Annotated in this window: 213 protein-coding genes and 2 pseudogenes (2 of these 215 only partly in view); 108 read left to right on the top strand and 107 right to left on the bottom strand. The window is 69.5% G+C overall.

All coding sequences use genetic code 11. The features are described from left to right. Positions 1-148 carry the 5' portion of a helix-turn-helix transcriptional regulator gene (locus HOW07_RS10795; RefSeq protein ID WP_064295041.1) on the bottom strand. The gene continues 134 nt to the left of window position 1, outside the view, so only the first 148 of its 282 coding nucleotides appear in the window; the start codon lies at positions 146-148; the stop codon falls past the left edge of the window. Between the two features lie 107 nt (positions 149-255). Between HOW07_RS10795 and HOW07_RS10790 the strand changes: the two genes are divergently transcribed. The 4 genes from HOW07_RS10790 (at position 256) to HOW07_RS10775 (ending at position 8,366) form a co-directional block, all read left to right on the top strand. Then, positions 256-1,077 (top strand): TSUP family transporter, encoded by an 822-nt coding sequence (locus HOW07_RS10790; RefSeq protein WP_175116932.1) that lies wholly within the window; start codon positions 256-258, stop codon positions 1,075-1,077. 443 nt (positions 1,078-1,520) lie between these two features. Beyond that, positions 1,521-5,726 carry a hypothetical protein gene (locus tag HOW07_RS10785; RefSeq protein ID WP_175116931.1) on the top strand — a complete coding sequence of 1,402 codons (4,206 nt, stop codon included), beginning with the start codon at positions 1,521-1,523 and terminating at the stop codon, positions 5,724-5,726. 87 nt (positions 5,727-5,813) lie between these two features. Further along, positions 5,814-7,337, top strand: coding sequence for a SpaH/EbpB family LPXTG-anchored major pilin (locus HOW07_RS10780; RefSeq protein WP_175116930.1), 1,524 nt, complete (start codon positions 5,814-5,816; stop codon positions 7,335-7,337). Between the two features lie 120 nt (positions 7,338-7,457). Next, complete coding sequence (locus tag HOW07_RS10775; RefSeq protein ID WP_175116929.1) at positions 7,458-8,366, top strand: class C sortase; 909 nt, start codon at positions 7,458-7,460, stop codon at positions 8,364-8,366. Here HOW07_RS10775 and HOW07_RS10770 read toward each other — a convergent pair. Next, positions 8,336-8,983 (bottom strand): TetR/AcrR family transcriptional regulator, encoded by a 648-nt coding sequence (locus tag HOW07_RS10770; protein ID WP_147427121.1) that lies wholly within the window; start codon positions 8,981-8,983, stop codon positions 8,336-8,338. The two genes, HOW07_RS10775 and HOW07_RS10770, sit on opposite strands and share 31 nt — an antisense overlap. Positions 8,984-9,065: 82 nt before the next feature. Between HOW07_RS10770 and HOW07_RS10765 the strand changes: the two genes are divergently transcribed. From HOW07_RS10765 to HOW07_RS10740, 6 genes are all read left to right on the top strand, one after another. After that, entirely contained in the window at positions 9,066-9,989 is a 924-nt protein-coding gene (locus tag HOW07_RS10765; RefSeq protein ID WP_121291253.1) for an ABC transporter ATP-binding protein, read from the top strand. Position 9,990: 1 nt separating this feature from the next. After that, on the top strand, positions 9,991-10,746 hold the full coding sequence (locus HOW07_RS10760; protein ID WP_175116928.1) for an ABC transporter permease: 756 nt from the start codon (positions 9,991-9,993) through the stop codon (positions 10,744-10,746). Positions 10,747-10,896: 150 nt separating this feature from the next. After that, entirely contained in the window at positions 10,897-11,820 is a 924-nt protein-coding gene (locus HOW07_RS10755) for a DUF6772 family protein (RefSeq protein WP_217485251.1), read from the top strand. Further along, positions 11,817-12,149 carry a hypothetical protein gene (locus HOW07_RS10750; RefSeq protein WP_175116927.1) on the top strand — a complete coding sequence of 111 codons (333 nt, stop codon included), beginning with the start codon at positions 11,817-11,819 and terminating at the stop codon, positions 12,147-12,149. Before HOW07_RS10755 ends, HOW07_RS10750 begins: the two co-directional genes overlap by 4 nt. Before the next feature lie 10 nt (positions 12,150-12,159). Beyond that, a complete protein-coding gene (locus HOW07_RS10745; protein WP_175116926.1) occupies positions 12,160-13,461 on the top strand; it encodes an MFS transporter in 1,302 nt (433 codons plus the stop codon). A 16-nt stretch (positions 13,462-13,477) separates the two neighbouring features. Further along, positions 13,478-14,554: a LacI family DNA-binding transcriptional regulator gene (locus HOW07_RS10740; RefSeq protein ID WP_175116924.1), complete on the top strand. Its 1,077-nt coding sequence runs from the start codon at positions 13,478-13,480 to the stop codon at positions 14,552-14,554. A gap of 19 nt (positions 14,555-14,573) precedes the next feature. Here HOW07_RS10740 and HOW07_RS10735 read toward each other — a convergent pair whose 3' ends face one another. From HOW07_RS10735 to HOW07_RS10715, 5 genes are all read right to left on the bottom strand, one after another. Further along, complete coding sequence (locus tag HOW07_RS10735; protein ID WP_175116922.1) at positions 14,574-15,572, bottom strand: alpha/beta hydrolase; 999 nt, start codon at positions 15,570-15,572, stop codon at positions 14,574-14,576. After that, positions 15,565-17,034 (bottom strand): MFS transporter, encoded by a 1,470-nt coding sequence (locus tag HOW07_RS10730; RefSeq protein ID WP_175116921.1) that lies wholly within the window; start codon positions 17,032-17,034, stop codon positions 15,565-15,567. Before HOW07_RS10730 ends, HOW07_RS10735 begins: the two co-directional genes overlap by 8 nt. Before the next feature lie 132 nt (positions 17,035-17,166). Then, the gene (locus tag HOW07_RS10725; RefSeq protein ID WP_175116920.1) at positions 17,167-18,033 is read right to left on the bottom strand and encodes a zinc-ribbon domain-containing protein; all 867 of its coding nucleotides are present in this window, start codon (positions 18,031-18,033) and stop codon (positions 17,167-17,169) included. Between the two features lie 90 nt (positions 18,034-18,123). Then, on the bottom strand, positions 18,124-18,819 hold the full coding sequence (locus HOW07_RS10720; RefSeq protein WP_121291237.1) for a hypothetical protein: 696 nt from the start codon (positions 18,817-18,819) through the stop codon (positions 18,124-18,126). A gap of 177 nt (positions 18,820-18,996) precedes the next feature. Beyond that, positions 18,997-19,821: a helix-turn-helix domain-containing protein gene (locus HOW07_RS10715; RefSeq protein ID WP_175116919.1), complete on the bottom strand. Its 825-nt coding sequence runs from the start codon at positions 19,819-19,821 to the stop codon at positions 18,997-18,999. 215 nt (positions 19,822-20,036) lie between these two features. On the opposite strand from HOW07_RS10715, the gene HOW07_RS10710 reads away from it, so the two are divergent. The 3 genes from HOW07_RS10710 to HOW07_RS10700 are packed head-to-tail and all read left to right on the top strand — an operon-like array spanning position 20,037 to position 22,302. Beyond that, positions 20,037-21,248, top strand: a complete 1,212-nt coding sequence (locus HOW07_RS10710; RefSeq protein WP_175116918.1) for an inorganic phosphate transporter — start codon at positions 20,037-20,039, stop codon at positions 21,246-21,248. Positions 21,249-21,259: 11 nt separating this feature from the next. Continuing rightward, the gene (locus tag HOW07_RS10705; RefSeq protein WP_175116917.1) at positions 21,260-21,568 is read left to right on the top strand and encodes a hypothetical protein; all 309 of its coding nucleotides are present in this window, start codon (positions 21,260-21,262) and stop codon (positions 21,566-21,568) included. Between the two features lie 2 nt (positions 21,569-21,570). Continuing rightward, positions 21,571-22,302, top strand: coding sequence for a DUF3349 domain-containing protein (locus HOW07_RS10700; RefSeq protein WP_175116916.1), 732 nt, complete (start codon positions 21,571-21,573; stop codon positions 22,300-22,302). 49 nt (positions 22,303-22,351) lie between these two features. Here HOW07_RS10700 and HOW07_RS10695 read toward each other — a convergent pair whose 3' ends face one another. Continuing rightward, a complete protein-coding gene (locus HOW07_RS10695; protein WP_175116915.1) occupies positions 22,352-22,954 on the bottom strand; it encodes a TetR/AcrR family transcriptional regulator in 603 nt (200 codons plus the stop codon). Positions 22,955-23,086: 132 nt separating this feature from the next. Here HOW07_RS10695 and HOW07_RS10690 point away from each other — a divergent pair, with 132 nt between their 5' ends. Beyond that, positions 23,087-23,788: an SDR family oxidoreductase gene (locus HOW07_RS10690; RefSeq protein WP_121291218.1), complete on the top strand. Its 702-nt coding sequence runs from the start codon at positions 23,087-23,089 to the stop codon at positions 23,786-23,788. A gap of 74 nt (positions 23,789-23,862) precedes the next feature. On the opposite strand, the gene HOW07_RS10685 is transcribed toward HOW07_RS10690, so the two are convergent. From HOW07_RS10685 to HOW07_RS10670, 5 genes and pseudogenes are all read right to left on the bottom strand, one after another. After that, positions 23,863-24,723: an alpha/beta fold hydrolase gene (locus HOW07_RS10685; protein WP_175116914.1), complete on the bottom strand. Its 861-nt coding sequence runs from the start codon at positions 24,721-24,723 to the stop codon at positions 23,863-23,865. A 32-nt stretch (positions 24,724-24,755) separates the two neighbouring features. Beyond that, positions 24,756-25,751 (bottom strand): NADP-dependent oxidoreductase, encoded by a 996-nt coding sequence (locus tag HOW07_RS10680; protein ID WP_175116913.1) that lies wholly within the window; start codon positions 25,749-25,751, stop codon positions 24,756-24,758. A 208-nt stretch (positions 25,752-25,959) separates the two neighbouring features. Then, on the bottom strand, positions 25,960-28,122 hold the full coding sequence (locus HOW07_RS19830; protein WP_354294132.1) for a transglutaminase domain-containing protein: 2,163 nt from the start codon (positions 28,120-28,122) through the stop codon (positions 25,960-25,962). 36 nt (positions 28,123-28,158) lie between these two features. Further along, positions 28,159-28,272: pseudogene (locus tag HOW07_RS19825) on the bottom strand (DUF2510 domain-containing protein); the annotation flags it as partial. 217 nt (positions 28,273-28,489) lie between these two features. Next, positions 28,490-29,116, bottom strand: a complete 627-nt coding sequence (locus HOW07_RS10670; RefSeq protein ID WP_175116911.1) for a LysE family transporter — start codon at positions 29,114-29,116, stop codon at positions 28,490-28,492. 70 nt (positions 29,117-29,186) lie between these two features. Here HOW07_RS10670 and HOW07_RS10665 point away from each other — a divergent pair, with 70 nt between their 5' ends. After that, a complete protein-coding gene (locus HOW07_RS10665; protein ID WP_175116910.1) occupies positions 29,187-29,606 on the top strand; it encodes an Lrp/AsnC family transcriptional regulator in 420 nt (139 codons plus the stop codon). A 56-nt stretch (positions 29,607-29,662) separates the two neighbouring features. Here HOW07_RS10665 and HOW07_RS10660 read toward each other — a convergent pair whose 3' ends face one another. The 3 genes from HOW07_RS10660 to HOW07_RS10650 all read right to left on the bottom strand — a co-directional run bounded on the left by HOW07_RS10660 (position 29,663) and on the right by HOW07_RS10650 (position 31,321). Beyond that, positions 29,663-30,199 (bottom strand): MOSC domain-containing protein, encoded by a 537-nt coding sequence (locus tag HOW07_RS10660; RefSeq protein WP_175116909.1) that lies wholly within the window; start codon positions 30,197-30,199, stop codon positions 29,663-29,665. 54 nt (positions 30,200-30,253) lie between these two features. After that, entirely contained in the window at positions 30,254-30,760 is a 507-nt protein-coding gene (locus tag HOW07_RS10655; protein ID WP_121291685.1) for a GNAT family N-acetyltransferase, read from the bottom strand. Between the two features lie 105 nt (positions 30,761-30,865). After that, positions 30,866-31,321 (bottom strand): Lrp/AsnC family transcriptional regulator, encoded by a 456-nt coding sequence (locus HOW07_RS10650; RefSeq protein WP_175116908.1) that lies wholly within the window; start codon positions 31,319-31,321, stop codon positions 30,866-30,868. A 99-nt stretch (positions 31,322-31,420) separates the two neighbouring features. Between HOW07_RS10650 and HOW07_RS10645 the strand changes: the two genes are divergently transcribed. Then, entirely contained in the window at positions 31,421-31,993 is a 573-nt protein-coding gene (locus HOW07_RS10645) for an alpha/beta hydrolase (protein ID WP_121291206.1), read from the top strand. On the opposite strand, the gene HOW07_RS10640 is transcribed toward HOW07_RS10645, so the two are convergent. After that, complete coding sequence (locus HOW07_RS10640; protein WP_175116907.1) at positions 31,952-32,599, bottom strand: TetR-like C-terminal domain-containing protein; 648 nt, start codon at positions 32,597-32,599, stop codon at positions 31,952-31,954. The two genes, HOW07_RS10645 and HOW07_RS10640, sit on opposite strands and share 42 nt — an antisense overlap. Positions 32,600-32,659: 60 nt before the next feature. On the opposite strand from HOW07_RS10640, the gene HOW07_RS10635 reads away from it, so the two are divergent. Next, positions 32,660-34,060: an MFS transporter gene (locus HOW07_RS10635; RefSeq protein ID WP_175116906.1), complete on the top strand. Its 1,401-nt coding sequence runs from the start codon at positions 32,660-32,662 to the stop codon at positions 34,058-34,060. Between the two features lie 52 nt (positions 34,061-34,112). Continuing rightward, complete coding sequence (locus tag HOW07_RS10630) at positions 34,113-35,000, top strand: serine hydrolase (RefSeq protein ID WP_175116905.1); 888 nt, start codon at positions 34,113-34,115, stop codon at positions 34,998-35,000. A 19-nt stretch (positions 35,001-35,019) separates the two neighbouring features. Here HOW07_RS10630 and HOW07_RS10625 read toward each other — a convergent pair whose 3' ends face one another. Then, positions 35,020-35,364 (bottom strand): hypothetical protein, encoded by a 345-nt coding sequence (locus HOW07_RS10625; RefSeq protein ID WP_175116904.1) that lies wholly within the window; start codon positions 35,362-35,364, stop codon positions 35,020-35,022. Between the two features lie 285 nt (positions 35,365-35,649). On the opposite strand from HOW07_RS10625, the gene HOW07_RS10620 reads away from it, so the two are divergent. From HOW07_RS10620 to HOW07_RS10590, 7 genes are all read left to right on the top strand, one after another. After that, the gene (locus HOW07_RS10620; RefSeq protein WP_175116903.1) at positions 35,650-36,891 is read left to right on the top strand and encodes an MFS transporter; all 1,242 of its coding nucleotides are present in this window, start codon (positions 35,650-35,652) and stop codon (positions 36,889-36,891) included. Positions 36,892-36,979: 88 nt separating this feature from the next. Beyond that, positions 36,980-37,102: a type B 50S ribosomal protein L36 gene (gene ykgO, locus HOW07_RS10615; RefSeq protein ID WP_064295097.1), complete on the top strand. Its 123-nt coding sequence runs from the start codon at positions 36,980-36,982 to the stop codon at positions 37,100-37,102. Positions 37,103-37,152: 50 nt separating this feature from the next. After that, on the top strand, positions 37,153-38,160 hold the full coding sequence (locus tag HOW07_RS10610; RefSeq protein WP_175116902.1) for an iron ABC transporter permease: 1,008 nt from the start codon (positions 37,153-37,155) through the stop codon (positions 38,158-38,160). Between the two features lie 36 nt (positions 38,161-38,196). Next, on the top strand, positions 38,197-39,201 hold the full coding sequence (locus tag HOW07_RS10605) for an ABC transporter substrate-binding protein (protein ID WP_175116901.1): 1,005 nt from the start codon (positions 38,197-38,199) through the stop codon (positions 39,199-39,201). Then, a complete protein-coding gene (locus tag HOW07_RS10600) occupies positions 39,198-39,995 on the top strand; it encodes an ABC transporter ATP-binding protein (protein WP_175116900.1) in 798 nt (265 codons plus the stop codon). The genes HOW07_RS10605 and HOW07_RS10600 overlap by 4 nt, the downstream gene beginning before the upstream one ends. Continuing rightward, positions 39,992-40,801, top strand: a complete 810-nt coding sequence (locus HOW07_RS10595; protein WP_121291191.1) for a trans-aconitate 2-methyltransferase — start codon at positions 39,992-39,994, stop codon at positions 40,799-40,801. The genes HOW07_RS10600 and HOW07_RS10595 overlap by 4 nt, the downstream gene beginning before the upstream one ends. 116 nt (positions 40,802-40,917) lie before the next feature. After that, on the top strand, positions 40,918-42,579 hold the full coding sequence (locus HOW07_RS10590) for an ATP-dependent DNA helicase RecQ (RefSeq protein ID WP_175116899.1): 1,662 nt from the start codon (positions 40,918-40,920) through the stop codon (positions 42,577-42,579). Here the strand turns inward: HOW07_RS10590 and HOW07_RS10585 are convergent. From HOW07_RS10585 to HOW07_RS10550, 8 genes are all read right to left on the bottom strand, one after another. After that, the gene (locus tag HOW07_RS10585) at positions 42,529-43,038 is read right to left on the bottom strand and encodes an NUDIX domain-containing protein (RefSeq protein ID WP_254628276.1); all 510 of its coding nucleotides are present in this window, start codon (positions 43,036-43,038) and stop codon (positions 42,529-42,531) included. The genes HOW07_RS10590 and HOW07_RS10585 overlap by 51 nt on opposite strands. Positions 43,039-43,079: 41 nt before the next feature. Next, on the bottom strand, positions 43,080-43,595 hold the full coding sequence (locus HOW07_RS10580) for an ASCH domain-containing protein (protein WP_371743654.1): 516 nt from the start codon (positions 43,593-43,595) through the stop codon (positions 43,080-43,082). 45 nt (positions 43,596-43,640) lie between these two features. Next, entirely contained in the window at positions 43,641-44,210 is a 570-nt protein-coding gene (locus tag HOW07_RS10575; RefSeq protein ID WP_175116898.1) for a hypothetical protein, read from the bottom strand. 38 nt (positions 44,211-44,248) lie between these two features. Beyond that, complete coding sequence (locus HOW07_RS10570; RefSeq protein ID WP_175116897.1) at positions 44,249-45,409, bottom strand: hypothetical protein; 1,161 nt, start codon at positions 45,407-45,409, stop codon at positions 44,249-44,251. Between the two features lie 44 nt (positions 45,410-45,453). After that, entirely contained in the window at positions 45,454-46,350 is an 897-nt protein-coding gene (locus HOW07_RS10565) for an oxidoreductase (RefSeq protein ID WP_371743652.1), read from the bottom strand. Then, entirely contained in the window at positions 46,347-47,543 is a 1,197-nt protein-coding gene (locus tag HOW07_RS10560; RefSeq protein WP_175116895.1) for a M20/M25/M40 family metallo-hydrolase, read from the bottom strand. The genes HOW07_RS10565 and HOW07_RS10560 overlap by 4 nt, the downstream gene beginning before the upstream one ends. A 54-nt stretch (positions 47,544-47,597) precedes the next feature. Beyond that, positions 47,598-48,077 (bottom strand): hypothetical protein, encoded by a 480-nt coding sequence (locus HOW07_RS10555; RefSeq protein WP_175116894.1) that lies wholly within the window; start codon positions 48,075-48,077, stop codon positions 47,598-47,600. A gap of 214 nt (positions 48,078-48,291) precedes the next feature. Further along, a complete protein-coding gene (locus tag HOW07_RS10550) occupies positions 48,292-48,438 on the bottom strand; it encodes a hypothetical protein (protein WP_157579891.1) in 147 nt (48 codons plus the stop codon). A gap of 100 nt (positions 48,439-48,538) precedes the next feature. Between HOW07_RS10550 and HOW07_RS10545 the strand changes: the two genes are divergently transcribed. Next, positions 48,539-48,766: an RNA-binding S4 domain-containing protein gene (locus tag HOW07_RS10545; protein ID WP_175116893.1), complete on the top strand. Its 228-nt coding sequence runs from the start codon at positions 48,539-48,541 to the stop codon at positions 48,764-48,766. A 31-nt stretch (positions 48,767-48,797) separates the two neighbouring features. On the opposite strand, the gene HOW07_RS10540 is transcribed toward HOW07_RS10545, so the two are convergent. Further along, on the bottom strand, positions 48,798-49,637 hold the full coding sequence (locus tag HOW07_RS10540; RefSeq protein ID WP_121291178.1) for a hypothetical protein: 840 nt from the start codon (positions 49,635-49,637) through the stop codon (positions 48,798-48,800). A gap of 213 nt (positions 49,638-49,850) precedes the next feature. Here HOW07_RS10540 and HOW07_RS10535 point away from each other — a divergent pair, with 213 nt between their 5' ends. The 5 genes from HOW07_RS10535 (at position 49,851) to HOW07_RS10515 (ending at position 55,311) form a co-directional block, all read left to right on the top strand. After that, entirely contained in the window at positions 49,851-50,033 is a 183-nt protein-coding gene (locus HOW07_RS10535; protein ID WP_064295074.1) for a hypothetical protein, read from the top strand. Beyond that, positions 50,030-53,011 (top strand): helix-turn-helix transcriptional regulator, encoded by a 2,982-nt coding sequence (locus tag HOW07_RS19725; RefSeq protein WP_175116892.1) that lies wholly within the window; start codon positions 50,030-50,032, stop codon positions 53,009-53,011. Before HOW07_RS10535 ends, HOW07_RS19725 begins: the two co-directional genes overlap by 4 nt. A gap of 213 nt (positions 53,012-53,224) precedes the next feature. Further along, positions 53,225-54,193, top strand: coding sequence for a ketopantoate reductase family protein (locus tag HOW07_RS10525; RefSeq protein WP_175116891.1), 969 nt, complete (start codon positions 53,225-53,227; stop codon positions 54,191-54,193). Further along, positions 54,190-54,723 (top strand): TetR family transcriptional regulator, encoded by a 534-nt coding sequence (locus HOW07_RS10520; RefSeq protein ID WP_158596582.1) that lies wholly within the window; start codon positions 54,190-54,192, stop codon positions 54,721-54,723. Before HOW07_RS10525 ends, HOW07_RS10520 begins: the two co-directional genes overlap by 4 nt. A gap of 45 nt (positions 54,724-54,768) precedes the next feature. After that, positions 54,769-55,311, top strand: coding sequence for a GNAT family N-acetyltransferase (locus tag HOW07_RS10515; RefSeq protein WP_175116890.1), 543 nt, complete (start codon positions 54,769-54,771; stop codon positions 55,309-55,311). 64 nt (positions 55,312-55,375) lie between these two features. Here HOW07_RS10515 and HOW07_RS10510 read toward each other — a convergent pair whose 3' ends face one another. The 4 genes and pseudogenes from HOW07_RS10510 to HOW07_RS10495 form a co-directional block, all read right to left on the bottom strand. Further along, positions 55,376-55,537, bottom strand: coding sequence for a hypothetical protein (locus HOW07_RS10510; RefSeq protein WP_175116889.1), 162 nt, complete (start codon positions 55,535-55,537; stop codon positions 55,376-55,378). Between the two features lie 53 nt (positions 55,538-55,590). Beyond that, on the bottom strand, positions 55,591-55,761 hold the full coding sequence (locus tag HOW07_RS10505; RefSeq protein ID WP_167620428.1) for a hypothetical protein: 171 nt from the start codon (positions 55,759-55,761) through the stop codon (positions 55,591-55,593). Between the two features lie 101 nt (positions 55,762-55,862). Beyond that, positions 55,863-56,582, bottom strand: coding sequence for a tyrosine-protein phosphatase (locus tag HOW07_RS10500; RefSeq protein WP_175116888.1), 720 nt, complete (start codon positions 56,580-56,582; stop codon positions 55,863-55,865). A gap of 75 nt (positions 56,583-56,657) precedes the next feature. After that, positions 56,658-56,762 (bottom strand): annotated as a pseudogene (locus HOW07_RS10495) (acyl-CoA desaturase); the annotation flags it as partial. A 146-nt stretch (positions 56,763-56,908) separates the two neighbouring features. On the opposite strand from HOW07_RS10495, the gene HOW07_RS10490 reads away from it, so the two are divergent. After that, positions 56,909-57,487: a TerD family protein gene (locus HOW07_RS10490; protein ID WP_064295082.1), complete on the top strand. Its 579-nt coding sequence runs from the start codon at positions 56,909-56,911 to the stop codon at positions 57,485-57,487. A gap of 30 nt (positions 57,488-57,517) precedes the next feature. Here HOW07_RS10490 and HOW07_RS10485 read toward each other — a convergent pair whose 3' ends face one another. Continuing rightward, entirely contained in the window at positions 57,518-59,023 is a 1,506-nt protein-coding gene (locus tag HOW07_RS10485; protein WP_175116887.1) for a SulP family inorganic anion transporter, read from the bottom strand. 212 nt (positions 59,024-59,235) lie between these two features. Here HOW07_RS10485 and HOW07_RS10480 point away from each other — a divergent pair, with 212 nt between their 5' ends. Next, complete coding sequence (locus HOW07_RS10480; RefSeq protein WP_175117188.1) at positions 59,236-59,589, top strand: MerR family transcriptional regulator; 354 nt, start codon at positions 59,236-59,238, stop codon at positions 59,587-59,589. Between the two features lie 12 nt (positions 59,590-59,601). On the opposite strand, the gene HOW07_RS10475 is transcribed toward HOW07_RS10480, so the two are convergent. Next, positions 59,602-60,096, bottom strand: a complete 495-nt coding sequence (locus HOW07_RS10475; protein WP_175116886.1) for a MarR family winged helix-turn-helix transcriptional regulator — start codon at positions 60,094-60,096, stop codon at positions 59,602-59,604. A 91-nt stretch (positions 60,097-60,187) separates the two neighbouring features. Between HOW07_RS10475 and HOW07_RS10470 the strand changes: the two genes are divergently transcribed. After that, entirely contained in the window at positions 60,188-61,120 is a 933-nt protein-coding gene (locus HOW07_RS10470; protein ID WP_175116885.1) for an NADP-dependent oxidoreductase, read from the top strand. Positions 61,121-61,210: 90 nt separating this feature from the next. On the opposite strand, the gene HOW07_RS10465 is transcribed toward HOW07_RS10470, so the two are convergent. The 5 genes from HOW07_RS10465 to HOW07_RS10445 form a co-directional block, all read right to left on the bottom strand. After that, positions 61,211-64,822 (bottom strand): family 43 glycosylhydrolase, encoded by a 3,612-nt coding sequence (locus tag HOW07_RS10465; protein WP_217485249.1) that lies wholly within the window; start codon positions 64,820-64,822, stop codon positions 61,211-61,213. A gap of 73 nt (positions 64,823-64,895) precedes the next feature. Further along, entirely contained in the window at positions 64,896-65,939 is a 1,044-nt protein-coding gene (locus HOW07_RS10460; protein ID WP_175116884.1) for an ABC transporter permease, read from the bottom strand. Then, complete coding sequence (locus HOW07_RS10455; protein WP_371743650.1) at positions 65,936-67,060, bottom strand: ABC transporter permease; 1,125 nt, start codon at positions 67,058-67,060, stop codon at positions 65,936-65,938. The genes HOW07_RS10460 and HOW07_RS10455 overlap by 4 nt, the downstream gene beginning before the upstream one ends. Then, positions 67,057-68,583, bottom strand: a complete 1,527-nt coding sequence (locus tag HOW07_RS10450; protein WP_064295086.1) for a sugar ABC transporter ATP-binding protein — start codon at positions 68,581-68,583, stop codon at positions 67,057-67,059. The genes HOW07_RS10455 and HOW07_RS10450 overlap by 4 nt, the downstream gene beginning before the upstream one ends. A gap of 119 nt (positions 68,584-68,702) precedes the next feature. Beyond that, positions 68,703-69,701 carry an ABC transporter substrate-binding protein gene (locus tag HOW07_RS10445; protein WP_086472835.1) on the bottom strand — a complete coding sequence of 333 codons (999 nt, stop codon included), beginning with the start codon at positions 69,699-69,701 and terminating at the stop codon, positions 68,703-68,705. A gap of 267 nt (positions 69,702-69,968) precedes the next feature. Between HOW07_RS10445 and HOW07_RS10440 the strand changes: the two genes are divergently transcribed. The 9 genes from HOW07_RS10440 (at position 69,969) to HOW07_RS10400 (ending at position 79,056) form a co-directional block, all read left to right on the top strand. Beyond that, positions 69,969-71,552 (top strand): sugar ABC transporter ATP-binding protein, encoded by a 1,584-nt coding sequence (locus HOW07_RS10440; protein WP_175116883.1) that lies wholly within the window; start codon positions 69,969-69,971, stop codon positions 71,550-71,552. Beyond that, on the top strand, positions 71,545-72,582 hold the full coding sequence (locus HOW07_RS10435; protein WP_079000989.1) for a LacI family DNA-binding transcriptional regulator: 1,038 nt from the start codon (positions 71,545-71,547) through the stop codon (positions 72,580-72,582). The genes HOW07_RS10440 and HOW07_RS10435 overlap by 8 nt, the downstream gene beginning before the upstream one ends. A 302-nt stretch (positions 72,583-72,884) precedes the next feature. Then, positions 72,885-73,868 carry a TerC family protein gene (locus tag HOW07_RS10430; RefSeq protein WP_175116882.1) on the top strand — a complete coding sequence of 328 codons (984 nt, stop codon included), beginning with the start codon at positions 72,885-72,887 and terminating at the stop codon, positions 73,866-73,868. Positions 73,869-73,996: 128 nt separating this feature from the next. Next, a complete protein-coding gene (locus tag HOW07_RS10425; protein ID WP_175116881.1) occupies positions 73,997-75,676 on the top strand; it encodes a S8 family serine peptidase in 1,680 nt (559 codons plus the stop codon). Positions 75,677-75,737: 61 nt separating this feature from the next. Next, positions 75,738-76,427 (top strand): SOS response-associated peptidase, encoded by a 690-nt coding sequence (locus tag HOW07_RS10420; protein ID WP_175116880.1) that lies wholly within the window; start codon positions 75,738-75,740, stop codon positions 76,425-76,427. Positions 76,428-76,555: 128 nt separating this feature from the next. Beyond that, positions 76,556-77,206 (top strand): TetR/AcrR family transcriptional regulator, encoded by a 651-nt coding sequence (locus HOW07_RS10415; protein ID WP_175116879.1) that lies wholly within the window; start codon positions 76,556-76,558, stop codon positions 77,204-77,206. A gap of 58 nt (positions 77,207-77,264) precedes the next feature. Beyond that, entirely contained in the window at positions 77,265-78,050 is a 786-nt protein-coding gene (locus tag HOW07_RS10410; RefSeq protein WP_175116878.1) for an MBL fold metallo-hydrolase, read from the top strand. An 80-nt stretch (positions 78,051-78,130) separates the two neighbouring features. Next, a complete protein-coding gene (locus HOW07_RS10405) occupies positions 78,131-78,637 on the top strand; it encodes a hypothetical protein (RefSeq protein WP_217485247.1) in 507 nt (168 codons plus the stop codon). Positions 78,638-78,666: 29 nt separating this feature from the next. After that, complete coding sequence (locus tag HOW07_RS10400) at positions 78,667-79,056, top strand: MmcQ/YjbR family DNA-binding protein (RefSeq protein WP_175116877.1); 390 nt, start codon at positions 78,667-78,669, stop codon at positions 79,054-79,056. Between the two features lie 18 nt (positions 79,057-79,074). Here the strand turns inward: HOW07_RS10400 and soxR are convergent, their stop codons facing one another. Continuing rightward, positions 79,075-79,542, bottom strand: a complete 468-nt coding sequence (gene soxR / locus HOW07_RS10395) for a redox-sensitive transcriptional activator SoxR (protein WP_371743663.1) — start codon at positions 79,540-79,542, stop codon at positions 79,075-79,077. 340 nt (positions 79,543-79,882) lie between these two features. After that, positions 79,883-81,154: an HNH endonuclease signature motif containing protein gene (locus HOW07_RS10390; RefSeq protein WP_175116876.1), complete on the bottom strand. Its 1,272-nt coding sequence runs from the start codon at positions 81,152-81,154 to the stop codon at positions 79,883-79,885. 187 nt (positions 81,155-81,341) lie between these two features. Between HOW07_RS10390 and HOW07_RS10385 the strand changes: the two genes are divergently transcribed. The 3 genes from HOW07_RS10385 to HOW07_RS10375 are packed head-to-tail and all read left to right on the top strand — an operon-like array spanning position 81,342 to position 82,313. After that, a complete protein-coding gene (locus HOW07_RS10385) occupies positions 81,342-81,494 on the top strand; it encodes a hypothetical protein (protein ID WP_175116875.1) in 153 nt (50 codons plus the stop codon). Continuing rightward, the gene (locus tag HOW07_RS10380) at positions 81,491-81,787 is read left to right on the top strand and encodes a hypothetical protein (protein WP_121289295.1); all 297 of its coding nucleotides are present in this window, start codon (positions 81,491-81,493) and stop codon (positions 81,785-81,787) included. The genes HOW07_RS10385 and HOW07_RS10380 overlap by 4 nt, the downstream gene beginning before the upstream one ends. Before the next feature lie 10 nt (positions 81,788-81,797). After that, positions 81,798-82,313 (top strand): hypothetical protein, encoded by a 516-nt coding sequence (locus tag HOW07_RS10375; RefSeq protein ID WP_175116874.1) that lies wholly within the window; start codon positions 81,798-81,800, stop codon positions 82,311-82,313. A gap of 23 nt (positions 82,314-82,336) precedes the next feature. Here the strand turns inward: HOW07_RS10375 and HOW07_RS10370 are convergent, their stop codons facing one another. From HOW07_RS10370 to HOW07_RS10360, 3 genes are all read right to left on the bottom strand, one after another. Then, the gene (locus HOW07_RS10370; RefSeq protein WP_175116873.1) at positions 82,337-82,528 is read right to left on the bottom strand and encodes a YbdD/YjiX family protein; all 192 of its coding nucleotides are present in this window, start codon (positions 82,526-82,528) and stop codon (positions 82,337-82,339) included. Further along, on the bottom strand, positions 82,528-84,849 hold the full coding sequence (locus HOW07_RS10365) for a carbon starvation CstA family protein (RefSeq protein WP_175116872.1): 2,322 nt from the start codon (positions 84,847-84,849) through the stop codon (positions 82,528-82,530). Before HOW07_RS10365 ends, HOW07_RS10370 begins: the two co-directional genes overlap by 1 nt. A gap of 78 nt (positions 84,850-84,927) precedes the next feature. Further along, positions 84,928-85,935: a LacI family DNA-binding transcriptional regulator gene (locus HOW07_RS10360; RefSeq protein ID WP_175116871.1), complete on the bottom strand. Its 1,008-nt coding sequence runs from the start codon at positions 85,933-85,935 to the stop codon at positions 84,928-84,930. Positions 85,936-86,045: 110 nt separating this feature from the next. Here HOW07_RS10360 and HOW07_RS10355 point away from each other — a divergent pair, with 110 nt between their 5' ends. From HOW07_RS10355 to HOW07_RS10340, 4 genes are all read left to right on the top strand, one after another. Further along, positions 86,046-87,095, top strand: coding sequence for an alpha/beta hydrolase (locus HOW07_RS10355; RefSeq protein WP_175116870.1), 1,050 nt, complete (start codon positions 86,046-86,048; stop codon positions 87,093-87,095). Further along, entirely contained in the window at positions 87,092-88,108 is a 1,017-nt protein-coding gene (locus tag HOW07_RS10350) for an alpha/beta hydrolase (RefSeq protein WP_175116869.1), read from the top strand. Before HOW07_RS10355 ends, HOW07_RS10350 begins: the two co-directional genes overlap by 4 nt. Beyond that, positions 88,108-89,436 (top strand): MFS transporter, encoded by a 1,329-nt coding sequence (locus HOW07_RS10345; RefSeq protein WP_175116868.1) that lies wholly within the window; start codon positions 88,108-88,110, stop codon positions 89,434-89,436. Before HOW07_RS10350 ends, HOW07_RS10345 begins: the two co-directional genes overlap by 1 nt. Positions 89,437-89,563: 127 nt before the next feature. Next, complete coding sequence (locus HOW07_RS10340) at positions 89,564-90,070, top strand: hypothetical protein (RefSeq protein ID WP_064295964.1); 507 nt, start codon at positions 89,564-89,566, stop codon at positions 90,068-90,070. A gap of 15 nt (positions 90,071-90,085) precedes the next feature. Here the strand turns inward: HOW07_RS10340 and HOW07_RS10335 are convergent, their stop codons facing one another. Genes HOW07_RS10335 through HOW07_RS10325 form a run of 3 tightly spaced genes read right to left on the bottom strand, consistent with a single transcriptional unit; the run spans position 90,086 to position 92,675 of the window. Then, on the bottom strand, positions 90,086-91,318 hold the full coding sequence (locus tag HOW07_RS10335; RefSeq protein ID WP_175116867.1) for a glycosyltransferase family 1 protein: 1,233 nt from the start codon (positions 91,316-91,318) through the stop codon (positions 90,086-90,088). Beyond that, the gene (rffA, locus tag HOW07_RS10330; RefSeq protein ID WP_175116866.1) at positions 91,309-92,523 is read right to left on the bottom strand and encodes a dTDP-4-amino-4,6-dideoxygalactose transaminase; all 1,215 of its coding nucleotides are present in this window, start codon (positions 92,521-92,523) and stop codon (positions 91,309-91,311) included. Before rffA ends, HOW07_RS10335 begins: the two co-directional genes overlap by 10 nt. Continuing rightward, positions 92,523-92,675, bottom strand: coding sequence for a hypothetical protein (locus HOW07_RS10325; protein ID WP_175116865.1), 153 nt, complete (start codon positions 92,673-92,675; stop codon positions 92,523-92,525). The genes rffA and HOW07_RS10325 overlap by 1 nt, the downstream gene beginning before the upstream one ends. 227 nt (positions 92,676-92,902) lie before the next feature. Here HOW07_RS10325 and HOW07_RS10320 point away from each other — a divergent pair, with 227 nt between their 5' ends. Both HOW07_RS10320 and HOW07_RS19440 read left to right on the top strand, forming a co-directional pair. Beyond that, a complete protein-coding gene (locus HOW07_RS10320) occupies positions 92,903-93,559 on the top strand; it encodes a response regulator transcription factor (protein WP_121289286.1) in 657 nt (218 codons plus the stop codon). Continuing rightward, on the top strand, positions 93,556-94,638 hold the full coding sequence (locus HOW07_RS19440) for a histidine kinase (RefSeq protein WP_175116864.1): 1,083 nt from the start codon (positions 93,556-93,558) through the stop codon (positions 94,636-94,638). Before HOW07_RS10320 ends, HOW07_RS19440 begins: the two co-directional genes overlap by 4 nt. Before the next feature lie 33 nt (positions 94,639-94,671). Here HOW07_RS19440 and HOW07_RS10310 read toward each other — a convergent pair whose 3' ends face one another. From HOW07_RS10310 to HOW07_RS10260, 12 genes are all read right to left on the bottom strand, one after another. After that, a complete protein-coding gene (locus tag HOW07_RS10310) occupies positions 94,672-95,628 on the bottom strand; it encodes a hypothetical protein (RefSeq protein WP_175116863.1) in 957 nt (318 codons plus the stop codon). 91 nt (positions 95,629-95,719) lie between these two features. After that, a complete protein-coding gene (locus HOW07_RS19435) occupies positions 95,720-96,028 on the bottom strand; it encodes a GNAT family N-acetyltransferase (protein WP_371743644.1) in 309 nt (102 codons plus the stop codon). Positions 96,029-96,116: 88 nt separating this feature from the next. Next, positions 96,117-96,290, bottom strand: coding sequence for a GNAT family N-acetyltransferase (locus HOW07_RS19430; protein ID WP_254628274.1), 174 nt, complete (start codon positions 96,288-96,290; stop codon positions 96,117-96,119). Continuing rightward, positions 96,287-96,619, bottom strand: coding sequence for an NIPSNAP family protein (locus tag HOW07_RS10300; RefSeq protein ID WP_175116862.1), 333 nt, complete (start codon positions 96,617-96,619; stop codon positions 96,287-96,289). Before HOW07_RS10300 ends, HOW07_RS19430 begins: the two co-directional genes overlap by 4 nt. A gap of 17 nt (positions 96,620-96,636) precedes the next feature. Next, positions 96,637-97,815, bottom strand: a complete 1,179-nt coding sequence (manA, locus tag HOW07_RS10295) for a mannose-6-phosphate isomerase, class I (protein ID WP_175116861.1) — start codon at positions 97,813-97,815, stop codon at positions 96,637-96,639. Further along, entirely contained in the window at positions 97,812-100,610 is a 2,799-nt protein-coding gene (locus HOW07_RS10290; protein WP_175116860.1) for a CIA30 family protein, read from the bottom strand. The genes manA and HOW07_RS10290 overlap by 4 nt, the downstream gene beginning before the upstream one ends. Further along, entirely contained in the window at positions 100,607-101,605 is a 999-nt protein-coding gene (locus tag HOW07_RS10285) for an ROK family protein (RefSeq protein ID WP_175116859.1), read from the bottom strand. Before HOW07_RS10285 ends, HOW07_RS10290 begins: the two co-directional genes overlap by 4 nt. Before the next feature lie 11 nt (positions 101,606-101,616). Continuing rightward, a complete protein-coding gene (locus HOW07_RS10280; RefSeq protein WP_371743642.1) occupies positions 101,617-104,103 on the bottom strand; it encodes a glycoside hydrolase family 2 protein in 2,487 nt (828 codons plus the stop codon). Continuing rightward, positions 104,100-105,020 (bottom strand): carbohydrate ABC transporter permease, encoded by a 921-nt coding sequence (locus tag HOW07_RS10275; protein WP_064295958.1) that lies wholly within the window; start codon positions 105,018-105,020, stop codon positions 104,100-104,102. Before HOW07_RS10275 ends, HOW07_RS10280 begins: the two co-directional genes overlap by 4 nt. Then, positions 105,017-105,976: a carbohydrate ABC transporter permease gene (locus HOW07_RS10270; protein ID WP_064295957.1), complete on the bottom strand. Its 960-nt coding sequence runs from the start codon at positions 105,974-105,976 to the stop codon at positions 105,017-105,019. The genes HOW07_RS10275 and HOW07_RS10270 overlap by 4 nt, the downstream gene beginning before the upstream one ends. A gap of 100 nt (positions 105,977-106,076) precedes the next feature. Beyond that, positions 106,077-107,375, bottom strand: coding sequence for an ABC transporter substrate-binding protein (locus HOW07_RS10265; protein WP_175116858.1), 1,299 nt, complete (start codon positions 107,373-107,375; stop codon positions 106,077-106,079). Between the two features lie 155 nt (positions 107,376-107,530). Next, positions 107,531-108,400, bottom strand: a complete 870-nt coding sequence (locus tag HOW07_RS10260) for a LacI family DNA-binding transcriptional regulator (RefSeq protein WP_121289271.1) — start codon at positions 108,398-108,400, stop codon at positions 107,531-107,533. Positions 108,401-108,429: 29 nt separating this feature from the next. Here HOW07_RS10260 and HOW07_RS10255 point away from each other — a divergent pair, with 29 nt between their 5' ends. Then, complete coding sequence (locus tag HOW07_RS10255; protein WP_371743641.1) at positions 108,430-109,698, top strand: ROK family protein; 1,269 nt, start codon at positions 108,430-108,432, stop codon at positions 109,696-109,698. Between the two features lie 42 nt (positions 109,699-109,740). On the opposite strand, the gene HOW07_RS10250 is transcribed toward HOW07_RS10255, so the two are convergent. The 5 genes from HOW07_RS10250 to HOW07_RS10230 form a co-directional block, all read right to left on the bottom strand. Then, positions 109,741-110,712 carry an aldo/keto reductase gene (locus HOW07_RS10250; RefSeq protein WP_064295955.1) on the bottom strand — a complete coding sequence of 324 codons (972 nt, stop codon included), beginning with the start codon at positions 110,710-110,712 and terminating at the stop codon, positions 109,741-109,743. Between the two features lie 2 nt (positions 110,713-110,714). Beyond that, entirely contained in the window at positions 110,715-111,605 is an 891-nt protein-coding gene (locus HOW07_RS10245) for a carbohydrate ABC transporter permease (protein ID WP_175116857.1), read from the bottom strand. Further along, entirely contained in the window at positions 111,602-112,558 is a 957-nt protein-coding gene (locus HOW07_RS10240) for a carbohydrate ABC transporter permease (protein ID WP_205847564.1), read from the bottom strand. The genes HOW07_RS10245 and HOW07_RS10240 overlap by 4 nt, the downstream gene beginning before the upstream one ends. A 14-nt stretch (positions 112,559-112,572) precedes the next feature. After that, complete coding sequence (locus HOW07_RS10235; RefSeq protein WP_175116855.1) at positions 112,573-113,880, bottom strand: extracellular solute-binding protein; 1,308 nt, start codon at positions 113,878-113,880, stop codon at positions 112,573-112,575. Positions 113,881-113,978: 98 nt separating this feature from the next. Beyond that, a complete protein-coding gene (locus HOW07_RS10230; RefSeq protein ID WP_175116854.1) occupies positions 113,979-114,659 on the bottom strand; it encodes a ThuA domain-containing protein in 681 nt (226 codons plus the stop codon). Between the two features lie 93 nt (positions 114,660-114,752). Here HOW07_RS10230 and HOW07_RS10225 point away from each other — a divergent pair, with 93 nt between their 5' ends. Both HOW07_RS10225 and HOW07_RS10220 read left to right on the top strand, forming a co-directional pair. Then, positions 114,753-115,946 (top strand): ROK family transcriptional regulator, encoded by a 1,194-nt coding sequence (locus HOW07_RS10225; RefSeq protein ID WP_175116853.1) that lies wholly within the window; start codon positions 114,753-114,755, stop codon positions 115,944-115,946. 40 nt (positions 115,947-115,986) lie between these two features. Further along, positions 115,987-117,219: a multidrug effflux MFS transporter gene (locus HOW07_RS10220; protein ID WP_079000954.1), complete on the top strand. Its 1,233-nt coding sequence runs from the start codon at positions 115,987-115,989 to the stop codon at positions 117,217-117,219. Positions 117,220-117,306: 87 nt separating this feature from the next. On the opposite strand, the gene HOW07_RS10215 is transcribed toward HOW07_RS10220, so the two are convergent. The 4 genes from HOW07_RS10215 to HOW07_RS10200 are packed head-to-tail and all read right to left on the bottom strand — an operon-like array spanning position 117,307 to position 122,586. Further along, a complete protein-coding gene (locus tag HOW07_RS10215) occupies positions 117,307-118,275 on the bottom strand; it encodes a carbohydrate ABC transporter permease (protein WP_079003796.1) in 969 nt (322 codons plus the stop codon). 5 nt (positions 118,276-118,280) lie between these two features. Further along, positions 118,281-119,258 (bottom strand): sugar ABC transporter permease, encoded by a 978-nt coding sequence (locus HOW07_RS10210; protein ID WP_064295949.1) that lies wholly within the window; start codon positions 119,256-119,258, stop codon positions 118,281-118,283. Positions 119,259-119,262: 4 nt separating this feature from the next. Next, positions 119,263-120,963: an extracellular solute-binding protein gene (locus HOW07_RS10205; protein ID WP_175116852.1), complete on the bottom strand. Its 1,701-nt coding sequence runs from the start codon at positions 120,961-120,963 to the stop codon at positions 119,263-119,265. A 51-nt stretch (positions 120,964-121,014) separates the two neighbouring features. Further along, on the bottom strand, positions 121,015-122,586 hold the full coding sequence (locus HOW07_RS10200; RefSeq protein ID WP_175116851.1) for a carboxylesterase/lipase family protein: 1,572 nt from the start codon (positions 122,584-122,586) through the stop codon (positions 121,015-121,017). A 148-nt stretch (positions 122,587-122,734) separates the two neighbouring features. Between HOW07_RS10200 and HOW07_RS10195 the strand changes: the two genes are divergently transcribed. Next, positions 122,735-123,460, top strand: a complete 726-nt coding sequence (locus tag HOW07_RS10195) for a FadR/GntR family transcriptional regulator (RefSeq protein WP_064295946.1) — start codon at positions 122,735-122,737, stop codon at positions 123,458-123,460. 16 nt (positions 123,461-123,476) lie between these two features. Here HOW07_RS10195 and manD read toward each other — a convergent pair whose 3' ends face one another. The 6 genes from manD to HOW07_RS10165 all read right to left on the bottom strand — a co-directional run bounded on the left by manD (position 123,477) and on the right by HOW07_RS10165 (position 130,840). Then, complete coding sequence (manD, locus tag HOW07_RS10190) at positions 123,477-124,715, bottom strand: D-mannonate dehydratase ManD (RefSeq protein WP_175116850.1); 1,239 nt, start codon at positions 124,713-124,715, stop codon at positions 123,477-123,479. Next, entirely contained in the window at positions 124,712-126,664 is a 1,953-nt protein-coding gene (locus HOW07_RS10185) for a cellulase family glycosylhydrolase (protein WP_175116849.1), read from the bottom strand. Before HOW07_RS10185 ends, manD begins: the two co-directional genes overlap by 4 nt. A 37-nt stretch (positions 126,665-126,701) precedes the next feature. After that, the gene (locus HOW07_RS10180) at positions 126,702-127,766 is read right to left on the bottom strand and encodes a LacI family DNA-binding transcriptional regulator (protein ID WP_064295943.1); all 1,065 of its coding nucleotides are present in this window, start codon (positions 127,764-127,766) and stop codon (positions 126,702-126,704) included. Continuing rightward, positions 127,763-128,620: a carbohydrate ABC transporter permease gene (locus tag HOW07_RS10175; protein ID WP_175116848.1), complete on the bottom strand. Its 858-nt coding sequence runs from the start codon at positions 128,618-128,620 to the stop codon at positions 127,763-127,765. The genes HOW07_RS10180 and HOW07_RS10175 overlap by 4 nt, the downstream gene beginning before the upstream one ends. Positions 128,621-128,672: 52 nt before the next feature. Then, positions 128,673-129,503: a carbohydrate ABC transporter permease gene (locus HOW07_RS10170; protein ID WP_217485246.1), complete on the bottom strand. Its 831-nt coding sequence runs from the start codon at positions 129,501-129,503 to the stop codon at positions 128,673-128,675. Between the two features lie 71 nt (positions 129,504-129,574). Continuing rightward, positions 129,575-130,840, bottom strand: a complete 1,266-nt coding sequence (locus tag HOW07_RS10165) for an ABC transporter substrate-binding protein (RefSeq protein WP_167620425.1) — start codon at positions 130,838-130,840, stop codon at positions 129,575-129,577. Positions 130,841-131,009: 169 nt separating this feature from the next. Between HOW07_RS10165 and HOW07_RS10160 the strand changes: the two genes are divergently transcribed. Together HOW07_RS10160 and HOW07_RS10155 are read left to right on the top strand one after the other, a co-directional pair. Further along, positions 131,010-133,547, top strand: coding sequence for a glycoside hydrolase family 2 protein (locus tag HOW07_RS10160; protein ID WP_175116846.1), 2,538 nt, complete (start codon positions 131,010-131,012; stop codon positions 133,545-133,547). 85 nt (positions 133,548-133,632) lie between these two features. Further along, entirely contained in the window at positions 133,633-134,292 is a 660-nt protein-coding gene (locus tag HOW07_RS10155) for a HEAT repeat domain-containing protein (RefSeq protein WP_175116845.1), read from the top strand. Between the two features lie 49 nt (positions 134,293-134,341). On the opposite strand, the gene hisD is transcribed toward HOW07_RS10155, so the two are convergent. From hisD to HOW07_RS10140, 3 genes are all read right to left on the bottom strand, one after another. After that, positions 134,342-135,658: a histidinol dehydrogenase gene (hisD, locus tag HOW07_RS10150; RefSeq protein ID WP_175116844.1), complete on the bottom strand. Its 1,317-nt coding sequence runs from the start codon at positions 135,656-135,658 to the stop codon at positions 134,342-134,344. Between the two features lie 94 nt (positions 135,659-135,752). Next, positions 135,753-136,685, bottom strand: a complete 933-nt coding sequence (locus HOW07_RS10145; RefSeq protein ID WP_079704685.1) for a LysR family transcriptional regulator — start codon at positions 136,683-136,685, stop codon at positions 135,753-135,755. 41 nt (positions 136,686-136,726) lie between these two features. Then, positions 136,727-137,590: a nitrilase-related carbon-nitrogen hydrolase gene (locus HOW07_RS10140; RefSeq protein WP_121289265.1), complete on the bottom strand. Its 864-nt coding sequence runs from the start codon at positions 137,588-137,590 to the stop codon at positions 136,727-136,729. Between the two features lie 186 nt (positions 137,591-137,776). On the opposite strand from HOW07_RS10140, the gene HOW07_RS10135 reads away from it, so the two are divergent. Together HOW07_RS10135 and HOW07_RS10130 are read left to right on the top strand one after the other, a co-directional pair. Next, positions 137,777-139,270, top strand: a complete 1,494-nt coding sequence (locus HOW07_RS10135; RefSeq protein ID WP_175116843.1) for a cytosine permease — start codon at positions 137,777-137,779, stop codon at positions 139,268-139,270. Between the two features lie 50 nt (positions 139,271-139,320). After that, on the top strand, positions 139,321-142,200 hold the full coding sequence (locus HOW07_RS10130) for a hypothetical protein (RefSeq protein WP_175116842.1): 2,880 nt from the start codon (positions 139,321-139,323) through the stop codon (positions 142,198-142,200). 328 nt (positions 142,201-142,528) lie between these two features. Here the strand turns inward: HOW07_RS10130 and HOW07_RS10125 are convergent, their stop codons facing one another. Together HOW07_RS10125 and HOW07_RS10120 are read right to left on the bottom strand one after the other, a co-directional pair. Next, positions 142,529-145,333 carry an alpha-L-rhamnosidase gene (locus HOW07_RS10125; protein ID WP_175116841.1) on the bottom strand — a complete coding sequence of 935 codons (2,805 nt, stop codon included), beginning with the start codon at positions 145,331-145,333 and terminating at the stop codon, positions 142,529-142,531. Then, the gene (locus HOW07_RS10120; protein ID WP_175116840.1) at positions 145,330-148,785 is read right to left on the bottom strand and encodes a sugar-binding protein; all 3,456 of its coding nucleotides are present in this window, start codon (positions 148,783-148,785) and stop codon (positions 145,330-145,332) included. The genes HOW07_RS10125 and HOW07_RS10120 overlap by 4 nt, the downstream gene beginning before the upstream one ends. Before the next feature lie 217 nt (positions 148,786-149,002). Between HOW07_RS10120 and HOW07_RS10115 the strand changes: the two genes are divergently transcribed. The 8 genes from HOW07_RS10115 to HOW07_RS10080 are packed head-to-tail and all read left to right on the top strand — an operon-like array spanning position 149,003 to position 157,674. Next, positions 149,003-150,361 carry an extracellular solute-binding protein gene (locus HOW07_RS10115; protein ID WP_079000932.1) on the top strand — a complete coding sequence of 453 codons (1,359 nt, stop codon included), beginning with the start codon at positions 149,003-149,005 and terminating at the stop codon, positions 150,359-150,361. Between the two features lie 49 nt (positions 150,362-150,410). Next, a complete protein-coding gene (locus tag HOW07_RS10110; RefSeq protein WP_175116839.1) occupies positions 150,411-151,355 on the top strand; it encodes a carbohydrate ABC transporter permease in 945 nt (314 codons plus the stop codon). After that, positions 151,352-152,290 (top strand): carbohydrate ABC transporter permease, encoded by a 939-nt coding sequence (locus HOW07_RS10105; RefSeq protein WP_121289249.1) that lies wholly within the window; start codon positions 151,352-151,354, stop codon positions 152,288-152,290. Before HOW07_RS10110 ends, HOW07_RS10105 begins: the two co-directional genes overlap by 4 nt. Next, positions 152,287-153,177 carry an NAD(P)-dependent oxidoreductase gene (locus HOW07_RS10100; RefSeq protein WP_121289246.1) on the top strand — a complete coding sequence of 297 codons (891 nt, stop codon included), beginning with the start codon at positions 152,287-152,289 and terminating at the stop codon, positions 153,175-153,177. The genes HOW07_RS10105 and HOW07_RS10100 overlap by 4 nt, the downstream gene beginning before the upstream one ends. Further along, positions 153,174-154,436, top strand: coding sequence for an enolase C-terminal domain-like protein (locus tag HOW07_RS10095; protein ID WP_079000927.1), 1,263 nt, complete (start codon positions 153,174-153,176; stop codon positions 154,434-154,436). Before HOW07_RS10100 ends, HOW07_RS10095 begins: the two co-directional genes overlap by 4 nt. A gap of 54 nt (positions 154,437-154,490) precedes the next feature. Continuing rightward, a complete protein-coding gene (locus tag HOW07_RS10090) occupies positions 154,491-155,792 on the top strand; it encodes a DUF4038 domain-containing protein (protein WP_175116838.1) in 1,302 nt (433 codons plus the stop codon). Next, the gene (locus HOW07_RS10085) at positions 155,789-156,622 is read left to right on the top strand and encodes a hypothetical protein (protein WP_175116837.1); all 834 of its coding nucleotides are present in this window, start codon (positions 155,789-155,791) and stop codon (positions 156,620-156,622) included. The genes HOW07_RS10090 and HOW07_RS10085 overlap by 4 nt, the downstream gene beginning before the upstream one ends. Positions 156,623-156,657: 35 nt before the next feature. Further along, positions 156,658-157,674 carry a LacI family DNA-binding transcriptional regulator gene (locus HOW07_RS10080; RefSeq protein ID WP_064295998.1) on the top strand — a complete coding sequence of 339 codons (1,017 nt, stop codon included), beginning with the start codon at positions 156,658-156,660 and terminating at the stop codon, positions 157,672-157,674. A gap of 40 nt (positions 157,675-157,714) precedes the next feature. Here HOW07_RS10080 and HOW07_RS10075 read toward each other — a convergent pair whose 3' ends face one another. From HOW07_RS10075 to HOW07_RS10065, 3 genes are all read right to left on the bottom strand, one after another. Beyond that, positions 157,715-159,373, bottom strand: a complete 1,659-nt coding sequence (locus HOW07_RS10075) for an extracellular solute-binding protein (protein WP_079000920.1) — start codon at positions 159,371-159,373, stop codon at positions 157,715-157,717. 83 nt (positions 159,374-159,456) lie between these two features. Next, positions 159,457-160,344, bottom strand: a complete 888-nt coding sequence (locus HOW07_RS10070; protein WP_079000918.1) for a carbohydrate ABC transporter permease — start codon at positions 160,342-160,344, stop codon at positions 159,457-159,459. After that, entirely contained in the window at positions 160,341-161,336 is a 996-nt protein-coding gene (locus tag HOW07_RS10065; RefSeq protein ID WP_285038630.1) for a sugar ABC transporter permease, read from the bottom strand. Before HOW07_RS10065 ends, HOW07_RS10070 begins: the two co-directional genes overlap by 4 nt. Before the next feature lie 141 nt (positions 161,337-161,477). Between HOW07_RS10065 and HOW07_RS10060 the strand changes: the two genes are divergently transcribed. The 5 genes from HOW07_RS10060 (at position 161,478) to HOW07_RS10040 (ending at position 169,869) form a co-directional block, all read left to right on the top strand. Beyond that, complete coding sequence (locus HOW07_RS10060; RefSeq protein WP_071261284.1) at positions 161,478-162,569, top strand: substrate-binding domain-containing protein; 1,092 nt, start codon at positions 161,478-161,480, stop codon at positions 162,567-162,569. Positions 162,570-162,673: 104 nt separating this feature from the next. Beyond that, complete coding sequence (locus HOW07_RS10055; protein WP_175116836.1) at positions 162,674-163,702, top strand: hydroxyacid dehydrogenase; 1,029 nt, start codon at positions 162,674-162,676, stop codon at positions 163,700-163,702. A gap of 62 nt (positions 163,703-163,764) precedes the next feature. Further along, entirely contained in the window at positions 163,765-165,696 is a 1,932-nt protein-coding gene (locus HOW07_RS10050; RefSeq protein WP_175116835.1) for a heparinase II/III family protein, read from the top strand. Next, complete coding sequence (locus HOW07_RS10045) at positions 165,693-167,672, top strand: DUF2264 domain-containing protein (protein WP_121289223.1); 1,980 nt, start codon at positions 165,693-165,695, stop codon at positions 167,670-167,672. Before HOW07_RS10050 ends, HOW07_RS10045 begins: the two co-directional genes overlap by 4 nt. Positions 167,673-167,697: 25 nt before the next feature. Continuing rightward, on the top strand, positions 167,698-169,869 hold the full coding sequence (locus HOW07_RS10040; RefSeq protein WP_175116834.1) for an alpha-galactosidase: 2,172 nt from the start codon (positions 167,698-167,700) through the stop codon (positions 169,867-169,869). On the opposite strand, the gene HOW07_RS10035 is transcribed toward HOW07_RS10040, so the two are convergent. Further along, positions 169,866-170,873 carry a glycoside hydrolase family 26 protein gene (locus HOW07_RS10035; RefSeq protein WP_175116833.1) on the bottom strand — a complete coding sequence of 336 codons (1,008 nt, stop codon included), beginning with the start codon at positions 170,871-170,873 and terminating at the stop codon, positions 169,866-169,868. The two genes, HOW07_RS10040 and HOW07_RS10035, sit on opposite strands and share 4 nt — an antisense overlap. Positions 170,874-171,030: 157 nt before the next feature. Between HOW07_RS10035 and HOW07_RS10030 the strand changes: the two genes are divergently transcribed. Then, on the top strand, positions 171,031-171,948 hold the full coding sequence (locus HOW07_RS10030) for a PhzF family phenazine biosynthesis protein (RefSeq protein ID WP_175116832.1): 918 nt from the start codon (positions 171,031-171,033) through the stop codon (positions 171,946-171,948). A gap of 90 nt (positions 171,949-172,038) precedes the next feature. Beyond that, positions 172,039-172,479: an META domain-containing protein gene (locus HOW07_RS10025; protein WP_175116831.1), complete on the top strand. Its 441-nt coding sequence runs from the start codon at positions 172,039-172,041 to the stop codon at positions 172,477-172,479. A gap of 46 nt (positions 172,480-172,525) precedes the next feature. On the opposite strand, the gene HOW07_RS10020 is transcribed toward HOW07_RS10025, so the two are convergent. The 3 genes from HOW07_RS10020 to HOW07_RS10010 are packed head-to-tail and all read right to left on the bottom strand — an operon-like array spanning position 172,526 to position 174,180. Continuing rightward, the gene (locus tag HOW07_RS10020) at positions 172,526-173,287 is read right to left on the bottom strand and encodes an ABC transporter ATP-binding protein (RefSeq protein ID WP_175116830.1); all 762 of its coding nucleotides are present in this window, start codon (positions 173,285-173,287) and stop codon (positions 172,526-172,528) included. Next, a complete protein-coding gene (locus HOW07_RS10015) occupies positions 173,284-173,802 on the bottom strand; it encodes a FecCD family ABC transporter permease (protein WP_371743635.1) in 519 nt (172 codons plus the stop codon). Before HOW07_RS10015 ends, HOW07_RS10020 begins: the two co-directional genes overlap by 4 nt. A 12-nt stretch (positions 173,803-173,814) precedes the next feature. Beyond that, the gene (locus HOW07_RS10010; RefSeq protein WP_175116829.1) at positions 173,815-174,180 is read right to left on the bottom strand and encodes a VOC family protein; all 366 of its coding nucleotides are present in this window, start codon (positions 174,178-174,180) and stop codon (positions 173,815-173,817) included. Positions 174,181-174,273: 93 nt separating this feature from the next. Between HOW07_RS10010 and HOW07_RS10005 the strand changes: the two genes are divergently transcribed. The 4 genes from HOW07_RS10005 to HOW07_RS09990 all read left to right on the top strand — a co-directional run bounded on the left by HOW07_RS10005 (position 174,274) and on the right by HOW07_RS09990 (position 177,731). After that, positions 174,274-175,233, top strand: a complete 960-nt coding sequence (locus HOW07_RS10005) for a YafY family protein (RefSeq protein WP_175116828.1) — start codon at positions 174,274-174,276, stop codon at positions 175,231-175,233. 116 nt (positions 175,234-175,349) lie between these two features. After that, complete coding sequence (locus tag HOW07_RS10000; protein WP_175116827.1) at positions 175,350-175,949, top strand: bifunctional 2-polyprenyl-6-hydroxyphenol methylase/3-demethylubiquinol 3-O-methyltransferase UbiG; 600 nt, start codon at positions 175,350-175,352, stop codon at positions 175,947-175,949. A gap of 136 nt (positions 175,950-176,085) precedes the next feature. Next, on the top strand, positions 176,086-176,814 hold the full coding sequence (locus HOW07_RS09995; RefSeq protein WP_175116826.1) for a potassium channel family protein: 729 nt from the start codon (positions 176,086-176,088) through the stop codon (positions 176,812-176,814). 323 nt (positions 176,815-177,137) lie between these two features. Next, a complete protein-coding gene (locus HOW07_RS09990) occupies positions 177,138-177,731 on the top strand; it encodes a recombinase family protein (RefSeq protein ID WP_175116825.1) in 594 nt (197 codons plus the stop codon). 95 nt (positions 177,732-177,826) lie between these two features. Here the strand turns inward: HOW07_RS09990 and HOW07_RS09985 are convergent, their stop codons facing one another. Further along, complete coding sequence (locus HOW07_RS09985) at positions 177,827-178,501, bottom strand: hypothetical protein (RefSeq protein WP_175116824.1); 675 nt, start codon at positions 178,499-178,501, stop codon at positions 177,827-177,829. Between the two features lie 102 nt (positions 178,502-178,603). On the opposite strand from HOW07_RS09985, the gene HOW07_RS09980 reads away from it, so the two are divergent. Beyond that, positions 178,604-179,644 carry a hypothetical protein gene (locus HOW07_RS09980; protein WP_175116823.1) on the top strand — a complete coding sequence of 347 codons (1,041 nt, stop codon included), beginning with the start codon at positions 178,604-178,606 and terminating at the stop codon, positions 179,642-179,644. Positions 179,645-179,783: 139 nt separating this feature from the next. Here HOW07_RS09980 and HOW07_RS09975 read toward each other — a convergent pair whose 3' ends face one another. Further along, positions 179,784-180,656: a hypothetical protein gene (locus HOW07_RS09975; protein ID WP_175116822.1), complete on the bottom strand. Its 873-nt coding sequence runs from the start codon at positions 180,654-180,656 to the stop codon at positions 179,784-179,786. After that, positions 180,653-181,216 (bottom strand): recombinase family protein, encoded by a 564-nt coding sequence (locus HOW07_RS09970; RefSeq protein WP_175116821.1) that lies wholly within the window; start codon positions 181,214-181,216, stop codon positions 180,653-180,655. Before HOW07_RS09970 ends, HOW07_RS09975 begins: the two co-directional genes overlap by 4 nt. A 279-nt stretch (positions 181,217-181,495) precedes the next feature. On the opposite strand from HOW07_RS09970, the gene HOW07_RS09965 reads away from it, so the two are divergent. Beyond that, a complete protein-coding gene (locus HOW07_RS09965) occupies positions 181,496-182,665 on the top strand; it encodes a hypothetical protein (protein ID WP_175116820.1) in 1,170 nt (389 codons plus the stop codon). A gap of 62 nt (positions 182,666-182,727) precedes the next feature. Here the strand turns inward: HOW07_RS09965 and HOW07_RS09960 are convergent, their stop codons facing one another. From HOW07_RS09960 to HOW07_RS09940, 5 genes are all read right to left on the bottom strand, one after another. Beyond that, complete coding sequence (locus HOW07_RS09960; protein WP_175116819.1) at positions 182,728-183,390, bottom strand: response regulator transcription factor; 663 nt, start codon at positions 183,388-183,390, stop codon at positions 182,728-182,730. Beyond that, on the bottom strand, positions 183,387-184,673 hold the full coding sequence (locus HOW07_RS09955) for a sensor histidine kinase (RefSeq protein WP_175116818.1): 1,287 nt from the start codon (positions 184,671-184,673) through the stop codon (positions 183,387-183,389). Before HOW07_RS09955 ends, HOW07_RS09960 begins: the two co-directional genes overlap by 4 nt. Positions 184,674-184,741: 68 nt before the next feature. Further along, on the bottom strand, positions 184,742-185,968 hold the full coding sequence (locus HOW07_RS09950) for a serine hydrolase (protein WP_175116817.1): 1,227 nt from the start codon (positions 185,966-185,968) through the stop codon (positions 184,742-184,744). Between the two features lie 14 nt (positions 185,969-185,982). Then, positions 185,983-186,807 (bottom strand): hypothetical protein, encoded by an 825-nt coding sequence (locus tag HOW07_RS09945; protein WP_175116816.1) that lies wholly within the window; start codon positions 186,805-186,807, stop codon positions 185,983-185,985. Further along, complete coding sequence (locus HOW07_RS09940) at positions 186,807-187,556, bottom strand: ABC transporter ATP-binding protein (protein WP_079000880.1); 750 nt, start codon at positions 187,554-187,556, stop codon at positions 186,807-186,809. Before HOW07_RS09940 ends, HOW07_RS09945 begins: the two co-directional genes overlap by 1 nt. Before the next feature lie 99 nt (positions 187,557-187,655). On the opposite strand from HOW07_RS09940, the gene HOW07_RS09935 reads away from it, so the two are divergent. Beyond that, positions 187,656-188,207 carry a hypothetical protein gene (locus HOW07_RS09935; protein ID WP_175116815.1) on the top strand — a complete coding sequence of 184 codons (552 nt, stop codon included), beginning with the start codon at positions 187,656-187,658 and terminating at the stop codon, positions 188,205-188,207. 81 nt (positions 188,208-188,288) lie between these two features. After that, entirely contained in the window at positions 188,289-189,002 is a 714-nt protein-coding gene (locus HOW07_RS09930) for an HAD family hydrolase (RefSeq protein ID WP_175116814.1), read from the top strand. Between the two features lie 31 nt (positions 189,003-189,033). Here the strand turns inward: HOW07_RS09930 and HOW07_RS09925 are convergent, their stop codons facing one another. From HOW07_RS09925 to HOW07_RS09915, 3 genes are all read right to left on the bottom strand, one after another. Next, positions 189,034-189,489, bottom strand: a complete 456-nt coding sequence (locus HOW07_RS09925) for a BLUF domain-containing protein (RefSeq protein ID WP_240555640.1) — start codon at positions 189,487-189,489, stop codon at positions 189,034-189,036. A gap of 411 nt (positions 189,490-189,900) precedes the next feature. After that, positions 189,901-191,172 (bottom strand): HNH endonuclease signature motif containing protein, encoded by a 1,272-nt coding sequence (locus HOW07_RS09920; RefSeq protein WP_175116813.1) that lies wholly within the window; start codon positions 191,170-191,172, stop codon positions 189,901-189,903. A gap of 406 nt (positions 191,173-191,578) precedes the next feature. Beyond that, on the bottom strand, positions 191,579-192,139 hold the full coding sequence (locus HOW07_RS09915; protein WP_175116812.1) for a hypothetical protein: 561 nt from the start codon (positions 192,137-192,139) through the stop codon (positions 191,579-191,581). Positions 192,140-192,233: 94 nt separating this feature from the next. Here HOW07_RS09915 and HOW07_RS09910 point away from each other — a divergent pair, with 94 nt between their 5' ends. Next, positions 192,234-193,568, top strand: a complete 1,335-nt coding sequence (locus tag HOW07_RS09910) for an FAD-dependent oxidoreductase (protein WP_254628273.1) — start codon at positions 192,234-192,236, stop codon at positions 193,566-193,568. A 143-nt stretch (positions 193,569-193,711) separates the two neighbouring features. Here HOW07_RS09910 and HOW07_RS09905 read toward each other — a convergent pair whose 3' ends face one another. Next, positions 193,712-195,022, bottom strand: coding sequence for an ABC transporter permease (locus tag HOW07_RS09905; RefSeq protein WP_121289177.1), 1,311 nt, complete (start codon positions 195,020-195,022; stop codon positions 193,712-193,714). Continuing rightward, positions 195,019-195,726 carry an ABC transporter ATP-binding protein gene (locus HOW07_RS09900; protein WP_056779793.1) on the bottom strand — a complete coding sequence of 236 codons (708 nt, stop codon included), beginning with the start codon at positions 195,724-195,726 and terminating at the stop codon, positions 195,019-195,021. Before HOW07_RS09900 ends, HOW07_RS09905 begins: the two co-directional genes overlap by 4 nt. 166 nt (positions 195,727-195,892) lie before the next feature. Here HOW07_RS09900 and HOW07_RS09895 point away from each other — a divergent pair, with 166 nt between their 5' ends. The 3 genes from HOW07_RS09895 to HOW07_RS09885 all read left to right on the top strand — a co-directional run bounded on the left by HOW07_RS09895 (position 195,893) and on the right by HOW07_RS09885 (position 199,309). Beyond that, complete coding sequence (locus HOW07_RS09895) at positions 195,893-197,128, top strand: sensor histidine kinase (protein ID WP_175116811.1); 1,236 nt, start codon at positions 195,893-195,895, stop codon at positions 197,126-197,128. Continuing rightward, positions 197,125-197,802, top strand: coding sequence for a response regulator transcription factor (locus tag HOW07_RS09890; protein WP_175116810.1), 678 nt, complete (start codon positions 197,125-197,127; stop codon positions 197,800-197,802). Before HOW07_RS09895 ends, HOW07_RS09890 begins: the two co-directional genes overlap by 4 nt. A 64-nt stretch (positions 197,803-197,866) precedes the next feature. Then, positions 197,867-199,309, top strand: a complete 1,443-nt coding sequence (locus HOW07_RS09885) for a sugar porter family MFS transporter (RefSeq protein ID WP_175116809.1) — start codon at positions 197,867-197,869, stop codon at positions 199,307-199,309. A 7-nt stretch (positions 199,310-199,316) separates the two neighbouring features. Here HOW07_RS09885 and HOW07_RS09880 read toward each other — a convergent pair whose 3' ends face one another. After that, on the bottom strand, positions 199,317-199,880 hold the full coding sequence (locus HOW07_RS09880; RefSeq protein ID WP_175116808.1) for a manganese efflux pump MntP family protein: 564 nt from the start codon (positions 199,878-199,880) through the stop codon (positions 199,317-199,319). A gap of 241 nt (positions 199,881-200,121) precedes the next feature. Here HOW07_RS09880 and HOW07_RS09875 point away from each other — a divergent pair, with 241 nt between their 5' ends. Both HOW07_RS09875 and HOW07_RS09870 read left to right on the top strand, forming a co-directional pair. Further along, positions 200,122-200,877: an enhanced serine sensitivity protein SseB C-terminal domain-containing protein gene (locus tag HOW07_RS09875; protein ID WP_175116807.1), complete on the top strand. Its 756-nt coding sequence runs from the start codon at positions 200,122-200,124 to the stop codon at positions 200,875-200,877. A 107-nt stretch (positions 200,878-200,984) separates the two neighbouring features. Continuing rightward, the gene (locus tag HOW07_RS09870; protein WP_175116806.1) at positions 200,985-201,860 is read left to right on the top strand and encodes a hypothetical protein; all 876 of its coding nucleotides are present in this window, start codon (positions 200,985-200,987) and stop codon (positions 201,858-201,860) included. A 12-nt stretch (positions 201,861-201,872) separates the two neighbouring features. Here the strand turns inward: HOW07_RS09870 and HOW07_RS09865 are convergent, their stop codons facing one another. After that, positions 201,873-202,199 (bottom strand): hypothetical protein, encoded by a 327-nt coding sequence (locus tag HOW07_RS09865; RefSeq protein ID WP_121289164.1) that lies wholly within the window; start codon positions 202,197-202,199, stop codon positions 201,873-201,875. A 97-nt stretch (positions 202,200-202,296) separates the two neighbouring features. Next, positions 202,297-202,722 carry an Hsp20/alpha crystallin family protein gene (locus HOW07_RS09860; RefSeq protein ID WP_071261327.1) on the bottom strand — a complete coding sequence of 142 codons (426 nt, stop codon included), beginning with the start codon at positions 202,720-202,722 and terminating at the stop codon, positions 202,297-202,299. Positions 202,723-202,882: 160 nt separating this feature from the next. On the opposite strand from HOW07_RS09860, the gene HOW07_RS09855 reads away from it, so the two are divergent. The 3 genes from HOW07_RS09855 to HOW07_RS09845 all read left to right on the top strand — a co-directional run bounded on the left by HOW07_RS09855 (position 202,883) and on the right by HOW07_RS09845 (position 205,749). Beyond that, on the top strand, positions 202,883-203,167 hold the full coding sequence (locus HOW07_RS09855) for a MerR family transcriptional regulator (RefSeq protein WP_064295887.1): 285 nt from the start codon (positions 202,883-202,885) through the stop codon (positions 203,165-203,167). Positions 203,168-203,210: 43 nt separating this feature from the next. Continuing rightward, a complete protein-coding gene (locus tag HOW07_RS09850) occupies positions 203,211-204,683 on the top strand; it encodes a serine hydrolase (RefSeq protein WP_175116805.1) in 1,473 nt (490 codons plus the stop codon). A 61-nt stretch (positions 204,684-204,744) separates the two neighbouring features. Continuing rightward, on the top strand, positions 204,745-205,749 hold the full coding sequence (locus tag HOW07_RS09845; RefSeq protein ID WP_175116804.1) for a zinc-binding dehydrogenase: 1,005 nt from the start codon (positions 204,745-204,747) through the stop codon (positions 205,747-205,749). 6 nt (positions 205,750-205,755) lie between these two features. Here the strand turns inward: HOW07_RS09845 and HOW07_RS09840 are convergent, their stop codons facing one another. After that, positions 205,756-205,998 carry a hypothetical protein gene (locus HOW07_RS09840; RefSeq protein ID WP_064295884.1) on the bottom strand — a complete coding sequence of 81 codons (243 nt, stop codon included), beginning with the start codon at positions 205,996-205,998 and terminating at the stop codon, positions 205,756-205,758. A gap of 123 nt (positions 205,999-206,121) precedes the next feature. Between HOW07_RS09840 and HOW07_RS09835 the strand changes: the two genes are divergently transcribed. After that, the gene (locus HOW07_RS09835) at positions 206,122-206,970 is read left to right on the top strand and encodes a DNA/RNA non-specific endonuclease (protein WP_121289301.1); all 849 of its coding nucleotides are present in this window, start codon (positions 206,122-206,124) and stop codon (positions 206,968-206,970) included. A gap of 96 nt (positions 206,971-207,066) precedes the next feature. On the opposite strand, the gene HOW07_RS09830 is transcribed toward HOW07_RS09835, so the two are convergent. Together HOW07_RS09830 and HOW07_RS09825 are read right to left on the bottom strand one after the other, a co-directional pair. Beyond that, positions 207,067-207,567, bottom strand: coding sequence for a MarR family winged helix-turn-helix transcriptional regulator (locus tag HOW07_RS09830; protein ID WP_071261330.1), 501 nt, complete (start codon positions 207,565-207,567; stop codon positions 207,067-207,069). Between the two features lie 107 nt (positions 207,568-207,674). Then, positions 207,675-208,286 (bottom strand): TetR/AcrR family transcriptional regulator C-terminal domain-containing protein, encoded by a 612-nt coding sequence (locus tag HOW07_RS09825; protein ID WP_121289158.1) that lies wholly within the window; start codon positions 208,284-208,286, stop codon positions 207,675-207,677. Positions 208,287-208,380: 94 nt separating this feature from the next. Here HOW07_RS09825 and HOW07_RS09820 point away from each other — a divergent pair, with 94 nt between their 5' ends. From HOW07_RS09820 to HOW07_RS09795, 6 genes are read left to right on the top strand one after another with little or no spacing between them, the layout of a single operon-like run. Continuing rightward, a complete protein-coding gene (locus tag HOW07_RS09820) occupies positions 208,381-208,986 on the top strand; it encodes a biotin transporter BioY (protein ID WP_175116803.1) in 606 nt (201 codons plus the stop codon). Then, positions 208,983-210,140: a class I adenylate-forming enzyme family protein gene (locus HOW07_RS09815; RefSeq protein ID WP_175116802.1), complete on the top strand. Its 1,158-nt coding sequence runs from the start codon at positions 208,983-208,985 to the stop codon at positions 210,138-210,140. Before HOW07_RS09820 ends, HOW07_RS09815 begins: the two co-directional genes overlap by 4 nt. Then, positions 210,133-211,299, top strand: a complete 1,167-nt coding sequence (locus HOW07_RS09810; RefSeq protein WP_175116801.1) for a thiolase family protein — start codon at positions 210,133-210,135, stop codon at positions 211,297-211,299. Before HOW07_RS09815 ends, HOW07_RS09810 begins: the two co-directional genes overlap by 8 nt. Further along, on the top strand, positions 211,296-212,006 hold the full coding sequence (locus tag HOW07_RS09805; RefSeq protein ID WP_175116800.1) for an energy-coupling factor ABC transporter ATP-binding protein: 711 nt from the start codon (positions 211,296-211,298) through the stop codon (positions 212,004-212,006). The genes HOW07_RS09810 and HOW07_RS09805 overlap by 4 nt, the downstream gene beginning before the upstream one ends. A 4-nt stretch (positions 212,007-212,010) precedes the next feature. Beyond that, positions 212,011-212,607 carry an energy-coupling factor transporter transmembrane protein EcfT gene (locus tag HOW07_RS09800; protein ID WP_175116799.1) on the top strand — a complete coding sequence of 199 codons (597 nt, stop codon included), beginning with the start codon at positions 212,011-212,013 and terminating at the stop codon, positions 212,605-212,607. Beyond that, entirely contained in the window at positions 212,604-212,936 is a 333-nt protein-coding gene (locus HOW07_RS09795) for a CHY zinc finger protein (RefSeq protein WP_175116798.1), read from the top strand. Before HOW07_RS09800 ends, HOW07_RS09795 begins: the two co-directional genes overlap by 4 nt. Here the strand turns inward: HOW07_RS09795 and nhaA are convergent. Beyond that, positions 212,890-214,206 carry a Na+/H+ antiporter NhaA gene (gene nhaA, locus HOW07_RS09790; protein ID WP_175116797.1) on the bottom strand — a complete coding sequence of 439 codons (1,317 nt, stop codon included), beginning with the start codon at positions 214,204-214,206 and terminating at the stop codon, positions 212,890-212,892. The two genes, HOW07_RS09795 and nhaA, sit on opposite strands and share 47 nt — an antisense overlap. A 160-nt stretch (positions 214,207-214,366) precedes the next feature. On the opposite strand from nhaA, the gene HOW07_RS09785 reads away from it, so the two are divergent. The 3 genes from HOW07_RS09785 to HOW07_RS09775 all read left to right on the top strand — a co-directional run bounded on the left by HOW07_RS09785 (position 214,367) and on the right by HOW07_RS09775 (position 216,959). Further along, positions 214,367-215,095, top strand: a complete 729-nt coding sequence (locus HOW07_RS09785) for a VIT family protein (protein ID WP_121289144.1) — start codon at positions 214,367-214,369, stop codon at positions 215,093-215,095. 201 nt (positions 215,096-215,296) lie between these two features. Beyond that, positions 215,297-215,470, top strand: coding sequence for a CsbD family protein (locus HOW07_RS09780; protein ID WP_064295874.1), 174 nt, complete (start codon positions 215,297-215,299; stop codon positions 215,468-215,470). A 217-nt stretch (positions 215,471-215,687) separates the two neighbouring features. Further along, entirely contained in the window at positions 215,688-216,959 is a 1,272-nt protein-coding gene (locus tag HOW07_RS09775) for an HNH endonuclease signature motif containing protein (protein WP_175116796.1), read from the top strand. A gap of 252 nt (positions 216,960-217,211) precedes the next feature. Here HOW07_RS09775 and HOW07_RS09770 read toward each other — a convergent pair whose 3' ends face one another. Then, positions 217,212-217,865: a hypothetical protein gene (locus HOW07_RS09770; protein WP_064295872.1), complete on the bottom strand. Its 654-nt coding sequence runs from the start codon at positions 217,863-217,865 to the stop codon at positions 217,212-217,214. A gap of 207 nt (positions 217,866-218,072) precedes the next feature. Here HOW07_RS09770 and HOW07_RS19420 point away from each other — a divergent pair, with 207 nt between their 5' ends. After that, the gene (locus HOW07_RS19420; protein ID WP_254628272.1) at positions 218,073-219,593 is read left to right on the top strand and encodes a glycosyltransferase family 39 protein; all 1,521 of its coding nucleotides are present in this window, start codon (positions 218,073-218,075) and stop codon (positions 219,591-219,593) included. Positions 219,594-219,600: 7 nt separating this feature from the next. Beyond that, entirely contained in the window at positions 219,601-220,095 is a 495-nt protein-coding gene (locus HOW07_RS19415) for a GtrA family protein (RefSeq protein WP_285038666.1), read from the top strand. Between the two features lie 10 nt (positions 220,096-220,105). On the opposite strand, the gene HOW07_RS19655 is transcribed toward HOW07_RS19415, so the two are convergent. Next, entirely contained in the window at positions 220,106-220,597 is a 492-nt protein-coding gene (locus HOW07_RS19655; protein WP_064295869.1) for a MarR family winged helix-turn-helix transcriptional regulator, read from the bottom strand. 122 nt (positions 220,598-220,719) lie between these two features. On the opposite strand from HOW07_RS19655, the gene HOW07_RS09755 reads away from it, so the two are divergent. From HOW07_RS09755 to HOW07_RS09740, 4 genes are all read left to right on the top strand, one after another. Further along, positions 220,720-221,946: a TerC family protein gene (locus HOW07_RS09755; RefSeq protein WP_064295868.1), complete on the top strand. Its 1,227-nt coding sequence runs from the start codon at positions 220,720-220,722 to the stop codon at positions 221,944-221,946. 128 nt (positions 221,947-222,074) lie between these two features. Then, positions 222,075-222,668 carry a TerD family protein gene (locus HOW07_RS09750; RefSeq protein ID WP_064295867.1) on the top strand — a complete coding sequence of 198 codons (594 nt, stop codon included), beginning with the start codon at positions 222,075-222,077 and terminating at the stop codon, positions 222,666-222,668. A 59-nt stretch (positions 222,669-222,727) separates the two neighbouring features. Then, the gene (locus tag HOW07_RS09745; protein ID WP_064295866.1) at positions 222,728-223,306 is read left to right on the top strand and encodes a TerD family protein; all 579 of its coding nucleotides are present in this window, start codon (positions 222,728-222,730) and stop codon (positions 223,304-223,306) included. A 52-nt stretch (positions 223,307-223,358) separates the two neighbouring features. After that, positions 223,359-223,569, top strand: partial view of a toxic anion resistance protein gene (locus HOW07_RS09740; RefSeq protein ID WP_175116794.1) — the 5' portion only. Its footprint extends 1,001 nt past the window's final position; 211 of the gene's 1,212 nt are visible here — the first part of the coding sequence; its start codon is at positions 223,359-223,361; the stop codon falls past the right edge of the window.

Raw genomic sequence — 223,569 nt, 5'->3', positions numbered from 1 at the left:
GCGAGACCAACGGCTGCGACAACTGGCTCTGTTCGGCGAGTTGGCCGACCGTGGATGTGCCGCCGGCCAGGATGCGCAGCAACCGCAACCGCGAGGAGGAGGACAGCGCCTTGAACAACTCGGCCGCAGGTTCGAGATCCTCGTTCATCTGTACATATAAGCAGATGTGAATGCATCGGGATCGTCTGAACCCTCGAAGACCCCGTTCGATGTCAGTGCTCTGGATCGTCACCCTGAGGATTAGGCTGGGCGACTGTGCTCGATGGACCGCTGATCGCCGAATGGCTCCCCGTCTCGGTGGCCGCGCTCATCCTCCTCCTCGTTGCGGCCGGAGTGGCCGGCTGGGTCGACGCGGTCGTCGGCGGCGGCGGGCTGATCCAGCTGCCCGCGCTCGTCATCGCCGTTCCGAACGACGTCGCGACCCCGTTCATCCTGGGCACGAACAAGCTGTCGTCGTTCTTCGGCACCCTGTCGGCGAGCTGGGTGTACCTGCGCAAGATCAGGGTGCGGCTCGCGCTACTGGTGCCTCTCGTCGCCGGGGCCTACGCCGGGTCGACCGTCGGTGCCGCCCTCTCGCGGTACGTCCCTCGCGACGTGTTGACGCCCGTCGTGCTCGTCGCCGTGATCGCCGTGGCGCTGTACACCCTGTTCAAGCCGACCATGGGCCTGCACCACGAACCCCGCCATGAGCGCGCCACCGCCGTCGCCTGGCGGGCGGCGATGATCGGCCTGCTGGTGGGCTTCTATGACGGCATCCTCGGACCGGGAACGGGTTCGTTCTTCGTCATCCTCATCGTCGGCGTGCTCGGCTACGGCTTCCTGCAGGCCAGCGTGAACGCGAAGATCGCCAACCTCACCACGAACCTCGCCGCCCTCGTCGTGTACGGGGTGCACGGCGAGGTCCTGCTCGCGCTCGGTCTCGCCATGGCCGTCATGAACATCACCGGCGGGTTCATCGGCGCCCGTATGGCGACGAAACGCGGAAGCGGCTTCGTGCGCATCGTCTTCCTGGTGACGCTGTCCATCCTCATCGTGAAGCTCGCGTGGGACACCGTGACGCAATTCGCGGGTTCATGACCCATCCGGGACCTCCCCGCTCACCCTCGACCGACCGCGCGGACCAATCGGCAGACAGCTCATTTTGACCCCCATATGTGGGCCAAAATGAGGACAGGCGAGCTCTTGACCGACATGTGAGGTATTTGTACGCTCAAACTAAGGCGGGGGGCCGAGTAGAGAATCTCATTCCACGCTCTGGGACCGCAGGTCTCCCTGTCCGATTCTCTCAACCACGCACATCCCGCCTCGGGCGGATGCATGCGTTTCGCTGATCGAGCGCACCTGGGCCGGACCGCAGGAGCCGCTATCTCGCCAGCGACGTCCTGGAGACGTCGCCCTTCCCAGGATGTGCCATGCCTCACGACCGTCTCTTTCGCGCGCGCTCACACGCAGCCGCGCGCAGCTCACCAGCGCGGCGTCACCGCGGCTTCCCGCTGGTGACGCACGGGGTCGTGTTGGCCATGACGGTCGGACTCTTCTTCGCTCCGGGCGCCTCGGCGGCGACGCCCACACCCCTCGATGTGCCGTCAGCGGAACCGACGCCGTCGGAGACCCAGCCACCCGCCGAAGCCCCGGTCCCCACAGAAACCCCCGCAGAGACGCCGCCGACGCCGGACGATGCAGACCCGTCGCCGGTGACCGAGCAACCGGCACCCGGCGCGCAGGAGCCCGAACCGGCCGAGGAGCCAGGGCCCGCCGACGAGCCCGAGCAGGAGTCACCGCCGGACGCGGAGAACCGGTCGGCGGCACCGACCGACGTCTCGCTCTTCGCCGCAGGTGTCCCAGAGGCTCCGGCGCAGCTCTGGCTCGAGGACTTCGAGGCGAGCACCACCCCGGCCCAGCTCGGCCCCTACGCCTCCAACCGTTTCACCGCCGCCGCATTCTGGCTGAATTACACGAACTGCAACGGCGTGATCCTGAACTACGCGGTGACCTTCCCGTCGACCGGCTACTGCGGTGCCGCAACAGACGTCGTTCCTCGCAACCAGGTGCGACGACTCGCCGACGTCCTCGGCCAGTTCCGACTCGGTGTCGCCGGCAGCACGAGCAACACGGCACCGGCCAATGGGTCGACGACGGGTACCACCGGGTCGCAGGCCAACCGCGCGGTGACCGCCCTGACGATGACGGGAGGGACGACGACGGCGAACCAGACGGTCATCGAGTCCACCGCGCCCGTCGGCCTGACGGCGTCGGCCGACCGGTACTACGCGGCCTCCATCGATGTCGCCGAGGATTCCTGTTCGGCCAGGCCCAACGGGGCGAACAACAACTCCCGTCTCGACATCTCCATCCTCTTCGGTGCGACCGTGCAGCCCCTCACCGCGGCACCGATCGTGGCGTGCAACGTCGCCGGTGGCCGGTACACCTCTCCCACCCTGTCGAGCGGTTTCGGCACCGAGACCGCGGTCCGGGCCGGCCGGTTCTTCACCGATACGGCCGTCCGCCTCACCCCCGCGCAAGCGGCGCAAGCGCGCATCCGGGTCAGCAACCAGATCTCCGCCTCGTCCGGCAACGACTTCGCCTTCGACAACCTGCGCATCGTCGATGCCACACCGAGCCTCGACAAGGCGTTCGCCACCGACACCGGCACGACAGGCACCCCGACGACGCTGACCTTCACCGTCACGAACACCGCCGAGCTCGCCGCGAAGAACGACTGGGGCTTCACCGACAGTCTGCCGGCCGGACTGGTCGTCGCCCCGACCCCGGCCGTCGGCGGCACCTGCGTGAACGTCACCGGCGCAGCCTTCTCCGTGCAGGCCGGTGCCGGTGCGTCATCGATCGTGGTGTCCGGCGGCGACCTCGCGGCAGGCGCGGCGAGCTGCACGATCACCGTGAACGTCGTGTCGGACACCCCCGGCACCTACGTGAACGGTCCGGCGAACGTCAGCACGGTGCTGAACCCGCCCGAGAACGCCTCCCTCGTCGTCGAAGCGTCGGCGCGCATCACGATCAGGACCTCCGTGACCGCTCGCGCGACCGTGGGCGACCAGTTCCGTCTCGCGCTGACGCTCGGGGCGACCGAGATCGCCAGCGCCACGACGACCGGCGCCAACACCGGTGTCCAGACCGAGCAGGTCGGTCCGATCAACGTCACGAGGGGGAGCGTCTACACGATCGCCGAGTCCATCGTGTCGACCGCGACCCTCAACACCTACTCGACGACCTATCAATGCATCCGCGGCACGACCACGGTGGCCACCGGAACGTCGGTCTCCGGTCCCATCACCATTCCGAACGAAGCCGGCGCCGAGATCGTCTGCACGTTCACGAACACCCCGCAGTCGGCGACCCTGTACTGCGACGGCAACTACTACTACGCGGTGCGCACCAACGGGTCCATCGCCCAGGTGAACGCTTCGAGCACCGCCGCACCCACGCAACTCGTCGGAGCGGTGACCGGTGCGACCGACATCAACGCCCTCGGGGTGAACGCGAACGGGACGAGCGCCATCTCGATCGACCGGACCGGGACCAACGCCGTGAACGCCGGTGGCGTCGTCAACTACACGATCGTCAACGGCTCGCTCCAGGGGACCCGCACCGCGTTCACCGGGACGCAGGGCTCGTTCCTCGACCGGACCGGTGCCGCCCTCGACGGGACCATCATCGGTGGCGCGGTCGACCCGCTCAACGGCCGGTTCGTCGTCGGGAAGTCGGCGGCCGGATCCATGCGGCTCTGGGAGTACACCCCGAACGCGCTGAACAACGGCAGCCGATTCCTCTACCTCGGGCAGGTGCTCACCGGGACCACCGCCGGCGAGAACGGCGACATCTCCTTCGATGCGCAGGGGAACCTCCACATCGTCCAGGCGGCGGCCGACTCCAGCAACGTCGGCATGTTCAGCGTCACGCGGGAATCACTCCAGGCATCGTCCGGCGGCACCATCGCATCCAGCGCCACGACCCGACGCGCACTGAGCGGCACCGACAGCGGAGCGGCGCTCACCGCCGTGAACGGCATCGCCTTCTCGCCCACCGGAACCCTCTTCCTCGGAAACGGGACGACGGCCTACCAGTTCGATCCCGCGACCTGGGTGCGGGTGCCCAACAGTCCCCGCGCCACCATCGGCACGACGACGAACACCTCCACGGACCTCGCCGGCTGCGCGTCGCCGTCCACGCTGTCCGTCGAGAAGAACGTGGTCGGGCGCCTCAACGCGGCCGACCAGTTCCGGCTCGCCGTCTCGGCGGGTTCGCCGCTGGCCGAGTCGGCGGCCGTGACCACCAGCGGGACGGCGACGGGTGTCCAGAGCGCCCGCATCGGCCCGACTCCGACGCAGATCAACACCTCGGTCACCATCTCCGAGACCATGGCGAGCGGGTCCTCGTCGCCGCTGACCTCGTACACGAGCGTGTACGAGTGCTGGGCAGACGGCGTCCGCATCTCCACCGGCACCGCGACCACGGCGGAGATCACGATCCCGAACCGGTTGAGCGTGGGAGTCGCGTGCACCTTCTCCAATTCACCGGCGCCGTTCGCGACGGTACGGGTGACGAAGATCGTCGAGGACTGGAACGGTGCCAACCGGACGCCCACTCCCGGCTGGACGATGACCACCACCGCGACCGCCAACACCGGAAGCACCGTCAGCATCCTGCCGTCCCGGAACCCTGCGCAGTCCACCGGATCCGACGGATCGGCAACCTGGCAGGTGCTCTTCGGTGCGGCGGCGCAACGGGGACGGATCACCGTCGCCGAGACGTCGCAGTCAGGCTTCCGCTACCAGAGCCTCGCGTGCACGGTGAACGGCGCCGCCGGAGCGACGACGGTCACGACCGTCGGCAACCAGGTGCGCGGCGCCGTCAACGTCGACATCGGACCGGGCAACGTCGTGGACTGCGTCTACACGAACCGGCCGGTCGCCACCCTGACCCTCGCCAAGAACGTCTCCTTCGGCACCGCGGCTCCCTCGTCGTGGCAGCTGAGCGCCACCCGAAGCGCGTCCACCTCCCTCGCCGGACCGAGTGGCGCGGCCGGCAGCGGATCCGTGAACGCGGTCGTCGTGTCGGCCGACAGCCCCTACCGCCTGTCGGAGGCGGGCGGCCCTGCGAGCTATGTGCAGGTCGGCGGCTGGTCCTGCGTGACGGAGACCGGGACCGCGGTGCCGGTGACCGCCGCCGGCGATGTCAGCCTGCAGCGGGCGACCAACGTCACGTGTACGGTCACGAACGCCACGGCGAGCCTGACCCTGCTGAAGAACGTGCAGAACCCAGCGGCGGGGTTCCAGCCCTCCACCTGGAACGTGACGGCGACACCGGCCGCGTTCACGGGGCTCGGCGAGACCACGGTCCGAGGCGCGGACTTCGTCGCCTCCGGCAACCCCGCCAGCACCTTCGACGTCCGACCGGGGCACTCGTACACCCTGAGCGAGTCGCTCGCCCAGAGCGGGACCCGCCTCGCGTACCAGCAGTTGCGAATCGAACGGCGGCAGCCGGACGGCACCTGGACGACGGTGACCTCACCGACGATCACGGCTCCGCCCGCCGGGCAGACCGCCGTCTACCGGTTCGTCAACGCCCCCGTCCAACCGACGGCGTTGCCCCGGACCGGAGGCCCGAGCACCGACGCCTTCCTCATCGGCGGATCGACCCTGCTGGCCTTGGCCTTCGTCCTCGCCCTCTGGCAGGGACGTCGTGAGGCGCGAAGGAGGGCGACGTGACACCTTGACCGCCCGCCCGCGCATCCCCGAACCCACCCCATGAAACCCATCCCGCTGTTCAGCACTTCACCTTCGACAGGAGAAACCATGTCCACATCCATCACCAGGCGTCTCGGCGCCGCGATCGGCACCGTCGTGCTGGCCGCCGCCGTTGCGCTCGTGAACGTCGCCCCCGCGCAGGCGGTGACACTGCCGGGCAACATCGACCCCAATCAGCCCCGCAGCTTCACGGTGCACAAGTTCGCACTCGGCCCGAACAACGGGCAGAACGCGGGCACCGGTCAGCAGCTGCCGTCGACCGCCGGCCTCGGTACCCCGCTCCCCGGAGCCGTCTTCACGGCCACCCAGGTCGCCGGTGTCGACCTCACGACGCCTGAAGGGTGGACCGTCGCGAACAGCCTCAGCCCGCAGGCGGCCTCGACCCGTCTGACCGGTGCTCCGTTCACGTCGGCACCGTCCACCGCCGACGGCACGGCGACCTTCCCCGCTGACATGCCGCTGGGTCTGTTCTACGTGCAGGAGACCGTCCTGCCGGCCGCCGCGACCAACCCGACGGCGCCGTTCCTCGTGTCGCTCCCGTTGCCGACCGGCCCGGTCGGTGCACCGGCGAACCAGTGGATCTACGACGTCCACGTGTACCCGAAGAACGCGGTCACCGAGACGACGAAGACGCGCGTCCCGGCACCGGCGAACTCCGCGGAAGCGCGCAACCCCGACCTCATCCGGTGGGCGATCGCGTCGAGCGTGCCGACCCTGGCCGCGGGTGACACCATCACCAGCTTCTCGCTCACCGACACGGTGCCCGGCGCCCTGGTGTTCCCCGCCTCGCCGCCCGCAGGGGTCTCGCCGTCGACCGTGACCGTGACGAACGCCGGAGGGATCGCGCAGAACTTCGCGCTCGGTGCCGACTACACGATCACCAACACCGCCGCGACCTCGACGGCGGACGCGACCTCGGTGCTGTCCTTCACCTCGGCCGGTCTCGCCCGTCTCACCACGATGCAGGGTGGACTGGTGTCGTTCAACGTCCTCACGCGTGCCGTGTCGATCCCGTCGAACGGGCTCATCACCAACAGCGCGACGGCCAACATCAACGGTGCCCTCGAGACGGTGACCGGGACGACCCCGATCGGCCAGCTGACGGTGTTCGCCTACGAGAGCAACAACGGTGGTCCACGCACCCCACTGGCCGGTGCCGTCTACCAGGTGTACCTGAACCAGAACGACGCGAACAACCAGCAGAACCCGATCACCATCAACGGCAACACGAGCTGGACGACCGGCGCCAACGGCATCGTCGCCATCCCGATCATCACGCCCGGCAACTACTACGTGCGTGAGATCACCCCGCCGACCGGCTTCAACCTGCCGCAGAGCAACCCGGTCCAGGCCGTGGTGGTCGCCGGTCCGACGTCGACCGTCCCGCCGGTGCAGAACTACGTGGAGTTCAACCACACGCAGGTGTCCGCGTCGAACTTCCTGCTGCCGCTCACCGGTGGTGACGGTGGCCTGTGGTTCGGCCTCGGTGGTGGCGCCCTCGTGGCGATCGCCATCGGTGCCGCGATCGCCGCGGCACGCCGTCGCGCGGGCGCGGTTTCCGTCTCCGCGTAACCTGGGATCATGACACAGAAGGCGGGGCGTCCTGCGGGACCCCCGCCTTCGTCGTCCCAGAGCGACACCGCGCGCCCCACGCTCACTCGGCGTGCTCGCCGTCGTTCGGAGCGGTGGCGGATGCCGCGGAGCTCGTTGGCGATCGCGCTCGTCGCGATCACCGGCGCCGGGATCCTGCTCTTCCCGATGACCGTCTCCTGGTTCAGCCAGTACGAGCAGTCCCAGCGCATCGACGGCCTGACCGACGAGGTCGCGGACCTCGGTGCCGCCACGCTGCAGCAACGTCTCGACGAAGCCCGTGACTACAACGCGCAGATCACCGGCGGCGGTGCGAACCTCCTGGCGAACGAGCGTCTCCCCCTGGCCGAGCAGCCCCAGCAGGACGGCGACTACGACCAGATCCTCCGTGCCGACGGGGCCGGTCTCATGGGGCGACTCCGAATCCCGTCGATCAAGGTCGACCTGCCCATCTCGCACGGGACGAGCAACGAGGTGCTCGAACACGGCGTCGGACACCTGAAAGGCACGGCCGTGCCGGTCGGCGGACCGTCGACGCATTCGGTGCTCACGGCACACCGGGGCCTGGCCACCTCGGAGCTGTTCACCCATCTCGACCGGGTGCGGGTCGGCGACACCTTCACCATCGAGGTCTTCGGCGAGGTCCTCACCTATCGGGTCACCGACACGAGGGTCGTCGAACCCACCGACACGCAGTCCCTGTTCCCGGTCGACGGCAAGGATCTCGTCACCCTCGTGACCTGCACACCCCTCGGCGTCAACAGCCACCGTATCCTCGTCACGGGCGAACGGGTCATCCCCACCCCGCAATCGGATCTCGATGCCGCCGGTGAGCACCCGGAGGGTCCTTCCTTCCCGTGGTGGTCGCTGATCGCCGGCGGGGTGCTCCTGACCGCGACCGCCTACGTCTGGCTGTCCGGACGCCCGCCGAGACAGCACCGGGCCTCGACGGCGTCACCGCCACGCCCGAGCGAACCGGCTCACGGCGAGACGGGCCCGCCGAGCGCATAGGCCCGCACGAACGCTTCCGTGCCGTCCGTCATGATCTGTCGGACCCGCTCCGGGTTCCCTCGGAGCCGGAGCGGCTCGTTCAGCACTCGGAGCGTGGTGAGGGCGTTGAAGTGGTCGGCGGCGAGGCGCGGGTCGTCGCCTCGGAGCAGCCCGGCAGCGGCGAAGTGCGCGAAGCGCTCGGCGAGCACCTGGGAATGGGCCTCGTCCAGCGGGTGGTTCTCGAGTTCGGGGAGCAGGGACTCGTTCTCCGCGATCAGCCTGACCGCTGCGGTGTAGTCGGTGGAGGCGATCAACGAGGCACCGAGATCGGTCGCGAAGCCGGTGACGGCTCCCGCGAAGCCGGACGGGTTCGCGGCGACCGCCTCGTCGGCGAGATGTTCCTGCACCAGTCCGCTGAGTGCGCCGAGTGCGGTCTCGCCCGCACGCTCGACGACGCCGAGCAGCAGCCGACGCTTGTCGCCGTAGTAGTCGTAGACGGTGCGCTTCGACACTCCCGCGCGCGCGGAGATCGCGTCCATGCTGGTGCGTTCGACACCGAGCTCGAGGAACAGGTCTCGCGCCGCCTCCAGGATGGCCAGGCGCTTGTGCTCCTGCCCCTGCCGAGTCGGTTTGTCCATCGTCGTCACCGCGCTCCCGTCGTCCGTAGGAACCCTACACTGCCGGGTGCGGCACTACACCACACGGTGTAGTGTAGCGATCATGAGTCAGATCACCGCAGGAACCCTGCAGGCCCACGCGCTCGTCAAGCGCTACGGAACCGTCACCGCCGTCGACCGGCTGTCCTTCCAGGTCGACCCCGGCAAGGTCACCGGTTTCCTCGGCCCGAACGGCGCCGGCAAGTCGACGACCCTGCGCATGTTCCTCGGCCTCGACCAGCCGACCAGCGGCGCGGCGACCGTCGACGGACGCCGTCTCGCTGAACTGCCGCAGCCGATGCGGGTCATCGGAGCCATGCTCGACGCCCGCGCCGTTCACCCGCGACGCACGGCCATCGACCACCTCGCCTCGGTCGCCCGCGCCGGCGGCCTCCCGAGACGCCGCGTCACCGAGACGCTGGAACTCGTCGGCCTGGCCGAGGTGGGTGCCCGGCCGGCGGGCGGCTTCTCCCTCGGAATGAAGCAGCGCCTGGGCATCGCGACGGCGCTCATCGGCGACCCCGGCATCGTCATGTTCGACGAGCCCCTCAACGGCCTCGACCCCGAGGGCATCCGGTGGGCACGATCGCTCATGCGCGACTTGGCCACGGAGGGTCGGCTGGTGCTGTTCTCGAGCCACCTGATGGGCGAGATGGAACTCACCGCGGACCACCTCATCGTGATCGACGACGGGCGACTGCTCGCAGATCAGCCGCTCGAGGCGTTCATCGCCGCCAACACGAGCGAGTGCGTCCGGGTCCGGACCCCGCAGCGGGCGGCCCTGCTCGAGGCGCTCTCACAGGCCGGACTGTCAGCTCGTCCGGATGCCGACGACGCCGACGTCGTGACGGTGCCGGATGCGCGGACGGAGCAGGTCGGTCACCTCGCCGCCTCCACCGCGATCGAACTGTCCGAGCTCACGCTCATCCGGGATTCCCTCGAAGACGCGTTCCTGACGCTGACCTCCACCGATCGAAAGGCCGTCTGACATGAACCTCCTCGCCTCCGAGTGGATCAAGGCTCGAAGCATGCGCGCGACCTGGATCGTCGCCGTCTCGGCCGTCGTCGCCACCGTGACGGTCCGCCTCCTCGGCGTCAGCGGGCTCATGCCCGATTGGCAGACGAGCCTCCCGGTCGACTTCGACCCCACCGGGATCAGCTTCAAAGGCATTCTCGTCGGCCAGATCCTCCTCGCCACGCTCGGATCGCAGACGATCACCAACGAGTACGCCACCGGGCAGATCGTCACCAGCCTCTCCATCACCCCGAGGCGCACCACCCTCCTGGCCTCCAAGTTGGCGATCACGCTCCTCATCGCCACCGTCACCGCCGTGATCGCCGTGGCATGCAGCTTCGTTGCCACCCAGGCCGCCCTCGGAGCGGCCGGACTCCCTCAGGCGACGCTCGCCGACCCGGAGACGGTCCGCGCGATCGCTTGCGCGGTCGCCTACCTCGTCCTCACCGCCGTCCTCGGTCTCGGTTTCGGCGTCATCACGCGGAGCTCCTCCGGCACCCTCGCGATCATCGTGACCGTCGCGCTCCTCTTCCCCGCGCTCGCCCCGGGGCTCCCTGGCCCCCTCGGCCACCTTGCTGGGACGTACTGGCCCACCACCGCCGGCCAATCGTCCTACGCCGTCGTCGCTGCGAGCCCGTTCCCGCCCCTCTTCGGGCTGGCGATCATGGCGGTCTTCACCCTGTGGACCACCCTCGCCGCCCGTCTCGTCCTCAAGACCCGAGACGCATGATCGTTCGTGCGCCCAAACATGGGCTCCGCGACACCCGCTCGCCCGAAAAGGGGCGAATGAGACACCCGGTCGCCGTAAGCGGCGGTTGACAGCACCGCCAGGACGCTGTACCAATGATAAAACGATTGTTCAACGGCGAAACGGATCACAGTGCAGCTCTCCGGATACTTCGACCCACTCCCCCGGGTCCTCGTGGCAGACGACTTCGACAACGGGATGAGCGGCTGGCTCGACCTGCGCCCCAACTTCGTCGCCCCCGACTTCCGAGAGCATTCCGACGACATCGACCTGATCCACTGGGGTCCGACGATGCTGAGCTCGGCCACCTTCGCTTTCGGCGGGACCCACGGATCGGCCCAGGGGACCTACTCGCTCAAGATCTCCAGTCGTGCGTCCGCTGCTCCTGCCGATCAGCCTCCGGCACCCGGTTCGATGGGGTTGGCGATCAAACGTCTGGCGGTGCCACCTCGAGCGCACCGTCTCCGGATCGAGGCCCTGTTCGCCTACAAGGCGGAACAGGACCGACCGGGACTCGGCGTCGACGATGTGCGGGCGTTCGGGTTCTTCGTCGACCTCCAGGACGCCGAGCACCGGTTCATGCCGGGCGTGCGGTACGTGAACGCCGTCGACGGCCGGCCCGTCCGCGCCTGGCAGTACTACAGCGCGACCGATGCGACCGACGCCGAGTGGAACTACGGAGCCACCGACGGCTGGCACAAACCGGGCGTGGATCCGCAGTGGTTCGGTCGGCGCTCCGCCGACGGCTCGACGGACGCGACCACCTGGTTCGACGAGGGTGCCCAGCATCTGATCTACAACGAATCCGACGACAAGCTCAATTGGACCCCGCTGTCACTGACCATCGACCTGCGCACCCGCCGGTACGAGGAGTTCCGCGTCGGCGGCCGCATCCTCACCTTCCCGGACGGCGCACACCCGACGCTTGCTCCGGCGTATGACGACATCGAGGGGCTCCTCAATCCGGTCTTCTTCGTCGAAGCGGACACCGACCGACGGGTGTCGCTCTTCCTGGACTCCGTCGTGATCTCCGTCGAGACGGGAGTGGCATCGTGAAGACCTTCTCCACCTCCGTCGTCGAGCTGCGGCAGCGATTCGACCAGACCGTCGAGACGCACCCGTACGAGTGCGGTTGGGCCGATGAGGCACTGTTCTTCGTCGAGCTCCACGACGCCGAGCCGGGCGAGCGCGTCGTGCTCCGAGTCCAACTCAGCGCGGACGGGATCCGCTGGCTCGACGAGGGCACCGTCATCGAGACCGCCGCGGCGTCCTTCGCGCGCGTCACCCACTTCGGCGGCTTCCTCCGGCTCGCCGGAACCGCGATCCGAGCCGACGGGGGTCCGATCTCGGTCACCCTCTCCGTGCGACTCGCCCTGAAAGGATGAACAGAGAACCATGACGTTCCGCATCACCAAGGCCACCGTCGGTGCCACCGTCGGCACCGCACTCGAGTGGTACGACTTCTCCCTCTACGCCACCGCCTCCGCGCTGGTGTTCCCCGCCGTCTTCTTCCCCACCGAGGACGCACTCACCGCGACGCTGTCGTCGTTCGCCACCTTCGCGGTCGGGTTCTTCGCCCGCCCGATCGGCGGGGTCATCATCGGCAACCTGGGCGACCGCTACGGCCGACGGCAGATGCTCTTCCTCACGCTGATCCTGATGGGCGTCTCATCCACGCTCATCGGGCTCATCCCGAGCGCGGCGACCATCGGTGTCGCCGCCCCGATCCTCCTGATCATCCTGCGGGTGCTCCAGGGATTCGGCGCCGGTGGCGAGTATGCGGGGGCCACGCTCCTCGCCGCCGAGCACTCGAGCGACGAGGCCCGGGGCCTGAACGCGGCGATCCCGGGAGCGGGCAATGCGGCCGGCGCCCTCCTCGCCACCGGCGTCCTGACCCTGCTGAGCACCACGCTCCCGCAGGAGGCGTTCCTCGACTGGGGATGGCGGATCGCCTTCCTGTTGAGCATCGCGGTCTGCGTCGTCGGTGTCGTGATCCGACTCCGCGTCTCGGAGAGCCCCGAGTTCGCGAAGTCCAAGACGGAGGGCCCGGTCCCCCGGGTCGCCCTCGGCGAGCTGTTCCGCTCGGCCGGACGTCGCATCCCGCTGGCAATGCTGGCCAGCATCGGGCCGAACGTGGCGAGCTACCTGCCGTCCGTCTACGCCATCACCTACCTGACGACGGTCGTCGGTGCTCCCGCCTGGATCGGGCTGACCGGAATCCTCATCGGCAACCTCCTGAAGTTCGTCACCATCCCCACCGCCGGCTGGATCAGCGACCGGATCGGACGGCGCCCGGTGTTCCTCGCCGGAGCGATCGGCGCCGCGATCATGGCGTACCCCTTCTTCTTCCTCCTCGACACCGGGACGCCGGTGCTCGTCTGGATCGCCCTGGTGCTCGTCTTCACGTTCTGCAACGACGCCATGCTCGCCGCGCAGTCCGGCTTCATGTCCGAACTGTTCGACGTGCGGTACCGCTACACCGGCGTGACGTTCAGCCGCGAGATCACGGGCGCACTCGTCGGTGGCACCCTCCCCTTCGTCGCGGCCGCCCTGACCAACGCGGCCGGCGGCGAGTCCTGGCTGGTCGCGCTGTACTGCCTGGTACTCATGCTGCTCGCCGCGACCGGCATGTACTTCCTCCCGGAGACCCGCACCCTGGCCTCGACCGCCTCGGAGGACACATCGAAGACGGTGTAGCGGGCATAGTGGGGGGATGGATGCATCACCGGCTGCCGCTCGTCGTGCACGCACGGGCGGCGCGGTGAGGCTCGCGGACGTCGCGACCGCCGCCGGGGTCTCCGTCCCCCTCGTCTCGCGCGTGCTCAACGGCGATCCGTCGGTGCGGGCGACCGACGACACGAAGGCGCGGATCGAGACGATCGCGAAGGAGCTGGGATACGTCGCCGACGTCGCTGCGAAGAGCCTGCGCATGCGCCGGAACGGGCTGATCGGGCTCGTCGTCCACGACCTCTCGAGCCCCATCCACGTCGAGCTCATGCGGGGCGTCCAGGCCGAGGCGTCGGCGAACGCCCACTTCCTCGTCCTCGGGGACGTGGACGAGCTGCTCGAAGACGAACGGGCGTTCCGGACCTTCATCAGCGGCAACCGCGTCGACGGCCTGATCGTGCAGGGTGGTCACGGCGCCTTCGACGAACGGATCGCAGCCGGCTCGCGAGGCCTCCCGACCGTGATCGTCAACGCGCCCAGCCGGGTGGAACGCGAGCGCATCTCGAGCGTCTACCCGGACGAGCCGGCGGGCACGCGACTGCTGACCGAACATCTCCTCGACCTCGGCCACACGCGCATCGGACTCGTCTCCGGCCCCCGTGACGCCACGACCGGCATGCTCCGTGCCCAGGGCGTCGTCGAGGCGCTCGAGCGGGCGGGTCTCACGCTCCGGCCGGAGGATGTCGTCCACGCGGACTGGACGGCTGCCGGAGGTCGGGATGCGTTCGACGACCTGGTGACCCGGTGGAGCGAGGGCGGTGACCGTCCGACGGCCGTGATCGCCGGCAACTCGCTGATCGGCATCGGGGTGCTCGGCGCCGCTCCTCGACACGGGCTGTCCCTGCCCGACGACCTCTCCGTCGCGGCCGTCCACGACACGTGGATCTCCGACCACCTCGTCCCGTCCCTGACGACCGTCAGCCTCCCGCTCTTCGAGATGGGCGCGGCAGCCGTGCGTCAGCTCCTCGCCGGCTCGGCCACCGCCACCGAGATCTGCGTCACCGATCCGCCTCCCCTGCTCCACCCCCGGGCCTCGACCGCGCCGCCTGCCGGTTCCAGGTGAGCGGGCGGGTGCCGTCCCGTCACCTGGTGCCGTCGACCTCCCCGGCGGTTGTTCCGAGCAGACGCCTGGTCCAGTCGGCCAGCGCAGCGGTGGCGGTCCGCGAGATGGCGGCGGCCGGCATCATGCTCGTGAAGCCGTGGAACGCCCCCGGCCAGACGTGCAGTTCCGCGTCGCCACCCGCAGCCCACATCGCACTGGCATAGGCGACCGTCTCGTCGCGGAACACCTCGGCGCTGCCACAGTCGATGTAGGTGCGCGGAAGACCGGCGAGGTCGGTCGCCCGCGCGGGGGCGGCGTAGATCGAAACGTCCTCACCGGCGCGACGGTGTCCGAGATAGGCCTCCCAGCCGAACCGCGTCATCTGCCGATCCGCGACCCCGACCCCGTCGATCTGCATCGTCGACACGGTGGCATCGCGGTCGTCGAGCATCGGCGAGACGAGGATCTGCCCGAACAGGGCCGGCCCCTTGCGGTCTCGGGCCAGTAACGCGGTACCTGCCGCGAGCCCGCCGCCCGCGCTCTGCCCGGCGATCACGATGCGGTCCGGGTCGATACCGAGGTCATCCGCGTGCTCCGCGACCCAGACGAGTCCGGCATAGCAGTCCTCCACCGGGTACGGGTCGGGGTACTCGGGGGCGAGGCGGTAGTCGACGCTGACGAGCACGACGTCATGGTCGTCCAGGAGCCAGTCGTCATAGGATTCGAGGTTGCCGAGGTGATGCCCGAACATCATCCCGCCGCCGTGGATCGTGTAGACCGCCGTCGTCGCGCCCGAGCGCCCGATCCGCTGGATGACAGCGAGCGTGATCGGATCCCCGAGATGGCCGGGCACCGTGAGGGAGCGCCGCTCGAACCCCCGCGAGCGCAGCCGTTCGTCGAGGGCCTCCTCGGTCGTGTCGAGGCTGCGCATCCTCGGCAGCATCTCGGTCGTCAGGGTGAACGGCCCGCGCGCCTCGAGCGCGGCGAGGAAGGGGGTGAGTTCGGGGTCGAACGGGGGACGGGGCGTGCGGTCAGACATGGGAAGGCTCCTGGGTTGCGGGCTGAGCTGGGAGGTGATGTGAACGGAGGACACCGACAGCCACGAGGGCTGCAGCGAGGGCGGTGATCATCGATCCCGCGATGAGGACCGCTTGCTGGAACGACGCGACAAGGGCCGGGGTGAAGTGCTCGGTCGCGATGCCGCCGCCGACGAGCGCGGCGAGGATCGTCCCGGTCGCGGCGATCCCGACCGCGGTGGCGATCTCGCTCGCGGTGTCGACCAGGGCCGCACCGATGGATGTGCGGTCAGCCGGGAGCCCGCGGAGGACGTTGTTGCCGGCGACGACTCCGACCACCCGCATCCCGGCGGCGACGAGGACGAGTGCGAGGAGCACCCACGGGTAGCCGAACCGGCTCAGGAGCGCGAACACGGCGAGCCCGGAGACGACCGCGGCGGCGCTCATCCAGGCGGCGCGGTCGAGCCCCACGCGCTGGACGAACGGACCGACGAAGCGACCGCTCGCCAAGAGCACCACGACCTGCGGGAGCATCGCGACAGCGGCCAAGGCCGGCGGCCACCCCCAGGCGAACTGCAGCTGCAGGGTCGCCAGGTACGACAAGCCGGCCATCGCCAGCCCGGCGGCGGCCTTGTACGCCAAGCCGGAGGCCACGAGCGGCTGAGCCACGAGACGAAGATCCAGCAACGGCTGGCGGGCGGTGCGCTCCCTGATTACGAAGCCGATCGCGGCGGTCACCGTTGCCGCTGCCGATCCCCAGCCCGCGGCGACGTCGGTGCCGGTGACGAACAGGGTCGGGGTGACGAGGACACCGACGACGGTCGCAGTCCCGAGCACAGCGCCGAGCACGTCGATCCGGTCACGGTGCAGGTGCGACCGCTCGTCGGCACCGATCCCGGCGCGGATCCCGATCCAGGCGATCACTGCGATCGGGGCGTTGGCGACGATGAGCACCTGCCACGGCGCCACGGCGAGCGCCAGGCCGCCGATGGTCGGGCCGGCCGCGAGGCCGACCAGTCCGGCGGTCGAGATGACCGTTAGCGCGCGGACGCGCAGGTCGTCCCGATCGAATAGACGGAACGCCAGAGCCATCGATCCCGGGGTCGTCATCGCCGCAGCGACACCCATGAGCGCGCGCACGGCGATCAGCTGCTCCACCGAGGCCACGAACACGGTCAGGACGCTGACGACCGCGAGCAGCGTCAATCCGACGAGCATGACCCGGCGCCGGCCAAACCGGTCGGCGACCGCGCCGAACAGCAGCATCAGACCACCGAACGCGACCGAGTACGCGCCCGAGACCCATTGCAACGACGCGGTGGACGCCGTGAGATCACGGCCGATGGTCGGGAGCGCGACGTTCAGGACGGAGTTGTCGAGCATCTCGAACAGGAACACGGCCGAGAGACCGGCCAGCGCGACCCAGGCGTCGCGGAGACGTGGCGGCGAAGCTGCGACGATCGGGGAGGATGAGGGTTCGGGCATGGGCGCACTCCTTCGATGAAGAAGTGACGACTCCCACGAGCCGCGTGCGCGTTTCCGTCGGCCGGAGCACGACGGGATTTTTCCCTCTGCGACGAGAATAACGCATCATCGGCCGGTCGTCGCACCTGCGGATCACCGCAGATAGGCGTCGACCAGCAACGGACCTCGGACGGCCCTGAGCGTGTCGACCAGCCGGTCGAGTGCTCGGCGGTTCCAGGAGGAGAGCTGGAGATCGTGGGGACCGAGCGGTTCGAGCCTCCCGGTCCGGAGCCGGACCACCTCCCAGCCGGCGGACCGCAACGCGCGGTCCTTCCGCCGGTCCACTTCCTCGCGACGTCCGACGTGCTCGAGACCGTGCCGGCCGATGCTGTCGTACTCGATGGCGATGCGCAGTTCCGGATAGACCAGGTCGGGCCACACCTCGAGGTGTTGGAAGAACGGACGTTGCACGCGCACCGCGTTCAGTCCCTCCGTCAGCACCAGCCGCTCGTGGACGTCCGCGCGCAGCTGGGCCTCGACAGCGGACGCCGGCTTCGGGGCGCACACCGATGCGAAGGCCTCGCCCGCCGGCAGGTCCGGGGTCTTCTCGCACAGCGACGGCTTCGGGCGCGCACGACGCTCCCGGATGATCCCGGCGGCCGCGGGCACGGGATCGGTCACCGACTCCCGCATCGGCAGTGCGACGATCCTCGACGGATCGGCCTCGTCGGAGCACTCCGGGCACCACGCGCTCCGACGACGCTCGCGTCCGGGCCGCGAGCGCTGCTCCGCCGGTGTCGCGACGAAGCGGTGTCCGCGGTCGCACTGCCACTGCAGGAGGACGTCGGCAGCCGGCGGCACCTGGCTCAGGACGATTCCGGCGTTGAGATCCGCGTGGTACTGACGCCACAGCGCGGGGAACGACGCCCAGGCCTGCCGGTAGGCGCCAACCGGGTACGGCGTCTCGAGGCCCTTCGACCATTGACGGCGGGCCCACCACGCTTCCACACGTTCCGGCACGGTCCCGAACCTACGACGGGCCGCCGACATCGGGCGCCGCGAAGCGCGCCCACCTCGGCGACCCGTCGTCAGCGCGTCGCGTGGACGGTGTCACCCCACCGGGACCTGGAAGTCCTCGCTGCAGGGGACGTTGTCCTGCCCGGTTTCGAAGTGGCCCGTCGGCGCCTTGCGCTTGACGTCGTCGATGTAATGGGTCTCGGTGCTCTGCGAGTAGCCGTCTCCACCCTGGAATTCGTACACGGTGATGTCGACGCGGATCCGGCCGGTCTGCTCGACGTACTCGGTTCCCGCCGTCACCGCGTTCTTGTAGCCCGGAACCGCCGTCACCTCGGCCCGGCGTTCGTTCGTCGTGGTCCTGGTCTCCGTGTAACCGCCGCTGGCCTCGATACTCACGACGTCCTTGATGTTGAGGGAGACGCCCCCGCCGGTGGTCCACGACTGGGCGAAGGACTTCACATCACCCAGCGTGAGCTTGAGGTCGCTGACCGCGCCGGCGTTGCAGTTGGACAGCGGCTCGCCGTAGCGCACCCATTCGAGCGGGAGCGGGGTCTCGCCCTGCACCTCGAAGGTGCACGAGCCCTCCATGGCACCCGTCGACGCCGGCTCCCCGTTGCAGGTCTTCATCAGCATGTCGTCGTTGTAGGGGTCTTCATCGGCGGATGCGGGACCTCCGGCGATCAGCGCCCCGGTGAGCGCGAGCAGTGACCCGGCAGCCAGGAGGTTCCGCTTCCGACCTCCGCTGAATCGAGTGACTTTCACGTGTGTGGTCGTGGTCTCGGTGTTCATGGTTCCGTCCTTCCGCCGTACGTTCCTGTCGCTGTTCCCCGCCGGTCGTTCCGACGTGTCGTCAGCATGACGCGACCGACTCGCGCTCGACAACGGAAGCGGCGGATGCTGAGACGATCGCCTAAAGAGCCGCAGGGGTCGACGAATGCGTGATAGAGGCGCGGGCCACCGTGGTCGTCACGCGAGCTGGTCGTCGTCCTCGCGCTCGCTGGGCTGCGCCAGGGCGACTTCGGGATGACGGTGCCCTGCTTCGAGCTGTGCCGGAGTCGACGGACGGCGGCGGAATCTGGCGGCGAGCACACCGCGGACGAACGCCACCGCCACGAGCGCGGTCCGGTTCTGCACGTTCCAGGCCTTCATGAGCTTGCCGAGGTGCCAGCTGACCGCCTGTCGGCTGTAGTTCGTCTGTTTGGCGATGTCATCGTTCGAGAGCCCGTACGCGGTGAGCGTCAGCATGTGCTGCTCGGTCTCGTCGAGCTCCGGACCGGTGGCGATCAGTTCGACCGGCGCTTCGTCCACGCCCTCGGCGACGACCGCTCCGACCGGCACCAGCGATCCCTGAGCCCGATCGAGCCGCGCCCGCTCCTGGTTCCAACTCTCGACCCAGCAGGATCCGAGCTCGTGAGCCACCCAGGTCGCGCGCGTCATGGCGAGCACGACCTGCGAGGGTCGGGCGGGCTGGAGTTCGAACATGACGGCTGAGAACACCGCCAGCGCCGGATACGACCCCCGTAGGGCCGTGGAGAAGGTCGCCCCCGGCTCGTTCGCCGAACGGATCGCCACACCTCTCAGCTCGGTGAGACACCTGGGCGAGATGGGTCCGCCGCGCTCCACGGCACGCAATGCGGCCGGGAGGACGACGGGAACGATCTCGGCGTACCGGGCCCGCAGCCACGCTCGCGTCTCGGGTTCGATGTCGTCGAACGGTGGGTCCTGGAGGAGGAGGCTGAATTCGTGGACGCGGTGGTCGAGGTGCAGTCCGAGATGTCGCCGTTCGCCCATGAGCCCCCGCCAGCCGTCAGTTCGCCTCAAATCCACAGTGGTCGGAGGCGCCGCCTCACACTGTATCGACACGCGATCACCTCGACGGCGTTCGAACGGGTCGGGCTCGCCAAGTTGGACTGACGGGCCGCGCTCGCCCCTCCCCACGTGAACAACGGGTGAATCCGCCCGCTCACCCGTTGTCGATCCCGTGATCGAGGAGCAGGATCTTCGCCGTGGACCCCATCATCCTGCTCTCGCTCGTCGTGATCACGGCGCTCGCCTTCGACTTCACCAACGGATTCCACGACACGGCCAACGCGATGGCAACCTCGATCGCCACCGGTGCGCTGCCGCCGAAGGTCGCGGTCACCCTCTCGGCGGTGCTGAACCTCGTGGGCGCGTTCCTCAGCATCGAAGTCGCGCTCACCGTCACGAACGCGGTCGTGAAGATCCAGGACTCGTCGGGAGCTCCCGATCCGGCGCTGCTGAAGGGCGGCGGCTCGGCACTCCTGCTGATCGTGCTCGCCGGGCTCATCGGTGGCATCATCTGGAACCTGCTCACCTGGCTGCTCGGTCTTCCGTCGAGCTCGTCGCACGCACTCTTCGGCGGTCTCATCGGCTCGACGCTCGCGGGCCTCGGCCTGAACGGCGTGAACTGGGCCGGTGACGGCTCGAAGCTCGACGGCGTCGTCGGGAAGGTCATCCTCCCTGCCCTCATGTCGCCCGTGCTCGCCGGCGCGGTGGCGGCGATCGGGACCTGGCTCGTCTTCCGCGTCATCGGCAACCTCGCACAAGGACGCCTCCACCGCGGCTTCCGGATCGGGCAGATCGGCAGTGCGTCGCTCGTCTCCCTCGCCCACGGCACGAACGACGCGCAGAAGACGATGGGCGTCATCACCCTCGCGCTCATCGCGGCCGGCGGCTGGGACGACACCGAGTCGGTGCCGCTCTGGGTGAAGCTCGCGTGTGCCCTCGCGATCTCGCTCGGCACGTACATCGGCGGGTGGCGGATCATCCGCACCGTCGGCAAGGGCATCGTGGAGTTGAACACGCCGCAGGGCATGGCCGCCGAGAGCTCCTCCGCCGCGGTCATCCTCGCTTCGAGTCACCTCGGCTTCGCGCTCAGCACCACGCACGTCGCGACCGGGTCGATCCTCGGCTCCGGCGTCGGACGGCCGGGGGCGCAGGTGCGCTGGCGGGTGGCGCTCCGGATGGTCGTCGCCTGGATCATCACCCTTCCGGCCGCCGCGCTCACGGGCGCGGTGATGTGGTGGGTCGGTCACCTCGCGGGCGGGGCGATCGGCGGAATCCTCATGGTCGCGATCCTCGTGGGTGCCGCGCTCGCCATCTACCTGCGGTCGCGCCGCGACAGCATCGGATCCCACAACGTGAACGACGACTGGCAGGACACCCCCACCCGTTCGTCGCAGCAGACCGCAGCGTAAGGACCTCGGACATGTTCATGCTCTTCCTCGAAGCCGCCGGCCAGGTGGCCGTCATCGCGCTCGTGCTCGGAGCGGGTCTTCCCACGCTCTTCACGCTGGGTGTCCGCTCGTTCGCCGTCGCCGGAGGGGCCGGTTCCGACGACCGGAGCGGGCCTGGCTCGTCGGCGCTCCCATCGGGGCTCCTCCGTGCCATCGGCGTGCTGTGCTTCGCCGTCGTCGTCGCCGCGGTGCTGGTTGGGCTCACGATCATCGTGGCCACTGGCCTCGGGCAGGAGGTCAGCTTCGACCACGTCTTCCCGACCTTCACCCCGAAGGACTGAGGATGTCGGACGAGAACGGCGCAGGCGGGGCCGGAGCCGACGCGATCCGCGAACCGGCCACCGGCAGCGGGTCAGGGGTGGTGGCTCGTGTCGTCGGTTGGCTCCGCGCCGGATACCCGGCGGGCGTGCCCGAGCATGACTACGTGCCGCTGCTCGGCATCCTCCGACGGAGCCTCACCCCCGAGGAGCTGGACCAGGTCGTCGGCGGGCTGCTCATCGACGCGGAGCAGGCGGAGGCGTCCGGCGAGCCGATCGATCAGGATCGCCTGCGGGCGCGCGTCGAACAGCTCCTCCTCGGTCCGGCGCTCCCGGAGGACCTCGTCCGCGTCTCCGCCAGGCTCGCGAGCGCGGGCTGGCCGCTCGGCAGTCCGGACGACATCCGTGCGGCGGCGACCGACCATGGCGACGCCGGTGGACAGGAGCGCGCGGCACTGCACGAGGAACGTCGAGGGCTGGTGGCCCGCATCGTGCGGTGGCTTCGAGCCGGCTACCCCGCAGGACTCCCCGAACAGGACTTCGTCCCGCTCGTGGCGCTCCTCCGTCGGCGGCTGAGCGACACCGAGGTGGCTGAGGTGGGCGCGCGCCTCGCGGCGGAGGGCGACGCGTCGCTGAGTCGGGTCGACGTCGCCACGGCGATCGCCCGGGTCACCGCAGAGCTGCCGAGTGACGAGGATGTGGAGCGTGTCCGCCGGTCGCTCGCCGACCACGGGTGGCCGAGCGACTTCGCGGTCTGAAACCCGCCCGCCGTCCACGCTGCGGGTCACCTGCAGGACGGTTCCCGACTCAGCTGGGAAGGATCACCCGCACCTGTCCCTCGATCTCCGCGACGATCTCGTCGATGGTGTTGCCGACGTTGATCGTCGCCGCCATGCTGACGAACATGATCGCGGACACGATGTGCGCCGTCGTCGCTGCGCGCTCGGCGGTCATGAGGTCGTGTCGTCGCAGCACCGCGGCGATCGCCTCCTCGGTCTGCACGGTGAGGGCGAGCGCGGCGCGGTGATACGGCTCCTCGGGATCGCCGAAGACGATCTCCCGCAGGTAGGTACGGCCGTTGTCGACCTGCTTCCGATTGCACTCCACGACCGGGCGGATGATCGCCATGACCGCATCGAGCGGGTCGGCGGCGGCTTCGGCGTCCGCAACCCCGCGGACGAGTGCATCCGCGTAGGTGGAGTTCTGCACGAGCAGCAGGAGCTCACCCTTCGTCTTCGCGTAGAGGAAGAGCGTGCCGGTGCCGATGTCGGCACGGTCGGCGATCTGCTGCGTGGTCACGTCGTCGACCCCGTGTTCGGCGAACAGCTCGCCGGCTGCCGCGGTGATGCGTTCGAGTTTGTCGAGCTTGTTGCGCTCGCGGCGACCGAGCGGCCGGGGTTCGGTGGTCATGGGTGTCCTTCGGGAATACAAAATGATTGCGCTCAGATGTGAGCATAGTCAGTGGATCGCGACATCGCTGGATGTCGCTCATTGTTCCACGGCCACATCGGAACCACTCATTCGAACAGAACGGTCAACCACATGCCCTCACTCAACGGAGCAGTCGTCCTCGTCACCGGCGCGAACGGCGGCATCGGGACCAACTTCGTCCGCCAAGCCCTCGAGCGCGGCGCCAGCAAGGTCTACGCCACGGCTCGGAACCCGCGCACCTGGGACGACGAGCGTGTCGTCCCGCTCGCGCTCGACGTCACCGACCCCGCTTCGATCGCCGCCGTCGTCGCCGCAGCCCCCGACGTCACGATCCTCATCAACAACGCCGGCACGAACGCGTCGACGCCCGGCATCCTGTCGCACACCGACGAGGAGATCCGGACCAACGTGGAGACCAACTTCCTCGGCCCCCTCTTCCTCGCTCGCGCGTTCGCACCGATCCTCGCCGCCAACACCGGATCCGCGATCATCGACATCCACTCCGCCCTCAGCTGGTACGCCGTCGCGGGAATCTACAGCGCGACGAAGGCCGCGCTCTGGTCGGCGACCAACTCGCTGCGCCTCGAACTCGCCCCCGCGGGCGTGCACGTCGTCGGCGTGCACGTCGGCTACGTGGACACGGCCATGGCCGCCGGCGCGACCGACCCGAAACTCGATCCCGTCGTCCTCGTGACGAAGGTGCTCGACGCGACGGAGGCCGGTGAGTACGAGGTCCTCGCGGACGACACCTCGGTTCAGCTGAAGGCCGGGCTCAGCGCCCCACTCGAGGCGGTCTACCCGCAGCTCGCCTGACCCCTCCCGAGAGTGCACAAAACGCTCCCAAACGTCGTGTTTGGGAGCGTTTTGTGCGCTTCTCCGTTCGTGAGCTACTCCGCGAGGAACTGCACGGCGACGGGCGCGAACTGCTCCCAGTACTGGAAGATGCCGCCGTGGCCCGAGTTCGGATAGATGATCAGTTCCGAGCCGGCGATGCGCCGGTGCAGGTCGTTCGACAGCACCGAGGGCACCATGCGATCGTTGTCGCCGTTCGCGATGAGGGTCGGCTGGGTGATCTTCGACAGGTCGGAAGGCGCTGAGCGGCCGAAGCGCTGGATCGCCTTGAGCTGCGTCTGGAACGCCTTCGTGCCGATGGCCTTGTCGCGGTCGACCGTGCGCTCCGAGAGCCGCTTGACGAACGCCTTCGCTGCGCGCTTGCCCTCGGCATCACGGTTGAAGAAGAGGAACTCCTTCGGGTCGGAGCGCGTCAGCGTGGCACGCAGGATGTCGTAGTAGGTGGTGCCGACGACCTTGTCCATGTCCTTGCCGCCGCGCGGGCCGGAGCCCGTGAGGACGAGCCGACGGACGAGATCCGGGTGCTTGACGACGAGGTCCTGGGCGATCATGCCGCCCATGGAGAAGGAGAACACGTCGATAGTCGTGTACCCGAGCGCGCTGATGAAGTCGTACGCGTCGTCGGCAGCAGCCTCCAAGGTGTCCGGGACCTTCCCGCTGGACGCACCGACACCGCGCTGGTCGAAGGTGATGACATGGCGGTGCTCGGCGATGGGGTCGATGATGCGGGGATCCCAGTTGTCGAGCGTTGCCGCGAGGTGGACGAAGAAGACGACGGGGATGCCGCCCCTCGGTCCCAGCTCGCGATAGGCGTAGGTGACGCCACCGGCGGTGATGGTCTTGGCCGGAGCCTGCGCGTATGAAGTGATGACGGGTTCGTTGCCGGTGCTGCTCATGATGATGCTCCTCGGGAATGGTGGTTCAGGGGTCAGGGGTTGGCGATGACGGCTTTGCCGCGGATGCCGCCGCCAGTAAGCGAGCCGAGGGCTTCCACCGTGTCGCCGAAGGGGAACACCCGTCCAACGACGGGACGGATCGCCCCGCTGTCGATGAGGGCGGTGATCTCGCGCAGCTGGTCACCACTCGCCCGCATGAGGAGGAACCGGTAGCTCACGCCGAGCCGCTTGGCCTGCCTGCGGATCTTGCCGCTGAGTGCTGAGATCGCGAGCCGGAGCATCGCGTTGAGGCCGGCGGAGCGGGCGAAGTCCGGGGTGGGCGGTCCGGCGATGCCGACGGCCGTTCCGCCTCGCTTGAGGATGCGGAGCGACTTCTCGAGGTTCTCGCCGCCGAGGCTGTCGAGCACGAAGTCGTACCCCTGGAGGAGCTGCTCGAAATCCTCGGTGCGGTAGTCGATCACGGTGTCCGCGCCGAGTTCGCGCACGAAGTCCGCGTTGGCGGCACTGGCCGTCGTAGCCACCTCAGCACCGAGCTGCTTGGCGAGTTGGATCGCGATCGACCCGACCCCGCCGGCACCGGCGTGGATGAGGACCTTCTGACCGGGCTGCACGTCGCCGAGCTCGACGAGGGCCTGCCACGCGGTCAGTGCGACGAGCGGCAGGGATCCCGCCTCCACCATGCTGATGGACGCCGGCTTGAGCGCGACATCCGCCTCGGCGACGGCGATGCGCTCCGCGAAGGTGCCGATGCGGTGATCACGAGGACGCGCGTAGACCTCGTCGCCGGGTTTGAAACCCCGGACCTGCGCACCGACGCGGATGACGGTGCCGGCGACATCATGGCCGAGGATGATCGGCAACTGGTACGGGAGGATCTGCTTGAACTCGCCGAGACGGATCTTCTCGTCGAGTTGGTTGAGGCCGGCGGCCTGCACCTGCACCAGGACGTCGCCGGCGCCGACGACGGGCTCGGGCACCTCGGTCTGGTGCAGCGGGGACGCGTAGCTCGAGATGGTGAACGCCCTCATGGGTGGGGCTCCTTCCGGGTCGATTTCTCGGATTGACCCGAGTTAGCTCAATTATGAGCAGACTCAGTTATTTTGTCAAGAAGCCCCCACAGCCACCCCGACGCCCAACTCCCCCAGCCACATCACGCCCCGACTGGGCACCACAAGACCATCGGGCCGCTGGTCGAGCGGCAGCCGTCAGACCCTCGAGGACGAGGATGCTCGCCGATCAGGGCGTCGCGTACGCGGGGATCGACGAGTCGATCATCCAGTACGTGTCCTCGACCCGCTGCGCGGTGTCGGTGAAGCCCGAGTCGGGGATCATGAGGTACGCCGAGGGGTCGCCGCCATCGTTCCAGGTGGTGTCGACGGCGAGCCACTGCCCGTCCACGAACACCTTGTTCCACGCGTGCGGCCCACCGGAGAGGACGTCCCCGGTCACGACCACCGTCTGCACGCCCGCGGCGTTCGCGAGCGCATTGAAGGCGTAGGAGTAGCTCGCGCACACGCCGAGCCCCTGCAGCAGCGTCCCGGTGGCGTTCCAGGCGTACTCGTAGCCGACCGGGACCCCGTCGAACGCGTCGCCCTGCAGGGTCGCGAAGGCGGTGTCGTCGTACTCGGCGTTCGAGACGAGCCACTCGTTGAGCGCGGTGACCTTCTCCCGATCACTCAGCCCCTCGGGAGCCACAGCCGCCACGACCTCGTCGACGCGTTGCTTGAGTTGCGCCTGCAGCGCCGCCACCTCGTCGTTCGGCAGTGAATACGTCACGAGCAGGGTGTCTCCCCCGTCGCGGAGTCCGACGTAGCTGACGTTGAAGACGTAGGGGTTCTGGGCCCGCGCCTCGTACACGGCGTCGTACGGGTCGGGCGCTCCCGGAGTGTCGACGAACTCGGAGATGTCGATCGACTTCGTCTGGGCGATCAGGTGCCCGGCGAGGAACCTGGTGAACTCGGTGCTGCCGTAGACCGGGTAGTCGGTGGGTGGCACCTCGGACACCGGTTCGGCGTCGGTGTTCTCGGGCGCCACGAAGGCGTCGAACCGCGGCATGCCGGTCGGCGGGGCAGCCTCCTGCGCTGCGGCGTTGAACTGGGCGATGGCCGCGACCGGGTCGGGGGTCGACCGCTTCGTGATCGGGATCCACTCCCCCAGCTGCGTGTTGCGCCCACGGAGCGGGACGACCCATCGATCGCCGTAGTCGAGCACGGCGCTGTCATCGAGGTACGCCACGGTCGAGCGGGTGCGCCCGTCGACGGAGACGAACGGCAGCACCTTCTGCACGTTCTCGATGCCCTCGATGTAGCCGCTGGCACCCCAGTTCTTCAGCGCCCGCGTGGAGTTCGACGCGACCTCGAGCGGGAGGAATCCGGCGGAGCGGGTGAAGTCGTACGGCTTGTACGGGGAGAACGAGGTTCCGTCGGTGGCGATCACGCCGAGGTCGAACCCGATCGTCTCGGCGGCGATCTCCTCCTCGCCGGCGTCCTGCTCCTCACCGCCGGTCACGTCGTCCTCGGTCTGCGAGCGGTAGTTGTAGGCCTGCAGCCCGATGTTCTGACGACTGACGAAGGGGGCCTCCTTCGCCTCGAAGCTCTCGGTGTCCCCGGCGGAGGACCATTCGGTCCCGTCGACCTCGGCCACCAGCTTGAAGATGCCGTCGCCCCGCTTGGTGACCTCGTGGTGCACGATCAGGTAGGTGTCGGCACCCTCCACCGACTCCCAGGACAGCGTGACACCGCCGCTGTCGTCGGCCGCTCCAAAGGTCACCTCGGGCGCCGAGTACTCCGACTCGACGGTGAACCTCGTCACGAGCGGCTTGTCCCGCTCGGTGCCGTCCTTCTCGAGCCGGCTCACGAGGAAGTACTCGTCGTGCAGGCCCCACCGACCTCGGGATGCTCCGGCCTCGTCGAGGATGTCCGCCTCGGTCTTCCCGAACGTCTTCCCGAGTTCGGTTCCGGAGATCGTCACGCCGCCACCGGAGTCGGACTGGTACACCGAGTACTCGGCCTGCTTCGTCAGAGCTGCGTCGTAGAAGACCTGGAACGCCCACGGGGGCGCGTTCCCGCCGCGGTCGAGGTCGTCGGCGTCCGCCCGCTTCTTGTTCTCTGCCTTCACGTCGTAGTCGACGTCGATCTCGAACTCGTGGTCGCGTTCGAGGCCCGCCTGTGGGGCCGTGAAGTCGTAGAGTGCGGACTGGTCGGTGGTGATCCGGCCCTCGTCGCCGCCGGTCACGGCAGGGACCACGACGAACGCCGCCACGACGGCGAGCGCGGCCGCGATCGCAACGCTCCCGGTGACGATGCCGATCGTGCGGCCCCGCCGTTTGCCAGGACGCTTCGACTGGTGTGGCTGCTGTGGCTGACGCTGAGCCTGCTGTGGGGCTGGTGGCTGCTGCACGGGTCGTGGCTGCGATGGCGGCTGCGGCTGCTGCGGAACTCCGCTGTGCACCTGCGGGGTCCACTCCGAGCCGTTCCAGTACCGCTGCCCGGTCGGGTTCCACGGGTCCGCATACCAACCGGCCGGCGTACCCCCATGCGATTCCGTCACCCGACATCCCCCTTCAATCCGAACGCATCACTGCGATGACCCCATCAAAGCAACGCAACATACGTTATTCGATTCACGGGAATCGGGAAGCGAATCGGCCCGCCGTCACCGCACGACCACGAGCGGTCAGATCGTCGCGCCGACGTCCCGGAACCCCTGCGGGGACCTGCCGGCGAGGCGCTGATCGACGGACGAGCCGACGCTCACAGGGCGAAGATCACAGCGCCTGGATGATGAGGGCGACACCGAATGCGACGATCAGACCGTTGCCGACGATGGCCGTCCACCTCCGAAAGGACGCGCCCGTCCTCCGCCGCAGTCCGGCTCCGAGCGCGACCAGCAGCGCTTGCCAGCCGAAGGACGCGAGCCCGACACCCACGATGAAGGCGGCCGCCGTCGACCCTGATGCCGTGAACTCGGCGAGCCCGGTCAGGATCGCCGCGAAGTACACCAGCGTGGCCGGGTTGATCGCCGTCAGGCCGAGGACGAGCAGGTAGCGCTGACGCGAGGTGCCCGAGCGGCCTGCGGGCCGTTCCCCGGCTGACGGCTTCGCACGGAGGCCCTGCAGGAGACCGTGCACTCCGAGTGCGACGACGGCGACACCACCGAGGAGCTGCGGCCAGGGAGACCAGCCGTTCACGATGGGCGCGGCGAGCGCACCGGCAGCGACGGCGACCGTGCAGTACGCCACGTCCACCGTCGCAACGGCGGCGGCCGCAGGCAGTCCACGGCCCAGCCCGCGCGTGATGCCTTCCTGGAGGAGCAGCATCCCGATCGCCCCAAGCGGTGCGGCCAGGGCGAGCCCGGCGACGGAACCGGCGAGGAGGGCGACGAGAAGGTCCATGCCGACGACTCTGGTGCAGCACACCGGTCGAGACAGTGTGTTCTGGCAGTGAGACGGCATACTGTGTCGCATGGACGACCTCGACAGTGCGATTATCGATGTTCTGCGGACCGACGGGCGCATTTCGTTCAGTGAGCTCGGTCGTCAGATCGGGTTGAGCACGAATGCGACTGCGGCTCGTGTCCGCCGCCTGGAGCGCAGTGGTGTCATCACCGGGTACCGCGCGATCCTCGGCTCCGACGCCCCGGTCGCCGAGGGCGGACTGGAGGCGTTCATCGACGTCCGACTCGACCCCGCGCGTCAGTCGGAGGAGTTCCTGGAGTGGACCCGTCGGATCCCCGAGATCAGAGACGCGGTGCACGTCACCGGTGCTTACGACTACCTCCTCCACATCCGCGTCGCGGGCACCGCGGCTCTCGACCGTCTCCTCCGCAGCACGAAGAACGATGGCGGCGCGACCCACACGCAGACGCGGCTGGCGCTCCGGTAGGCGGGAATCACACGCACCGTCGCACCGCGCTACACCGCGATACTGCGGAGCTGCCACTACACCGGCGCGAGGGGTCCCCGGGCTCCGTCCGGCAGCTCCACGGTGATCGGGTCACCGGGCTTCACGACGCCGCCGGCGAGCACGACGCCCATGACTCCCGCCTTGCGCACGGTGCGACCCTCGGCGTCCGTGCCGACGACCTGCTTGAGCAGGCCTGGTTCGAAGCGGTCGATCTGGACACAGGGATTCCGAAGCCCCGTCACCTCGACGACGGCGTCCGTCCCGAGCCGGAGCACGGCACCCGCGGGGAGATCGAGGAGGTCCAGCCCCTCGGTGGTGATGTTCTCGCCCAGCTCACCCGGGGCGAGATCTGCGTCCACCTCCGCGAAGAGCTCCCGGTGGATGAGGTGGACCTGTCGGAGGTTGGGCTGCGTCGGATCCCGTCTCACGCGGGACCGATGCTGCACCGTCGCACCGAAATGCGCGTCGCCTTCGACACCGAGACCAGCGATGAGCGTGATCGCGTCCCGTCGCGGCTTGGAGAAGCGGTGCTCATCGTCGCTGCTGACCGAGACGACACGGGCGTTTGTCATCACTCCAGTGTGCACGGGGCCAGCGCGGATGACCACTCGACCCACACGACACGGTCAGTCGTGCAGGATCACCTGGTACAGGTTGTGGTCCTGCCAGGTCCCGGCGATCCGCAGGTATGACGGCGCCACACCGATGTGCTCGAACCCGGCGTTGCGGAGCACCCGTTGCGAACCGCGGTTGCGCAGCAGGGTGCTCGCCTCCACCCGATGCAGGCGGAGGTCGTCGCGTGCCACCCGCAGGATCGCCCGGACGGCGGCCGTCGCGAGGCCCTTGCCCGCGTACTCCGCATCCACCCAGTAGCCCAACCCGGCGTTCTGGAACGGGCCACGGACGATCCCCGACAGATTGAACCGGCCGACGATGGTCGCGCCGTCGAACAGGCCGAGCGAGTATGCGCTCCCGGCGGCACTCGACGCGAGCTTGCTGGTGAGGTCCGCCGCTTGCGCCGCTTCGGTGAAGAACTCGTCGGATCGGACCGGCTCCCACGGGGCCAGATGGTCGCGGTTTCGCACGTATGCGGCGGCGAGTTCCCGCGCGTCGCCGAGTTCCAAGGGCCGCATGTCGATGCCGTCGGCGAGGTTGATCACGGTGAACACCCGTCAACGGTAGTCGCCGCCGGGTGCACTCGACCACCCCGATACGACATGCGGACCGCAGAGCGAGATTCAGCGACTGGCGATGGGGTGGGCCGGGTACTCGCGCAGCACCAGGGCCGTGCTCACGGGACCGAACCGGCCGATGGCGTCGATGATCTGCTCGAGGCGTTCCGGCGAGGAGGCGTGCACGTCGAGGACGAAACAGTCCTCGCCGGTCACGCGGTAGATCCGGTGGATCTCCGGAAGCTCGTCGAACTGGGTCAGCGACGCCTGGATCTGTGCGTGGGTCGTCCGGAGTCGGACGACGGCGTGCGTCGTGAGCCCGAGCTTCTGCGGCGACACCCGAGCCCCGTAGCCGGTGATGTACCCGGCGAGCTCGAGCTTGCGGACCCGCGCCGACACGGCCGGCTGGGACAGGTGCACGAGCCGGACGAGGTCCGTCATCGTGGTTCGCCCGTCGACCTGGAGCACGTCGAGGATCGTCTGATCCGTTCGATCGAAGGAAAGCGAAGCATCGTCCGTCATCTGCTTAGTAAACAACGGATGGTGACGCTCCAGCTGCTGAGACGGAGGGTTCGGCTGGCACGCTGAGGGCAGATCGCCCGACCACGACGAAGGAATCCCATGTCGATCATCACCATGCCCGGGATCGGTGGATCCGACGACGCCCACTGGCAGTCCCTCTGGGAGCGCGAGACACCCGCGATCCGACGGTTCGCGCCGGCTTCCTGGGACGAGCCGGATCTCGACGACTGGTACGCCGCGCTCGACCGGGCGGTGGCAGGTGAGCCGGCGATCCTGGTGGCCCACAGCCTCTCGTGTCTGCTGGCCGTCCGCTGGGCCGTGGCGAACCCTGCACGAGTCGCCGGGCTGTTCCTCGTCGCCGCACCCGATCCCGAGGGGCCGCGATTCCCGACGGTCGCCGCCGCGTTCGACGAAGATCTCGATGTCCGGCCATCCGCACCCGCAGTGCTCGTGACCAGTGACGACGACCCGTACTGTTCAGAGGCACGCGCAGCCGAGTTCGCCGCAAGGTGGGACGTGCCTCGGATCAGCATCGGGCGGCAGGGCCACGTGAACTCCGCCAGTGGACTCGGCGCCTGGCCGGAGGGCCGGCGACTGCTGACCGCCTTCAGCGCGGGGGTCGGGAGGATCTCAGGCGGGCCGCGCTCGGTGGTGACGCCGCCAGTCGACTGACGCGACGCCGTTCAGGACGCTCAGCACGGTCCGTTCGGCCAGGCCGTCGTCGATCGGCTGGTGACCGAAGAAGGCGCGGTAGTAGAGCGGGGCCGCCAGCAGGTCGAGCGTGAGTTCCATGTCGAGGCCGCCCTGGATGTCGCCACGCTCGACCGCGTGCTCGAGCACCGCACGCGAGGTCGCACGGCGGGCCTCGAAGTAGTCGCGGCGGAAGACCTCACGCAACGCCGGGTCCGCCTCGAGGTCGGAGACGAGCCCCGGAAGCGCCCGGGTGATCGGAGAACCCTGGAAAGCGTCCGCCAGGGTGGAGATGCCGGTGATCAGGTCGCAGTGGACGCACCCGGTGTCTGGCGTCGGCGCCGTGCCGAGCACGGAGATGAGCGTGTGCACGACGACCCCGGGCAGGCTGCCCCAGCGGCGCCGTAACGCCGGCTTGCTCGTGCCGGCGGCCGCGGCGACCCCCTCGAGCGTCAGGGCGCTGTAGGGCACGGAGGCGAGCAACTCCACGACCGCGGCGGTCGCTCTCGCGTCGATCGTCGTGTCGCGCGGCCGACCCGGCGGTGGGGGGCTCGCCGCGGACACATCTCCGGGCTCCGTTTGCTCCATTCCTTGATCGTACTCTAGATTCATTACGTTCCGTAGTGGAATGAAACTGAAGGAGTGATCATGACCGACGACACGATGACCGACGACGACACGGGTGGAGTCTTCTCGCCGCGGTTCAGAGGCTTCACGATCGGCATCCTCGCGAGCGTCGGCGCGGTGGCGTTCGAATCGCTCGGCGTTGCGACGATCCTCCCGGCGGTCGCCGCGGAGCTCGGGGGCCTCGGCGGCTACGGCTGGGGGCTCTCGGCGCTCATGCTGGCCAACATCGTCGGCACCGTCGTCGCGGGCACCGACATCGACCGACGAGGACCGGCCCGCACCGTCCTCGTCGGCACCGTCGTCTTCGCGCTCGGCTGCCTGCTCGCCGGACTCGCACCAGGGTGGGGCGTGTTCATCGCGGCCCGCGCCCTCCAGGGACTCGGCATCGGCGCGATCATGGCCTACGCCTACAGTCTCGTCGGCATCGCCTACCCGGCACGGTTGCAAGCCGTGATGTTCGCGTTCCTCTCTTCCGCGTGGACGATCCCGTCGCTCATCGGACCGGTGTTCGCCGGAGCGCTGACGTCGCTGCTCGACTGGCGCGTCGTCTTCTGGTCGATCGCACCGCTCACGCTCGTCCTCCTTCCGCTCGTGCTCCCCGGCGCCCGACTCCTGTCGCGTCCGGAGCAGCGCTCGACAGCCGGCTCACACCGCCGCCTCCCGGCGCCGGTGTGGTTCTCGATCCTGCTCGCCGCCGGCACTGGAGCCGTGCTCCTGGGCCTCGAACTGGACGCCCTCCCCGCTCTCGTGGCGCTGGTCGTCGGCGGACTCGTCGGCGCTGTCCTGGCGCTGCGGTGGATCCTGCCGTCCGGCGCCCTCCGATTCCGCCGTGGTGCCCCGGTGGGGATCGCCATCCGATTCATCCTCTGCGGTGTCTACTTCGGTTCGGAGGCCTTCCTGCCGCTCGGCCTGACGAGTGTCCACGGCCTCGACGTCACCCTCGCCGGGCTGGGCCTCGCCGCCGGTGCGCTCGCTTGGACCGTCGGGTCGTTCGTGCAGGCGCGGATCGACACTGCGCGGCCAGGCAGACGCGCACGGTCGACGCGCGCCGGCATCCTCGTGCTCGTCGGCGGCGAGGCACTCATGGGCATCACCGTCGCACTGCCTGGCGTGTGGCCGGGCTGGGCCATCGTCGGCTGGACCATCGCCGGGATCGGCATGGGCGTCGCCTTCAACGCCGCGACCTCGGCGACGATGGCGGCGTCCCCGGCCGACACCGCTGGGAGCATCAGCGCGAGTCTGCAGCTCGCGCAGACACTCGCCACCGCGACCATCGCCGGCGTCGGTGGGGCGTTCGTCGCACGCCTCGGCGCCACGACACCGGCCTTCCTGGCGGTCTTCGGATTGACCGCCACGCTCGGGCTGCTCGGGGCGTCACTCGCGGGCCGCCTGGACGTCGGGAAGTCCGGTCGCACCCGATGAACCCTGCGATGGACGGCCTCCGCGCCGTGCGAGCGTCGGGCAGACTGGAACCGTGACCCGAGCCGAAACGACCCGAGCAACCCTCCTCCGCGACCGCATCGTCCAGCAGGTCGCCGAGCTGGGCTTCGACGCGCACGGCCTGCACGTGCTCGCCGGTGACGACGAAGCCGGGCACCGCTGGACCGAGGACGTCCGTGAGGACATCCACTCCGCAGCGAAGGGCGCCTGTGTGCTCGCCGTCGGCATCGCCATCGACGACGGTCTCATCACGATGGACACCACGCTTGGCGCGGTGTTCCCGGAAGTCGACTTCGGCGAGGGTACTGCCGACGTCACCCTCCGCCACCTCCTGAACATGACGAGCGGCGTCGACCTCCCCTGGTCACCTACCCTGCTGTCCGACTGGCCGGACCTCGCCCTCGAGTTCCTGAGCAGGCCGTCCCGCGGTCGTGTGTTCCAATACTCGAACGCCAGCACCTACACGGCGATGCGCGCGCTCGAGACCCGGGTCGGCGACGTCGGCGACTACATCGAGCAACGACTCCTCACACCGCTCGGCATCCACGACGCGCCCTGGGAGCGGTGTCCCCGCGGATTCATCGCGGCCGGCGGAGGGCTGCACCTCCGCACCACGGAACTCGCGCGCATCGGCCGCCTCATCCGCGACCGTGGCCGGTGGGCGGGCGAACAGCTCCTGTCGCCGGAGTGGATCGACGCCATGCACACCGAATGGGTGCCCTCCGGCACCGGCGATGGCTACGAGCGGTATGCGCTCGCCGGGTGGGATGGTCCTGGCGCGGCCTGGCGACTCCACGGGGCCTACGGGCAGCTCGTCATCTTCGCCGGCGACGCCGTGGTCACCATCACGGCCGAGGACCACGAGGGGGCCGACCGCATCGCGGCCTCCGTGTCCTCGCTCCTCACGGACACCGCGGGCTGAGCCCGGCTGCGGGCGCGGGTCAGCTTCCTGCGCGGAGCACTCCCGCCGCCGCTTCGATGGTCGAGACGAACGTGGCGCCGACGCTTCGGTGCCCGGAACGGATCTCCTGCTGTGGCGCATCGGAGATCACGACCACGTCGATGTCGAGGATGCGACAGACACGCGCTTTGTACGCGATGTCGACCCGGTCCCCGACTCGCGGGCACAACACGACCGCACTCGGTGGGAACCGGTCGTCCGTGAGCATCTCACCCCAGGACGACGCCGCGATCGTCACCTGCAGATCAGGTGCGTGGGAGCCGAGCCACGACACGGCAGACGCGCGGGCGCGGTCGTCACTGTCCAGTACGCCGACCGTTCGCATCGATACCTCGTCACTCGTCACCGCATCCGGATTCACACCCCGATGGTGTCGGCGTCATCCGTAAGATACCAGCGCTGGGCCCGCCCGCGGAGCACGGAACCCGAACTCCACCGCATGACCCACCCACGCCTCACGCGGACCGTCCACCGCGGGCGACTCACGATGCTTGCGCCCCGCAGGCCTGGCGGGCACGATGGTCGGGTACCGCGGTGTCGTGGTGATCGTCGAAGCCCAGGCCGACTTGTCTGCCGATCGATCCCCCGCTCCGCCTCGGAGGCATCGTCCATGACGACTGCTCGCTCATTCCCGCCCTCCATCCTCGGGCCCTTCCACTCAGCCGCCCGCCGATATCGCGGCGTCCTCGGCCATCCCGGGGCACCCCGGTTCTTCCTCGCTGCAGCCCTCGCGCGGCTCGGCGTCGCCATGACCGGACTCGGGCTGCTGTTCTCGATCCAGCACGCCACGGGGTCGTTCGCGGCCGCAGGGGCGGCGACGGGGTCGTTCGCGCTCGCCGAGGCGGTGGCCGGCCCGCAGATCGCCCGACTCACCGACCGGTGGGGACAGACGGCGACCGTGCCGGTGGCCGTACTCGTGCATGTCAGTGCAGTCGTCGTCGCGATCGCCACTGCAGGACATGCGCCGTTCGGCATCACCCTGGCGATCGTCGTCGTCGCGGGTGTCGCGATCCCGCAGCCCGGTGCCCTGTCGGCGGCGCGCTGGTCGCGGCTCCTCCCGGAGCCCGATGCACGCCGGACCGCCTTCGCCCTCGAGGCGAACGTGAACGACGCGGCGTTCCTGTCGGGACCGATCCTCGTGACGCTCATGAGCACCTCGCTCGCGCCGTGGGCGGGATCCGCGGCTGCGGGGATCCTCGTGGCCACCGGCTGTGTCGCACTCTCGCTGCAACGCTCCACCGCCCCGAAACCGCGACGTCGACCGAAGCGTGGGGCGGACATCCACCGCTCCACCCTCCTCGCCCCACCGTTCCTCGCGTCGCTCGGGGTGAACCTCGGGCTGGGGTGCTTCTTCGGTGCGGCACCACTCCTCGTCACGGCGGCGGCGACGGCGGAGGGACGACAACCCTTCGTCGGACTCGTCCTCGCGCTCTCCAGTGCCGCGAGCATCGTCGCCGGCGCGATGTACGGTGCGCTGCGATCGACCCCGCAGCCCCGGACCGTGCAGCTGATCGCGTCCGTCGTCCTCACGCTCGCCGTCGTCGTCGGTGCCGCCTGGCCCACCCTGCCCGGGCTGGTGATCATGCTCCTCGTCGGCGGGACCGCGATCGCACCGCTCATCGCCTCGTCCTCACAGATCGTGCAGGCGACGGTCGTCCCCCAGGAACTGACGCAGGGGTTCACCTGGATCAACTCGGCTTCCGCCGCGGGTATCGCGGCGAGCGCCGCGCTCACCGGTCGGCTCGTCGCACAGGGAGGGGTCGAGGCCGCGATGCCGCCGCTCATGATGCTTGTGCTGATCGCGGTCATGGCTGCAGCGTCGGCGTTCCGGACACGCACGCCCGTCGACTGAACGGCACTCCGAGCGGCGGTCGATGTGACATCGGCGAGATCCACCCACTATGGTATTGATAACCATTATCAATACGGAGGGTGCGGTCATGAAGGTCAGGAACTCGTTGAAGTCGCTGAAGAAGATGCCAGGAGCGCAAGTGGTCCGCCGACGCGGTCGCGTCTTCGTCATCAACAAACTCAACCCACGCTTCAAGGCGCGTCAGGGTTGAGCGAGGTCGTCGTCGCGTCGATCCGGCGTGGCCGCCGGCATGACGCGGCGATGACCGTCAGTCTTGCCATGCTCGCCGTGGCGACGATCCTCATCGCCGTGGCGATCGGCCCCGTCCCCATCGAACCGCCGACGGTGGTCGCTGTCCTCGCCCGGCACCTCTTCGGGAGCGCACCCGGCCCCTGGCCGGACTCGGTCGATCAGATCGTCTGGATCACGAGAGCGCCGCGGGTGGCGATGGGACTCATCGCCGGCGCCGTGCTCGCCGTCGCGGGAGTCATGCTGCAGGCCCTCGTCCGCAATGCGCTCGCAGACCCCTATCTGCTCGGACTCAACTCGGGCGCTTCGACGGGTGTGGCCCTCGTCGTGCTCGTCATCGGCGGTGGCGGCGCGCTCGTCGTCGCCGGCGCCGCATTGGCCGGGGCCATCGGTGCGGTGCTGCTGGTCGTCCTGCTCGCCGGGATGGCGAATCGACGCGGGCCCTTGCGCTTGGTCCTCGCCGGGCTCGCCGTCGGGTACGCGCTGAACGCCACCACGAGCTTCCTCGTCTTCTCCAGCGACGCACCGGAAGCGGCACGCTCCGTGCTGTTCTGGCTCCTGGGGTCGCTTGCGTCAGTGCAACCGGCCGCCCTCTTCGCCGCGGCGATCTCCGCGGTGATCGGCCTGAGCGCCCTCATTGTCCTCGCGCCCTGGACCGACGCCCTGGCATCAGGCGACGACTCGGCCAGATCGGTCGGACTCGATCCCGAGCGAGCGCGGATCGGACTGATGGTGGGCGTCTCGGCGATGGTCGGCGTGACGGTGGCGGCCGTCGGGGGCGTCGGCTTCATCGGGCTCGTGATCCCCCACCTCGCGCGCCGGCTCGTCGGCGGACGCCACCGGGCCGTGCTCCCCGTCGCCGCCCTGCTCGGCGGCATCGTCCTCGTCATCGCCGACACCATCGCAAGGACGGCGTTCGCTCCGCAGGAGATCCCGGTCGGTGTGATCACCGGGATCCTCGGCGCGCCATTCCTCCTCGCGCTCCTCCGCCAGGGCCACGGTGCCCGGTCCGAGACATGAGCCCCTCCCCTCCCCCATCAGAACGGAAGACACCCGATGACCACACCCCGACTCCGGCGAGCGCTCCTCGCCGCGACCGTCCCCGTGCTCGCGCTCGGCATCCTGAGTGCCTGCTCGGCCACCACCGCAGCTGAGCCCTCTGGCGCTCCGAGCGACGCCGGCTTCCCGGTCACCATCGACAACTGCGGTTCGACGATCACCCTGGACGCGCCGGCCCGACGCATCGTGCTCGTGAACGACGACGAACTGCCCAACCTGGAGGCGCTCGGAGCCGTCGACCGGATCGTCGCCATCACCGCGACCCCACAACCGGGCCTGTACGCGGACGCCACGTACGACGCACTCGACGCCCTGTCGCCGCTCACCACCGAGCAGAACGCGACGGGTGGTTCGGTCGTCTCCCAGGAGAGCATCCTCGGTGCGTCGCCGGATCTGGTCATCGCCCCCGAGAACGCCGTCGACCGTGACGCGTTGGCGGCGAGCGGGATCCCCGTCTACTCCCCCACCGCCTACTGTTCGAACCCCGACCCGGCGCTCAGCAGGACGGCGACCTTCGACCGGGTCTGGGACGAGGTCCGGTCCCTGGGCGGCCTGCTCGGAGCGGGCGAACAGGCCGAGCAGGCCATCGCCGCGGCGAAGGCGACCGTGCAGTCACCTGCTCCCGACGCCGGGACCGCCGCTGCCCTTTACGTCTCGTCCGGCGGCGCCGTGCTGTCGCCGTACGGCGGGCCGAGCATGGTCACCCCGGTCTTCGCGGCCGCGGGCCTCACCAACGTGTACGCGGACTCCGATCAGCGGGTCTTCGACGCCAGCGTGGAGGACATCATCTCCCGCGATCCCGGCACGATCGTGCTGCTGTACTCGAGCGGCGACCCGCAAAGTACGATCGACGCCTTCCTGAGCACGCCGGGTGTCTCCGGGCTGAGCGCCGTCCGTGACGACCGGGTCACAGCACTCCGCTTCCCGTACACGGATCCGCCGAGCCTGCTCTCGATCAAGGGCCCTCACGAGCTCGCACGGCTCCTGGACGATCTCGGATGATCGAAGCCGCGGCGGTGACCGTCCGCTCCGGTGGCCGCACGCTGCTCGACGCCGTCTCCTTCACCGCACCGACCGGTAGCGTGACCGGGATCGTCGGGCCGAACGGCGGCGGGAAGACGACGCTGCTGCGCGCGATCGTGCGAGCCGTTCCGATCGAGCGTGGTCGGATCACCGTCGACGGGCAGGACGTCGGCACGCGGCGCCGACGGTGGATCGCCCGCAGGGTCGCCGAGGTCGGCCAGCGAGTCGACCCGGACCCGGGGCTGCGCGTCGTCGACGAGGTGTCGTTGGGCGGTCTCGCAGAACACGGCGTACTCCGCGTCGGTGGCACCACCCACGACCAGGAGGTCGCCGCCGCGATCGACGCGGTCGGGCTGACCCACCGGGCGTTCGACCGCCTGGCCACCCTGTCCGGAGGAGAGCTCCAGCGGGTCGCCCTCGCCCGAGCCCTCGCGCAGCGTGCGCCGCACGTCCTGCTCGACGAACCCACGAACCATCTCGACCTCAGACATCGGCTCGAGGTCGTCGCGCTCCTGCGCACGATCGCACCCACCGTCGTGGTCGTGTTGCACGATCTCGACCTCGCGGCTCAGGCCTGCGACCACCTCGTCCTCCTCCACCACGGCCGCGTCGCCGGTGCAGGCCCACCGCGGGACGTCCTGCATCCCGACCTGATCGACCGGGTCTACGACGTGAGCACCCACCGGCACGAGGACGCGGCCGGCCGGGTGCGCTTCGAATTCTCACTGCCACCGGAACGACACCTCCACCCCGACACCAAGGAGTCCCCATGACCGAATCCATCTCCACCGACGACGCGACGACGCTCGCGACCGCGCGGAGCCTCGCATCGCGCTGGGATGCGCAGCAGACGGGCTACATCAGGCATCGAGCAGAGCGGTTCGACACCATCGCGCGGGTCGTCGCGGCGATCTGCGCGGACTCGCCCGCGCCCCGCATCCTCGATCTCGCGGGCGGGACGGGCTCTCTCGCCGAGCACGTCCTCGCGGCCGTCCCGAATGGTCGGGCGGTCGTCGCGGACAAGGACCCTGCGCTCCTCGCCATCGCCGCCGACCTCTCGGCAGCAGACCCGCGGCTCTCGATCGCGGAGGTCGACCTCGCCGACGCCGGCTGGGCCGCGCATCCGCTCATCGCGGACGGCCGGTTCGACGCCGTGGTCTCCTCGACGGCACTGCACTGGCTCCGACCCGCCGACCTCGTCGACGTCTACCGCGCACTGCCCGCCCTCATCCGGCCGGGCGGCATCGTCTTGAACGGCGATCACCTCTCGTACAGCGGACACCACGAGTCGACTCTGGCCGACATCGCCCGCACCGACGACGAGGCGATGCAGCAGGAGACCTTCTCCGGCGACACCGACACGTGGGACGGCTGGTGGGACGCGGTCGCGGCCACGCCGCGCTACGCCGACGCGCTCCGCCGTCGTGACGAGGTCTGGGGTGCATCGCTCCACGAGGCGCCGCCGAAGGTCACCCTCGGCTTCCACCTCGAGACACTCCGCAGCGCGGGGTTCGCCGAGACCGGGACCGTCTGGCAGTACCTCGACGACTACGTGCTCTACGGCGTCATGGCGAGCTGACCGTCTGAGGACCCCGCAGACCGACCTCCGTCCTGCTCGACGGAGTGGCGTTGCAGAGCCGGCGGCACTCGTCAAGCGGGCTCGACAGGTCGGTGCGCGGAGGTACCGTCACAGGCATGGGTTCCTCTCGTACGTCCGCCGGTTCCGTCGATCGCATCGCTCGCGATGACTTCGGATGGGAGACGTTCCTGCCGGGACAGCGGGAGGCGATCCAGTCGGCCGTCGCGGGGCGCGACACGCTCCTCGTCCTCGCCACGGGCGGCGGGAAGTCGGCGGTCTACCAGGTCGCCGGCGCCCAGCGCGGTGGCGTGACCCTCGTCATCTCCCCGCTGGTCGCGCTGCAGGCCGATCAACTCGCCTCGATCGAGGCGGCGCCGGCCGCCCCTCCGGCCGTCGCACTCAACGGCTCGCTCGGGCCGCATGCGATCGCGGAGGCCTGGGAGCGCATCGACGAGCGCGGGCCCGTCTACGTGCTGCTGGCTCCGGAACAGCTCGCGAACGAGGAGACCGTCGCCCGGCTCGGCGCGGCCGGTGTCTCACTCATGGTCGTCGACGAGGCGCACTGCGTCTCCTCGTGGGGAACCGACTTCCGACCCGACTACCTGCGCCTCGCAGACGTCCGCCGCGAACTCGGCGATCCGCCGGTGCTCGCCATGACGGCCACCGCATCCGGCCCCGTCCGCGCCGAGATCATCGAACGCCTGCGCATGCACGATCCGGACGTCCAGGTGCACGGCGTCGACCGCCCGGAGATCCGCCTCGTCGTGCACCGGCACGAGAGCGAAGCGGAGAAACGAGCCGCGGTCGTCGACGAGGCCCGCGCCTGGACGGCGCCCGGACTGGTCTATGTGGCGACGCGCCGCGACACCGAGCGATACGCCGAGGAGATCGCGGCCGAAGGACGACGGGTCGCCGCGTACCACGCCGGTCTGAAGACCTCGGAACGTCGCGCCGTCCACGATCGCTGGCGAGCCGGCGAGCTCGACGTCGTCGTCGCGACCTCGGCGTTCGGGATGGGGATCGACCGCGCCGACGTGCGCTTCGTCCTCCACGCCACGACGACCGAGTCACTCGACGCCTACTACCAGGAGGTGGGCCGGGCCGGACGGGATGGCGAGCCTGCCACCACCGCGCTCCACTACCGCGCGGAGGATCTCGGTCTCCGTCGTTTCTTCACCAAGCGTTCGGTGTCGGAGTCCGCACTGCGCGCCGTCTGGAAGGCCGTCCGTGCCGCTCCGGGTTCGAGCGTCGGCGATCTGGCCGAGCAGCTCGATCGGCCGCGCCGCACGGTCGCCCGCCTCGTCAACGACCTCGCGGACGCCGGCATCGTCGACACCGCCGACGGCGTCCGGGCGATCGACGAGATCGGTCCGAAGCGCGCGATCGGCGCTGTGCGCCAGACGCTCGAGTCACGCGAGCGGATCGCTGAATCGCGGCTCGCCATGATGCGTGCCTACGCCGAGACGTCGCACTGCCGCCGGCGGGTGCTGCTCGAGTACTTCGGTGTCGAGGCGCCGGAATGGTGCGGGAACTGCGACGGCTGCGAACGGCATGAGGCACACCAGGAGGAGGAGCGCGCCGGGTCAGGAGATGCCGTCGCCGGTTCGCCGCTGCATGTCGACCAGGCGGTGCACCACGAGGAGTTCGGTCCCGGCACCGTGATGGGTGTCGAGCCGGATCGCGTCACCATCTTCTTCGATGCCGAGGGCTACAAGGTCGTGGCGCTCTCAGCGCTCGAGACCGGTGTCCTCACCACCCGCGAGCTCGCCTCGGCCTGAGCACGGCAGATCCACGCTTGCGTCGTCGATGACGCGATCGATCCAGTCGCGCCGCGGCAGCGTCGGGATCTCGTCACGGGCGAACCAACCGAGTTCGAGCAGCTCCTCGGGGTCCGCGGTCGCCTCACCGAGGAGCTCGCAGTCGTAGGCGGTGGTGACGTACCCGACGTGGTCGCCGTTCGGGTAGCGCACCATCATCGGTTCACCGCCGTACACCCCGACGATCCCGCGGATGCGGACCCGGGCGCCGGTCTCTTCGAGGACCTCGCGGAGCAGGGCGTCGGCGGGCTCCTCGCCTGGCTCGACGCCGCCGCCGATCAGACTCCAGAGGCCGGAGTGGTGATGGCGACCGAGGAGGAACCGGTCCCCGTCGCGGATCACCGCGGTGACCCCGGGGAGCATGAGGAACCCGGTCCCGATGTGGGAGCGGATCGAGGCGACGTAGTCGGACATCGGCATGCGGGGAGTCTACGGAACCGGCCTGACCGGTCGGCGAGACCTCAGTCCGCGTGCTCCGGCGGCCACACCACGGCGAAGTGTTCGAAGACGATCTCTTCGGACTCCGACCACACCGCACCCCGGGCCGCAGTGGTCCGCTCCCAGTAGCGTCGATGTTCGCGCTGCCAGCTCTCGAGCGTGCGGTCGTCCTCGCCTTCGGCGAACGCGAAGGCGGCGTCGGCACTCCCGAACGGACCGATGCGCAGTGCGACGCTCCGGATGATGATCCGCGGAGCACCGGTGCTGTCGCACGCGATCCAGTGCGAACCGATCCGCGGAAGCGGGTCCCCACGATGCGCGAACTCGGAGACGAGTTCGGCGGTGGCCCGCTTCCGTCCGGTCAGGACGATGTCGAGGAGCTCATCGGCGAGCCGGGCCGTGTCACCGAAGTGCTCGACCGTGTAGTCGGCCTCGTCGACGCCCATGCCGCCGCGATGCTCGGCATACGCCTGCCACATCGTCCTCGCGGCGTCCACGTCGGGAGCGGTGACCGGGGTGGCGGCATGTGCGGAGTCCATACATCCGATCGTGCCAGACCATCCGACAGACCCGTCGACCACGGCTCAGCGCAGACGGCCTCCGGTGAACGCGTTCGTCGCGGCGAGGACGGTGTCGACGGGTGTGTCGATCGCCACCTCGCCGACCTGGAACCCGAGCTTGCCGAGCGCGGCGAAGGACCGTGGCGGGAGGGTCGTCGAGACGCCCGGAGACTGCGCGGTGAGACCGGGCACGAGGTGGAAGGTCAGGATCCGCCACTTGCCGCGTGAGCGGACCGAGATGCGCTCGATCGCGCCCCACGGAAGGAAGACCTCGCCCTGCGGGATGGTGCCGCGGAGACCGTTCGGGTCGAGCGTCAGCACGGTACGAGCCACCGACTGTGCTCCGCGGACCGTCGCGAACTGCACCACGGCGAACAGCATGAGCCAGGAGATGACACTGAAGGACAGCCCGGCCAGCATGCCGAGGGCGAACCCTCCGGTGGTCGTGGTCAGCACGGCGAGGAGCATCCCGAGCATCGGGACCAACGCCGCTCCGATCAGCGTGAGCACGAACGCCGGGCGGGTCGCCCGCTCCGTCCGGGCCGGGGCGGATCCGACGACCAGCGGGGGGAATGACGGTGACGCAGCGTTCATGACGACAGTATGCCGTTCGCTCGGAGTGTCCCGGGGCTTCACCGCGCGGTGAGGCCCGAACCGTCCGCGTCAGCGACGAACGAGGTGGTGCCGTAGTCGTCGCCGACACTGAACATGATCTCCGGCGGCCCGGCCGGGCGACCGAAGGCGGGACTGTGGACGTCGTCGTCGGTCGCGCGGACCACGTAGGCGAGGGCGTCGCCGACGGGCCGGTCGACCTGCTCGGCACCGTCATGCATCAGCGTCCAGACGCGGTCGAGCGCGACATCCGTCCAGGAGAACTGCTCGGCCGTCGACTCGGGCTGCGAGGTCGCCGCGCCGTCGTTGGTGACGGCTCCGTCCCGGTAGGTCCAGCGGTCGGTCTTCGTGTCACCAGCGGACAGCGGGGCCTCGACGATGATGAAGTCGGCCGCCACCGTGATGGAGGCCACGCGGTCGTGACCGATCGCGTCCTCGAGCGCCCGCTGAGCGTCGGCGAGCGCCTCCGGTCGGCGCAGATCCGGTCGGAGCCGGCCATCCTGCATGGCGGCGAAGGACTGCCCGACCGCCTGGTGGAACGGCGCGACGACGACCGTCGCCGCAGCGATCGCCACGACGGCGAAGAGGGCGAACCGTGCGGGCCGGCCCGCGCGACCGACGCCGAGCAACGGCCCCCGTCGGACGCCGTCGACGATGCGGCGGTGCGGCTCGACGGGGATGAACGGGACGGACCCACGCCCAGGCACGCGCAGACGCGCCCGTTCCGCCGGTGAGAGCTCACCTTCGTCGATGAACGCGACCTCCGGTCCACCGTCGAGCAGGATGGCGACATCACGCTCCGTGCCGGGCTGGAACATCGGGATGGCGGTCAGCGGGACGACGGTGCGCATGGTGCTCGCGAAGGCCGATCCCTGCAGTGGTTGGACGGTCAGGTCGAGCTCGCACAGCGGCTGGTCGTTGATCTGTGTGCCGGTCTGACGGAGCGCGTCGATGCGTGCGACCCCGAGCCGGCGGGCGTCTTTGGCCTGCTGCACGGCCTCCGGAGAAGCCCCGATGGCGTTCCCCACCGACCGGGCGATGAGCGTGAGCACGGTGGAGATGATGAAGACGGGGAGTGCGATGCCGGCCACCGTGTACCCGACGGTGGATGGACCGACGGCGATCACGATCACCCCGCCGACGAGAGCACCGAGAGCCGCGAAGGCGATCAGACGAAGCATGCCTTCGAGCCTATCGCCAGGCTCCGTACCGATGCTGTCGTGGTTCAGCCCGGCCCATCGCTCGCCGCGGCGAGCAACGGTACGACGATGTCGCTGATCGGCGTGGGGATGCCGTGCGCGCTCCCCCGCCGTTGGATCACCGCGTTGCGGACGTCCCATTCGAGCGGTCGCCCCTGTTCGCGGTCGGCGAGGATCGACGTCCCGCGGTCGACCGGAGCGGCACGGAACTGGTCGAGGAGCCGCCGAGGTTCGTCGTCGGTCAACCGCGCACCCTCCGCGCGCGCGACGGCGGCGCATTCCTCGAGGTAGTCGAGCATCAAGCGGCCGATGTCGTCGCGCCGGTACATGCCCGATCGGCGTCCGGTCAACGCCATGAGTCCGGCGGCCGCGTTCTGCAGCAGCTTCCGCCAGGCGAGGGTCGTGAAGTCGGTCGAGACCTCGACGGCGCAGCGGGAGCCGCGCAACGCGTCCTCGACCACGACGGCACCGGGTGCCTCCGGCAGGGACAGGCGCGGCGGGCTCAGCAGGGTGACCGGGCCGCCGGGCTCACGGGTGGCCGGGAACCACACGACCGCGGGGACGACCGTTCCCTCCCGGACGAGTGGCTCTACCATCTCGCGTTGCTCGACGCCGTTCTGCAGGACGCACACGACCGTGTCCGGGCCGCACAACGCGGCGAGCCAGTCGGCAGCGGCAGCCGTCTGGGTCGCCTTGACCGCCAGGAAGACGAGGGCCGCGGTACCCGGGGACTCCGCCGGGTCGGTATGGACCGGGCCGGGGACCGTCACCGTCTCATCGTCGACCTGGAGCTGGAGTTCCGCCCGCTTCGACCGCCCCGCGATGAACGGCGTCCGTCCCTGTTCGTGGAGCGCTGCGGCGACCACGGTGCCGATCGCGCCCGGCCCGATCACCGCGATGCGGTCGGGTCCCGCGGGCGTCACGCCGCACTCGATCCGGACAACGCGTCGCGGGTCGCGGCGATGATCGCCTGGGGGAACCGCCGGAGCTGGTCGAGGTCGACCCATTCCTCCGCGGCGTGCAGTCCGCCGCCGGCGGGGCCGCACACGACGGTCGGGATCCCCGCCGCCTGCCAGAGCGCCGATTCCATCCAATACGGCGCTCCGACCGCCGCCGGTAGGGCCTCGGCGTCCCGGGAGAGCTCGGCGGCGAGGACGTCGGCGAACCGCGCGGCCGCCCCGTGCTCGTCGGCCTCCCATGCCTCGCGCTGATGGGTCAGCCGGGCGCCCGTGCGGAGGCCGGGCATCCGGGCTGCGACCGCGTCGAGCATCGCCTGGACCTCGACCAGGGCGTCCTCAGCGCGTTCACCCGGCAGGGTGCGTCGCTCGATGACGAGGGTCGCGTCGGCGGCGATCGTGAACGGGGCGCTCCCTGCCCGGACCACCGTCGTGGTGAACGAACCGTGGCCGAGCAACGGGTGCGCCGGTCGCCGGTGGAGCTCGTCGCCGGCCCGCTCCACCTCCTGCAGCAGGGCGCCGAGAGCGCGGATCGCATCGACGGCAAGATCAGGCTGTGACGAGTGCGCGGCCGTCCCCTGCAGCGTGACCTCGACGACCGCGTACCCCCGGTGCGCCGACACACGGTCCAACCACGTGGGCTCGGCGATGAGGCACACGTTCGCCGTCACACCACGATCGGCGAGGTGTCGGAGGACGGCAGCGGCCCCCACGCTCGCGTCCTCCTCGTCGGCGACGCCCGTGAAGACGACCGCGCCGGAGTGGTCGGTCGCGGCGAGTCGTTCTGCGGCGACGATCAGCCCCGCCAAGCCGGACTTCATGTCGCTGGCGCCGCGTCCGAAGAGCTTGCCGTCCGCGATCCGCGGGCTGAAGGGGTCGACCATACCCTCGACCCCGACGGTGTCGAGATGGCCGTTGAACACGACCGTCGGCCCCGGCTGCGATCCCGCGTGCACGGCCACGACGCTGACGCGCTGCGGATCCTCCGGCGCCGGAACGAGGTCGACCACGAAGCCGGCTTCCCCGAGTCGCTGCGCGACCACCGCCGCGATCCGCCCTTCTCCGGGAGCCCCTGGGACGAGGCTCGGACTGACGGAGTCGATCGAGATGAGCAGGCGGGCGAGCTCGAGCGCGTCGTCGCCGGGGCTGAGGTCGGACATGCCACGACGATAGCGGGATGCCCGGTCCGCGCGTGAGTGGTCAGGGCCTCGGCGTCACTCCGCCTTCGGTGCGCGCCACGTGCCCGCTCCACCGAAGGACACCGACTCGAGCGTCGCACCCTCCGGCACCATGATGAGCTGGCACCCTTCCGCCTTGCCGTCGGACACCTCGCCGAGACCGGTGCAGTCGAAATCCCCACCGAAGTTGAGGACGTTGATGGGCGACGCCTCACCGTCCGACGCCTTGGCCTTCCAGAAGTTCTCGTCGAGGTCGCCCTCCGAGCCGTCGTTGAAGGCCACCTCGTACGCCACGAAGTAGGGCGTCTGGCCGGCGAGCTCGTCGAGTTCGAGCGCGGCGACGTCCTCCGCGGTCCGCTGCTCGATCCCCGTGACCGTCATCGTCCCTTCAGAGATCCGGACCTCATCGCCGATCTCGCCGCCCGAGCTCCCACATGCGCTCAGGAGCAGCAGTGCGGGAACGGCCAAGGCTGCTGCCGAGGTGCGGATGATGCGCTGCCGGTATGTGTACCCCATGGTGATGTCCCCCTGATCGACGGTTGTTGTTCTCAGGGTCCAGATTGGGGCACACCACGACGGCGGCTCAATGGGGACTGCTCCCCACCGCTTGCCGGTCGAGGTCGACACCCGGGCGGATCGCGGCGAGGCTGAAGACCAGAACAGGCGCCCGTCTCCGTGAGGGGACAGACGCCTGAGCGCATCACCGACCGCGACGGGCCGCTGATCAGGACTAGCGGTTCTTGACCCGCGTGACCGCGTCGGTGTTCTCCGAACGCGCATTGCCGGCCTTCTTGTCGGCCTTGGCGGTGCGCTTCTCCTTCAGCGTCTTCGCCGGTGCGGTCTTGCCGCCTTCTTTCCGTGCGGACTTCTCGCCCATGATGGTGCTCCTTTGCGAGTCACGGTGACCCGGTACCGCTGAGGGTACAGCCACATCCTGTCCCCCGGTCCAGCCACCGCATCCTTGTTAGCATTCGGGGATGACGAACCCGACACAGATCACCGATGTCCCGATCGGTGGCGAGAGCATCCGACTCGGGCAGTTCCTGAAGTTCGCCGGCCTGCTCGACTCCGGCGGAGACGTGAAGGCGGCGATCGCCGACGGCGCGGTGCGGGTCAACGGCGAGATCGATCGCCGACGCGGCCGGCAGCTGCAGCTCGACGACGTCGTCTCCCTCGAGGGGCGCAGCGTCCGCGTCCGCCCCTGAACGCCCGGTACCTGGACACCGACCCGAACGCTCAGCCCGAGGTGGTCGCCGACCCTGCGACCGCGCCCGACTGGAGGGTCGAGGGGAACGTCAGCGTGGCCGCCCACCACACGTCGGATTCGGGCAGGTGCACGACGACGATCCCGTCCTCCGTCGCCCGTTGGCTCACCCGGTAGCCGGGGATCCGTGGCGGGAAGCCGGACACGGCGGCCGTGTGACTCGCTGGTACGGTGAGCGTCGCCTGTTCACCGACCCGGAGCCCGTCGGAGCTCCACTCGATCCTGCCCGTCAGTTCCAGGACCTGTCGTCGACCGTTGCGGCCCGTCGCGCGGGGTACCGCCCCACTCAATGCGAACACGACGTCCGGCTGCCGGGTTCCGGGGCGGAACGCGAGCAGTCGGATGCTGTTGCGCACCGCGATGACGGACCACCAGGCGAGCAGTGCGGTGAGGAGCGACATCGTCACCGCCCAGAACCACTGCCAGAAGTCCGGGCCGGCCGGCGCCTCGAGCGTGACCTCGCCGGTCTGGTCGCGGACCCAGATGTCGAGCGTCTCGCCCACCTGGATCGTGTCACTGCGGATCTCGTCCGATCCGGCCGTCCCGGGCACCTCGTAGGTCACCGTGACGGTGCGGTACTCCTCCCAGTGCTTGCTGCGTCGGCTGCCTTCGAGCACCCGCTCCGTACCCTCGTCGACCACCTGTCCGGTGGTCGTCGTGTAGCTCGCCGTGAGGTCGGCGGCGAGGTCCCTGACGTTCCCGAACCCGATGAACCCCGCGACGGCCGTGAGGAAGATGAGGGTGATCACCAGGACGGTGCGCCCTCGTACCGCGCGATTCAGGTAGGTGCGGTCGATCGTGGTCGTGCTCACTGCAGCCCTCCGGTTCTGGCCCGCTTCGGGCCGACACCGACTCTAGGAGGGATCGGCCGCGTCGGACGATGGGGAGGACTCCCCAGGTCGACGGCGGTTCCGACCGCGCCGGTCCCGGCCATCTAGGGCAGTTGCCCGAGGTAGGGCACGGGCCTCAGCGAGGAACGTGAGTGGTCGAGCACGGGGATCCGCCCCGTGCTCAGCGGAGGAGCCATGTTGATCACGAGCGCGAGTCACAGCCCGTTCACGTCCGTCGAGACGAGACGGTTCATCGAGCAGGAACTCCAGCGGGATCTCGAGCGGGAACGTCGCCGCCGGGAACGACGACTGGAGGAGCAGCGGCGACTCGCGGACGCCGCGGCCGATCGTGACGAGGGTGGGACCATGGAGTGGTGAGCCTGCCCACCACCAGCCCGACGATGATCGGGCGCGCCTCCGATCTTCGAGCGCTCCAGGCCGTGTTCGCCGTCGCCGCCGCGGGTGAGTCGCGCAGTGTGGTCCTGAGCGGCGAGGCCGGTATCGGCAAGACGCGCCTGCTCACCGAGTTCACGCGGTCGGTCCGGTCGTCGGCGCTCGTCGTCACGGGCCAGTGCGTGGACCTCGGTGACGTCGCCGCGCCCTATGCACCGGTCCTCGGCCTCATGAAGGACCTCGTCGCGCAGCGCGGGCGCGACGCGGTGCTGGAGGCTGCGGGTCCGGGCAAAGCCTCCCTCGCGACGCTGCTGCCATCGCTCGGCCCCGACGCGCAGGACCACCGGGACGGCGGCGTCGGGCGGCTCCACGAGACCGTCGCGGTGCTCCTCGAGGCGCTGTCACGTCAGCAGCCCGTCGTCGTCGCCATCGAGGACGTCCATTGGGCCGACGGTGCGACCCTCAGCCTGCTGGCCTTCCTCGTGCGCGTGCTCTCCGATGCCCGCGTGATGGTCATGCTCACCTTCCGAAGCGAGGACGTCTCCCGCGGGCACCCCCTGCGCGGGTTCCTCGCCGAGCTCGATCGCACGAGGCGCGTCGAGCGGCACACCCTCGAACGGTTGAGCCGCAGCGACGTGCTCCGCCAAGCGATCGCGATCCGCGGAAGTTCCCTCGACACGGTCTCGATCGACAGCGTGTACGCACGGAGCGAGGGCGTTCCGTTCTTCGTCGAGGAACTCCTCGGACTGGAGGTGGACCGGGACGGCGATGGCGACGAACTCCCCGACACCCTGCGCGAGCTCCTGCTGGCGCGCTACGAGCGGCTCGCGCCCGCCACCCAACAGCTGCTGCGCGTGATCTCGGCCGGTGGTGTCTGCGTCGAGCACACCCTCCTGGAGCGGGTGTTCACGGGCGGCCCCGACGCCCTCGACACCGGTGTGCGGGAGGCGATCGGGTCGAACGTCCTCGTCGCGGACGCGACCACGTACGAGTTCCGACACGCACTGGTCCGGGAGGCGATCCACGACGATCTGCTGCCCGGCGAACGGAGCCGGTTCCATGCGGGGTTCGCCGAGGCGCTGGAGGCAGGCGTCGGTGGTGAGCCGGTCGCTGCCGCGGTGTCGCACCACTGGATGCTCGCCCGCGACTTCGGACGGGCCTTCCCCGCGACCGTCCGCGCCATGGAGCAGGCTCACGCTGCATACGCGTACAGCACCGAAGCGCAGCTCGGCGAGCGTCTCCTGGAGATCTGGGACCAGGTGCCCGACGCCGCGGCACTCGTCGGGCGCTCGCGTTCGGAACTCATGCGACGGACGGCGAGCGCCTTGCGGAACGCCGGGTGGACGGACCGGGCGATCGCCATGGTCGACGAGGTGCTCGCGACGCCGGAGGAACGCGACGACCTCGACCAGGCCAAGCTCCTCCGTGACAAGGCGTTCTACCTCGCCAACCTCGGGCGACCGGGCTCGGTGGACCTCCTCGAAGAGGCGCTCGACCGGGTCCCACCGGGCACCCCCGGCGACCTGCGCGGTGTGCTGCTGACGAGCCTCGGCGCACGGCACATGATCATCGGGCGGCTGGAACGGGCGATCGAGTACGCCGACGAGGCCGCCCGGGAGGCCGTCCGCACCGGTTCGGCACGGAACGCCTCGGTCGCGGCGAACATCGGTGGGATCGCGCGCATCCACCACGGCGAACTGGAGAGCGGCAGCAGGATGCTCGCGACCGCCGAGACGCTGGCTGACGGCGACGGCAGCGCCCTCCTCCGGTACCGGGTGAACGCGTCCGACATGGCCAACCTGCTCGGTTCCTACGAGGAAGCGCTCGCGTCGGCATTGGAAGGCGTCGCGCGGGCGAAGGAGCTGGGCGTCGAGCGCAGCTCGGGGCTCATCCTGTCGTCGAACGCGGTCGACCCGTTGGTGGCGCTTGGTCGCTGGGACGAGGCGGAGGAACGGGTCCACCGGGCCCTGGCACTGCAGCCGCCCCTCGCCTTCTCGGTGTACCTGCGCCAGTCGCTGATCCTGCTCACCCTCTGGCGTGGCGACGCCGAGAGCGCGGCGACCCTGTACCGCCGGTGGCGGAAGGGGATGCTCTCCCTGTCCGGCCTGGAGGTGCAGACGCGGTTCGGCGTCGCCCGCGTCGTGATGCAGGTCGGGCTGGCTGCCGGCGACCTCGCCGGGGCCTGGTCGACGGCGGGGGTCGGCGTGTTCGAGGCACCGGACCACCGCCCCATGCCGGCGTACGACCTGCCGGCGCTTGCGGACGCGGCGCGCGTCCTGGCCCGGGTCCGTGTCGCGTTGGCCACCGGCACACTCGACGTGGAGTCCGGACCATTCGCAGGGGTCGACGACGATCGGCTCCGCCAGCTGGAGGAACGCTGGAGGGCACTGCTCACCGAGGAGCGATTCTGGCCGACCGCGCCACTGTGGAGCGCGCTGGTCGACGCCGAGCTCGGCGGACCGGACGGCACCGGGAACGACGTCGGCGCGTGGGAGGCGGCTCGTGCGATGGCCGAGCATCCGTTCGCACCGGCCGCGCTCGCGCCCTACGCGGCGCTCAGACTGGCAGAGGCGCGCGTGGCAGCCGGTGATCGTCCTGGCGCGCAGGATACGCTCGTCATCGCGGTCGCCGAGGCGGCGACGCTCGGTGCCGGCCTCGTGCTCGACGGTGCGCGGGCGTTGGCGGAGCGGGCGTCGCTGAACCTCGACGGCCGCCCCCGAGCGCGCGGCGCCAGCGGCTCCATCGAGTTGACCGCCCGAGAGCGCCAGGTGCTGCAGCTCATCGCGGAAGGCCTGAGCAACCGTCAGATCGGCGAGCGCCTGTTCATCAGCGCGAAGACGGCGAGCGTCCACGTCTCGGCCATCCTGCGGAAGCTCGGCGCGGCGACCCGGACCGAGGCCGCGATGGTCGCCGGAGCGAGCGGATTGCTCGCGGCGAACGCCGGACGCACCGACCGCCCCTGACGTCCGCCCTGGCGGTGAAGCGGGCCCCGGCCGGAATCGAGGGGAAGCCGGCCGGGAACCCCGACAGGGCGAAAGGGTCCTGTCGGGCATCAGCGTAATGACGGGGCGAGACGACACGTGGCCCGTTGCGTTCTTTGGACAGGCGTGTCCGTCTAGACTGAAAAAACCGACACACGTGTCGGATTATGCACACCAGTCAGCAACGGAGAGCACATGCGCATCGTCATCATGGGTCGAGGTGTCATCGGGGTGACCTACGGCTGCGTCCTGCGCGAAGCCGGCCACGAGGTCCAGCACCTCCTTCATGACGCCGACCCGCAGGCCCGATCGGCGACCACCACGGTCGACCTCCTCGACGGACGCGAGCAGCCACCGGTCGACCGCTCGTTCCGGTATCCGCTCACCCCGGCGACGTTCGATCCGGAGACGGTCGACCTCGTCCTCGTCTCCGTTCCGGCCGAGGCGCTCGCCGGTGCGATCGAGTCGCTCCGTCGCCACGGACTCGATCGACGTCTCCTGCTCATGGGCGGGTTCTGGGGGTCCCGCGAGGAACTGCAGGCGCTCGTGGGCCACGACGACCACCTCCTCGGCTACCCGATCGCCGGCGGCAGACGTGACGCGGAACTCGTCGAGAGCGTCCTCTTCGACAGCGTCCGGTTGGCGCCGGCATCCGCTCACACCACCGCCCTTCACGCAGCGGCCTCGCAGGCGTTCCATGACGCCGGTCTGACGGCGGAGCGGTCGCCTCGAATGCTCGAGTGGCTCTGGGTGCACCAGGCGGTCAACGCGGGGATCATCTCCGCGATCGCGTCCGATTTCCGACCGGGCGATGAGATCGGCGACGTCGTCTCGCGGGCGTTGGCGAGCCCGCGAACCCTCGCTCGGGGCATCGGCAACATCCGTGAATGCCTCCGGGTCGTGCAGGCCCGCGGGGTCCGGCTCCGCCACCACCTGCGGGACATCGCGCCGTTCACGCTCCTGCCGAAGGCGCTCGCCGCACGCGTCATGGTCCTCATGTTCCGGAATGACGTCCTCAGTCGGCGCATCATGGAGCTGCACCACAACACGGACGATATCCTGGCGCTCATGTCGGAAGTCCACGTGTCGGCCATCGAATCGGGTGTCCCCGTCCCCGCATTCACCCGCGACCTCGGTCGCGCGCGGGACGCCCTCGCCTCGTGAACGCGCTCAGCCCGACGTCGTCACGCGCCCGCGAACACCTGAGGCAGGCCGCTGTCGCCGAGTTCCGGGAACGTGGCTTCTGGCGGACGACGATGGATCACGTCCGACTGGCGGCGGACGTCTCACGCGGAGGCCTGTACTACCAGTACGCCAACACCGAGGAGATCCTGCTCGACGCGCTTGCGCACGAGCGCTCAGGGGACGAGGCGAACGACCTCGAGGGTTTCCTCACCGAACAGGCGACCGCGCTCCACGACGTCGACGCGACCCTCCGCCCGATCGTCTACGAATACGTCCTCGGTCTGCCCGCCGACCATCGTCGCGCACTCCTCACGGAGCAGTTCCGGCAGGCCGAAGGGGTGGTGGTCGGGATGCTCGGCGAGGTCTCCAGCGCCGACGACCGGGCGTTCCGCGCTCGTCAGATCGTCAGGCGCCTCGAAGGACTGTCGATCGCGGCCATGGCGGGAGCACTCGACGACGCGGACCTGGAACGCGAGCTGGCCGACCTCCGCACCCTGGCTGCGGGATGAGCCGGCGTGCCCTGCGATGATGCGCCGTGTTGCGATACTGGGCGGATGTCACCGTTGAGCCTGCAACCGCTCGAACGCCCACGGGACGACGACGCGTTCGTCGAGTTCCTGAGCGCACACGAGTTCCCGTTCCACATGCAGCCGCGACCGACCGCGGAGGAGGCTCGCAAACGCCTGACCTCCGGCATCGTCGACGGGCCCGGTGCCTTCGGATGTTGGGTACTCGCAGACGGCGAGGTGGTGGGAATCATCACCCTCGAGGACCTCGAGGACGACACGGCGTTGATCGACCTGCGGCTCGCCGAAGACACGCGAGGGCGCGGGATCGGAACGGCGATCCTGCCGGTCATCGTCGCCGAGGTCTTCGGGCGGTTCCCGTCCGTCCGGAAGCTCGAGGGGCAGACCCGCGAGGACAACGTCGCCATGCGTCGCGCCTTCCGTCGGGCCGGCTGGGTGAAGGAGGCCCACTACCGCGAGGGCTGGCCAGTGGCCGGCGGACAGCCACTCGCATCGGTCGCCTACGCGATCCTCCGGAGCGACGTGCAGTCGGGCACGACGACGCCGGTCCCCTGGGACGACGAGCCGTGAACCTGGCCCGCGCCCATCGCCGGGTAGGAGCGCCGAGGACGACCCTGACGCGGACCTTCCGCCGTCAGCCGGGGAGCTCCCACGAGGGATCGCGCAGGAGCGTGGTCGCATACCCGTCGCCGCGCGCTGCCGCGATCTCGTAGGCCTGTCTTGCTGCGGCATCGTCGCCGAGTGTGTGGAGCAGGTTGCCGAGACTGCGCGCCGAGCGGGCATCTCCGACAGCCATCGCCCGGAGACAAGCGCGCAGCCAGGGCGACCCGGACGAGCGCGCAGGCGCGTTCAGCGCCGGTCGTTCAGCGAGCGCTGGACGGCTCCGAACGCGATCGTCCCCACGATGAGGACGAGGCCGATGATGCCGAGCCAGAACAAGCCCTTCAACACGAACCCGACGATCGAGAGAACCGCCCAGAGGACGAGGAGGACGACGATGACGACGGCGAACTTCTGCACGAGAATTGGGTTCCTGTTCCGATGGTGATGTCGACTGCCGGGATCGGATGACGATCAGCCAGGACCCTAGCAGGACGGCCTCTGCGCCAGCCGGAGTTCGGTCATGGCAGGAGGAGCCGACGCAGTCCGGCCCGAGCCGCCTCGTCGAGAGCCAGGGCGTCGAAGACCCCGTCCGCGTCGGCGACGAAGGATCGCACGTGCGGCGTCACGTCGTCGAGGAAGGCGTCGACCTGCTCCGACGTCCACGACGCCTGGCGGTCGTGGGTCGGGCCGCCGTGGGGTGCCGTCCCCGCCATCGCCCGCACCGATGCCGCGTAGTCGTCGACGATGGCCTCATCGGGGACGCCGACGTTGGCGAGCAGGAGCGCGCTGATCATGCCGGTGCGGTCCCTGCCGGCTGCGCAGTGCACCAGCATCCCGGGTTCGGATGATGCGACCGCGTCGAGCGCACCGCGGACGAGCTCCGGCAGGATACGCACATTGTGCGGCCAGTACTCCGGGGAGTCGAGGATCGGCAGGCACACCGCGCGGAACTCCGGATCGGTCTGATCCTCGGTCGGCGCGAGCGTGATCACCAGCTCGGCTGGAGGACGGACACCCGGGTCGGTTTCGCGCGCTCCGGCCTCATCAGCGCTGCGGAGATCGACCACGGATCGCAGCCCCCATCGCATCGCGGCGTCCCACCCTGCAGCGGTGAGCAGCTCGCGTCGGGGACCCCGCGCGATCCGCCCGCGCGCCGTCAGGCCGGTGGACGACAGCGCGGTCGGCAGACCGCCGAGATCCCTGAGGTTGCGCAGGCCGTCCCAGTCCAGATTCCGCATCCGGCAGAGCGTACCCGAACCGACCGGGCGGCTTCCGACTGCGAGCTAGCGCTTGCTGGTGGTCGGTGAGGTGGCTCAGTGTATGCGGAGCTCGGCGACGAGCGGGCACGCGAACGGATCGCGAGCTCCGAGACCGACGCGGTTGAGGTAGCGGATGACGATCCCGTACGAGCGCAGCAGCGGACGATCGAGAACGCGACGCTCGCCACCGATCACCGCTGCGGCCGAGGGGACTTGCGGATCCTCCACAACCCACTCCAAACTCAGCCGGAACAGGGCAGGATGGAGGTTCGAACATCACCGAGCACTCTCGAAGGAACACACCCATGGCAGGCCTCAGCCTCTCCAAAGGCAACAACCTCTCGCTCACGAAGACCAGCCCAGGGCTGACCATCGCCACGGTCGGTCTCGGGTGGGACCCGCGCACCACCGTCGGCGTCGCGTTCGACCTCGACGCCTCCGCCATCCTCGTCGCCGAGAACGGCAAGATCCGGACCCCTGCGGACTTCATCTTCTACAACCAGATGTCGACGCCCGACGGTTCGGTCGTGCACCAGGGCGACAACCGCACCGGCGAGGGTGACGGCGACGACGAGCAGATCACGATCGACCTCCGCGCTGTGGAGCCCGACGTCTCGCGCATCGTCATCGCGGTCTCGATCCACGACGCCGACAACCGCCGCCAGAACTTCGGCCAGGTCCGCGACGCCTTCTGCCGGGTCATGGACCAGGATCAGCAGGAGATCGTCCGCTACGACCTCACCGAGGACGCCTCCCAGGAGACGGCGATGCTGTTCGCCGAGATCTACCGGTACAACTCGGAGTGGAAGTTCCGTGCCGTCGGCCAGGGCTACACCACCGGCCTGGCCGGCATCGCGGGCGACTTCGGCGTCCCGCTCGACTGAGCCGGACGCAGGAGCCGGCGCGACCGGCGGTCAGTGACCGCCGGTCAGCTTGCCGGCCAGCCGGGCGTGGATCCGCGTGCTCGCGTCGTTCATCCCCTCGATGACGACCCGCTTCCCGCGACGCTCGTACTTCGTGGTGATCGCGTCGAGGGCGGCGACGGTCGACGCGTCCCAGACGTGCGACTGCGAGAGGTCGATGACGATCCGCTCCGGGTCGTCGGCGTAGGCGAACTGCGTCGTGAGGTCGTTGCTGGACGCGAAGAACAGCTCTCCGGTCACGGTGTACCGGGCGGTGGGCGTCGCTGCGGACAGGTCGACCGTGCGTTCGACGGTGGCGAGGTGGGCGACCCGCCTTGCGAACACGACCATCGCGGCGATCACACCGATGACGACACCGATCGCGAGGTTGTGCGTCAGGACCACCACGACGACCGTGGCCACCATGACGACCGTCTCACCGAGGGGCATGGCGCGGAGGGTCCTCGGGTTGATGCTGTGCCAGTCGAAGGTCGCGACGGACACCATGATCATCACCGCGACGAGCGCGGCCATAGGGATGACCGCGACCACGTCGCCCAGCGCGACGACCAGGACGAGCAGGAACACCCCGGCGAGGAAGGTCGAGATCCGCGTCCGCGCGCCCGAGGCCTTCACGTTGATCATGGTCTGGCCGATCATCGCGCAGCCACCCATGCCCCCGAAGAACCCCGAGAGTACGTTCGCGATCCCCTGGCCCAGCGACTCGCGGGTCTTGCCCGACGGGGTGTCGGTGACATCGTCGACGAGCTTGGCCGTCATGAGCGACTCGAGGAGCCCGACCAAGGCCATCGCGGCCGCGTACGGCGCGATGATCGCGAACGTCTCCAGCGTGAACGGCACGTTCGGGATGAACAGGGTCGGCAGGCTGCGCGGCAGTTCGCCCTGGTCGCCGACGGTGGGCACGTTCAGTCCGGTGGCCACCGTCGCCGCGGTGATGAGCACGACCGCGACGAGCGGCGCCGGCACGACACTCGTGAGGCGGGGCATGACGACCATGACCACGATGCCGACCGCGACGAGCGGGTACACGAGCCACGGCACGCCGATGAGGTTCGGCAGCTGGGCGGTGAAGATCAGGATCGCCAGTGCGTTGACGAACCCGACCATGACGCTCCGCGGGATGAAGCGCATGAGCTTCGCGACGCCGAGGAGACCGAGGATCACCTGGAAGACACCGCCGAGGATGACTGTGGCGATGAAGTAGTCGAGGCCGTGTTCGCGGGCGACCGGGGCGATGACCAGGGCGATCGCTCCCGTGGCCGCCGTGATCATCGCCGGGCGGCCGCCGAGGAAGGCGATCGCCACGGCCATGACGAACGAGGAGAACAGTCCGACCTGCGGGTCGACGCCCGCGATGATCGAGAAGGAGATCGCCTCCGGGATGAGCGCCATGGCGACGACGAGGCCCGCCAGCAGCTCCCTGGTGAGGATGCGGGGGCTGCGGAGTGCGGAGAGGACGGTGGCGTCCGATGTGGTGGTTTCTGGGCCCTTGGCCATGGGTGCTCCTGTCGGAGTCGGGGTCCTCGTCGCGAGGACCGGATGGGAATGTCTGGGTCAGGCGCTGCGGTGCGCACGCCACCGACCGCGCGGGGACGTCACGCGCGGGAGAATGGTGGGGAGATGCGGCCCGATCGGCCGCCGTCGATAACTCTACCCTAACGTAAGGGTTGATTTGAAGTGAGGCGACCGTGACGAGCGAACCGACCACTATGCACATCGGCGAACTGGCCGAGCGCACCGGACTCTCGCTCCGCACGCTGCGGCACTACGACGACGTCGGCCTGGTCTCGGCCTCAGCGCGCACGGAGGGCGGCTTCCGCTTGTACACGCAGGACGACTACGACCGCCTCATCCTCATCCGGCGCATGAAACCACTCGGCTTCTCCCTCGAGGAGATGGCAGAGCTCCTCCGGGTGATCGACGCCATGGACACCGCACCCGACGACGACACCCGCGCGATCCTCGACGGCTTCATCACCGACGCGGCCAAGCGTCGCGCCAAGCTGCAGCAGCAACTCGCGATGGCGGACGAGTTCGTGTCACTCCTCGAAGCCCGCCGCTGACGACAGCTGCGATCACGCCTTCCGACGGCGACCCGCCGAGCGTGGCGGAGCCGCCCGGAGGTGCTCACTGACCCGCCCGAGGATGCGGGCGAGCTCGCTGACGTCGTCGTCGTCGAGCGGCGCGAACAGCAGGTCCCTCACGGCCTGGATGTGGCCGGGGAACACCGTGGCGAGCACGTCCCGGCCGGCCGTCGTGATCGCGACGACCGTGCTGCGTTCGTCGTCCGGTGACGGCGAGCGGGTGATGAGCCCCCGCTGTTCGAGCAACTGCGCCTGGTAGGTGAGCCCGCTACGGCTGTAGACCACGCCATCCGCGAGATCCGTCATGCGCAGGTGACCGTCCGGCGCATCACCGAGGCGCGCCAGCAACTGGAACTGGACGTAGCTCAACTCCCCCGCCTCGCGGAGCTGCTGCTCGACCGCCGGACGCAGCAGGCTGCTCACCTCGGTGAACGCGAAGTAGGCGCCGAGCTCGGTCGGAGTGAGAGATGCAGGCGTTTCGGTCATGCGTCCATTCTAGGTGTTGCTTCGAGTTCGAAGCAGTGTTATCGTCATCCCAGTTGCTTCAAATTCGAAGCACTTGACGAAGGAGAGCATCATGCAGGCAGTCCAGTTCCACGAGGTCGGAGGGCCCGAGGTCCTCCACTACGGCGACATCGAGCAGCCGACTCCTGCCGTCGGACAGGTACGCGTCCGCGTCGCAGCATCGGCGTTCAACGCGGCCGACAACGGCATGCGAGCCGGGTTCCTGCCGATCCCGGTCCAACTCCCCCACGTCCCCGGGTACGACGTGTCGGGCACGATCGACGCGCTCGGTGAGGGCGTCGAGGGGCTCTCGGTCGGCGACGCGGTCATCGGCTTCCTCCCGATGGAGCTCGACGGCGGTGCGGCCGAGTACGTCGTCGCACCGGCGGAGGCGGTCGTCGCAGCACCGACGACCATCCCGCTCGCGGACGCCGCCGCCCTCCCCTCGGTCGCTCTGACCGCCTGGCAGGCGCTGTTCGACGACGGCGGCCTCGAGTCGGGTCAGCGCGTCCTGATCGTCGGCGCCGGCGGGGTCGTCGGCAAATACGCGATCCGACTCGCCAAGCGCGCCGGGGTGCACGTCATCGCGACGGCCAGCCCGCGGAGCGAGGCGGCGGTTCGGGCCGCCGGAGCGGACGAGGTCGTGGACCACACGGCGTCCGACCTCCTCGGTGCGGTGTCGGCACCCGTCGACGTCCTCCTCAACCTCGCGCCGATCGACCCCGAGCAGTTCGAGGCGCTCGTCGGGCTCGTCCACGACGGCGGTGCGGTGGTGAGCACCACCGCATGGATGCCGACGCCCGGAGACGAGGCACGGCAGGTCCGCGCGGCGACGGTCTTCGTCCTGCCGAACCGCGACCGCCTGTCGACCCTCGTGTCGCTCGTCGACGAGGGATCGCTGACGGTCGAGGTGACGCGACGGATCCCGCTCGCCGAACTGCCCGCGCTCCACGCCGAAGCCGCTGCCGGCCGGATCGCCGGCAAGGTGATCGTCCTGCCGGCATGATCAGCCCGGTTCGTCGCGACCGGACAGACGGCGATCCCGCCCGAGGTGACGATGGTCACCCCGGACGGGATCGGTGCGGTCGGGCGCCGGCTACGACGCGACGCGTCGGCGACGGACGACCAGCCACGCACCGGCTGCGAGGAGCAGCCCGGCCAGGCCGACGAATCCGACGACCGAGACACCGGTGGTCGAGAGCGCACCAGGACCGGAGCCCGCAGCGCCCGGAGCTGCGGCATCCGCTGCCAGGACGGTCAGCGCCGCCTCGGCCGTGATGCCTGAGTCCGCGCCGAGCGCCTGGAGGGTGTGCGCTCCCGGCACCACGGAAGCGGGCACCGTGAGCGTCGCCACGAACGCACCCGAAGCGTCTGCGACGACGGTCCCGAGGTCGGTCGGGGTGGAGAACAGGGTGAACCGCACCTGCTCCCCCGCGGCGAAGCCGGACCCGGACACCGAGAACGACTCACCCACCCGCACCGACGGCCGGTCGATCGTCAGCGTGCCCTCGGCACCGGGAACCGCGATCCGCTGCGGGCCGACGCTCTCGAGGGTCGGGACGACCGGGTTCATGAGGCCCGTCTCCGGGTCGAACGTCAGTCGGTCGATCGTCGTCTCGCGGTGCTGGCCGTCACCACCCGGGATGGCGAACCGGTGGTAGACGATGTACCAGTCGTCCGTGCCCGGCACGTTGAGGATCGAGCTGTGACCGGTGGCGAGGATGCCGAGTTCGGGTTTCTTCTGCAGGATCACACCGCGGTACGTCCACGGGCCGTCCACACTCGTCGCCGTCGCGTACCCGACCCGATAGTTCTCCGAACCGGTGTCGTCGATCGAGTACGTCAGGTGGTAGATCCCGTCCCGATAGTTGACGAAGGCACCCTCGCGGAAGTCGGTCAGGCCGTCGATGCGCTTGAGCGTGTCGGCCTTGATCGACAGCATGTCGTCCGACAGCTCCGCGTACACCGGCGAACCGTTGCCCCAGAACAGGTAGCTCTTCCCCGTCTCCGGGTCGGTGAACGTGGCCGGGTCGATCGCCTGTCCCGAGGTCACCGCTTCGTCGTTGAGGATCATCGCGTTCGGCTGAGCCGTGAACGGACCGGCCGGACTGTCCGCGACGGCGACGCCGATGGTCTTCCGGTCGACCAAGGGGTTGTGGCCACTGAAGTAGAAGAAGAACTTGCCGTCCTTCTCGCCGATCGTCGGCGCCCAGGCGTTGCCGGTCGCCCACGGCACGTTCCCGTTCGCGCCGTCGAGCGTGAGGATCGGCTCCGCCGAACGCTCCCAGTCGACGAGGTTTTTCGACGACCAGACGAAGAACTCCTTGCCACCCCAACCGGCGAAGCCGTCGGTGGTCGCGTAGATGTAATAGGTGTCGCCCCAGACGAAGACGTTCGGGTCGGCGTAGAGACCGGGGATGACCGGGCTCTTCATCTCGACCGCCCGCATCGTCCACGTCACGGCCTCACCCGAGGTCGGCGTCAACGTCACGGTCACGGGGCTGCTGAGGTCGAGGGCGGTCCCCGAGGCGGGGCTCGCCGTGACACCGGCCGCGGTCGTGAAGGTCGGGCTCAAGGCGGTGCGGTCCGTTCCGGGCTGAACCGGGAAGACGACCTCGTGGCGGTCGTTGTCGACGATCGGGGCGGTCTTCAACACGTCCTCCTCGAGGCCGATGTCGGTCAGTGCCGCGGTGTTCCCGGAGCCGGCGAGCACCTCGTCCGCCGAGAGGGCGCGGTTGTAGATCGCGAACTCGCGGAACGCGCCCTTCAGCCGGTTGTCGGCGTCGTAGTTCGAACGGCCCAGGTAGTTGGCGCTCGTCCACCCGCCGCCGATGTCTCCCGGATCCGCCGTCACGGTCCCGGTGCCGACGGCGATGCCGTCGAGGTAGATCGTGGCCGTGGTGCCCTGCAACGTGTACGTCAGCTTCGCCCAGCGACCGCGCGTCAGGTCCTTGCCCTGCGACACCGTCTGCTCCGTGCTCCAGTTGCCGGTCGCGAGACTCGTCCGGTACGCGTTGCCGGTGCTGAACAGGTAGCCGTCGCCGGCGCCACCGGTGGTGTTGCCGAGCCCGTAGATGAAGTACGGGTTGGCCTGCGTGGGGTCGATCCAGACCTCCGCCTCCACCGTGACGTCGGTCACCCCGGCGAGCAGGTCGTCCGGCAGCTTGACGTAGTCGTCGCCACCGTCGAGCTGCAGCGCACCGTCGGAGAAGGTCGCACCGCCTTCGACCGTCGCGTCGAGGCCGTTGCCGGACACGTCGCTGAGTGTCGAGCCTGCGGAGCCGGCGAAGTCGTAGCGGACGATCTCGCCGTCCTCGTTCGCGGGCACCGGCTCGGGTGCTCCGCCGAGGCTGTCCTCGAGCAATTGCAGCTCTGCAGCCGTGACCGGGAGCACCGTGCCGTGGCGCGGGCTCGCAGGAAGGTCGTAGTCCTTCGCGACCTGCCAGTCCGGGTTCGCGATGTCCTCGGTCTCGAGCGGGATGTAGCCGCGCCCGCCGTACTCGTCGACGAAGAGGTAGAACTTGTCACCGTTGACGTCGCCCGGGTTGGCGGCGAACGCCGTCGGCCCCTCGACCGCGCTGGTGCCTGCGTCGCGACCGATGCAGGTGTCGAGCACCGTCCAGGACTCGAGCGTGGCCCGCAGGTCCGTCGATGACTCCTGGATGATGTCGGCGCACCCGGTGCCACCGGCACCCTCGTCCTTGGTGAAGCGGTAGTAGGTGTCGCTCGACTTGATCACCGTCGAGTCGATCCGCGAGACGCCCTGGTCCTGCCAGACCTGCGGCTCGCTGAACGTCGTGAAGTCGCGGGTGGTCGCGTACATCATGCGGTGGTAGCTGTTCCCGGTGTGGTCCGGGTCGTCGGCGTCGTAGAGCGACGAAGCCCAGAAGACCACGTACGCGCCGATGGTGTCGTCGTAGTAGGCCTCGGGTGCCCAGGTGTTGCCCGCGTTCTCCGGTGCGACCTCGATGTGCCGCTGGTCGGACCAGGTCACGAGGTCGTGGGACTCCCACACCTCGAGGTAGTGGCTGCCCGTGCGGACGGAGTCTCCCCAGGACGTGCCGCTGCCGATCGAGAGGTCGGTGGCGATGAGGTAGAAGGTGTCGCCCTCGGGAGAGCGGATGAGGAACGGGTCGCGCAGCCCCTTCGTACCCTCGTCCGAGGTGAGGACCGGGCGTCCGGCGTTGAGTTCGTTCCAGTCGAGCGCGTTGTTGCCTTCACTGGCGGCGAAGTAGATGTTCTCGCCGGCGAGCGAGTTGCCGGTGAAGTAGGCGAAGGCGTAGCCCTCGTAGTCGGGGGTCGCGATCGCGGCGCGGACGGTCGCCGTGAACTCGCGCGTCGCGGTCGCCTCGCCCTGGCTCAGCGTGGCGGTCAGGGTGACGGTGGTGTCCGTGGCGGGCCGCGTCACGACACCGTCGGTGGTGATCACGGTGGTGTCCGACGACGCCCAGGCGATGTCGATCCCCTCGGGTGCTCCGGGCAGGGTCAGATTCCCGCGCACGTCGTCGACGTTCGCGATCGAGAGCGCCGCCGCGGCGGCGTCCAGGTCCTCCTGCGCCGTGGGGGCGGTTCGGAAGCTGGACTGGGAGGTCGCTGTCGGGGCGGTCCCCGGCGACACCGCTGCGGCGGCGCCGGAGGCACCGACGAGCGGCAGGATCAGGGCCGCGACGGAGGTCGCGACGACCGTTTTGAGGCGCAGTTGTCTCATGGGGGTGGTTCTCCTGGTTCGGCGTCGTTGTCGAGCGGGATGGAACGGGTGGTGCGGTGGGGGTGTGCGGGCGTCAGGTCTTGCGTTTGCGCGAGACCACGAGTCGCTGGAGGAGGACGAAGACGAGCAGGATGCCGCCGGTGATGATGGTGGTCGCCTCCGGCGGGATGCTGCCGTCGCGGGTGATGAGCACGTTCATGAGGCCGAGGACGAGCGCGCCGACGACTGAGCCGAGGACGAAGCCTGCGCCTCCGGTCAGCAGCGTGCCGCCGATGATGACCGCTGCGATGGCGTCGAGCTCCCAGCCGACGCCCGTGATGTTCTGGGCGATGCCGAGCTTCGAGGTGTAGACGACGGCCGCGAGACCGGCCAGCGTGCCACTGATCACGTAGACCATAAGCTTCGTGCGGACGACGGGCAGCCCCATGAGGAGCGCCGACTGCTCCGAGCCGCCGATCGCGTAGACGGTCCGGCCGAGGCGGGTCTTGTGGAGCACCACGAACGCCGCGGCGACGACGAGCAGGGCGATCAGGACGTTCGGGGTGGTGATGAGGTCGTTGATCTTCGGGCCGTCGATCACCTTCCACTCGGTGGAGAGCGAACGGATCGGCGAGTCGTCGGCGAGACGCTCCGGCGTGGTGCTGAGCATCGAGGCGAGACCGCGCCCGAGGAACATCATCGCGAGGGTGGCGATGAACGGTTGCACGTTGAAGTACTGCACGAGCACGCCCGAGAACACGCCGAACGCGGAGCCGATCAGGATCATGATCACCATGACCGCAATCGGGTTCCAGCCCGAGTTCGCGAGCATCACCCCGATCAGACTGCTGATGGCGATGATCGCACCGACGGAGAGGTCCACGCCGCCCGTGAGGATCACGAAGGTGAGTCCGACGGCGAGGATGATCAGGTACGCGTTGTTGATGAGCAGGTTCGAGATCGTGCTGGCCTGGACGATGCGTCCGTAGGCGATCTCGCCGTAGACGACCATGCCGATGAAGATGACGACGGCCGCCAGGGTGGGCAGGGTCTCGAGGTTGGGCGTCAGCCGGGACAGCAGCGAGCGCCGTGGGAGCACCGGAGCGTCGGGCGTCGGTCGGTCGGTGAAGGTGCTCATGCTGACACCGTTTCCTTTCGCGTGGGGACCGACGCCGTAGGCGTCGTCCGGGACTTCCGCCGGGCGAACAGGGCTCTCACGCGCTGTGACTGGAGGAGGCAGATGATCACGATCACGACGGCCTTGAACGCCGGCGTCGCCGAGGAGGGGATGGAGAGGAACACGATCGTCTTGTCGAGGGTCGCGATGAGGAGCGCGCCGATCACGCTGCCGGTGAGGGAGAACTTGCCGCCGGCGAGCGAGGTGCCGCCGATGACGACCGCGAGAATTGCGTCCATCTCCGCGTTCAACCCGGTCTTCGCCACCTCGACCGTCATGACGCTGGCGGTGCTGAAGATCCCGGCGACACCCGCGAGGACGGCGCTCACGATGTAGACGGCGATGAGGATGCCGATGGGGCGGATACCCGCCATCCGGGCGGCGCGCGGGTTGATGCCGATGGACTCGATCATCAGGCCGAGCGCGGTGCGCCGGACGAGGAACGCGACGATCGCGACGATGACACCGGCGATGATGAAGACGACGGGGAATCCGAACACGGTGCCGTTTGCGAGCCAGCGGAAGGGCTCGTTCGTGGCGGAGGTGTTCTGCCCCGAGGTGATCACCTTCGCGAGGCCTCGACCGGCGAGCATCGTGATGAGCGTCGTGATGAACGGTTGCAGGCCGACGATCGAGACGAGCACCCCGTTGACCGTGCCGAGGAAGGCGCTCACTGCGAGCGCGAGCAGCGCGGCGACGATGGCCGAACCCGCGTCGCCGCCGCTCTGGTTGCTCATGAACTCCATCGACACGGCGCCGGACACGGCCATGACGGAACCGACCGAGAGGTCGATGCCGCGGGTGGCGATCACGAGCGTCATCCCGACCGCGATCATCATGATCGGGGCGCTCGCTCGCAGGATGTCGATCGGGTTGCCCGACAGGTTGCCGGTCGTGCCGTTGACGGAGACGCCGAGGTAGCCGGGGTCCTTGACGAGGTTGATGACGAGCAGGAGCAGCAGGGTCACGATCGCCCAGATGTAGGGCTGGTGGACGATGGTGCTGACGACGCCGCGGGTCGAACCCTGGCCGCCTCGTGCGGAGGAACCGGAACGGGCCGGCCCCTGACTGGTGGCGCTCACGTGGCGCTCCCTTCGGTGGCGATCAGGTCGACGATGGTGTCTGCGGTGACCTCGGGTCCGTTGACGATCTCGCCGATCTTACGGTGGTCCTTCAGTACGACGATCCGCTCGCTCAAGCGCACGACCTCCTCGAGTTCGGAGGAGATGAACACGACGGACATCCCGTCCTCGGCGAGCGCGGCGATCGCCTCCTGGATCTCGGCCTTGGCGCCGACGTCGATGCCACGGGTCGGCTCGTCGAGCACGATGAGCTGGGGCTTCGTCGCCAACCATCGGCCGAGGAGCACCTTCTGCTGGTTGCCGCCGGAGAGGTTCTTGATGGGTCGTTCCGGGTCGGAGGGCCGGACGTTGAGTTCGAGCAGGTACTTGTCGCAGAGCTCGTTCTGCTCGCGGCGGGACAGCGGACGCGCCCAGCCCCTGCGGGCCTGGACGGCGAGGATGAGGTTCTCCCGTACGGTCAGGTCGCCGATGATGCCTTCGTCACGTCGGTTCTCCGTGGAGAAGGCGATCTGCTTCGACAGGCCGGCCATGGGCGTGTGGACCTCGGCGGTCGCGCCGTCGATCGTGACCGTGCCGGAGTCGGGACGGTCTGCACCGTAGATGAGCCGACCGAGCTCGGTGCGGCCCGACCCGAGGAGCCCTGCGAGACCGACGACCTCGCCGGCGTGGACCTCGATGTCGACGGGGTCGATGGAACCCTTCCGCCCGAGGTCCTTGGCGCTGTAGAACGCCGGGGTGTCGGCTGTGGCGGTGCGGCCGCGGTTGGAGCCGAGGGCGGCGAGCGCGCCGTAATCCTTGCCGATCATCTTGGAGATGAGCTCGGTGCGGTTGAGGTCCGCGGTGCGGTACTCCCCGACGAACTCGCCGTTGCGGAGCACCGTGAGTCGGTCGCTGATCGCGTAGACCTGGTCGAGGAAGTGGGAGACGAAGAGGATCGCGACGCCCTGGTCGCGTAGTCGGCGCATGACCTGGAAGAGGCCCTCCACTTCGTTGGCGTCGAGGCTGGAGGTCGGCTCGTCGAGGATGAGCACCTTCGACTTCGTGACCATGGCCCGGCTGATCGCGACGAGCTGTTGCAGCGCGAGCGAGATGCTCGAGAGCGGCTGCTTGGGGTCGATGTGCCCGAGGCCGAGCCCGACGAGCGCTTCGTGTGCGGCTTCGTGGGTGCGGCGCCAGTTGATGCCGAAGGGACCGCGGACCTCGTGGCCGAGCATGACGTTCTCGCCGACGGTGAGGTTGTCGCAGAGGTTCACCTCTTGATAGACGGTCGAGATGCCGGCGCTCTGCGCGTCCGCCGTTCCGGAGAACGAGCGGGGTCCTCCGGCGACCAGGATCGTGCCGGAGTCGATCTTGTACACCCCGGTGAGCGCCTTGATGAGCGTCGACTTGCCGGCGCCGTTCTCGCCCATGAGCGTGTGGACCTCGCCGGGGAAGAGACGGAAGTCCACGTCTTGCAGGGCTTTGACGCCCGGGAACTCGATGGAGATGTGCTGCATCTCGACGATCGGCTCGGTGATTGCCATGTCTGCCTGGTCGTTCTGCCGGTCGATCCGGCGTCGTCGCCGGGGAGTCTGGTCCCCGGGAAGCGGGTGGGCGGTCGCCCGGCAGCGAAGGGGGGTGGCTGCCGGGCGACCGGGACGGATCAGTAGGCGCGTTCGGGCAGAGCTGCCGTCGCAGCGTCCGGAGAGTCGAACGTGACGCTCGGCACCACGATGTCCGATTCGACCTTGTCGCCGGCGAGTGCCTTCTTGACGATGTCGATCGCGGTCTCACCGAACAGCGGGTTGTACTCGGCGACGAAGCTCAGGCGTCCGGCGGCGAGTGCTTCGAGCGCCGCCTTGGTGCCGTCGATCGTGATGATCTTGACGTCGGTTCCGGGCTTCAGGCCGGCCTCCTCGACGGCGAGTGCGGCGCCGAGGCCCATCTCGTCGTTCTGTGCGAAGACGAGCTGGACATCGTTGTTGTTCGCCTTGAGGATGGTCTCGAAGACGCTCTTCGCCTCTTCGGTGGACCAGTTGGCCGACTGCGACTCGAGCTTGGTGAAGTTCGGGTCGATGGTGTCGTCCCAGCCCTTGTTGCGGTCGTTGACGACGGAAAGGCCGGGAGGGCCCTCGAGGACGACGTACTTGGCGCCGTCGGGGAACTGACCGTTCGCCCACTCGGCGGCCGAGGCGCTGATGCCGACGTTGTCGGGGGCGATGCGGCTCGTGTAGAGCTCGGTGTCGTTCGGCTCGATGCCGCGGTCGAGCAGGACCACGGGGATCTCGGCCTCCTTCGCGCGCTCCAGGACGCTCTCCCAGCCGGTCGCCTCCGTGGCGGACAGCAGGATGGCGTCGACGCCCTCGTCGATGAACGAGGTGAAGGCGGTGATCTGCGAGTTCTGGTCGCCGTTCGTCGCCGGTGCGTACTTGAGGTCGAAGCCGTTCTCCTTCGAGAACGAGTCCTGGATGTTCTTCTCGTTCGCGGTGCGCCATCCGCCCTCGGGGCCGACGGCCACGAAGCCGATGGTGGTGAGTTCGCCGTCCGAACCAGCGTCGCCGTCGGAGCTTCCGGAACCGCTCGAGCAGGCGGTCGCGCTGAACGCGAGAGCACCGACCAGGGCGAGGCCCGCGAGTGCGCGGACACGTGTTGTCTTGAACATTGTTCTCCTCTTTGAGACCCGCGGTCCCGACGATGGGTGCGGCGTGAATGTGACGTGCGTGGTGCTGCGGTGACGCAGGTGGTCAGCAATTGTTAGCGATCACATCTGCGTTGTGCTGAACATTAGCCACGGCTGGGAAGAGTTGTCAACAGGCAATGTGAGCCCTCACAATTCCTGCGGAGCGGCCTCCCGGCGGTGCCGTCGCGCGCGCTAGAGTCGGGTGATCAGCGGACACCCGGCCGCGACCACCTCGACGGAGAGCTGCAGATGACCTCGCCCACGCCACTCGTGCAGTTGCGCGGTGTGTCCGTGAGCTTCCCCGGCGTCAAAGCGCTCGACGACGTCGACCTCCGACTGTTCCCCGGCGAGGTCCACTCCCTCATGGGCGAGAACGGAGCGGGGAAGTCGACCCTCATCAAGTCGCTGACCGGGGTCCATCGAATCGACAGCGGAAGCATCCTCCTCGAAGGACGCGAGGTCTCGTTCTCGAGCGTCGCCGACGCCCAGGCGCACGGGATCAGCACCGTCTACCAGGAGGTCAACCTCCTCCCCAATCTGACCGTCGCCGAGAACATCCTCCTGGGCCGCGAACCACGTCATGCCTGGGGAGGGATCTCGGGGAGGCGCATGCGTGAGCGCGCACGAGAGCTGCTCGCCGTCGTCGGACTCGACATCGACCCGGCCTCGCAGCTCTCCGCCCATCCGCCGGCGATCCAGCAGCTCGTCGCGATCGTCCGGGCGATCGCCGTGCGCACCAAGGTGCTCGTCCTCGACGAACCGACCTCGAGCCTCGACAACGACGAGGTCACCGAACTCTTCCGGGTCATCTCGATCCTCAAAGCCGAGGGCGTCGCGATCCTCTTCATCTCGCACTTCCTCGACCAGGTCTACGAGATCTCCGACCGCCTCACCGTGCTGCGCGAAGGCCGACTCGTCGGCGAATACCTCCCGCACGAACTGCTCCGGATCGACCTCGTCCACAAGATGATCGGTACAGAGCTCGCGACCTTCGACGAGATCCGACGCGGGCTCGACACCTCCGATGAGGGCGACGCCCTCGACGGTGAGGACCCGTTCGTCTCGGCCATCGGGCTCGGGCGCCAGGGTGCGATCGAACCGATCGACCTGAAGGTCTACGAGGGCGAGATCGTCGGCATCGCCGGACTGCTCGGCTCAGGACGGACGGAGCTCGCCAGACTCCTGACCGGCGTCGACCGGGCCGACACCGGCTCGGTGGAGGTGGCCGGGAGGGCCACCCGCCTCGGATCCCCGCGCCGCGCCCTCAAACAACGGATCGTCTACGCGTCGGAGAACCGTCGCACCGAGGGGATCATCGGCGACCTCAGCCTGCGCGACAACATCGCGCTGGCCCTCCAGGCGGACCTCGGGTGGTTCAGACGGATCCCGCTGCGTCGGCAGAACGAACTGGCCGAGAGCTACATCCAGGCGATGGGCATCAAGCCGGCGAATCCCGATGCGCTCATGAAGGAGCTCTCAGGAGGGAACCAGCAGAAGGTACTCTTGGCGAGGTGGCTCGCGCTCGCTCCTCGGTTGCTCGTGCTCGATGAACCGACCCGAGGCATCGACATCGGCGCCAAGGCCGAGATCCAGAAGCTCGTGACCCGGCTCGCCGAGAACGGTCTGTCGGTCGTGTTCATCTCAGCCGAACTCGAGGAGGTCCTGCGCATCAGCCACCGGATCGCCGTGCTGCGCGACCGACGGAAGGTCGCCGACCTCCCGAACTACGACCTCACCGTCTCGAAGCTGCTGGCCGCGATCTCGGAGGGGCCTGATGAGGCCTCGCCGGAACCGATCACGACCGCCGACGACGAGAGGGGACCGCGTGGCTGAGCCGTCCCGTCATGCGACGATCTTCGACGTCGCACGGCTCGCGGGGGTCTCGCACCAGACCGTGTCACGGGTGCTGAACGACCTCCCGAACGTGCGGCCGGCGACGAAGGCGCGGGTCGACGAAGCGATCAAGCAGCTGCGCTACGTCCCCTCCCCCGCCGCCCGGACGCTCGTCACGAAGCGATCCCGGACCATCGGCCTCATCGCCACCGGCGGCACCGAGTTCGGGCCTTCGTCCTCGGTCCTGCACTTCAACGCGGCGGCCCGCGACGCACGCTGGTCGGTCTTCACCGCGAACATGGTGGACAGCGACCCGGGTTCCGCGCGCGCAGCGGTCGAGGGGTTCCTGCGCCAGAACGTCGAGGGCATCGCCGTCATCAGCGCGCGCGAAGGGGTCACCGACATCGTGGCGGGGATGGAACTCAGCGTGCCGCTCGTCGCCCTGCACGCGACGCCGCGCGCGGGCATGGTGACCGTCGGCGTCGACCAGTACGCCGGCGCGCGTGCGGCGACCGCGCACCTCATCGCGCTCGGGCACCGGCGTATCGGGCACCTCGGCGGACCACCGGACGCGATCGACGCCCGCGAGCGTGAGCGTGGCTGGCGGGACGAACTCGCTTCAGCGGGTCTCGTCGCGCAGGTCGTCGGGACCGGCGACTGGACGCCGACGTCCGGATACTCCCTCGGGCGTCAGCTGGACGACGAGGTCACCGCGGTGTTCGCCGCCAACGACCAGATGGCGCTCGGCCTCATGCACGCCCTCACGGAGCGCGGCCTCCGGGTCCCGCTCGACTTCAGCGTCGTGGGGTTTGACGACATCCCCGAGGCGGAGCACCTCTCGCCGCCGCTCACCACCGTGCGGCAGGACTTCGAACAGGTCGGCCGGACCCTGCTCGCGACCCTGCTCGACCACGTCAATGGAGAACCCCCGGGAGCGGTGCCGCCCTCGGTACCGGAGCTGATCCTGCGCGACTCCACGGCGACGGCGAACGCCGAGCGCTTGGCGAGGCGCAGCGTCGACGTCCCCTGAGCGTCTCCGGTCACTGAGCCCCACCCGGCCCCTGAGCCACCCACCCCCTGACCCCGGAGCCACCCACTCCCTGAGCCCTGAGCCACCCACCCCGGTCCCTGAGCCTGTCGAAGGGCGTATTCCCAGGTACCCCTCCCACCCCCTGACCTACACTTGTCGCAGCAGGGGGAGTACTCCTTCGCGACATGCTCGTCAGTACGGATCCGCCATCGGGTCCCGGGGTGTCGGCTCTCATCGAGAGTGGAGAAGACCGTGTTCCGACCATCGCGTCGGAGTCCCGTCCTCGAGCCCTTGGAGCCACCATGGCCGTCACCCCGCTGATCTGGATCATCACCATCGGTGTCACGATCCTCTTCTTCGTCTACGAGTTCTTCGCGCACGTGCGGAAGCCCCACGAACCGACCATCGCCGAGTCGGCACGCTGGTCGATCTTCTACGTCAGCCTCGCCCTGCTGTTCGGTGTCTGCATCGGCCTCGTCTCCGGCTGGACGTACGGCGGCGAGTACTTCGCCGGGTACCTGACCGAGAAGGCGCTGTCGATCGACAACCTGTTCGTCTTCCTCATCGTGATGGCCGGGTTCGCCGTGCCGAAGGCGTACCAGCAGAAGGTGCTGATGATCGGCATCATCATCGCGCTCATCATGCGCGGTGCGTTCATCGCCGTCGGCGCCGCACTCATCGAGAACTACTCCTGGATCTTCTACCTGATGGGCGCGCTGCTGCTCTTCCTCGCGTACCGCCAGGCGTTCGGTAGCCACGAGAGCGACCCGGCCAACGGCAAGGTCGTCGGATTCGCCCGCCGCATCCTCCCGATCACCGACACCTACCACGGCGACCGACTCTCGGTGAAGATCGACGGCAAGCGCTTCTTCACGCCGATGCTGCTGACGATCGTCGCGATCGGGTTCGTCGACCTCGTGTTCGCGGTCGACTCGATCCCCGCGATCTACGGCCTCACCGAGGAGGCGTACATCGTGTTCACCGCCAACGCCTTCGCCCTGATGGGTCTCCGCCAGCTGTTCTTCCTCATCGGTGGTCTGCTGGAACGCCTCGTCTACCTCGCCCAGGGCCTCGCCGTCATCCTCGCCTTCATCGGCGTGAAGCTCGTGTTCCACGCCCTCCACGTCAATGAGCTGCCGTTCATCAACGGCGGTCAGCACATCGACTGGATCCCCGACATCCCGATCTGGTTCTCGCTGCTCTTCATCGCCGCGACCATCACCGTGGCGACGGTCGCCTCGCTCGCGAAGACCCGCCGTGACGCGCGGGCCGGCGTCGAGCGGTAGCCCACGACGGCCCTGCTCGCGGCACCGGTGATCCGTTTTCCGCAAGAACCGCCGGCCTGAGGAGATCCTCTGTCACGATCTCCTCAGGCCGGCCGCCGTGGGGGCGGCCGTCGCGATGAGGAGTGACGATGGGTGTGCTTCGCGGCAGCGTGTCCGGTGTGCTGGCGGTCGTCCTCGCCTGCGGTGCCGTCGGCGCCGGCACCCTCCCGGTATCGGCCGTCCCCGCCACGACCGCGGCTGCCTGCCGTTCGCTCCCGGCACCCGCCGTCGAACTCCTGCATGCCGGAGACGCACGGACGGCGTTCGGCGTGGACGGTTCCGGGGTCCGGGTCGGGATCATCTCCGGATCCTTCGGAAACGCCGGAGCGGAGGCCGTCGCAGCCGACGTCGCCGCAGGACTCCTCCCCGGGCCGGGGAATCCCTGCGGCTTCGGGACGCCGGTCTCCATCCTGAACGACCCGCCGGTCGGCCAGGACGACGAAGGACGGGCGATGGCTCAGCTCGTGCACGGGATAGCCCCCGGGGCCGAGATCCTCTTCGCGTCCGACAGCGCCGGGTACCCTGCCGCCGTGGACCTGCTCGTCGCCAATGGTGCCTCGGTCATCGTCGACGACGTGCAAGGCGGCGAGGACCGTCGCTACCGGACCGGTCCCGGCGAGGCGGCCATCCGTCGGGCGGTCGACGCCGGTGTGTTCGTCGTGACCGCGGCCGGGAACTTCGCCGTGCCGGGCGCACCCGGTTTCCCGAGCGCCGGGTCTCCGATCGGGTCCTGGGCGACCGACCGCTACCGCCCCACCGATTGCCCGGGGAACGTCTCCGAGCTGTTCGACGCCGGTTCCGTCGACTGCCTCGACTTCGACCCCGGTGACGCGGTCGACTCGACCATGGGGGTCACGCTGCCGGCCGGTTCGATCATGGTCGGCTCGCTCGATTGGGGCGAGCCCGACGGCGGGGTGTCCACGGAATTCGAGTACGTCCTGTCAGTGGAGGACCGGACGATCCCGTTCCCGGCGGCAGACCCGCAGCTCGCCACGGGCACCGCACCGCTGCAGAACCTGTCGGACACCGAACAGTCCGAAGTGCAGGTCAGTGTCGTCCGGCACCTGACGGCCACCGCGGCGACCCCTCCCCTCGCCCTCACCTGGACCCCGTTCCCCGGCCGGCCGGAGCTGATCGCGCAGGAGTACTTCCGGTCGACGGCGACGGACATCGTCGGCGCAGCCCTCTTCGGCCACCAGGCGACACCCGAGGTGTTCAGCGTCGCAGCCGTCGACGCGGCGGACTCCACCCTGGAGACCTACTCCTCCCTCGGGCCGTCGACCATCCTCTTCGGCGTCCCGACACCCGTCGTCGTCCCCGGTCCGACCGCAGCCGGTGTCGACGATCTCCCCGTCTCGACGACCGTCCTCACCGGCTCCGGCAACTTCCGGGGAACCTCGGCCGCGGCCCCCACCGTCGCTGCTGCAGCAGCGCTCGTCCGTCAGCTCAGGCCGGATCTGACGCCGGGTCAGGTGCGAGCAGCGCTCACCGACCATGCGCGTATAGACACCATCACCATCCCCTGGGACCCCTCGATCCCGACCGAACGTTCGGTCGGCGCGGGCCTGATCGACGTCGGCGCGAGCCTGCAGGCCGTCTCGCTCCCGACCCCTCCGGGGCCCACCACCGTGTCCGAAGCGGCGATCGACGTCCTCCCGCCGACCGGGCTCTCGGGAACGGCGCTGCTCGCGACCGTCGGCCTCGCAGGATCGCTCGCCGGGGCCGGGGCGTGGCTGCTCCTCGGACGACGGCCGAGGCGTCGGGCCTGACCCCGTCACGAGGCCCGGTCCAGGCCTCGACCTCACGGTTCCCCGCTCCTAAGCTGAGCCCATGTGCGGTCGCTTCGTCGTCACCGATTCCACGTCCACCCTGCTCGCGGACCTCGTGGCCGAGTTCGAAGCGCCCGCGCCCGACTACAACGTCGCGCCCACCACCGAGGTGACGGTGGTCCGCACCCGGCACGAGGAGCGGACCGCGACCAGCGCCCGTTGGGGTTTCGTCCCCGGCTGGGCCAAGGACTTCGCGAAGCAGCGCCCGCAACCCATCAACGCGCGGATGGAGACGGTCGCGACCGCCTCGATGTTCCGCAAGGCCTTCGAATCGGCACGGTGCATCGTCCCGGCGACCGGTTACTACGAGTGGGTGGTCACCGAGACCGGCAAGCAGCCCCACTTCATCCACGACCCCGACGCCGAGCTCGCGATGGCGGGCATCATCAGCGCCTGGCCCGACCCGGCCAAGGCGGAGGACGACCGCGACAAGTGGCGGTTGTCGATGGCGATCATCACGCGGGACGCGCACGTCTCACCGGGCGAGGTCCACGACCGGATGCCGGCCTGCCTCACCCCCGACGGCTACGACGACTGGCTCGGCGACCACCTCGACACCGACCAGCTGTTGCAGCTACTCGACCGGGAGTCCTTCGCGGTCGCCCACGATCTCACCCACTACGAGGTCACACGCGACGTGAACAACGTCCGTAACACGGGCCCGCACCTCATCGAGCCGCTCCCGGGCTGAGTGGTCGGCGCGGGCGGTCGTCGAGTTCCTCAGCTTCGTCACAGACGATCGTCTAAGCTAGACGAGCGTCTGACTCAGACGATCGTCTAGCGGCCCGAGCCCGGGCCCTCCACCTCGAAGGAGCGCTCGTGAGCGGTCTGCGCCAGTACGCGATGAACCAGGTCCGCGACGAGATCATCGACGCCGCCGGACTCGAGTTCGGCCGGAACGGCTACGCCGGGACGTCGTTCTCCGGCATCGCGTCCGTCATGGGCAAGCCGAAGTCGGTCATCGGATACCACCTCTTCCCGTCGAAGCGGAGCCTCGCGCACGCGGTGGTCGCGGAGCAGGACGAACGGTGGCAGGCGGCGGACGCACGGATCGGCGTGCCCTACGGCGCGCTCCGTTGGGTGACGATGATCCTCGCCTCCGCGCAGGAAGCGCAGCGGTCCCCCATCGCGATGGGCGCCATCCGGCTCCTGCACGAACTGCCGCGGATGGACGATCCGGTCTACACGGTGTTCGACTGGCGGGCCTACACGCGTACGAACCTCCGCATGGAGGCCGCAGCGCACGATCTCGACCTCCCCGACCTCGACGGCGTCGCAGACGTCCTGCTCGACGCCTGCTTCGGACTCGTCACCACGACGGTGGGCGACGACGATGCGGCCGATCTCAGTGAGCGACTGATCACCCTGATCCGGCCGATCCTCGCGACCGTCGATCCCGCCGGCGCCGCAGCCACGACGACCGCCGCGGCGGCCGCTCATGAGCTCGTCGCCGGGCCAGCTGAGCACTGACCTCCCCCGGGCACCGACCCCTCCCCCGAACCCCGTCTCCGCAATCGGAAGGACGCCCATGTCCCAGATCGACGCCGTGCCGAACGGCACCACCCGCAGCACCACGGTCGCGGATCGCGTGCACCTCGTGCAGGGCCCGTCCGTCAACTGGATCATCGTCGAGGGCGACCTCGGGCCGGTCCTCATCGACACCGGCTACCCCGGGGACGGTGCAGCCGTCACCGCGACCCTCGGCGCGCTCGGCTACGCGGTCGAGGACGTGCGGGCGATCCTGCTCACCCACGGACACAGCGACCACATCGGCAACGCGACGTTCATCGCCGGGTTGGCGGAGTGTGACATCCTCGCGTCTCGCGACGAGATCCCCAACGTCCGCCGGGAGGTGCTCGAGCAGGTCGGGCTCGCCGACGTCCAACCCCACCTCGAGCGTCCCGGGGTCGCCGACTGGATCAGCCACGCCGTCGAAGCCGGCGGACTCGAGGTCGTGCCGCCGGCGTCGGTCACCGCGATCGAGGACGTGCCCGAGCTCCGGGCGATCCTCGGGGTCGCGGTCCGCCCGCTCCCCCTCCCCGGCCACACGCGCGGGCACCTCGGATTCCTCCTCGTCGAGCACGGTGTCCTCGTCGCGGGCGACGCGCTCGTCACCGCCCACCCCACCAGCCCTCACGACGGCCCGCAGTTACTTCCCGAGATGTTCCACGGCGACCTGCAGCGCGCCCGCCAGTCGTTGACCACGCTGGCCGGACTTCCGGCCTCCGTCGTGTTGCCCGGACACGGCCCGGCGTTCTTCGGCTCGCCCGCGCAGGCGGCGGCGGAAGCCCTCGCCTTCGGGAGTGCGTTCTGAACCTCCGGCTTCCCGTCGGACCCCTGCGATAGCGTTGGTCGCGTCCCCGAACCCGGATCCCGAGCCACGAGGAAGTGACCATGAAGAACCCGTTCCGCCGCGACGGCAGCCCGAACGATGAGCAGACCGACGCCCCGGGGCAGCCGAACCAGGGCCGCACCCTCGAACCCGCTCCCGAGGTACTGGCCGAGCTCGACGCACTGAACGAGGCCTGCCGGGCGGCGCCGGACGACATCGACGCGCAGATCCGGCTCTGGCGGGCGGTCGCCGCACTCGACCGGTGGGTCTTCATCAACCGTGGTCCGGAGGACGACCCGCGGCCCTATGCGATCGCCGCGGAGCCCGGCAACCTGCTCTGCATCTACAGCAGCGGGACGCGGGCGCAGGAGGCCGCCTACGCGAACGGCCTGGTCCCGTCCGATGCCACGGTGTCGCTGCTGGCGGTCCCGATGCCGGGCGCGATCGACTGGGTGCTCTCCTTCGGTGAGTTGGGCGTCGCCGGCGTGACGATCGACTATCCACGCCTGGGCGCCTGGTCTCCGCTCCCGAACCTCGCCAGGCTCCGTCCGGCAACCGGCCAGGGCTGACGCCGATACCGACACCGAGGAGGATCACGATGCACGGCTCGGAGCTGCAGGACCGGGCGGCTCGCCGCGCCGACGAACTCCCCGGTGCGGAGCTGACGCACCCGTTCGGCGAGGAGTGGGACGTCTACAAGGTGCGCGGTAAGGTCTTCATGCTGCAGACGGGGGCGACGGGCGAACCCATCGTCACTCTGAAGGCGAGGCCCGAGGACAGCCGCAGCCTGCGCCAGGCCTTCCCCGACATCATCCCCGGCTACCACATGAACAAACGACACTGGATCTCGCTCAAGCCGGACGGTGAGCTCGAACCGGCGTTCGTCGACGACCTCGTCACGGAGCCGTACCTGCTCGTCGTCGAGGGGCTGCCGAAGCGGCTGCGGCCGGTCGATCCCAACACGTTCGGGCAACGCCGCGAACGCTGAGCACCGGGCCGGCAGCACTCAGACCGGGATTCGCCTGGCGCCGGTGCCGGTGTCGCCGAGTTCGTCGTCGGGGTTGAGGAGCGTGCACGCCTTCATCGACAGGCAGCCGCAGCCGATGCAGCCGGTGAGCTCGCGTTCGAGTTGCTCGATCCCGCGCCGACGCTGTTCGAGGACCTTCTGCCAGCGGCGAGACGCGCGCTGCCAGTCCTCGTGACTCGGGGTGCTGGAGAGTGGCACGTCGGCGAACGCCTCCGCCACGTCTTCGAGCGGGATACCGAGGCGCTTCGCGACCGAGATGAGCGCGACGCGGCGCAGCATGTGCCGGGGGTAGCGCCGCTGGTTGCCGGTGGTCCGTTCGGAACCGATGAGGCCGAGCCGCTCGTAGTAGTGCAGCGCCGACACCGCGACGCCGGTGCGACGACTCATCTCGCCGACACTGAGCAACTCCTCGGGGCTGTGCACCGCGTTCCACCAGCTTCCTCGAATCGACCTCAAGCGACCTTGAGGTACAGCTCGTCTCGACGCTACAGGAGCCGCGGATGTCCGGGCACACCTTCTCGCCCACTGAGCGTGCGACCCGACCGCCCTTCGACAGGCTCAGGGACCGAAACGGGTCGCGCACACCTCTCCCGGTCACTGAGCCTGTCGATGTGCAGCACGGCTCGGGAACCGAAGCGATGCGGACAGCCATCTCCCGGTCACTGAGCTTGTCGAAGTACCCACGAGCAACCCTTCGACAGGCTCAGGGACCGAAACGGATCCGGGCACACCTCCTCCGGTCACTGAGCTTGTCGAAGTGCCCACGAGGAACCCTTCGCCGGCGGGTTCAGAACGGTGCGGGGTCCGGTTCCGTCCGGTGGTGTCTGCCGTCGGGTGTCGTCCACTCGAGCACTCCGCCGGGTCCGTGGTCGAGGTTCCACCCCGGGAGGTGCTTCATGCGATGGTGATGTCGACACAAGCAGGCGAGATTGCCGACATCCGTCGTGCCGCCGTCCTCCCACGCGACCGAATGATCGAGGTCGCACGCTCTGGCTCGCCTGCCGCAGCCCGGTGCCCTACAGGTGCCGTCCCGGAGGCGCACCGCGCGTTGGAGGTCGGCCGGCACCCGGTACTGGTTCCGCCCGACGGACAGCACGGATCCCGTTTCCGGCTGGACCAGGATCCGGGTGAAGCTCGGTGCGTTCACCGCGATGCGTGCGGCGGTCTTGGGGTCGATGGGCCCGTAGCCATCGAGGGTGGCCGGGGCGTCTGAGACACCGGCCATGCTCAGTGCCGGGACGGTGATCTGCACGGTTGGTTTGATGTGTTCCTGGACCTCGATCGGGTGCGGGAGCACCGGGCTCGACATCACGTCCTCGGGCGTGACGCCGGTCAAGGCAAGCGCAGCGAGTGCGTCGGCCTGCAGTTGTCCGCAGGTGCGGGTGTCGCCGGCGGCGCGCGACTCAGCCGCCGCGGCCTCAACCCGCTCGATGACGCCCTGGGCGATCGGGGCCGTGGTGAACAGATGCACCCACGCCATCCCGTCCGCTGCGGGTTCGAACTCGACCCGGCGGTCGGCCTCGGAGCGGATCGCTCGGGCGGTGATCGACTCGGGGTGCAGACGCTCGCGCAGGACGCGGGCGCGCCTGCGGAGGTTCGCGTTCGTGGACTCCTCTGCGACCGGCAGGACCTCGGCGAGGAACACCGCCCGCCCGGCTACCGGGACGTCACTGAGTTGGTCGATGATCGTCTGCGCGTGCCTGGCCGAGATGCGGCCCGCTTCAAGGGAGGCGAGCACGGCCGGTGCGTCGTTGACGAGCCGCTCGGCGTCGTTCGTCGCCCGCTGCACGGTCCGCTCAGGGGTGCGGGTCGCCATCGCGAGCGCCGCACAGGTCGAACGACGGGAGAGGGCCTGACGTTCCGCCGGCGGGAAGATCGCCGGAACCGTGGCGTCGGCGAAGGCGGCGGCGTAGGCGGCAGAGCGGGCGAGGAGCCGGACCTCCTCGGCGTCCAGTTTGGCGCGACGCCGCTGGATCTCCGCGTACTGCTCCGAGAACTCCGCGAGCTGCGCGGCGTACTCGTCGCCGACGCGGATCGCGGAAAGGGTGGTCTCGGTCATGGAACAAGTCCATCATGGACCACTGACATTCCAGATGCCGAGTCGCACCGGTTGTGGAAGTGTCCTCGTGTGCCCTTCGACAGGCTCAGGGACCGGAGGAAGGGCGCAGGATTCGCGAGGTCGCCCGTGTGCCCTTCGACAGGCTCAGGGACCGGAGGAAGGGTGCAGGATTCGTGAGGCTCTCCGTGTGCCCTTCGACAAGCTCAGGGACCGGAGGAAGGATGCCGGATTCGTGGGGGTTTTCCGTGTGCCCTTCGACAGGCTCAGGAACCGGAGGAGGGCGCTCAGGGACCGGAGGGGGTGCGGCGGATTCACGACGTTCCGTAGGCTGGAGGGGTGAAGCTCATCGCCACCGTCCGCGACCGCGCGACCATCACCACCGAAGCCTCCGCACCCGACGTCGCCGCTCTGCGTGCCGCTGTCATCGCCTCCACCCCTCCCGGGCACGCCCTCGCCGGACTGCACGGCGGTGGCCGGGTGAACGGCGACCTCGTCGGCACCGCGGTCTTCCGTCCGACCGCCACCCGCACCATCGAGGCCGAGGGTCGCGACTATCCGAGCGCCCGCAAGGCCCTCGAGGCGCTCGTTCCGGAGGAGCAGATCGTGCTCTCCGTCCACGCGGTGGACCAGTAGGGACACCGGCGTGAGCGGCCACGCATTCTCCGTGGGATCGATGGTGCGCTTCCATGAGGTCGTCTCACCGCTTCCACCGAGCGACACCCTGACGGCCATGCTGTCGACGCTGCAGGCGGACGGCTTCGCCGTGGCTCCAGAGGAGTTCACCGCCGACCCCTGGACCATCCGCTACGCCGTCATCGGCGACGACGCCGCCTCGAACTGGAGCGGGTTCGCCCTGGAGGTCGTGCCGCTCCTCTCGCTGCTCGGCGTGCGCCGGCCGTTCGCCCGGTGCGCGGTGCCCGTCGCCGTCCGGCCGACCGAGCACGGCTCCGTCCTCCACACGACGACGGTGTGGGGGTTCAAGGGTGAAGCCAGCACGGTCGGTATGGTCGCCAAACGCGTCGCGGCCGCCACCGAGCAGGCCACCCGGGTCGTCGGCGGGACCCACCGGGCCACGCTCTCGATGATCGACCGCACCGTCCCGATCGACGGCCGGCGCTTCCAGCGGCTCACCGGCTGGAAGCAACGCTCACGGGCCTGAATCGCATCGACAGCAGCCGTTCGTCAGCAACACCGTGAGCCGGGCGTCCGGTCCTGCTCCGCGAATCGCTCCCGCCAGAACGTCCGCTCGTCCGGGACGGCCGCGCCCGGGTGGACGCGACGCTGGTGATCCACGTAGGTGGCGTAGGCGGTGTCACCCATGAGCGAGGTGACGAACCACCGCACCGCGGCCCAGCCCCGTCGTATGCCGGCCATCAGTGCCCCGACCGCGCGGGTCGCTTGTCGGCGTGCACGGTCGACCACTCCCGCTCCAGCGCCTTCTCCGACTTCGTGGCGAGGAGCCCGGACGGCGCGTACCGGCGCGACGGCAGCGCCGGATCCTCCGAACTCGGCCCGCCACCCGATCGGAACGACCGCGCCGTGTGAAGGATCGCGAAGAAGATGACGATGATCGCGAGGGTCACGAACAGGATCGAGAGCACTCCCTGCACAGTGGTGTTCCGCACGACCGCCTCCATCGCCGCCCGCGTCGGTGCATTGCCGAAGCTGTCCTCGCCCGCCGCGAGCGCCTCACGGAACGCCGCGTTCTGCGCCCAGTAGCCGACGGCCGGAACCGGCGAGAAGATCTTGAGCATCGACGCGGTGATGGTGACCACGGCGGTGAAGGCCAGCGGGACGGCGACGATCCACAGCCAGCGGAAGTTCCCTCGTTTCGCCACGATCGCCATGCAGACGGCGAGCGCGATGGCGGCGAGCAGCTGGTTCGCGATGCCGAACAGCGGGAAGAGGGTGTTGATGCCGCCGAGCGGATCGGTGACGCCCATGATGAGGATCGCTCCCCACGCCGCCACCATCACCGCGGTGCAGATCCACGCTCCGACCCGCCAGTCCGGGTCGCGGAACTTCGGGATGATGTTGCCGAAGGTGTCCTGCAGCATGAAGCGCGCCACGCGCGTCCCGGCGTCGACGGCGGTGAGGATGAACAGCGCCTCGAACATGATCGCGAAGTGGTACCAGAACGACATGAGCGACGTGCCGCCGATGAGTTGCTGCATGATGTGCGCGAGGCCGAGGGCGAGCGTCGGCGCACCGCCGGTCCGGGAGACGATCGACTCCTCCCCCACGTTCGCCGCGGTCTGCGTGAGCACGTCGGGCGTGAGGTTCACCCCGGCGAGGCCGAGCGAGTTCACGAACGCGACCGCCCCCTCGACGGTCCCGCCCGTCGCCGCCGCGGAGGAGTTCATCGCGAAGTAGATGCCGCGGTCGATCGACAGGGCCGCGACGAGGGCCATGATCGCGACGAACGACTCCATGAGCATGCCGCCGTATCCGATGAAGCGGGTCTGGCGCTCCTTCTCGATCAGCTTCGGCGTGGTGCCCGAGGCGATGAGCGCGTGGAAGCCGGAGAGGGCACCGCACGCGATCGTAACGAAGAGGAACGGGAACAGCGAGCCGCTCACGACCGGTCCGGCGTCGCCACCGGCGAACTCGCTGAACGCCGGGACCGTGATCTCCGGGCGGACGAGGACGATCGCTCCCGCGAGCATGACGATCGTGCCGATCTTCATGAACGTGGAGAGGTAGTCACGTGGCGCCAGGAGCAGCCACACCGGCAGGATCGCGGCGACGAAGCCGTAGACGATGATCCCGACGGCGATGACCGTGCGATCGAGGGTGAACGCCGCGGCGCCCCACTCGGTCTCGGCGACCCAGCCGCCGGCGACGATCGCGAACATGAGCAGGACGAAGCCGATGATCGAGATCTCGGTGATCTTTCCCGGCCGGATGAACCGCAGGTACACGCCCATGAAGAGTGCGATCGGGATCGTCATGGAGACGCTGAAGACACCCCACGGGCTCTCGCCGAGCGCGTTGACGACGACGAGGGCGAGGATCGCGACGATGATGACCATGATCGCGAGCGTCGCGATGATCGCCGCCGTCCCGCCGATCACGCCGAGCTCGTCGCGCGCCATCTGGCCGAGGGAACGTCCGCCACGGCGCATCGAGAAGAAGAGGACGAGGTAGTCCTGCACGGCACCCGCCAGGATCACGCCGATGATGATCCAGATGGTGCCGGGCAGGTAGCCCATCTGTGCCGCGAGCACCGGGCCGACGAGGGGACCGGCACCGGCGATCGCCGCGAAATGGTGGCCGTAGAGCACCCGGCGGTCGGTGGGGACGAAGTCCTTGCCGTTGGCGAGGTACTCGGCCGGGGTCGCTCGTCGGTCGTCGGGCCGCAGCAACTTGCGTTCGATGAGCTTCGAGTAGAAGCGGTAGGCGATGAGGTAGGTGCAGACCGCCGCGAAGACGAACCAGATCGCGTTGACCGTCTCACCACGGACGAGGGCGAGCATCGTCCAGGCGAGACCGCCGAGGAGGGCGATGGCGACCCACAGGATCACCTTCGCCGGGGTCCATCTCGGGGCGAGGTCGGCCTCGTCGACCGCCGTGGGCGGCAGCTCCGGATCCTGGACCAGGACGGGTTCGGGCCCCCCGCCACCCGCGGGCTGCAGCGTTCCGTCCCGCTTCGATCCTGCGCGTGCTCGGTCCTGTCGTCCGGCGTCGTTGCCCATGACGATTCCTCCCTCAACGGTGGTGTTCGTGCGTCGAGGCTAACAGCGTCGCGGCGGCGGGCGCTCGCGGGGTCGGGGTCAGGCGCGGAAGGTGGTGCCTCGGACGACCAGGTCGGGTGCGAGCTGGACCGATGAGACGCGGGCGTGCTCACCCGAGAGCCGACCGAGCAGGAGATCGAGCGCCGCGTACCCGGACTCCTCGAACGGCTGGCGGACGGTCGTGAGGTCGAGTGCCGACGCCAGCGGTCCGTCGTCGTAGCCGACGAGCGAGCGCCCCTCGGGCAGGTGCGCGCCGGTGACGCGGAACGCCCGATGCGCGGCGGCGGCCAGCTCGTCGTGGTTGGCGACCACGGCGGTCGCTTCCGGGTCGGCCCGGAACGCCCGCTCGAGCGCGGCACCGACGGCTTCGACGAGGTCCGTCGCGGCGACGTCGGCCACGGCCTCGGAGACGGAGAGCAGGTGACCCAGGCCGCGCGCCCGCAGCATGCCGGCCGACACGTACTCCTCGGAGCGTTGCGGTTCGTGGAGGAACACCACGCGTTCGTGACCGAGCTCCGCGAGATGTCGAGCGATGAGTTCACCACCCTGCTCGTCGTCGATCAGGACCGAGGGCAGCCCGAGCCGCCGCTGCGCGCCGTCCGGGACGTCGACGAGGACGACGGGCGGGCCGGGGAGCGCCTTCGACTCCAACGCGGCCGGTGACAGCGGCACGCCCATCACGATGATGCCGTCGATCCCCGCACGCATGGGAAGCGCGTCGAGGACGGGACTGTCGCTCCCCGCCGCCGAGGGGAGGTCGTGCACGACGATCTCGACGGAGTCCGTCGCGGCGCGCTCCATGAGCCCCGACAGGCGCCGGTAGTAGGAGGCGTAACTCGAGAACGGCGCCGCGACGGCGATCCGCTGAGCGCCGCTCGCGGCGGCGCCACCTCGGTAGCCGAGCTCCGTCGCCGCGGCGATGACCGATCGTCGCGTCGCTTCGTTCACCCGTTGCGGGTGGTTGATGGCCAGGGAGACGGTGGAGATGCTCACGCCGGCACGCTTGGCCACCGCGTAGATCGTGGCCTTCTGCGGTCGCTCGTCCATGGCGCACCTCCTCCGTCGATCCTAGCGCGCAAAAAGTTCTTTGATCGAAGTTCTTCGATAGCGGATACTCGAACCGGACACGGCATCGATGCCGGGATCGGAGGAACACCATGGCTCGGAGCAAGCCCACCGTCGACGCGTTCGTCACGGCGGTCACCGAGCGTCTGGCATCACTGCAGCAGACGCCCGAGCCGAAGGATCCCGTCGGCCGGCGTGCACACGCGGCCGCCTTCGACCGGGTGTCCTCCGAGGCGCTCGGCACCGAGACCCTCGTGGCGGCGACCGAGGACCACACCGTCCACGTGCCCGGCCACCCTGACGCACGGCTCCGCGTCTACTGGCCCGACCAGCAGCGACTCCCCGCCCTCGCCGACGATGCGTCCGGTGGTCGGCCCGTCCTCGTGTACTTCTTCGGCGGTGGCTTCACGATCGCCGGGATCGACTGGATCGGTTGGGATGCCGGGTTCCGTCGCCGCGCCAGGGAGGCCGGTGTCATCATCGTCGCCGGCGAGTACTCGTTGGCCCCGGAGGTCCGGTACCCCGCGCAGCCGGAGCAGTGCTGGTCCGTGTTCGAGTGGGCGGCCGAGCACGCACGTTCACTCGGCGGCGACCCCGACCGACTCGCGATCGGCGGTGCATCATCGGGCGGGAACCTCGCCGCCGCCGTGACCCTCATGAACCGCGACCGCGCCAAGCGACCGATCCGGCTGCAGCTGCTCGAGGCGCCGTCACTCGACCTGACCCGCGGACACCTCGACGCCCGGGGGATCACGCAGGTCCCGGGTGCCATCCTGCGTCGCCTCGCGCGCCAGCTCGTGCTCCAGTACCTGGGGCCGGACCGGGCGACGCAGCGCGAACCGTACGCATCGCCGCTCCTCGCGACCGACCACCGGGATCTGCCGCCGGCCGTCATCTACACGGCGGAGATGGACCCGCTCCGCGGAGACGGCGAGGCCTACGCCCGCGTGCTGAGCGAGGCCGCCGTGCCGGTGAGCTGCGTCCGGTACATCGGGCAGACGCATACCTCCGGCGGGCTGACCGGTCACGTCCCCGCGGCAGACCACCTGCATCGCGACGTCATCACGACCCTGCGGACGCTGCACGAGGAGCCGGCGAGCTACGGTGCGCCGCTCCGCGAGCCGGCGGAGGCCTCGCGGTGACGTCCGTGGAGGAGCTGCGGCTGGATCCGGGCGTCCTCGCTTGGGCTGGGCGGATCGAGCAGCACGCGGAGCAGCTACCGGCACTCCGCTCCTCGGACCTGGTCCTCCGTCGGCAGGCGGCGCGGCGGCTCTCCGACCTCCTGGCGGAGGAGTTCACCGAACCCGCGCCGCCGTCGGTCGAGATCACCACGAGCTGGATCGACGGACCGGCCGGGCCGCTCGAGCTCCGCCGATACCGCCCGGAAGGACTCCCGTCTCCGGCGCCGACCCAGCTCGCGCTGCACGGCGGCGGCTTCACGTCGGGCACCGTCCACGAGCTCCTGAACGACCGGCTCCTCGCCGCCCGGGCGCTCGCCGCCGGGATCCAGGTCGTCGCGCTCGGGTACCGGCTCGCACCCGAGCACCCCTATCCGGCCGCCGTCGACGACACCGTCCACGCCCTTCGGGTCCTGACGACCGAAGCGGGCCCGAGCCGTTTCGACGTCGACCCAGGCCGCCTGGGCATCGCTGGCAACTCGGCGGGCGGCGGGATCGCGGCGAGCGCCGTCCTCCACCTGCGTGACTCGAGTGATCTCCCGCTCGTCCATCAGGCGCTCGAGGTCCCCGCGGTGTCGCTGACCCCATCGGGCGACTCCGCCACACGGTATGCGCGCGGGTTCGGACTGGACGACGCGGAGGCACTCGTGCCGCTCTATCTCGGCAGTCCGCGGGCGGTGGACGCCTACGCCTCCCCGCTCGAGGCCGACGACCTCTCGGGCCTGCCGCCCACACTGATCCAGGTCGCCGAGCACGACCCGCTCCGCGACGCAGGTCTGGCGTACGGACGCCGACTCATGGAGGCGGGGGTTCCGACGATGACGTGGATCGGGCGCGGCCACGTCCATGCGTCTGGTGGTCTCACGGCCGTCATGGAGGGGGCGAGGGAGTGGCAGGCGGTCCAGGCCTCCGCGCTCCGTGAGGCCTACGGGACGAACCCGCTCACGCCAGAGCCGATCCAGCCGAGGAGACGATGATGTCAGCTCACACCCCACCCACCGGTCCGTCCACAGAACCCGCCGAGCCGGAGCCTCGGATCGGTGACGCCGTCCCCGTCGCGGCGGTCGATCCGGACGCCGTCCCCGGGTCACCGCAGGCACGCGGCTTCCTGCCGCTGTTCGTCCTGGCCTGGTTCGGGGTCACGCTGGCGCTCGGCACCATCAGCGGTGCGTCGATCCCGAAGGCCCTCGCCTTCCTCGACGACGCGACGAAGGGGACGAACCTCTCGATCGTCGCGGCGGTCGGTGGCATCGTCATCATGATCATCACGCCGCTGTTCGGCCGGCTGTCCGACCGTTCACGTTCGCGCTTCGGGATGCGGCGACCGTGGATGCTCGGCGGCGCGATCGTGGCGCTCGGTGGGGTCGCGATCCTGGCGACGGGTGACAGCCTCGCGGTGACGATCCTGGGCTGGAGCATCGTGCAGCTCGGCTTCGGTGCGACGAACATGGCGGTGCACGCGCTGCTCGCCGATCAGATCCCGGCGCGGATCCGAGCGCGTGTCGCGGCCGCCGCCAGCGTCTCGGGCGGGCTCGCCCTGATCGTCGGTGCGCAGATCGTCGCCGCCCTCCCGAATGACGCGCGGTGGACCTGGTTCGTCGTCCCGGGCCTGATCGGCGGCGTCCTGAGCACCGCGCTCGTGTTCGGGCTCCGGGACATCGTGCGGACGGTACCCGCGCCGCCGCTGCGCCTCGCCGACGTCTTGTCCACGTACTGGCTGAACCCCGTGCGCTACCGCGACTTCTTCTGGGCTTGGGCCTGCCGGCTGCTCGTGACGATGTCGATCGTCTCGGTGTCGATCTACCTGTTGTTCTTCATCATCGACCAGTTGGGCATCCCGAAGGAGCAGGCATCGGGGGTCCAGGCGAACGCGCTCATCATCTTCACGGTCGGGAACATCGTCATGACGGTGCTGTTCGGCTGGATCTCCGACCGGACCGGGCGACGGAAACCGATCGTGCTCGTCTCCAGCCTGCTGAGCGCCGTCGGGCTCGGGGTCGCGATCGTCTCCCCCGACGTCACCGTGTTCCTCGTCGGCATCTTCATCGTCGGAGCGGCGCAGGGAGCCTACGTGTCCGTGGACATCGCCCTCATGACGGAGGTGTTGCCGTCGTTCGACGAGGCCGGCAAGGACCTCGGCATCGTCTCCCTCTCGTATCAACTCCCGCAGCTGCTCGTACCGATCGTCGCCGTCCCCCTACTCGCGCTCGGTGGCGGGGAGAACTACCACGCGCTGTATCTCGCGGCGATCGTGTTCGCCGTCCTGGGCGGACTCGCCGTGCTGCCGATCAGGTCCGTGCGATGAGACCGGCACCTGCATGGTCAACGGCTTGCAGGGGTTGGTTCCGGGGTGGTTTCCAGGCGGGATCCATCTCGGACCCAGGACCCGGAGCGACACTGGATCACACCCGACCCTTGACCACCGGATCCCCATGACCCTGCCGTTCCCCACCTCGCCCGATGACGTGCTGCAGCGGCGACCGCTCCGCGCCGCGCTCGCGGACGCCGTGCTGCAGGACTTCATCGACGACCTCCCGGTCCCCCTGCGACCGACCGACCTCGCGACCCGGCTCCTCTACCCGCGCTGGCAGGTGTACTCCGACATCCACGAGGGCAGACTCGTCGCCGAACGGGTCCGGAACAACAAACGGTTGTTGAAGATCGACGTCGAGCGGAACCGGGCGTGGATCGCTCGCGGGCTCGCCACCCGTCGGGCTCGCGCCGGGTCCGCCGTGGGCGAGGCGGGGCCCGAATCGCCCGTCTCGGTCGTCATCGTGGATCCCGAGGCCCTCGCGCAGCTGAACACCCTCACGGCGACCGGCTTGAGCGTGCGTGAGGCGGTCGAGCATGCGCTCACCGTCCTCGGCTCGCGCGAAGCGGCGACCACCGCCACGGTGCCCGACATCGACTCGCGTGGCCGACAGGTGCGGGCGGGCTGACGCGGCGGAAACTCGTCAGATCGACGTACGCATCGCGCGCTCGAACTGCGCCACGAACTGTGTGCCCGGGTCGGACCAGTCCGCGGCGGTGATCGACGCCGAGATGCGTTTGGCGTGCTCGACCGCGTCGGGCCGCTCGATGATGTCGACGAGGCGACGCGCGATGGCCGCGGGCGACAGCGGGACGTACTCGATGTGCCGGCTGTCGAGGACCCCGGTCGTGTTCGGGCTGTCGTTGACGACGGGCACGACCCCGGAGGACATGATCTCGAGCGGCAGCAACGACATGTCGGTCAGCGAGAGGACGAGGCCCGCAGCACACCGGTTGTAGACCGCGTTGAGCTCCGAGATGTCCATCGCCGACCGGTTGACGAACGGGAAGCCGGTCTCGTACCCCGACATGTCCCAGCCGACGAGGTTGATCGTGATGTCGGGGCGCAGTCGGTGGAACTCGGTCAGGGCGAGCTCGCCGATCTCCCAGCCGCGTCGAGGTGTCGGCGGGCGGGCGTAGAACAGGATCTCGGTGCGGGGCGCGTCGTTCACGTGCGAGTAGTGCTGCTTGTCGACCGAGTAGTCGAAGTGGTCGCAGCTCATCCCGTACTCGTCCGCGACCTTCTGCGCGAGCCACGGCCCTGCGGAGAAGCCGTGGAACCCGAACCGGTAGGTGTTCTCCGCGAGGACGTACTCGCTGCTGGCCGGGTAGAACCACGGTTCGAAGTCCTGCACGAAGGAGAACCGCTTGGCCGGACCCTCGTAGCGGAAGGCGGGGTAGGCCGTCTGCCAGTCGGAGGAGACGACGACGTCCACGCCCGGCGCGATCCCGGTCGAGGGGTCGTACCGGACGATGTCGGCCTGCAGCTCCGGGTACGCGCTGCTCGCGGCCATCATCGCCCGGATCCCGGGGATGTCGACCGCGGGCTGAGCCGAGGCCTGGTACAGGTAGATCGTGAGCCGATGCCCGGCGCGCTCGAGGAACTCCATGAACCGGAAGGCGTTCTGATGGCCGCCCGAGGTCCGGCTCGGCGGTGAGATCAACCACGCCACGTCGTACGGGCGCTTCGGGAACTCGGCGGCGTTGAAGTTCCGCGGCACCGTCCAGTCCGCGGCGATGGCGTCGCTCGGGTACAGGTCCGTCGGCTTGCGCCGCATCGGATTGAACCGTCCGTCGGCGAAGTGCACGGCGCGCCAGAGCGTCGACCTGACGCCTTCGCCACGGATGGCACGGAGCCCCTGCCCGATCATGCCCATCTGGAGTCCCGTCCCGTCGATGCCGTCACCGCAGGTGCGGCGGGTGCTGCTGGTGTCACCGGTCCGAACGCGCGGACCGCCGTGATGACCCGGTCCACCTCGTCGTCCGTCATGGCGGGCCACAACGGGAGCCGGACGAGACGCTCGGCGAACCGGACCGCGTGCTGCGGCTCGGTGACCACTCTGCCGTAGCGCCGACCGGCAGCGCTCGAGTGCAGCGGCACGTAGTGGAAGGCGGCACCGACACCGTGCGCCTGGAGGTGCAGCAGGAGCTCCTGCTGCACCTGCGCATCCGGGAGCAGGAGGAAGAACAGGTGCGCGGCGTGCACGCCACCGGGTGGGTCCATGAGTGTCGCGCCGCGATCGTGCGCCCACTCGGCGAGTTCGGCCGCGTAGCGGTCCCAGATGCGGTGCCGATGCCCCTGGATGACGTCGAACTCGCGGAGCTGCGCGTCGAGGACGGCGGCGTTGAGCTCGCTCGGCAGGTAGCTCGATCCGAGGTCCGCCCAGCTGTACTTGTCGACCTGCCCGCGGAGGAACTGTGCGCGATCGGTCCCTTTCTCGCGCATGATCTCCGCGTGCAGCAGGGCGGTCTCGTCGGAGATGAGCAGGGCACCGCCCTCGCCGCAGTGCACGTTCTTCGTGTCGTGGAAGCTCTGGGCCGCCATCGCTCCGACCGTGCCGAGGCGGACACCGTCGCCCGCGACCCCGAGGCCGTGCGCGTTGTCCTCGAGCAGGTGCAGCCCGTGCTCGGCCGTGAGCCGCTGGAACGCCGGCACGTCCACGGGGACGCCGCCGTAGTGCATGACGGAGATCGCCCGCGTGCGTGGTCCGATGGCGTCGGCGACGTGCTGGGGATCAAGGTTGCCCGTCAGCGGGTGGCTGTCGACGAAGACGGGCGTCGCACCGGCGAGGACCACCGCGTTCGCCGCCGACGGGAAGGTGAAGGTCGGCAGGATGACCTCGTCGCCGGGACCGACGCCGATCAGACGGGTCATCATCTCGAGCGCGTGGGTCCCCGAGGTGGTCAGGAGCACGTGCGGCGCGCCCGTGACGTGCCGGAGACGCTCGGAGGCCGACGCGGTGAACACTCCGTCGCCGTGGACGTGGTCTCCGGCGAGGACGTGTTCGAGCTGTTCGAGCTCACCGGCCGCGCGGAAGGGCTTCGACAGCGGGACCCGCTGCGCGAGGGAGACCTCGACCATCAACGGCCACCGAGGGCCAGTGCCGTGACGAACGCGCCGGCCAGGACCACCAACAGGATGACGCCGACGGTCGCGAGGATCCCGATGCCGACGGTCGGAGCATCGTCGACGCCGGTCCGGCGGCGCGCGCCGCTCCCCTGTCGTGACCTCACGTGACGTCCCCCATGCGAACTCCCCCATCGTCCGTCCGACATCGTCGATGCCGGACGCGCCAGGTACCGCTCCACGGGACCAAGCGATTCAGTCTCCGCCTCGGCGGGCGCGGTCCACATCCTGCTGCGGGCTATTCCACCCCCGCCACCTGGCGGGTTCAGCCTCCCCACCGTCGCCGCCCGGTTCCCCGGACTCGTAGGGTGAGAGTCGAGCTGAGGAGGACACCGTGATCGGAGTGGCCATCGTCGACGACGAGGCGTTGGTACGGTCCGGATTCGAACTCATCCTGGGTGCCGTCGAGGACATCGAGGTCGTCGCCTCGGTCGACGGGGTCGACGCTGTGGAGGCGATCCGCTCGAGCCGTCCCGACGTCGTGCTCCTGGACGTCCGCATGCCAGGGCGCAACGGGCTCGACATCCTCGACGAACTGCAGACCTGGGACGACCCGCCCGTCGTCGCGATCCTGACCACCTTCGACTCCGACGACTACATCGCACGCGCCCTCCGCAGTGGCGCCGCGGGGTTCCTCGTGAAGGACACGGACCCGGAGCAGCTCCCCATGCTGCTCCGATCCCTCTCCGCGGGCGGCATCGTGCTGTCCCCGCAGGTGTCCCGGACGCTCGTCGGCGGATTCGCCCGCGCCGCCGACCGCGAGGCGGCGAAGCGACTGTCCGGGCTGACGGGCCGCGAACAGGACGTGCTCGCGGCGCTCCGGACCGGTGCGTCCAACTCTGAGATCGGCGAGGCACTGCACCTCAGCCGCGCGACCGTGAAGGACCACGTGAGTGCGATCCTCGGCAAACTCGAGGTGACGACCCGACTCGAAGCCGCCATCATCGCCGAGCGTGCCGGGGTCCGCGGCGACGAGGCGGCCCCGCGGTGAAGCCGCGCTCCCGGCTCTGGTCGGTCCTCCTGGAACTCGCCCTCATCGCGGCGGCGGCCCTCGAGAGCCTGACGACGCTCGAGTGGGCGACGCCCTGGGAATCCGGCCTGGCGATCGTCGCTGCCGTCGGCCTGGTCTTCCGGCGACGCTGGCCGTGGCTGTCGCTCCTCCTGGCTGTGCCGGCCTTCACCCTCAACCTCGCCACCCTCGCCGGCTTGGCATCGCTCTTCTCCGTCGCGGTGCGGGAACGGCGACGCTGGCGGCTCGTCACGACGGGCGCCGTGGTCTTCGTCCTCGCCGCGGTGCCGTGGTGGGGGTGGACGTCGCCCAACTACACGATCCTCTCCATGGTGTACGCCGCGCTCTACGCTGCGGCACCGATCGCCTTCGGCCTGCTCGTGCGCACCCGCCGCGAGCTGTTCGACCGCATCCGCGACCTCGAACAGGTCCGACGCAGCGAGCGGGCGCGCATCGCCTCCGATGTCCTCGTCGAGGAGCGCACGCGCATCGCCCGGGAGATGCACGACGTCGTCTCCCACCAGGTCAGTCTGATCGCCGTCCAGGCCGGCGCGATCCAGGTGCAGACCGAGGAACCCGGGACGAAGCGGATGGCGGTGACGATCCGTTCGCTCGCGTCGCGCACGCTCGACGAGCTGCGGGACATGGTGACACTGCTGCGCGCGGAGACCGGACACGCGCCGCTGGCCCCGCAACCGACGGTCGACGACCTCGCCCGGTTGATCGCGGAGAGCGGCATCGCCGTCACCTCCGCCATCGAGTTGCCGGACGGCCTCCCCGCACCCTTGCAGCGTGCGATCTACCGGACGGTGCAGGAGGGGCTGACGAACGCGCGCAAGCATGCGCCGGGCGCCGCGGTCGACGTGCGCGCGGAAGCCTCCGCCGACGAGGTCACCGTGGTCATCTGGAACGCCCGCCCCGCACGCGCGTCGGACAGCTCGTGGTCGTCCGCGGGCCACGGCCTCGTCGGCTTGAGCGAACGCGCCGAACTCCTGAACGGGTCCCTCCTCACCGAGGACGCGCCGACCCGGTTCACCCTGACGTTCCGCGCGCCCTACTAGCGGCAGCTCGAGCCATTGCTCAGATCGGCGCCCTCAGTCCGCGAATGGAGGCCGCGGAGACAACGACGGACGCGCCGCCGGTATGCCGGAGGGGTAGGCGGATGCAACGGGTGTCGCACCAGCTCGCTTCCGGATTTCGGCCATCGAGCCGATGTATTTGTCCAGATCCTCAATGAGACGCAGCGCCAATCTTGCCGAAGCCCCAGAGGCGACGCCGTCAGCAACAAGCGCATTCCGGATGACCCTCGCAGCACCGTCGCCGATGCTTGAACCCACTCCGTCTGGTTCCCATACACAAGGCGAAGCACTCTCTGCCTCCGGATACCAGGTGAAGATGGGCAGAAAGGTTGCCTGACACAGCAGCTCGAACCCTTCGAGCACCTCGTCCATGTCTGGTGCGACGAACTCCCAGTTCGCGGAGGAGCCCACACGAGATGCACCTTGCGGAACGTTTCTATTCGAACTCTCGGCACCGTGCAGCACGACGCGAATTTCGTCTCGAGAACTGACCGTTGCCCAATCAAAAATTGACCACATCTGCGGATGCATGAAGATGGACCGAAAGTCGCGGGCAGCCCGCAGCGCGTCCATACGGTCGTCCAGCCTTGTATTTTGACCAACGACCTCCCACCAATCCAGAAACTTGTCGTTCGAGTTTATGGGCGCTTCCTTGTGCGAAAGGTATAGCCGAATTCTTCCGTGCACCGATGCAAGAGCAGACAGGGCGGCGTAATATTGTTCGAAGAAGCCTTGGGTCAACTCGTAGGCCGAGTCCTGTTGCTCAGCATTGGGTTGTTTACTTAGACCCATGGGAGCTTCGCTCGTCGATCGAATCAAGGATGCGAATGCATCCCTTCTCCTCAGAAGACGTCCCAGCTGCTCGCGCAGGTGCTGCACAGCCATGCGCTGGGCCGGGTTTAGTTCCACGTGGTCCGCGTTGTGTGTCGCGTAGATCAGCCGATGTTCCATCCGGCTCGGATTGCTGTCCATTGCGCAATGTTGTCAGCTACCTCCGACATTTAGCTTGCTCCGAACGGACCTTTCAGGAGGGGGCCGCTCAGGTCGCGCTGCGCCTCGATAATCATGGGTTGCTCGGGCGGTCGTCGGTGGAGAGCACCGACATCAGGATCGAGTCGACCCATGCGCCGTCCCAGTGGAGCGTGTGACGCCGACGCCCTTCGACGAACCCGGCTTTGACGTAGGACCGCTCGGCCCTCGGATTGAACGAGTAGACGTCCAGGGCGATCCGGTGCAGGCCAAGCACGAAGAAGGTGTGGTCGAGGACCGCCGTCGTGGCCTCCGTCCCGAAGCCCTGTCCGGTCCACCCGGGGGCCAGCGCGATCCTGAAGTTCATCGACGCGTTGTCCTCGTCGAGTTCGTTGAGGACCACCTCACCGAGGTACTCCCCGAATCGATCGCGGTGACCGCCCAGTCGGCCCGGTCGTCCTACCTGCCGATGGTCGCGAGATGCCGCTCGATCAGATCGCGCGGGATCGGCCGCGCGTGCCTGTGAGACGCAGCGTCTCCGGGTCGGCCAGGCCGCTCAGGGTCGGTTCGAGGTGCGCTGGGCCGAGGGGTACCAGCCGGAGCCTCGGCGTCACGAGGGTGTCGACCTCCGCGAGCTTCGCGGTGTCGACCGTCGGAACGGTCATGCCTCCACCTCCACGTCCTCGTCCTCGCCGAAGAGCGGCGTCTGGAAACGACGCTCGAAGCGCACGATGCAGCCGGTGCCCCGCACGAGCTCGTAGGCCTCGATGCACTCCGGATCCGTCGTCGCGGCGATGCGGTACTGCTCGTACGCGGCGAGCGACGGGAAGCTGAACAGCGCGAACGCCTCGTCGTTGTCGCCCTCCGCGGGGAGGAAGTAGCCGTGGTGGTCGCCACCGAGCCGGTTCACGAGGCGGATCCAGCGCCGCCCGTACTCGGTGAAGGTGTCGAGCTGCTCGGGGTCGATCTGGTAGCGGAGGTGGATGGTGATCATGGGTCCAGTCTGGCCGGTCAGCCGGTGGCGACGAACACCGTCCCGTCCGCGGACACGGTCACCGGCTCCGGGCCCGGCGAGACGAACACCGCAGCACCGCGCTCCAGTACCACCGTGTCCGGGCCCTGTTCCACGCGCGCGGTACCGGCGGTCACGACGATCACGGCCGCCCTGCCGCGAGCGAGGTCGCCCGCCGTCCCCCGGTCGACCTTGACGAGTTCGAAGTCGTCGACCGGCACCGGGTAGACGAGCCCGCCCTCCGGCCGGACGACCGGCTCGACGAACGGGACCGGCACCGGTTCGAACTCGAGGACGGCGAGCAGTTCCGGGACGTCGACGTGTTTCGGCGTCAGCCCGCCACGGAGCACGTTGTCGCTCGAGGCCATGACCTCGACCCCGAAGCCGGAGAGGTAGGCGTGGATGTTGCCCGCGGGCAGGAACAACGCCTCGCCCTCGTTCAGCGACACGAGGTTGAGGAGCGCTGCGACGACGATTCCCGGGTCACCCGGATACTCCTCGGCGAGTTGCCGGACGAGTTCGCGCTCGGCCGACCAGCACGGGTGATCGGTGTCGGTACGCGCGGCCGAGACGACGGCGGCGACCACGCCGGGCGTCCGTCGTTCGAGCACCGCCCGCACCGTGTGTTCCAGACCGGCGTCGAGCAACTGCCCCGCCAGTGTCTCGAGCACCCGCCGGTCGGTCCCCTCGACGAGGCCGGCGAGGTGGACGAGCAACGCCTGCGACCGGTCGGTCGCACGGAATCCGCACAGTGCACGGAAGCCGTCCTGGAGGGCGACGATGATCTCCGGCTTGTGCGAGGCGTCCTTGTAGTTCCGGTGCGGCGCGTCCCGGGGCACGCCCCGGCGCTCCTCGTCCGCGAACCCGGCCCTGGCGCGGTCCGGGGTGGGGTGGACCTGGAGGGACAAAGGACCAGCCGCGGCCAGGAGCTTGAGCAGGAAGGGCAACCGGTCCCGTCCGCCCAGGGCCGCGTCGGGGTCCGAAGCGAGCCAGTCGTTGAGGCTCGCGGGGCCGCCCTCCTCCGCGTCGACGAGGGTGGTCACGCTGTCGGGGTGCGCCCCGAGCCAGAGCTCGGCCTGGGGCGAACCGTCGGCCGGCACGCCAAGCAGCTCCGGGATGGCCGTCGTCGAACCCCATGCGTACCGTCGGGGGTCGCTCGTGATGCGATGCAGGGTCATCCGTGCACCCGCCGACGACCGCGGAACAGCAGCACACCGCCGAATGCCAGCAGGGCGAGCGCACCGATGATCCAGGGTGCGGCCTCCAGGCCGGTGCGGGCGAGGTCGCCCGCAGGAGCGTCGGTGGCGCCGGTACCCGATCCGCCGACCTCGCCGGTGTCAGGCTGCCCGGTGCCCGGTTGTCCCGTACCCGGCTCGCCCGTACCCGGCTCGCCCGTACCCGGCTCGCCCGTGCCCGGTCCCGGGTCCACCGCAGCGACGATCGTGGTGACGTCGTCGACCAGCAGCGTGCCAGTCCCCTCGCCACCGAGATAGAACCCGATCTGGGTGACGGAGGTGGGGTCGAACGCCGCCTCACCGGCCCACGCCGGCGGGGCGAAGTCCGAGAACGGGATCTCGACCAGCTGCCAGCCCTCGCCCACGATGGGCGCGACCGTCTCCCAGTACGTCCCACGCGTCACGAACTGGACGGTGACGTCATCGCCCGGCGTCCCCTGCACCCAGAGCTCGAGCCCGCTGTACCCCCACCAGTCCTGCGGCGTCTGGAAGGTCCGGACGACACCGGCGTAGCCGGGACCGGCGAGGTCGTAGGCGGCCGACATCGCCTGCGACCCCGAGTCGGGGTTGCTCGTGAGCGTCGGCGTGATTGCTCCGCCGCCCGTGTTGCGCACATAGGCGGCTTGGAGTGCGGCGTCGTCGGGGTAGGACTCGAAGTCCTCCACGACGAGCGGCTCGCTCGGGAGGGCCTTCATGAGGAAGTCGGAGGCTCCCGTGCTCGTGGCGGTCGTCCCGGCCCCGTTGACCGCGGACACCGACCACCAGTACCGCTGCCCTGCCGTGAGCGAGACCGTCGGCGTGATGGAAGTCGTCCCGACGCCGTTGACGACGACGACCGTGTTCCCGAGATCGGCCTGTGGGGAGAGCGTGAAGCGGTAGTACGCCGCACCGCCCGACGGCTCCCAGGTGAAGGTCGGCGTCGCCGTCACGTCGACGGTGCCCGGTACGGGCGACGTCGAACCGAACGCCGCGGGCGGTCCGCTCGGGGCGTCCACCGCTGACCAGATGGTGGCCCGCGACAGCGTCGCGCCCGCGGCGAGGGTCACCCGCAGGTACGGGCCGACGAGGTCGCGTGCGACCACCGCGCCGCCGACGCCGGACTCGGTCGCCGCGGTCTGCCAGGTCGAACCGTCGGCGCTGGACTCGACGACGACCGATCCGGAGACCGCGAACGCCGCCGCCGACAGTCGGTCCTGCTTCCAGGTGACGCTGGCACCGTCGGCGACCGCCGTCACGCTCGTCCCGTCGGCACGGGGCGTGATCGCCAGGTCGTCGTGCGCTTCGGTCAGCAGCCACGACTCGAGCGGGTCGACGAGCACGCGGGTGTCGGTCTCGGTCGGAACCGGGTCCGACAGATCGGCGACCGCGCCGGCCGCGTCGAGGGCGACCACCCGGTAGACGGCGCCCGCAGGTGATCCGAAGTCCGTCGCCGATCCCGCGTCGGCGGCGAGGACACCCGTGTCGACCGGCGTCCAAGCCGTTCCGTCGAGCGAGCGTTCGACACGGTACGAGACCGCACCGCCGGCGCCACGCCACCGGACAGTGTTGATGCCGTTCGCCCGGTCGATCGCCGTGATGAGCGGCGTCCCGACGGCGGGAGCGGCCGGAACGGCACCGATCGCGGCGGCGTAGGCGGTGATCGCGGAGACCCGGGCGCGCTCGGCGTCGGTCGCACCGGGAGCGTGGATCGTGAAGCCGTCGTCGTGCGGCACGAGCCCGCCACGGTCGTTGTTGCCGAACAGCGACCAGAACAGCATGCCGGTCACGTTCGGGTCGGCGACGAGCGGTTCGAGGAGCGCCGGGCTCGCAGCCGTCGAGGCGTACTCGCCGGCCAGGTAGACCTTGCCGGCGGCGGTGACCGTTGCCGCGTCCGCGGAGACGCGTGCGGCGGTGGGCGGGTAATAGTGCACGTCGACGATGTCGAGCCCCGGCGCGGCGAGCGTGTCCGGATCGATGTCGAACCGACGTCCGGCCGCCACGAGCTGCTGCGGGGCGCGTTCCTTGATGAATGCGACCTGCCGGTCGATCCAGGGCGCGGTCATCCCCTCCAACTCGTTCCCGAGTTCCCACGCCATGATCGTCGGGTCCGCGGTGTACCGGACGCCGGTGAGCGCGTTCGTCCGCTGGAGGATCGCCCCGACGTACGCCTGGTAGGCGGCGATCGGACGCTCGTCGGTGTAGAAATCGGCGGACGACAGGCCGTAGGGCGTCGTGAAGTCGCGATGCCCGCCGTGGTAGTACTCCCACTCGTCGGTGAGCGGGAGGACGAGCCGGATCCCGAGTTTGCCCGCGTAGGCGATGGCGAAGTCGATCGTGGCGAACGCCTCCTCGTTCATCTGCCCGAGGGCCGGCATGATGGCGAGCGGGTTCGCGCCGTCCTGACCGGTCGAGGTCATCATGTGCGTCCGGACGACGGTCGAGCCCATCCGTGCCGCCGCGTCGAGGGTGTCGGCGATACGGAAGGCGGTCGGGTAGTCGACCCCGCCCACGTTCTCGTCGAGACCGAGCCAGTAGATGTTCGGTCCGCTGAAGCGGAAGGTCTCGCCGTCGAGCACGAGCCGGGAGCCGTCACGCTCGACGAACGAGGTGTTGAGCGACGTCCAGTCGGTGGGCGCAGCGGCGGCGGGGGTCGCGAGCGCCGGGAGCAGCGCGGCGGTGACGGCCGCGGCGAGTACGCCCGCCGCGAGACGTCCTCGGGCGCTGCGACGGGGGTGGTGCGGATCGGTGGTGCGGTTCATCGTGCCAGGCTCCTTCGTCTGGGATGGTGCATCAGGTCGTTCGCCGGGAGGCCGAGAGCCTCCGGTCGGTGGATGAGTGCTGCGGCGCCGAGGATCGGTCCGCCGCCGTCGAGGGCGGAACCCGTGACGACCACGTCGGCGGCGTAGTCGAGCACGATGGCGTCCTGCACCGCGGCGCGGACGAGGTCGAGGTAGTCGGGGCTGACGGCGGTGAACCCGCCGCCCACGGCGACCGCTTCGAGGTCGAGGAGGGTCGCGGCGCTGGCGATGGCCTGGCCGACAGCCGTGGCCGAGCGCACGACGGCCGCACGGGCGATCGGGTCGCCGGTGGCCGCCGCGACGGCGAGTTCCTCCCCGGTGCGCCCGTCCCAGCCCATGGACCGGGCCCAGGCGACGCTCCGCGGACCGGAGGCGATGCGTTCCAGGGTCGCGTCGTCGGCGGACGTCCGCGCGTCCCGCGAGGCGATCTGCACCTGACCGATGTGGCCGGCGTTGCCGCTGCGGCCCGCGATCAGGCGGCCGTGCAGGATGACCCCACCGCCGACCCCGGTCGAGACGATCATCGCCATCGAGTTCTCGGTGCCACGCGTCGCTCCGAGCCAGTGCTCGGCGAGGGCGATACAGGTGCCGTCGAGCCGGACCACCACCGGGGCGTCCGGTAGCAGCCGCCCGACGTGCGCGCGCAGATCGAAGCCGTGCAGCCGCGGGAGGTTCTTGGGGCTGACCGTCCCGCGCTCCAGGTCGACCGGGCCGGCGGAACCGATGCCGACGCCGACGAGCGCGGACCCGTCCGGCAGGTGTGCGACCGAGGCGAGGAGGACCCGGTCGACGGCTTCCTCGAGCGCCCGGCGCCCGGCATCGGGCCCGGTCGGCGCCCGGTGCGCGCTGCCCTCGACCACGACGCCTTCGGCCGTGACGAGTGCCGCCTCCACTTTGGTACCGCCGAGGTCGACCGCGAGCGCAATCGATCCCGACGGGTCCTGCCTCCCGGTCATGTCCGCCAGGGTCACCGCGCCCAGTCCTCGACCAGCTGGTTCGCCGTGCGGACGACCCGGGTCGACCGGAGCTCGTCCTCGCCGAGTTCGGCTTCGGTCCGCACGCGGAACGTCACGCGCTCACCCGGCAGGAGCGTCACGAGTTGGTCGTCGACGACGGCGGCCGGGTCGACCTTGTCCACGAGCAGGGTGAGGTCGCGCAGGAAGGACTCCGCCGCGACGGTCACGGCGTACCCGCCCTCCTCGCGAGCGATCTCGATGCTGAGGCGTGGAGCGGGGAGCGCAGACACGCGAGCCTCGGCGAAGAACCAGAAGCCGCGTTCGGCACCGAGGGTGGCGACGAGCACCTCGTCGGTCGTCGATCCCGCGACCGCGACCGCTTCGGGGATCTCGACGAGCGTCGAGGAGCGTCGGTCCAGGTCGATCGGGACCCGCACGGAAGCCAGTTCCGTCCCGTCGAACCGGAGGCGTCGGATGACGAGCTCGTCCGCCCAGGCGTCCGGTCCGTCGTTGAGCACGGCGACCACGAGGCCTTCGCCACGCGGTTGGACGGTCACGAGGCGATCGGCGTAGACGTGCTTGAGCGCATAGAGCAGTGGCTTGGCGCGCTCGTCGCCGTCGACGGCGGCCCAGGAGGTCACGGGCCAGCAGTCGTTCAACTGCCAGACGATCGATCCCATGCAGCGCGGGCTCCAGGACCGGAAGTGCTCGATCGCCACCGTCACCGCGTTCGCCTGGTTGAGCGACATCGCCCAGTGCCAGTCCTCGGTGTCGTCCGGGAGCGGCAGGTGGGCGACGAGTCCGTCGGTCAGCTTGTCGTTGCCGTCGATCGCCTTCTGGTGGTGGATCATGCCGGGCGACTCCGGCGTGAGCGGCGAGTCCGAGATGGCCCGCCCGATCGTCGACCACGTCGCCGGCCCCTGCCAACCGAACTCGGCCACGAAGCGCGGCGAGACCTCACGGTAGGCGGGGTAGTCGACGCGGTTCCACAGCTCCCACAGGTGCACGGATCCGTGGTCCGGGTCGTTGGCCGGGATGTCCGGCGTTCCCGACCAGGGGCTGCCCGCGGTGTAGTTGCCGGCCGGGTCGAGCTCGGCGACGAGCCGCGGCAGCAGGTCGAGGTAGTAGCCCATGCCCCAGGTGCGGCCCTGGACGCGCTTCTCCCAGCCCCACTCCTCGAAGCCCCAGATGTTCTCGTTGTTGCCGTTCCAGAGCACGAGGCTCGCGTGCGGCATGATGCGCGTGATGTTGTCGCGCGCCTCCGCCTCGACCTCACTCCACAGCGGTTCCTCCTCGGCGTAGGCCGCACAGGCGAAGAGGAAGTCCTGCCACACCATGATCCCGCGCTCGTCGCAGAGTTCGTAGAAGTCGTCGGACTCGTAGTAGCCGCCACCCCAGATGCGGAGCAGGTTGAGGTTCGCGAACTCGGCCTGGTCCATCCGGCGTGCGAGCCGGGCGCGGTCGACGCGGGTCACGAAGGCGTCGTCGGGGATCCAGTTGGCGCCGCGCACCCACACGGCCTCACCGTTCACGACGAAGCGGAACGAGGTGCCCTCGGCGTCGGGTTCGAGTTCGACGGCGACGGTCCGGAAGCCGATCCGCTTCGACCACTCGCCGAGGCGTGCCTCGTCCTGCCCGAGCTCGACGTCGAGGTCGTACAGCGGCTGCCCGCCGTAGCCGCGTGGCCACCACAGCTCGGCGTCCGGGACACTGAGCTCGACGACGGCGGAACCGGCACCGGCCGGGAGCACGACCTCGGCGTCCACGCCGGCGACCGTGGCCGAGAGCGCCAGGGCGACATCACCGTCGCCGGCGCGTTCCACGTCGACGTGCACGGCCACCCGGCCCTCGCCGCCGTCGACGGTCACGACCGGACGCACCGAGGCGAGCCGGGCCGTCGACCAGGACTGCAGACTCACGGGCTTCCAGAGGCCGGAGGACGCGGCGTCGAGCCCCCAGTCCCAGCCGAAGTTGCAGGCGGCTTTGCGGATGGCGTTGAACGGGTGGGAGTAGGTGTGCGGGCGGTAGCCGATCTCGAGGCTCGCGACGTCGGCGGCTGCGACGGGCGACGCGAAGTGCACGACGAGGTCGTTCTCGCCCTCGCGGAGGACGGCGCCGACGTCGATGCGGTAGGTGCGGTGCTGGTTCCGCGTGGTCGCGACGACCGAGCCGTTCACCGTGACCGTGGCGACGGTGTCGAGTCCCTCGAACACGAGGTCGTGCCGCTCGTGGCCGTCCGGCTCCCAGGCGAAGGTGGTGCGGTACTCCCAGTCCGTCGATCCGATCCACGTCACGAGGTGCTCGTTGCGGTCGAGGAAGGGGTCGGGGATGAGCCCTGCGTCGAGGAGGTCCGTGTGCACGAGGCCGGGCACCGTCGCGGGGATGCTCGTCCCGACGAAGGCCTCGGGGACCGCACCGCCGACCGCACGCAGACTCCACCCCTCGTGCAGGAGGCGGGTGGTCAGGGGACGGACGGTGGCGGTGTCGATGATGCTCACTTGGTTGCTCCAGAGGTCAGGCCGTTGTAGATGTATCGCTGCAGGAAGAGGAAGGCGACGAGCGTCGGGATGATCACGAGGATCGTCCCGGCCGCGATGATCTGCCACTGGGCGCCGAACGGTCCCATGAACCGGAACAGCGAGGTGGAGATCACCCCCAGGTCCTGCGACGGCATGTACAGGAAGGGGATGTAGAACTCGTTGTAGATGGCGATGCCCTTGATGATCACGACCGTCGCGACGGCGGGTTTCAGCAGCGGGAGGATGATGCGCCAGTAGATCGTGAAGCGGTTCGCACCGTCGAGCATCGCGGCCTCGTCGAGGGACACCGGGATCGACTGCATGAACTGCAGGAAGATGTAGATCGCGACGATGTCGGTCCCCATGAACAGCAGGATCGCGGCGCCGCGGGTGTTGAACAGTTCGAGCGCCGAAACGACCTGGAACGTGGCCACCTGCGTGGTCACCGACGGGACGAGCGTCGCGAGCAGGAACAGCCCCATGACGAGCTTCCGGCCGCGGAACCGGAACCGGTCGAGCGCGTACGCCGACATGGTGCCGATCAGGATCGTCCCGGCGACGGAGACGAGCAGGATGATCGCGGTGTTGAGGAAGCCCGTGACCATGCCGCCCTGATCGAACGCGACGACGAAGTTGTCGAAGTTGAACCAGTTCGACGGTGGGGTGAGCGGGCCGGTCGTCCGCTGCTCGCGGTCGGTCTTGAACGCGAGCATGAAGATCGTGGCGAGGGGGACGACGGCGAAGAGGCTCGCGATGATGAGCGAGGCGTACTTGATCGTCGTCGCGGTGAGGGCGCCGGCGCCCTGTGGACGCTTCGGCCCGCGCCTCGTCCGCCGCAGCGGGGTGCGGGGCTCGGGAGCGGACGCGGAGACCGGTCGGTCGGTGGTGGCGGTCACGACTCGCCTCCCTTCTCGTCGGGGAACACCCGGCGTTGGACGAAGGTGATGATGAGGACGATCAGCAACAGCACGACGGCCATGGCCGACGCCAGCCCCACCTTGGAGAACTTGAAGGCCGTGTTCACGGTCTGGATCACGAAGGTCTCGGAGCCGTTGGCACCGCCGGTCATGATGTACGGCATCTCGAAGGCGGACAGAGCGCCGGCGATCGCCAGAATGAACGACAGGCCGAGAATGCGCCGGATGCTCGGCAGGATGATGAAGCGGAACTTGTGCCACGAGTTGGCACCGTCGAGGTCGGCGGCCTCGTACTGCTCCGACGGCACCGACTGGATGGCGCCGAGGAAGAGCACGAAGTTGAGCCCCATGTACCGCCAGACCGAGGTCGCCGCGAGGGACGCGTTCACGAAGGACGGGTCGCCCAACCATTGCGGGGTGTCCTGCACGCCGACCGCCGCGAGCAGGGCGTCGAGGGTGCCGCCGGGTCGGAGGAAGTAGAGGAAGACCAGACCGATCGCGACCCCGTTGATGAGGTACGGGAAGAAGATGACGCCCTTGAAGAGGTTCTTGAAGCGGGTGCGGAAGCTCAGCAGCGTGGCCAGGTAGAGGGCCAGGACGAGCTGGGCGACGGCACCGACGAGGTAGTACAGGCTGACGAAGAAGACCTGGAAGATCTCCGGCTTCGTGAAGATCTGCACGAAGTTGTCGATGCCGACGAACTCCTGCTCGGGCTCCAGGCCGTCCCACGAGGTGAGGCTGTACCAGAACATGTTCGCGACCGGCACGTAGGTGAGCACGATCAGGAAGGCGAGCGGCACCACCAGGAACAGCCAGGGGGTGACGCGCGAGCCGGTGGCCTTCGGCGGTCTGCCCGGCCGCAGTGTGCGCGCGCGGCGTGGATGGTTCGTCACCACCGCTCGGGTGGCGGGTGACGCTCCCTGGACTGTGACCATGTTCGTTGCCTTCGATTCGCTGGAGTGGGTGGATGGCGCCCGGGCCCGCCGGACCGGAGGTCCGCTGAGGGGGTTCGTGGGCCCGGGCGCCGGTCGGGTGCTACTCGGCGACGTCGGCGCGGGCTGCCGCCCAGCGCTCGTTCAGGTCGGCGAAGGCGCTCTCCTTGTCGCCGTCGGCGGCGCCGCGGGCGATGTCGATGAGCTTCTGGCGGTAGGTGTTGCCGAAGAGGTCGATCTCGGCGGCGTTCGCGATGTCGTTGATCACGGCCTCCTTGCCGACCGGGTCGGGAGCGAGCTCCAGGTAGGTGACACCGAGGTCGGCGAAGTCGGACAGCGTGTCGGGTGCCGGGTCACTGATGACCGGGCTGATCGCACCCTGGCTGGCGGCGAAGCCGGACTCGTTCGTGAACCAGTCGATCCACGCCTTCGCGGTCGCCTTGTTCTTGGAGTACTTGCTGACCGCCAGGAACTTGTCGGAGGCGGTGACGGAGGTGAAGCCCTCGTCGGTCTTCCACGGCATCGGCCAGAAGCCGATGACGTCGCGGGACTCGCCGGCCTTCTCTGCGGCGTCCTGCATCTGCGAGACGGCCCACGAGCCGAGGACCATCGAGCTGATCTCACCGGAGGCGAGGAGGTTCTTCGACTCCTCCCAGTTCGTGGTGGTGGGGTCGGGTTCGCTCAGACCGGCGGCGACGGTGTCGAAGAGGAGGCCGTCGATGTTGTACTGGTCGTTGCCCTCGGTCCACGGGCTGTCGGTCGCGATCATCTCGGTGCGGACCTTCGGGCCCTGCACCGCTCCGAGGTTGCCCTCGAGCGTCGCGAGCGGCCAGCCGTCCTTGTAGTTCGTGTAGTACGGGATCGAACCGGTGGCCTTGATCTTCTCGAGCGCGGCCAGGTACTCCTCCTCGGTGGCCGGGGGCTCGGTGATGCCGGCCTTCGTCCAGACCTCGCGGTTGAAGACGTAGCCCATGGCGGACCCGAAGGTCGAGACGCCGTAGGCCGTCCCGTCGAAGGAGGCCTCGTTCGCGAAGCGGTAGGTCTTGGACTGCTCCTCGGTGCTGCCGAGCGGCTCGAAGAAGTTGGCGTACTGGTCCTTCGTGACGTTCGAGGACGGGATGAGGAGCACGTCGCCGTAGTCCTTCGAGTTGAGGCGGATCTTGGCGTCGCCCTCGTAGTCGGTCAGGGCTTCGAACTTGACCGTGGTGCCGGGGTACTGCTTCTCGAACTCCTTCGCGTAGTCCTTGAAGGTGGTGTCGACGAGGTCGGTGCGGTTGGTGAGGACGGTGATCTCACCGTTCGGCTTGCCGTCGTCGTTGGCGGCACCGCCGGAGCAGCCGCTGAGGACGAGTGCCGCGGCGGCAGCCGTCGCGGCGAGGCCGATGATCGGTCTCCGGGACATGGGAACTCCTTCGTTCGTGGGGGCGAAGGGCCGGGTCGCCTCCTCGCTCGCTGTCCAGCATCGTCTGCCGTCCCGCGTCCGTCAAGACTAAACATTATTAATTTATATAACAACTCGGTCACAGGAAGCCAGGGCCACCGGCCGCTCGGCGCGACTCAGACGGCCGGGGCGATCCCCGAGGTGGAGCGCTCGATGACCACGGCATGCGGGGCCTCGCGAGTGATGCCCACACGACCGGCGAGCAGCTCCAAGAGCTCCTCGCCCGCCATCTCACCGATGCGCTGGACGTCGTGACTGAGCGCCGACATCGGCGGGTCGGACAGCTGGCACTGCGACGAGTCGTCCCACGCGACGATCGACAGGTCGTCGGGGACGCGCAATCCGGCCTCCTGCACGGCCTGCAAGCCGCCGAGCGCCATGACGTCGCTGTCGAAGACGACCGCCGTCGGTCGCGGGTCCCGTGCGAGCAGCGCCTGCATGGCCTGGACACCGGACGCCCGGGAGTAGTCGCCGCCGATCGAGACGGTGTCCACGTCGGGCAGGTCGGAGGCGAGGGTGAACGCCTCCATGCGCGAGAGCGTGTGGGTGAGTTCGCGCGGACCGGTGACGTGCGCGAGCCGCCGGTGCCCGAGGGAGACGAGGTGGTCGACGGCCTCGTGCATCGTGACCGCGTCGTTGGTCCAGACGGCCGGCAGCCCCTGCGCCGTCGTCGGTGCGCCGATCACGATCGCGGGGATGCCCGAGCGCTCGACGAAGGCGACCCGCTCGTCGTCGTCGATGAGGTCCACGAGGATGACGGCGCTCACCGTGCCGTCCCGCTGCCAGCGTCCGAGCTGCAGCAGCTCCTCTTCGCGCGTCGGCAGGACGCGCAGCAGCACCGACAGGCCGTGCGGGCGGACCACGCGATCGATGCCCGCGATGAGCTCGTGGTAGAACGGCTCAGCCCCGTAGATCTCCGAGGCACGGAACAGCGTGAGGCCGATCGGCCGGGGCTGCGCGATAGTCTGTTCGGCGTCGAGACCCATCGGGACGCGGCCTTTCGTGAGGAGTGGTCGTGTGGCCCTCACATTACGCGCTCGACGATCGCCGGGAGGGACAGATGGCCAGACGCGAGTCCGTGCAGTCGGGCCCCGGTAGCCAGGCGCTCATCGTCGACCTCATCCGCTCGGCCGGCACGATCAGCCGCACGGAGCTCACCGAGGCGACCGGCCTGACCCAACCGTCGATCTCCAACATCGTGCGTCGACTCATCGAGGACGGGCTCGTCCGCGAGACCGGCCGCGCAGCACCCCGAGGCGGAAAACCGCGGACCCTCCTCGAGATCAACGCGAGTGCGAAGTACGGGATCGGCGTGCAGCTCGGGTTCGAGTCGATCACGCTCGTCGCCACCGACGTCCGTGGTGGCGTGGTCGGCCGGCAGCTCGTCGACGGCGCGGGATCGGCCACGCCGGAGCAGGTGACCGATCGCCTCGTGACGCTCTACCGCGACTTCGTCGCCGGGGTGGGGCTCGTGGCGCCGTCGATAGCCGGGGTCGCGGTCGTCGCACCCGGGCCGATCGCCCAGCTCGGCGGGGTGCTGCTCGGGCCACCGACGCTCGTCCGCTGGGACGACTTCCCCCTGCAGCAGGCGTTGCAGGAGAGCCTCGACGTGCCGGTGGTCGTCGACAACGACGCCGCGGCCGCGGCCGTCGGCGAGTTCTGGAGCCGCCAGGTCTCGCGGACGGAGTCGTTCGCCTGCGTCTACATGGGCACCGGCATCGGCGCCGGTATGGTGCTGGGCGGTGCGCTCTACCGCGGTTCGAGTTCGAACGCGGGTGAACTCGGTCACATCAGCATCGAGGTCGACGGTGTCCCCTGCCACTGCGGCAACCGCGGTTGTCTGGAACGGTACGCGGCACCGGCGGCCGTGATGGCCGCCGCCGAAGCGGTGCGGGACCGTCTCGACGGCCTGGGGCTCGGCTTCGCACCGGAGACCCTCAGCCGTGACTTCGACCAGCTCGCCCGGGCGGCCGTCAGCGGTCACGAGGTGGCGCTCGGCCTCATCCGGTTCTCGGCAGACCGGGTCGCCGCAGCCACGGTGACGCTCGCGAATCTGCTCGACCTCGACCGACTCGTCCTCGCCGGCCCCGGCATGGCGGTCGCCGGTTCGCTCTACGCCCGCGCCATCAGGGAACGGCTCGAGGAACGGTTCTTCGCCCGCCGGGCCCACCCGATCGTGGTCGAGCTCTCCGCCAACCCGCGCGACGCGGCCGCCATCGGCGCCGCGTCACTCGTCCTGCAGGGCACGATCGCCCCGGGGCACGGTCCGGCGCTCTCCCGCTGAGGCGCGGTGACACAGGCACAGCGGCGCTGAGCGTCCGGCCCGTCAGCCGCGCGGGGTGTCCTGCCAGGTGGAGACGTCGAGCTCGACCGCCTCGATGGCCGCCCACAGGCTGTCGTCGATGGGCACGGCGGCGAGGTCGAGCGTGCGCGTGTAATCCTCGAGCCGTTCCATGCCGACGATCGTCCCGGTGATACGCGGGTCGCGGAGCGACCACTGCAGCGCGGCGGCGGCGAGTGGCACTCCTGCCTCGTCGCACACGCGGCCGATCCGATCGACGGCTCGGAGCATCGCCTCGGGGGCGGTGCCGTAGGCGTACCGCGTGGTCCGCACGGGCCAACTGGTGAGCAGGCCTCCGCCGTAGGGCGCGGCGTTCAGGACACCGAGCCCCGCCTCGGCGGCCAACGTGAGCAGCGCATCCGCCGACCGGTCGACGAGCGTGAACCGGTTGTGTGTGATCACGGACTGGAAGTGGCCGGTGCCGACGAACCGCGCGAGCAGCTCGGCCGGACCGCCGGATATCCCGAGCGCGCCGATCAGGCCTTCCTCGCGCGCCGCCACGAGCGCGGCGACCGGGCCGTCGTCGGCCATTGCGAGCTCCCAGGTGGTGTTCTCGGGATCGTGCAGGTACACCATCGGGAGGTGGTCGACGCCGAGCCGTTCCATGCTCTGTTCGAGCGACCGACGCATCTGCGGTGCGGAGAAGTCGTCGGTCCCCGGCTCGCGGTCCGCCTTCGTCTGCACCCGGAGCCGTCCGGCCTCGTCACCGAGCCGGGCGAGCACCTGGGCGATGCGCCGCTCGCTGTCGCCGAAGCCGTAGTTGTTGGCCGTGTCGATCGTGGTCACGACGCCGTCGCCCGCCATCGCGGCGGCGAGCTCGAGGCTCTCCTCCGGTGACGAGCCCGAGCCGTCCTCCCGACGACGCCAGCCTGCGGCACCCGCGATGATCGGGCTCACCGTCACACCCGTGTCACCGAGGGGCCGTTGCTCGACGAGGGCCGAGATCCGCTCCGTCATGGTCATCCTTTCAATCCACCGCTGATGAGGTCGAGCTTCCAGAACCGCTGCAGGAACAGCATGAGTGCGACGAGCGGGATGAGCGACACGAACGCGCCGACGATGGCCGTCGTGTACAACAGCTCCTTCCCGTCCCCGGTGCTCAGCAGGGTGAAGAGCCCCAGGGTCAGCGGGTAGAGCCGTTCGTTGGACAGCATCAGGTACGGCAGGAGGAAGTTGTTCCAGGTGCCGATGAAGTGCAGGAGGAAGACGGTCACGAGCCCGGGCACCATGATCGGGAGCGCGATCCGCCGGAAGATCGAGAACTCCCCCGCCCCGTCGATCCTGGCCGCCTCGAGAAGGTCGGACGACACCGAGGAGGTGGCGTAGACCCGACAGAGGAAGATGCTGAACGGGCTGATCACCATCGGCAGGAGCACCGCCCAGTAGGTGTTCGTGAGACCGAGGCCAGCCATCACGAAGTACTGCGGGATCGCCAACGCGATCCCGGGGATGAGCACCCCACCGAGGAGGATCCGGAACATCGTGTCGCGCCCTGGGAATCGGAACTTCGCCAGCGCGTACCCGGCGAGCGCAGACACGAGCACGCACAGCACGGAACCGCCGAGCGAGTACACGATCGTGTTGCCGATCCACGAGAGGAAGACGCCGTTCTGCATGGTGAACAGCTTCTCGAGGTTGGAGAGGAAGCCGGTCCCGGGCGCCAGGGTGAAGGTGGAGAAGAGCTCCTGTGGCGACTTCGTCGAGGCCATGACGACCCAGACGAGCGGGGAGAGGCAGTACGCGGCGCCCACGACCAGGATGACGGTCAGGATGAGCGATCCGCGGCGGGGTCGTCTCGGCATGGCGGCGCCAGGAGCCGTCGCCCCGGCGCGGAGGGTGGCGGTGGTCATGAGGCGTCGCTCCGATCCCGGGTCACACGCAGCAGGATGGCCGAGGCCGCGAGGGTGAACCCGGCGATGATGACCGCGGTCGCCGCTGCGCCGTTGATGTTGTCGTTGGTGAAGGCATCCGTGTTGACCTTCATCAGCGGGAAGAAGGTGGAGCTGATGGTGTCGGTGAGTGGGCGGAGCGCGGTCGGTTCGGCGTAGGCCTGGAGCGTCCCGATGAGGGCGAACAGCGAGGTGAGGACGAGTGACGGCGCGATGAGCGGGATCTTGATCCGCACCGCAATGTCGAACTCGGAACAGCCGTCGATGCGGGCGGCCTCGTAGACCTCGGCGGGGACGGCTCGCAGCGCGGTGAACATGATGACCATGTTGAAGCCGAGCGACCCCCAGACGCTGATGTTCGCAAGGGCGGCGATGACCGAACCGGAGGCGAGCGGTTCGACCGCGGGTAGTCCGACGCCGGTGAGCACCGCGTTCACCGGGCTGGTCGACGGCAGGTAGAGGAAGCCCCACATCATCGCTGCGATGACGCCGGGGATGGCGTAGGGCAGCAGGATGCCGGTCCGCCAGATCCGCGCGCCACGGATGCCGGGGAGGTCGAGGAGGAGCGCGAACAGCAGAGCGATGCCGAGGGTGCACGGGATGACGATGACCGCGTAGAGACCGAGGCGACCCACACTGGCGACGAACTCGGGGTCCGTGAGTGAGGTGACGTAGTTGTCGAGGCCGACGAAGGTCTGCTCGCGAGCCCCGTAGCCCCCGGATCCGGCCGGGACCCGTTGCCCGAACAGGCTCAGCACGACGGCGTAGCCGATGGGCGCGACGAGGAACAGGAGGAAGAGCACGATGGCCGGGAGGAGGAACAGGTACGGGGCGATCGGTGCCGGGACCCGATGACGAGGCGTCCTGATCCGGCCATGGTCCGGAACCGGAGGTGACGCGCTCGTGGCTCTCATGAGCGGTGTGGCGTTCATTCGACGTCGAATCCCGACTTCTCGAGGTCCGCGCGGACCGTCTGCTGCACGGCTGCGAGTGCATCGGCGAGGGGGCGACCGGCCTGGATGGCCTTCCCGACCTGATCCGTGTAGGCGCTGAAGGCGACCGTCGTGTTCGGCCCCCAGGTCACGTCCGTGGTGTCGGCGGCGACGTCGAGCAGGATGTCGTGGAAGTCCTCCTGTCCGGCGGCCGCCTTGTCGGCCGGCTGCGGGATGCTCGCGTAGACGTCGAGGCCGGGTGCGGAGGCCGGGAAGTTGCCGCCCTGCTCGATCATGACGCCCTGCCCCTCCGCGGTGGAACCCAACCAGGCGAGGAACTCGGCCGCCTGCTTCGGGTGCTTCGACGTCGTCGTGACGAGGCTCGACGAGCCGCCCTGGAACCCGACGCCCGGGTCGTCGTCGGTCCATGACGGCAGCGGAGCGATCCGCCACTTCCCGATGGTGTCCGGCGCGCCGGTCTTCACCGAGGATCCGGTCGCGCCCCAGGACCCGATGACCTGGGTGAGGATCTTGCCAGAGTTCAGTTGCGCGTTGAACTCCGGCGTCCCGCTCGCGCCGGCCGAGACGACGCCCTCGCCGACGAGTCCGTCCCAGTAGTCGGCCACCTTCGTCGGTGCCGCGCCGTCGATGTCGACGGACCAGGAGCCGTCGTCGAGTGACCACCAGTCGCCGCCGGCTTGGGCGGTGAGCCCGGCGAGCCAGCCGGCATCACTGGTCGGGAAGTTCGCGAGGACCGCATCCGGAGCGGCCTGTTTCGACGCCCTGGCGGTGTCGGCGAACTCGTCCCAGGTAGTGGGCACGGAGAGCCCGTACTGCTCGAAGAGGTCGGCGCGGTACATGAGCAGCATCGGCGCCTGGTCGAGCGGGACCCCGTAGACCCCGTCGTCACCGAGATGGACGAGGTTCCAGACGGCAGGACTGTACTGGTCCTCGATGCCGTTCACGTACTCGCTGATGTCTGCGGCGACGCCGCTCGAGATGTACGAGGGGAGCCACTGGTACTCGGCGAGCGCGAGGTCCGGGCCCTCCCCGGCCCGCACGGCGGCGTTGAGTTTGGTGAACTGATCGGTGCCACCCCCGACGTTGGTGACCTTGACCTGGATGTCCGGGTGTTCCGCGTTCCAGGCGTCCGCGATGCCGGGGGCGCCGGCCCACCAGGTCCACCAGGTGAGCGTCACCGGGCCGCTCTCGGCGGGGGCCTCGCTGTCGCTCCCGGCGGAGCATCCGCCGAGGGCCAGGGCCCCGACGACGGCTGCGGTGACCCAGACGGCTGATCGCTTCATGGAATTACCTCCTCGTAATCCTTCGGTGGTGCACCGGTCGTCGCTACAGCCGGTGCTGCTGTCAGGAACAGTAGCTTATGTTCAAGACTTGGACAAACTTAGGCCGTCATTCCCGTGGCATCGCCGTCGAGCAGCCAGCCGAGGCTGCGCTGCAGGAGGATCTGTCGTTCGGGCGAGTCGAACGAACGGATGTCGTGACCCAGTGCGTCGTAGACGACGCGGGCGGGACCCGGGCGGTGCGTCCACAACACCGGATGACGGACGCCCTCCTGCTCGTGGAAGGCGAGCGGCCGGACGGCGTCGGAGATCCGGAGGTGCGTGTAGCGCTCATCCCAGACGGTGAAGTCGCCGAGACCCCGCGTGATCGGATGCCCGGTGTCGGGCACCTCGATGGCAGCCTGGCCGATCTCGGGATGCATCGAGACACCACCGACCCACCGACCGCCGATCACCCGCTCCCACGCCGGCATATGGGGGAACGACGTGGCTGAGACGTGGTGCGACCAGATCGACCCTCCGCCGCGCGCGTAGGCCTCGAACCCCTCCTGCGCCGCCGCGAAGGTTGACGACTCCAGTCCGTGCCGTGTGGGATTGCCGACCATGAGCACGAGGAGGTCGACATCGTCGAGTGATGCCAGCTCCTCCTCCACCGCACCACTCACCCGGACACCGAGCCCCTCCTCTCGGGCGAGATCGGCCACGCGGCCCGACGTCGCCGCGAAGTCGTGCCAGGGATCGGCGTAGCGCCCCTCGCCACGAAGAATGAGTACGTTGTGCATGCCGGTCTCCTCGATCGCGTTGCATTTGTGCAAGACTAGAACTTATCAGCTCGCTCCGCATCGGTCGCGGAGGAACCCCGTCGAGAGGACCCAATGAGCATCGGAACCCCCTCCGGGCACACCCTCGAGGACATCCGACGGCGGAACGTGTCCGCCGTCCTCGCACTCGTCCACGGCGACGGTGGCCTCTCCAGAGCGGAGATCACCAGGCGCACCGGTCTCTCCCGCTCGTCGGTGGCGACCGTCATCTCCGACCTCGAACTCGCCGGCGTCGTCCGCCAGGAGGCCGCTCCCCCGGCGACCCGGGTCGGGCGCCCCTCCCCCGTCGTCGTCCCCACGGATCGGTTCCTCGCGGTGTCCGTGAACCCCGACGTCGACGGGGTCCGAGTGGCCCTCTGCGCCCTCGGCGGGCGGATCGTCGCGCAGACCTTCCGTCCGAGCGAGCGGGTGGTCACCCCGAACGAGGCCGCCGTGATGACCGCCGAAGCCGTCGGCGAGCTGCATGCGGCCCTACCGGACTCCCGCCTGGTCGCGCTCTGCGCTGCCACCCCGGGCCGCGTCGACAAGACCGGCGAGGACGTGGTCTACGCGCCGCACCTGCGGTGGCGGAACGTGCCGTTCGCCTCGCTGTTGCAGGACGCGACCGGTATCCCCTCCCGGGTCGCCTTCGACGCCGCCGTCGGGCTCGCCGCTGAACGACACTGGGGCGCGGCCCGTGACACCGACGACGCTGTCTACCTCTACGGCGGCCCCGGCGGGATCGGGGCGGCGGCTCTCGTCGACGGCCGGATCCTGCAAGGCGCGAACGGCGGCGTCGCCCGCCTCGGCCATCTGCTCGTCGCCCCCGACGGACCGGTGTGCAGTTGCGGCAACGTCGGCTGTCTCACGACCGTCGTCTCCTCGCACGCCATCGCCGCGGCCACCGGCGCCGCCTCGGTCGCGCTCGCGGACCTCCGTGCCGCGCTCGCCGAGGGATCCGCCGCCCGGACCGCCGGCGCCCTCGACCGGCAGCTGGAGTACGTCGCGACCGCGATCCGGGTCATCACCAACATCTACGACCCCGAGATCGTCGTCATGGGCGGCTTCTTCAGTCTGCTGCTCGCCCAGGGCGACGGCGCGATCCGACGGCGACTCTCGGACGAGACCATCTCCGCGCTGCGCAGCCCGGCCCGCCTCGTCGAACCGCGGCTCGGCGAGAGCCAGCTCCTCGCGGGGGCGAGCGACGTCGCGTTCGCCGCGCTCCTCCGGGACCCACTCGGGTTCACCGCCCGCGAAGCGACCGCATGAGCCGCGCGATCCGACCGGTGTCCTCGACGGGACACCGGCGATGAGCGCGGGCGACGCGGCACCGGCGGCCGACGACTTCGCACGCCGACGGATCGCGTACGTCATCGCGCTGGGACTGCTGCAGACACTCAGCACCTTCACGATCGACATCTACCTGCCGGCCTTCCCGCAGATCGCGGGCACGTTCGGCGTCTCGGAGCCGTCGATCCAGTTCACCTTCACGGGCGCGATGATCGGCATGGTCTTCGGACAGTTCTTCGCCGGCCCCTGGAGCGACGCAGTCGGTCGGCGCCAGCCGATGCTCATCGCCACCGTCGTCCACGTCGCCGCCTCGATCGCCTGCGCCCTCGCGCCCTCGGTCGAGATGTTGGTGGCCGCTCGCGTGCTCCAGGGCGCGGCGTCGGCCGCGACGGGCGTCATCGCGCTCGCCATCGTGCGCGACCTCTACTCCGGGTTGTCGATGATGCGCATGCTGGCGTCGATGTCGCTCATTTCGGGGATGGCCATCGCCGTCGGGCCACTGTTCGGGTCGCTGTTGCTGGAGGTCATGGAGTGGCGGGGCGTCTTCGCCTCCCTCGCCGGATACGGACTCGCCATCGGGCTGCTCGTGCTCGTCCTCATCGGCGAGACGCTCCCTCCGGAACGCCGGCACCCCGGAGGACTGCGCGCTCGCGCCTCGGCGATGCGGCGGGTGGGCTCCGACCGACCCTTCGTCGGGCTCGTGCTCGTGACCTCACTGGCGTGGGCCGGCATGTACAGCTATCTCGCGGCCTCCTCGTTCCTGTTCCAACGGGTCTACGGGCTCAGCGAACTGCAGTACGGTCTCGTCTTCGCCTCGCACGCGCTCATGATGCTCCTCGGCACGCAACTCGGGGTCCGCATCGCCCATCGCATCGAACCTCGCCGCATCGTCATGCTGTCCACCGCCGGTCTCGGGCTCTCCGCCATCGGGCTGCTCCTGATCGGGCTCCTGCCCGTCGGGCCGCTCGTGAGCATCATGGTGTTCCTCTGGGCGTTCACCTTCTTCCTCGGTGTGAACACCCCCTGCATCCAGACCCTCGCGCTCGCCCGCCACGGCGGCGACGCCGGCACCGCGGCGAGTCTCCTGAACGCCACCCGGCAGGGCTTCGGCGCGCTCGCCACCCCGATCGCCGGGTTCATCGGGGTGACGAGCGCCGCACCCGTGGCCGCGGTCATGGTGGTCGGCCAGCTCGCCGCGATCGTCATCCTGTGGGTCGTCGTCCGGCCGGGACGACTCGACCCCATCGACTGAGGCGCACGGCTACAGCACACCACGAAACGACACCCCGGACCAGGAGGGTCCGGGGTGTCGCGGTCCGTTCGGAATCGGATCAGGGAATCACCCCTTGATCGCGCCGGTCAGCATGCCCTTCGTGAAGTGGCGCTGGATGAACGGGTAGACGATCAGGATCGGCAGGGTCGCGAGGACCACGACCGCCATTTGCACCGACTGGGACGGTGGTGTCGGGACGTCCGAACCGATGATGTCGGTGAGGACGGACCCCTGGATGACGTACTGGTTCAGCACGACCTGCACCGGCCACAGGCTCGAGTCGTTGATGTAGAGCAGCGCACTGAAGTAGCTGTTCCAGTACCCGACGGCGGCGAAGAGCCCGACGACCGCGAGCACGGGGCGCGACAGTGGCAGGACGATCTTCCAGAGGATCCGGAAGTCGCTCGCGCCGTCGATGCGCGCGGACTCGATGAGACTCGCCGGGATGCTCATGAAGAAGTTGCGCACGACCACCATGTTGAACGCCGAGATCAGGCCAGGGAGGATGAGCGACCACAGGGTGTTCAACAGGCCGAGGTTCTTCATCAGCAGGTAGTTGGGGATGATCCCGGCACCGAAGAACATGGTGAACACGACGAGGAGCAGAATCGCACGCGAGCCGGGGACCTGCCTGGTGCGGCTGAGCCCGTAGGCCAACATCACGGTGCAGGTGAGCGAGAGCGCCGTCCCGACGATCGTCACGAAGGCCGAGATGAGCAGCGAACGCGTGACGATGTCGCCGGCGAGGATCGCCTGGTACGCGTCCAGCGAGAACGAGGTCGGCAGGAAGCCGCTCGTCTGCGCGTCCTTCGAGGCGAAGCTCATCGCGATGATGTAGACGAACGGGTACAGCATCACCAGGACGATGAAGCCGATGACGAGGGCTTTGAGCGCCTGAACGGGGACGGAGGGGCGCCCCATCCACGCCGGTCGGTCGCTCGCGGGACCGCGTCGCCGACGTTTGGTCCGCGGTGGGCGAGCGCTGCCCGCGGCTTCCGATGCCATCGGCGACGTCGGCGTCTCCGGAGCTGTCATGGTGGTCACAGGACCCCCTCCGTTCCCATTCGTTTCGCCAGACGGTTCGCGCCCAGCACGAGGAGCGTGCCGATGACGCCCTTGATAAGTCCTGCGGCTGCGGAGATCCCCCAGTCGCCTCCGACCACGCCTCGGAAGTACACGAAGGTGTCGATGACCTGCGCAGCATCCGCGCCGACGATCGGTTGTTGCAGGAGCAGCTGCTCGAACCCGACGGTCAGCACGTTGCCGACGGTCAGGACCAGCAGCAGCGAGATCACCGGGACGAGCCCCGGCAGGGTCACGTGCCACGTCTGCCGCCACGGCTTCGCGCCGTCCACCGCCGCGGCCTCGTAGAGTTCCTGCGGGATCGCCGCGATCGCCGCGAAGAAGATGATGGTCCCCCAGCCGATGTCCTTCCAGATGACCTGCGAGGTCACGAGGAGCTTGAAGGTGTCCGGATTCGACATGATGTTCACGCCGTCGACGCCGAGGGACTCGAACAGCCCGGCGACCGGTCCGGCGCCGCCGAGGATCTGCTGCCAGATGGAGATCACGATCACCCAGGAGATGAAGTGCGGCAGGTAGACGATCGACTGCACGACCCGCTTCACGCGGGATGACAACAGGCTGTTGAGGAGGAGGGCGAGCAGGATCGGTGCAGGGAAGGAGAAGACGATCTGGAGGACGGCGATCTGGATCGTGTTGACCACTGCCCGAACGACCTCCGGGTCGCTGACGATGCGGACGAAGTTGTCGAAGCCCACCCACGGTGAGCCTTCGATCCCCAGGAACGGCGAGAACGCCTGGAAGGCGACGACGTTGCCGAGGATCGGGACGTAGGCGAAGAGCACGAAGAACAGGAGCCCGGGCAGGATGAGCGCGTACATCCGCCACTCGCGACGCATCCGGGTCCCGAGCGGGGTGCGGTGCCGGCGGGCCGCGTCCTCTCGACGACGATCGCGGGCGGCGGAGCGCGCCGACCTGGTCTGCAGCTGCGTCATGACGTCACTTCCGTTCGTCGAGGAGCTTGCGGTAATCGGCCTTGACCTGGTCGCCACCGGCTTTCCGCCAGTCGGACCGCCAGTCCTTGATCGCGGAGACCGAGAGCTTGCCCGAGACGATCTTGTTGCGGTAGTCGTCGTTGATCTGGGTCAGCTGGGCCCCACGGCTCGTCTGAGTGGTGGACGTCAGGCCGACGACCGGGCTGTCGACGGCGGCCTTCGTGAGGTACTCCATCTGCGCGACGAGCCCGTCGGCGCGCCCGGCGTTCTCGTTGTTCAGCATGATGTACGGCGGTGCGGTGACGCCCAGCCATTTGAGGCCCTGGAGGTTGGCGAGGGCGGTCGCGTCTCCCGTCGAGACGATCTGCTTGCCCGGCCCGAAGGTGTAGTTGTAGCCCTCCAGACCGGAACCGCCGATGAACAGGTTCTCCTCGGTGCCGAACGGCGCAGCCCACCAGTCGAGGAACCGCAACAGCTCCGCCAGGCGCTTCGGGTCCTTGGCCGCGGAGGCGGAGATCCCGTCGAAGCCACCGTAGCCCGGTCCCGCCTGTACGACGATGTCCCCGCCGTCGTGGCCGGGCGGGGTCAGGTACCCGACGCGGGCGCCACTCGTCGACTCCTCGACCTGCAGCATGCCTTGCGAGGAGAGCCAGGCCGGGTCGTCGAGTTCGAAGGCGATCTGGCCCTCGAGCCAGAGCTGCTTCTCCTTGCTGCGCTGGGAGTCGGATCCGAGCGCGATCGCGTCGGGGTGGAACACGTTCCGCTTCCACAGATCGGCCAGGTACTCCATGGTCGCCTCGAATTCGTCGGTCTCGATCGTGTTGACGAGCGAGCCGCCGGAGCCGAGCGTCCAGTCCGCGCCCGCGCCGAACATCCAGCGCGACAGCAGTTGGATCTGACCCGTGCCGAGGCCACCGACCGCCCACACGCGACGGCCGGCGTGTTCGCCGAGCTTCGCGATCTCCGCCAGGACGTCCGCGAACGCCGCCGCGTCGGCCGGCTGACCGGTCACACCGACCGCCTCCATGAGGTCGGTGCGGATGACCGGGCACGCCGTCACGCGAGGGCTCGTGCGCGGGACGCCCATGATGCGGTTGCCCTTCGCCGAGTTCCGCCACGCATGGGTCTCGAGGTTCGCCAGGTTCGGGTACTCGAGGACGGCGTCGCCGCCCAGCGCGTCGGACAGGTCGGCGAATGCACCGGCCTGGATCGCCTGCTGCACCGCCGGGACCTCGTCTCGGAGGTACATGATGTCCGGCAGCGTGCCGCCCGCGAGCGTCGTCGCGACCTTCGCGTCGTAGTTGTCGCCGGAGGCGTAGCTCGGCTTGAAGTCGGCGTTGATCCGCTTGTTGAGCTCCTGCCAGAACGGGTTCGACTCGAGTGGTGCGGGTGGCGAGAAGTACAGCATCTGGAACGTCTTCAACTCGCCGCCCCGGCCCGGCGCCGCGGCGACACTGGTCCAGTAGCTCGCGGGGTACGAGGTGTAGACCGGTTGCACCCCGGCAACCTGGCTCACGATGGCGGTGGCGTCCGCGGCGCGCTGCGCTCGGAACGTGGGCAGCAGGAGCTCGGATCGCGCGGCCTGGGTGCTCGCGCCACCCGGCGAGCACGCCGCGAGGGCCATGGCGGCGAGACCGCCGATACCGAGGCCGAGCGCGGTGCGGCGGGTGAGCTGGACGTCGTGCAGGGGGTTCGTGTGTGACATCTGTCTTCTCCTCTGAAGCTGATGTGTCGCTGGAACGGTTGTGTCGAGGTATCAGGCGGTGAGCACTGGGGAGGCTTCGGTGAAGCGCCGACGGGCGGCGAAGGGGTCATGGACGGTCCGGCTCCGACGGTCGAGGACGCGGGTGGAGCGCTCGGGACCGTACGCCGGCCACGCGGCATCCGGGGAGGACGGGTCCCCCGCGGCGACGAACGCCGCCCATCCCGCGCTCATCCGCTCGCTGAGCTCGAACGGCGGTTCGGCGCCGAGCTCCTCCCTGGCCGCGGCGCTGTCGTCGAGGTGTCGGAACACGAACGGCAGCTCGAGCGAGTGACCGGAGCGGCGGGCCCACGTGGGCGTGTCCGGTCGGCTCCAGGCGAAGAGGTAGCCGAAGGTGTTCCCTTCCGCACCGGAACGCGCGTCGAGCAGACGGCTCACCGGCCGTCGGTAGAGCCGGTCGGAGACGTACGATTCCAGCGCCTCGACCGGATCGAGCACCCGCCCGTCGTCCGCAGCGCAGGCAGCCAGATAGGCGTCGGCGGTTCCGCCTCGACCGTCGGCCTGGAGTTCGCGGTCGAGCGTGGCCAGGGCCTCCGCAGGCGCGAGGCGGAGCAGGTCGACGTATCCGCTCGCCTCGTTCCGGTTCGTTCCGATGATCGCGTCGATGTGGGCGCCGGCGCCGGCTGCGATCGACCGCAGCGGTACATCGTGGACGAAGCGCCCGTCGATGACGGGCCGGAAGGGGATGCCGGGCCCCCGCCGGGTCGCACGCCACCGATCGACCATCCGTTCCTGGGCGGCGACGAGCTCGGCCGGACCGGTGCGCAGCAGCTCGCCAGGGTCGGCGTCCGAGCCGGCCAGCTCCACCAGCAGTTCATCGGTCACCTCGGCCGCTTCGTCGAGCGTGTGCACCCGCTCGGCCGTCGCGCTCTCGATGATCACCCGACGGAAGGGAGAGTCGCCGGAGCTCTCGGCGAGCAACGTGGCGACGGCCACGCCGCCGGCGGACTGCCCCATGACGGTGATGCGTGCGGGATCGCCCCCGAAGGCCGCGATCTCGTCATGCACCCACTGGACGCCGGCGAGCGTGTCGCGGAGCGCCAGGTTGCCGGCGTCCACATACTCCGGGCCGAGCAGGTGGTCGAGGCGGAGCGAGCCGAGTGCGCCGAGCCGGTACGCGATCGACACCACGATGATCCCGTGCGCCGCGGCGAGGCGGGCACCGTCGCACAGCGGGTGCGCGTTCGAGCCGTAGAGGTGCGCGCCGCCGTGGACCCAGACGAGGACCGGTCGAGGGGTGTCGACGCGTTCACCGGGGAGCCAGACGTTCGCTGTGAGGCTGTCGGCCTCGCTCATCGGTGCCCCTCCGGCCCGCCCCGCGTCCTGCCAGGCGATCGGGCCTTGAGCGCTTGCGCGGACACCGCGCCAACCGTCCGGCCGTACCGCCGGCTGGAACCGGGCTGCGACCCGAGCGGTCGGGAGCCCGAGGACCGCGACCGCCGCGCCGTCCGGGGTGTCGATCCGCTCGCCGCGCACCCGGCCCAGTGATGTGACGTACTCGAACACCTGACTCCCATCGTCGTTGATGGATCGATCCTCCGCCCAGCGGTCAAAGTTGTCAAGCAACTTCTCGGGAAGATTCTCCAAGTAGCCCGACTAAATCAAGGTGCTTGGCCGAAAAATCGCCGAATGACGCCCCAAACACGCCAAAAGATGTCTGACACCTTTGTCCAGCTACTCACTCGGGCCAAAAGTTGTCTGATACCTTCACGGCATGGATCACACCGGAGGGACCGAGTCTCGGGTCGAGGACATCGCCGACGACTTGCAGCGGGAACTCGCCGACGAGTTCGAGTTCGGCGCGAAGCTCCCGAGCGAATCCGAACTCTCCGAGCGCTACGGGATCAGCCGCGCCACGGTCCGAGAGGTGTTGAAGGTCCTGAGCGGCCGAGGGCTCATCGAGTTGGGCCGTGGGCGCCGCGGCACGGTGACCCGGCCGACCAGCGAGGTGCTCGGCATCCAGCTCGGCGCCCTGGTCCGCCGCGATCCCCAGCGTCTGATCGAGCTCGCGCAGATCAGGGACTTCCTCGACGAGTTCGTCGCGCAGCGGGCGGCCGAGCAATCCTCCCCGTCGGCCTCGCACGCGGTCGACTCGGCCCGATCCGCCCTCGATCGGATGCGGAGTGCCGAATCCGGCGACGCCCTCGGCGTCGCCAACGGCGAATTCCACGCGGCGCTCGTCGACGCGGCCGGCAGCGAGGTGCTCTCCTTCCTGCTCGACGGCATCGAGAGCGCCCTGGTCTCGACGCAGCGCTCCGCATACGGCGGCAGGTTGGTCCGCGACGAAGCGGCCCAGGACTCGCTCGCCGTCCACGAGCAACTGTTCGAGGCGATCGCCACCGGTCAGGTCGACGAGGCCCGGACGGCGGCGCGGGAGCACGCCCGGCTCGTCCGGGCCGGACTGCGCCACCGCGTCGCTGCGCTCCTCGGCCTCCGCTGACGGGGCGTCGCCGGGGTCACCAGTCGTGGACGGTTCCGTCGGCGAGACGGTTGTAGGGCAGGTACGCCCGCTGGTACGGGTACTTGCCCGCTTCGTCCACGTTCAACTCGACACCGAGGCCGGGCTGGTCTCCCGGGTGCAGCATGCCGTCCTCCCACGTGTACGACTGCTCGAACACGGCGTCGGTCTTCGCTCCGTGCTTCATGTACTCCTGGATGCCGAAGTTGTGGATCGACAAGCCCAGGTGCATCGCGGCGGCCATGCCGACCGGGGAGATGTCCGTCGGCCCGTGCATGCCCGACTTGATCTGGTACTGCGCCGCATAGTCCAACGTCTTCTTCAGATGCGAGATCCCACCCATGTGCGTCACCGCACCACGCACATAATCGATGAGCTGCTCGCGGATGATCTGCTGGTAGTCCCACACCGTGTTGAAGATCTCCCCGATCGCCAACGGCGTCGTCGTGTGCTGCCGCACCAGGCGCAACGCCTCCGGGTTCTCCGCCGGCGTGCAGTCCTCCAACCAGAACAGGTCGAACGGCTCCAGGCTCTTCCCGAGCTTCGCGGCCTGGATCGGCGTCATCCGGTGATGCCCGTCATGCAACAACGGCAACTCCGGACCGAACTCGTTCCGCACCGCCTCGAACACCGACGGCAGATGCCGCAGATACGACCTCGTGTCCCAATCCTCCTCGTTCGGCAGCCCGCCACGCTGCGCCGGCTCATGGTCGTAGCGGACACCCGTGTTGCCCTCGAACGTCGCGTTCGACGCGATGCCATAGATCGACTGCAACCCCGGCACCGCCGTCTGGATCCGGATGGCCTTATACCCCTGCGCCTGATGCTCACGCACACTGTCGAACAACTCCTCGTTGCTCTTCCCCGACGCATGCCCATAGGCGAGCAGCCCCGTCCGCGACGCCCCACCCAGCAACTGATACACCGGCATGCCCGCAGCCTTGCCCTTGATGTCCCACAACGCCATATCGACCGCAGCGACCGCCGCCATCGTCACCGGACCCCGACGCCAATACGCCGACCGATACAGGAACTGCCACGTGTCCTCGATCCGCGACGCATCCCGCCCCAGCAACAACGGCACCACGTGCTCGGACAGATACGCCACCACCGCCAACTCGCGCCCGTTCAACGTCGCGTCGCCCAAGCCGGTCAGGCCGTCGTCGGTCGTGAGTTTCAACGTCACGAAGTTCCGGTCGGGACTCGTGACGATGACCTCGGCCTTGTCGATGTTCATGGGTGCTGCTCCCGGTACTCGACGATCTCCACCCCGAACGGTGGCAGGGTCACGGTGGTGACGGAGGATCCGTCGACGCGGTCCACCAGTCCGCCGTCGGAGACCGGCTCGACCGTGCGGGTCTCGTCGCTCTGACTGATGAACCAGACGAATCGACGACCGTCGCGGTGGGTCATCTCACCGGCCATCACGAGCGCGTCGTCGACTCGGACCGACGGTGTTACGCCGGCTTCCGCGGCGAGCGCCGCGTAGAGCTCCCAGGTCGGCTCGGGGTTGACCCGCGGCACGGCCGAGGCGAAGTACTCGACCGGGTAGGTGGACAGGATCATCGACCCGCTGCCGACCCGTCGTCGGAGCAGCGCCGGCCGACCGTCCCGATCGGTCGCGATGACCTCGGCGTCGACCGGTTCGACGGGCAGGTGCGAGCGGCCGTCGACCGTGCCTCCGACGGGGAAGGCGAGGGAGGTGCCGCGGGCGATGCCGCCGAAGTCCGTCTGGAACTCGAGCGTGACGGTCTCGTCGAGGACGGGTTCGATGAGTCCGTAGCGCAGGCGTTTGCGGACACCGAACAGGTCGTCGAGCTTCGGCCACCACGATCCGCGCTGATTCGCGTGCATACCGTTGAAGTAGGAGGCGTACACGGTGGCACCGGCGGCCGCCCGGCGCTCGAGCTCCGCCCAGGTGGGTGCGAGGAGCGCCTTCGTCGACGGGACGATGATGAGGTCGAGGTCCGCCGGGAGCCCGTCCAGTTCTCGGACGACGCCGACGGGCAGGTCGGCGGTGCGGGCGGAGACGTAGGCCTGCCGTGACACCTGGAACACGGTCGGGCCGTCCTCGCGGGCGGTGAAGGCGTAGGGCGACTCGAGGAACGAGGACACGAGCAGGCCGATGCGGGTGTCAGGTCGTTCGAGCCCTCGGAAGTCGAGCTCCGAGAGGGTGGCCGCGAAGTCGCGGACCTCGAGGAGCTGCGCCTTCGGGACCCCCTGGTCGGTGACGAGACCGAAGTGCATCTCGAACGGGTGGTGTGAGTAGGGCTCGCGATCCGAGAACGCGTCGTAGTCGACGTTGTTCCACGGGATCCAGGCGGTGGCGCCGCCGAGCAGGGTCGCGTGGAGGACCTGGCGGTAGTAGTGCGCCGCGTTCTCGTCGTCCACGTAGTCGGACGTGACGCCGAACTCCTCCATGACGACGGGCTTGCCGCCGAGGTCCAGCAGTTCGCAGATGAAGGCGGCTCCGAGGTGCTGCCGGACCGGGTCGTCCTCCATGCGGTAGACGTGCGGACCGAAGAAGTCGATCAGCGGCTCGAGCTCACGGACCCGGAAGCCGTTGTCGTTCCCGGTGATCTCGACGCCCCAGGCGCCCTCGCCGACGGACACCGGCTGGGTCCCGCCGCCGGCCCGCACCGCGTCGATCAGCAGCTGTGCCCAGGCGGTGACCGCCTCGGCGTCGATGGTGTCGATGCCGCGTGACCGCCAGTCCGCGTAGATCGGCACCTCGTTCGTCAGCAGCCACCCGTCGATCGCGGGGTGCTCGGTGAAGCGGGAGACCACCTCGCGGATGTACCAGGCCTGGCGCCCGACGAACCAGACGTCGGAGAAGACGTCGCGCCCGTCGCGCCACGCCGGATCCCAGTTCTGCGCGGACATGTGCCCGACGAGGAAGGTGGGGATCGTCCACATCCCCGCGTCGGTGTGCCGCTGCAGGAAGTCGGCGAAGTGGGCGAGCATCTCCTCGGACAGGCGATCGGGCTCCGGGTGGAAGTCCGGCCAGTACAGGAAGCTCCGCGTGTGCGTGATGCCGTGGGCGCGGAGCTGCTCGAGCTCCTGCGCGACGACCTCGCCGTCGTAGTCCCGCCACATGAGCGGACCACCGGTGCGTGACCAGTAGTTGACGCCGATCAGGGCGTCGACGCCGTCCGGGGTCGGGAATTTCGCGGAGTGTCGTTTCATGAGGGTTCCTTCTGGATCGTCTTCCGTGACGTCGTGGTCACGGAAGGGTTCGCGGGGCGGTGGACGCCCGCGGGAGGAGTTCGGGGCGGGCGGCGTCGAGGCGCACCGGGCGACCGGTGCGGATCTGGTCGAGGAGCGCTTCGGCGACGAGCGCCCCGAATGCCCGGACGTCTCGCCGGATCGCGGTGATCGGCGGTGTCGCCAGCTGGCAGAGCATCGAGTCCTCCCAGGACAGGATGCTGAGGTCGTGCGGAACGGCGAGTGAGAACTCGGCGGCGACCGGCAGCGCCGCAGCGGCCATCACGTCGTTGTCGTAGATGACCGCGGTCGGGCGGTCCGCCCGCGCGAGGATCCTCCGCGTCGCCGACGCACCGCTCTCGGCGGTGAAGTCCGTCCGGATGATCGACGACTCCACGCCGAGTTCGTGTGCGGTGTCCTCGAACGCCCGGTCGCGTGCCGAGACGTGGCGGAGGTGCTCGGGACCCGCGACCCGGGTGATGCGCCGGTGGCCGATGGCCTGCAGGTAGCGGACGGCGTCCGCGGTGGCCCCTCCGTGGTCGACCACGACGGAGGACACCTCCGGTCGGTCCGGAGCGTCACCGAGGACGACCGCTCGCAGGCCCGTCTCGACGACGACCTCGAGGCGGGGGTCCTCGGTCCGCGGATCGACGACGATGATCCCGTCGACGCGTTCCGATGCACCCCATCCCCGGTAGATGCGCGCCTCCGCGTCGACGTCGGCGACCACTCGGAGCAGCAGGTCGAAGTCGTTGGCCGCGAGGGTCTCCTCGAGACCGGCGATGAGCTGCATGTAGTAGGTCTCGACGCCGAGGGTCTCAGCCGGTCTCGCGATGACGAGGCCGACCGTGTTGGTGCCGCCACCCCGCAGACTGCGCGCGGCCTGGTTCGCGGCCCATCCGAGTTCGGCCGCGATCGCGAGGACTCTCGCGCGGGTCGTCTCCGACACCCCGGGTCGTCCGTTCAAGGCGTAGGAGACGGCCCCGACGGACACCCCCGCCGCGGTCGCCACGTCGTGCATCGTCGGTCGAGGTGCCCGGGATCGCACCCTGGCCTTGGTCGGTTCGTCGGGTCCACCGGTCATTTGAGCGCTCCATCCACGAGGGCGTCCTGCATCCGTCGATACAGGACCGCGTAGACCAAGTAAACCGGTAGCAGCGTGATCACGATGCCGGCGGCGAGCTGGCCGTACTGCGGGCTCTGCTGGCTCGTGAGCAGCGGCAGCGCGACCTGGATCGTGCGGTTCTCAGGCGCCGGCGCGAGGATGAGCAGGGAGAAGAGGTACTCGTTCCAGACCGCGAGGAAGTTGAGGATGGTCACCGTGACGATGCCCGGCGCGGCCATCGGGATGATGAGTCGCAGGATGATCGAGAACCGGTTCGCCCCGTCCATCTGGGCGCTCTCCTCCAGTTCGTACGGGATGGCCCGGATGAACTGCGTGAGGAGGACCACCGAGATCGGGAGGGCGGTGGCCGGGAAGAAGAGCATCAGGAACTCCTTCGTGCCGTAGAGCGACAACCAGAAGGAGAGGATGACCGTCGGGACGAGCGCGGCGAACTGCGGGATGAGGAACCCTGCGGCGAACACCCGTTCCACGATGACGCCGATCCGACCGCGACTCCTGGCGATGGAATACGCAGCCGGGATCGCGAGCACGAGGGTGAGGACGAGCGAGACGGCGGTGATGAGCACGGAGTTCACGAGCGCCTGACCGAGGTCGACGCTCGTCCAGGCGCCGAGGTAGTTCTCGAAGAGCCACTGCCGCGGGATCCCGAACGGGTCGCCGAAGATCTCGGTGTTGTCCTTGACCGAGCTGATGAGCAGGTAGTAGATGGGGATGATCAGGAGCACGGCGTACACCCAGGCGAAGATGCCGCCCACCCAGAGGCTCGACCGCCCGTGGGGCTGGCGGCGTCGACTCGGACGGGATGCCTGCACGATGGCCTGTGTCGAAGCGGTCACAGTAGAAGAGGTCACAGTCGGGGTCCGTTCAGTAGTTCGCTCGGATGGTGCGACGGATGACGAGCATCCCGACGAGCCCGACGAGGAAGAGCACGACCGAGGCGGCCTGGCTGTATCCCACCTGGCTCGACTGGAAGGCGAGGTCGTAGACGAAGTAGGACAGCGTGGTCGAGGCGGTTCCCGGCCCGCCCTGCGTCAGGAGCAACACCACGGGGGCCGAGTTGAAGAGCGTCCAGATGAACTGAAGCATCACCATCGTGCCGACGTAGTCCTTCGTGATCGGGTACGCGATGCGCCACATCATCTTCCAGTGCCCGGCACCGTCGAGGGCCGCCGCTTCGTAGACCTCCCGGGGGACGCCCGCGAGTCGCGCGTTCATCAGGATGGCCGTGTACCCGATCCCGTTCCACAGGTCGATGACGATGATGCACGCGAGTGCCGTCTTCGGGTCGGCGAGCCACGCCGTGGTGGCGGCGTCCGCTCCGATGCCGCTGAGGAACCCGTTGAGTGCGCCGTTGGGGGCCAGGATGGCGAAGAACATCATGGCCTTCACCGACAGGGAGATGAGCCCGGGCGTGAAGAAGATGATCGACAGGAACTGGTGTCCGCGGGGACTCTGCTGCAGATAATAGGCGAGCATGAACGCCAGCGGGATCATCACCGGGATCACGACGATCAGCTGCACGGCGGTGTTGCCGGCTGCCGCCCAGAACGTCGGATCCTGCACGAGCGCCGCGTAGTTGTCGAAGCCGATGACCTCGCTCGGCGCGATGATCTTCGGCCAGCGCAGGAAGCTGATGCCGAACATCGCGATGATCGGCGCGATCATGAAGAAGAGGTACCAGACGAGTGCCGGCATCCCGAGGATGGTGAGCCCTCGGTCCGGCCGGGAAGGCCGGACCGAGGGGGTGGTGCCAGGCATCACGCGGGTCATTCGGCGAGCGCGGCGTCGAGGGCCGCGCAGATGTCCGAGGTGCTCGCCGACTCCGCGTAGGCTCCTGCGGTCGCCTTCGCCCAGGTGGTGGTGGCGGTGTCGGCGACGTAGTCGTCCGGCAGGACGGCACGCTGGCCGGTGTCGCTCAGCCCGAGCGCCTGCTGCAGGAGCGGGTCGGTCGCGGCCGCGGAGAAGTCGGTCGTCAGGGGTGAGACGAGCGAGGCCTCTGCGACGAGCCGCTCCTGTGCCTCGTCGGAGAGCAGGAAGGTGACGAGCTTGCCGACGGCGTCGAGGTTCTTCTCACCGTTCGGGCTGATCCAGAGCCCGCTCCCGAACTCCGAGTAGTAGGAGGGGCCGGTGAAATCGGAGTCGGCCGGCACCGGTACTCCGCCGATGACGACGTTCGGCTTGATCTCCTCGGGGACGTTGCCGAAGCCCCATGAGGCGTCGGAGTAGATCGCCGCCTTGCCGGTGTAGAAGTCGGTCTGGGCGAGGTCCACGGTGTACCCCTCCGCCTTGTCGACGAAGACGCCGCCGTCGCGGAGTGCGACGAAGTCGTCGATGCCCTGCTTGGCCGCGTCGGAGTCACACCAGCCGCCCTTCGTGAAGAGCTGGGCGGCCTCGTCGGCACTGACGTGCGTCTGCGCGATCTGCGCGAAGAGTTTCTCGCCGCTCCAGTCGGAGCCACCGATCGCCCAGGGCGTGATTCCCTTCACCCGCAGGGCGCTCGCGAGCTGCAGGAGCTCGTCCGTCGTCGTGGGTGGTGCGTCGAAGCCCGCTTGCTGGAGCAGCTCGGTGTTGTACATGACCGGCCACGTGTAGCCGTTCAGCGGGATGCCCATGAGCCCGCCGTCGGCGTCGGACCAGGCGTCGACCGCGTCCGGCTTGAGCCTGTCGGTGATGCCCCACTCGTCGGCGTACGGCTTGGCGTCGACGACGCTCCCGTTCTGCAACCAGTCGAGATTCTGGTAGCGGTTGGTGAGGACGAGTTGTGCCTCGCGGCCACCGGCGAGCGTGGTCTCGTACACCTGGTTCGTGTCGTCGCCCTGCTCGATGACCTCGACGGAGATCCCGGTGTCCTGCTTGAACTGGTCGAAGAGGGCGAAGAACGCCCTACCGCTCGCGGTGTTCTTGGACACGTTGGACAGAACGGTCACCGTCTTGGGGTCGATCTCGGCTCCGCCGCCGCTGCACGCGGTGAGTGAGGCGCCGAGGATCGCCGCTGTGGTGAGGGCGACAGCAACGCTGCGTGTGCTCTTCATGTGCTTCCTTGCCATGGGGGTCGGGGCGTCGCGGGTCGAGACGCCTCTCGGGAACGAGACGCTACCGTGCCGGATCGGCGAAGTCAATGATACGTTTAAGCTCGTTGTCTCCAGTTATTAAGGGGCAATAGACCTGTTTACTTAATTCTTAAGCAATCTGGAGGCATCCGTGGACACCGTCCCGCTGCGAGATCACTGGCTGCTCGAGGTCGGGAAGCACCCGCGACGGAATGAGGTCGCTCCGGTCCCCGCGGTCGTCCCGGGAAGCGTCCACCAGGACCTTCTCGCCAACGGGCTGATCGACGACCCGCTGCTCGGCCTGCACGAGATCGACGCCCTCTGGGTCGGACGGCGATCGTGGCGTTACCGTCGCCCGTTGGCGCTGACAACCGACGCCGAGCGGGTCGACCTCGTGTTCGACGGGCTCGACACCCTCGCCACGATCACCGTGGGCGACACGGTCGTCGGCAGGACCCGCAACATGCATCGGCGGTACCGATTCGACGTGACCGACCTCATCGGTCCCGACGACCGCGAGCTCACGGTGGACTTCGCGTCGGCGCAGGAGTTCTCGGACGCGGCCGCGCGGGAGCTGGCGCCGGCACTGCCGAACGCGACCGGAACGACCTTCCAGTACGTCCGCAAGATGGCCTGCAGTTACGGCTGGGACTGGGGACCGGTCCTGGCGACGGCGGGCATCTGGCGAGAACCCCGGCTCGAGGCCTGGTCCACCGCCCGCATCGCGGGGTTCCGCCCGCAGACGACGCTGACGCACGGCGTCGGTGTCGTGGAACTCGCCGTTGAGCTCGAACGGACCTCGACCGGCGCCGGCCGGCCACTGGACGCGGAGATCACGGTGACGTCCGACGGACGACGCACCACCCGCACGCTGCGGATCGACGTCGACGAGCTGCGCGAGACGATCCGCATCGACGAGCCGGCCGTCTGGTGGCCACACGGCTACGGCGAACCGCGTCTGTCCGAGCTGACCTTCCGGCTGTGGGAAGGTGACCGTCTGCTCGACGAGCGGCACCACCGGATCGGGTTCCGCTCGGTCCGCATCGACGAGACCGAGGACGATCACGGGCGCGCGTTCACCCTCGTCGTGAACGACGTACCGCTGTTCGCGCGCGGGGTGAACTGGATCCCCGACGACCTCCTCCTGGCGCGCGTCACCCCCGAGCAGCTCGACGAGCGCCTCGGGCAGGCCCGCGCGGCCAACGTCGACCTCGTCCGGGTGTGGGGTGGCGGCGTCTTCGAGGACCGGCACTTCTACGAGCGCTGCGACGAGCTGGGTCTCCTCGTCTGGCAGGACTTCCTCTTCGCCTGCGCCGCGTACCCCGAGGAGGATCCCCTCGCCGGTGAGGTCGAGGCCGAGGTCAGGGACAACCTGGACCGGTTGTCGCCGCACCCGTCGATCGTGGTCTGGAACGGCAACAACGAGAACTTCCTCGGGCACGAGAACTGGAACTGGAAGCCGCTCATCGGCGATCGGACGTGGGGCCGCGGGTACTACCTCGACCTCCTGCCCCGGCTCGTGGCCGAGCTCGACCCGTTCCGGCCGTACACGGCGGGCAGCCCGTGGTCCGGTTCCGAGGAACGGCATCCCAACGACCCGCGGTACGGCAGCGTCCACGCGTGGACGAAGGACGACTACCTCGCCTACCGGAACACCGCGCCGCGCTACGTGTCCGAGTTCGGCAACCAGGGGCCGGCCACCTGGACCACCCTGGTCGACGCGATCGGCGGCGTTCCCGCGTCACCCGAGGCCCCGGAGTTCACGCACCGTCAGCGGATGGTCAACGGGAACGCGCTCATCGGCGAATCGATCGAGCGCCACTTCGGCGGTGCGGCGGATCTGGCGAGCTGGCACTTCCTCGCGAGCCTCAACCAGTGCCGCGCGAACCAAACGGCGATCGACCACTGGCGTTCGAGGTGGCCCGACACCGCGGGAGCCGTGCTGTGGCAGTTGAACGACTGCTGGCCCGCGGTGTCCTGGTCGGTGATCGATTCGGCGGGGCGGCCGAAGCCGATGTACACAGCGCTCCAGCAGTCCTTCGCGCCTCGGACTATCAGCGTGCAGCCACGGGACGGACGCCCGGTGCTCGTCGTCGCGAACCAGACGCTCGAGCCGTGGTCGGACGAGTTCGTCGTCCGGCGGATGAGCCTGTCCGGCACCGCCCTGGACCGTCACACGCTCCCCGTCACCGTCGAGGCGAACAGCGTCGCGATCGTCGACCTGCCGGCGAGGCTCACGAGCTGGACCCATCCGAAACGGGAGTTCGCGGTGGTCGAGGCGGCGAGCTCCGGTCAGCGCGCCTGGTGGTACGGCGTGGAGGATCGGGACTTCGAGCTCATCCCGGGGGCCCTGGACGTGGCCGTGACCCGCTTCGACGACCACGACGAGTACCGACTCACCGCAACCTCGCTCGTCAAGGACGTCCTCATCCAGCCAGACCGCGCCGGGGCCGTGTCCTGCGACGCCGAAGGGTTCTTCACCATGCTGCCCGGCGATGTGAAGGTCGTGCGGCTGTTCGCCTCGGGGAGTGCAGCGTTGCGGCTCCCTGACGCGGACGGCGACCCCTGGGTGGTGGCCAACCTGAACGACGTCCTCGCCCGCTCGCGCAGCGGTCCCGGTGCGCAGGTCGCCGGTGTGGCGGCCGTGCGGCCCGACGAGATCGCGACCTCTGGACCGGCTGCGAGCTGACGTGCGGGAGCCCACTTGAGGGACCTCGGGCGGGCTCCCGCACCTAGGCTGGAATCGAACCGACACAGCTCTGGGAGGTCGCTCGATGAGCCAGGAGTACGACGCCGCTGCAACGAACGGTCTGGCGATCGCCCTCAGCGCACCCGTTCCCTCGGACCGACTGCAGGCCGCACTCGCCGCGGGCACCACCCCGAGGACCGCCTACATCGAGGTGCTCGTCGACCGCTGCGCCGTCGAGCCCGACTTCTTCGTGCGCGACATGCTCACCTGGGCGCTCGTGCGACACGACCCCGAGGTGACCGTCCCACGCCTGATGGACGAGCTCGGATCGGTCTTCCCCCAGGCACGCAGCCAGGCGCTGCACACCCTCTCCAAGACCGGAGACCCACGCACCTGGTCGGCCATCACCCTGGCGCTGCTCGAGGACGAGGAGGATCAGGTCGCCCGAGCCGCGTGGCGCACCGCCGCAGGGGTCGTCCCGGAGCGGGAGGCGTCGGCGCTCGCCGAGCTGCTGACGAGGCAGTTCGGCCGCGGCGACCGCGAGGTGCAGCTCAGCCTCACGCGTGCGTTCACCACGATCGGTGAGCCCTCGCTCGAACCCGTCGAACACACGGCCGTGTCCGAGGCATTCGGCCGGGAGGCCCGTGCACACGCTCGCGCGACCGCCCGGATCCTCCGCGACCCCGAAGTCGACTTCGACGAGGCGATGCAGGAGGCGCAGCACGCCCTGCGCCAGGGTGACTGACGAAGCGCGTGCGCCGAGCGCCTCCTGACCAGAGGGGGCCGGGCCTGCCTCAGCTGAGCCGGGCCGTGCGGAGCGTCGCCGTCGCGCTGTGCGCCGCCATGCCCTCCGAATCGGAGATGACCTGCACCGCGTCGGCGAGCGCCGGCGTCGCCGACTCGGCGATGCGCTGGTAGGTGAGCGGCTTCAGGAACCGCGACACCGAGAGCCCGGCGCTGTGCTTGGCACCGCCGGCGGTCGGGAGCACGTGGTTCGTCCCCGCCATGCCCTTGTCCGAGTAGGCGACGGTGCTCCATGGGCCGAGGAAGATCGACCCGTAGTTGAGCAGCCGCCCGTGGTACCAGGCGTCGTCGGACGTGATGACCTCGAGGTGCTCCGGGGCGAGGTCGTCCATGAGCGCCGCGGCGGTCTCACGGTCGTCGGCCACGGTCACCGAGCCGTAGTCGCGCCAGGCGGGCCCGCAAATCGACTCGGTCGAGAGCGTCGGCAGCTGCCGTTCGACCTCGGCGATCACCGCGCGGCCGAGCTCCTCCGACGTCGTCACGAGCGCGGCCGGCGAGTTCGGTCCGTGCTCGGCCTGCCCGAGCAGGTCGGCGGCCACCAGGATCGGGTCCGCGGTCTCGTCCGCGAGGACGGCCACCTCGGAGGGACCGGCGAGGAGATCGATCGCGACGGTGCCGAACAGCTGTCGCTTCGCCTCGGCGACGAAGGCGTTGCCCGCACCGACGAGCATGTCGATCGGCAGCTCGCCGAGCAGACCGTAGGCCATTGCGGCGAGCGCCTGGACGCCCCCGAGGACGAAGACCCGGTCGACACCGGAGACGTGCGCGGCGTAGACGACCGCGTCGTTCGCACCCCCGTTCGGCTGCGGCGGGGTGCAAGCGATGACCGTCGGCACGCCGGCCTGCTTGGCGACGCCGACCGTCATGAACGCGCTGGCGGTGAGCGGGAACCGGCCGGCCGGGAGGTAGGCGCCCACGCGGGAGACGGGCACGTACTTCACCCCCGTGACGAGTCCGGGCACGAGCTCGGTCTCGAAGTCCTGCAGGTGGGAGCGCTGCTCCTGGGCGAAGGCCCGGGTGCGCTCGCCACCGAGGTCGATGGCTGCGCGGAGGTCCGCGTGGAGGCGGTCGCCGCTGGTCGCGATCTGCTCGGCCGTCAGCTCGACCTCGCCGCCCTCGTACCGGTCGAGCCGCCGCGCGGCGTCGAGCACGGCGTCCATGCCGCGCCGCTCGATGTCGAGGAGCATCGCGGAGACGGTCTCGATGACGGCCGGGTCGCGCTGAGCCGGCGGAGCGTCGATGAGCGGGGTCTTGAGGTGACGGAAGGAGCCGTCGAGGGACTGGAGCACGGGAGGGCTGAATCGCATGCTGCGAGCGTACGAACGCGGCGCGGGGGCGACAACGGGGGACGTGCCTGCGCGAGCCATCGGGTCATCCGATACGCCGATTCGCGAACGAAGCTCAGCGCCTCGGGGTCGTCGCGATCACCTGGTCGGGCTCCGCCGCCGCGAGCAGGGTGTGCTCGGCGAGTTCAGCGATCCGCGCGGTGGCCGGCGACAGGTAGGCGCCCTCGCGCTGGACGAGCGCGATCGTGTCGTAGAGCGGCTCGGCGAAGGGGGTGAGCGTCAACTGCTCGGGGAATCCCCCGGTGCGGGCGACCGTGCCGGAGACGATCGTGTCCGCGGCCCCGGTCGCGGCGAGGCTCAGGGCGGTCTCCACGTGCTCGACCTCGACGGCCGGCTCGATCGACCGCCCCTGCAGGCGAGCGCGCTCCAGCAGTTGGAGCCGCGTGGGGTCCCGCCACCCGGCGTAGGCGTCGTAGAGCACGAGCTTGGCGTCCGCGAACTCGTCGATCCCGACCGGGCCCGCCGCGGGATCCCTCGTGGTGGAGGCGTAGAAGACCTCGTCGCGGAAGAGGGGCCGGATGGCGAGGCCCGCGACGGGCACGGGGAGGACGACCAGCCCGGCCTCGATCTCGCCGCTCGCCACGGAGTCCGCGACGAGTGCCGAGTTCAACCCCACGAGTCGCACGCGCACGTTGGGGTAGCGCTGGTGGAAGCGCTGCACCAGGTCGGACAGCTCGTAGTAGGCGGCGTTGCGCAGGACGCCGAAGGTGCACACGCCGCCGTCGAGGGAGGTGATCGCCGAGAGCGCGTCGAGTCCACCGTCGATCGCGGCGACCGCGCGTCTGGCGTGCTCGCGCAGCTCCTCGGCGGCCGCCGTCGGGACGAGCCGACGCGCACCGCGGGCGAACAACTGCAGGCCGATCTCGCGCTCGAGGCGGCTGACGAGCTCCGACACGGAGGCCTGACTGCTGTCGAGCTCGGCGGCTGCGGCAGTGAAGGAGCCGCTCTCGTAGGCGGCGAGGAAGGCGCGGAGTTGCGCGAGGGTCATGCGGTCAGCCTAGCGAGGCGGGTTCCCCGTCACGGCGCGGGTCACTCCGTGGTGAGCGTCCCGTACAGCTCCGGCCGGCGATCGGCGAGCACGTCATTGCGCGGACCGATCCGGGTGGCGCCCCGGTCGAGCCGGACGGTCCCGTCCACCCGTCCCCGAGCGTCCTTCCCACCGACGGGCCAGCCGTCGGCCGGGATGATCGTGGTGCCCTCGGTCCACGGCTTGCCGGTCTCGGTGCCGGAGCGGTCGCAACACACGATCGGGATCGCGGACGCGCGCGCCGCCGCCATCGCCTGGACGACCTCGGGCGCCCGCTCGCCCTCCGGCCGCTCGACCAGCGGCCAGTTCGTCGGGACGACGAGGAGGTCCGCTCCCCGGAGCGCCAGACCCCGCGGCACCTCGGGGAACTCGAGGTCGTAGCAGACGAGGACGCCGAGCCGGCCGAGCGGCGTATCGACCACCGGCTGGGTCTCGCGACCCGCCACGAAGACGGACTGCTCCTCGTCCCACAGGTGCACCTTCCGGTAGACCCCGAGCACACCCGAGGCGCCGAGGACCAGGGCGCTGTTGCGGCTCTCCTCGCCGTCCAGCTCGCAGAACCCGACGACCACCACGGCGTCCTCGGGGAGCAGTGACGCCCAGTCACTGAACACCGACGCGTCGCTCGGGAGCGCGACCGCGCGGGCCGCCTCCGGGCTGCCCAGGTAGTAACCGCTCGTCGCGAGTTCGGGCAGCACGAGGAGCTGCACCCCGTCGGCGACGGCGTCCCGGATGGCCGCCTCGATCGTGCGCAGGTTGCCGTCGAGGTCGCCGAGGACGGGGGCGAGTTCCTGGGCACGGATCCGGATGCTCCGCGCGTCGGGGTCGCTGTGGTCGGTGGCCCCCGTGGGGTCGGTGCTGGTCATCCAGCGATCATACGAAGCCCTCGCGGACGGGACCATCGTGTTCCCCGATGGCTGGGATCGGGGCATGGCCGATTGTGCCCGTCCGTGGCCTGCGGATACCGTCGTCGGCACGAGTGAGTCACCGACCGGAGGCAGACCCCGCTGCCCGTCCCGCTCCTCGACCGCCCGAGCCCTGGAGGCCAGCCCATGGCGACACCCGCCGACCCCACGTCCCCGTCCGGTACCGCCGCAGGCGCGGGAGACGCCCAGCCGTCCCTCGTCGAGTCCCGCTCCATCGATTGGGTCCCGCTCGACGAGCGTCACGGTCGCCCCCGCTCGCTGTTCTCGCTCTGGTTCATGTCGAACGCGCAGGTGACGACCCTGGCGACCGGCATGCTCGGAGCGGCGCTCGGAGCGAACCTCGCGACCTCGCTCCTCGCGATCATGCTCGGCGTGGCCGTCGGCACCGTGTTCACGGCCTTCCACTCGGCGCAGGGCCCGCAGCTCGGACTTCCGCAGATGATCCAGTCGCGCGCGCAGTTCGGCTACCGCGGCGTCGTGCTCATCTGCGCGATCGTCGTCTTCAGCCTCGTGGGCTTCAACATGTTCAACCAGATGCTCGGCGCGGACGTCCTCACCATGACGACCGGTGTCGACGCCGGTGCGGGCTGGTACGTGCTCATCAGCGGTGTCGCCGTCCTGCTCGCGATCTTCGGCTACTCCTGGATCCACCGCACGCAGTCGTGGCTCACCGCGCTGTTCCTCATCACCTTCGGGCTGTTCACGGTCGTCGTCCCCTTCGTCGTGCCGCTGCCGGCCGACGCCCTGTCGCTCGCGAACTTCAGCTGGACGGCGTTCCTCGTGCAGTTCGGCGGGGCGGCCGCCTACGCACTGGGCTGGGCACCGTACGTCTCCGACTACTCCCGGTACCTCCCGCCGCAGACGAACCCGGGGCGCGCCCTCGCCTACACCTACGGCGGCGTGTTCGTCGGTGCCGTCTGGCTGATGGGCCTCGGAGCGTTCGTCGCCAGCGCGTTCCAGGGCGCCGACCCGCTCGAAGGAGTCCGTGACGCCGCCGACGCCATCCTGCCCGGCTCAGGCACCTGGCTGCTCGTCGCCGCACTGCCAGGACTCATCAGCGTCATCACCGTGAACATCTACGCGGCCTCGATCGAGACCATCACGATCATCGACTCGATCCGACCGGTCCGGCCGACGCGCACCCTGCGGGTCGTCACCTGTCTCGCCATCGCGACGGCCGCCGTCATCGGCTCACTGCTGAGCACCGGCGAGTTCCTGGCGAACTTCAGCAGCTTCCTCGTCGTCCTGCTTTACGTCCTCGTGCCGTGGACCTCGATCAACCTCGTCGACTACTACCTCGTGCGGAAGGGCCACTACGTGGTCCGCGACATCTTCACCCCGAACGGCGTCTACGGTGCCTGGGGCTGGCGCGGCCTCCTCGCCTACGCGATCGGCATCGTCGCGATGATCCCGTTCGTCGTCACGGTGTGGTTCACCGGTCCGATCGCGCAGGCGCTCGGCGGTGCCGACCTCGCGCTGTTCATCGGCCTCGCCGCGTCCGCGATCGCCTACGTCCTCCTCTCCCGGTCGCTCGACCTGGGCCGTGAGCGTGCGGCGGCCGAGCGCGACGTCACCGAGACGGGTCACCAGGCGGTCGCCTTCACGTCCCGACGCCGCTGAGCGACAGATGTCGTCCGGTCGGACGACATCCCGCGATTACACTCGACGACGTGATCGGATCGGACGGGGCGAGCGGAACAGACGTCGTCGAACCGGACACCCGCATCCCGGACCCCGCTCCGCGGCACACGCCGCTGTGGGTCGTCCTGTCCGCCTGGCTGTTGCGCGTCGAGCGGTGGTTGCAGTCCCGTGGCGGCTCCCGCCTCCGCAGCGGACTGTGGCAGTTCTGGGGCCTCGTCGCCGTCGGCGGGCTCATCCTCCTGGTCGGACCGGTCATCAACCCTCCCCTCACCCTCGACGACCTCACCGACGAGGCGTCCGATGTCACCGACACCTGGATCGCCCGCTCCTTCGACGCCGACTACCGCGTCACGATGGACGACGACGGCCGGCTCGTCACGGAGGTCGAGGAGCGCATCGATGCGTTCTTCCCGACGGACCTCGACGACCGCACCATCGAGCGGGTGCTCGCCACCGAGTACCAGGGCCACGCCCTCGACCCGTCCATGATCTCGGTGACGCTGGACGGCGTGGAGCAGGACGTTCGCTGGGAACGCGCCGCGGTCTTCCTCCGCCTCGTCGTCGACCCCGGCCAGCAGCTCACGGGCGACCACGAACTCGTCATCCGGTACCAGCTCTCCGATCTCGCGTACGTCGACACCGATCCGGCGACCGGGCGACCGGTCGACCTCCTTCGCTGGGACGTGTTCGGCCCCGATCTGCAGCAGGCGGTGGCGAAGCTCGACGTCCGGGTGACCATCCCGCAGGAACTCGACGACCGTCTCGTCCGGCAGCCCCGAGGCTCGCTCGCGTGGACCCTCGTGGGCGCCGGGCAGTGGCTGACCCCGGAGCCGGACGCCCCACCCGGCGAGGTGGCCTACGCCTTCACGAGCGACGACGCGGCCCCGCCGCATGCGCAGGCGCGCTTCACCATGCCGTTCGAGGCGGGCTCGATCACGATGCCACCGCAGTCCTGGATCTTCTGGGTCCAGACCTTCGGGCCTGTCCTGCCGATGCTCGTCCTCGCGGCGACGCTTCTGCTGTCGTTCGCGGCCCGTGCGGTCGCGTGGGGTGATGCCCGCGGACGTCCGTGGTACCTCGCGCAGTCGGAACCGCCGGACGGCGTCTCGCCCCGCACCGCGGCGCATCTCCTCCGGTCACCCGCGACGATGGAGCTCGCCGAACGCCTCAAGGACGCCGCGATCAGCGGCACGAAGCAGCAGGCGAAGCGACAGGCGCGTCTCGTCGCGGCGGCGGGCGCCGCCAAGCGGGCCGGCCGTCTGGGCGACCGACCCCGGGCCCTGCGTCGGTACCTGACCGGGCCGGAACGCGCCGGGCAGGTGCGCGACGGCCTGCGTCGCGTGCCGAAGGGCTTCGTCCGCGACTGGTTCATCGCCGCACCGATCGCGCTGACCATCCTCCAGTGGGGCATCGTCCGGCAGCTCTCCCACCAGGCCGTGCTCGCAGTGGTGTGGTGGCCGCTCGCCTTCGTCGTCCTCTCGACCGTCTTCGCCGTCATCGTCCTCGCGATCGCCCTGACCGCCCGGCCGCTCACCCGCAAGGGGGCGCTCCTCAAGCAGCACCTGCTCGGCATTCGCGTGTTCGCCGAGCGGACGCAGCTGCTCGATCGCGCCAGCCTGCGCGACAGGCTCCTGCCCTACGCCGTGCTCGGCGCTCCACCTCGGACGACCGGCAGGCGGGTTGCGGCCCTGATCGCCCCGGAGATCACGATGCCGGCGGCCGCTGCCGATCTCGCCTCACGCGCCGACGGGTCGAGAACGGGCTTCCTGACCGCGCCACGGATCGCCGTCCGGGTGCTCGCCGTGCTCCTCGTCGTCGGCGCGATCGTCGCGGTGAGCGTCCTCCCGGCGCCGTCTCTGGAGCCCGAGACACCCCGTTCCTACACGGGCGACATCCCCGGATCGACCCTCACGACGATCGCGACGGCCGACTTCGACGCGGAGCTCACGCGGACCGACGGTGACGGTGCGCGACTGCGCGTCACCGAACGCCTCGGCGTGGACTTCTCCGACGAGGGTGCGGTGCCCGGTCAGGTGGTGCGCGAGTGGCCCGCGGTCGTCGACGGTCAGGACCTGGGCCTCACGGTCGACGGCGTGACGATCGACGGCGAGGACGCGCCGTTCACGACGGAACTCGAGGACGGTCGGCTGCTGCTCCGGACGACCTTCGAGGACGTGCGCACCGGTCTGCACGACGTCGTGATCGAGACGACGTCCACGAGGCCGGCCGTCGCCGCGACCGTCGACGGCCACGACGTCGACCGGGTCAACTGGGTCGCGCTCCTCGACGGCTGGACGAGCGGCGTCGCCTGGGACGAGGACGTGCGGCAAGGCCCCTTCCGACTGTCCTTCAGCGCCGACCGCGAGCTCCTCGACGACGCCGTCGACGCCGGGTGGACCCCCACGGATGCCGGGACGTGGCTGCCGTCGGCTGACCCGGGCGACACCGGCCGGGCGACGGCGACCGTCGAGCTCGAGCCTGACAGCGACGGTCGATGGCCGCTCGACGTCCGGAGTGACGACCTCGGTGTCGTCCTCGACCTCCCGGCCGGGACGGTTGCGGGCGTCGATGCTGGAGCACCGATGACCGCTCGGCTGGCGGTGCAGTGGCCGGGGCTCGTGGCGATCGCCCTGTCGGTGCTCGCGGTCCTCGGCGCGGTGCTGGGCGTCGCCGGCGCGATGCGACGCCGCAGTCGAGGCATCGAGGGCACGCCTGGCACGGCGCGTGACGCGGTGCGCTGGCTGGCCCCATCCGCCATGATCACCGCCCTGGCGATGGGCGTCTGGATGCTGAACGGCATCCCCGCCGACGATCCGTTCGGTGGGCTCCTCCTCGCTGCGCTCGGCGCAGGTGTCCTGTCGATGCTCGTCTGCTGGTTCGTCGCCCGTCGATTCCGAAGCCGCCGCTGACTCCATCTCCCCCTGACGCCAGCGCGGTGCGCTGACGCCACCGCGCCCCACACGCGCGAGCGCGCCCCTCCGGAGACCCGCGCTCACGCGTACGACCCGCGCCCACGCCCACACACCCGCGCTCACGCCAGCGCACCGCGCTGACGCCCACACACTCGCCTTCACGCCAGCGCACCGCGCTGACGCGAGCACACCCCAACCGGCGTCACCGCGCCCCACACGCGCGAGCGCGCCCCTCCGGAGACCCGCGCTCACGCGTACGACCCGCGCCCACGCCCACACACCCGCGCCCACGCCAGCGCACCGCGCTGGCCGAAGGCACGGGGACTCAGCGCGGGGGCACGGCGAGGGAGGAGAGTCCCTCGTCGATGCGCGCGACCACCTCCGGGGGCGCCGCGACCGCCGCGAGCTCGGCACGCAGCGTCCGTCCCGGCACCCAGCGGATGTAGGCGTCGAACTCCTCGGCGAGCGCCGGTTCGGCCTCCCGCAGGACCGCCGAGACGAGCGCGCCCACGCCGCGGTGGTCGATGAGTCGCGCCAGGTCGTCGTCGACCCCCAGGGCGACGGGCCGTTCGCCGGTCGGGAGCAGGACGGTCCATCGATGCGTCCCTGAGGCGACCTCGAACACGGGCCGGTCGGGAAGGCGGACCTCGGCGCTGCTCCCGGTCGGGACCGTCGCGCACACCGTCACACCGTCCGGCACGCGTTCCCAGGCGACCGCCGCGCGGCCGAACGGGGTCTCGTGCACGACGGACGCGTGCCGGAGGGCTTCCGGGAACCACGGTCGCACGAGGATCCGCCGGTACCCGGGCGCGGCGGGCGCGAGGCCCCCGATGCGGCGGTGCAGCACGTCGGCCACGGCACCGAACGCGCAGTGGTTGAGGGACACCATCCCGGAGGGATGCACCGAACCGTCCGGCCGGATGGCGTCGGGCCGTTCCCACACCGTCGTCGCGCCCTGGGTCACCGGATACAGCCACGACGGGCAGGCGGTCTGGAACAGCAGGCGCTCGGCGGCCCGTTCCTGGCCGTGGTCGAGGAGCGCATCGAGCACGAACGGCGTCCCGAGGAACCCGGTGGCGAGGTGGTGGCCGCCGGCACGGAGCAGGGCGGCGAGTCGTTCGGCGAGGACGGTCCGGCGCCCTACCGGGGCCAGGTCGAACGCCAGGACGAGGGCGTAGGCGGTCGGGGTGTCGGACATCAGCCGGCCGGCGGGGGTGAGATAGGCGTCGCGGAAGGCCCGGCTCGTCTGCTCGGCGAGGGCCCGCGCCCGTTCCGCGCCACGGTGGTCCCCGGCCGCCTCGAGCGCGGCTCCCGCGAGGCGCGCGGAATGGACGTGGAACGCGGTGGCGACGAGGCCGGGATCGGTACGCGCCTTGTCCGGTCGGCTCACCGTCGGGTCCAGCCAGTCGCCGTACTGGAAGCCCCGCTCCCACAGCCCGGAGGGGTCGGCGCGCTCGGCGCACGCCTCGACCCAGGCGAGCATGGATGCGGCGTGGCGGCGCACCACCGCCAGATCGCCGTACCGGTCGCGGAGTACGTCCGGCACCATGGTCACCGCGTCACCCCAGCCCGCTGCGGCGACCTCGCTGAACGAGCCGAGCGGGTTCGGCACGACGGTCGGGACGACCCCGCCGGCCGCACACTGTTCCAGGGCGAGATCGTCGAGCCAGGACGCGAAGCAGGCGTCGACGTCGAACAGCGACGCCGCGGCGGCCGAGAAGACCTGCGCGTCGCCCGTCCAGCCGAGCCGTTCGTCCCGCTGCGGGCAATCGGTCGGGATCGCGAGCGTGTTGCCGCGGACGCTCCACACGACGTTCTCGTGGAGGCGGTCGAGCATCGGGTCGGAGGACGAGAACCAACCGGTGCGGCGCAGCGCGGACTGGAGGACGACGGCGCGGACGTCGTCGGCTCCGACCGAAGCCGGCACGCCACGCACCTCCGCATAGCGGAAGCCGTGGAAGGTGAACTCCGGCTCGACCCAGCGCGGGCCCCGGCCGTCGGCGACGAACCGGTCGGTCGCCGACGCGGCACGCAACGATCGGGTGTACAGCTCACCGTCCTGGAGCAGTTCGGCGTGCCGGAGGATCACCTCGGTCCCCGCCGGCGCGTCCAGGCGGAGCCGGAGCCGACCGACCAGGTTCTGACCGAAGTCGATGATCGTCCCCGTGCCGTCGGGGTTCGGCCACACGGCCACGGGAGCTCGTTCGTCGACGACGCGCACCGGCTCGACGTCGGCGGCCTGCACCTGGACGTCGGCGGGGAACGGGTGCACCGCCGCGGCGAGCCACGGCTCGGACCCGTCACCCCGACCGTCGACCTCCAGACGAAGGTCCCAGGTCTCCCCGGCGTAGAGCCCGCTCTCGACGAGGGCGGGCGCAGGGTCGACGAGCCACGCGCCGTCACCTCCCACCCGGACCATCCGGCCGTCCGCGCATCGCAGCTCGAGTCGGAGGGAGACCGCCGGCTGCTCCCCGTAGTGTCGGCGAGCGGTCTCGCCGAAGCCGTAGCGCTCGGTGAACCAGCCGCCGGCGACCCGGACGGTCACGACGTCCTCCGCCCCCGGGGTGAGCAGCGCGCCGACCTCGGTTCCGGTGACCGTGAGCCGATCCCGGTAACTCGTCCAGCCGGGCTTCAGGACGTGATCGTCGACGTCGACGCCGTTGATGGAGACCTGGTGGACGCCGTGCGAGGTGCTCCACAGCGTCGCCGACACGAGGTCGGCGGGGACGGTCACGACCCGCCGCAGGACGAACGGCCCGGCCTCCCGCGTCGGGGCGGGGTGGGCGAGCAGCGGCTCGGACCAGGGGGTGTCGAGGAAACGGGTGACGAAGCGGAGCGGCGGACTCCACGCCGACCCGGTGCCGTCGACGCCGTCGACACGGACCTCGAGCCGATGCTCCGAACCGGGCGCCAGCGGTGCGAACGGCCAGCGCTCGAGCACCCCGTGGGGGCCGAGCTCGCGCTCCTCGACACCGTCGAGGCGTACGACGGCGCGGGCGCCGACCCAACCGGGCTCGGCCTCCAGCGTCCACGAGAGAGGCGGATCGGGGACCGCGGCGACGGCGACGTCCCGCCGTCGACCGACCCGCAGGCCGGTGACGACGGGACGGCGAGGCGTGTCGTCGGTCACGGTCGGTGGCCACTCGCGCGTCGGCCACGCGCGACGACGAGCGCCCCGGCGGCGAGCGCCCCGAGTCCGAGCATCGCGAGTATCGCCGTGCCGTCGACTCCGGTGCCGGCGAGACCGCGCGTCCCGGGCTGGGCCGTCGACGCGGCTCCTCCGTCCAAGCCACCCGAGGTGCCGGTACCCGTGCCCGTCCCGGGCTCGGTGCCCGGATCCGTGCCACCACCGGTACCGGCCGCCGGCAGGAGCCGCACGGGCAGGAACTGCGCGGAGTCCTTCTCGGCCGCGATGCCACCGCCCCAAGCGAGGTACCCGTCACGCCCCTCTCCGTCGGCCTCGTTCACGATGAAGGCACTGCTCAGCAGTGCCGCGTCCGGACGGACACCGGTGAGCCGCACCCAGGGCACCGCCACCTCGTACACGGTCGTCGCGGCGGCGTCGTCCCGTTCGACGGCGACCCGCGCTCCCGCGACCGTCCCGGGACCCTCGCCCACCGCGAGCCACCGGTACAGCTGGGGCCCGGCCGGGGTCAGCGCCATTCCGAGTTCATGCCATCCGGTGGCCGATCCCGGGGCACCCGCTGCGACGGTGAACTGCACCGAGTCGCCCTGCCAGATGTTCGCGCCCGCCGCCGGCTGGTCGTGGACGTCGTCGGTCACCTCGACCGACAGGAAGAGGTCGTCCTCGTCCCAGGTGTACCAGGCCCGCGCGGACTGGTCGTCAGCGGCACGTCCGGTGGCCACCGGGACGATCGGCGTGAGGTCGTCGAGGTCGTCGAGCACGCCGTCCACCTCGATCGTCCGATGCGCGGCGTCGACCGCGGTTCCGAGGTCGAGGGGCACCACGACACTCGACGCCGTCAGTTCGCGCCCGCCCACGAGCGCCACGGCGCTCCAGTCCGTGCGACCGGTGAGACCGGCGAGCGGGAGATCGGCGGTCGCCGACTCGTGTGCCGCGACCGTCACCCCGTCGAGGAACGTCTGCGTGGAACCGCCGAGGTCGACGGTCAGCCGGTCGATCGTGACCGGCTCGCCCGAGGCGTTGTCCACGGTCAGGCGGAGTGCGCTGCCGTCGGCCAGGGCGACCTGATCGCCGACGAGCGTGACGGGTTCCCCGACGGTGGTGCGTGCTGTGAGGCGTCCGAGCTCGACGTCGTCCTCGAGGAGGGTGGCCTCGACGAGCAGCTCTCCGAGCGCGCTCGCCGGTGGCAGCTCGACGACGACGGTTCCGGTGGTCCCGGCGGCGACCGTCTGCGACGCCTCCTGGCCGTCGTCGAAGCGGAGCCCGAACGTACGGTCGGCGGTACCCGCACGGTTGTCCATGGTCCACCTCGCGGTGACCGCCTGCCCGAGGTACGCGGGGTCGAGCGTCAGCGCGGTCTCCGACGCGGTCACACCGGCCACCTCGCCCTGGACGTACACCGGGCCCTCGCCCAGTTCGAGCAGGATGCTCGTGCCGTCGCCGGCCGCGACGGTGCGCGACGCGCCGTACAGGTCCGTGATCACGACCTCCCCGCGCAACCCGAGGGTGACCGCCCGGTCCGAGGTCGACCAGAGCGCACGCAGTGGACCATCGGGCGTGTCGAAGGAGACGTTCCAGAGATCGGCGACGGAGGTGTCCCGTCCCGTGGCCGTCGCGTCCAGCAGCAGCCCGGCCGCCGTGGAGTAGGAGACGAACGCCGGCTTCGGGGTGAACGCGCCCAGCGGGTCCTGCGGGTGGTGCAGCAGGCCGAAGTTCTCCTCGGTCTCCTGCGCGTCCACACCGTCGTTGACGAGGTCGTAGATGAAGGTCCGCTGCACGTCGTGCATAGCCGTGATGACCGCCGACTTGGCGATGTCGGCCGCCTGCGACGACTCGGAGACGGCTCGGGCGTTCGTGCCGGTCGGCCAGCCGAGCTCGGTCACCCACAGGGGGATGGACTCGCCGCCGTTGTACTGCCGGACCAGCGCGTCGACACGGCTGAGGGTCTCGTCGAGCGCCTCGGCCCCGACCGGGTAGCTGTAGGGGTGCAGGACGATGCCGTCCAGGTATTGCAGCGCTCCGAGACGGAACGTCTGTTCGAGCCAGTCGGTGTTGAGGTTCGCGACCGCGGGACCGATGACCGGCAGCTCGGGGGCGACCGCCTTCACGGCGGGGGACGCCGCGGCGAGGAGGTCGACGTAGTGCTCCGGGGCGACGTTGGTGTTGCCACCGAGCCCGAGGTCCCACTCGTTCCAGATCTCGAGGCCCGTCGACATGTCGCCGAACTCGTCGGCCATCGCCGCCGCGTACGCGGCGTACGCGGACACGGCTTCGTCACTCACCGGTCCGTTGCCACCGTCGTAGAGCGGGTTGCCGTAGCCGGCGAGGAGGAGCGGTTTGACGCCGGAATCGCGTGCAGCATCGAGGAACTCGGCTCGCGGGCGCGACCAGTCGTAGACACCTGGGGTCGTCTCGACCTCGCTCCAGTACACCTCGTCGCGGAACTGCGCGACACCGCCGACCGCGAGGGCGCCCATCGAGGCCGGGTCCCAGCCCTGGCCGTAGTGGGTGGCTGCACCGTACCGCCCGGTCGCCGTGGCGGCGACGTCGGTCTCGGCGAGGACCGCGAACGTCGTGGTGGCGGAACCCACCGACTCGCCGGCGGCGAGGCCTTCGACGGACAGCGAGAACCATCCGCGACCGGGTGCGGTGAGGTCCAGCGCACCGTCGGCGTCCTCCTCGCCTTCGTCGACCACGCGTCCGTCCCCGTCCGTGACGGTCCAGCGCACCGTGTCGGCACCGGTCGCGTAGGGGAAGGCGAGCGGATCGCCCTCGGTGAACAGGTTGCCGAGCGTCCCCGGGGTCAGGGCGAACCCGGAGGGGGCGTCCGCGGCCCGGACGGTGAGGTCGTCGACGAGCAGGCGGGCGGTCGGCTGGGCTGTGTCCGCCCGAGCCCACCCGTTGACGACGAAGCCGACCTGCCGCGCCGGGCCGTGCCAGATCCCGTCACCAGCGCCGCCCCAGGCGCTGTGACTCGGGTCGGTCACGGGCGATTGCAGGGTGAGCTCCTGCCACCCGTCGGACGCGGGGACCGGGAGGAAGCTCTGGTGCGTCTGCCCGGTCGCGTCCACGAGCTGGACACCGACGGTGGTCACGTTCTCCGCGCGGACCCAGAACGACACCGCGTCCAGCGGAGCGTCGTCCAGCGAACGGACGGCCATCTCCCAGCCGTCCACCGTGCGCGCTCCGGTGTCCAGGAGGACCTCGACGGCGCCCGCACCCGTGTGGCCGTCGGCGGCGATGCGCGGAGCACTCGGCGCGACCGACGTCCCGTCGAACGCGACACCCGACCAGCCCACGAGATCCTCGACGGGGATCGTCGTCTCCTGCGCCACCGCCGCGGTCGGTTGCGCCAGGGCGCCGACCGCGAGGAGGACCCCCAGCGTTGCTGCCGCGAGCCGCCGCGGGTGCGACGGGCGTCGTGTTCGTTCGGTCATCACTGTCTCCTCGTTGAGCGTGCCCCGTCCGACGGGGAAAGCGGTTTTCCTGACGAAGCCTGCCGAACCATCGGGCCCACTGTCAAGCATCTCTTCGCAGCAGCGATTGAGCACGATCGTGGTGGAAGTCCGCTTTGACGAACCACCGTCGAACCTGCTAGACATCCGTAGAGCAATCGCTTTTCCTCTCATCCGAGCATCGAACGAAGGAGTTCACATGACTGGACGCATCCGCGCAGCAGCGGCTGTGCTGGTGATCGGCGGCATCGCCGTCGCAGCGGCGGGCTGTTCGCCGCAATCGTCGGAATCGGCCGACGGCAAGACCACCATCGAGGTCGGCGACCGCCCGTCGGCGGACCGCCCCGAGGATCGCAAGTACTTCGACGAACGCGTCTCGGCGTTCGAGGAGGCCAACCCCGACATCGACGTGAAGGCGGTCGAGACCGCTTACGACCCGACGACCTTCCAGGCCCTCGCGGCCGGCGGCAGCCTCCCGGACGTCCTGAGTGTCCCCCTCACCGAACCCCAGGGGCTCATCAAGCGCGGCCAGGCTGCCGACCTCACCGACACCCTGAAGTCCGAGGGCCTGCTCGACTCGCTGAACCCGGCGATCCTGAAACTCGCCTCCGATGCCGACGGCAAGGCCTACGGCGTCCCCACGAACGCCTACTCCTTCGGCCTCGTGTACAACCGCGCCCTGTTCACCGCGGCCGGACTCGACCCCGACGCACCGCCGACCACCTGGGACGAGGTCCGCACGGCCGCGCAGCAGATCACCGCGAAGACCGGCGCCGCCGGCTTCTCGGTCCTCACCACCGCCAACACGGGCGGGTGGCAGTTCACCGGGATGACCTACTCCTTCGGCGGGACCGTCGAGAACGCGGACGGCACGAAGGCCACCTTCGACGACACGCCCTCGGCCGATGCGCTCGCCCTCCTGCAGACCATGCAGTTCGAGGACGGCACCCTGCCCGCGAACACCCTGTACGACGCCGACTCGCAGGGCCAGGACTTCGCCGCGGGCAAGATCGGCATGATGATCGGTGCCAGCGACCGCTACTACGGCGTCGTGCAGAACCTCAAGCTCCCGGCCGAGGACTTCGGCATCGGTGGGATGCCGCAGGACGGCGGGTCGAACGGCACCCTCTCCGGCGGCAGTGTCCAGATCGTCAACCCGAACGCGACCGACGCCGAGCGTACCGCCGCGGTGAAGTGGATCAGCTTCCTCTATCTGCAGCGCTACTTCGACCAGGACACCGCCGTCGCCGACGCCAAAGCCTCGAACGAGGCAGGGTCCGTCACCGGCCTCCCCGGCCTCGCGGTGGTGAACGAGGACGCGTACGACACCTACTTCGACTGGATCGCCGACTACATCAACGTGCCGTCGGCCAACTTCACGCCCTACCTCGACGCCTCGGCGGAGATCCCGGTCGTCGCCGAGCCCGTCAACAACGCGCAAGAGGTCTACGGCGCGCTCGACACCGTCATCCAGACCGTGCTGACGGACCGGAACGCGGACATCGACAGCCTGCTCTCGCAGGCGAGCACCGACGTCCAGGGCCGACTGACGCGCTGACGACCCTCCGGGGCGGGCCACGCGCCCGCCCCGGTCCCAGGAGGACCCCATGTTCCAGACCATCAAGCGACCGCAGCCGGGTCCGTCATCGGCCACGCGCACGCCCGCGGCGACACGACGATGGCGACGCGCCCGTCCAGGTCTCGTCGCCCTCGGCATCGCGCTGCCGGCGATCCTCGTCTACCTGTACTTCTCGTGGGGTCCGATCCTCTCCTCGCTCGTGATGAGCGTCCAGGACATCACGCCCGGGCAGACGTCCACCTGGGTCGGGATGGAGAACTTCAGCTACGTGCTGAGCGATCCGAACCTGCCGCAGGCGACCCTCAACACCCTCCTCTACACCGGTCTCGCGATCCTCTTCGGCTTCCCGGTCCCGCTGGCCCTGGCCGTGTTCATCTCCGAGTTGCGCGGCCACCGTTGGTACTTCAGCGCCCTGGCCTACCTCCCCGTCATGGTGCCGCCGGTCGTCGCCATCCTGCTCTGGAAGTTCTTCTACGAACCGAGCGAGGACGGCGTCTTCAACGCGGTCCTCGGCGTCGTCGGCATCGGGCCGGTACCATGGCTCACCGCTCCGAGCCTCGCGATGCCGTCGATCGTCCTGGAGACCACCTGGGCCGGCGCCGGGACCGCCGTCATCATCTACATCGCCGCCCTCTCGAGCATCCCGGCCGAACTGTACGAGGCGGCCGAACTCGACGGCGCGGGCATCTGGCGTCGCGTCTGGCACGTCGCCCTGCCGCAGATGCGCGGCATCATCGGCACGATGCTGCTCCTCCAGGTGATCGGCACGATGCAGATCTTCACCGAGCCCTTCCTCTTCACCGGCGGCGGACCACTCGGTGCCACCAGGACCCTGCTGATGACCATCTACGACTACGCCTTCGTGCGCGTGGACTACGGCGCAGCGACCGCCCTGAGCGTCCTGCTCGCAGCCGTCCTCGCGGTCTTCGCCCTCGTCTACGCCCGTCTCACCCGCCGTTGGAGTGCCTCATGAGTGCGCCCGCACGAGCCCGCAGCGCCAAGCGCGCCGACCGACCCGAGCGCGACGCCGTCGGACGGTCGAACATCTCCGACACCGACCGCCGTCGACCCGTCGTCCGCGTCTCACTGCTCCTGGGACAGGTCGTCGTCCTCCTCGGCCTCGTCGTCGCTGGACTCGGCCCGCTCGTGTGGCTCGCCCTCGCCGCCGTGTCGCCGACCCAGGACCTCATCCGAGAGCCGTTCGCGTTCTTCAGCAGCGGCGTCGTGCAGTGGGAGAACATCGGCATCGCCTGGGAACGCGGGCGGATCGGCCACTACCTCTGGAACACCGCGGTGCTCGCCCTCGGAGCGACCGTCGCGACCCTCGTGGTCTCCACCAGCGCCGCCTTCGTCATCACGGTACTCCGGCCCCGATGGGGCCGCTTGTTCTCGGCAGCCATCCTCGCCACGCTGTTCGTCCCGGGCATCGTCGCGCTCGTTCCGCTGTACCTCACGGTCCGCGAGCTGCCGGTCGTCGGCATCTCCCTGCTGAACACGCCATGGGCGGTCTGGCTGCCGGCTGCGGCCACGGCGTTCAACGTCCTGATCATCGCCCGCTTCCTCGAATCGATCCCCGCGGACCTCTACGACGCGGCTCGGATCGACGGAGCCGGCGCGCTGCGGATCCTGTGGAGCATCGTGTTGCCGCTGTCGCGTCCGATCCTGGGCGTCGTCGGACTGCTCGCCGTGGTCGCCTCGTGGAAGGACTATCTGTGGCCGCTCCTCGTGCTGCCGGACCCCGACCTGCAACCGGTGTCGGTGGCACTGCCGCGACTCGCGGCCCAGACGGAACTCAGCGTCCAGATGGCGGCACTGTTCCTGTCGCTCATCATCCCGGTGGTGCTGTTCCTGGTCTTCCAGCGGCAGTTCCTCCGCGGTGCGAGCATGGCCGGCGGGGTGAAGGGATGACTCGCGTCCTGGTCACCGGCGCCGACGGCGAGATCGGCCGCGCCGTCAGCCACGCGCTGGTCCGCGCAGGCTACGAGGTCTCCGCGCTGTCGCTCGCCTTCGGCGCGGAACACCCCGCCGACCGGCTGTTCGTCGGCGACACGACCTCGGTGGCCGACGTCGCCGCCGCACTGGACGGCGTCGACGCGGTCGCCCACTTCGCCGCCATCCCGCACCCCTCGCTCGGGACGCCGTACGAGGTGTTCCGGGTGAACACCGACTCCACGTTCAACGTGCTCGACCAGGCCGGTCGACGCGGCGTGCGGCGAGCGGTCATCGCCAGCAGCATCAACGCGCTCGGGTACCCCAACAACCCGCACGGGACGTGGCCGCCGTCCTTCCCGCTGGACGAGCACACCCCCGCGGACATCGCCGACGCGTACTCGCTCTCCAAGTCGGTCGACGAGCAGACCGCCGCCTACGCCCACCGCCGCCACGGCATCGACGTGGTCGCCCTGCGCTTCCCGCTCGTGAAATGGCCGTCCGTCCTGCGCGACGTCGCCGAGGAGGTCGCGCGCGACCCCGCGGCCATGGCGCGCGAGGGCTGGGCCTACCTCACGATGGGTGACGCCACCCGCGCGGTGCTGCGCGGCCTCGAGGTGTCGACCGAGGGCGTGCTCGTCGCCGGCCTGAGCGCCGCGGACACGCTGCTCGGCGGCGAGACGCATCTGCTGGCCGATCGCTACACGCCCGGTGTCCCGATCATCCGGCCGGTGTCCGACACCGCAGCCCTGATCGACACGACGACCGCGGAGCGGGCCCTCGGCTTCCACCCGACCGAATCCCTGCACGACGGGACCGCCGTCGCGCAGCCCGACCCCGAGACCCCGGTGAGGAACCTCCGATGACCGATGCCGCCCCGACCACCTTCGCCCAGCCGTGGATCCCGCGGGACGACGTGCGCATCACCGACGTCCGCGCGGTGGTCACCGCTCCCGAGGGCATCCCGCTCGTCGTGGTGAAGGTGCTCACGAGCGACGACGGGCTGTACGGTCTCGGCTGTGCGACCTTCACCCAGCGTTGGCGTGCCGTCGTCGCCTACCTCGACCACCTCCGGCCGCTCCTCGTCGGGCGGTACCCCGGAGACATCGAGGACCTCGGGCGGTTGATCCGCTTCTCCGCGTACTGGCGCGAAGGGCCCGTCGGCAACAACGCACTCTCGGGGATCGACATGGCCCTGTGGGACATCGCCGGCAAGCGGGCCGGGACGCCCGTGTACGAGCTCCTCGGTGGCAGGGTCCGGGCTGCGGCCGATGTGTACCTGCACGCCGAGGGTGCCGACCCCGAGGCCACGGCGGCCCACGCCGAACAGCTGCGGGACGAGGGCCTCCGGCACATCCGGGTGCAGACGGGCCAGGCCGGGATCGGCCACTACGGAGCACCGCCGGCCGCCGACCCCTACACCTGGGCGAAGCACCCGCAGGGGTGGCGCGTGGAGGAGTACCTCCGGCGGACCCCGCGTCTCTTCCAGCGCATGCGGGAGCTCCTGGGCGACGAGGTCGAACTCCTGCACGACGTGCACTCCCGGCTGACGCCGCGCCAGGCGATCGCCCTCACCCGTGCGCTGGAACCGTACCGCCCGTTCTTCGTGGAGGACGTCCTGGCGCCGGAGCACTGGGACCGACTGCCCGAGGTGGCCGCCGCATCGCCCGTGCCCCTCGCGGTCGGCGAGCTGGCGACGTCGTTCACCGACGCGGCTCGCCTCGTCCGCACCCACTCCGTCGACTTCATCCGCTGTCACCTCTCCGACATCGGCGGCCTCAGCGCCGGTCGGCGACTGGCCACGCTCGCGGACGTCGAGGGCATCCGGACCGCCTGGCACTCCCCCGGTGATGCGTCGCCGTTCGCCGTGGCGGCCGCAGTAGCCCTCGACGTCTCGAGCCCCGCCTTCGGCGTCCAGGAGGGCCACCGGTATTCCGAGGCCTGTCACGAGGTGTTCCCGGGCATGCTCGACATCGTCGACGGCTGGCTCACCCCGAGCGACGCACCTGGCTGGGGCGTGGACCTGGACGAGCGCGAAGCCGCCAGGTATCCCGCGGGCGTCTCCGGCCACGACGCCTGGGCGGCCGGTGTGCGCGCCCCGGACGGCGGGCTCATCGCCCCCTGACCGCCCACGCCCCGTCCTCCTCCGCCTGCCCGTCACCCTCCGAAAGCGCACCCCATGCCCCGTTGGTCCGTCTCCCCCTCCCGGCGCGCCCTGCTGCGCGACGGCCTGCCGTCGTTCCTCCTCGCAGACACCGTCTGGGCCGCGTTCAGCGGTCCGACGGACGAGGAGTGGTCCGACTACCTCGTCCTGCGGCGTCGGCAGGGCTTCACCGCCCTGCTCATCAGCGTGTTGCCGATCGAGCACGACCGGTCCGAGGGTGGCCGTTCGCCCTACGCCGTCGTCGACGGGCGTCTGGACCTGTCCGCGGGCGATCCCGGCTACTGGCCGCGCGCGGTCCGGCTCCTCGAGCAGGCGGCGGAGCACGGCTTCACGCCGATGCTGGTCCTGTTGTGGAACAACTTCGTCCCGGCGACCTGGGGAGCGGGCCTCACGCCCCAGCTGGTGCTCGACGAACAACAGACACTCGACCACGTGCGCGATTCGGTCGATCGGTTCGCACGGTTCGAACCGATCTGGATCGTGTCGGGCGACGACGACCTCGATGCCGATGAGGCCATCGCCCGCTACAGCCTCGCCGCGTCCGAGGTGCGCCGACTGGCACCGGAGGCGCTCGTCACCTGGCACAGCACCCCGACCGCGCGCATGCCGGAAGACCTCGCGAACGGTCCGCTGCTCGACCTGCACGGCCTGCAGTCCGGGCACAACGAGGACTGGGACACGCTGCCGCAGACCCTCACCCGATACGTGGACGGGCTCGCGGTCACGCGGCCGATCATCGATCTGGAACCCTGTTACGAAGGGCTCGGTCGATTCGCCGGCCGCGCGAGGCACTCGCGCGCGGACGTCCGGCGGGCGAGCTGGACGGGCGTCGTGGCAGGTGCTGCGGCCGGACTCGGCTACGGCGCGCACGGGGTGTGGTCATGGCATCGTCGCGGGAGCGCGTTCACGGCCGAGGCGGTCCACGGCGCCCCGTTCCCCGCCGCCGTCGCACTCGGCTTCCCGGGAGCGGACGACGTCGGCTTCCTCCGACGGGTCGTCGAGGCCGAGGGGCTGTCAGAACTCCGCGAGGACCGCGCGCTCCTCGAGTCCGAACCCTCGGGCGCCGTGGCTGGTCGGGTGGACGAGCACCTCGTCGCCGTGTACGCGCCGTCGGCGTTCGCGCTGACGTGTCGACTCGATCCCGCTTCGGTGGCGTCGGTCACCGTCTACGACCTCAACGAGCGCCGGCAGGACGCCGCGGAATGGACCGCGGTCGCTGGCGAGGACGGCACCGGGCGGATCCACCTCGAGCAGCCCGAGTTCCCGGGCGACGCGTTGTTCGTGATCCGCGTCGAGCACGGGACGGCCGCGGCGTGACGTCCCCCACCGAGCCCGCGTCCGTGACGATCCGAGCCCACGGCCTCCGGGTCCGGGTCGTCGCCCTCGGCGCGCGGATCGACTCGATCCTGCTCGAGGAGCCCGGTCTGGAGCTGCTGTACCGGACGCCATGGGCAGACGCCGGAGGATCCGAGTGGGGCATGTCCTCCTCGAGCGCCCTCTGGCACCGTGATTACGCCGGTGGCTGGCACGTGCTGCTGCCGTCGGCGGGCGATCCCGATCCGCGGGCTCCCGTCGAGCAGCCGTTCCACGGTGAGGCCGCCTGGCGGACCTGGTCACTGCGGCAGGACGGTGACACGGTGGTCGCCGAAGTGCTGCTGCGCACCGTGCCCGTCCGGGTCGTCAGGACGGTGTCAGTGACCGAGGGCCGGGTCACGGTCGACACCGTGCTGCGCAACGTCGGGATGGACGCGAGCCGCCTGATGTGGGTCGAACACCCCGCCTTCGCGGGCGAGCTGTTCGACGACGCGGAGCTCCTCGTCGACGGCGGCGCGGTCGGACTCGCGTCGGCACCGAGCTCCGCGTTCGCGGACCTGCCGGTCACGACCGGGACGGTCGAACTCCGGTCACGCTCCAGCGGCGTCGGGCTGCGACTCGGTTTCGACGTCACCGTCCATCCCCGGGTGTTCGTCTGGCAGGAGCGTCGCGGCGAGCGCGGGTTCCCCTGGTGGGGTGCCGGTGACGCCGTCGGTTTGGAGCCGGCATCCGACCCGTACGGCGATCCGGCCGACGGCGTCGGTTCGGTGCGCCTCGCGGTCGGCGAGGAGCGCTCGACCCGGTTCGAGCTCGACGTCGACCGCCTCGGATGAGCCTCGGGATCGCCGCCCGGTACAATCGATCCGCGATGTCTAGAAAAGCGATTTCCCTGCAGGATGTGGCCGCCATCGCCGGGGTCTCCGTCTCGACCGCATCGAAGGTGTTGCGTGGTCAGGGCAAGGCCTCGGACGCCACGCGCGAGCGCATCCTCGAGGCCGCGGCGCGACTGGACTACCAGCCGAACGCCCTCGGCCAGTTCCTCGCGCAGGGACGCAGCGCGACGATCGGTGTGCTGACGCTCAACGCCCCCGGCGCGTTCACGATGCCGGTCCTCACCGCCGCGACGACGACCCTCGGCGCCCGCGACCTCTCGGTCCTCGTGTCCGACTCCCGTCTCGACCGCTCCCTCATGGCCGCGACCGTCCGGAAGCTGCGCGCCCGCAACGTCGACGGCCTCCTCGTCATCGGCGACGGCAGCGGGACCGAGATGCGTTCGGTCACCGACGGGTTCGCGGTGCCCGTCGTCTACGCCTACGGTGCCTCGGACGATCCCGGGGACGCCTCGTTCCTGCACAACGGCCGCCTGGCCGGCGAGCTCGCGGGACGACATCTGCTGGGCCTCGGTCGCCGTCGCATCGCGCACATCGGTGCCTCGCTCGACGACCGCTCCGCCCACGACCGGGCGGAGGGACTGCACCGCGCGCTGGACGAGGCCGGGGTCGAGCTGGTCGGCGGGACGGGGCTCCACGGCGACTGGTCCCGGGCCTGGGGGCGTCAGGCGGCACAGCGACTCATCGAGGCCGGACACGACGTCGACGCGGTGTTCTGCGCGAACGACACCATCGCACTCGCCGCCATCGAGGTCTTCCGGGAGGCCGGTCGCCGGGTGCCCGAGGACATCGCCGTGGTCGGGATGGACAACCTCGCCGGCCTCATGGGTCAACGGGACCGGACCCTCACGACGATCGACCCGCTCCTCCACGACGTCGGCCGTGCTGCGGCCGGCTATCTCGCCGATGCGATCGCCGGTGGCACCTACGTCCCGGGGGTGCACTTCGTGGACGGCGAGCTCATCGAGGGCGAGTCGACCGGGTCCCCGGCCTGAGGTCGGTCCGGGCGGGTCTCGACGACCCGCCCGGCCGCCGTCAGGACAGCTTCTCGAGCTGCTCCTGGTACTCGGCCCGCACCTTGTCGTTCGTCGACTGCTTCCACGAGGCGATCCCCGACTTCACGGCGTCGAAACTCGTGCGGCCCAGGATGTACTCGTTCATCGTCGACGACAGGTTGTTCGTCGCCGATGCGGTCTTGCCGGCGGTCTCCGAGTAGAGGCCGGTGATCGGACTCTTCTGGAGCATGGGAGCGGCTTTCTGCTGCCACTCGTGCGAGCGCCGCAACCGCTCCTCCATCGGCACGGCCGTGGCGAGGATCTGCGGTGCCGCGGCGAGTCGGTTGAGCGAGGTCGGGCCGATCTGCGCCGACCCCGCCTCGGTGAGGACGACGCGACCGTCCGCCTCCCGAGTGTGGTGCTCGCCCTCGACGCCGTACTGCAGGAAGAACCCTTCGGTGCTGCCGTAGGGGGCCGCGAGGTGGTTGAGCAGGGTCAGCAGCTCCTTCACCCGCGCCTCGTCCGCCTGCTTGATCGCCGTGAACGAGAACATCGACGAGCCCTGGTAGACGATGCCGTCGCCGCCGTCCGCCGCGAACGGCAGGATCGCGTCGTAGACCACGCCCTCCGGCGCACCGGGGTCGATGATGGCCGAGATGCCGTCCTGGTGCATGAGGACGGTGCCGTTGGCCATGTAGGTCTTCGCCTGCGAGCCGGAGATGCTCGGGGTGTCCGGGTGGTAGTACCCGGCGTCCTTCAGCTCCTTGATGTAGGAGAGCGTCTCGAGCCACCGGTCCGACTCCCACTTGTGGACGAGCTTCGACCCCTTCAGCTCCCACCCGTTCGGGACCCCGAACATCGCACCGATGAAGTCGTACCCCCAGTCGACGCTGTCGCCGTTGCTCTGCCCGCTGATCGCGTAGCGGTTGCGCTTGGCGTCGGTGACCGCCTTGCACAGCTCGGTGAAGTCGTCCTTGGTCTTGGGGGCGGGCTCCGCCCCGGTGAGGTCCTTGATGACGTCCGGACGCGAGATGAGCATGTTGCCGAAGGGTGGCCGGTTCACCGGGACACCGTAGATCCGGCCGTTGATCCGGCACCCTTCCCACGACGGCGTGGGCAGGTTCGCGAGGTTCGGGTACGTCTTCACGTTGTCGCCCGAGAGGTGGTCGGAGAGGTCGGCGAACTGCGCTTTGAGCAGCTGTGGGTAGGACGGTGGCAGCTGGAACGCGAGGAATTCGACGAGGTCCGGCACGCTTCCGCCGGCCATGACCGTGGCGAATTTGGGTGCGAAGGAGTCGGCGGGGACCACCTGGAGGTCGAGTTTGCACCCGAGTTGCTTCTCGGCCGCCTGGAGGTAGCTGTTCGAGGCCGGCGCCGGCGGGCTGTACGAGATGACGAAGCCCGACACCGTGCCGCTGATCGCCGTCTTCCCCGACACCGAGGTGAACAGCTCCGACTCCTTCGGCGCGGAGTAGTACACCGGCTGGACCGTCGCCGAGCCGGCGAGATCGGGGGTCGGTCCCTTCGTGATCGGCACGTAGGTGGGCAGCGGGACGAGGGCTCCGGATCCGGCGGCTCCCGAGGTCGCACCACCGGGGGTGCAGCCGGTGAGCGCGGACCCGAGGCCGAGGACCGCGAGGCCGACGCCGGCCGCGGTGAGGAAGGTGCGGCGGGACAGGCCTGGGGTGGTGTCGTTCATCGTGGTCTCCTTCGAGGTGAGGCGAGCGCCTGGGGCGCGGGTCGGGTCCCGGCGACGATGCCGGGTCGGTGGGTGCGGATCGGTCAGCCCTTGACGGCGCCGGTCAGCACGCCCTTCGTGAGGTGGCGTTGCACGAGCGGGTAGGCGATCAGGATCGGGACGATGGCGATGAGCACCACGGCCATCTGCAGGGACTCGGCGGGCGGCAGCACGGAGGCGTCCGAGGCGCCGCCGACGAGCGAGGAGCCCTGCAGCACGTATGTCCGGAGGACGAGCTGCAGCGTCCACTTCGAGGTGTCGTTGATGTAGAGGAGGGCGTTGAAGAACGCGTTCCAGTACCCGACCGCGTAGAAGAGGGCGACGACGGCGATCACCGCGCGGGACAGCGGGAGGACGATCGTGCCGAGGATGCGGAACTCTCCCGCACCGTCGATCTTCGCGCTGTCGATGAGCTCCTGCGGGATGCCCATCATGAAGCCGCGGACGACCACCATGTTGAAGACGCTGAACGCCCCGGGGAGGATGAGCGCCCAGACGTTGTCGAGCAGTCCGAGCTGCTTGACCATCAGGTACAGCGGGATGAGGCCCGGCGTGAAGAGGAAGGTGGCGAGCACGATCATGAGCACCGGGCGCTGGAAGAACGACCGTCGGCTGAGGGCCCACGCCGCCGAGACCGTGCAGACCAGGCTGATGAGCGTGCCGACGACGGTGACGAACAGCGTCACCAGGATCGCCCTGGTCACCACCCCGCCGGCGAGGATCTGCTGGTAGGCGTCGAGCGTGAACGACTTGGGCCACACGACGTAGCCGCCGGCGGCCGTGACGTCCTCGGCGGTCGAGACGCTCGTGGAGACCACGATGAGGAACGGGAAGAGGATGACGGCGAGGATCACGACGATCGCGAGTGCCTTGAGCGCGAGGACGACGGGCTTCGGTTTCCCCGCCCAGACCGGTCGGACGATGGTGCTCATGATTTGGAATACACTCCCTGCTCGCCGAGCATGTGTGCCGCTTTGTTGGCGACGAGGATGAGGATGAGACCGACGAGGCCCTTGATGAGCCCGGCGGCGATGCCGGTGCTCCAGTTCCCGTCGATGACGCCGTGGTAGTAGACGTAGGTGTCGAGCACTTCGGCGGCCCCCGGCCCGACGGCGTTCCGTTGCAGGATGATCTGCTCGAAGCCGACGGACAGCGCCTCGCCCAGTCGCAGGATGAGCAGGAGCACGATGATGGGTCGGATGCCGGGCAACGTGATGTGCCAGAACCGGCTCCAGGCGCCCGCGCCGTCGATGGCGGCGGCCTCGTAGAGGGAGTCGTCGATCGCCGCGAGTGCCGCGAGGAAGATGATCGTGCCCCAGCCCGCGTCCTTCCAGATCACCTGTGAGGAGAGCAGCAGCTTGAACGTCGCCGGATCCGACATCACCGAGACGGTGCCGAGGTCCAGCTGCCGCAGCCAGGTGTTGAGGACACCACCGGAGCCGAGGCTCTGCTGGAAGAAGCCGACGACGATGACCCAGGACAGGAAGTGCGGCAGGTACAGCACCGACTGCACGATGGAGCGCAGCCACGGCCAGGTCAGCGAGTGGATGAAGATGGCCAGCGCGATCGGTACGGGGAAGAACAGCACCAGTTGGATGAAGGTGATCTGGAGGGTGTTGGAGACCGCGTTCCAGAACGCCTGGTCGGTGAACAGCGCCGTGAAGTTGGCGAAGCCCACCCACGGGCTGTCCGGGATCGGGATGTAGGGCTGGTAGTCCATGAACGCGATGACGTTCCCCAGCAGCGGGATGTACACGAACAGCAACAGCAGCACGACCGCCGGGGTCACCATGACGAGCAACGGTGCGTCGCGACGGAACTGCATCCGGAACGGCACGCGGCGTCTCCTCGGCCGATCACCGGACCCGGCGGGGGCGATCGGTGGTCGGATGGTCTCCGGCCGATCGGTCGTCGTCGCGCTCACAGCAGCTCCCTTGCTCACGGCGGATGCCAGGTTTCGGGCCTCCGCGCCGTTCTCTCGAACGTTGGACATCATTCGCGGGGCCGCTGTGTAAAGTCAACATCATTCAATCATCCGAACAGGAATCGAACATCGGAGTTCATCATGGAGCTGTCGCAACGACACGAGCGCATCCTCGCCGAGCTGCGCATCCACGGCAGTCTCTCGGCAGCGGACTTCGCCGAACGGATGGGCATCTCGACGATGACCGTCCGGCGCGACCTCCGCGAGCTCGGTGAACAGGGTCGGCTCCGCCGCGTGCACGGTGGCGCGGTGTCCGTCGACACGCAGCCGACGACCGGGATGCCTCACCGGCCCGGTGCTCGGCCGACCCCGGCTCCGGGGGCGGCCGACACCCTGTTCACCTTCGGGTTCGTCGTCCCAGACCCGAGCTACTACTTCCCGACGATCGTCGCCGGTGCGGTCGAGCGCGCCCAGTCGCTCGGTGGACGGATCGTCCTCGGCGTCTCCCGCTACGACCCCGACCGCGAGCGTGATCAGATCGAGCGCCTCCTCGTCGGCGGGGTGGACGGCCTGCTCGTGACGACGTCGATCCTCGACGCCCACCCGACGCTCGAGCTGCTGGAGCGGTCGCCGGTGCCGGTCGTCCTCGTCGAGCGCTCCGTCGCCGAGTCCGCGATCGGCGACGGCCTGGAGTTCGTGCGCACCGACCACGCCGCCGGGGCGGTCATGGCCCTGCGTCACCTGGCCGGACTCGGCCACGAACGCATCGGGATGGCCGCCTTCGACACCCCCACGACGCCCTCGCTGCGTCTCGGCTTCGAGCGGGCCGTGCGCCAGCTCGGACTGCGCGAGGACGCCAGCACGGCCATCATCGACGACCAGCAGGGCGTCGGCGAGCAGACGCGGCGATACCTGGAGGCGTGCGTGGCGTCCGGGACGACGGCGGTGTTCCTGCACTCGGACCACTACGCCGTCGAGTTCGCGGATGCCGCGCTCGACCTCGGCCTGTCCATCCCCGGGGACCTGTCGATCGTGGCCTACGACGACGAGGTCGCCGGCCTGGCCAGGGTGCCGCTCACGGCCGTCGCACCGCCCAAACGCGACATCGGCAGGTTCGCGGCCACGATGTGCTTCGAACGCATCTCGGCCGCAGCCCAGACGGGGTTCGCCGCGCGCCACACGAGCCTGCGGCCGAGCCTCAGCCTCCGCGAGTCGACGGCACCGCCTCGGTGAGGAGTGGACTGTTCGTTTGCTGTTCGTTTGAACGCGAGTGCTTGACAGGCTCAGGCGTCTCGCACTGGGATTGAGCCTGCTGTCGAGACGACCAGGAGGCGACGATGCTGCAGAGCGAGAGCGCCCTCCGAGGCACGGTCGGCTTCCTCATGCCGGAGGGCACCTTCGAGCGGGTGTTCTCCGAGCTCGACCTCGCTCGCCTGCGGTCCGAGTCGCGCCTCCATCTCCTGTCCGACCGCCCGCTCCGTCCGGAGCGCGTCGACGACCGCGCGCTGTTGGCCGAGGCCGAGGTGCTCGTGACCGGCTGGGGGTCCCCGGCGCTGGACGAGCCGCTCCTGCGGATGCTCCCGTCCCTGCGCGCGGTGGCCCACTCGGCCGGCAGCGTCCGCGGCATCGTCACGGACGCCCTGCTCGACCGTCACGTGTCGCTGACGTCGAGCGCCGCGGCCAACGCGGTACCAGTGGCCGAGTTCACGGTGGCGATGATCGTGCTCGCCGCCAAGCGGACGTTCTGGGCGGCGGAGACGCTGCGGTCCTCGAACGCCCCCGTCGACGCCGAGCGGGCCTGGCCGACCGTCGGCAGCCACGGCATCACCGTGGGGGTCGTGGGGGCCTCGCGCATCGGTCGGCTCGTCATCGAACGGCTCGCCTCCCTCGACGTACGGGTGCTCGTCGCCGACCCGACGCTCGACCACGAGCAGCAGCTCGCCATCGGCGTACCCTGCGTGACCCTCGAGGAGCTGGCCGCACGCAGCGACATCGTCACCCTCCACGCGCCGGCGCTGCCCTCGACTCGGCACCTCGTCGACCGCGGACTCCTCCGGCTGATGCGTCCCGGCACCACCGTCATCAACACCGCCCGTGGCGACCTCGTCGACCACGAGGCCCTCGCCGATCGTCTCGAACGCGGCGACCTCGTCGCGATCCTCGACGTGACCTCCCCCGAGATCCTGCCGTCGACCTCACGGCTGTGGTCGACGCCGAACACGGTCATCACACCCCACATCGCCGGCTCGGCCGGGAACGAACTCGGCCGGCTCGCCACCAACACCGTGGACGAGGTCCTGCACCTCGTCAGGACCGGTGCCTTCCGACGACCGATCACCATCGCCGCGCTCGCGCTCCAGGCGTGAGCGGGCCACCGAACCGCACACCACTGAACCGCAGACCACCGAACCGCACCAGAGGCCAGACCATGCCCCTCCCAGCAGCCACCAGCGCGCCGACCACCACGAGCTTCGCCGAGCAGTTCACGCCGCGGGCGCGCCGAGCCCTGCGCGTCGGGAGCTGGCGCGCAGGGCCGCCGGTCGGAGACCGCACCGCCTGGGACCGGGTCTCGGAGCGGGACCGGACGGCGTTGCTCGCCGCCGCGCGGCACTGGTGCGTCGAGGCCGACCGCAACCCGCCCACGCTGTCCCTCTGGGCGCGGTACAGCTCCGACGGCGACCGGACCCCCTACGAGACGGCGCAGCAGGCGCTCCTCGGTGCGGTCGCCTCGTCCGCGCTCGCCCTCGGTTCGACCGACGACGAGGCCTGGGTCCTCGAGCTCGGCGACCGCATCTGGCGGCTCTGCGAGCTGACCGCGTGGTGTCTGCCCTCCCACTACGCCCTGCCGGAGTCCGGCGAGCGCCCGTTCCTCCCGATCCCTGGCCGCGACATCCTCGACCTGTCCGACGCCTACGTAGGCGGCATGCTCGCCGCGGTGGACACGATCGCCGGTGACCGCCTGGAGGTGGCCTTCCCCGGGCTGCGCTCGCGGGTGCACGCGGAGATCCGGCGTCGCGTGCTGGACCCGTGGCGGAACGAGGTGGACTTCTGGCACGGGCTCGACGGCCCGCCGAACAACTGGGCGCCGTGGATCGTCTCGAACGTCCTCGTGTGCTCGGCGGTGGTCGAGACGGACCCGGACGAGCTGGCGTCGTCGATCGACCGCGCACTCGTCATCCTGGACCGGTTCCGAGCGGGCTACGCCGACGACGGCAGCTGCGACGAGGGGGCGACCTACTGGTGGTGGGCGGGGGCGACGCTGTTCGAGGCGCTCGACCTCCTCGGCGAGGTCACCGAGGGCGCGTTCGACGGGTTCGCGGTCGCGCCGGTGGCCGCGATGGCCCGCTTCCCGATGGTGATGCAGCTCTCCGGCGAGTCACAGGTCAACTTCTCGGACGGGTCCGCGAGCCTGCCGACGAACGCGACCTGGAACCTGCTCGCCCGCTTCGGCGAGCGCGTGGGCGACGACGAGGTGGCGGCCCACGCCCGCTGGATGGGGCGCTCGCATCCGCTCGGCTTCTCGGGGCAGTTGGCTCCGTTGTTCCGCCGCACACTCGCGGAGCTGCTCGACCCGGCGTGGACCACGGCCGGCGACGCCACGCCGGGAATGCCCTCCTCCTGGTACGCACCGGGAACGGAGGTGGCGGTGTTCCGCGAGCACGCCGGTCGCGTGGACGGCTGGGCGGTCGCCGCGAAGGGCGGTCACAACGACGTCAGTCACAACCACAACGACGCCGGCGGCGTGATCGTCTCGTTGGACGGCGCTCCCGTCCTCATCGACGTCGGCGTGGGCGTGTACCACCGCGACACCTTCATGCCCGACACCCGCTACGGCATCTGGACCATGCGGAGTGCGTTCCACAACGTGCCGCTCCCCGCAGGTGTCGAACAGCCGTATGGCCGGGGGTTCGCGGCGAGTGGGACGCGGTTCTCCGACGGTGACGGACGCGCGGTCCTCGCCATGTCGCTCCTGGGCGCCTATCCGGCCGAGGCTCGGCTGACGGCGCTCGACCGCACGGTGTCGCTCGACCGCTCGGCCGGCACCGTCCTGATCGAGGACGACTGGGCGTTCTCGGAACCGATGCGGATGACGCTCACCTTCCTCACCGCCGTCGAGCCGATCGTCACGGGCACCGGGATCCAGGTCGGCGATGCGCGCCTGGAGACCGACCCCGCGTTCGAGACTGCGGTGGACCGGATCGACATCGACGACCCGAAGCTCCACGAGGTGTGGGGGCCGGACGTCTTCCGCATCCGGCTCCTGCAGCGCGCCGCCGCGACGAGCGGATCACACGCGCTGCGGGTGCGCCGCGCGGAACAGTACCCGGAACCGGGAGCACCGATGGAGGCCCCACGATGACGCCCGACCCGCTCCCGCCGTTCCGTTTACCGGCCGCGGACCCCGTCGCCGCACCCTTCACCGGGTGGACGCGGGCGCACTGGGAGGCCACGGCCGACCGGTGGCTGGCGGAGGTCCGCCGGTTCGAGAGCCCGCTCGGCGGCATCCCTCGGCTGCCCGGTCGGGTCACCCGCGACGGCGTCGCCCGTGAGGGCATGGAGGCGGTCGGTCGCTCCTTCCTCCTCGCCGCACCGCGGATGGCCGGCGGTGGAGACGGCGATGGTGACGGGGTCGAGGACCTCGTCGCCTGGTACAGCCGGGCGCTCCTCGCCGGTACGGCCCCGGACGGTCCGGAGTCCTGGCCGCTGGGCGTGACGTGTCGGGCCCCTGGCACGGGCGTCACCAACTCGATCGTCGAGGCGGCGAACATCGCGTTCGGCCTGTACGTCAGTCGCGACCGGCTGTGGGCGGGGCTCACTCGGAAGGAGCAGGTGCAGATCGCCGACTGGCTGCGCCACCATGCGCGCCTCGAGGTCTGGCACAACAACTGGCAGCTCTTCCCGGCGATGGCGGAGGCGTTCCTCCGCTCCGTCGACGAGGACGTCACCGGGCTGAACGGCACGCGGAACGTCGCCCGGGTCGAGTCGTGGCACCTGGAGCAGGGCTGGTACACCGACGGTCCGGAACACGCGATCGACTACTACAACGCGTGGGCGATCCATCCCTACCTCTGGGCCTGGTACCGCATGACCGACCGCACGGGCACGGCCGACGGCTCGCGGCATCTGGAACGGCTGCACGACTTCACCGGATCCTTCGCGCGCATGGTCGCGCCGGACGGGTCGATGGTGCACATCGGTCGCTCGCTGAGCTATCGGACGGCCGCCCTCGCCGCGCTCTGGTGCGCCGAGCTCTCGGGGGTGAACCCGTTGAGTCCCGGCGCGACGCGACGCCTGGCCTCCGGGGTGGTCTCGGGGTTCGTCCGGCACGGCGTCGGCGTCGACGGCCCGCTGAGTCTCGGTTGGTACGGACCGTGGGAGCCCACCGCGCAGAGCTACAGTGGCTTCGGTTCGCCCTACCTCGCGGGCATCGGGTTCCTCGGGCTCGCCATCGACCGCGACGACCCGGTGTGGACGACTCCGGAACGCTCGCAGCCGACCGACGGGCCGCCGGAGACCACCGTGCTGCCGGCGGTCGGATGGATCCTGCGCTCCCAGCGGGACGGTGTCGTAACGCTCGCCAACCATGGCAGCGACCACTGCGAGATCCCCGTGGAGCCCTCTCGCGCCGACGCGGACGATCCGCACTACGCCAAGTTCGGGTACTCCTCGCACACGGCTCCGGGGACGAGCGCGGCGTGGGAGGAAAACGTCGACGGCCATCTCGCGTTGCTCGACGAGGACGGGCGGGCGAGTCGTCGCGCCGCGATCCGCGGGATGCGGACCGTCGGCGAGATCTCCGGCTCGGTGCACCTCCCACAGCTCGACGGCCGGGTGTGGCCGGGCTGCGCCGTCACCACGGTCAGCATCGTCCGCGGCGATCAGGAGCTCCGCGCGCACCTGGTCGAATCGACGCGCGCCTGGACCGTCCGCGAGGGCGGTGCGGCCGTCGCCGACGACGCCATCCTGCGCACCGAGGTCGATCCCGCTGTGGCCGCGCCTCGGGCCACGGTGGTCGGTCGCGACGGGCTCGCAGCGACCATCGTCGGGCTGCACGGTTGGGACCGCGCGGAGGCCGTCGCCTACCGTGACGCGAACGCGTTCGGTCCCCACTCAGCGGTCCCGGCGCTGTACGCCGCCAGCACTCCGGGGCACACCGTCCTGGCCGCACTCCACACCCTCCGCTTCGACGACGGCGAGACACCCGACCTCCCGGTCGCGGTGGACGTGACCGGGACCCGACTGGTCACACGGTGGACCGACGGAGCCGTGCACGACGTCGACCTCGCCACCTTCGTCCCCTGGGACGGCCAGCTCGCACGCCCGTCCGTGGACTGACCACGCACCCATCCGAAAGGCCCCCATGTCCATCGACACCCGACAGCCCGTCGTCCACCTGCGATCGCGCGCCGTGAGCGTCGTTATCGACCTGCGCGACGGTCGCCTGCCGTCGATCGCGCACTGGGGAGCCGACCTCGGTCCGCTCGACGATCGGGAGCTCGCCGATGTCGTGCGCGGTGCGGAGCGGTTCGTCACGGAGAACGCACCCGATCGACCGACCCGCCTCGCGGTGCTTCCGGAACAGAGCGAGGCCTGGCTCGGCCGGCCGGGCATCACCGGCAGCCGGGACGGCCGCGACTGGTCGCCGCTGTTCACGATGAAGCCGGCGCTGGTCACCTCGCGCACGGTCACCGTCGACGGAGAGGACGCCGAGGCGGGTCTGGCCGTCCGGGTCGAGTTCGAGCTGAGCGAGGCCGGCCTGCTGCGCGTCAGAGCGACGCTCCGCAACACCGCCGACGGCGTCTACAGGCTCGACGACCTGCATCTCGCCCTGCCGATCCCAGCCCGCGCCCGCGAGGTCCTCGACCTCGCGGGCCGGTGGGGCAAGGAGCGGACGCCGCAGCGTGCACCGCTCCACGTGGGCGCCTGGGTCCGCGAGGACCGCCGCGGACGGACCGGACCGGACACCCCGCTCGTGTTGAACGTCGGCGTCCCGGGCTTCGGTTTCGCCGACGGTGAGGTGTGGGGCGTGCACGTGGGGTGGAGCGGCAATCAGCGACACCTCGCGGAACGGCTCTCGACCGGCGACCAGGTGATCGGCGGTGGCGAGCTGCTCCTGCCGGACGAGGTCCGCCTCGGCTCCGGCGAGGCCTACACGAGCCCGTGGGTGTACGGGGCCTACGGTGACGGGCTCGACGAGCAGGCCGCACTGTTCCACGAGCACCTGCGTGACGGGCGGAGTCATCCGGTCCGCGACCGGCCGCTCACGCTCAACGTGTGGGAGGCGGTCTACTTCGATCACGACGTCGACGCCCTCGTGGAGCTGGCGGAGGTCGCCGCGTCGCTCGGGATCGAACGCTTCGTCCTCGACGACGGCTGGTTCCGGGGTCGGCGGCACGACCGAGCCGGTCTCGGTGACTGGTACGTCGACGAGGAGGTGTGGCCGGACGGACTGCGACCGCTCGTCGATCGGGTCCGCGCGCTCGGGATGGAGTTCGGTCTGTGGTTCGAACCGGAGATGGTGAACCTCGACTCCGACCTCGCCCGCGAACACCCGGACTGGATCATGCAGACGGGCGGTCGACTGCCGATCCCGGCGAGGAATCAGCAGGTCCTCGACCTCGGCCGTCCGGAGGCCTTCGCGTACGTCCTGGAACGGATGACCGCGATCCTCACCGAGGTCGACATCGCGTACGTGAAGTGGGATCAGAACCGCGACCTGGTCGACACCGGGTCCGCACCCGACGGCGGGGCCGGTGTGCACCGTCAGACGACGGCCGTCTACCGGTTGATGGACGGACTCGCGGACCGCTTCCCTGAGCTGGAGATCGAGTCCTGCTCCTCGGGCGGCTCGCGGGTCGACCTCGGCGTCCTCGAACGGACCCACCGGGTCTGGGCCTCCGATTGCAGCGACCCGCTCGAGCGGCAGCAGATCAACCGTTGGACCGCTCAGCTGGTCCCGCTCGAGCGCCTCGGTGCACACATCGCGTCCGGTCGGTCGCACACGACGGGCAGATCGCACGAGCTGTCGTTCCGGGCCGCGACGGCGCTGTTCGGTCATCTCGGGGTCGAGTGGGATCTGCGGCAGGCCTCCCCGGCGGAACTCGCGGAGTTGGCCGACTGGTTCGCGCTTTACCGCTCGACCAGGGCCCTGCTGCACACGGGGCAGCTCGTCCGTGAGGACGTGGTCGACGACGCGCTCCAGATCACGGGGGTGGTGGCCGCGGACCGGTCGGAGGCGTTGTTCTCCCTCGCATTCCTCGGGCGTTCCGACGTCGCGAGGATCGGGCGGTTCACGCTCCGCGGCCTGGACCCGGAGCGTCGCTACCGGGTCCGGCCGCTGCGCATCGGCGAGCCCTCAGGAGGGCGCACCGTCCCCGCCTGGTTCGGTGAACCGGACGGCGTGGACGGTCCGCACGCCGGTTGGACCGGCGTGGTGATGTCCGGGGCGACCCTCCGCCACGCCGGCCTGCAGACCCCGGCGACCCCGCCCGAACGGGCGTGGATCGTCGAGGTCGCCGCGGTCGACGACTAGGGCAGCACCACCTCACCCTGGTTGAGCACCCTCGGGTGGAAGTAGGTGTTCTGGATCTCGGTGTTCGAGTTGTTGCCGCGCAGCTGCTCGGACCAGATCATGAAGTACGACCAGCGCGTCTGGGACTGCAGGAGGTTGGCGTCGGGCACCTTGCCCATCTCCGCGATGGCGATCGGCTTCGTCCCGGCGATCGACTGCAGCTGCTGGTAGTCGGCGGTGCTCGGGTAGTTCTTGTACCAGACGTCGAGCGAGACGACGTCGACGTAGGAGTTCCCGGGGTAGTAGCCCGACCACCCTCCCTGCGGGTTGTCCTGGACGTTCCAGACCCAGATGAGGTTGTCGAGGCCCTGGGCGTCGAAGTAGTCGCGCATCTGCTGGAAGATCTTCGCGCCACCGTTCGCGCCTGAGCGGCCACCCCACCAGTTCCAGGTCTCGTTCATCTCGTGGAACGGACGGAACAGGACGGGGATCCCGGCGTCCTTGAGCTGCCGCAGGTACGGCACCACCTCGGCCATCCGCTGCCGCCAGGTCGTGTTGAGCGCGGTGCCTCCCGTCACGATCTGCGTGAACTGGGCGTTCGAGATCTGGGTCTTCACTCCGCCGTCGAACTCGCAGGTGGAGGGTCCGGTCGGTGAGCAGGCGTGCCAGGTGAGGGCGACGAGCGAGCCGTTCGCCCACTCCGTCTTCGCCTGGTCGATCACCCGCTGTCGGTTCGCGGCGTCCTGCCCGCGGAACATGAGGTCACCGCCCCAGAGCCCGGGATACTGCCCGGTGACGTCCTTCACCTGCTGGGTGTACTGACCTGGCAGGCTCGCCGGTTCCTTGTTGTGCTGGCCCGACACGATGTTCGTCCCGGCGATCGTCTTGAGGTACTGGATCACCGTGGCCTTGTTCTTCGCGGGGAACGCCTCGGCGTCCACCGGTTGCGCGACGGCGGAGCCGACGAGGCCGAGGACGAGCGCGGCGCCCAGTGCGATGCGCGTCCTCCGGGTGTGCGATGTCATGTCCATCTCCTTTCCGCCCTGCGTCGTCGGAGGGCGGCGACCCCAGGATCGCGGTAGGGGCGGGGTGCCGTCAAGGACTTTCATAAATTACTGCTTAAACCCGACGCGACGGCGACGGCGCCGCACGGAGCCTGGCAGGGCGGGGTAGCATCGACGGATGTCGAACGCCGGACCGCCCGAGATCCTCCGCCTCACGGCCTTCGCCGCCGAGGCCGGCGGCGGCAATCCCGCGGGGGTCGTGCTCGACGCCTCGACGCTCACCGAGGCCGAGATGCAGGCGATCGCCACCGAGGTCGCCTACCCGGAGACGGCCTTCGTCGTCGATCCCGGTGGCGACGGTGACGACCGGCACGTGCGGATGCGCTACTTCTCCCCCGGTGCCGAGGTGCCGTTCTGCGGTCACGCGACCATCGCGACCGCGGTCGCCCTCGCGGAACGGCGTGGCGTCGGGCGGTTCACCCTGGAGACGAACGTCGGGCCGCTCGTCGTCGAGACGGCCTCCGACGCAGACGCCGACACGACCGACATAATCGGCGGCACCGGCACGATCACCGCGTCGTTCACGAGCGTCGAGCCCACCGTGCGCGAGCTCGACGCCGAGATCGCCGATCGGCTGCTGTCGCTCCTCGGGCTCGAGCGTTCTGACCTCGACGAGCGGTGGCCGCTGCGTGAATCGTTCGCCGGCAACCGACACCCGGTCGTCGCCGTCCGCGACCAGGACGCCTTCGACGCCTTCAGCTTCGATCCGGCCGCGCTGCGCCGACTGATGGACGAGCAGGGCTGGGCCGGAACGGTGACCGTGGTGCACGGCCACGGTCTCGACGACACCGGGCGCCTGCTCGTCGAAGCCCGCAACCTCTTCCCCGTCGGCGACATCACCGAGGACCCGGCGACGGGCTCCGCTGCGGCCTCACTCGGCGGTTATCTGCGCGCACTCGGCCTGGTCACCCCGCCGGCCCAGGTCATCATCCGGCAGGGTCATCACGTCGGCGCTCCCAGCCTCCTGACGGTCGACGTCCCCACCACCGGCGGCATCACCGTGTCGGGGACCGCGCAGGCGATCGCAGCTCCCTGAGCAGCGGCCACCATAGACCGATGAGCCGTGGCTCGGCCTCGCGCTAGCATCGAGCCAGTCACGGCCGGGCGGCCTCCGGAGGGGATGGACATGTTCACAGGTAGCGGATCGAAGCGGGGGCGCACCGCGGGCCTCGGCGTCATCGGTGCAGCAGTGCTCGCGATCGCCCTCGCGGGATGCGCCTCCGAGGCCGAAAGCGGCGCCGACCCCTCGACCACTGCGTCCGCCGAGTCCGGCGACGCTGTCGGTGTCGTCGGCGTCTGGGGAGACGCCGACGCGCAGAACAGCCCGTCGCTGGTGTTCGCGGAGGACGGCACGGTGACGGGGACCGACGGGTGCAACCGACTCATGGGCTCGTGGACGGCCGACGGCGACACGGTCGAGTTCGCGCCGCTGGCGTCCACGCGGATGGCCTGCGAGGGGGTCGACACCTGGTTGTCGGGCGGAGCATCCGGCACCTGGACCGACACGAGCCTCGTCGTGTTCGACGGGAGCGGCACAGAGATCGGCACGCTCGAGCGCTCGGAGTGAGGGAGCCCGCGGTGTTCGGGCCATGTGGTGCCCAGAACGGGTGGGATCATCGCGTGAACGTGATGACGGGGTGCCCTCGGCGGGAATCCAGCGTCACCTCGGCCGCCACGCCGTAGACGTCCGCGATGAGCGCCGCGGTCAGCACTTCGCTCGGCGCCCCAGCAGCGACCACCCGGCCGGCCCGCAGCACGACCACCGAGTCGCAGTACATCGCGGCGAGGTTGAGGTCGTGGATGGCGATGACGGTGGTGACCGGGAGCGCGCAGACGAGGTCGAGCAGTTCCAGCTGGTGTCGGATGTCGAGGTGGTTGGTCGGTTCGTCGAGGAGGAGCTCGCGTGGCTCCTGGGCGAGTGCTCGCGCGATCTGTGCCCGCTGGCGTTCGCCTCCGGAGAGGGTGTGCCAGAGTCGGCCGGCCTGGTCGAGCAGGCCCACGTGTGCGAGGGCACGGTCGACGGCGGTCTCGTCGGCTGCGGTGTCACCGCCGAGTCCCGAGCGGTGCGGGATCCGGCCGAGTCGCACGATGTCGCGCACCGTGATGTCGACGTCGGTGTCGGCGTGCTGCGTCACCGATGCGACCGAACGTGCAATCCGCCGTCGACCGACCGACGCCAGGTCGACACCGTCGAGCGTCACGAGTCCGGCGGTCGGCTTCACCAGGCCGTGGAGCACCCGCAGGAGCGACGACTTGCCCGACCCGTTCGGACCGAGGAGACCGACGGTCTGGCCCGGTTCGGGGCGCAGCGTCACGCCGTCGACGACGAGCGCGCCGCCGCGGTTCCAGGAGACGTTCTCTGCATGAAGGGTCATCCGCGCCTCCGTCTCCGGGCCAGCAGGGCGATGAAGACCGGTACCCCGACGAGCGCGGTCCCGACGCCGACCGGCAGCGGCGTCGGTGAGAACGCGACGCGCGAGCCGGCATCCACCCAGACCATGAAGGTCGCACCGATGATCGCCGTGGCCGGGATGAGTCGCCCGTGACGGGGCCCGACGAGCAGGCGGGCGGCGTGGGGCAGCACGAGTCCGACGAAGCCGATCGCCCCCGCGACGCTCACCAGCGTCGCCGTGATGAGCGCCGTCGCGATGAGCAGGATCGCCCGTGTGCTCGCGACGTGGATGCCGAGCGACGCCGCGACGTCCTCACCGAAGGCGAACGCGTCGAGCGCATGGGCGTACCGGAGGCACAGGACCGAGCCGGCGACGACGACGATCGCACAGAGTGCCACGTCGTCCCAGCGCACGCCCTCGAGCGAGCCGAGCAGCCAGAACATCACGCCGCGCGTCTCGTCCGAGTCGGCGAACGCGAAGATGATCAGCGAGGTCACGGGCCATGAGCATCAGTCCACGGGTGAGACGCGAATGAGATTCCCGTCGGGGTCTGCAATCACGAAGGTTCGACCGAAGACGTCATCGTGTGGCTCCTCCACGACGGTGACGCCCTTGGCCTTCCACTCGTCGAACACCTGGTCGACGGCGGCCCCCGAACCGGGAACCATGAGCCCGACCTCGAACGTGCGCGGGGTGCTGGGCACCGCGTGTTCGTTGCGGCCGGACCAGAGGGCGAAGAGCACGCCGGGAGCAACCGGGAAAGCGACGTACCTCGGGCTGGTGAAATCAGGTTCGATCGTGAAGAGGTCGCTGTAGAACGCGGTGGCAGCCTCAGCGTCCTGGACCTGGATCAGAAAGAGGTTGGGTGCGGGCATCGGGTGTCTCCTGTCGAGTGGTGCTTGCGGTGTCAGACAACCCAATCGCCCAATCACGCCACCTGTTGTCAGGTTTTACGAGAAACTTGTCCAATGAAAGCCGCCCGGCTGCTGAGCCTGCTTCTCGTCCTCCAAACCCGCCAACGCGTGACGAGCGTGGAGCTGGCGGAGCGCTTGGAGGTGTCGGTGCGGACGATCCTGCGCGACGTGGAAGCACTCTCTGCGGCCGGCGTACCCGTCTATGCCGAGCGAGGGAGACACGGTGGCATCGTCCTCCTCCCCGGCGCGCGCCTGAATGCGTCCCATCTCGAACCAGCCGAGATGGACTCGCTCTCGCTCGCCGGCCTCGACAGCGTGCAGCGCGCACAGCTGGGGATCACCGCCGCTCACGACATGGCCATTCGGAAGATCGCGGCCCGCCGTGCTGCGAACGCAGCCGGGGACACGGACCTTGCCGAACTCGTCATCGTCGACAACTCAGGGTGGCTCGCCGCCGAAACCCGCGACACGGACGTCGCAGATCTGGCGTTGACGTTGCGCTCTCGCCCACGGCTGCGAATCCACTACCGCCGAAGCGGTGCCGAGCACGCGACCAGTCGGGACGTCGACCCGTATGGGCTCGTTTCGAAGTCCGGGCGGTGGTATCTCGTGGCCGATGACGATGGAACGGCAAAGCTCTTCAACCTCGAACGGCTTGAACACTATGAAGCTCTCCTCGAGCCCGCGGCGACACGATCAGATCAAGACTTGCGATCGGTCTGGGCCGAACTGAAGCGCCGCTCCGAGGGCCCTGGGGAAGTCGAGGTGACGGTCAGGTTGCGAGGAACGCGCGTCGACCTCGCCCGACGCATCTTGGGCAGCCGTCTGAAAGCGACCGGATCGAGTGAAGACGGGTGGCACCTGTTCACGGTCAGCTACCCCGAAGTCGAGTCCGTACGCCAGCTCCTGCAATTCGGCGATCACATCGAAGTGCTCGCCCCCGAACGCGCCCGCCAACGCATCGTCGAACTGGCAACAGATCTCATCAGCCGACACAACACACCGCCCGCCTGACACTTTGCGTATCCGCCGTAAACGTAGACGGCTGCCATCTATCGAGTGGAGGCTCTGACGTGGCTATCGCGGCATCGAACGCATCAGGTGGAACATACGTCGGGCAGTCTTGAGCGATGGAATATGCGCCGGTCCGTTGGAACCACAACATCCACTACCACCGGCACATCCTCGACGTCGTGCCGGCCGGAGCACGCACCGCGCTCGACGTCGGTACCGGAGACGGACTCCTGGCGATGGAGCTGCGCGAGCTCGTGCCTCAGGTGACCGGGATCGATCCCGACGCTCAGGTACTCGAATCAGCTCGTCGCCAGCAGTCGGACGTCACCTGGGTCGAGGGCGACGTCATGACCTTTCCGCTCACGCCCGCCTCGTTCGACGTGGTGGCTTCCGTCGCGACGATCCACCACCTGCCCGACCTCGATACGACGCTGACTCGACTCGCCGAACTCACCACCCCGGGAGGCGTCGTCGCCGTCATCGGTCTGGCCCGATCATCCCGGCTGCTCGACCATGCCTACGACATTGCGGGACTCATTCAGCATCGACGTCTCGCTCGACGGTTCGGCGTCTGGGAACACTCCGCGCCGACGGCGCCACCGCTGCACACGTACGCCGACGTGCGAAGGAGCGCCGCCCGAGTCCTGCCGGGAGCGAACTGGCGCCGGCTGCCGCTGTGGAGGTATGCGCTTGTGTGGACGAAGCCGACCCGTTAGCGATAACCGGCTACCGCTCATTCTTCGTCGGTCCCGGTGAAAGAGCCTTCAGCGGGCGCGCTTTCAAGAAGGCTCGGCGCCAGTACAGTCCGCCGAACGCATCAACGCGGACGGCTCCTCCAGATACGCTCGCCGCATGACCCAGAGACGTTGGCAGAAGCTCACCGAATGGCCCCTCGCGATCGCTGCGGTCGTCTTCCTCGCGGCGTACTCCTACGAGGTGATCGCCGAACCCGGCGGAAGCGTCGCCGAGGTCATCATCGCGGCGACGTGGGTGGTCTTCGTGGCCGACTACGTCGTCAATCTGGTGCTCGCGAAACCGCGATGGCGATGGTTCTACACGCACCTACTCGACCTCGCGATCGTCGTCCTCCCGATGCTCCGGCCATTGCGCCTGCTCCGGCTCGTCACGCTCCTGGCGATCCTGAACCGGACCGCCGGCGCCGCCTTCCGAGGACGGGTCATCATCTATGCCGCCGGCGCATCCACCCTCCTGGTGTACGTCGCGGGTCTTGCGGTCCTTGATGCTGAACGCGGCGGTGACGGCTCGATCCAGACACTTGGCCAGGCCCTCTGGTGGGCATTCGTCACCATCACCACCGTCGGCTACGGCGACTACTTCCCCGTGACGTACACCGGACAGCTCGTTGCCGTCGGAGTCATGATCGGTGGGATCGCCCTCATCGGTGTCGTCACTGCCACTCTCGCATCATGGATCGTCGAGCGCGTCGAGCAAAGGGAGGCCATATCCGAAGCGATCACCAGTGCGCACATCGAAGCACTCACGACCGAGATCGCGTCGCTTCGGCAGCTCATCGAAGGGAAAGTGGGCGAGACGCTTCCGGACGGCGCATCGTCGAGGTGATTGCGGACCTAGGACAGTCCTCCTGCGAGCGCGAAGTATCCCGGCGGACCGCTCCTGGGGGGGTCTGAGCCTCGATTCGAGGGCAATCCGTCGCCTCGGACGACTGATACCGGCGCCCGGCCTAACGGCGTTATTCATCAGGAACATCTGAAAGCGTCTCAAAGGGCAACAGGTTTACGAGACGCATGGCTCCTCGATGACCGCGTCGAGCTAAGTCCCGGAAGGCTGCAATCCTCGCCGACGGTCAACTGTCTCAGAAACTCGTCTCACCGTGCGGCGTGTCTCATCTATACTTGTACCGATTTCTGAGACATGATGATGCCATGAGACCGATCGGGTACACCAGAGTCAGTACCGCCGGCCAGGACGCACAGCTGCAGCTCGACGCACTCCTCGCCGCTGGCGTCCAGAAACGCGATGTGTTCGCGGACGTGACCTCAGGTAGCAAGACCGCGATTGAACGTCCCGGGATGACGAAGCTGCTCGAGTATGCCGAGGCCGGCGACACTGTGATCGTGTGGCGCATCGACCGGCTCGGCCGTTCCCTCATCGATGTCCTCAACACCGTCGAGCTCCTGCGCGGCCGCGGGATCCACGTGCGATCACTTTCAGATGGGATCGACCCTGCGACGTCAACGGGCCGACTGATGCTCCACATGCTCGCTACCTTGGCCGAGTACGAGCGCGAGCTCATCGTCGAACGCGTAAACGCCGGCATTGCCTCAGCGCGCGAATCGGGCACCCGCTTCGGGCGCCCACCAGTGAACCCTGACACCATCGCCGAAAAGCTCGCCATCGTCACCGAGGCCCGCAGCCGCGGCCGCACGGCCGCCGAAGCAGCTGCACTCGTGGGCTGGAGCCGTGCGACTCTCTACCGACACCAGACCACCACTTCGGGCAGAACCACATCCGCTTGAGGTTTCGAGCAGCGCGGTTCCGGAAACGATCTTTGAGTACTCAGGCCAACAACGTTCGCCTGCCGGAACGGGTCGCGGATCTCACGCTTCGCGGTTCAGCCCGGAACCTCGAAAATCCCGAAGTTCCCTCGCGGCTGATTGATGTAGTCGATTGCCTCCGCTTCGACCACCTGGAGGTGGATCTGACCGCGAGCCTCAAACATTGAGTGATCGACATCGACCCTACGTCTTAGCTCAGTTGACGCTTCCGCAATGACGGCTGCGAGATGGGCCCGAAGCACGCCCGCAAGGGCCATCGTTCGGACCACGAAATCACGGGGAACAACGACGCGCATATGTACTGCGAAGACGTCGTGCACCGATCCAGTCTCGTTGAGTTCAACCATCGCAAAGGTCCGGCTGAGCTGGTTCACCGAATGGGCGACGAACTTGTCGCGCAGGCTGAGCACCCATTCAAGCTCATCCTTCTCCTCGTCGGTCATCCGTTCGCGCACAGTCTGTGGGAGCACGCCGCCAGCGCCGTGTTTGTGGCGACCGATAGCGACCAGTGCCGTCTCTGAAAATGCTGCCAGAGCGTCGACATGGGGGTCGTCACGACCTTCCTCCTCCAAGAACAAGCGACATTGCCGCTCAGCCATGTCCAGGTCGCTCGCAATACGTGCAAGGAGACGCAGATGATTCGAGTCGGGGTGGTCGATGATGAACTGATCTGTGGAGGTGGGATCGTCCAAACCACCGATCATCGTGACTTGCGTATGAGTCTGGGGCATCTCAGCAATGTAGCGGCATCTGGGCAACGCGCCTGCTCCACAAGCAGCAGCGCCACGCGCTGACGTTTCGAGCGCGTCGACTTCGGCAGATATTGTCAGGGCATGCAACGAGCAGCCGAGATAGCAGCCCAGGTGTTCATCGCTCGTGACGCTCTCCTACGAAATCGGAGAGAGGACCTCCGCGTAGCATTTCTACTCCTCGACAGCGCCGTCGAGACCTTGATGGTCCGCTGGACACAGACTCACCTAGCTATGGGCTCGTGGGGCGGCAGCCACGACGGATACTGGCCAGACCAGGAACCGGTTCCCATCGTTCTAAACGACTTCAACCAGCGAGAGCGCATGAGGGCCGAGGCGAAGGACAACTACGTGCGGTGGCAGCTCTCGGACACCCAGAAGCGCAGCATCGGCCGTGATTTCTCCGACAAACTTCGAGTCCTTGCCTGGAACGGCGACATCCCGACTGAGTATGTGCCCGTGCTCGCCAGGCTCCATGACTACCGTAACGAGATGTACCACCGCGAGGAGTCGCGCCCGAACGCTCTCCGCGTGCTGGCGCACTTATACGCCTGGCTCACGGCTGACCTCTTAGAGCGCCTTCGACCTGGAATCTTCAGCAGGTGGGGTGGTGACCCAGATGACATCGTCGAGCGCACCTATGAGCGAATGGGCAGACCGGTGCCAGTCCCCATGGACGGATTCAAGATTCAGAACGACATGGCTACCGCCCTGCGAGAGGGCCTCGATCTGGCCACCGCTCCACAGCTCCTGGCCGACTACGCGGCCGAACGGATCGAGTCCGTTCACGATGCAATCGAGTTCTCAGCAGAATACATTGGGGAAGTTCAGCGCATCAGCGATGTCACCGAAATGGATATTGTGCGGCTGCTCTATCACGAGGGCGGACCTCAACTGGGCCTCGCGGAGATGCGCCATTTCAAAGCACCCGTTACTCGAGCAATGATCGCGCGCTGGGACAGGTGGCCCGAGTTGATCCGGGGTACTCCCGGCGCAGTCGAGGCGTTCCGCTCCTTGACAGACATGGAAGCGAGTTTCGAAGATTTCGAGACCCGAGTGCATGAGCTGGCCAGAGAAGTGGATGGAGCGATTCAGTTTGAATTTGATTTGGCGCGCGGAAAGTAGAGCGATATCGTATGCCTCGGCCAACCGGGAATCGCTCGACAACGGGCTCGGACTTGGAAGTCCCTACCTTCCCCCGGCATCATCGCTGTCGATTGAGAAGAGCGCCTGCATCCGCCTTGAAAACGACCGATAATCTTCGTTATGTCGAGCTAGCAGCGCTCCGCTCAAACGCTACCGCGGCGTTCCCACCGCGCACAGACGCCAGGCGAAGCGCCGCCAGGTGAAAGCGTAAGGCTGCGTCCGTCGCGTGAACGATGACAGCTGGGTCGGCGGTGAACAGGGCCCGGTTGGAGGTGTCGTCTTGGAAGTCGACGGCGGATAGCGTCATGGTCCGCGATGCAGACGGATGAGTGAGGCCGCTGATCATTTGCCAGGTGGCGCGAGCTACCGTGCTCCTACTACCGATCTCACTAGAGGCCTGGGCGATGATCGGCCCGAACCCGGGAAGCCCTCGTTGAAACACCGTCACATCGATGCCGGCGACAGCAGCAAGGGCCCGGAGGTGCGCTTTCCGTTCGCGTATCTGCCTCGCGTTTTCACGACGATGGCGCTGATGCTCGGCGACGACAGCTTTGCTGTCTCCAGGGAGCGAATCCGTGATGACTGTCGCGAGTTGGTCATCGCGGAGTACGTCATCCATTCGGACCTGCAACGATCTGCCGACCCGTTCTCCGCGATCGTGCGACTGGAGTAGCCAGGTTGCCAGCGCTGCTGCTTCTGTTGCAGTGCGCAGAATGGCGTATTGCGCGACCATCGGCAGCCGGAGCCCGCCTTGGACGTGAGGATCCAGGAGCACGAGGCGGACAGTGCGCAACGCGTCAAGCGAAACAGACAGACAGTTCCCGACGAGATGGCTCGTCTGGAGGTAGTCCATAAAAGCGTCGTCGCCTGCGAGGTCGGAAGCCGGCAACGCGAGGTCGAAGTGCCTCCCGTCACGATGGCACTCGAGTTCCTCGATCAGGCTGAGCTGCCGAACGAGCGCCTGCACCGCCGCTTCAGGCTCCTGCCTCACATCGACACCTTCGCGATCGCCCGCGATACCGACGAAGCTCCGACGCCGAGCACTTTGGCGATGTGAGCGACGCTGCGCCCCTCGGATCGCATGCGGAGCGCTTCTGCAGTGCGTTCGGTCATAACTGAGGGCCGGCCTCCGATCCGGCCTTGAGCCCGAGCATTCGCCAGGCCTCGACGAGTGTTGTCTCGAATGGTGTCGACGCGGAGTTGAGCGAAGACCGCGACGATACCGAACAGCGCGCGTCCCATCGGGGTCGTGGTATCGATCTCCGGTTCCGTCAGGCTGCGAATGTTCACACCTCGGTCATGGAGCTCGGCGATCGTCTGGATCGCCATGACCTCGGAACCAGCGATGCGATCCAGCGCGCGCATCACGAGCGTGTCGCCGTGACGGAGGTAGTCGAGGCAGGCAACCCACTGAGGGCGCTCGGACACACGGCTCGACTCACCGCGGTCGACGAAGACTCGTGAAGCACCTGCAGCGAGCAACTCTCGCTCCTGAGACTCCGGGTTCTGCTCACGAGTGGAAACGCGGGCGTACCCGATCACGTTGGCCATAGCAGAAACCTACGGCCACCCACCGATAACGGTCGGTAGGCAGTTTCGGAGCAAGGTGGTTTCGGGTGACAGTTTCGGTTGACGTCGACACGGCGTGTCGCCCGACTCGGCCCAACGCGCCCATGCTGCACCGAAAACGATCGTTTCTGACCACAGCAGCGCCCGACCCTGGCGAAGCTCGTCGTCTGACCACTACTCTCGGGAAATGCTGCCCTTCTGCGAGCTTTCAGATGCCATCAATCTCAAAGCACTCAGCCTGTTGGATCGACAGTGCCCGGCGTGAGGCGGCCGATCTATGACGACCGGGAACGGACCGACCTTTCCCCGCAACGCAACGATGAGACCTCGTTTGCCTTCTTCAATCGGGCCGGTGGCTCACAGTGGCGGCACAGCCGCACGCTTCATCAGGAGTGGGCTGACCGGCTCCACGGGCGTGACTACGCGGAGGTAAGGGCGGCTCTCCGTGCGGACGACGCGAAGGCTCGAAGTGCTTTTCTTGAGTTGTACCTGCACGAGTGCTTGGTCCGCGGCGGCCATGAGGTCGTAATACACCCCGAGCTTGATCACACATCCCGCAGGCCCGACTTCCTCGCAAGCCGGGAAACGCGTCGCGTGTTCGTCGAAGCTATTGCACCCGGCTCGTCGCCATCCGATATCGCGGCCGCGAATCGAATGAAGGTGCTCCTGGCGGTGCTCGACCAGGTAGGCGACGACAACTTCTTCCTCATGACGAACTCGATCACGCAAGCCCGTAGCAGCGCGCCCGCCAAGATCTTCCGCGAGCAGATTCGGAAGTGGCTCGCAGCGCTTGATCCCGATTCGGTTGACACGGACGATCTGCCGACACGAACTTTCGAGCAAAACGGTTGGAGCGTCGATATCACGGCCATCCCTGTCAAGCGAGACAGCCGCGGGAATGTCAGGCGGTCCATTGGCATCTATGCCCACGCTGAAGCCCAGTTCATCGATGATGGGGCGAAACTCGTCGCCGCGATTAAGACGAAGGCGAGGAGGTACGGCCACTTCGAGGCGCCGTTTGTCATAGCCGTCGGCACAGCGACGTTCGACGAGGACGATGAGGAGGTCTTCAATGCCCTCTATGGATCTGTGTCTTGGGTTCTCGACGGACACAACCCCGGCGAGGAGCTCACATCGCGCGGCGTGCGCAACCGCGACGGCTACTTCGGATCACCGGGCGCTTGGAAGAATCGTCGGGTTTCGGGGGTCTTGATCGTCGATCAGCTCTCACTCCACGATCCGACTCACTCTCGCGTATCGCTATGGGTGCACCCCGACCCGCTATACCCGCTGCCAAGCGAGCCGATGTTCCCTGGCGTGATTCACGAGTGGAACGGCGAAAGCACAGATAAGCGCGAGGCCCTCGACGCTCGCAAGCTGCTCGGGCTCGCAGACGACTGGCCACAGGGCCACCGCTGGCAAACCGACTGATCACTATCGGCGTAGGCGCTGGCTGAAAATATATTATGTCGTTCGCGTGCGGCGCCCACAGCTCACCGCGGGTCGACGAGCCCCGCTCGGATCCCCCAGAGCACGGCCTGCAGGCGATCGCGCGCTCCCGTCTTCTGCAGCAGACCGGCGAGGTGGTACTTCACCGTCGTGGGTTCGACGAAGAGGCGGTCGGCGATCTCCGCGTTGGAGAGTCCCTTCGCCAGGAGGTCGAGGACCTCGAACTCGCGGTCGGTGAGCGGCGACTCCGCCGGTGCCATCGCGGCCGCGGGCGTCTCCCGCCGGCGCTCCGAGAACTCGCGCAGGATGCGACGGGTGAGGCGCTGATCGAGCGTCCCCTCCCCCGCCGCGACGGACCGGATCGCGGCGAGCAACGTCGCCTCATCGGCGCCCTTCAGGAGGAAGCCGGCCGCACCGGCCTCGAGGGCCGCGAACACGTCCGCGTCGACGTCGAAGGTCGTGAGGATGAGGACGTCGGCGTCGAGTTCCGGGTCCGCCGTGATCGTGCGGGTCGCCGCGATCCCGTCCGTGCCCGGCATCCGGATGTCCATGCAGATCAGGTCCGGACGCAGCTCCTTCGCCAAGCGCACCACGTCGGCACCGTCGATCGCTTCACCGACGACCTCGATGTCGGGCTCGGCACCGAGGATCACCGAGAGGCCGGCGCGGACGACCGCCTGGTCGTCCGCGATGAGGAGGCGGATCATGAATCACTCCGATGCTGGTCGGGACCCTGCTGGTCGGGACGGTGCTCGTCGGGGCGGTGCTCGTCAGGGATGGTCAGGCGGTTGCGCCACCCGCCCTCGTCCGTGGGTGCCGAGGTCAATCGCGCGCCGATGAGTTCCGCGCGCTCGCGCATGCCCCAGAGGCCATAGCCGTCGCGCGACGGTGACGCAGGCCGCTGCGACGATGCGGCGTTCGTCACGGTGAGCTCGATCGCATCCGCCTCGAACCGCACCGCCACACGACAGACGGCTCCGGGCGCATGCCGGGCGGCGTTCGCGAGCGACTCCTGGACGGTCCGGTACGCGGCCGTCTCCGCGAGCGGACCCAGCACCCGAGGCTCACCGGTCACGGTGTACGCGACGTGCTGCCCCCGCGACCGCGCCGCCTCGACGAGTTCCGGGATCGCCGCGATCGTCGGAGTGGTCGCCGGACCGAGCGTCGATCCGTCTCCGCCGCGCCGACCGTCCGCATCGTCGCTGCGCAGCAGGCCGACCGTCCGCCGCAGATCCACGAGCGTCGTCCGTGCGTCCGACTGCACTGTCTGGAGCATCGCCCGAGCGCGTTCCGGGTCGCGCTCGACCAGCGCGCTGGCCGCCTGGGCACTGACGATGATCCCCGACAGGTGGTGCCCGGCGATGTCATGCAGTTCCCGGGCGAGGGCGGTGCGCTCGGCGCGGAGGTCGTTCTGCACACTGATCCGTCGCTCGTTCTCAGCCATACGCGCCTGGTCCTCGATCGCCGACAGCAGGCGCTCGCGCCCCCGTGCGTACTCGGCGACACCGGCCGGGAGCACGTACTGCAGCACGATGCGCGCGACGGCCGCGAACACGAGGATGAGCGGCTCCTCGGACGACCCGAAGGCCATCGCGATGCCGCCGACGACCGTCGTGGCCGCCGCGCCCGTCACCAGTGCGGCCACCACCGTTCGACGGTCCTCGCGACGGGCGAGCGCGTAGGTGGCGAGGATCACCCCGAACGAGCCGAGGCCGAGCTCACCGCCGGTGCTGCCGAGGATCACGAGGTCGAGCGCGACCACGACCCCGAACACGATGACCGGGTACCGGCTCCGCAGCAGCAGCGCGACGGCTTGGAGCACGACCAGGGCCACATGCACCCACGGCGGGATCCGACCCGGCACGGCGTGCAGCTCGTCGACCCACGGGACGACCCCGAGGTACCCCACCGCACCGGCGAGGACCAGGACCGGCGGGAGCGCCGAGCGCAGACGGGCCGCGAGCGAGGCGGGCCGTGCGGGAGAGGTCATGGGTCGAGTCAACCACGCCGAGCGCCGACCCCGGTGGGGGCCGGCGCTCGGCGTCCGGTGAGCAGCGGTCATCGCTCGCAGAGGGTGGCGTCGAGGGCGTCGACGACGATCCGGTACTGCTCCATCAACCGCTCGTTGTCGTCGGGCGAGACGACCGCCCACGGCAGCGAGGTGACCGCGATGGTGACGGCCGTCCCGTCGGGACCGACCGCGTTGCGCGTCTGGGTCCCCGGGATGTCGCCACCGTGTCCCCACGCGGCGCCACCGCAGCTGAGCGGGTACCGCTGCAGGCCAAGTCCGTAGCTCGCTTCCGGCCACAGCTCGTCGCCGGCGGGCACCGTGGTCTGCATCTCGGCGAGGCTCTCCTCGTCCAGCAGGTCACCGTCGAGCAGCGCCTGCATGAACACGTCGAGCTCGTGCGGCGTCGACACCATGGCCCCGGCGGACCAGGCGAAGGAGGGGTCGAGGGCGGTGATGTCCAGCAGCTCGCCGACCGTCTTGGCGTGATAGCCCTTCGGGTGCGCTCCGCGCAGCTCGCGCTCGCCCGGTGCCGGGAAGTAGGTGTGCTCCAGGTCGAGCGGTTCCACGATGCGCTCGTCGATCTGCTGCGGCAGCGCTCGATCGGTGACGGCCTCGATGAGCAGACCCAGCACGAGGTAGTTCGTGTTGCTGTACTCCCAGCGCTCCCCCGGCGCGAACACCGCGGGCTTCGCGAGGGCGATGTCGAGCATGTCGCGCGGCGAGATGTAGCGCTCCTGGGCGGCGAACGCGTCGGCGGCGATCTGGTCGGCGTACTCCGGGAGGCCCGCCGTGTGCTGCAGCAGCTGGCGGACCGTGATGCGGGTGCCGTCGATCCCCGAGCCGGTGACGAGGCCCGGCAGGTAGGTGTCGATCGGCGCGTCGAGGGCGACCGTCCCCTCCTCGACGAGCTGCAGGACGACGGTCGCGACGAACATCTTCGTGTTGCTCGCGATCCGCACCTCGCCGTCGACCGGGGCCGGCTCGTCGGTCGCGAGGTCACCGATGCCGGCGGCGACCTCGATGGACCTGCCGTCGGGTCCGGTCACCGAGGCGAGCGCCGCGGGGTAGCCGGCGTCGACGAGCGACTGCATCCGGTCCTGCAGTGGGCCCGATTCGGAGCCGGTGCCGGCGGTCTGCTCTGTGGCGCTGGAGCAGGCGCTGAGGGAGACGGTTCCGGCGAGCAGCGCGGCGGCGGCCGAGACGGCGATGAGCGTGCGGTGACGGGTCTGGTGCTGCGTCTTGGTCTGAGTGTGGGTCTGGGTCTGGTCGTTCATGTGGGTGATTCCTTTCAGATGTCGCGGCGCGAGAGCGCAGCGGATGCGGCCACAGTGAGGGCGGCGGTGAGGGCCACGAGGGCGAGGATGACGACGAACGGTCCGAGCCCGTCCGTTCCGCCGTGGATGACGCCCTGTGCGAGGGCGACAGGCAGGAACTGGGTCCAGACCGGCGGAGTACCGCCGCCGACCAACTGGATCGACGAGACGACGATCGGTTCGAGGATGAGGACCGCGATCATCGTCAGCACGCCGGCGAGCTGGGTGCGGACGATGAGTCCGACCGCGAGGCCGATGACCGACAGTGCGGTCACGGCGAGGACACCGAGCCCGAAGCGTGCGGCGAGGTCCGCGGCGTCGAGGACGAACGGCGTCCCCGAGGCGAGCAGGGTCAGTGCGAGGGTCACGAGGCTGACGAGGGCGAGCACGACACCGAGGGCGGCGCCGACGAGTGCGACCGCGCCCGCCTTTGCGGCGACGATGCGGAACCGCTTCGGCGAGGCGAGGGCGGCACCGACGATGCCGCCGTAGCGGTCGTCACTCGTACCGGCGAGCACACCGAGCAGCGTGACGGCGAGGAGGGCGACACCGATTGAGCCGCTGCCCATCGACGCACCGAGGGGGTTGATCGCGTCGAGCTGGACCGCACGGGAGGCGAGGTCCAGGACGGGGAAGTCGCTCCCGAGGGCGTCGAGGCCCGGGCCGACGTCACCGCTGGCGAGGGCGGGCATGAGCGTGACGAAGGCGAGTTGCGTGACGATGAGTCCCACGACGGCGACCGCCGCGGTGACCTTCGTCGCGGTCGTGGTGACGAGCCCGATGAGTTCAGCGCGGAACATCAGCGCACCTCCCTGTTCTCGGTGAGCTGGGCGGTTCCGGTGACCTGGAGGTAGTACGCCTCGAGGTCACCGCCCGATGCGGCGAGGATGTCGACCATCGACGACTGGGCCAGCACGCGACCGTCGGTGATGACGACCACGTCGTCCGCGATGTCCTGGACATCGGACAGAAGGTGGGACGAGAGCAGCACCGTCCCACCCGCGTCGGCGAACGCACGCAGCCGGCGTCGCAGCCACTGCATGCCGGCCGGGTCCAGACCGTTCGACGGCTCGTCGAGGATGAGTACGGCAGGCTCGCCGAGGAGGGCTGCGGCGATCGCGATCCGCTGACGCATGCCGAGCGAATACCCGGCCGCAGGACGGTCGGCGTCGCGGGTCATCCCCACCTCGGTGAGGACCGCGTCGATCCGGGCCGCGTCGACCCCGATCCGTGCGGCGGCGATGCGGAGGTGCTGCCGCCCGGTGCGGGCCGGGTGGAGTCCACCGGCGTCGAGGACGGCGCCGATGGAACGAGCGGGGTGCTCGAGCTGGCGGTACGGGCGGCCGAGGATGAGACCGTCGCCCGCGTCAGGACGGACCAGACCGAGGAGCAGACGGATGGTGGTGGTCTTCCCGGCACCGTTGGGACCGAGGAGTCCGACGACCCGGCCGGGGTCGACGGTGAAGGACACGTCGTCGACGCGCGGGCGACCGTGGAAGGTCTTCCGGAGCCCGCGGGCCTCGATGGGATGAGAGGTTGGTACGTTCATGTCTTCAGCCTCGTAGCGGGCGGCCCAGGGCGCCCCAGCCCGCCGCACAGTCCCCGACTGGCCGAACGGACAGTCGTCGGAGACCTCTAGGCTGCAGGCATGGACACGACTGCTCGGCTGCACGATCGACGTCGCCGTCTCGCGCCGCGCGCGACCCTCGTGGCCACGGCGGTCGTCGTCGCCGGTCTGCTCGCAGGCTGCGCGACGTCGCCCTCGCCGGACCGGACGACGGCGGCATCCGCATCCGCATCGGACGCCGCGACCCACTCGGGCACCGGGGAGATCCGGCACGAACTCGGCCCCCTCACCGAGCGCTTCCCACAACTCGCCAGCGCGCTCTCGGCGACGTGGATGTCGGGGACCATGGGCGACGCGCGGGTTCCGGGCCCGAGCACGTACTGGATCGATGCGGTCGTCGTCCTGGACGAGGCCGGATACGCGGAACTGCGGGCGCTCGAACCCGATGAGGCGGGCTCGGACGTGGGCGCGGAGCTTCCGGACCTCGACCCCGGACTCGACGACGCGCTGCCGCCGGGACCGTTCGCGCGCGCGTCCGCTCTCGACGACGCTTTCTCGCAGGACGGCCGGGTGACGCAGGTGTTCCTCGACGATGCGACCAGCTCGGTGGTCCTCACGAGTCGGTTCCAGTAGCGGTCGGCACGGCGGGCTCGCACGTTCTGCGACGAATGACCACCGCTTCACAATCGCGGGCTCGCGGGATTGAATAAACGCATGTCCGAACCAGCTGACACCACCGTCCCCGAGAACTCCGACGACCGCATCGCGGTGCTCTTCGACATCGACGGGACGCTCGTCGACTCGAACTACCTGCACGTCGACGCCTGGGATCGTGCGTTCGCCGATGCCGGCAGACCGGTCGACGCGTGGCGGATCCACCGCTCGATCGGCAAGGACGGTGGCGAGCTGCTCGAATCGCTGCTGGACGGTTCCGACGAGGTCGAGCAGTACGGCGAGCGGGCGAAGGAGCTGCACAGCGAGTACTACCTCCAGAACACCTCCCGGCTGCGGGTGATCGGCGGTGCGCGCGAGCTGCTTGGAGCGTTGGCGGGGCGCGGGATCGCAGTCGTGCTGGCGACGTCGGCTCCGGAGAACGAGCTCGAGATCCTGCGGGAGCTGCTCGACGTCGACGATGCGATCTTCGCCGCGACCTCCTCCGGTGATGTGGAGACCGCCAAGCCGGAGCCCGACATCGTCGAGGTCGCGCTCGATCGTGCTGGCGTCCCGGCGTCGCGGGCGGTCATGGTCGGCGATGCCGTCTGGGACATCGAGGCGGCTGCGCGGGCCGGCGTGGAGTGCATCGGGGTGCGCAGCGGTGGCTTCGGTGAGCAGGAGCTCCGTGACGCCGGTGCGGTCGCGGTCTACGGCGACGTCGCGGAGCTGCTCGCGAACCTTGACGACAGCCCGATCGGCAACCTCGCAGGCTGACTGCGGGTGTGAGCGCGGGCTTGAGCGCGGCTCAGCTCCGCGTGGCGCGGCTGCGGAACCAGCGGGCGAGTTCCTGCAGCGCGCGCATGGTGGCGGTCGGGTCGTCGCGGTCGAGGTCGTCGAAGGTGTCGCGGTAGCCGTCGAGCTCGGTCTCCGAATCGGTGCCGGTGGCGGTGTCAGCGCGTTCGAAGCCCATCGTCCAGGCGGCGAACTGGCGTTCGCGGATGGGCTCCTCGAACATCACGCGGATGCCGGTGTGGCGGGGATCGGCGGCGAGGGTCTCCATGAGCTCGCGGACGGCGGGCTCCGGTCCTTCGAGGACCTGCAGGAACCGGCCGTCGCGGTGGACGAGCATGCCGGTGAGCTGTGCGCGGGCGTTGTTCTCGCGGCAGGTGGCGAGCAGGGCGGTGAGGTCGTCGTCGCTGAACGGCTGTGTCGCCGTGCTCGCGTATACGAGTGACAGCATCTGGTCTTCGTCGGTGCCCACCTTTGGAGCCTACCCGGCGGGGTGCGGAGGTGGTCCCGGAAGCAGCTCCCTGTCCACGGAGCGTGTGCAACCCGGCTGCCCTTCGACAGGCTCAGGGACCGGCTCCATCCGGGCGCACCTCTCCCGGTCACCGAGCTTGTTCTCCCCGGTCACTGAGCCTGTTCTCCCCGGTCACTGAGCCTGTCGAAGTGCCCACGCGCGCGCCACGGTTCCGGGCACAGCTCCCCCGGTCACTGAGCCCGTCGAAGTGCCCCAAGCACACCTCATCGTCCCGGGCACACCTCTTCCGGTCACTGAGCCTGTCGAAGTGCCCACGCGCGCGCCACGGTTCCGGGCACACCTCTCCCGGTCACTGAGCCTGTCGAAGTGCCCACGAAGAACCCTTCGACAGGCTCAGGGACCGAAAACGGGTCAGAACGGGGCGGGGTCAGGTTCGGTCCGGTGGTATCTGCCGTCGGGTGTCGTCCACTCGAGCACCCCACCGGGACCATGGTCGAGATTCCATCCCGGAAGGTGCTTCATCCGATGGTGATGTCGACAGAGACAGGCGAGGTTCCCGACATCCGTCGTCCCGCCGTCCTCCCAGGCGACGGAATGGTCGAGGTCGCAAGCCCGGGCACGTCTCCCGCAGCCCGGTGCTCGACAGGTGCCGTCCCGCAGGCGTACAGCGCGTTGGAGGTCGGCCGGAACGCGGTACTGATTCCGGCCGACGGAAAGGACTGCGCCGGTCTCGGGCTGGACCAGGATCCGGGTGAAGCTCGGGGCGTTCACGGCGATACGTGCTGCGGTCTCCGGGTCGATGGGTCCGTACCCGTCGAGCACGGCCGGGGCATCGCTCACGCCGGCCATCGTGAGCGCCGGGACCGTGATCTGCACGGTCGGCGTGATGTGCTCCTGGACCTCGATCGGGTGCGGGAGCACCAGGCTCAACATCACGTCGTCCGGCGTGACACCGGTGAGCGCAAGCGCCGCGAGCGCGTCCGCCTGCAGCTGTCCGCAGGTGCGGGTGTCGCCGGCCTTGCGCGATTCCGCCGCTGCCGTCTCGACCCGCTCGATGATGCCCTGCGCGATCGGCGCGGTGGTGAACAGGTGCACCCAGGCCATGCCGTCGGCGGCGGGTTCGAATTCGATCCGACGGTCAGCCTCTGAACGGGTTGCGCGTGCGGTGATCGATTCCGGGTGGAGGCGCTCGCGCAGAACGCGGGCACGCTTCCGGAGGTACGCATTGGTGGAGTGTTCGGCGACCGACAGGACCTCGGCGAGGAACACCGCTCGCCCTGCGGTCGGGACGTCACTGAGCTGGTCGATGATCGTCTGCGCATGCCGCGCCGAGATACGACCGGCTTCGAGCGAGGCGAGTACAGCCGGCGCTTCGTTCACGAGCAGTTCGGCATCGTTGGTCGCACGCTGAACCGTCTGCTCGGGCGTGCGCGTCGCCATCGCGAGCGCCGCACACGTCGACCGACGCGAGAGGGCCTGACGTTCCGCCGGCGGGAAGATCGCCGGAACCGTGGCGTCGGCGAAGGCGTCCGCGTAAGCGGCGGAACGGGCGAGGAGCCGAGCCTCCTCGGCGTCCAGAGCAGCACGCCGACGCTGGATCTCCGCGAAGTGGTCCGAGAACTCCGCGAGGCGTGCGGCGTATTCGTCGCTCGCGCGGATCGCGGTGATGGTGGTCTCGGTCATGGGACAAGTCCACCATGGACCACTGACATTCCAGATGCTGAGTCGAGCCGGTTGTGGAAGTCTCCTCGTGTGCCCTTCGACAGGCTCAGGGACCGGGAGAGGCATGCCGGATTCGCCGGGTTCTCCGTGCGCCCTTCGACAGGCTCAGGGACCGGGAAAGGGTTGCTCGAGGAGCGGAGGGGATTCGGGTGGACCTCCTCCGGTCACTGAGCTTGTCGAAGTGCCTACGTGCGCCCTTCGACAAGCTCAGGGACCGGGGAAGGGTTGCTCAGGGAACGGGGAAGGGTTGCTCAGGGAACGGGGAAGGGTTGCTCAGGGACCGGCGAGGGTTGCTCGCGGACCGGGGGTACTCAGGGAACGGTCTCGGTCGCCGAGCGTGCCGAAGGGCGACATGCTCCCAGTCCGCTCACCGACCCGTGAGCGCCTTCACGACCTCGACCGCGGCAGGCCCGTCGAGCGACGGATGACCCGCCCACTGCCCGCCGGTGACGGACACTTCGGCGTCCGGCAGCACCACCGTCGTGACGATCACCGCGGCGACTCCGGTCTCGACCGTCGCGCTGTACGCGATCCCGCCGGCAGCCTCGATGGTCGTATCCGGGATCGGCGTGAGCCCAGCGGCGGCGAGCTCATCGGCCGACAGCGCCTCACTCGGTTCCGGCGAGACGACGACCTCCACCGATCGGATGTCCGCCGCGTCGATCGTCCCTTCCGGCGCCTCCCAGCCGCAGAGGGTCCCGTACTCGTCCGCCCCGTTGTCCTCCCGCGCCACGAGTCCCTCGATGTACGGCGCGACGGCCGCCTGCACCGCCGCGCAGTCGACCTGCAAGGGCGATCCGTCTCCCGAGCCCCCGCTCGACGTCTCCGCCGGCACCGTCGCAGCGGGCGATGCACTACCGGCGGAGTCACCACCGGGCCCACTCCCACCAGAGCACGCCGACAGCGCGAGCACGATCGTTCCGAACACGAGAAGCGGCACTCCTACCCGCTGCAACACACGCATGATGTCGACGATATTGGTTCCGGAGTAGTGTCCGGAAGAGACCGACGGGAGCAGCGCGATGAAACCGACGACCCGCACCGACAGCGATCACGGCGACCACACCCCCGACCGCGACTGCGTCATCGCGGGTGGCGGCCCGGCCGGCATGGTGCTCGGCTACCTCCTCGCCCGGGCCGGCCTCCGCGTGACCGTGCTCGAGAAACACGCCGACTTCTTCCGAGACTTCCGCGGCGACACGATCCACCCCTCGACCATCGAGTTGCTCGGCGAGCTCGGCCTGCGCGAGCGGTTCCTGCGGCTGCCGCTCAACCGGTTGCAGACGATGGACGCCGTGATCGACGGCCTGCGGATGACGATGGTCGACTTCCGCACCCTGCCGGCGCCCGACCGCTTCCTCGTCCTCGCGCCGCAGTGGGACTTCTTGAACTTCCTCGCCGAGGAGGCCGCCGCACTGCCGAACTTCGAGCTCCGTCTCCGCACCGAGGCGACCGGCCTCATCGTGGAGCGGGGCCGGGTCCGCGGCCTGCGCGCGACCACGACGACCGCCGACGGCGCAGCGGCCGACACCGACCCGGCGGCCGGCACCTCCACCGACGTCGAGATCCGGGCCACCCTCACGGTCGCGGCGGACGGACGCACCTCTGCACTCCGCGACGCGGCCGGACTCATCCCCGACGAGAGCGGCGTCCCGATCGACGTCCTGTGGTTCAGCCTGCCGAAGCCCGCCGACCCGCCGCCGCCGACCCTCGCCTACCTCTCGCCGCGCGGCATGGTCCTCACGATCGACCGGGGTGACCGGTACCAGTCCGGCATGGTCATCCGGAAGGGCGGCGCGGAGCTGTTCCGAGCCGAGGGCCTGCCGTCGCTCCGGCAGCGCATCGTCGATGCTGCGCCCGTCCTGCGTCCGGTGGTCGACACCTTGACCGACTGGGACCAGGTCAAGCTCCTCTCGGTCCAGCTCAACCGCCTCGACCGCTGGTACCGCCCGGGCTTCATCGCCATCGGCGACGCAGCGCACGCGATGTCACCGATGTTCGGTGTCGGGGTCAACTACGCGATCCAGGATGCGGTCGCCCTGTCCAATGCGATCGCCGGCCACCTCGCCGCTGGGGACGCACCGTCCGAAGTCCTCGCTGCCGTCCAACGTCGACGCGAGCAGCCGGTCAGGATCATGCAGCGCATCCAGCGGGGCAGGACACCGGGTGATCTCCCGCACGACCACGGGCGACCGAATCGCACCGCAGTGGGTGATCCGCCTCATGCGGCTCGCCGGCCCGGTCGTCCGGCCGCTCGCGGCGAGGTTCATCGGCATCGGGCTCCGAGCAGAGCACGTCACCACGCCGGAACGGAGAGGATAGGGCAGCGGGCGCGGGTCCTCAAGGTCGGGTGGTGAGCCTCCGCTGGTCGTAACGTGGACGCTGCAGACGTGACCTGAGCGTCTGCGCCGGTGCTGCTCCTCAACCTGGCGCCGGCGCGGCTGTGGGGCGCCGCTTCCGCCACGCCCCACAGCCGTCACCACGGACCCTCCGCCGGATCTCACTCGTAGCGGAGCGACTCCACCGGATCGGCCTTGGCGGCACGGGCGGCGGGCAGGGTCCCGGCGAGGAACGCGATCACCATGACGACCAGGACGATGATCCCGAGCGACACCGGGTCGAACGCGATGAGGTCGAGGCCCGGCAGGTCGGCGAGGAGCGATCCGGACAGCGCGGCACTGATGCCGGTGCCGGCCAGCACCGCGATACCGACGCCGATCGCACTGCCGAGGAAACCGATGAACGCGGCCTCGAGGCTGAACAACCCGAAGACCTTCCCGCTACCCATCCCCATGGCCTTCATCAGCCCGATTTCGCGGGTGCGCTCCTGCACGGACATGAGCAGGGTGTTCACGATCCCGAAACTGGCCGCGAGGAGGGCGATGATCGCGAAGGCGTTGAGGACGAGGACGATCCCGTCGATCACCGTCTTGATGGTGCCGAGCTGGTCCGCGACGGTCGTGCCGGTGTAGCCCGCGTCGGCGAGTCGGTCCTTCAACGCCGTGACCTGCTCGTCGGTGGCGTCCGCGCTGAACCGGATGGACGCCTGCGCGTACCGCTCGACCTGGTCGGACGGGACGCCGATGTTCTGCGTCTCGTAGAGGAGGTCGGTGAGCGCGGCGTTCGGCACGATCGAGGCGCCCGTGGGCGAGGCGAGACTCTCCTCGGCGACTCCGACGACCGTCGCGTCCACGGTGTGCTGCGTGCGCTGCGCATCCGTGATGGCGACCGTGACCGTCTGCCCGACCGCGTCGGCGTCGCTTCCGAAGCCGAGCGGTTCCACATAGGAGGTGGGGAGCACGAGCTGGAGCGTGTCGGTGTCGTCGTCGGGCTGTGCACCGTCCAGCAGTGTGACGCTCTGCCCGGAGATGAGGCCGCCGACACCGACGACGTACTTCGTGCCGCCGCCCGACTCGATGTAGTCGGTCGAGATCGACTTCACGGCCTGCACGTCGAGGACGCCGTCGATCCCGCCGAGCTCGTCGAGATCGGTCGGCGTGAGGGCGACGACGGTCGATCCCGGCGCACCGGCACCGGTGGAGGCGACCGCGTCCGGGTCGTACTCCTTCGGCCCGCTCGTGGCCCCACCCAGCCCGCCGCCGGTGTCGGCCGTCTTGGTGACGGTCATCGTGTCGGACGCGCCGACGCTCGACACCGTGTCGTCGATGTAGGCGTTGATGCCGGTGCCGAGCCCGTTCGTGAGGGTGAGGGTGAACGCTCCGACGAAGATCGCCAGGATGGTCAGGATGGTCCGGGTCTTGGACCGGAACGTGTTCGCGACGGCGGTCCCGATGAGGTCGACGGTTCTCATGCGGCCACCGCCTCGTCCTCGACGAGCAGTCCGTCTCGGATGAGGATCCGCCGATCACATCGTGCCGCCAGTTCCTCGTCGTGCGTGACGACGATGAGGGTGATGCCGCTCTCCCGGTTGAGGGAGAACAGGATGTCCTCCACGACGGCGCCGGTCGCCGTGTCCAGGTTGCCGGTCGGCTCGTCGGCGAAGATGATCCGCGGGTTGTTGACGAGCGCGCGGGCGATCACCGTCCGCTGCTTCTGCCCGCCGGAGAGGTTCACCGCACGGTTGCGCGCCTTGTCCTCGAGCTGGAGCTGCGCGAGCGCGGCGAGCGCCCGGCGACGTCGGTCACCGCGGCGGACGCCGGCGATCTTCATGGGGAGCAGGACGTTCTCGAGCACCGTCGCGTTGGCGGTGAGGAAGAACTGCTGGAACACGAACCCGAAGGTCTTGTTCCTGGTCGTGTTGAGGCGGCGACCGCGGAGGGTGCTCGTGTCGACCCCTTCGAGCTCGACGGTGCCGGAACTCGGTGCGTCGAGGAGCGCGAGCACGTGCATGAGCGTGGACTTGCCGGAGCCGCTCTTCCCGACGATCGCGACGCTCTCGCCGGCGTGGATGTCGAAGCTCACCCCCTTCAACGCGTCGAACCGGTTCTGACCGCGACCGTAGGAACGCCGGACGTCCCGGACCGAGATGATCGGCGGCGCTGTGGTGTTCTGCATGGTGTCTCCTCGTCTGGGGCCGGGTACTCCGGCACCACTCCAGACTCGCGGCGACGCCCGTCCGACGCGTCCCCCTCCGGCGGACACCCGTGTACCGCGTCCGTGGTACCGCGGAATGCCACGTGCGGAGGAGTCGCCGGGCGCCGGTTCCCGGCAGACTGGGCCCATGACCTCCGTGACGCAGGATCACCGGGTGCGCGATCCGCATCCGAGACCCCCGGCGTGGGTGGGCGATGTGGTGGCCGCGGTCCTCATCATCGCCTCGGCGTTCATCCCGTTCCCCAACGCGGAGTTCCGTCCGGGCAGCCCGCTCGTCGTCGCCCTGGTCGTCGCGCCCGCGCTCCTGCTCCCGCTCCGTCGACGCTGGCCCATCCCGGTGCTCGCGGCCGTCGTCGCCTGTTACGGTGCGGCGGCGATCACGGGGACCCTCGCTCCCGGTGTCGTGATCGCGGCCGCCATCGCGATGTTCGGGGTGGCGGTGCGCTCCGCGCGGCGGACGACCCTCATCACCGCCGTCGCGACGATGGTCGCCGTCGCCCTCCTCAGCCTGCTCGCGTCGATCGGCAGCTTCGACCCGCGGACGGTCCAGTTCGCGGTGCTGATCGCGTTCGCCGCCGCGGCCGGAGACGGGACCCGCTCGCGCCGCGCATACATCCTGGCGATCACCGAACGCGCGGAGCGGGCCGAACAGACCCGTGAGGCCGAGGCGAGGCGGCGGGTGACCGAGGAGCGGCTCCGGATCGCGCGGGACCTCCACGACACCGTCGCCCACCAGATCTCGGTGATCAGCCTGAACGCCGGGGTGGCGTCGAGCTCCCTGGAGACGCGGCCGGAGAAGGCGAAGGAGGCGCTCGTCTCGATCCGCCGGGCGTCACGGACGGTGCTCGGCGAGATCGGTGATCTGCTCGAGGTGCTGCGCAGCGACAGCGACGACGCCGGCGTGGGCTCCCGGGGAACGCTGCCGCAGCCGGGACTCGACCGACTCGACGCATTGATCGCCGAGTTCACCGCCGCGGGCCTCGACATCACGACACGGATCGACCCCGACGCACCGAAGCTGTCGACCGCCACCGACATGGTCGCGTACCGCGTCGTCCAGGAGGGGCTGACGAACGCGCTGAAACACGGTCATGAGCGTCGTGCACACGTGCTCGTGGAGGGCGAGAACGGGAGGATCGTCGTCAGCGTGAGCAACCCGACGGCACCCGGCGCCACGCGTGAGCAGGCCGACGCAGCGCCGACCACCGGACACGGACTCCTCGGCATCCGTGAGCGCGTCGCCGCCGTCCGCGGGTCCGTCGACGTCGGCGCGACTCCGGGCGGCTGGCGGCTGTCCGCGAGCCTCCCGACCGGCGAGCCGACTCAAGCACACCCGACACACCCCGAGGAGTCCCCCGCATGACCACCGTGCTCGTCGTCGACGACCAGTCGCTCATCCGCCAGGCCGTCGCCGACATCCTCTCGTCCGAGGCCGACCTCGAGGTGGTGGGCGAAGCCGTCGACGGCGCGCAGGCGGTGTCACTCGCGCAGGAGCTGCGACCGGACGTCGTGCTCATGGACATCCGCATGCCCGTGCTCGACGGCATCGGCGCGACCTCGGCGATCTGCACCGACCCCGACCTCTCGGACACGCGGGTCCTCATCCTCACCACGTTCGAGGAGGACGAGAACCTCATCGCCACCCTGCGAGCCGGCGCGAGCGGCTTCATCGGTAAGGGCTCGGAGCCCGAGGAGATCGTCCGCGCCGTGCGCGCGGTGCACGCCGGCGACGCACTCCTGTCCCCCGCGGCGACCCGGAGTCTCATCACGAGGTACGTCGTCGCTGCGGGGGAACCGACGAGCCCACGCGCGGTCCCCACCGAGCTGGCGCTGCTCACCGAGCGGGAACTCGAGGTGCTGCTCCTCGTGGCCCGCGGACGGTCGAACCAGCAGATCGCCGACGACCTCGTCATCTCACCGCACACCTCGAAGACCCACGTGAACCGCATCATGACCAAGGTCGCCGCTCATGACCGCGCCCAGCTCGTCATCCTCGCGTACGAGAGCGGCCTGCTGCGGCCGGGTGCCGACGACTGAACCGGTACTGTCGTCCTGTCCACGACGCCGTCCGGCTCGCGGGCCCAGCAGACGAGGAAGTGCGATGGCCGGATCCCCCACAGCCCGACAGACGGCGAGCGCGCTGCCTGCCCTCACGCCCGGGCCGCACCGCCGCCACCTCGGCCTGATCTCGATCGTCGCCTGTTTCGGCGGGTTGCTCTTCGGCTACGACACCGGAGTGATCAACGGGGCGCTGCGTCCGATGACCGCCGAGCTCGGGCTCACCCCGTTCACGGAGGGCATCGTCACGAGCTCGCTCGTCTTCGCGGCCGCCGTCGGTGCGCTGCTCGGCGGCCGGGTGTCGGACGCGTGGGGCCGGCGGCGGAGCATCATCGTGCTGGCGGTGCTCTTCTTCGTCGGGACGCTCGTGGTCGTCTGCTCGCCGAACGTCGAGTTGCTCGTCGCCGGTCGCGTGCTCCTCGGACTGGCCGTCGGCGGTGCCTCCGCCGTCGTCCCGGTCTACCTGGCGGAGCTCGCTCCGTACGAGATCCGAGGATCGATCACCGGCCGGAACGAGGTCGCGATCGTCCTCGGACAGCTGTCGGCGTTCGTGATCAACGCCGTCATCGGCAACGTGTTCAGTGAGCACACGAGCGTGTGGCGCATCATGTTCGCCGTCTGCGCCCTGCCCGCGGTCGCCCTGTTCGTCGGCATGCTGCGGATGCCCGAGTCACCACGCTGGCTCGTCGACCACGGTCGCCGCGAGGACGCGCTGGACGTCCTGCGGACCGTCCGCCCCGACGACCGCGCCGTCGCCGAACTCGCGGAGGTGGAGGCGTCCATCACCGCGCAGCGCGACGAGCACCGGATCGGGCTCGGGGCCGTCCTCCGCAACCCGTGGCTCGTGCGCATCCTGCTCGTCGGTGTCGGCGTCGGGATCGCCCAGCAGCTCACCGGGATCAACTCGATCATGTACTACGGGCAGACCGTGCTCGTGGAGTCGGGTTTCGACGAGAGCGCCGCGCTCATCGCCAACATCGCGCCCGGCATCATCGCCGTCATCGGCGGCTTCATCGCCCTCACCTACATGGACCGTCTCGATCGACGGAAGACGTTCATCATCGGCTTCTCACTCACGACGGCGTGCCATCTGCTCATCGGCTTCTCGTCGATGGTGCTCGAGCCGGGCGACCCGATGCGTCCATGGGTCATCCTGTTCCTCGTGGTCGTGTTCGTCGGCTCCATGCAGACGTTCCTCAACGTGGCGGTCTGGGTCTACCTCGCCGAGGTCTTCCCGCTCCGGATGCGCGGTCTCGGCATGGGCGTCTCGATCTTCATGCTCTGGGTCGCCAACGGGTTCCTGGCGCTGTACTTCCCGTCGCTCGTCGACGGCCTCGGCATCACCGGGACCTTCTTCGTCTTCGCGGGTGTCGGCGCGCTCGCGCTCCTGTTCGTCGCCACCCAGGTGCCCGAGACGCGTGGGCGGAGCCTCGAGGCGCTCGGTGAGGACGTGTCGACCGGCGCGATCTTCACCCGGAAGCGGTGACCTCTGACTAACCCGCGAGGTGGTCGATGAGGATCTTGGTGCCGATGAGGATCAGGATGACACCACCGGCGATCTCCGCCGGCTTGCCGAAGCGCTGACCGACGCGACGGCCGATGAAGACGCCCAGGAAAGCGAGCACGAACGTCGTCAGTCCGATGAGGACGACGGCTTCGAGGATCGAGCCGGGAAGGAACGCGAGCGTGATGCCGATGGCGAGCGCGTCGATACTCGTGGCGAGCGCGAGGATGAGGAGCCGCCGGACGTCGATGCGGTCGGAGTCGACCTCGGTGTCCTCGTGGCTCGAGAACGCCTCCCAGAGCATCTTGCCGCCGACGAGGGCGAGCAGGCCGAAGGCGACCCAGTGGTCGACCTCGGTGATGTACCGCGCGAACTGCGTGCCGAGGACCCAGCCGATGAGCGGCATGACCGCTTGGAAGAGCCCGAAGGTGCCGGCGATCACGAGGGCGTGACGCACGTTGAACCGCCGCATGTGCAGGCCCTTGGTGAGGGCGACGGCGAAGGCGTCGGCGGAGACGCCGAGCGCGATGAGGAGCAGCGGCCAGAACGTCATGTCGCGAGGTCTCCCTGTGATGCGTCCTGGACGCGGAGATGCGTTCGGGCGCCGTGCCGCGAGGACCCGTCAACGTTGCCAGCGCGGCGTGGCGGCGGCAAGCCGAGACGCCCGATTGCCAGCATTTCGCCTCGCCTAACCGGATCGTTCGGGTCGCCTGCGCTCGAGGATCGGTCCGACGAACTGTGGAGGCAGCTGCGCGGAGACGCACCCTCCCACGCGGCCGGGATACGCTGCTGGCATGCCTGCCGCCGACGACGCACCAGACGCTCCCGACATCGAAGCCCTCCTCGCCGCAGCCGCGAACGACCGCTCGAACGCCCCCGCGTTCCTGACGGCGCTCCTCGAGAGCACCGTGATCGTGGCGGGGACCGTGACCGACGACGGCATGGCGACCCTGGCGGATCTCCTCGACTCGGACGGCAGCTCGGTGCAGCCGTTCTACACCTCGAAGGCGCGCTTCCAGGAGACGCTCCAGGTCGTCCCGTCGTTCGAACAGCACCTCCTCGCCCTCCCCTGCCGCGTCCTGTGGCAGATGACCCGAGGCGCGAGGCTGGTCCTGAACCCGCATTCCACGCACGGCAAGGAGTTCCTCCCGGGCGAGATCGCCCAGCTGCTCGACGGCGAGGCGGTGCTCACACCGCGCGTCGTCGAGCGCGAGACCGAGGTCATGGTGGGACAGCCGGCTCGCATCCCACCGGGGATGACCGAGACGCTGACCGCGGTCCTCGCCGAGCACAGCGAGGTCGATGAAGCGGTGCTCGGCTGGAAGGTCACCCCGCAGGAGGGCGGGACGTTCGACGAGTGCTACCTCCTCGTCATCGTCGGCGCCCCGACCGCCCGTGAGACGATCAGCGGTCCCCTCGCACGGGCCCTCGCGACGTACTCGGCCAGCGTGCCGATCGACGTCATGTACGTGGCGCCGGGTGCGAAGCATCTCCTGAGTGGTGTCCCGCCGTTCCACCGCCGCAAACGAGGGCTGTTCCGGCGACGATGAGCAGTGGGCTGAGTCGAACGGCGCCCGCGATCGCACGTGGCGCACGCGTCCTCACGATCGCCGCGCTGCTGGGCGTCCTCACAGCGTGTAGCGCGCCACGGTCGGAGGTGCCCACCGAGACCCCGCCCGGATCCACCCCGACGTCGTCGGCCGCGCTCCCACCCCCGCCGACGTCCGCCTTCCCGGGGCTCGCCTGCGACGCGCTCGTCCCTGACGCGGAGGTCGCATCCTTCCTGGGCGCCGCAGCCGCGCCGCGACCGCTCACCATCGACGACGCCCCGGTCCTGCAGGACGGCGGCAATATTTGCGCCTGGGTCGACGAAGCGGCCGGCACCTCACTGACCGTCCGAATCGTCGGAGACGGCGTCGACCACTGGGCCACCTTCAACCACTGGTACGAGCACACCGACTGGAGCGACAGCGTCGGCGAGATCAACGGGACGATGTGCTCGGACGGCGCCTGCTCCGTCCACGCGCTCGACGGCGAGCGGTTCATCGAGGTCGATGCGGCAGGGCTCGACGACCCGGCCGGAACCCGCACGGAGGAGCTCGCCCGGGCGGTGCTCGCGGCGGCCCCGGTCCCGGCTCCCGCCGAGTCCCCGTCGTCGTCGGCACCCACCTCGCGCTCGTGCGCCACGGCGCTGCCGGTGGACACCGCGGTGGCGCGCCTCGGTGCTGCCGCCGCCGGCGCGAGCTACGTGAGCACCGCGACACCGAGCTACCACCTCGTGCAGGACTCGCTCCAGCGGGTCGGCGGACTCGACTGCCGACTGCTGTCCGCGGATTCCCGCGAGCTCGTCCGGTTCACGGTGCTCCCCGGAGGCGCCTGGGTGCTCCGCGAGGACAGTCCGGTCGGCGCCGTGGACTCGGCCGGGAGCGAGCACTCGGCGCAGGCTCGACGTGGCGACGACTGGGTGCGTCTGCAGGCGCCCGGCACGAGCGAGGAGACCACACGGGCCCTGCTGGACGAGCTCCTCGGCTGAGAGCGGTGCGCGCTAGAAGACCGGCCGGTCGGCTACGGAGACGACGACCGCGGCGATCACGGTGGCGACGGTGAGCGCGACGGCGACGACCCACTGCACACGAGGCACGGCACGGCGGATCACGAGGACCAGATGGACCAGCAACGCCAGCACCGCCAGGGCGGCGATGACGGTGCCGACCACCGCCGGTTCGAACACGGCGATCTGCTTCGTCGCCAGACCGTCGGCGCCCGGCGCCTGGTACCAGGTCATCGTGGTCTGCGTCGCGACGACCACCAGGCTGAGCGCGGCGATCACGAGCAGGGCTGACGCTCCGAGGATGCGTTGGACGCGGGACATGCCCTCAGTATGCCGACCGCCGGTCGCACACGGGCGAACGCCCCACCCACGGATCGTGGGCGGGGCGTTCGTGCTCCGGTCAGGCCTCGAGCTCCGGTCAGGCGTTGATCGACTGCGGGTGGTCGGTCGTGGAGTCGACGGTGATCTTCCGCGGCTTCGCGCGCTCACTCACCGGGATGATCACGGAGAGCACGCCGCTGTCGTAGGACGCGGTGATGCCGTCGAGGTCGACGCCCTCGCCGAGGGTGAACTGCCGCAGGAAGTGGCCGCCACCGCGCTCGCGTGCGAGCCAGCGGACACCCTCGCGGCTGTCGGCCGTGCGCTGGGCACGGATGGTGAGCTGACCACCGTCGACGTCGACGTCGATGGATCCAGGGTCGATGCCGGGGAGGTCGGCGACCATCATGTACCGGTCGCCGTCGCGGAAGAGGTCCACCGGCATGGGCCGGGGTGCGCGCACGGAGTCCAGGACGGAGGCCGCGAAGCGGTCGAGCTGGCTGATGGGATCGAGGGTCATTGCCATGGGTGTTCTCCTTCCCTGTCGCCCGATGACGGATCGGGCTCATCGATTGTCAGTGCCCGGAAGTCTCAGATCCGGGGGTTCGGATCTGCACTTCTTGGTGTAGATTTTTTATACATCCGAGACCCGATCCGTTGCAACCCGTTCAAAGGAAATCTCAAGCATGGCCGATCGTGACGGCACGACACCCGTGTACGGCATCGCCGTCGCGGCCCAGCTCGCCGGTGTCCCGGAGGCGTCGCTGCGGCTCTTCGAAAGCAAAGGCCTCCTCACCCCGTCCCGGACCGAGGGCGGCACCCGGCGCTACAGCGAGGACGACATCGAGCGACTCAAGCGCGTCACGGATCTCCGTGACGACGGCGTCAACCTCGCCGGCATCGCTCGCGTGCTCGATCTCGAGGACATCAACCAGGGCCTCCGCGACCAGCTCGACGCCGACCAGGACTGAGCGTCGGGTCGATCCCACCGTCGGCAGATGGCAGCATGGAGGGATGAGCCTGCAGCGAAGCACTCCGTCCGCCCAGCACGTCGACGCCGCCGGGATCGAGGCGTTCATCACGGCCCTCGAGCACACGCCGAACGTCGAACCACACAGCCTGATGCTCTTGCGCGGTGGGAACGTCGTCGCCGAGGGCTGGTGGGCGCCGTACTCGGCTGATCGGGTGCACCTGCTGTACTCGCTGAGCAAGAGCTTCACCTCGACCGCCGTCGGCCTCGCCGTCGAGGAGGGTCTGCTCGGACTCGACGACACGATCATCAGCCACTTCCCGGAGCTCGACGCCGAGATCACCGACCCCCGCAGCCGCGCCATGCGCGTGCGCCACGTGCTCGCGATGGCGAGCGGCCACCGCGAGGAGACGATCATGCGGGCCGCTGCGATCGACCCGACGAACCTCGTCCGCGGCTTCCTGCTTCTCCCTCCCGATGAGGACCCGGGAACCGTCTTCGCGTACAACCAGCCCTGCACGTACACGGCCGCGGCGATCGTCCAGCGCGTCACGGGCGGGACGCTCACCGACTACCTGCGACCGCGGTTGCTCGAGCCGTTGGGTATCGGCGAGTTCGACTGGCAGCGGGACGACGAGGGCTTCGAGCTCGGGTACAGCGGTCTGCACGCGACGACGGAGGCGATCGCCGCGCTCGGTCAGCTCTACCTGCAGGGTGGCGAGTGGGAGGGGCGGCAGCTCCTGCCGGCAGCCTGGGTCGCCGAGGCGACGCGATCGCACATCGCGAACGGCGACGACCCGGAGTCGGACTGGGCGCAGGGGTACGGGTTCCAGTTCTGGATGGCCCGGCACGGGTTCCGTGGCGACGGCGCCTACGGTCAGTACTGCGTCGTCCTGCCGGAGCACGACGTCGTCCTGGCGATCACCGGGCAGAGTCTCGACATGCAGGCCGTGCTGAACGCCGCGTGGGAGCACCTGCTGCCGGCCTTCGGGACGGGCCAGGCCTCCGACGCGGAGCGCGGTGCGAGCGCAACCACCGACCAGGCGTTGCTCGAGCGCCTGGCAGGGCTCGCCCTGCCCCCGCTCGACGCGTCGGACGAGACCGGCTCGGCCGGGTCACTGCGCGAGCTCGCCGGGCGTACGTTCGCGGCGGCCGCCGATACCGGCCTGGCGCAGCTGACGGCGCTCGAGGTGGCGGCGGGCGCAGATGACGACATCGTGCTGGTCGTGCACGAGGGCGACGACCGGGTGGAGATCATCCCTGGCGTCGGCGCATGGCGGACGCACGGTCCGATCACGGCGAGTGCCGCCTGGGGCACCGGCGGCGAGGACGGAGCGCGGGTCCTCCGCGTCGACGCGATCTTCATCGAGACCCCCCACCGCATGCACGTCGAGATCGACCCGGCTGCCGGCACCTTCGACGCCTGGTGGGAGACGGCGCCGCTCCGCACCTCCCGCCTCACCGAGGTGCAGCGGCCGAGCGCGGTCGTCGCAGGCGGGGGCAAGTCGTCCTGGTGAGCTGAGACGGCGGCATACCCCCACTACGCTCTGACCAGCGCCGTCACGACGAGGAGACCGCATGAGAGCCGTACGCATCACCGCGCCGAACGAGGCCACCGTCCTCGACCGACCGGATCCACAGGCCGGACCGGGTGAGGTCCTCATCCGCATCGAACGCGCCGGGCTCTGCGGCACCGATGTCGCGCTGCTGCACGGCACCATGCCGTACCTCGCCGACGGCCGCACCACCCTGCCCCTCCAACCAGGCCACGAGTGGGCCGGCCGGGTGGTCTCCGTGGGCGAGGGTGTCACCACGATCGCACCGGGCGACCTCGTCACCGGTGACACCTTCATCGGGTGCGGCGTCTGCACGCTCTGCGCCACGGGGCGACACCACCTCTGCCCCGACCACCTCGAACTCGGCGTCCTCGGACAACTGGAGGGCGCCCTCGCAGAACTCCTCGTCGTCCCCGAGCGCGCGGTCCATCGCCTCCCGTCCGGCGTCGACGCGGACCTCGGCGCGATGGTCGAGCCCGCCTCCTGCTCACTCCGTGGCGTCCGACTCACGGCGGTGGAGCCCGGCGACCGCGTGCTCGTCTGGGGCGCCGGCACGCTCGCCATGTTCGCGGCGCTCTTCGCCGCGGATTCCGGGGCATCCGTCACCGTCGTAGCCCGCCGCGAGTCCGATCGGGGGTTCGCCGCGGACTTCGGCCTGGCCACGCGCGATCCGGCCGACCTCGGAGACGAGCGCTTCGACGTGATCATCGAGGCGACGGGTTCGGCCGAGGTCACCCGCCGACTCCTCGACAACGCGACCGCCGGCGTCCGTATCGCACTCCTCGGCGTGCCCGGCGGCGACGTGGGGCTGCCCTCAGGCAGACTCATCGCCCTCGACGCCACACTGCACGCCGTGCTCGGCGGATCCGACTGCATCGATGAGGCGGCGCGACGGTTCGCCTCCATGGGTGACACGGTCCGGCGATTGATCGGCACGGTCATCGGCCTGGGCGACGTGCCACGGGTGTTGACCGACGGCCTCCCCCGCGCGGCCGGCGCCGGACCGAAGACGCAGATCCGCTTCTGAGTCGGCTCAGGCGATCGACGCTCGGGCGAGGCGAGCGAGGACGACGACGACCACGAACTGCACCGCGAAGAGGACCGCGGTCAGGATCGTCGCCGTCGCCACGGTGACGCCGCCGTCCATCCCTGAGACGCCGGGGAGGAATCCGATTCCGAACACGATCAGGGCGTCGACGAGGAAGGTCGCCGACACGAGTGCCGCGAGGATGCGGGCGTCGCTGGCTCGGTGCGGGTTCTGATAGATCGTGGTCATGAGTAAAATATATCAAACTTCATACTGAAACAAAAGTATGAGCATTGCAGCGCTCGCGCCGGCGACAACAGCGCCACCGCTCCGCGCTTCCTTTCCACCCGAAATCATGATCGACTCATGTTCATGACTGGCTTCGATTCAGGCTTCCTCGACCTCTCCGAACCACTCACCATCCCCGTTCCAGCCGATCCCACGGCCAAGGCGCGACTCCGGACCCTCGACTACACGCACTTCTCCGTGCTGCTCGACCCCGATCGTCGGCTGGCGGCCGCCACCGCCGTCGACATCGACGGCGCCGCCCTCCTCGACCTCGGGCGCGGGGACGACTGGCACCTCGATGACCGCGTGCCGGTCGAGGAGCAGGCCGGCCCGGAGCTGTACGCCCGCAACGACCTCGACCGCGGCCACCTCGTGCGCCGGAGGGACCCGGTCTGGGGGCCCGTCGAGATCGCCCGGCAGGCCAACGTCGACACCTTCTGCTACACGAACGCCGCACCGCAGGCTGCGGACTTCAACCAGTCACTCGAGCTGTGGAACGGCCTGGAGGACCTCGTCCTCGAGTACGCCTCGGCCGGGCGCCGGCGGCTGTCGGTCTTCACCGGGCCGGTGTTCGCCGACACGGACCCGCTCTACCGAGGCGTGCAGATCCCGCGCCGATTCTGGAAGGTGGCGGCGTGGTCGAACGGCGGAGCGCTCGCGGCGAGCGGCTACCTCCTCGACCAGTCGGCGCAGCTCGACGACATCGACCTCGGCCGGTCCAGTGCGATCGACGACACGCAAGACGCCACCGCCGTCCCCCCACTCGGCCCGTTCCGAACCTTCCAGCTGCCGATCCTCGACCTCGCGAGCCTCACCGGTCTCGATTTCGGGGCCCTCGCCTCCGCCGATGTCCTCGAGCCGGCTCCGGCGACGGTGCGTCCCGACACCGACACCTGGATCGAGCTGAGCGACCCGTCCGACCTGCGGTTCTGAGTCGGGTCCGGTCCCTGAGCTTGTCGGAGGGCAACCCGACCACCTCACCGAACCATCTCCGGTCCCTGAGCTTGTCGAAGGGCGTCGAGCAGACCTCTACCGACGCTCGAGCGCCGCGCCGATGACCCGCAGGCTCTCGATGAGCACGGCCACCTGCTCATGGCTGAGGTCGGCGAGCATCGCGTTCTCGTCGTCCACCAGCCGACGCATCGCCTCGTCGACCCGCTGCTGACCGAGGGTCGTCAGGACGACGATCTTGCTCCGGCCGTCGGCCTCGTTCTTCTGTCGAGCGACGAGTGAGCGTGCCGCCAGGCGGTCGAGCTGACTCGCGAGGTTGCCGCTCGTGATACCCAGTCGGGTGGCGAGCATGGACGGCGTCAGCCCGTCCGCTCCGTGCTGGCGGAGGATGGAGAGGAACTCGAACTCCCACGGCCGCAGGTTGCTCGCGGCGAACGACAGGCGTCGGACCTCTTGCAGGTGCGGCACGAGCCGGCGGAGGCGGGACACCACGTCGAGCGGTGCGAAGTCCACATCGGGCAGCGCGTTCGCCCAGGCGTCGATGACGATGTCGACGTCGTCGTCATCACCCTTCGCCATCACCGGCCTCCCTCACGTCCTGCCTGCTCCAACGCTACCGTGGGCCGCCGCCGATCCAGACGGTGGGCGGTTCCATCCACGCTGTGCTATCGGCGTACCGAGAGCCGTCAGCGGACGGAGAGCGCCGCCAGGCCGTCGACGAGGAGACCGACCCCGAAGGCGAACGCCTGGGCCTGGTCCTCCTGGCCGAGCGGATCCGTCGCACCGTCGGCCAGCACGCCGACGCTGTCGTACTGCATCCGTTGCTGCTCGTGCGACACGTGCCCGAGGACGAAGTGGAGCAGCACCGTGCCCGCACGTCGACTCGTGGCCTCGTCGAAGCCGGCCACCGACACCGCGTCCGTCAGCCGCGTGAGCGCACGTCCGGAACCGAGCCCGAGCGCGTAGGTGCTCGACACCACCTCGGCGCCGTCGCGATAGGCGAGGAGGGCGTCACGCAGCGCCCCCGCCTCCACGCGCGTCCGCTCGCGCCAGTCGGAACCGGCCTCGGACACGGCGTCGACCGGTGCCGGGTGGGCGTCGACGATCCGGTCGGCCAGCTCGGCGATGAGGGTCTGCTTGTTCTCGAAGTGCCAGTACAGCGCACTCGGCTGGACGTCGAGGGACGCGGCGAGGCGGCGCATCGTGAGGTCGGCCAGGCCGTGATCGTCGAGGATCCGCAGCGCCACCTGAGCCACGTCGTCGCGCCGATGGCGACGCACTGTTTCGGGTCCGGACATGAGCACCACTATAGTGAACGATGTTCAGGTGAACACCGTTCAGGTGCGATCCACCCGCCCCGGGCGAACCGACCATCCCGACGAAGGACCCAGCATGCGCAGACTCCGGATCGACGCGACCGACATCGCACGCATCGCCGTGTTCGCCGCCATCGTGGCCGCCCTCGGCCTGCCCGGCGCGTTCTCGGTGCTCGGCGCGGTGCCCATCACGGCGCAGACCCTCGGCGTCATGCTCGCCGGCGCGATCCTCGGCCCGTGGCGAGGCATGCTCTCCATGCTGGTGCTGCTGGCGCTCGTCGCCATCGGCCTCCCGCTCCTGTCCGGCGGTCGCGGCGGGGTCGGCGTCTTCGTCGGACCGAGCGCCGGATACCTCCTCGGCTGGATCGCCGGCGTCTTCGTGATCGGGCTCATCGTGCACGCCGGTGGGCGTCGGCTGCGCTGGTGGCGCACCGCGCTCGGGGTGTTCGTCGGCGGCATCGGCGTCATCTACGCGTTCGGCATCCCGGTGCAGTCGCTCGTCACCCGCCTGCCACTCGGCGAGACCGCCCTGCAGAGCCTCGTCTTCGTGCCCGGCGACCTCGTCAAGGTCGTGCTCGCGACGGTGATCACGATGACCCTCGCCCGCGCCTACCCGCGCGCGTTCCGCAACGCGGCCGGCGCCGGCTCCACGCGGCCCGGCGAGCCCGCCCGGATCGGATGACCGTGCGTCCAGGGCACCTCGTCCCGCTGCGCGGCGGGGCGCCGACCGACCTCGTCCGTCGGGCGCTCGAGGTGCGGGCGTCCGGCGGCGTGCCGTTGCTCGGCGACGATCGATGGAGCGAGTCGTACTGGCGTTCCGTCCGCGACCGCAGCACCGCGGCCGGTCCACAACCGGACCAGGGCTGGGCGACGCTGACCTCCGGCACGACGGGCGAGCCACGGATCGTGCTCCGGACCGCCGCGTCGTGGGCGGACTCCTTCCCGGCCGTGGGAACACTGCTGGATCTCGGTTCGGACGACGTCCTGGCACTGTCGTCGCCGCCTGCGTCGTCACTCTCGCTGTTCTCGATCGCGCATGCGGCCGCCGTCGGTTGCTCGCTCGTCCTCCCGACGACCCACGCACTCACCCCCGACGACGCCCGTGACGCGACCCGGTTCCACGGGACCCCGAACGGCCTCCGGGCGCTCCTCGACGGCGAGGTGCCGCCCCGCCTGCGGGTGGCGTTGATCGGAGGCGCCTCACTCGACCCCGGACTCCGCGCCACCGCGGAGGGCCTCGGCATCCGCGTCGTCTCCTACTACGGTGCCGCCGAACTCTCCTTCGTAGCCGTCGACGACGGTGTCGATCCGGATCGACCCGGCCTCCGCGCGTTCCCCGGTGTCGAGCTCGAGGTCAGGGACGACGACGTCCTGTGGGTCCGATCGCCGTTCGTCGCGACCGGGTACCTCGAGGGCGACGGCCCGCTCCGACGCGACGGCGACTGGTCCACCGTCGGCGACCGGGCGCGGATCGACGACGGAATCGTCACGCTCCTCGGCCGAGCCGACGACGCGATCCTCACGGCCGCGGCGACCGTCATCCCCGCCGACGTCGAGGAAGCCCTGCGCCGACTCGACGAGGTGGACGACGCCGTCGTGCTCGGCTTGCCGAACGCCGGGGTCGGATCGCTCGTGACGGCCGTGTTGGAACTGCACCCGGGCTCGCAGCCGAGCCGCGCGACGCTCCGCGACGCCCTCGAACCGTTGTTGCCGCCGACCCACCGGCCACGACGCTGGTTCGTCGTCGACGAGCTGCCACGCACCGTCACCGGCAAGGCCGCCCGCGCGGAGCTCGCCGACCGACTCGCGGCCGGGACGGTGGCGTCCCTTGACTGAGTCGCACACCCTCCCGCGCATCGTCGCCGCCCGACGGACGCCGATCGCGACGCGCGGGCGCGCTCTCGCCGCGCTCACGGTCGAGCAGCTGGCGGTCCCCGCCGTCCGGGCCGTGCACGACGACGCGACGCACATGCTGGGTCTGCCGCCGGTGGTGGCGGACGTCGTCCTCGGCAACTGCATGGGGCCTGGCGGCAACCCTGCCCGCGTCGCCGCACTCGGAGCGGGCCTCGGCTTCGCCGTGCCAGGGCTCACCGTCGACCGGCAGTGCGGCAGTGGCCTCGCGGCGATCATCGAGGCGTCCACGGCGATCAGCGCCGGCGACGGTCGGCCTCGGATCGCCGGCGGTGTCGAGAGCGCGTCGACCGCGCCGACCCGCTCCGTCGACGGCGTCGCCTATGCACGCGCACCGTTCGCGCCGGCGGGCTGGCACGACCCCGACATGACCAGGGCCGCCGAGGATCTCGCGGAGCACGACGGGATCTCCCGCGAACGCCAGGACGCCTACGCGGCGCGCAGCACGCACCGTGCGGCGAGCGCCGTCGCCGCCGGGCGGTTCACGGACGAGCTCGTCCCGCTGGTCGGGGCGGCCGAGCACGATGAGGCGCCGCGCAGCGGGATCGAGCGGCTCCTCCCCCGGTTCACGCCGCTCTTCAGCGACGGCTCCCTCACCGCAGGCAACACCTGCCGGGTGAGCGACGGTGCCGCCGCGGTGCTCGTCGTGCCCGGCGGACCCGGCGGGCCCGGCGGGCCCGCCCACGGGAGCGCGACGCCCGGTCTCGCCGTCCGGGCGCACGCCGTCGTCGGCTGCGACCCGGCACTCCCAGGGATCGGGGCCGCGCCGGCGATCCTCGACGCCCTCGAACGGGCCGACGTGGACCTCGCGCAGGTCGCCGCGTTCGAGATCGTGGAGGCGTTCGCGGCCCAGACGCTCGCCGTGCTCGACCGGCTCGGTGTCGCCGAGGACGATGAGCGACTCTGCGCCGACGGTGGAGCCCTCGCGCTCGGTCACCCGTGGGGCGCGAGCGGTGCGGTCGCCGTGGTCCGCCTGTTCTCGCGGCTCGTCCGCGGCGGGGCTCCAGCGGGCACGATCGGGGTGGCGGCAGCGTCGGTCGGCGGCGGTCTCGGCGTCGCCGCGGTGTTCGAGGTCGTGCGATGATCGGGGACATCGACCAGTCATCCGCCATCCGTCTCGACCGCGTCACCGCGCGTCTCGGCGACACCGTCGCACTCGACGACGTGACGCTCCACCTCGACGACGCGCGCATCGCGGTCATCGGCGCGAACGGCTCGGGCAAGTCCACCTTCGCCCGGCTCGTCGGCGGCCTGACCCGCGCGACCGCCGGCAGCGTGCAGGTCCACGGGGTCGACGCCGCGAAGGACACGGCGACCCTTCGACGACTCGTCAGCATCGTGTTCAGCAACCCGGACGCGCAGATCGTCATGCCGACGGTGGCGGAGGACGTCGCGTTCTCCCTCCGCGGCACGAAGGCGTCGAAGGCCGACATCGCCGCGCAGGTCGCCGATGCGCTCGACGAGTTCGGCCTGACGGCGCTCGCCGACCGGTCCGCCTACGAACTCTCCGGTGGCCAGAAGCAGCTGTTGGCGCTCTGCGGGGCCGTGATCCGCCGGCCGGCGCTGCTCATCGCCGACGAACCCACCGCCTACCTCGACGCCCGCAACAGCGCCGCCGTCGCCGACCACCTCCTGCGTCCCGAGGCGGGCCATCAGCTCCTCCTCGTCACCCACGATCTGGAGCTCGCCGCCCGCTGCGACACCGCGCTGCTCTTCGACGGCGGGCGGGTCGTCGCGCAGGGCGCACCGGACGACGTGATCGCGGCCTACCGCGCGAGTCTGCGGTCGTGACGGCGTGATCACCCTCTACCGCCCCGGCTCCGGCTGGCTCCATCGCGCGCCGGCCGGCCCGAAGGCGCTCGGCATCCTCGTCGTGGTGCTCGCGATCTCGCTCCTACCGACGAGCTGGTGGACCGCGGGCATCGCCACCACGGTGACCGTCATCGCCTACCTCGTCCCGGGTCTCGGCCTCGGCGAGCTCGGACGGCAGCTCCTGCTCATCCGCTGGATCATCACGATCACGGTGGCCGGCCAACTGCTGTTCCTCGACGTCGAGTCCGCCGTGTCGAACACGTCCCGCATCGTCGCCGCCATCCTGCTCGCGGCGCTCCTCGTGCTGAGCACGCGCGTCGCCGACCTGCTCGACGCCTTCGAGCGCGTCCTCAAGCCCCTGGGTCGCTTCGGTGTCGACCCCTCGCGCATCGCCCTGATGCTCGCCGTCGCGATCAACACGGTGCCGGTCCTCGCCCGCCAGGCCACGAGCGTCCGGGAGGCGCAGCGTGCGCGCGGGGCGGGGTCGAACCTGGTGACCTTCGTCGTGCCGTTCCTCGTGGTGTCGCTGAAGCACGCCGACGAACTCGGTGAGGCCCTCACCGCCCGGGGCGTCCGATGAGCGGCGGCGGCGACACCGTGCACGTCCTCGGGAAGACGGTCGACGACGAGACGCGCTGCGTCCACTACGCGACCACGCTCGACGTCATCGCGATCCGCTTCGCCTGCTGCGGCGAGTACTACCCGTGCCACCTGTGCCACGCGGAGTGCGCCGACCACCCGGCCGAGCAGTGGCCGCGCGAGCAGCGCGACCGCGAGGCGATCCTGTGCGGCGTGTGCTCGGCGGAGTTGACGACCGAGCGATACCTGGAGGTCGACGCCTGCCCGAACTGCGACGCCCGGTTCAATCCGGGCTGCCGCCTGCATTCGGCGTACTACTTCCAGCCGTGACCGCACGCCGGTAGACCCGGTTGCGGGCGGCGAGGATCGCGGCACCGATGGCGGCGGCGATGAGCGAGCCGGCGAGCACACCGACCTTGACGTGGTCGTCGGACTCGCTGCCGACACCGAAGGACAGTTCACCGACGAGCAGCGACACCGTGAATCCGATGCCCGCGACGAACGCCATGCCGACGAGGTCGACCCAACGGATCGACGGGTCGAGGCCGAGGCCGGGCAGTCGGGTGACGAAGAACGTCGTCACCAGGATGCCGATCGGCTTGCCGAGGACGAGTCCGGCGATGATCCCGAGTGCGATGGTGTCCTGGAAGGACTCGACGAGCCCGGAGATCCCGCCGATGACCACGCCCGCGGAGAAGAAGGCGAAGATCGGGACGGCGACCGCCGTGGACACGACACTCCAGCGGTCGGCGAAGTGCGCGGCGAGCCCGTCGTAGACCGGGCGCCCCTCGGCGGTGGTCCCCACCCGGACGCGGGCGCGCTTCGTCGCGAAGACGGGCACCATGAAGCCGAGCAGCACGCCGGCGACGGTCGCGTGGATACCGGACGCGTGGATGAGCGCCCAGGTGCACAGACCGAGCGGGATGAGCACCCACCAGGCGCGGACGCCGCGCTGGACGAGCACGGCGAAGATGGCGAGCGGCACCGCGGCGAGCGCCAGCGGCAGGAACTCGATGTGGTCGGTGTAGAAGATCGCGATGATGCTGATGGCGATGAGGTCGTCCACCACGGCGAGCGTGAGCAGGAAGGTGCGCAGTGCCGGCGGCAGGAACTTGCCGACCACCGCGATCACCGCGACGGCGAACGCGATGTCCGTGGCGGCGGGGATCGCCCATCCCTGCAGCGCGTCGGGCCCGGCGCTCAGGTTCACGAGGACGTAGATGACGGCGGGCACGGCCACGCCGCCGACCGCAGCGGCGATGGGGAGCGCCGCGGTCTTGGGGTTCCGGAGCTTTCCGGCGACGAACTCCTCCTTGAGTTCCAGGCCGACGACGAAGAAGAAGATCGCGAGGAGCCCGTCGGCCGCCCAGGCACCGATGGAGAGGTTCAGATGGAGCGCCTCCGGACCGAAGGTGACGTCGCGGACGCTCAGGTAGAACTCGGAGGCACCGGTGTTGGCGAGCACGAGCGCGAGTGCGGTTGCGACGACGAGGAGGGCACCACCGACGGTGTCCTGTTGGAGCGTCTGGTGGATGCCACGCCAGATCGAGTGCGGGGCCTGGTCGGCCGGCAGGTCGTGGGAGCGGTGAGCGTCGGGCATACGGATCCTTCGGGGGAGGGTTCGGTCGAGCAGCAGAGCGATCCCGATCGACCGCCCGCCGACCAGACTTCCCGGCGCACCAGCCTCCAGTCTAGGCGACCGGGCACGCGAGCGGGCGGGAACCGTGCGCGGGCGGCCCGCGGAGTGCTTGGATGCATCCATGAGCTCCTCACCACCGACCGGCGGCCACCCGGACGAACCGCACCGCGGTGACCTCGCGGGCCGCTTGAACTGGCTCCGTGCGGGTGTGCTCGGCGCGAACGACGGCATCGTCTCCGTCGCGTCCCTCGTCGTCGGTGTCGCCGGTGCCACGACCGACAGCGCCCCACTCCTCGCCGCGGGTGTCGCCGGGCTCGTCGGTGGTGCGATCTCCATGGCACTCGGCGAGTACGTGTCGGTGAGCAGCCAGCGGGACAGTCAGCGAGCCCTCATCGCGAAGGAGCGGCGAGAGCTCTCCGACGACCCCGAGGCGGAGCTCGCGGAACTCGCCGGGATCTACGAGGCGAAGGGGCTCCGGCCGACGACCGCGAGGCGGGTCGCCGAGGAGCTGACCGCACACGATCCGCTCACGGCGCACCTCGAGGCCGAACTCGGCATCACGGAGGACGCCGTCGTCAGCCCATGGGCGGCCGCCGGCGCATCGGCGCTCGCGTTCACGATCGGGGCGCTGCTCCCCCTGCTCGCGATCCTGCTGCCGCCGCCCGAAGTGCGCGTCCCGATCACCTTCATCGTCGTGCTCATCGCGCTGGCGCTCACCGGCTTCACGAGCGCGAGGATCGGCGGCAACCCCGTGCTGCGCCCGACCGTCCGTGTCGTGGTCGGTGGAGCGCTCGCCCTCGCCGTCACCTTCGCGATCGGCACCCTGCTCGGCACGAGCGGCGTGGTCTGATGGCCAGGGTCCCGGTCGTCGACGACGATCCGACGACGGGCGCACTGGCACAGCGCGGTCCGGGGATTTCTCTGGGAGTCTGCTGGAGCCCTGCCCGGGCGTGGAGCTCCCGGGTGTAGAAGTGAAGGGCGTCCACCCGGTCGCCCTGTCGGATTCGATCAGTGCGGATCGACAGCCCGAAGAACATGTGAGGAGCACCATATGAGCGCAGGAGACAAGATCAAGAACGCCGCCGAAGACCTCGCGGGCAAGGCCAAAGAGGCCGTCGGCAAGGCGACAGACAACGACAAGCTCATCGCGGAGGGCAAGGCCGACCAGGCCAAGTCCGACGTGAAGCAGGCCGGTGAGAACGTGAAGGACGCGTTCAAGAACTGACCTCCCGATCACACGGACGCCGGTGACCCGCTCGGGTCACCGGCGTCCGTCTGTCCTCCCCCGGTCCCTGAGCCTGTCGAAGGGCCCACGAGGAGACCTCGCCAATCCGGCACCCTTCCTCCGGTCCCTGAGCCTGTCGAAGGGCACACAACGAGACTTCCCACAACCGAGACGACTCACCATCTGGAATGTCAGTGGTCCATGGTGGACTGGTTCCATGACCGAGACCACCGCCTCCGCAGTTCGAGCTGGCGACGAGTACGCCGCGCAGCTCGCGGAGTTCTCGGACCAGTACGCGGACATCCAGCGGCGTCGCGCCAACCTGGACGCTGAAGAGGCCCGCCTCCTCGCCCGCTCAGCGGCCTACGCGGACGCCTACGCCGACTCGGTCGTCCCGACGACCTTCCCTCCGGCCGAGCGCCTGGCGCTCTCGCGCCGCTCCACGTGTGCAGCCCTCGCGATGGCGACGCGCACCCCCGGGCAGACCGTCCAGCGAGCGATCAATGACGCCGAGCGCCTGGTGAACGAAGCGCCGGCCGTGCTCGAATCCCTCGAAGCCGGTCGCATCTCGGCGCGGCACGCGCAGACGATCATCGACCAACTCTGTGACGTCCCGGTAGCCGGGCGGGCTGCGTTCCTCGCAGAAGTCCTGCCAGTCGCGGAGGAGTCCACGAACGCGAACCTCCGCAGGCGCGCCCGAGTGCTCCGCGAGCGCCTCCACCCCGAGTCCATCACGGCTCGCGCAACCCGCTCAGAGTCCGACCGCCGCGTCGAGTTCGAGCCCGCGGCCGACGGAATGGCGTGGGTGCACTTGTTCACGACGGCGCCGATCGCGCAGGGCATCGCCGAACGGATCGAGGCAGCCGCGGCGGTGTCGCGCGCTGCGGGCGACACCCGCACCTGCGCACAACTGCAGGCGGACGCACTCGCGGCGCTCGCCCTCATCGGTGTCACGCCGGAAGATGTCATGTCGAGCCCGGTGCTCCCGCACCCGATCGAAGTGCAGGAGCACATCGTCCCCACGGTGCAGATCACGGTCCCGGCGCTCAGCATGGCCGGTGTCTCTGACGCCCCGGCAACCCTGGACGGCTACGGGCCAATCGATCCCGAGACCGCCGCGCGCATCGCGGTGAACGCACCGAGCTTCACCCGGATCCTCGTCCAAGCCGAGACCGGTTCGGTCTTGTCGGTCGGGCGGAATCAGTACCGCGTTCCGGCCGACCTGCAACGCGCGGTGCGGCTTCGGGACGGCACCTGTCGCGCACCGGGCTGTGGGAGGCGCGCCAGAGCGTGCGACCTCGATCATTCGATCGCGTGGGAGGACGGCGGGACGACGGATGTCGGGAACCTCGCCTGTCTCTGTCGACATCACCACCGGATGAAGCACCTGCCCGGTTGGAACCTCCAACACGCACCCGGCGGCGTCCTCGACTGGACGACACCCGACGGGAAACACCACCGGACAGAACCCGATCCCGCACCGTTTTGACCAGCTCCGGTCCCTGAGCCTGTCGAAGGGTTCCTTTTGGACACTTCGACAAGCTCAGTGACCGGGAGACGTGTGCCCGGAACGACGAGGGTTCTTCCTGGGCACTTCGACAGGCTCAGTGACCGGGAGAGGTCCGCCCGGAACCATGGGGCATGCTCGTGGGCACTTCGACAGGCTCAGTGACCGGGAGACGTGACTCCGGAACGACTCGGTCCCTGAGCCTGTCGCAGGGCACTCAGGCCCGCAGGACAGCTAGTCCTTGATGAGCAGGATCGGGTCGCCGTCGAAGGAGTCGTAGGGGTTCGGGTCGGTGAAACCGCCGTCGTACATGAGGCCGGCCGGAGCCTTGCCACCGGCGGGAGCCGCCGCGACGTAGCACTGCGTGATCGGCTCGCCGCCATCGAACTCCTCGGTGAACGACTCGGATCCGCACTCGTCCCAACCGATGAGCGTGGCCTCCTGGACCTTCTCGCCATCGGCGTCGACGGGTGCGAAGGAGGTCGCGTCGCTGTTGAACGCCACCGGGTCGCCCGACACCTTGGTCATCTCGAGCCGGATGAGCGTGATGTCGTAGCCGTCGAGTTCCCCGCCGTCGAACTGCGTCTTGAGGAACGCCACCTGGTCGGCGGTCGCGGGGGTGACCTCGGTCAGCTTCGCGCTGATGAGCGCGGTGACGCCGTCGGTGCCCTGCGACTCGTAGACGATCGGCTCATCGATCCCGACCTGCGCTCCAGGCTCGGTGACCTCACCATCGGCCGATCCGGTCGAGGTCGGCTTCGACGTCGCGGACGATGAAGCCTTCTCCGTCGGCTTCGCGTCGGGGGCCGACGGCGTGGAGCATCCCGCCAGCACGAGCATGGCTGCGACAGGGAGCGTGATCAGGGCGGTGACTCGGGAGAGCTGCATCGGGATTCCTTCCGGCGGCGGACTCCTGCAGTCTGTCCCGCGCGCCGAGGCCGCGCGATGGGGACAACTCCCCACCGGGACGGCCCGCCTCCGGCCGTCGGGTTCCAGCAGGATCCCCCGCGCCCTCTCAGGAATCTCTCTGCTCGCGTTCATCCGAGCGGCGGACGATGAGACGACGCGCCAGGTTGTCGCGTCCGAGGGGAACCCATGACTGCGACGATCACCGTCCCGACCGCGCCCTCGCGCCGTCGGTGGGACGCCCTCCACACCCTCCTCGGCGGCCGCGCCGTGCCCTGGGTGGTCGGCCTGTTGGCCACCCTCGTCTCGCTCATCGGCATCGGTACGCCGTCGTACTGGGGCGATGAGGCGGCGAGCGTCCTCGCCGCCGAACGTCCACTCCCCGTCATGTTCGGGATGATCGGCCACATCGACGCCGTCCACGGCCTGTACTACGCGTTCCTGCACGTCTGGACCGGAGCCTTCGGTACCGCCGAGGCCGTGACGCGGTTCCCGAGTGCGGTCGGGGTCGGACTGGCCGCGGCCGGCACGGTCGTGCTCGCGAGGGCGCTCTTCACCCCGGCGATCGGCATCACGGCCGGCCTCGTGTTCGCCGTGATCCCCCAGGTCACGAGGATGGGCGCCGAAACGCGTTCCTACGCGCTGGGCATGGCTGCGGTCGTGTGGCTGACGGTGTGGTTCGTGTCACTCGTGCGTCGCCGGTCCACATCACGCCGCAGCTGGGCCCTCTTCGCCGTCGCGAGCGCCGCCTCGATGTACCTGTTCCTGTACCTCGCGATGCTCCTCCTCGTGCACGCCACCTGGATGGTGCTCCAACGCCCCGGGCGGCGGGTGATGCGAGCCTGGGGCTGGTCCCTCGTCGGGGCTCTGGTCCTCGGCGCTCCGATCGTGATCGCGGGCATCGCGCAGCGCGAGCAGATCGCGTTCCTGGGCAGACGGGACTACGCGACGCCGGAATCGGTGCTCGTCGGCCAGTGGTTCCAGACGCCGGCCTTCGCCGTGCTCGCGTGGCTGCTGATCGTGCTCGCTCCCATCGGGGTGCTCGTGGTCCGCCGATCCTCCCGACAGCGTCGCGCACTGGCGATGATCGCCGTCTGGGCCCTCGCACCGACGGCGCTGCTCATCATCGGCAACACCCTCGTGACGCCGATGTACAACCTGCGCTACGTCACCTTCTGCGTCCCGGCCGTCGCGATCATGATGGCGCTCGGACTCCGGACGCTCGTCGACGTCCTGCCGAAGCGGGTCGACCGCATGGTGGCGACCGCGGCCGGTGTCGCGCTCGTACTGGCGCTCGCGACCCCGGTCCTCGTGGAACAGCGTGGCCCGTTCGCGAAGGACGACGGCAGCGACCTCCGGCAGACCGCGGAGGTCGTCCAGGCCCACGCCTCGCCGGGCGACGCGGTCGTCTTCGACCAGTCGGTGAAGCCCTCGCGCAAGTCGCGGCTCGCGATCGACCTCTACCCGCAGGCCTTCGCCGGCCTCGACGATGTGGCGCTCGAGACGAGCTACCGCGACCGCCCCGAGCTCTGGGACCTTGCCGCGCCGCTGGCGGACATCCACGACCGGCTCATCGGCCACGACACCGTCTGGGTCGTCGAAGGGTCGAGCACCTCCCCGGACGTGGCGGATCTGGAGGCCCTCGGCTACCGCGTCGAGCAGCGCATCCCCGTCAACCGCAGCATCGTCTTCGAGCTGGTCAGGTCGTGATGCAGTGGTGATCCGGCCCCTCCCGAACCCGCGCGCGCTGCTCCGGCGCCCGATCGTCCGCGAGGTCGCCGCCTTCGGCCTCGTCGGCGGCGTCGGCTTCCTCGTCGACGTCGGGGTCTTCAACCTCCTCGCGTACACCGTGTTCCTCCACACCGGCACCTCCGGGCTGCTCGTGGCGAAGGGTGTCTCCACGACGCTCGCCATCGTGGCCAACTGGGTGGGCAACCGGCTCCTCACCTTCCGCGCCCATCGGCGCTCGGACGTCGCCCGCGAAGCGCTCGAGTTCGGCATCGTGAGCCTCGCGGGAGGCGCGATCGCACTGGGCTGCCTCTGGGTCTCCCACGACGCACTGCACCTGACGACACCGTTGGCGGACAACGTGTCTGCGAACATCGTCGGCCTGGCCCTCGGCTCCGCGTTCCGCTTCGTGCTGTATCGCTTCTGGGTGTACGGGCCACGGGCGGAGCGGACCGGGTCGATCCCGGTGCGCGTGGACCCGTGAGGTCGTCCGGTCAGCGACTCGCGTTGTGCCGGGAGACCGCGTCGCTGACCCAGGAGAACTCGTCGACGAACCGCGAGAGGAGTCGGGCGAGCTCCACGCGATCGTGTTCGCTCCACTTGCCGACGAGCGTGTTGTAGACCTGCTGGGCCGCCTGCCGGTGCCGCTCGAGAGCCGTGCGTCCCTCCTCCGTGGCGCTGACGAGCACCGCTCGGCGGTCGCTCGGATCCGTCTCCCGGACGACGAGACCGCCCTCCTCGAGACGACGGACCTCGGCCGTCGCGGTCGACTTGTCCACGTCCATCCAGCCCGCGACCGTCGACATGCGGATCGGGCCGGCGGTGATCACGTACTCGAGGAGCCACGCGTCCGTGCCGGTCAGGGCTGCGCCTTCGGCGTCGTGCAGGGAACGCCGGTTGTCGGCCCGGGTGGACCACCGGAGCACGGACGCGAGCGACGCCTGGATGACGGCGCCGGCGTCGGCTGGGTCGACCTCATCGCTCATAGCTGAATTCTTCCTGAATACCTGCGTTCGGGTGTTGGTTCGACCATACCAACTATATAGTGGGACGGCACCAACTAAACGTCACCCGTCCCCCACCTCGAGCGCTGCGGAGAATACAGCCCATGGAAATCCCCGGATACGTCTGGCTGCTGACGATCGTCGGCATCCTGGCCCTCCTCGCCTTCGACTTCATCTTCCACGTACGCAAGGCCCACGAGCCGACGCTGCCGGAAGCCGCGAAGTGGTCGGCCCTCTACGTCGGTTTCGCCCTCATCTTCGGCGTCGGCGTCCTCATCTTCGGCGGCGGGACGCTCGGGTCCGAGTACTTCGCCGGCTACATCACGGAGAAGGCCCTGTCGGTCGACAACCTCTTCGTCTTCCTCATCATCATGTCGAGCTTCCGCGTGCCGCGTGCCGACCAGCAGAAGGTGCTGCTCTTCGGCATCGTCTTCGCGCTCATCGCCCGCACCGGGTTCATCTTCCTCGGCGCCGCCGCGGTCAACGCGTGGTCCTGGCTGTTCTACATCTTCGGCGCGTTCCTCATCTTCACCGCCGTCAAGCTGCTCCGTCCGGAGGAGGAGAACGAGGACGAGGCGAACAACTTCGTCATCCGACTCGCCAAGCGCCTCTTCAAGACGACCGACCGCTACGACGGCGACAAGCTCGTCACGATCGAGAACGGCAAGAAGGTCCTCACCCCGATGCTGCTCGTCATGGTCGCCATCGGCGGCACCGACCTGCTCTTCGCGCTCGACTCGATCCCCGCGATCTTCGGCCTCACGCAGAACGCGTACATCGTCTTCACGGCGACCGCGTTCTCGCTCCTCGGCCTCCGTCAGCTCTACTTCCTCATCGACGGCCTGCTCGACCGCCTCATCTTCCTCAGCTACGGCCTGGCGGCGATCCTCGGTTTCATCGGTGTGAAGCTCGTCCTGCACGCGCTGCACGAGAACACCCTGCCGTTCATCAACGGCGGTGAGCACGTCCCGGTCTTCGAGATCGAGACGGGCCTCTCGCTCGCGGTCATCGTCGGCATCCTCCTCGTGACGGTCCTGCTGTCGCTCCTCAGCCCGGCGGGCCGTGCCCACACGATCATCAGCGACGCCCGCAGCCAGGCCAAGAAGATCGTGCTCCACGCGGACTCCCCCGAGGACATCCCGGTCGGCCACCACGTGGACGAGGTCGAGCTCGAGACGAGCTACACCCGCATGGTCGAGCGCCAGAAGTCCTTCGCCAACCTGAAGCCCAAGCACCAGGCGAAGGCGGCCGACGACGAGGAGCTCCAGCGGCTGCTCGCCCGAGCCCACGAGCTGCAGGCCAAGGGCTCCGACTCACGCGGCCTGCTCTGAACGGACCGGGAATCCGGGCGCTCGCCCGGCTGAACCGATAACGTGGACGTGCGCTCCCGGCTTCGGCCGGGGCGCACGTCCCACACCTCACCACCAGCTACACGATGAAGCATCAAGGAGACGGAACCATGGGTCTGAGTCTGGAAAAGGGCCAGTCGCTCTCACTGACGAAGCAGGACGGTGGCTCGCTCACGCGGATCCGTCTCGGCCTCGGCTGGGACGGCGTCGCACCCGTGAAGCGCGGCTTCTTCGGTCGCGCAGCCTCCGCGCCCGACATCGACCTGGACGCCTCGGCGATCTTCTTCGACGCCACCGGCAAGGTCCTCGACACCATCTGGTTCCAGCAGCTCGCGAGCAAGGACGGCTCGGCCACCCACACCGGCGACAACCTCACCGGTGCCGGCGACGGTGACGACGAGACCATCCTGGTCGACCTCTCGAAGGTGGCGCCGTCGGTCCAGCAGATCGTGTTCGTGATCAGCAGCTACAGCCGGCAGACCTTCGACACGGTGCAGAACGCCTTCAGTCGCATCATCGACGACTCGACCCCCGGCTCGCCCGAGGTCGCCCGCTACCAGCTCACCGACTCCGGTCCGCACACGGCGATGATCATGTCGAAGGTCTCGCGCGAGGGCAACGGTTGGACCTTCAAGGCGATCGGCGAGCGCGCCAACGGGCGCTCCGTCATGGATCTGCTCGGTCCGGCCGCCCAGGCCCTCTGAGCACCACCCGCAGTAGTCCCCCGCGCGTCAAGCGCAGTTCCGAAGGAGAAGCGATCACCATGGCAGGACTCACCCTCGAAAAGGGCAACAACCTCTCGCTCACCAAGACCAGCCCCGGCCTGACGGTCGCGACGGTCGGCCTCGGGTGGGACCCGCGCACCACGAGCGGTGAGGCCTTCGACCTCGACGCCTCGGCGCTGCTGATCGGCGCGAACGGCAAGGTGCGCTCCTCCGCCGACTTCATCTTCTACAACCAGCCCGCCTCGGCGGACGGTTCGGTCAAGCACCTCGGTGACAACCGCACCGGCGACGGCGAGGGCGACGACGAGCAGATCTCGGTCGACCTGAACGCGGTCGGCGCAGACGTCGAGCGCGTGGTCATCGCCGTGTCGATCGACAAGGCCGACGAGCGTCGCCAGAACTTCGGCCAGGTCCGCGGCGCGTACTGCCGCATCGTCGACCAGGACGGCACCGAGATCGTCCGCTTCGACCTCAGCGAGGACGCCGCTCCCGAGACCGCCATGCTGTTCTCGGAGCTCTACCGCAACGGATCCGAGTGGAAGTTCAAGGCCGTCGGCCAGGGCTACACCACCGGTCTCGCCGGCATCGCCGGCGACTTCGGCGTCCCGCTCGGCTGAGCACCGACGCCTCCACCACGAGCAAGCCACACACGAGAGCAAGGTCGACCGCATGAGCACGCCACTCACTCCGCCAGACGCCAACGAACAGGCCGCAGCCTCCCTCGTGCTGCACGCTCCGGACGCACCGGACGTCGTGCAGGCCGAAGAGGCGCCGGGCATGGTCCCGGTCCCGGCGGAGCGCCAGACGGAGATCCAGCAGCAGGCACGCTCGTTCGTGTCCGAGGTCGCGACGCTCGACCCGCGCTCCCCCGAGTTCACGC

The sequence above is a fragment of the Plantibacter sp. MCCC 1A11337 genome, from assembly GCF_013349365.1.
Classification (GTDB): Bacteria; Actinomycetota; Actinomycetes; order Actinomycetales; family Microbacteriaceae; genus Plantibacter; species Plantibacter flavus_A.
The sequence above is the reverse complement of the archived record's forward strand: the minus strand, read 5'-3'. Positions and strand labels throughout refer to the sequence as shown.

What these genes read in the sequence shown, in the direction of transcription:
- HOW07_RS10120 (WP_175116840.1), bottom strand. Translation starts at nt 148,785, where the DNA reads ATGACCGAACGAACACGACGCCCGTCGCACCCGCGGCGGCTCGCGGCA.
- HOW07_RS10180 (WP_064295943.1), bottom strand. Translation starts at nt 127,766, where the DNA reads ATGACCGGTGGACCCGACGAACCGACCAAGGCCAGGGTGCGATCCCGG.
- HOW07_RS10765 (WP_121291253.1), top strand. Translation starts at nt 9,066, where the DNA reads ATGAGTCAGATCACCGCAGGAACCCTGCAGGCCCACGCGCTCGTCAAG.
- HOW07_RS09890 (WP_175116810.1), top strand. Translation starts at nt 197,125, where the DNA reads ATGACCACCGTGCTCGTCGTCGACGACCAGTCGCTCATCCGCCAGGCC.
- HOW07_RS10695 (WP_175116915.1), bottom strand. Translation starts at nt 22,954, where the DNA reads ATGACCACCGAACCCCGGCCGCTCGGTCGCCGCGAGCGCAACAAGCTC.
- HOW07_RS09945 (WP_175116816.1), bottom strand. Translation starts at nt 186,807, where the DNA reads ATGTTCCGCGCTGAACTCATCGGGCTCGTCACCACGACCGCGACGAAG.
- HOW07_RS10555 (WP_175116894.1), bottom strand. Translation starts at nt 48,077, where the DNA reads ATGGGGTACACATACCGGCAGCGCATCATCCGCACCTCGGCAGCAGCC.
- HOW07_RS10485 (WP_175116887.1), bottom strand. Translation starts at nt 59,023, where the DNA reads ATGGCCAAGGGCCCAGAAACCACCACATCGGACGCCACCGTCCTCTCC.
- HOW07_RS09835 (WP_121289301.1), top strand. Translation starts at nt 206,122, where the DNA reads ATGACTGGCTTCGATTCAGGCTTCCTCGACCTCTCCGAACCACTCACC.
- manD (WP_175116850.1), bottom strand. Translation starts at nt 124,715, where the DNA reads ATGAACATCGACAAGGCCGAGGTCATCGTCACGAGTCCCGACCGGAAC.
- HOW07_RS10760 (WP_175116928.1), top strand. Translation starts at nt 9,991, where the DNA reads ATGAACCTCCTCGCCTCCGAGTGGATCAAGGCTCGAAGCATGCGCGCG.
- HOW07_RS10625 (WP_175116904.1), bottom strand. Translation starts at nt 35,364, where the DNA reads ATGCGAACGGTCGGCGTACTGGACAGTGACGACCGCGCCCGCGCGTCT.
- HOW07_RS09970 (WP_175116821.1), bottom strand. Translation starts at nt 181,216, where the DNA reads ATGGCCAACGTGATCGGGTACGCCCGCGTTTCCACTCGTGAGCAGAAC.
- HOW07_RS10345 (WP_175116868.1), top strand. Translation starts at nt 88,108, where the DNA reads ATGTCAGCTCACACCCCACCCACCGGTCCGTCCACAGAACCCGCCGAG.
- HOW07_RS10545 (WP_175116893.1), top strand. Translation starts at nt 48,539, where the DNA reads ATGACGAACCCGACACAGATCACCGATGTCCCGATCGGTGGCGAGAGC.
- HOW07_RS09935 (WP_175116815.1), top strand. Translation starts at nt 187,656, where the DNA reads ATGGACACGACTGCTCGGCTGCACGATCGACGTCGCCGTCTCGCGCCG.
- HOW07_RS10055 (WP_175116836.1), top strand. Translation starts at nt 162,674, where the DNA reads ATGCTGCAGAGCGAGAGCGCCCTCCGAGGCACGGTCGGCTTCCTCATG.
- HOW07_RS09950 (WP_175116817.1), bottom strand. Translation starts at nt 185,968, where the DNA reads ATGAACGACCAGACCCAGACCCACACTCAGACCAAGACGCAGCACCAG.
- HOW07_RS10560 (WP_175116895.1), bottom strand. Translation starts at nt 47,543, where the DNA reads ATGTCCGACCTCAGCCCCGGCGACGACGCGCTCGAGCTCGCCCGCCTG.
- HOW07_RS09955 (WP_175116818.1), bottom strand. Translation starts at nt 184,673, where the DNA reads ATGACCTCTCCCGCACGGCCCGCCTCGCTCGCGGCCCGTCTGCGCTCG.
- ykgO (WP_064295097.1), top strand. Translation starts at nt 36,980, where the DNA reads ATGAAGGTCAGGAACTCGTTGAAGTCGCTGAAGAAGATGCCAGGAGCG.
- HOW07_RS10735 (WP_175116922.1), bottom strand. Translation starts at nt 15,572, where the DNA reads ATGTCTGACCGCACGCCCCGTCCCCCGTTCGACCCCGAACTCACCCCC.
- HOW07_RS10220 (WP_079000954.1), top strand. Translation starts at nt 115,987, where the DNA reads ATGAGCGCGGGCGACGCGGCACCGGCGGCCGACGACTTCGCACGCCGA.
- HOW07_RS09990 (WP_175116825.1), top strand. Translation starts at nt 177,138, where the DNA reads ATGAGACCGATCGGGTACACCAGAGTCAGTACCGCCGGCCAGGACGCA.
- HOW07_RS10785 (WP_175116931.1), top strand. Translation starts at nt 1,521, where the DNA reads ATGACGGTCGGACTCTTCTTCGCTCCGGGCGCCTCGGCGGCGACGCCC.
- HOW07_RS10715 (WP_175116919.1), bottom strand. Translation starts at nt 19,821, where the DNA reads ATGGGCGAACGGCGACATCTCGGACTGCACCTCGACCACCGCGTCCAC.
- HOW07_RS10610 (WP_175116902.1), top strand. Translation starts at nt 37,153, where the DNA reads ATGACCGTCAGTCTTGCCATGCTCGCCGTGGCGACGATCCTCATCGCC.
- HOW07_RS09780 (WP_064295874.1), top strand. Translation starts at nt 215,297, where the DNA reads ATGAGCGCAGGAGACAAGATCAAGAACGCCGCCGAAGACCTCGCGGGC.
- HOW07_RS10355 (WP_175116870.1), top strand. Translation starts at nt 86,046, where the DNA reads ATGGCTCGGAGCAAGCCCACCGTCGACGCGTTCGTCACGGCGGTCACC.
- HOW07_RS10730 (WP_175116921.1), bottom strand. Translation starts at nt 17,034, where the DNA reads ATGCCCGAACCCTCATCCTCCCCGATCGTCGCAGCTTCGCCGCCACGT.
- HOW07_RS10580 (WP_371743654.1), bottom strand. Translation starts at nt 43,595, where the DNA reads ATGGACTCCGCACATGCCGCCACCCCGGTCACCGCTCCCGACGTGGAC.
- HOW07_RS10685 (WP_175116914.1), bottom strand. Translation starts at nt 24,723, where the DNA reads ATGAGCAGCACCGGCAACGAACCCGTCATCACTTCATACGCGCAGGCT.
- HOW07_RS10210 (WP_064295949.1), bottom strand. Translation starts at nt 119,258, where the DNA reads ATGACGCAGCTGCAGACCAGGTCGGCGCGCTCCGCCGCCCGCGATCGT.
- manA (WP_175116861.1), bottom strand. Translation starts at nt 97,815, where the DNA reads ATGACCCTGCATCGCATCACGAGCGACCCCCGACGGTACGCATGGGGT.
- HOW07_RS10705 (WP_175116917.1), top strand. Translation starts at nt 21,260, where the DNA reads ATGTTCATGCTCTTCCTCGAAGCCGCCGGCCAGGTGGCCGTCATCGCG.
- HOW07_RS10035 (WP_175116833.1), bottom strand. Translation starts at nt 170,873, where the DNA reads ATGACATCGCACACCCGGAGGACGCGCATCGCACTGGGCGCCGCGCTC.
- HOW07_RS10665 (WP_175116910.1), top strand. Translation starts at nt 29,187, where the DNA reads ATGGACGACCTCGACAGTGCGATTATCGATGTTCTGCGGACCGACGGG.
- HOW07_RS10020 (WP_175116830.1), bottom strand. Translation starts at nt 173,287, where the DNA reads ATGACCCTTCATGCAGAGAACGTCTCCTGGAACCGCGGCGGCGCGCTC.
- HOW07_RS09895 (WP_175116811.1), top strand. Translation starts at nt 195,893, where the DNA reads ATGACCTCCGTGACGCAGGATCACCGGGTGCGCGATCCGCATCCGAGA.
- HOW07_RS10525 (WP_175116891.1), top strand. Translation starts at nt 53,225, where the DNA reads ATGCGCATCGTCATCATGGGTCGAGGTGTCATCGGGGTGACCTACGGC.
- HOW07_RS10570 (WP_175116897.1), bottom strand. Translation starts at nt 45,409, where the DNA reads ATGCTTCGTCTGATCGCCTTCGCGGCTCTCGGTGCTCTCGTCGGCGGG.
- rffA (WP_175116866.1), bottom strand. Translation starts at nt 92,523, where the DNA reads ATGGTCGAGGTCTCCCTCGCGCAGCGGGTCCCGCTGTCGAAGCCCTTC.
- HOW07_RS10360 (WP_175116871.1), bottom strand. Translation starts at nt 85,935, where the DNA reads ATGGACGAGCGACCGCAGAAGGCCACGATCTACGCGGTGGCCAAGCGT.
- HOW07_RS10440 (WP_175116883.1), top strand. Translation starts at nt 69,969, where the DNA reads ATGACCTCGCCCACGCCACTCGTGCAGTTGCGCGGTGTGTCCGTGAGC.
- HOW07_RS10225 (WP_175116853.1), top strand. Translation starts at nt 114,753, where the DNA reads ATGAGCATCGGAACCCCCTCCGGGCACACCCTCGAGGACATCCGACGG.
- HOW07_RS10780 (WP_175116930.1), top strand. Translation starts at nt 5,814, where the DNA reads ATGTCCACATCCATCACCAGGCGTCTCGGCGCCGCGATCGGCACCGTC.
- HOW07_RS10655 (WP_121291685.1), bottom strand. Translation starts at nt 30,760, where the DNA reads ATGCGGCCCTTGGAACTCGGCGACGCGCGGGAACTCGCCGCCGCATAC.
- HOW07_RS09845 (WP_175116804.1), top strand. Translation starts at nt 204,745, where the DNA reads ATGAGAGCCGTACGCATCACCGCGCCGAACGAGGCCACCGTCCTCGAC.
- HOW07_RS10100 (WP_121289246.1), top strand. Translation starts at nt 152,287, where the DNA reads ATGACTCGCGTCCTGGTCACCGGCGCCGACGGCGAGATCGGCCGCGCC.
- HOW07_RS10650 (WP_175116908.1), bottom strand. Translation starts at nt 31,321, where the DNA reads ATGACGGACGATGCTTCGCTTTCCTTCGATCGAACGGATCAGACGATC.
- HOW07_RS19420 (WP_254628272.1), top strand. Translation starts at nt 218,073, where the DNA reads ATGACTGCGACGATCACCGTCCCGACCGCGCCCTCGCGCCGTCGGTGG.
- HOW07_RS10740 (WP_175116924.1), top strand. Translation starts at nt 13,478, where the DNA reads ATGGATGCATCACCGGCTGCCGCTCGTCGTGCACGCACGGGCGGCGCG.
- HOW07_RS10025 (WP_175116831.1), top strand. Translation starts at nt 172,039, where the DNA reads ATGTTCACAGGTAGCGGATCGAAGCGGGGGCGCACCGCGGGCCTCGGC.
- HOW07_RS10430 (WP_175116882.1), top strand. Translation starts at nt 72,885, where the DNA reads ATGGCCGTCACCCCGCTGATCTGGATCATCACCATCGGTGTCACGATC.
- HOW07_RS10370 (WP_175116873.1), bottom strand. Translation starts at nt 82,528, where the DNA reads ATGGCCGGCATACGACGGGGCTGGGCCGCGGTGCGGTGGTTCGTCACC.
- HOW07_RS10660 (WP_175116909.1), bottom strand. Translation starts at nt 30,199, where the DNA reads ATGACAAACGCCCGTGTCGTCTCGGTCAGCAGCGACGATGAGCACCGC.
- HOW07_RS10240 (WP_205847564.1), bottom strand. Translation starts at nt 112,558, where the DNA reads ATGAGAGCCACGAGCGCGTCACCTCCGGTTCCGGACCATGGCCGGATC.
- HOW07_RS10490 (WP_064295082.1), top strand. Translation starts at nt 56,909, where the DNA reads ATGGCAGGCCTCAGCCTCTCCAAAGGCAACAACCTCTCGCTCACGAAG.
- HOW07_RS10310 (WP_175116863.1), bottom strand. Translation starts at nt 95,628, where the DNA reads ATGGACAGCAATCCGAGCCGGATGGAACATCGGCTGATCTACGCGACA.
- HOW07_RS09850 (WP_175116805.1), top strand. Translation starts at nt 203,211, where the DNA reads ATGAGCCTGCAGCGAAGCACTCCGTCCGCCCAGCACGTCGACGCCGCC.
- HOW07_RS09865 (WP_121289164.1), bottom strand. Translation starts at nt 202,199, where the DNA reads ATGTCCCGCGTCCAACGCATCCTCGGAGCGTCAGCCCTGCTCGTGATC.
- HOW07_RS10460 (WP_175116884.1), bottom strand. Translation starts at nt 65,939, where the DNA reads ATGAGCACCTTCACCGACCGACCGACGCCCGACGCTCCGGTGCTCCCA.
- HOW07_RS10170 (WP_217485246.1), bottom strand. Translation starts at nt 129,503, where the DNA reads ATGCCGGCACTCGTCTGGTACCTCTTCTTCATGATCGCGCCGATCATC.
- HOW07_RS10045 (WP_121289223.1), top strand. Translation starts at nt 165,693, where the DNA reads ATGACGCCCGACCCGCTCCCGCCGTTCCGTTTACCGGCCGCGGACCCC.
- HOW07_RS10205 (WP_175116852.1), bottom strand. Translation starts at nt 120,963, where the DNA reads ATGTCACACACGAACCCCCTGCACGACGTCCAGCTCACCCGCCGCACC.
- HOW07_RS09815 (WP_175116802.1), top strand. Translation starts at nt 208,983, where the DNA reads ATGACCGTGCGTCCAGGGCACCTCGTCCCGCTGCGCGGCGGGGCGCCG.
- HOW07_RS19430 (WP_254628274.1), bottom strand. Translation starts at nt 96,290, where the DNA reads ATGACCGTTCCGACGGTCGACACCGCGAAGCTCGCGGAGGTCGACACC.
- HOW07_RS10770 (WP_147427121.1), bottom strand. Translation starts at nt 8,983, where the DNA reads ATGGACAAACCGACTCGGCAGGGGCAGGAGCACAAGCGCCTGGCCATC.
- HOW07_RS10090 (WP_175116838.1), top strand. Translation starts at nt 154,491, where the DNA reads ATGCCCCGTTGGTCCGTCTCCCCCTCCCGGCGCGCCCTGCTGCGCGAC.
- HOW07_RS10365 (WP_175116872.1), bottom strand. Translation starts at nt 84,849, where the DNA reads ATGGGCAACGACGCCGGACGACAGGACCGAGCACGCGCAGGATCGAAG.
- HOW07_RS10250 (WP_064295955.1), bottom strand. Translation starts at nt 110,712, where the DNA reads ATGACGGAGCGGATCTCGGCCCTCGTCGAGCAACGGCCCCTCGGTGAC.
- nhaA (WP_175116797.1), bottom strand. Translation starts at nt 214,206, where the DNA reads ATGCCCGACGCTCACCGCTCCCACGACCTGCCGGCCGACCAGGCCCCG.
- HOW07_RS10620 (WP_175116903.1), top strand. Translation starts at nt 35,650, where the DNA reads ATGACGACTGCTCGCTCATTCCCGCCCTCCATCCTCGGGCCCTTCCAC.
- HOW07_RS09825 (WP_121289158.1), bottom strand. Translation starts at nt 208,286, where the DNA reads ATGTCCGGACCCGAAACAGTGCGTCGCCATCGGCGCGACGACGTGGCT.
- HOW07_RS09985 (WP_175116824.1), bottom strand. Translation starts at nt 178,501, where the DNA reads ATGCCCCAGACTCATACGCAAGTCACGATGATCGGTGGTTTGGACGAT.
- HOW07_RS10400 (WP_175116877.1), top strand. Translation starts at nt 78,667, where the DNA reads ATGCACGGCTCGGAGCTGCAGGACCGGGCGGCTCGCCGCGCCGACGAA.
- HOW07_RS09775 (WP_175116796.1), top strand. Translation starts at nt 215,688, where the DNA reads ATGACCGAGACCACCGCCTCCGCAGTTCGAGCTGGCGACGAGTACGCC.
- HOW07_RS10775 (WP_175116929.1), top strand. Translation starts at nt 7,458, where the DNA reads ATGCCGCGGAGCTCGTTGGCGATCGCGCTCGTCGCGATCACCGGCGCC.
- HOW07_RS09855 (WP_064295887.1), top strand. Translation starts at nt 202,883, where the DNA reads ATGGCCGATCGTGACGGCACGACACCCGTGTACGGCATCGCCGTCGCG.
- HOW07_RS10680 (WP_175116913.1), bottom strand. Translation starts at nt 25,751, where the DNA reads ATGAGGGCGTTCACCATCTCGAGCTACGCGTCCCCGCTGCACCAGACC.
- HOW07_RS09980 (WP_175116823.1), top strand. Translation starts at nt 178,604, where the DNA reads ATGCAACGAGCAGCCGAGATAGCAGCCCAGGTGTTCATCGCTCGTGAC.
- HOW07_RS10700 (WP_175116916.1), top strand. Translation starts at nt 21,571, where the DNA reads ATGTCGGACGAGAACGGCGCAGGCGGGGCCGGAGCCGACGCGATCCGC.
- HOW07_RS10420 (WP_175116880.1), top strand. Translation starts at nt 75,738, where the DNA reads ATGTGCGGTCGCTTCGTCGTCACCGATTCCACGTCCACCCTGCTCGCG.
- HOW07_RS09930 (WP_175116814.1), top strand. Translation starts at nt 188,289, where the DNA reads ATGTCCGAACCAGCTGACACCACCGTCCCCGAGAACTCCGACGACCGC.
- HOW07_RS10265 (WP_175116858.1), bottom strand. Translation starts at nt 107,375, where the DNA reads ATGTCCCGGAGACCGATCATCGGCCTCGCCGCGACGGCTGCCGCCGCG.
- HOW07_RS10000 (WP_175116827.1), top strand. Translation starts at nt 175,350, where the DNA reads ATGGAATATGCGCCGGTCCGTTGGAACCACAACATCCACTACCACCGG.
- HOW07_RS10425 (WP_175116881.1), top strand. Translation starts at nt 73,997, where the DNA reads ATGGGTGTGCTTCGCGGCAGCGTGTCCGGTGTGCTGGCGGTCGTCCTC.
- HOW07_RS10050 (WP_175116835.1), top strand. Translation starts at nt 163,765, where the DNA reads ATGCCCCTCCCAGCAGCCACCAGCGCGCCGACCACCACGAGCTTCGCC.
- HOW07_RS10335 (WP_175116867.1), bottom strand. Translation starts at nt 91,318, where the DNA reads ATGGGCATGATCGGGCAGGGGCTCCGTGCCATCCGTGGCGAAGGCGTC.
- HOW07_RS10470 (WP_175116885.1), top strand. Translation starts at nt 60,188, where the DNA reads ATGCAGGCAGTCCAGTTCCACGAGGTCGGAGGGCCCGAGGTCCTCCAC.
- HOW07_RS10215 (WP_079003796.1), bottom strand. Translation starts at nt 118,275, where the DNA reads ATGACAGCTCCGGAGACGCCGACGTCGCCGATGGCATCGGAAGCCGCG.
- HOW07_RS09840 (WP_064295884.1), bottom strand. Translation starts at nt 205,998, where the DNA reads ATGACCACGATCTATCAGAACCCGCACCGAGCCAGCGACGCCCGCATC.
- hisD (WP_175116844.1), bottom strand. Translation starts at nt 135,658, where the DNA reads ATGCGATTCAGCCCTCCCGTGCTCCAGTCCCTCGACGGCTCCTTCCGT.
- HOW07_RS09820 (WP_175116803.1), top strand. Translation starts at nt 208,381, where the DNA reads ATGCGCAGACTCCGGATCGACGCGACCGACATCGCACGCATCGCCGTG.
- HOW07_RS10640 (WP_175116907.1), bottom strand. Translation starts at nt 32,599, where the DNA reads ATGGAGCAAACGGAGCCCGGAGATGTGTCCGCGGCGAGCCCCCCACCG.
- HOW07_RS09885 (WP_175116809.1), top strand. Translation starts at nt 197,867, where the DNA reads ATGGCCGGATCCCCCACAGCCCGACAGACGGCGAGCGCGCTGCCTGCC.
- HOW07_RS19655 (WP_064295869.1), bottom strand. Translation starts at nt 220,597, where the DNA reads ATGAGCGATGAGGTCGACCCAGCCGACGCCGGCGCCGTCATCCAGGCG.
- HOW07_RS10745 (WP_175116926.1), top strand. Translation starts at nt 12,160, where the DNA reads ATGACGTTCCGCATCACCAAGGCCACCGTCGGTGCCACCGTCGGCACC.
- HOW07_RS10060 (WP_071261284.1), top strand. Translation starts at nt 161,478, where the DNA reads ATGGAGCTGTCGCAACGACACGAGCGCATCCTCGCCGAGCTGCGCATC.
- HOW07_RS10300 (WP_175116862.1), bottom strand. Translation starts at nt 96,619, where the DNA reads ATGATCACCATCCACCTCCGCTACCAGATCGACCCCGAGCAGCTCGAC.
- HOW07_RS10645 (WP_121291206.1), top strand. Translation starts at nt 31,421, where the DNA reads ATGTCGATCATCACCATGCCCGGGATCGGTGGATCCGACGACGCCCAC.
- HOW07_RS09910 (WP_254628273.1), top strand. Translation starts at nt 192,234, where the DNA reads ATGAAACCGACGACCCGCACCGACAGCGATCACGGCGACCACACCCCC.
- HOW07_RS10535 (WP_064295074.1), top strand. Translation starts at nt 49,851, where the DNA reads ATGTTGATCACGAGCGCGAGTCACAGCCCGTTCACGTCCGTCGAGACG.
- HOW07_RS10465 (WP_217485249.1), bottom strand. Translation starts at nt 64,822, where the DNA reads ATGAGACAACTGCGCCTCAAAACGGTCGTCGCGACCTCCGTCGCGGCC.
- HOW07_RS10550 (WP_157579891.1), bottom strand. Translation starts at nt 48,438, where the DNA reads ATGGGCGAGAAGTCCGCACGGAAAGAAGGCGGCAAGACCGCACCGGCG.
- HOW07_RS10340 (WP_064295964.1), top strand. Translation starts at nt 89,564, where the DNA reads ATGACCCTGCCGTTCCCCACCTCGCCCGATGACGTGCTGCAGCGGCGA.
- HOW07_RS10285 (WP_175116859.1), bottom strand. Translation starts at nt 101,605, where the DNA reads ATGACCGGGAGGCAGGACCCGTCGGGATCGATTGCGCTCGCGGTCGAC.
- HOW07_RS10510 (WP_175116889.1), bottom strand. Translation starts at nt 55,537, where the DNA reads ATGGCTGTCGGAGATGCCCGCTCGGCGCGCAGTCTCGGCAACCTGCTC.
- HOW07_RS10515 (WP_175116890.1), top strand. Translation starts at nt 54,769, where the DNA reads ATGTCACCGTTGAGCCTGCAACCGCTCGAACGCCCACGGGACGACGAC.
- HOW07_RS10105 (WP_121289249.1), top strand. Translation starts at nt 151,352, where the DNA reads ATGAGTGCGCCCGCACGAGCCCGCAGCGCCAAGCGCGCCGACCGACCC.
- HOW07_RS10405 (WP_217485247.1), top strand. Translation starts at nt 78,131, where the DNA reads ATGAAGAACCCGTTCCGCCGCGACGGCAGCCCGAACGATGAGCAGACC.
- HOW07_RS10135 (WP_175116843.1), top strand. Translation starts at nt 137,777, where the DNA reads ATGGCGACACCCGCCGACCCCACGTCCCCGTCCGGTACCGCCGCAGGC.
- HOW07_RS10245 (WP_175116857.1), bottom strand. Translation starts at nt 111,605, where the DNA reads ATGACCACCGCCACCCTCCGCGCCGGGGCGACGGCTCCTGGCGCCGCC.
- HOW07_RS09770 (WP_064295872.1), bottom strand. Translation starts at nt 217,865, where the DNA reads ATGCAGCTCTCCCGAGTCACCGCCCTGATCACGCTCCCTGTCGCAGCC.
- HOW07_RS10080 (WP_064295998.1), top strand. Translation starts at nt 156,658, where the DNA reads ATGTCTAGAAAAGCGATTTCCCTGCAGGATGTGGCCGCCATCGCCGGG.
- HOW07_RS10140 (WP_121289265.1), bottom strand. Translation starts at nt 137,590, where the DNA reads ATGACCAGCACCGACCCCACGGGGGCCACCGACCACAGCGACCCCGAC.
- HOW07_RS10635 (WP_175116906.1), top strand. Translation starts at nt 32,660, where the DNA reads ATGACCGACGACACGATGACCGACGACGACACGGGTGGAGTCTTCTCG.
- HOW07_RS10605 (WP_175116901.1), top strand. Translation starts at nt 38,197, where the DNA reads ATGACCACACCCCGACTCCGGCGAGCGCTCCTCGCCGCGACCGTCCCC.
- HOW07_RS10115 (WP_079000932.1), top strand. Translation starts at nt 149,003, where the DNA reads ATGACTGGACGCATCCGCGCAGCAGCGGCTGTGCTGGTGATCGGCGGC.
- HOW07_RS09905 (WP_121289177.1), bottom strand. Translation starts at nt 195,022, where the DNA reads ATGAGAACCGTCGACCTCATCGGGACCGCCGTCGCGAACACGTTCCGG.
- HOW07_RS10005 (WP_175116828.1), top strand. Translation starts at nt 174,274, where the DNA reads ATGAAAGCCGCCCGGCTGCTGAGCCTGCTTCTCGTCCTCCAAACCCGC.
- HOW07_RS10590 (WP_175116899.1), top strand. Translation starts at nt 40,918, where the DNA reads ATGGGTTCCTCTCGTACGTCCGCCGGTTCCGTCGATCGCATCGCTCGC.
- HOW07_RS10075 (WP_079000920.1), bottom strand. Translation starts at nt 159,373, where the DNA reads ATGAACGACACCACCCCAGGCCTGTCCCGCCGCACCTTCCTCACCGCG.
- HOW07_RS09785 (WP_121289144.1), top strand. Translation starts at nt 214,367, where the DNA reads ATGAGCTCCTCACCACCGACCGGCGGCCACCCGGACGAACCGCACCGC.
- HOW07_RS09745 (WP_064295866.1), top strand. Translation starts at nt 222,728, where the DNA reads ATGGCAGGACTCACCCTCGAAAAGGGCAACAACCTCTCGCTCACCAAG.
- HOW07_RS09830 (WP_071261330.1), bottom strand. Translation starts at nt 207,567, where the DNA reads ATGGCGAAGGGTGATGACGACGACGTCGACATCGTCATCGACGCCTGG.
- HOW07_RS10145 (WP_079704685.1), bottom strand. Translation starts at nt 136,685, where the DNA reads ATGACCCTCGCGCAACTCCGCGCCTTCCTCGCCGCCTACGAGAGCGGC.
- HOW07_RS10585 (WP_254628276.1), bottom strand. Translation starts at nt 43,038, where the DNA reads ATGCCGATGTCCGACTACGTCGCCTCGATCCGCTCCCACATCGGGACC.
- HOW07_RS09920 (WP_175116813.1), bottom strand. Translation starts at nt 191,172, where the DNA reads ATGACCGAGACCACCATCACCGCGATCCGCGCGAGCGACGAATACGCC.
- HOW07_RS10500 (WP_175116888.1), bottom strand. Translation starts at nt 56,582, where the DNA reads ATGCGGAATCTGGACTGGGACGGCCTGCGCAACCTCAGGGATCTCGGC.
- HOW07_RS10185 (WP_175116849.1), bottom strand. Translation starts at nt 126,664, where the DNA reads ATGAAACGACACTCCGCGAAATTCCCGACCCCGGACGGCGTCGACGCC.
- HOW07_RS10040 (WP_175116834.1), top strand. Translation starts at nt 167,698, where the DNA reads ATGTCCATCGACACCCGACAGCCCGTCGTCCACCTGCGATCGCGCGCC.
- HOW07_RS10450 (WP_064295086.1), bottom strand. Translation starts at nt 68,583, where the DNA reads ATGGCAATCACCGAGCCGATCGTCGAGATGCAGCACATCTCCATCGAG.
- HOW07_RS10110 (WP_175116839.1), top strand. Translation starts at nt 150,411, where the DNA reads ATGTTCCAGACCATCAAGCGACCGCAGCCGGGTCCGTCATCGGCCACG.
- HOW07_RS09960 (WP_175116819.1), bottom strand. Translation starts at nt 183,390, where the DNA reads ATGATCCGCCTCCTCATCGCGGACGACCAGGCGGTCGTCCGCGCCGGC.
- HOW07_RS10095 (WP_079000927.1), top strand. Translation starts at nt 153,174, where the DNA reads ATGACCGATGCCGCCCCGACCACCTTCGCCCAGCCGTGGATCCCGCGG.
- HOW07_RS10235 (WP_175116855.1), bottom strand. Translation starts at nt 113,880, where the DNA reads ATGAAGCGATCAGCCGTCTGGGTCACCGCAGCCGTCGTCGGGGCCCTG.
- HOW07_RS10260 (WP_121289271.1), bottom strand. Translation starts at nt 108,400, where the DNA reads ATGGGTCTCGACGCCGAACAGACTATCGCGCAGCCCCGGCCGATCGGC.
- HOW07_RS10595 (WP_121291191.1), top strand. Translation starts at nt 39,992, where the DNA reads ATGACCGAATCCATCTCCACCGACGACGCGACGACGCTCGCGACCGCG.
- HOW07_RS10600 (WP_175116900.1), top strand. Translation starts at nt 39,198, where the DNA reads ATGATCGAAGCCGCGGCGGTGACCGTCCGCTCCGGTGGCCGCACGCTG.
- HOW07_RS10030 (WP_175116832.1), top strand. Translation starts at nt 171,031, where the DNA reads ATGTCGAACGCCGGACCGCCCGAGATCCTCCGCCTCACGGCCTTCGCC.
- HOW07_RS09755 (WP_064295868.1), top strand. Translation starts at nt 220,720, where the DNA reads ATGGAAATCCCCGGATACGTCTGGCTGCTGACGATCGTCGGCATCCTG.
- HOW07_RS10410 (WP_175116878.1), top strand. Translation starts at nt 77,265, where the DNA reads ATGTCCCAGATCGACGCCGTGCCGAACGGCACCACCCGCAGCACCACG.
- HOW07_RS10445 (WP_086472835.1), bottom strand. Translation starts at nt 69,701, where the DNA reads ATGTTCAAGACAACACGTGTCCGCGCACTCGCGGGCCTCGCCCTGGTC.
- HOW07_RS10690 (WP_121291218.1), top strand. Translation starts at nt 23,087, where the DNA reads ATGCCCTCACTCAACGGAGCAGTCGTCCTCGTCACCGGCGCGAACGGC.
- HOW07_RS10155 (WP_175116845.1), top strand. Translation starts at nt 133,633, where the DNA reads ATGAGCCAGGAGTACGACGCCGCTGCAACGAACGGTCTGGCGATCGCC.
- HOW07_RS09750 (WP_064295867.1), top strand. Translation starts at nt 222,075, where the DNA reads ATGGGTCTGAGTCTGGAAAAGGGCCAGTCGCTCTCACTGACGAAGCAG.
- HOW07_RS10475 (WP_175116886.1), bottom strand. Translation starts at nt 60,096, where the DNA reads ATGACCGAAACGCCTGCATCTCTCACTCCGACCGAGCTCGGCGCCTAC.
- HOW07_RS09795 (WP_175116798.1), top strand. Translation starts at nt 212,604, where the DNA reads ATGAGCGGCGGCGGCGACACCGTGCACGTCCTCGGGAAGACGGTCGAC.
- HOW07_RS10230 (WP_175116854.1), bottom strand. Translation starts at nt 114,659, where the DNA reads ATGCACAACGTACTCATTCTTCGTGGCGAGGGGCGCTACGCCGATCCC.
- HOW07_RS09875 (WP_175116807.1), top strand. Translation starts at nt 200,122, where the DNA reads ATGCCTGCCGCCGACGACGCACCAGACGCTCCCGACATCGAAGCCCTC.
- HOW07_RS10290 (WP_175116860.1), bottom strand. Translation starts at nt 100,610, where the DNA reads ATGAACCGCACCACCGATCCGCACCACCCCCGTCGCAGCGCCCGAGGA.
- HOW07_RS10010 (WP_175116829.1), bottom strand. Translation starts at nt 174,180, where the DNA reads ATGCCCGCACCCAACCTCTTTCTGATCCAGGTCCAGGACGCTGAGGCT.
- HOW07_RS09995 (WP_175116826.1), top strand. Translation starts at nt 176,086, where the DNA reads ATGACCCAGAGACGTTGGCAGAAGCTCACCGAATGGCCCCTCGCGATC.
- HOW07_RS10165 (WP_167620425.1), bottom strand. Translation starts at nt 130,840, where the DNA reads ATGAAGAGCACACGCAGCGTTGCTGTCGCCCTCACCACAGCGGCGATC.
- HOW07_RS10270 (WP_064295957.1), bottom strand. Translation starts at nt 105,976, where the DNA reads ATGGTCACAGTCCAGGGAGCGTCACCCGCCACCCGAGCGGTGGTGACG.
- HOW07_RS09880 (WP_175116808.1), bottom strand. Translation starts at nt 199,880, where the DNA reads ATGACGTTCTGGCCGCTGCTCCTCATCGCGCTCGGCGTCTCCGCCGAC.
- HOW07_RS10480 (WP_175117188.1), top strand. Translation starts at nt 59,236, where the DNA reads ATGCACATCGGCGAACTGGCCGAGCGCACCGGACTCTCGCTCCGCACG.
- HOW07_RS09805 (WP_175116800.1), top strand. Translation starts at nt 211,296, where the DNA reads ATGATCGGGGACATCGACCAGTCATCCGCCATCCGTCTCGACCGCGTC.
- HOW07_RS10575 (WP_175116898.1), bottom strand. Translation starts at nt 44,210, where the DNA reads ATGAACGCTGCGTCACCGTCATTCCCCCCGCTGGTCGTCGGATCCGCC.
- HOW07_RS10195 (WP_064295946.1), top strand. Translation starts at nt 122,735, where the DNA reads ATGGATCACACCGGAGGGACCGAGTCTCGGGTCGAGGACATCGCCGAC.
- HOW07_RS10390 (WP_175116876.1), bottom strand. Translation starts at nt 81,154, where the DNA reads ATGACCGAGACCACCCTTTCCGCGATCCGCGTCGGCGACGAGTACGCC.
- HOW07_RS09900 (WP_056779793.1), bottom strand. Translation starts at nt 195,726, where the DNA reads ATGCAGAACACCACAGCGCCGCCGATCATCTCGGTCCGGGACGTCCGG.
- HOW07_RS09940 (WP_079000880.1), bottom strand. Translation starts at nt 187,556, where the DNA reads ATGAACGTACCAACCTCTCATCCCATCGAGGCCCGCGGGCTCCGGAAG.
- HOW07_RS10070 (WP_079000918.1), bottom strand. Translation starts at nt 160,344, where the DNA reads ATGAGCACCATCGTCCGACCGGTCTGGGCGGGGAAACCGAAGCCCGTC.
- HOW07_RS10670 (WP_175116911.1), bottom strand. Translation starts at nt 29,116, where the DNA reads ATGGACCTTCTCGTCGCCCTCCTCGCCGGTTCCGTCGCCGGGCTCGCC.
- HOW07_RS09860 (WP_071261327.1), bottom strand. Translation starts at nt 202,722, where the DNA reads ATGGCAATGACCCTCGATCCCATCAGCCAGCTCGACCGCTTCGCGGCC.
- HOW07_RS10720 (WP_121291237.1), bottom strand. Translation starts at nt 18,819, where the DNA reads ATGAACACCGAGACCACGACCACACACGTGAAAGTCACTCGATTCAGC.